The organism is Sinisalibacter aestuarii, from assembly GCF_027923545.1.
In the GTDB taxonomy this organism is placed as follows: Bacteria; Pseudomonadota; Alphaproteobacteria; order Rhodobacterales; family Rhodobacteraceae; genus Sinisalibacter; species Sinisalibacter aestuarii.
The window spans coordinates 54113-237454 of sequence record NZ_BROH01000006.1; the positions used below are offsets into that span (position 1 = coordinate 54113).

Annotated in this window: 199 protein-coding genes, 1 tRNA gene, 2 pseudogenes and 1 riboswitch (1 of these 203 running past the window's edge); of the genes and pseudogenes, 67 read left to right on the plus strand and 135 right to left on the minus strand. The window is 65.9% G+C overall.

Going from position 1 to position 183342, the window contains the following annotated elements; all coding sequences use genetic code 11:
* A protein-coding gene (locus tag QMG28_RS11135; RefSeq protein WP_281842377.1) for a Ppx/GppA family phosphatase crosses the window boundary here: on the plus strand, positions 1-1518 show its 3' portion. 21 nt of this gene lie to the left of the window's left edge; only the last 1518 of its 1539 coding nucleotides appear in the window; the start codon falls outside the window, past its left edge; the stop codon is at positions 1516-1518.
* Positions 1519-1528: 10 nt separating this feature from the next.
* Here the strand turns inward: QMG28_RS11135 and QMG28_RS11140 are convergent, their stop codons facing one another.
* The 5 genes from QMG28_RS11140 to QMG28_RS11160 form a co-directional block, all read right to left on the minus strand.
* Positions 1529-1834, minus strand: coding sequence for an AAA+ family ATPase (locus QMG28_RS11140; protein ID WP_281842378.1), 306 nt, complete (start codon positions 1832-1834; stop codon positions 1529-1531).
* Between the two features lie 461 nt (positions 1835-2295).
* Positions 2296-3327 carry an endonuclease/exonuclease/phosphatase family protein gene (locus QMG28_RS11145; protein ID WP_281842571.1) on the minus strand — a complete coding sequence of 344 codons (1032 nt, stop codon included), beginning with the start codon at positions 3325-3327 and terminating at the stop codon, positions 2296-2298.
* 69 nt (positions 3328-3396) lie between these two features.
* Complete coding sequence (locus QMG28_RS11150; protein ID WP_281842379.1) at positions 3397-4077, minus strand: molecular chaperone DjiA; 681 nt, start codon at positions 4075-4077, stop codon at positions 3397-3399.
* A 9-nt stretch (positions 4078-4086) separates the two neighbouring features.
* Positions 4087-4572, minus strand: a complete 486-nt coding sequence (locus tag QMG28_RS11155) for a GNAT family N-acetyltransferase (RefSeq protein ID WP_281842380.1) — start codon at positions 4570-4572, stop codon at positions 4087-4089.
* Complete coding sequence (locus QMG28_RS11160) at positions 4569-5180, minus strand: VOC family protein (protein WP_281842381.1); 612 nt, start codon at positions 5178-5180, stop codon at positions 4569-4571. The genes QMG28_RS11155 and QMG28_RS11160 overlap by 4 nt, the downstream gene beginning before the upstream one ends.
* A gap of 121 nt (positions 5181-5301) precedes the next feature.
* On the opposite strand from QMG28_RS11160, the gene nhaA reads away from it, so the two are divergent.
* The gene (gene nhaA / locus QMG28_RS11165) at positions 5302-6489 is read left to right on the plus strand and encodes a Na+/H+ antiporter NhaA (RefSeq protein ID WP_281842382.1); all 1188 of its coding nucleotides are present in this window, start codon (positions 5302-5304) and stop codon (positions 6487-6489) included.
* A gap of 16 nt (positions 6490-6505) precedes the next feature.
* Here the strand turns inward: nhaA and QMG28_RS11170 are convergent, their stop codons facing one another.
* Both QMG28_RS11170 and scpA read right to left on the minus strand, forming a co-directional pair.
* The gene (locus tag QMG28_RS11170) at positions 6506-7435 is read right to left on the minus strand and encodes a ketopantoate reductase family protein (RefSeq protein ID WP_281842383.1); all 930 of its coding nucleotides are present in this window, start codon (positions 7433-7435) and stop codon (positions 6506-6508) included.
* 27 nt (positions 7436-7462) lie between these two features.
* Positions 7463-9595, minus strand: a complete 2133-nt coding sequence (gene scpA / locus QMG28_RS11175; protein WP_281842384.1) for a methylmalonyl-CoA mutase — start codon at positions 9593-9595, stop codon at positions 7463-7465.
* A gap of 66 nt (positions 9596-9661) precedes the next feature.
* Here scpA and QMG28_RS11180 point away from each other — a divergent pair, with 66 nt between their 5' ends.
* Positions 9662-10111 (plus strand): DUF4174 domain-containing protein, encoded by a 450-nt coding sequence (locus tag QMG28_RS11180; protein WP_281842385.1) that lies wholly within the window; start codon positions 9662-9664, stop codon positions 10109-10111.
* Between the two features lie 10 nt (positions 10112-10121).
* Here QMG28_RS11180 and QMG28_RS11185 read toward each other — a convergent pair whose 3' ends face one another.
* The 6 genes from QMG28_RS11185 to QMG28_RS11210 form a co-directional block, all read right to left on the minus strand.
* Positions 10122-10985, minus strand: a complete 864-nt coding sequence (locus tag QMG28_RS11185) for a hypothetical protein (RefSeq protein WP_281842386.1) — start codon at positions 10983-10985, stop codon at positions 10122-10124.
* On the minus strand, positions 10985-11854 hold the full coding sequence (locus tag QMG28_RS11190; protein ID WP_281842387.1) for a hypothetical protein: 870 nt from the start codon (positions 11852-11854) through the stop codon (positions 10985-10987). The genes QMG28_RS11185 and QMG28_RS11190 overlap by 1 nt, the downstream gene beginning before the upstream one ends.
* 1 nt (position 11855) lies before the next feature.
* Positions 11856-13856 (minus strand): acetyl-CoA carboxylase biotin carboxylase subunit, encoded by a 2001-nt coding sequence (locus QMG28_RS11195; RefSeq protein ID WP_281842388.1) that lies wholly within the window; start codon positions 13854-13856, stop codon positions 11856-11858.
* A gap of 293 nt (positions 13857-14149) precedes the next feature.
* The gene (locus QMG28_RS11200) at positions 14150-14521 is read right to left on the minus strand and encodes a hypothetical protein (RefSeq protein ID WP_281842572.1); all 372 of its coding nucleotides are present in this window, start codon (positions 14519-14521) and stop codon (positions 14150-14152) included.
* A gap of 16 nt (positions 14522-14537) precedes the next feature.
* Positions 14538-14951, minus strand: coding sequence for a DUF6497 family protein (locus QMG28_RS11205; RefSeq protein WP_281842389.1), 414 nt, complete (start codon positions 14949-14951; stop codon positions 14538-14540).
* A gap of 17 nt (positions 14952-14968) precedes the next feature.
* Positions 14969-16501, minus strand: a complete 1533-nt coding sequence (locus QMG28_RS11210) for an acyl-CoA carboxylase subunit beta (protein WP_281842390.1) — start codon at positions 16499-16501, stop codon at positions 14969-14971.
* A 208-nt stretch (positions 16502-16709) separates the two neighbouring features.
* Here QMG28_RS11210 and QMG28_RS11215 point away from each other — a divergent pair, with 208 nt between their 5' ends.
* The 3 genes from QMG28_RS11215 (at position 16710) to QMG28_RS11225 (ending at position 20172) form a co-directional block, all read left to right on the plus strand.
* Positions 16710-17927 (plus strand): multidrug effflux MFS transporter, encoded by a 1218-nt coding sequence (locus tag QMG28_RS11215; protein WP_281842391.1) that lies wholly within the window; start codon positions 16710-16712, stop codon positions 17925-17927.
* 74 nt (positions 17928-18001) lie between these two features.
* Positions 18002-19393 (plus strand): helix-turn-helix domain-containing protein, encoded by a 1392-nt coding sequence (locus tag QMG28_RS11220; RefSeq protein ID WP_281842392.1) that lies wholly within the window; start codon positions 18002-18004, stop codon positions 19391-19393.
* Positions 19393-20172, plus strand: coding sequence for an alpha/beta hydrolase (locus QMG28_RS11225; protein ID WP_281842393.1), 780 nt, complete (start codon positions 19393-19395; stop codon positions 20170-20172). Before QMG28_RS11220 ends, QMG28_RS11225 begins: the two co-directional genes overlap by 1 nt.
* Positions 20173-20467: 295 nt before the next feature.
* On the opposite strand, the gene QMG28_RS11230 is transcribed toward QMG28_RS11225, so the two are convergent.
* The 4 genes from QMG28_RS11230 to betI all read right to left on the minus strand — a co-directional run bounded on the left by QMG28_RS11230 (position 20468) and on the right by betI (position 24531).
* On the minus strand, positions 20468-20704 hold the full coding sequence (locus tag QMG28_RS11230) for an HP1242/YdcH family protein (protein ID WP_281842394.1): 237 nt from the start codon (positions 20702-20704) through the stop codon (positions 20468-20470).
* 95 nt (positions 20705-20799) lie between these two features.
* Positions 20800-22449: a choline dehydrogenase gene (gene betA / locus QMG28_RS11235; protein WP_281842395.1), complete on the minus strand. Its 1650-nt coding sequence runs from the start codon at positions 22447-22449 to the stop codon at positions 20800-20802.
* Positions 22450-22453: 4 nt separating this feature from the next.
* Positions 22454-23959, minus strand: coding sequence for a choline-sulfatase (gene betC / locus QMG28_RS11240; RefSeq protein ID WP_281842396.1), 1506 nt, complete (start codon positions 23957-23959; stop codon positions 22454-22456).
* Positions 23956-24531, minus strand: a complete 576-nt coding sequence (gene betI / locus QMG28_RS11245) for a choline-binding transcriptional repressor BetI (RefSeq protein ID WP_281842397.1) — start codon at positions 24529-24531, stop codon at positions 23956-23958. Before betI ends, betC begins: the two co-directional genes overlap by 4 nt.
* 83 nt (positions 24532-24614) lie before the next feature.
* Here betI and choX point away from each other — a divergent pair, with 83 nt between their 5' ends.
* The 4 genes from choX (at position 24615) to choV (ending at position 28023) form a co-directional block, all read left to right on the plus strand.
* The gene (choX, locus tag QMG28_RS11250) at positions 24615-25538 is read left to right on the plus strand and encodes a choline ABC transporter substrate-binding protein (RefSeq protein WP_281842398.1); all 924 of its coding nucleotides are present in this window, start codon (positions 24615-24617) and stop codon (positions 25536-25538) included.
* 216 nt (positions 25539-25754) lie between these two features.
* Positions 25755-26588 carry a choline ABC transporter permease subunit gene (choW, locus tag QMG28_RS11255; protein WP_281842399.1) on the plus strand — a complete coding sequence of 278 codons (834 nt, stop codon included), beginning with the start codon at positions 25755-25757 and terminating at the stop codon, positions 26586-26588.
* Positions 26585-27004, plus strand: a complete 420-nt coding sequence (locus QMG28_RS11260) for a GFA family protein (protein WP_281842400.1) — start codon at positions 26585-26587, stop codon at positions 27002-27004. The genes choW and QMG28_RS11260 overlap by 4 nt, the downstream gene beginning before the upstream one ends.
* Entirely contained in the window at positions 27001-28023 is a 1023-nt protein-coding gene (choV, locus tag QMG28_RS11265) for a choline ABC transporter ATP-binding protein (RefSeq protein ID WP_281842401.1), read from the plus strand. Before QMG28_RS11260 ends, choV begins: the two co-directional genes overlap by 4 nt.
* A gap of 81 nt (positions 28024-28104) precedes the next feature.
* Here choV and QMG28_RS11270 read toward each other — a convergent pair whose 3' ends face one another.
* Positions 28105-29019 (minus strand): DMT family transporter, encoded by a 915-nt coding sequence (locus tag QMG28_RS11270; RefSeq protein WP_281842402.1) that lies wholly within the window; start codon positions 29017-29019, stop codon positions 28105-28107.
* 122 nt (positions 29020-29141) lie between these two features.
* Between QMG28_RS11270 and QMG28_RS11275 the strand changes: the two genes are divergently transcribed.
* The gene (locus QMG28_RS11275) at positions 29142-29642 is read left to right on the plus strand and encodes a GFA family protein (protein ID WP_281842403.1); all 501 of its coding nucleotides are present in this window, start codon (positions 29142-29144) and stop codon (positions 29640-29642) included.
* A gap of 55 nt (positions 29643-29697) precedes the next feature.
* Here QMG28_RS11275 and QMG28_RS11280 read toward each other — a convergent pair whose 3' ends face one another.
* Both QMG28_RS11280 and QMG28_RS11285 read right to left on the minus strand, forming a co-directional pair.
* On the minus strand, positions 29698-30441 hold the full coding sequence (locus QMG28_RS11280; protein WP_281842404.1) for a YebC/PmpR family DNA-binding transcriptional regulator: 744 nt from the start codon (positions 30439-30441) through the stop codon (positions 29698-29700).
* A 135-nt stretch (positions 30442-30576) separates the two neighbouring features.
* Positions 30577-31029 carry an Lrp/AsnC family transcriptional regulator gene (locus QMG28_RS11285; protein WP_281842405.1) on the minus strand — a complete coding sequence of 151 codons (453 nt, stop codon included), beginning with the start codon at positions 31027-31029 and terminating at the stop codon, positions 30577-30579.
* A gap of 73 nt (positions 31030-31102) precedes the next feature.
* On the opposite strand from QMG28_RS11285, the gene QMG28_RS11290 reads away from it, so the two are divergent.
* Positions 31103-31699: a LysE family translocator gene (locus QMG28_RS11290; RefSeq protein WP_281842406.1), complete on the plus strand. Its 597-nt coding sequence runs from the start codon at positions 31103-31105 to the stop codon at positions 31697-31699.
* Positions 31700-31726: 27 nt separating this feature from the next.
* On the plus strand, positions 31727-33508 hold the full coding sequence (locus QMG28_RS11295; RefSeq protein ID WP_281842407.1) for an SLC13 family permease: 1782 nt from the start codon (positions 31727-31729) through the stop codon (positions 33506-33508).
* 55 nt (positions 33509-33563) lie between these two features.
* Here QMG28_RS11295 and QMG28_RS11300 read toward each other — a convergent pair whose 3' ends face one another.
* From QMG28_RS11300 to QMG28_RS11315, 4 genes are all read right to left on the minus strand, one after another.
* Positions 33564-34082 carry a hypothetical protein gene (locus QMG28_RS11300; RefSeq protein WP_281842408.1) on the minus strand — a complete coding sequence of 173 codons (519 nt, stop codon included), beginning with the start codon at positions 34080-34082 and terminating at the stop codon, positions 33564-33566.
* 77 nt (positions 34083-34159) lie between these two features.
* Entirely contained in the window at positions 34160-35944 is a 1785-nt protein-coding gene (locus QMG28_RS11305; RefSeq protein WP_281842409.1) for an SLC13 family permease, read from the minus strand.
* Positions 35945-36037: 93 nt separating this feature from the next.
* Complete coding sequence (locus QMG28_RS11310) at positions 36038-36856, minus strand: TIGR00282 family metallophosphoesterase (protein ID WP_281842410.1); 819 nt, start codon at positions 36854-36856, stop codon at positions 36038-36040.
* 9 nt (positions 36857-36865) lie between these two features.
* Positions 36866-37543 (minus strand): ceramidase domain-containing protein, encoded by a 678-nt coding sequence (locus tag QMG28_RS11315; RefSeq protein ID WP_281842411.1) that lies wholly within the window; start codon positions 37541-37543, stop codon positions 36866-36868.
* A gap of 48 nt (positions 37544-37591) precedes the next feature.
* Here QMG28_RS11315 and QMG28_RS11320 point away from each other — a divergent pair, with 48 nt between their 5' ends.
* A complete protein-coding gene (locus tag QMG28_RS11320) occupies positions 37592-38284 on the plus strand; it encodes a metal-dependent hydrolase (RefSeq protein WP_281842412.1) in 693 nt (230 codons plus the stop codon).
* Position 38285: 1 nt separating this feature from the next.
* On the opposite strand, the gene QMG28_RS11325 is transcribed toward QMG28_RS11320, so the two are convergent.
* Both QMG28_RS11325 and QMG28_RS11330 read right to left on the minus strand, forming a co-directional pair.
* Entirely contained in the window at positions 38286-39083 is a 798-nt protein-coding gene (locus tag QMG28_RS11325; RefSeq protein WP_281842413.1) for a bestrophin-like domain, read from the minus strand.
* 69 nt (positions 39084-39152) lie between these two features.
* Complete coding sequence (locus QMG28_RS11330) at positions 39153-39608, minus strand: nucleoside deaminase (protein ID WP_281842414.1); 456 nt, start codon at positions 39606-39608, stop codon at positions 39153-39155.
* A 62-nt stretch (positions 39609-39670) separates the two neighbouring features.
* Between QMG28_RS11330 and QMG28_RS11335 the strand changes: the two genes are divergently transcribed.
* Positions 39671-40465: a pseudouridine synthase gene (locus tag QMG28_RS11335; protein ID WP_281842415.1), complete on the plus strand. Its 795-nt coding sequence runs from the start codon at positions 39671-39673 to the stop codon at positions 40463-40465.
* 23 nt (positions 40466-40488) lie between these two features.
* Here the strand turns inward: QMG28_RS11335 and QMG28_RS11340 are convergent, their stop codons facing one another.
* The 8 genes from QMG28_RS11340 to QMG28_RS11375 form a co-directional block, all read right to left on the minus strand.
* Positions 40489-41421, minus strand: a complete 933-nt coding sequence (locus QMG28_RS11340; RefSeq protein WP_281842416.1) for an extensin-like domain-containing protein — start codon at positions 41419-41421, stop codon at positions 40489-40491.
* A 29-nt stretch (positions 41422-41450) separates the two neighbouring features.
* The gene (locus QMG28_RS11345; RefSeq protein WP_281842417.1) at positions 41451-42377 is read right to left on the minus strand and encodes a prephenate/arogenate dehydrogenase family protein; all 927 of its coding nucleotides are present in this window, start codon (positions 42375-42377) and stop codon (positions 41451-41453) included.
* On the minus strand, positions 42370-43464 hold the full coding sequence (gene hisC, locus QMG28_RS11350; RefSeq protein WP_281842418.1) for a histidinol-phosphate transaminase: 1095 nt from the start codon (positions 43462-43464) through the stop codon (positions 42370-42372). The genes QMG28_RS11345 and hisC overlap by 8 nt, the downstream gene beginning before the upstream one ends.
* A 134-nt stretch (positions 43465-43598) precedes the next feature.
* A complete protein-coding gene (locus tag QMG28_RS11355; RefSeq protein ID WP_281842419.1) occupies positions 43599-43991 on the minus strand; it encodes a rhodanese-like domain-containing protein in 393 nt (130 codons plus the stop codon).
* 178 nt (positions 43992-44169) lie between these two features.
* Positions 44170-44790, minus strand: a complete 621-nt coding sequence (gene rpsD, locus QMG28_RS11360; protein ID WP_281842420.1) for a 30S ribosomal protein S4 — start codon at positions 44788-44790, stop codon at positions 44170-44172.
* Positions 44791-45029: 239 nt separating this feature from the next.
* Positions 45030-46103, minus strand: coding sequence for a Hint domain-containing protein (locus QMG28_RS11365; RefSeq protein WP_281842421.1), 1074 nt, complete (start codon positions 46101-46103; stop codon positions 45030-45032).
* Positions 46104-46218: 115 nt separating this feature from the next.
* Positions 46219-47148 carry a lipid A-modifier LpxR family protein gene (locus tag QMG28_RS11370; RefSeq protein ID WP_281842422.1) on the minus strand — a complete coding sequence of 310 codons (930 nt, stop codon included), beginning with the start codon at positions 47146-47148 and terminating at the stop codon, positions 46219-46221.
* Positions 47149-47244: 96 nt separating this feature from the next.
* A complete protein-coding gene (locus tag QMG28_RS11375) occupies positions 47245-48177 on the minus strand; it encodes a lipid A-modifier LpxR family protein (RefSeq protein WP_281842423.1) in 933 nt (310 codons plus the stop codon).
* Positions 48178-48420: 243 nt separating this feature from the next.
* On the opposite strand from QMG28_RS11375, the gene QMG28_RS11380 reads away from it, so the two are divergent.
* Entirely contained in the window at positions 48421-48921 is a 501-nt protein-coding gene (locus QMG28_RS11380; protein ID WP_281842424.1) for a hypothetical protein, read from the plus strand.
* A 104-nt stretch (positions 48922-49025) separates the two neighbouring features.
* On the opposite strand, the gene QMG28_RS11385 is transcribed toward QMG28_RS11380, so the two are convergent.
* The gene (locus QMG28_RS11385; protein ID WP_281842425.1) at positions 49026-51278 is read right to left on the minus strand and encodes an adenosylcobalamin-dependent ribonucleoside-diphosphate reductase; all 2253 of its coding nucleotides are present in this window, start codon (positions 51276-51278) and stop codon (positions 49026-49028) included.
* A gap of 94 nt (positions 51279-51372) precedes the next feature.
* Between QMG28_RS11385 and QMG28_RS11390 the strand changes: the two genes are divergently transcribed.
* A complete protein-coding gene (locus QMG28_RS11390) occupies positions 51373-51801 on the plus strand; it encodes a DUF1489 family protein (protein WP_281842426.1) in 429 nt (142 codons plus the stop codon).
* Between the two features lie 68 nt (positions 51802-51869).
* Here the strand turns inward: QMG28_RS11390 and QMG28_RS11395 are convergent, their stop codons facing one another.
* From QMG28_RS11395 to QMG28_RS11425, 7 genes are all read right to left on the minus strand, one after another.
* Positions 51870-52802: a 2-hydroxyacid dehydrogenase gene (locus QMG28_RS11395; protein ID WP_281842427.1), complete on the minus strand. Its 933-nt coding sequence runs from the start codon at positions 52800-52802 to the stop codon at positions 51870-51872.
* Positions 52799-53944, minus strand: a complete 1146-nt coding sequence (gene rodA / locus QMG28_RS11400) for a rod shape-determining protein RodA (protein WP_281842428.1) — start codon at positions 53942-53944, stop codon at positions 52799-52801. Before rodA ends, QMG28_RS11395 begins: the two co-directional genes overlap by 4 nt.
* Positions 53941-55884 (minus strand): penicillin-binding protein 2, encoded by a 1944-nt coding sequence (gene mrdA / locus QMG28_RS11405; RefSeq protein WP_281842429.1) that lies wholly within the window; start codon positions 55882-55884, stop codon positions 53941-53943. The genes rodA and mrdA overlap by 4 nt, the downstream gene beginning before the upstream one ends.
* On the minus strand, positions 55881-56420 hold the full coding sequence (locus QMG28_RS11410; protein ID WP_281842430.1) for a rod shape-determining protein MreD: 540 nt from the start codon (positions 56418-56420) through the stop codon (positions 55881-55883). Before QMG28_RS11410 ends, mrdA begins: the two co-directional genes overlap by 4 nt.
* Positions 56417-57376 (minus strand): rod shape-determining protein MreC, encoded by a 960-nt coding sequence (gene mreC, locus QMG28_RS11415; protein ID WP_281842431.1) that lies wholly within the window; start codon positions 57374-57376, stop codon positions 56417-56419. The genes QMG28_RS11410 and mreC overlap by 4 nt, the downstream gene beginning before the upstream one ends.
* 34 nt (positions 57377-57410) lie before the next feature.
* A complete protein-coding gene (locus QMG28_RS11420) occupies positions 57411-58448 on the minus strand; it encodes a rod shape-determining protein (RefSeq protein WP_281842573.1) in 1038 nt (345 codons plus the stop codon).
* A gap of 134 nt (positions 58449-58582) precedes the next feature.
* Positions 58583-60124: a 2-isopropylmalate synthase gene (locus tag QMG28_RS11425; protein WP_281842432.1), complete on the minus strand. Its 1542-nt coding sequence runs from the start codon at positions 60122-60124 to the stop codon at positions 58583-58585.
* A gap of 461 nt (positions 60125-60585) precedes the next feature.
* On the opposite strand from QMG28_RS11425, the gene QMG28_RS11430 reads away from it, so the two are divergent.
* Together QMG28_RS11430 and QMG28_RS11435 are read left to right on the plus strand one after the other, a co-directional pair.
* Entirely contained in the window at positions 60586-61140 is a 555-nt protein-coding gene (locus QMG28_RS11430; protein WP_281842433.1) for a TetR/AcrR family transcriptional regulator, read from the plus strand.
* Between the two features lie 213 nt (positions 61141-61353).
* The gene (locus QMG28_RS11435) at positions 61354-62631 is read left to right on the plus strand and encodes an NAD(P)/FAD-dependent oxidoreductase (protein WP_281842434.1); all 1278 of its coding nucleotides are present in this window, start codon (positions 61354-61356) and stop codon (positions 62629-62631) included.
* Between the two features lie 55 nt (positions 62632-62686).
* Here QMG28_RS11435 and QMG28_RS11440 read toward each other — a convergent pair whose 3' ends face one another.
* Positions 62687-63172, minus strand: a complete 486-nt coding sequence (locus QMG28_RS11440) for a 2-thiouracil desulfurase family protein (RefSeq protein WP_281842435.1) — start codon at positions 63170-63172, stop codon at positions 62687-62689.
* Complete coding sequence (locus QMG28_RS11445; protein ID WP_281842436.1) at positions 63173-64642, minus strand: MORN repeat-containing protein; 1470 nt, start codon at positions 64640-64642, stop codon at positions 63173-63175.
* 171 nt (positions 64643-64813) lie between these two features.
* Here QMG28_RS11445 and QMG28_RS11450 point away from each other — a divergent pair, with 171 nt between their 5' ends.
* Entirely contained in the window at positions 64814-66475 is a 1662-nt protein-coding gene (locus tag QMG28_RS11450) for an NAD+ synthase (RefSeq protein ID WP_281842437.1), read from the plus strand.
* A gap of 89 nt (positions 66476-66564) precedes the next feature.
* Positions 66565-67092, plus strand: a complete 528-nt coding sequence (locus QMG28_RS11455; protein ID WP_281842438.1) for a hypothetical protein — start codon at positions 66565-66567, stop codon at positions 67090-67092.
* Positions 67093-67101: 9 nt separating this feature from the next.
* Here the strand turns inward: QMG28_RS11455 and QMG28_RS11460 are convergent, their stop codons facing one another.
* A complete protein-coding gene (locus tag QMG28_RS11460) occupies positions 67102-67356 on the minus strand; it encodes a GNAT family protein (RefSeq protein ID WP_281842439.1) in 255 nt (84 codons plus the stop codon).
* 197 nt (positions 67357-67553) lie between these two features.
* Here QMG28_RS11460 and QMG28_RS11465 point away from each other — a divergent pair, with 197 nt between their 5' ends.
* Complete coding sequence (locus QMG28_RS11465; RefSeq protein WP_281842440.1) at positions 67554-68099, plus strand: 2OG-Fe(II) oxygenase; 546 nt, start codon at positions 67554-67556, stop codon at positions 68097-68099.
* A gap of 2 nt (positions 68100-68101) precedes the next feature.
* Here the strand turns inward: QMG28_RS11465 and QMG28_RS11470 are convergent, their stop codons facing one another.
* Positions 68102-69013: an MBL fold metallo-hydrolase gene (locus QMG28_RS11470; RefSeq protein WP_281842441.1), complete on the minus strand. Its 912-nt coding sequence runs from the start codon at positions 69011-69013 to the stop codon at positions 68102-68104.
* Positions 69014-69120: 107 nt separating this feature from the next.
* On the opposite strand from QMG28_RS11470, the gene QMG28_RS11475 reads away from it, so the two are divergent.
* The gene (locus tag QMG28_RS11475) at positions 69121-69555 is read left to right on the plus strand and encodes a DUF1801 domain-containing protein (protein ID WP_281842442.1); all 435 of its coding nucleotides are present in this window, start codon (positions 69121-69123) and stop codon (positions 69553-69555) included.
* 3 nt (positions 69556-69558) lie between these two features.
* Here QMG28_RS11475 and QMG28_RS11480 read toward each other — a convergent pair whose 3' ends face one another.
* Positions 69559-69894, minus strand: coding sequence for a metallopeptidase family protein (locus QMG28_RS11480; RefSeq protein WP_281842574.1), 336 nt, complete (start codon positions 69892-69894; stop codon positions 69559-69561).
* Positions 69895-69959: 65 nt separating this feature from the next.
* Positions 69960-70400, minus strand: a complete 441-nt coding sequence (locus QMG28_RS11485; RefSeq protein ID WP_281842443.1) for a CopD family protein — start codon at positions 70398-70400, stop codon at positions 69960-69962.
* Positions 70401-70474: 74 nt separating this feature from the next.
* Here QMG28_RS11485 and gltX point away from each other — a divergent pair, with 74 nt between their 5' ends.
* The gene (gene gltX / locus QMG28_RS11490; RefSeq protein ID WP_281842444.1) at positions 70475-71794 is read left to right on the plus strand and encodes a glutamate--tRNA ligase; all 1320 of its coding nucleotides are present in this window, start codon (positions 70475-70477) and stop codon (positions 71792-71794) included.
* A 91-nt stretch (positions 71795-71885) separates the two neighbouring features.
* On the opposite strand, the gene QMG28_RS11495 is transcribed toward gltX, so the two are convergent.
* Entirely contained in the window at positions 71886-72452 is a 567-nt protein-coding gene (locus tag QMG28_RS11495) for a gamma-glutamylcyclotransferase family protein (RefSeq protein WP_281842445.1), read from the minus strand.
* 96 nt (positions 72453-72548) lie between these two features.
* Positions 72549-72650, plus strand: a riboswitch (glycine riboswitch).
* A gap of 127 nt (positions 72651-72777) precedes the next feature.
* On the opposite strand from QMG28_RS11495, the gene gcvT reads away from it, so the two are divergent.
* The 3 genes from gcvT (at position 72778) to gcvP (ending at position 77194) form a co-directional block, all read left to right on the plus strand.
* A complete protein-coding gene (gene gcvT / locus QMG28_RS11500; RefSeq protein ID WP_281842446.1) occupies positions 72778-73890 on the plus strand; it encodes a glycine cleavage system aminomethyltransferase GcvT in 1113 nt (370 codons plus the stop codon).
* Positions 73891-73907: 17 nt separating this feature from the next.
* Complete coding sequence (gene gcvH / locus QMG28_RS11505) at positions 73908-74267, plus strand: glycine cleavage system protein GcvH (protein WP_281842447.1); 360 nt, start codon at positions 73908-73910, stop codon at positions 74265-74267.
* Positions 74268-74338: 71 nt separating this feature from the next.
* Entirely contained in the window at positions 74339-77194 is a 2856-nt protein-coding gene (gcvP, locus tag QMG28_RS11510) for an aminomethyl-transferring glycine dehydrogenase (protein ID WP_281842448.1), read from the plus strand.
* Between the two features lie 55 nt (positions 77195-77249).
* Here gcvP and QMG28_RS11515 read toward each other — a convergent pair whose 3' ends face one another.
* The 3 genes from QMG28_RS11515 to QMG28_RS11525 are packed head-to-tail and all read right to left on the minus strand — an operon-like array spanning position 77250 to position 79544.
* Complete coding sequence (locus QMG28_RS11515; RefSeq protein ID WP_281842449.1) at positions 77250-78584, minus strand: MATE family efflux transporter; 1335 nt, start codon at positions 78582-78584, stop codon at positions 77250-77252.
* The gene (locus QMG28_RS11520) at positions 78577-79080 is read right to left on the minus strand and encodes a PaaI family thioesterase (protein ID WP_281842450.1); all 504 of its coding nucleotides are present in this window, start codon (positions 79078-79080) and stop codon (positions 78577-78579) included. The genes QMG28_RS11515 and QMG28_RS11520 overlap by 8 nt, the downstream gene beginning before the upstream one ends.
* The gene (locus QMG28_RS11525) at positions 79077-79544 is read right to left on the minus strand and encodes a PaaI family thioesterase (protein ID WP_281842451.1); all 468 of its coding nucleotides are present in this window, start codon (positions 79542-79544) and stop codon (positions 79077-79079) included. Before QMG28_RS11525 ends, QMG28_RS11520 begins: the two co-directional genes overlap by 4 nt.
* Positions 79545-79637: 93 nt before the next feature.
* Between QMG28_RS11525 and QMG28_RS11530 the strand changes: the two genes are divergently transcribed.
* Both QMG28_RS11530 and QMG28_RS11535 read left to right on the plus strand, forming a co-directional pair.
* The gene (locus QMG28_RS11530) at positions 79638-80777 is read left to right on the plus strand and encodes a putative manganese transporter (protein ID WP_281842452.1); all 1140 of its coding nucleotides are present in this window, start codon (positions 79638-79640) and stop codon (positions 80775-80777) included.
* Positions 80778-80849: 72 nt separating this feature from the next.
* On the plus strand, positions 80850-81215 hold the full coding sequence (locus QMG28_RS11535; RefSeq protein ID WP_281842453.1) for a MerR family transcriptional regulator: 366 nt from the start codon (positions 80850-80852) through the stop codon (positions 81213-81215).
* A gap of 12 nt (positions 81216-81227) precedes the next feature.
* On the opposite strand, the gene QMG28_RS11540 is transcribed toward QMG28_RS11535, so the two are convergent.
* The 6 genes from QMG28_RS11540 to QMG28_RS11565 form a co-directional block, all read right to left on the minus strand.
* Entirely contained in the window at positions 81228-81590 is a 363-nt protein-coding gene (locus tag QMG28_RS11540) for a TusE/DsrC/DsvC family sulfur relay protein (protein WP_281842454.1), read from the minus strand.
* A 13-nt stretch (positions 81591-81603) separates the two neighbouring features.
* Positions 81604-83505 (minus strand): acyl-CoA synthetase, encoded by a 1902-nt coding sequence (locus QMG28_RS11545; RefSeq protein ID WP_281842455.1) that lies wholly within the window; start codon positions 83503-83505, stop codon positions 81604-81606.
* 84 nt (positions 83506-83589) lie between these two features.
* Complete coding sequence (locus QMG28_RS11550; RefSeq protein WP_281842456.1) at positions 83590-85383, minus strand: ABC transporter transmembrane domain-containing protein; 1794 nt, start codon at positions 85381-85383, stop codon at positions 83590-83592.
* Positions 85384-85475: 92 nt separating this feature from the next.
* Complete coding sequence (locus tag QMG28_RS11555) at positions 85476-85760, minus strand: hypothetical protein (RefSeq protein WP_281842457.1); 285 nt, start codon at positions 85758-85760, stop codon at positions 85476-85478.
* Positions 85757-87601, minus strand: coding sequence for a dihydroxy-acid dehydratase (gene ilvD, locus QMG28_RS11560; protein ID WP_281842458.1), 1845 nt, complete (start codon positions 87599-87601; stop codon positions 85757-85759). Before ilvD ends, QMG28_RS11555 begins: the two co-directional genes overlap by 4 nt.
* Positions 87602-87734: 133 nt before the next feature.
* Complete coding sequence (locus QMG28_RS11565) at positions 87735-89369, minus strand: alpha-glucosidase (protein WP_281842459.1); 1635 nt, start codon at positions 89367-89369, stop codon at positions 87735-87737.
* A gap of 85 nt (positions 89370-89454) precedes the next feature.
* On the opposite strand from QMG28_RS11565, the gene QMG28_RS11570 reads away from it, so the two are divergent.
* Entirely contained in the window at positions 89455-90618 is a 1164-nt protein-coding gene (locus QMG28_RS11570; protein ID WP_281842460.1) for a sialidase family protein, read from the plus strand.
* On the opposite strand, the gene gst is transcribed toward QMG28_RS11570, so the two are convergent.
* On the minus strand, positions 90615-91304 hold the full coding sequence (gene gst / locus QMG28_RS11575; protein WP_281842461.1) for a glutathione transferase, Atu5508 family: 690 nt from the start codon (positions 91302-91304) through the stop codon (positions 90615-90617). The two genes, QMG28_RS11570 and gst, sit on opposite strands and share 4 nt — an antisense overlap.
* Before the next feature lie 152 nt (positions 91305-91456).
* Here gst and glpD point away from each other — a divergent pair, with 152 nt between their 5' ends.
* Both glpD and glpK read left to right on the plus strand, forming a co-directional pair.
* Entirely contained in the window at positions 91457-92953 is a 1497-nt protein-coding gene (gene glpD, locus QMG28_RS11580; RefSeq protein ID WP_281842462.1) for a glycerol-3-phosphate dehydrogenase, read from the plus strand.
* Entirely contained in the window at positions 92950-94437 is a 1488-nt protein-coding gene (gene glpK / locus QMG28_RS11585; RefSeq protein ID WP_281842463.1) for a glycerol kinase GlpK, read from the plus strand. The genes glpD and glpK overlap by 4 nt, the downstream gene beginning before the upstream one ends.
* Before the next feature lie 52 nt (positions 94438-94489).
* Here glpK and QMG28_RS11590 read toward each other — a convergent pair whose 3' ends face one another.
* The 11 genes from QMG28_RS11590 to QMG28_RS11640 all read right to left on the minus strand — a co-directional run bounded on the left by QMG28_RS11590 (position 94490) and on the right by QMG28_RS11640 (position 99576).
* Positions 94490-95149: a hypothetical protein gene (locus tag QMG28_RS11590; RefSeq protein WP_281842464.1), complete on the minus strand. Its 660-nt coding sequence runs from the start codon at positions 95147-95149 to the stop codon at positions 94490-94492.
* Between the two features lie 18 nt (positions 95150-95167).
* Positions 95168-96118 carry a sulfurtransferase gene (locus tag QMG28_RS11595; protein WP_281842465.1) on the minus strand — a complete coding sequence of 317 codons (951 nt, stop codon included), beginning with the start codon at positions 96116-96118 and terminating at the stop codon, positions 95168-95170.
* 43 nt (positions 96119-96161) lie between these two features.
* On the minus strand, positions 96162-96350 hold the full coding sequence (locus tag QMG28_RS11600; protein ID WP_281842466.1) for a hypothetical protein: 189 nt from the start codon (positions 96348-96350) through the stop codon (positions 96162-96164).
* A gap of 13 nt (positions 96351-96363) precedes the next feature.
* Positions 96364-96642 carry a hypothetical protein gene (locus QMG28_RS11605; protein ID WP_281842467.1) on the minus strand — a complete coding sequence of 93 codons (279 nt, stop codon included), beginning with the start codon at positions 96640-96642 and terminating at the stop codon, positions 96364-96366.
* A gap of 12 nt (positions 96643-96654) precedes the next feature.
* On the minus strand, positions 96655-96945 hold the full coding sequence (locus tag QMG28_RS11610; protein WP_281842468.1) for a hypothetical protein: 291 nt from the start codon (positions 96943-96945) through the stop codon (positions 96655-96657).
* A gap of 24 nt (positions 96946-96969) precedes the next feature.
* On the minus strand, positions 96970-97512 hold the full coding sequence (locus QMG28_RS11615) for a rhodanese-like domain-containing protein (RefSeq protein WP_281842469.1): 543 nt from the start codon (positions 97510-97512) through the stop codon (positions 96970-96972).
* Position 97513: 1 nt separating this feature from the next.
* Positions 97514-97783 carry a hypothetical protein gene (locus tag QMG28_RS11620; protein ID WP_281842470.1) on the minus strand — a complete coding sequence of 90 codons (270 nt, stop codon included), beginning with the start codon at positions 97781-97783 and terminating at the stop codon, positions 97514-97516.
* A gap of 109 nt (positions 97784-97892) precedes the next feature.
* Positions 97893-98102 carry a hypothetical protein gene (locus tag QMG28_RS11625; RefSeq protein WP_281842471.1) on the minus strand — a complete coding sequence of 70 codons (210 nt, stop codon included), beginning with the start codon at positions 98100-98102 and terminating at the stop codon, positions 97893-97895.
* 4 nt (positions 98103-98106) lie between these two features.
* Complete coding sequence (locus QMG28_RS11630) at positions 98107-98409, minus strand: sulfurtransferase TusA family protein (protein ID WP_281842472.1); 303 nt, start codon at positions 98407-98409, stop codon at positions 98107-98109.
* 33 nt (positions 98410-98442) lie between these two features.
* Positions 98443-99075 carry a YeeE/YedE thiosulfate transporter family protein gene (locus tag QMG28_RS11635; RefSeq protein WP_281842473.1) on the minus strand — a complete coding sequence of 211 codons (633 nt, stop codon included), beginning with the start codon at positions 99073-99075 and terminating at the stop codon, positions 98443-98445.
* Positions 99076-99078: 3 nt separating this feature from the next.
* Positions 99079-99576 carry a YeeE/YedE thiosulfate transporter family protein gene (locus tag QMG28_RS11640; protein WP_281842474.1) on the minus strand — a complete coding sequence of 166 codons (498 nt, stop codon included), beginning with the start codon at positions 99574-99576 and terminating at the stop codon, positions 99079-99081.
* A gap of 186 nt (positions 99577-99762) precedes the next feature.
* Between QMG28_RS11640 and QMG28_RS11645 the strand changes: the two genes are divergently transcribed.
* The 5 genes from QMG28_RS11645 to QMG28_RS11665 all read left to right on the plus strand — a co-directional run bounded on the left by QMG28_RS11645 (position 99763) and on the right by QMG28_RS11665 (position 103827).
* Complete coding sequence (locus QMG28_RS11645; RefSeq protein ID WP_281842475.1) at positions 99763-100068, plus strand: ribbon-helix-helix domain-containing protein; 306 nt, start codon at positions 99763-99765, stop codon at positions 100066-100068.
* An 84-nt stretch (positions 100069-100152) separates the two neighbouring features.
* The gene (locus tag QMG28_RS11650; protein WP_281842476.1) at positions 100153-101040 is read left to right on the plus strand and encodes a LysR family transcriptional regulator; all 888 of its coding nucleotides are present in this window, start codon (positions 100153-100155) and stop codon (positions 101038-101040) included.
* Positions 101041-101146: 106 nt separating this feature from the next.
* Positions 101147-101770, plus strand: coding sequence for an NAD(P)H:quinone oxidoreductase (gene wrbA, locus QMG28_RS11655; RefSeq protein WP_281842477.1), 624 nt, complete (start codon positions 101147-101149; stop codon positions 101768-101770).
* A gap of 233 nt (positions 101771-102003) precedes the next feature.
* A complete protein-coding gene (locus QMG28_RS11660) occupies positions 102004-102918 on the plus strand; it encodes an EamA family transporter (RefSeq protein WP_281842478.1) in 915 nt (304 codons plus the stop codon).
* Between the two features lie 60 nt (positions 102919-102978).
* The gene (locus tag QMG28_RS11665) at positions 102979-103827 is read left to right on the plus strand and encodes an alpha/beta fold hydrolase (RefSeq protein WP_281842479.1); all 849 of its coding nucleotides are present in this window, start codon (positions 102979-102981) and stop codon (positions 103825-103827) included.
* Between the two features lie 68 nt (positions 103828-103895).
* On the opposite strand, the gene QMG28_RS11670 is transcribed toward QMG28_RS11665, so the two are convergent.
* Positions 103896-104045, minus strand: coding sequence for a hypothetical protein (locus QMG28_RS11670; protein WP_281842480.1), 150 nt, complete (start codon positions 104043-104045; stop codon positions 103896-103898).
* Here QMG28_RS11670 and QMG28_RS11675 point away from each other — a divergent pair.
* Positions 104029-104250: a LysR substrate-binding domain-containing protein gene (locus QMG28_RS11675; RefSeq protein WP_281842481.1), complete on the plus strand. Its 222-nt coding sequence runs from the start codon at positions 104029-104031 to the stop codon at positions 104248-104250. The two genes, QMG28_RS11670 and QMG28_RS11675, sit on opposite strands and share 17 nt — an antisense overlap.
* A gap of 31 nt (positions 104251-104281) precedes the next feature.
* On the opposite strand, the gene QMG28_RS11680 is transcribed toward QMG28_RS11675, so the two are convergent.
* From QMG28_RS11680 to QMG28_RS11690, 3 genes are all read right to left on the minus strand, one after another.
* Positions 104282-105652 (minus strand): aspartate aminotransferase family protein, encoded by a 1371-nt coding sequence (locus QMG28_RS11680; RefSeq protein WP_281842482.1) that lies wholly within the window; start codon positions 105650-105652, stop codon positions 104282-104284.
* Between the two features lie 33 nt (positions 105653-105685).
* Complete coding sequence (locus tag QMG28_RS11685) at positions 105686-107161, minus strand: NAD-dependent succinate-semialdehyde dehydrogenase (protein ID WP_281842483.1); 1476 nt, start codon at positions 107159-107161, stop codon at positions 105686-105688.
* A 179-nt stretch (positions 107162-107340) separates the two neighbouring features.
* Positions 107341-107823 (minus strand): Lrp/AsnC family transcriptional regulator, encoded by a 483-nt coding sequence (locus QMG28_RS11690; RefSeq protein ID WP_281842484.1) that lies wholly within the window; start codon positions 107821-107823, stop codon positions 107341-107343.
* A 104-nt stretch (positions 107824-107927) separates the two neighbouring features.
* Between QMG28_RS11690 and QMG28_RS11695 the strand changes: the two genes are divergently transcribed.
* From QMG28_RS11695 to QMG28_RS11710, 4 genes are all read left to right on the plus strand, one after another.
* On the plus strand, positions 107928-108059 hold the full coding sequence (locus QMG28_RS11695; protein WP_281842485.1) for a hypothetical protein: 132 nt from the start codon (positions 107928-107930) through the stop codon (positions 108057-108059).
* 2 nt (positions 108060-108061) lie between these two features.
* Positions 108062-109222: an acetylornithine deacetylase gene (argE, locus tag QMG28_RS11700; protein ID WP_281842486.1), complete on the plus strand. Its 1161-nt coding sequence runs from the start codon at positions 108062-108064 to the stop codon at positions 109220-109222.
* A gap of 2 nt (positions 109223-109224) precedes the next feature.
* Entirely contained in the window at positions 109225-109905 is a 681-nt protein-coding gene (locus tag QMG28_RS11705; RefSeq protein ID WP_281842487.1) for a GntR family transcriptional regulator, read from the plus strand.
* 79 nt (positions 109906-109984) lie between these two features.
* Positions 109985-110992: a LysR family transcriptional regulator gene (locus QMG28_RS11710; RefSeq protein WP_281842488.1), complete on the plus strand. Its 1008-nt coding sequence runs from the start codon at positions 109985-109987 to the stop codon at positions 110990-110992.
* A gap of 207 nt (positions 110993-111199) precedes the next feature.
* Here the strand turns inward: QMG28_RS11710 and QMG28_RS11715 are convergent, their stop codons facing one another.
* From QMG28_RS11715 to QMG28_RS11730, 4 genes are read right to left on the minus strand one after another with little or no spacing between them, the layout of a single operon-like run.
* Entirely contained in the window at positions 111200-111940 is a 741-nt protein-coding gene (locus QMG28_RS11715) for an ATP-binding cassette domain-containing protein (protein ID WP_281842489.1), read from the minus strand.
* The gene (locus tag QMG28_RS11720) at positions 111937-112659 is read right to left on the minus strand and encodes an ABC transporter ATP-binding protein (protein ID WP_281842490.1); all 723 of its coding nucleotides are present in this window, start codon (positions 112657-112659) and stop codon (positions 111937-111939) included. The genes QMG28_RS11715 and QMG28_RS11720 overlap by 4 nt, the downstream gene beginning before the upstream one ends.
* Positions 112632-113414 (minus strand): ABC transporter permease, encoded by a 783-nt coding sequence (locus QMG28_RS11725; RefSeq protein ID WP_281842491.1) that lies wholly within the window; start codon positions 113412-113414, stop codon positions 112632-112634. The genes QMG28_RS11720 and QMG28_RS11725 overlap by 28 nt, the downstream gene beginning before the upstream one ends.
* A gap of 17 nt (positions 113415-113431) precedes the next feature.
* On the minus strand, positions 113432-114445 hold the full coding sequence (locus QMG28_RS11730; protein ID WP_281842492.1) for an ABC transporter substrate-binding protein: 1014 nt from the start codon (positions 114443-114445) through the stop codon (positions 113432-113434).
* A 245-nt stretch (positions 114446-114690) separates the two neighbouring features.
* Between QMG28_RS11730 and QMG28_RS11735 the strand changes: the two genes are divergently transcribed.
* The 4 genes from QMG28_RS11735 to QMG28_RS11750 are packed head-to-tail and all read left to right on the plus strand — an operon-like array spanning position 114691 to position 118016.
* The gene (locus QMG28_RS11735; RefSeq protein ID WP_281842493.1) at positions 114691-115071 is read left to right on the plus strand and encodes a cupredoxin domain-containing protein; all 381 of its coding nucleotides are present in this window, start codon (positions 114691-114693) and stop codon (positions 115069-115071) included.
* A complete protein-coding gene (locus tag QMG28_RS11740; protein ID WP_281842494.1) occupies positions 115071-116042 on the plus strand; it encodes a PQQ-dependent catabolism-associated beta-propeller protein in 972 nt (323 codons plus the stop codon). The genes QMG28_RS11735 and QMG28_RS11740 overlap by 1 nt, the downstream gene beginning before the upstream one ends.
* Positions 116042-117202: an ABC transporter substrate-binding protein gene (locus QMG28_RS11745; RefSeq protein WP_281842495.1), complete on the plus strand. Its 1161-nt coding sequence runs from the start codon at positions 116042-116044 to the stop codon at positions 117200-117202. The genes QMG28_RS11740 and QMG28_RS11745 overlap by 1 nt, the downstream gene beginning before the upstream one ends.
* Positions 117195-118016 carry an ABC transporter permease gene (locus QMG28_RS11750; RefSeq protein WP_281842496.1) on the plus strand — a complete coding sequence of 274 codons (822 nt, stop codon included), beginning with the start codon at positions 117195-117197 and terminating at the stop codon, positions 118014-118016. The genes QMG28_RS11745 and QMG28_RS11750 overlap by 8 nt, the downstream gene beginning before the upstream one ends.
* Here QMG28_RS11750 and QMG28_RS11755 read toward each other — a convergent pair.
* A complete protein-coding gene (locus QMG28_RS11755; RefSeq protein ID WP_281842497.1) occupies positions 118003-118812 on the minus strand; it encodes a hypothetical protein in 810 nt (269 codons plus the stop codon). The genes QMG28_RS11750 and QMG28_RS11755 overlap by 14 nt on opposite strands.
* A gap of 281 nt (positions 118813-119093) precedes the next feature.
* On the opposite strand from QMG28_RS11755, the gene QMG28_RS11760 reads away from it, so the two are divergent.
* On the plus strand, positions 119094-119639 hold the full coding sequence (locus tag QMG28_RS11760; protein ID WP_281842498.1) for a hypothetical protein: 546 nt from the start codon (positions 119094-119096) through the stop codon (positions 119637-119639).
* 38 nt (positions 119640-119677) lie between these two features.
* Here the strand turns inward: QMG28_RS11760 and QMG28_RS11765 are convergent, their stop codons facing one another.
* Entirely contained in the window at positions 119678-120274 is a 597-nt protein-coding gene (locus QMG28_RS11765; protein WP_281842499.1) for a TetR/AcrR family transcriptional regulator, read from the minus strand.
* A gap of 95 nt (positions 120275-120369) precedes the next feature.
* On the opposite strand from QMG28_RS11765, the gene QMG28_RS11770 reads away from it, so the two are divergent.
* Positions 120370-120834 (plus strand): MAPEG family protein, encoded by a 465-nt coding sequence (locus QMG28_RS11770; protein WP_281842500.1) that lies wholly within the window; start codon positions 120370-120372, stop codon positions 120832-120834.
* 59 nt (positions 120835-120893) lie between these two features.
* A complete protein-coding gene (locus tag QMG28_RS11775) occupies positions 120894-121166 on the plus strand; it encodes a hypothetical protein (RefSeq protein WP_281842501.1) in 273 nt (90 codons plus the stop codon).
* A gap of 9 nt (positions 121167-121175) precedes the next feature.
* Here the strand turns inward: QMG28_RS11775 and QMG28_RS11780 are convergent, their stop codons facing one another.
* Genes QMG28_RS11780 through murQ form a run of 8 tightly spaced genes read right to left on the minus strand, consistent with a single transcriptional unit; the run spans position 121176 to position 129799 of the window.
* The gene (locus QMG28_RS11780; RefSeq protein WP_281842502.1) at positions 121176-121595 is read right to left on the minus strand and encodes a GNAT family N-acetyltransferase; all 420 of its coding nucleotides are present in this window, start codon (positions 121593-121595) and stop codon (positions 121176-121178) included.
* Positions 121592-122722 (minus strand): anhydro-N-acetylmuramic acid kinase, encoded by a 1131-nt coding sequence (locus tag QMG28_RS11785; RefSeq protein ID WP_281842503.1) that lies wholly within the window; start codon positions 122720-122722, stop codon positions 121592-121594. Before QMG28_RS11785 ends, QMG28_RS11780 begins: the two co-directional genes overlap by 4 nt.
* Complete coding sequence (locus QMG28_RS11790; RefSeq protein WP_281842504.1) at positions 122722-123729, minus strand: serine hydrolase domain-containing protein; 1008 nt, start codon at positions 123727-123729, stop codon at positions 122722-122724. The genes QMG28_RS11785 and QMG28_RS11790 overlap by 1 nt, the downstream gene beginning before the upstream one ends.
* 2 nt (positions 123730-123731) lie before the next feature.
* Positions 123732-125471 carry an ABC transporter ATP-binding protein gene (locus QMG28_RS11795; RefSeq protein ID WP_281842505.1) on the minus strand — a complete coding sequence of 580 codons (1740 nt, stop codon included), beginning with the start codon at positions 125469-125471 and terminating at the stop codon, positions 123732-123734.
* Complete coding sequence (locus QMG28_RS11800; protein ID WP_281842506.1) at positions 125468-126301, minus strand: ABC transporter permease; 834 nt, start codon at positions 126299-126301, stop codon at positions 125468-125470. The genes QMG28_RS11795 and QMG28_RS11800 overlap by 4 nt, the downstream gene beginning before the upstream one ends.
* Positions 126302-126305: 4 nt before the next feature.
* Positions 126306-127265 carry an ABC transporter permease gene (locus tag QMG28_RS11805; protein WP_281842507.1) on the minus strand — a complete coding sequence of 320 codons (960 nt, stop codon included), beginning with the start codon at positions 127263-127265 and terminating at the stop codon, positions 126306-126308.
* Between the two features lie 21 nt (positions 127266-127286).
* A complete protein-coding gene (locus tag QMG28_RS11810; protein WP_281842508.1) occupies positions 127287-128810 on the minus strand; it encodes an ABC transporter substrate-binding protein in 1524 nt (507 codons plus the stop codon).
* A 50-nt stretch (positions 128811-128860) separates the two neighbouring features.
* A complete protein-coding gene (murQ, locus tag QMG28_RS11815) occupies positions 128861-129799 on the minus strand; it encodes an N-acetylmuramic acid 6-phosphate etherase (RefSeq protein WP_281842509.1) in 939 nt (312 codons plus the stop codon).
* A gap of 183 nt (positions 129800-129982) precedes the next feature.
* Between murQ and QMG28_RS11820 the strand changes: the two genes are divergently transcribed.
* Complete coding sequence (locus QMG28_RS11820) at positions 129983-130831, plus strand: MurR/RpiR family transcriptional regulator (protein ID WP_281842510.1); 849 nt, start codon at positions 129983-129985, stop codon at positions 130829-130831.
* Positions 130832-130991: 160 nt separating this feature from the next.
* Here the strand turns inward: QMG28_RS11820 and rpmD are convergent, their stop codons facing one another.
* The 11 genes from rpmD to rpmC all read right to left on the minus strand — a co-directional run bounded on the left by rpmD (position 130992) and on the right by rpmC (position 135343).
* On the minus strand, positions 130992-131180 hold the full coding sequence (gene rpmD, locus QMG28_RS11825) for a 50S ribosomal protein L30 (protein ID WP_281842511.1): 189 nt from the start codon (positions 131178-131180) through the stop codon (positions 130992-130994).
* A gap of 11 nt (positions 131181-131191) precedes the next feature.
* Positions 131192-131758, minus strand: a complete 567-nt coding sequence (rpsE, locus tag QMG28_RS11830) for a 30S ribosomal protein S5 (protein ID WP_281842512.1) — start codon at positions 131756-131758, stop codon at positions 131192-131194.
* Positions 131759-131943: 185 nt separating this feature from the next.
* Positions 131944-132303 carry a 50S ribosomal protein L18 gene (gene rplR, locus QMG28_RS11835; protein WP_281842513.1) on the minus strand — a complete coding sequence of 120 codons (360 nt, stop codon included), beginning with the start codon at positions 132301-132303 and terminating at the stop codon, positions 131944-131946.
* Between the two features lie 11 nt (positions 132304-132314).
* Positions 132315-132848, minus strand: a complete 534-nt coding sequence (rplF, locus tag QMG28_RS11840; protein WP_281842514.1) for a 50S ribosomal protein L6 — start codon at positions 132846-132848, stop codon at positions 132315-132317.
* A gap of 12 nt (positions 132849-132860) precedes the next feature.
* A complete protein-coding gene (rpsH, locus tag QMG28_RS11845; RefSeq protein ID WP_281842515.1) occupies positions 132861-133253 on the minus strand; it encodes a 30S ribosomal protein S8 in 393 nt (130 codons plus the stop codon).
* A gap of 12 nt (positions 133254-133265) precedes the next feature.
* Positions 133266-133571 carry a 30S ribosomal protein S14 gene (rpsN, locus tag QMG28_RS11850; RefSeq protein ID WP_281842516.1) on the minus strand — a complete coding sequence of 102 codons (306 nt, stop codon included), beginning with the start codon at positions 133569-133571 and terminating at the stop codon, positions 133266-133268.
* A gap of 19 nt (positions 133572-133590) precedes the next feature.
* Complete coding sequence (gene rplE / locus QMG28_RS11855; protein ID WP_281842517.1) at positions 133591-134154, minus strand: 50S ribosomal protein L5; 564 nt, start codon at positions 134152-134154, stop codon at positions 133591-133593.
* Complete coding sequence (gene rplX, locus QMG28_RS11860) at positions 134154-134459, minus strand: 50S ribosomal protein L24 (RefSeq protein ID WP_281842518.1); 306 nt, start codon at positions 134457-134459, stop codon at positions 134154-134156. Before rplX ends, rplE begins: the two co-directional genes overlap by 1 nt.
* The gene (rplN, locus tag QMG28_RS11865) at positions 134459-134827 is read right to left on the minus strand and encodes a 50S ribosomal protein L14 (RefSeq protein ID WP_011567679.1); all 369 of its coding nucleotides are present in this window, start codon (positions 134825-134827) and stop codon (positions 134459-134461) included. Before rplN ends, rplX begins: the two co-directional genes overlap by 1 nt.
* Positions 134828-134893: 66 nt before the next feature.
* On the minus strand, positions 134894-135124 hold the full coding sequence (gene rpsQ / locus QMG28_RS11870) for a 30S ribosomal protein S17 (protein ID WP_281842519.1): 231 nt from the start codon (positions 135122-135124) through the stop codon (positions 134894-134896).
* A gap of 12 nt (positions 135125-135136) precedes the next feature.
* Positions 135137-135343: a 50S ribosomal protein L29 gene (gene rpmC / locus QMG28_RS11875; RefSeq protein ID WP_281842520.1), complete on the minus strand. Its 207-nt coding sequence runs from the start codon at positions 135341-135343 to the stop codon at positions 135137-135139.
* 303 nt (positions 135344-135646) lie between these two features.
* On the opposite strand from rpmC, the gene QMG28_RS11880 reads away from it, so the two are divergent.
* Positions 135647-136198 (plus strand): peptidoglycan-binding domain-containing protein, encoded by a 552-nt coding sequence (locus QMG28_RS11880; protein WP_281842521.1) that lies wholly within the window; start codon positions 135647-135649, stop codon positions 136196-136198.
* A 64-nt stretch (positions 136199-136262) separates the two neighbouring features.
* Here the strand turns inward: QMG28_RS11880 and QMG28_RS11885 are convergent, their stop codons facing one another.
* The gene (locus QMG28_RS11885; protein WP_281842522.1) at positions 136263-137144 is read right to left on the minus strand and encodes an alpha/beta hydrolase family protein; all 882 of its coding nucleotides are present in this window, start codon (positions 137142-137144) and stop codon (positions 136263-136265) included.
* Between the two features lie 130 nt (positions 137145-137274).
* On the opposite strand from QMG28_RS11885, the gene QMG28_RS11890 reads away from it, so the two are divergent.
* Entirely contained in the window at positions 137275-137898 is a 624-nt protein-coding gene (locus QMG28_RS11890) for a TIGR02466 family protein (RefSeq protein WP_281842523.1), read from the plus strand.
* A 12-nt stretch (positions 137899-137910) separates the two neighbouring features.
* Here QMG28_RS11890 and QMG28_RS11895 read toward each other — a convergent pair whose 3' ends face one another.
* The 7 genes from QMG28_RS11895 to rplB form a co-directional block, all read right to left on the minus strand.
* On the minus strand, positions 137911-138264 hold the full coding sequence (locus QMG28_RS11895) for an ArsR/SmtB family transcription factor (RefSeq protein WP_281842524.1): 354 nt from the start codon (positions 138262-138264) through the stop codon (positions 137911-137913).
* A gap of 154 nt (positions 138265-138418) precedes the next feature.
* A complete protein-coding gene (locus QMG28_RS11900; RefSeq protein ID WP_281842525.1) occupies positions 138419-139429 on the minus strand; it encodes a prenyltransferase/squalene oxidase repeat-containing protein in 1011 nt (336 codons plus the stop codon).
* Positions 139430-139568: 139 nt separating this feature from the next.
* Positions 139569-139982, minus strand: a complete 414-nt coding sequence (gene rplP, locus QMG28_RS11905; RefSeq protein ID WP_281842526.1) for a 50S ribosomal protein L16 — start codon at positions 139980-139982, stop codon at positions 139569-139571.
* 12 nt (positions 139983-139994) lie between these two features.
* Positions 139995-140705 carry a 30S ribosomal protein S3 gene (gene rpsC / locus QMG28_RS11910; protein ID WP_281842527.1) on the minus strand — a complete coding sequence of 237 codons (711 nt, stop codon included), beginning with the start codon at positions 140703-140705 and terminating at the stop codon, positions 139995-139997.
* Positions 140705-141085 (minus strand): 50S ribosomal protein L22, encoded by a 381-nt coding sequence (rplV, locus tag QMG28_RS11915; RefSeq protein ID WP_281842528.1) that lies wholly within the window; start codon positions 141083-141085, stop codon positions 140705-140707. Before rplV ends, rpsC begins: the two co-directional genes overlap by 1 nt.
* A gap of 3 nt (positions 141086-141088) precedes the next feature.
* Positions 141089-141367: a 30S ribosomal protein S19 gene (rpsS, locus tag QMG28_RS11920; RefSeq protein WP_281842529.1), complete on the minus strand. Its 279-nt coding sequence runs from the start codon at positions 141365-141367 to the stop codon at positions 141089-141091.
* 2 nt (positions 141368-141369) lie between these two features.
* Positions 141370-142212 carry a 50S ribosomal protein L2 gene (gene rplB / locus QMG28_RS11925; protein WP_281842530.1) on the minus strand — a complete coding sequence of 281 codons (843 nt, stop codon included), beginning with the start codon at positions 142210-142212 and terminating at the stop codon, positions 141370-141372.
* 238 nt (positions 142213-142450) lie between these two features.
* On the opposite strand from rplB, the gene QMG28_RS11930 reads away from it, so the two are divergent.
* On the plus strand, positions 142451-142726 hold the full coding sequence (locus tag QMG28_RS11930; protein ID WP_281842531.1) for a DUF1488 family protein: 276 nt from the start codon (positions 142451-142453) through the stop codon (positions 142724-142726).
* A gap of 17 nt (positions 142727-142743) precedes the next feature.
* Entirely contained in the window at positions 142744-143046 is a 303-nt protein-coding gene (locus tag QMG28_RS11935; RefSeq protein ID WP_281842532.1) for a hypothetical protein, read from the plus strand.
* 89 nt (positions 143047-143135) lie between these two features.
* Here QMG28_RS11935 and QMG28_RS11940 read toward each other — a convergent pair whose 3' ends face one another.
* Complete coding sequence (locus QMG28_RS11940) at positions 143136-143486, minus strand: DUF2200 domain-containing protein (protein ID WP_281842533.1); 351 nt, start codon at positions 143484-143486, stop codon at positions 143136-143138.
* Positions 143487-143630: 144 nt separating this feature from the next.
* Between QMG28_RS11940 and QMG28_RS11945 the strand changes: the two genes are divergently transcribed.
* The 3 genes from QMG28_RS11945 to QMG28_RS11955 are packed head-to-tail and all read left to right on the plus strand — an operon-like array spanning position 143631 to position 144896.
* Positions 143631-143975, plus strand: a complete 345-nt coding sequence (locus QMG28_RS11945) for an ArsR/SmtB family transcription factor (protein WP_281842534.1) — start codon at positions 143631-143633, stop codon at positions 143973-143975.
* Entirely contained in the window at positions 143965-144483 is a 519-nt protein-coding gene (locus tag QMG28_RS11950; protein ID WP_281842535.1) for an SRPBCC family protein, read from the plus strand. The genes QMG28_RS11945 and QMG28_RS11950 overlap by 11 nt, the downstream gene beginning before the upstream one ends.
* Positions 144480-144896 carry an SRPBCC family protein gene (locus tag QMG28_RS11955; protein WP_281842536.1) on the plus strand — a complete coding sequence of 139 codons (417 nt, stop codon included), beginning with the start codon at positions 144480-144482 and terminating at the stop codon, positions 144894-144896. Before QMG28_RS11950 ends, QMG28_RS11955 begins: the two co-directional genes overlap by 4 nt.
* A 70-nt stretch (positions 144897-144966) precedes the next feature.
* Here QMG28_RS11955 and QMG28_RS11960 read toward each other — a convergent pair whose 3' ends face one another.
* The 8 genes from QMG28_RS11960 to rpsL form a co-directional block, all read right to left on the minus strand.
* Complete coding sequence (locus tag QMG28_RS11960; protein ID WP_281842537.1) at positions 144967-145263, minus strand: 50S ribosomal protein L23; 297 nt, start codon at positions 145261-145263, stop codon at positions 144967-144969.
* Positions 145260-145877 (minus strand): 50S ribosomal protein L4, encoded by a 618-nt coding sequence (gene rplD / locus QMG28_RS11965; RefSeq protein ID WP_281842538.1) that lies wholly within the window; start codon positions 145875-145877, stop codon positions 145260-145262. The genes QMG28_RS11960 and rplD overlap by 4 nt, the downstream gene beginning before the upstream one ends.
* Complete coding sequence (gene rplC, locus QMG28_RS11970; RefSeq protein WP_281842539.1) at positions 145874-146614, minus strand: 50S ribosomal protein L3; 741 nt, start codon at positions 146612-146614, stop codon at positions 145874-145876. Before rplC ends, rplD begins: the two co-directional genes overlap by 4 nt.
* Before the next feature lie 13 nt (positions 146615-146627).
* Positions 146628-146942: a 30S ribosomal protein S10 gene (gene rpsJ, locus QMG28_RS11975; protein WP_281842540.1), complete on the minus strand. Its 315-nt coding sequence runs from the start codon at positions 146940-146942 to the stop codon at positions 146628-146630.
* Between the two features lie 64 nt (positions 146943-147006).
* The gene (gene tuf, locus QMG28_RS11980) at positions 147007-148182 is read right to left on the minus strand and encodes an elongation factor Tu (protein ID WP_281842541.1); all 1176 of its coding nucleotides are present in this window, start codon (positions 148180-148182) and stop codon (positions 147007-147009) included.
* 84 nt (positions 148183-148266) lie between these two features.
* Positions 148267-150390 (minus strand): elongation factor G, encoded by a 2124-nt coding sequence (gene fusA / locus QMG28_RS11985; RefSeq protein ID WP_281842542.1) that lies wholly within the window; start codon positions 150388-150390, stop codon positions 148267-148269.
* Positions 150391-150411: 21 nt separating this feature from the next.
* Positions 150412-150882 (minus strand): 30S ribosomal protein S7, encoded by a 471-nt coding sequence (gene rpsG / locus QMG28_RS11990; RefSeq protein ID WP_281842543.1) that lies wholly within the window; start codon positions 150880-150882, stop codon positions 150412-150414.
* Between the two features lie 11 nt (positions 150883-150893).
* Positions 150894-151265 carry a 30S ribosomal protein S12 gene (gene rpsL / locus QMG28_RS11995; protein WP_281842544.1) on the minus strand — a complete coding sequence of 124 codons (372 nt, stop codon included), beginning with the start codon at positions 151263-151265 and terminating at the stop codon, positions 150894-150896.
* 357 nt (positions 151266-151622) lie between these two features.
* Between rpsL and QMG28_RS12000 the strand changes: the two genes are divergently transcribed.
* Positions 151623-152630: a glycosyltransferase family 2 protein gene (locus QMG28_RS12000; RefSeq protein WP_281842545.1), complete on the plus strand. Its 1008-nt coding sequence runs from the start codon at positions 151623-151625 to the stop codon at positions 152628-152630.
* Here QMG28_RS12000 and QMG28_RS12005 read toward each other — a convergent pair.
* The 6 genes from QMG28_RS12005 to rplJ all read right to left on the minus strand — a co-directional run bounded on the left by QMG28_RS12005 (position 152616) and on the right by rplJ (position 164238).
* Positions 152616-153524 (minus strand): DMT family transporter, encoded by a 909-nt coding sequence (locus tag QMG28_RS12005; protein WP_281842546.1) that lies wholly within the window; start codon positions 153522-153524, stop codon positions 152616-152618. The genes QMG28_RS12000 and QMG28_RS12005 overlap by 15 nt on opposite strands.
* The gene (locus tag QMG28_RS12010) at positions 153521-154396 is read right to left on the minus strand and encodes a putative rhamnosyl transferase (RefSeq protein ID WP_281842547.1); all 876 of its coding nucleotides are present in this window, start codon (positions 154394-154396) and stop codon (positions 153521-153523) included. Before QMG28_RS12010 ends, QMG28_RS12005 begins: the two co-directional genes overlap by 4 nt.
* A gap of 141 nt (positions 154397-154537) precedes the next feature.
* Entirely contained in the window at positions 154538-158812 is a 4275-nt protein-coding gene (gene rpoC / locus QMG28_RS12015) for a DNA-directed RNA polymerase subunit beta' (protein WP_281842548.1), read from the minus strand.
* A gap of 91 nt (positions 158813-158903) precedes the next feature.
* A complete protein-coding gene (rpoB, locus tag QMG28_RS12020) occupies positions 158904-163043 on the minus strand; it encodes a DNA-directed RNA polymerase subunit beta (RefSeq protein WP_281842549.1) in 4140 nt (1379 codons plus the stop codon).
* Positions 163044-163281: 238 nt separating this feature from the next.
* A complete protein-coding gene (rplL, locus tag QMG28_RS12025) occupies positions 163282-163656 on the minus strand; it encodes a 50S ribosomal protein L7/L12 (protein WP_281842550.1) in 375 nt (124 codons plus the stop codon).
* 69 nt (positions 163657-163725) lie between these two features.
* The gene (gene rplJ / locus QMG28_RS12030; protein ID WP_281842551.1) at positions 163726-164238 is read right to left on the minus strand and encodes a 50S ribosomal protein L10; all 513 of its coding nucleotides are present in this window, start codon (positions 164236-164238) and stop codon (positions 163726-163728) included.
* A 409-nt stretch (positions 164239-164647) separates the two neighbouring features.
* Here rplJ and QMG28_RS12035 point away from each other — a divergent pair, with 409 nt between their 5' ends.
* The gene (locus QMG28_RS12035; protein ID WP_281842552.1) at positions 164648-165445 is read left to right on the plus strand and encodes a YkgJ family cysteine cluster protein; all 798 of its coding nucleotides are present in this window, start codon (positions 164648-164650) and stop codon (positions 165443-165445) included.
* A 71-nt stretch (positions 165446-165516) separates the two neighbouring features.
* Here the strand turns inward: QMG28_RS12035 and rplA are convergent, their stop codons facing one another.
* The gene (gene rplA, locus QMG28_RS12040; protein ID WP_281842553.1) at positions 165517-166215 is read right to left on the minus strand and encodes a 50S ribosomal protein L1; all 699 of its coding nucleotides are present in this window, start codon (positions 166213-166215) and stop codon (positions 165517-165519) included.
* A gap of 3 nt (positions 166216-166218) precedes the next feature.
* A complete protein-coding gene (gene rplK, locus QMG28_RS12045; protein ID WP_281842554.1) occupies positions 166219-166671 on the minus strand; it encodes a 50S ribosomal protein L11 in 453 nt (150 codons plus the stop codon).
* Positions 166672-166923: 252 nt separating this feature from the next.
* Here rplK and QMG28_RS12050 point away from each other — a divergent pair, with 252 nt between their 5' ends.
* The gene (locus tag QMG28_RS12050; RefSeq protein WP_281842555.1) at positions 166924-167547 is read left to right on the plus strand and encodes a YdeI/OmpD-associated family protein; all 624 of its coding nucleotides are present in this window, start codon (positions 166924-166926) and stop codon (positions 167545-167547) included.
* An 85-nt stretch (positions 167548-167632) separates the two neighbouring features.
* Here the strand turns inward: QMG28_RS12050 and nusG are convergent, their stop codons facing one another.
* The 4 genes from nusG to QMG28_RS12070 form a co-directional block, all read right to left on the minus strand.
* On the minus strand, positions 167633-168166 hold the full coding sequence (nusG, locus tag QMG28_RS12055) for a transcription termination/antitermination protein NusG (protein WP_281842556.1): 534 nt from the start codon (positions 168164-168166) through the stop codon (positions 167633-167635).
* A 270-nt stretch (positions 168167-168436) separates the two neighbouring features.
* Positions 168437-168634: a preprotein translocase subunit SecE gene (secE, locus tag QMG28_RS12060; RefSeq protein ID WP_281842557.1), complete on the minus strand. Its 198-nt coding sequence runs from the start codon at positions 168632-168634 to the stop codon at positions 168437-168439.
* Between the two features lie 69 nt (positions 168635-168703).
* A complete protein-coding gene (locus tag QMG28_RS12065) occupies positions 168704-169489 on the minus strand; it encodes an alpha/beta hydrolase fold domain-containing protein (RefSeq protein WP_281842558.1) in 786 nt (261 codons plus the stop codon).
* Positions 169490-169565: 76 nt separating this feature from the next.
* Positions 169566-170633 (minus strand): hypothetical protein, encoded by a 1068-nt coding sequence (locus QMG28_RS12070; RefSeq protein ID WP_281842559.1) that lies wholly within the window; start codon positions 170631-170633, stop codon positions 169566-169568.
* A 204-nt stretch (positions 170634-170837) separates the two neighbouring features.
* Here QMG28_RS12070 and QMG28_RS20965 point away from each other — a divergent pair.
* Positions 170838-171617, plus strand: a pseudogene (locus QMG28_RS20965) (sulfite exporter TauE/SafE family protein); the annotation flags it as partial.
* 80 nt (positions 171618-171697) lie between these two features.
* On the opposite strand, the gene QMG28_RS12080 reads toward QMG28_RS20965, so the two are convergent.
* From QMG28_RS12080 to parC, 7 genes are all read right to left on the minus strand, one after another.
* A tRNA-Trp gene (locus QMG28_RS12080) sits at positions 171698-171773 on the minus strand.
* 38 nt (positions 171774-171811) lie between these two features.
* On the minus strand, positions 171812-172474 hold the full coding sequence (locus tag QMG28_RS12085; protein WP_281842561.1) for a CatB-related O-acetyltransferase: 663 nt from the start codon (positions 172472-172474) through the stop codon (positions 171812-171814).
* 217 nt (positions 172475-172691) lie between these two features.
* Positions 172692-173867: an elongation factor Tu gene (gene tuf / locus QMG28_RS12090; protein ID WP_281842541.1), complete on the minus strand. Its 1176-nt coding sequence runs from the start codon at positions 173865-173867 to the stop codon at positions 172692-172694.
* A 93-nt stretch (positions 173868-173960) separates the two neighbouring features.
* Complete coding sequence (locus tag QMG28_RS12095; protein ID WP_281842562.1) at positions 173961-174614, minus strand: hypothetical protein; 654 nt, start codon at positions 174612-174614, stop codon at positions 173961-173963.
* 89 nt (positions 174615-174703) lie between these two features.
* Complete coding sequence (locus QMG28_RS12100) at positions 174704-175927, minus strand: M48 family metallopeptidase (RefSeq protein ID WP_281842563.1); 1224 nt, start codon at positions 175925-175927, stop codon at positions 174704-174706.
* Positions 175924-177117, minus strand: coding sequence for a DUF898 family protein (locus QMG28_RS12105; RefSeq protein ID WP_281842564.1), 1194 nt, complete (start codon positions 177115-177117; stop codon positions 175924-175926). Before QMG28_RS12105 ends, QMG28_RS12100 begins: the two co-directional genes overlap by 4 nt.
* Positions 177118-177126: 9 nt before the next feature.
* A complete protein-coding gene (gene parC / locus QMG28_RS12110; protein WP_281842565.1) occupies positions 177127-179463 on the minus strand; it encodes a DNA topoisomerase IV subunit A in 2337 nt (778 codons plus the stop codon).
* Between the two features lie 175 nt (positions 179464-179638).
* Between parC and QMG28_RS12115 the strand changes: the two genes are divergently transcribed.
* The 6 genes and pseudogenes from QMG28_RS12115 to QMG28_RS12140 all read left to right on the plus strand — a co-directional run.
* Positions 179639-180202 (plus strand): SH3 domain-containing protein, encoded by a 564-nt coding sequence (locus tag QMG28_RS12115; protein ID WP_281842566.1) that lies wholly within the window; start codon positions 179639-179641, stop codon positions 180200-180202.
* Entirely contained in the window at positions 180199-181032 is an 834-nt protein-coding gene (locus QMG28_RS12120; protein ID WP_281842567.1) for an SDR family NAD(P)-dependent oxidoreductase, read from the plus strand. The genes QMG28_RS12115 and QMG28_RS12120 overlap by 4 nt, the downstream gene beginning before the upstream one ends.
* Positions 181033-181094: 62 nt before the next feature.
* A complete protein-coding gene (locus QMG28_RS12125) occupies positions 181095-181298 on the plus strand; it encodes a twin transmembrane helix small protein (protein ID WP_281842568.1) in 204 nt (67 codons plus the stop codon).
* A 1-nt stretch (position 181299) separates the two neighbouring features.
* Positions 181300-181872, plus strand: coding sequence for a cob(I)yrinic acid a,c-diamide adenosyltransferase (locus QMG28_RS12130; RefSeq protein ID WP_281842569.1), 573 nt, complete (start codon positions 181300-181302; stop codon positions 181870-181872).
* Positions 181873-182038: 166 nt separating this feature from the next.
* Positions 182039-182797 carry an electron transfer flavoprotein subunit beta/FixA family protein gene (locus tag QMG28_RS12135; protein WP_281842570.1) on the plus strand — a complete coding sequence of 253 codons (759 nt, stop codon included), beginning with the start codon at positions 182039-182041 and terminating at the stop codon, positions 182795-182797.
* Positions 182797-183342 (plus strand): annotated as a pseudogene (locus QMG28_RS12140) (electron transfer flavoprotein subunit alpha/FixB family protein); the annotation flags it as partial. The gene QMG28_RS12135 and the pseudogene QMG28_RS12140, both read left to right, overlap by 1 nt.

The window sequence follows — 183342 nt, forward strand, 5'->3', positions numbered from 1 at the left end:
GAAGACTGGGGGCCCTTCGGACGCCCCCTGTTCGAAGACCCCGAATCCCGGGCACTGGGCCGGGTCGGCGTGCTCGATGTGGGCTCCAACTCGGTCCGCCTCGTGGTGTTCGACGGCGCGGCGCGCAGCCCGGCCTATTTCTTCAACGAAAAAATCCTCTGCGGCCTCGGCGCCGGCATCAACGAAACCGGGCGGCTGAACCCCGAGGGCCGGGTGCGGGCAATGGCCGCGATCAAGCGCTTCAAGCTGATCGCCGAAGGGATGAAACTGCCGCCGCTTTCCGCCGTCGCCACCGCCGCGGTGCGCGATGCGGAAGACGGGCCGGCCTTCCGCGCCGAGGTCGAGCGCGCGACCGGCATCAAGCTCTACGTGATCGACGGCGAGGAAGAGGCCCGGCTCTCGGCGCAGGGCGTGCTGCTGGGCTGGCCCGGCGCTTCGGGGCTGATGTGCGATATCGGCGGCTCGTCGATGGAACTGGCCCAGATCGCCGACGGCACGGTGAGCAAGCGCGTCACGTCCGGGCTCGGCCCGCTCAAGCTCGCCGGAATGAAGGGCGGAAAGAAGGCGCTGAAAGCCCATATCAAAACGGTGATCGAGGGGCTTGCCGCCGAGATGGGCACCGATCACCGCCGGCTCTACCTCGTCGGCGGTTCGTGGCGCGCCATCGCCAAGCTCGACATGCTGCGCCGGGGCTACCCGCTCTGGGTGCTGCACGAATACCGGATGACGCCGAAGGAGCTCGGCAAGACGCTCGACTGGATCGCAAGCACCGATCTGGAGGAAGCCCGCGCGCTCACCTCCACCTCCTCGGCGCGGATGGCGCTGGTGCCGGTGGCAGCGCTGGTGCTGAAACGGCTGATCCGCACCTTCCACCCGAAGGAAATCGCGATCTCGGCCTATGGCATCCGCGAGGGGCTGCTGTACGAACAGATGCCCGAACGGCTGCGCCAGCGCGATCCGCTGATCGAAGCCTGCCGCTTCTACGAGAAGAAAGACGCCCGCCTGCCCGGCTTCGGCAAGCATCTCTTCGCCTTCCTCTACCCGCTGTTCAAATCCGAAAGCCCGGCAAGGCGGCGGATCGTCAAGGCCGCCTGCCTGATGCATGACGTAAGCTGGCGCGCCCATCCCGATTACCGCCACGAGGTCACCTTCGAGGCGGCCACGCGCGCCAACCTTGGCGGCATGACCCATGAGGAACGGGTGTTTCTCGGCGTGGCGCTGCTGCACCGCTACAAATCAAGCCGCGAGGATTGCCACTTCAAGGAGATCTTCTCGATCCTCGCCGAGAAGGATCTGGCCAAGGCCGAGGTGCTCGGCAAGGCGATGCGCTTCGGGGCGATGTTCGCGGTCGACAAACCGCATGAAAAGGCCACGCTCAGGTGGTTTCCGAAAAAGCGCGAACTGCATCTGACGATCAGGCCGGAAGCGGCCGATCTGTTCGGCGAGGTGGCCGAGGCGCGCTTTGCCTCGCTGGCCCAGGCGCTCGGGGCCGAAACGGTGGTGCGCGTGCGCGGCTAGGGCGCGCGGCTCACAGCTCGGTCTGCGCCTCGGGCAGCGGCACTTTCCGGCGGATGATGATATCGCCATTGGGCAGCCGCTCCGGCGCGTCGTAGGCGCTGAGATCGTCAAGCCAGTCGGTCAGGTTCTGCCAGCCCTCCTCGCCTTCCGCCATCAGCCCCCGCAACAGAAGCTTCAGCCCTTCCGAGAGCTGCTCGGCCCCTTGCGCGATATCGGGATTGGCGGGCGGCGTTTCGTCCTGCGCCAGCGCGATGGCCGGCGCCAGCGCAAGGCCGCCGGCAAGGAGAAGACCGGGAAATGGGCTGCTGTGTTTCATGCCCGATATGTGGGGATGCGCCGGCGCGGTGTGAAGCCCCGGGCGTGGCAGCAGCGCGGGCACGGATCGTGGATGAACCTGTCGTAAAGGATAAATGTCCATTCATGCCATTGATTTTACAGATGAAACAGACTCCAGAAATCCGGATTTCTGGATTTCCGGGGTCTCGCAGCCAAAGCCTCGCCAGCCTTGGCCGCCCACCGGCCCCGATCCCACCGGCCGCACCGGTCCGTGCCCCTGCCAACGACCGCGCCGGATCAGACGGGACCGAAACGTCACCCGATGTTGCCGGCCATCAGACCTGCTGCGCCGCCGGCGAACAGCAGGGTCATCGGCGCGGCACGCCCTCGTCAGCACCCCGTTAACGAGCATTTCCCACCTATGCCATTGATACAAAACGACAATAGAGATCAAGAAATCCGGATTTCCAGAGTCACCAGCGCCCTTTCCCGGCGCCCGCCCTACAGCGTCAGATCGACCGAGACCGGGAAGTGGTCCGACGCCGTCAGCAGCGCCTCGCGCAGTTCGAGCGTGTGATAGCAGACCGGGTCGTCGAACGGATGCCAGATCCGCCAGCGCGGCGCGGCATCGCGCAGAATGTCGGACGAGACCATCACGTAGTCGAGCAGGGCCTGCAGGTAGCGCTTTTCCTGATGGATGTAGAAGCGCGCCGTCACCGGCATCGCCCCCACCCGGCGGCCCAGCGCCATGCGGGCATGCGGGTCGTAGAGCTCCGGCTCGCTGTTCTCGCCCAGCACGATCTCCACCCCGGAACGGCCGAACAGCTTTTCATATTCGTCGAGGCCGGGGCCGTCATTGAAATCGCCGAGCACGATCACCGGGTCGCCCGCGGCCAGGTGCTGATCGACGCGCTGGCGCAGCCAGACGCATTGGGCAAGCTGCTTGCGCCGGTTGTCGATCGACAGGCGCATCACCTCGTCGGGGCTGTCGGCGCCGATCGGCGCCTTGGATTTCACATGCACGCCGATCAGGCGCAATATCCGGCCCGTCTCCTTCACCTCCAGCCGCACTTCGAGCGGCGGCTTGGAAAAGGTGATGAGGTCGGGCTTGGCGTCGATATCGACATCGAAACGAAACACCCCGTCAAAGCGCGGCGCATCGCGCGCGCCCTTCTTGCCGGTTTCGTCGCCCTGCGGATCGTGCACGGCCCTGAACACATCGGGGTTATAGAGCAGCGCGATTTCCTGCTGCGTGCTGTTGCGAAAGCCGAGCAGCGCCTGGCGCGCCCGCAGGCCGTAGGCATGGGCGAAGTTTTCCAGCGCCCGCACCGTCGAGCGGTGGCGGTTGTCGTCGGGGGCCTCGATCACCATCACCGCGTCGGCGTCGAGCGCGGTAAAGACGATGCCGAGCGCGCCAAGCTGGTCGCCCCGCTTCACATCCTGCCGGGCCGACCATTCATGGTCTTCCAGCAAGGTGCCCTCGTCGTCGAACAGCGCGTTGAACCACTCGACATTATAGGTGGCGATCCGCAGCATGAGCCCCTCCGTGACATCCGCCCGGAGCCTATGCCGGGGGCCGCAGCGCCGCAACCGATGGCGCCGCTACGCCCGCTCTTCCTGGATCTCTTCCCAGGCCCGGTTCACGGCGATCATGTGCTTTTCGGCGATCTTCACCGCCTCCTCGGGCACGCCGCGGGCGATGAGCTGGTCGGGATGCGAGGCGCGGACCTGCGCCCGCCACGCCTTGCGCACCTCGTCGAGCGGCGCATCGGGGGTCACTCCCAGAACGGCATAGGGATCGGGCGCGGCATCGGGCACGAACCGGGCGCGCAGCGAACGGAACGAACGCTCGTCGACGCCGAAAATCGCCGCGACGCGCGACAGAAAGTCGTCTTCCGCCGGGTGATATTCGCCATCCGCCATCGCGATATAGAACAGCCCTTCCAGCAGGTCGCACAAAGCCGGGTCGTTGCGCCCGAACAGCCCGGCGATCTTCTGGGCATATTGCTCGTATCCGGCCACGTCGGTGCGCGCGAGGTTGAAGACGCGCGCGGCGTTCTTCTCCTCCGCCTTCGGGATGGTGAACACCTCGCGGAACGCCGAAACCTCGCCCCGCGTCACCTGTCCGTCGGCCTTGGCCATCTTCGCGCCCAGCGCGATCACCGCGATGGCGAAGGCGGCCGAGCGTTCCGGCGGCGTGCGCAGGCGCGAAAACACTTCCGCGAGGCTTTCGCCAGCGGCAAGCGCCGAGAGCGCATCGGTGATGCGGGTCCAGAGTGACATCGCCCCGTTCTACAGGAACTTCTGCATCAGCACGAGGTCCATCCAGCGGTCGAATTTCCAGCCCACCTGAGGCACCCGCGCCACCTCGCCGTAGCCGAGCGCGGCATGAAAGGCGATGCCCGCCTCGTTCTCGCCCGAGATGCCGCCGGTCATCGAATGCACCCCGCGCGCCCGGGCATGATCCTCGACCGCCGCCATCAGTGCCCGGCCCAGCCCCTTGCCACGCGCCTCGGGCGCGAGGATCACCGTGTGCTCCATCGCGCGGGCATAGCCCACGCCACCACGAAACTGCGCATAGGTGGCGAAGCCCAGCACCTCGCCCGCCTCCTCGGCGACGAAAAAGCCATGGCCCGCGTCGATCCGCGTCACGATCAGGCGTACAAGCTCGTTTTCGCTCTTTTCCTCGGCATTGAAGGTGATCGCGCTGTCGCGGATCACCGGGTTCCAGACCGCGGCAATGCCGCTGGCATGCCGGGCTCCGGCCTCGACGATCATGTCAGCATCCTTTCGCCCGCGCTTGTATGGATCAGCGCCGACAGGCCCGCCGGCCCCTCATGGACCACCAGCCGGTCGTCGCTGGTGAGCATCGACAACGCCCAGCCAAGCGCCCCCGCGCGCGGATGGCTGACACTGAGCCGGACGAGCCGCGCCCCGGCATCCGGCAGCGCCGGGGCGGGCGGCGGCGTATCCCAGGCGATGAGGGCGGGGAACATCCCGCCAAAGGGCGGACCGCCCGCGCCGGGCACGGTGATGCGCCAGCGGTAGGGCCCCCGCTCCATCGCCACCGCCGGGCCGATCTCCTCCGGCGCCTCGGCCAGCGCCGCCTCCATATCCTCAACCCGCAGCACCCAGTGCGACAGCCGCGGCGCCCCCGGCGCGTCAAGCCCGAACCAGCGCGGATGCGCCGGCGCGGTGGCCGCCGGATCGGGCGCGATCGCCTCCAGGTAATCCTCGGCGCCGAGCGAGAGCAGCCGGTTATGGGTGCCCATCTTTTCATGCGCCCCGCCCGCGCCCAGGCCAAGCGCCAGCGCCGCCTCGGCATGGGCCGTGGCCGCCGCCAGCGTCTGCGCGGTGACGACGAGGTGATCTATCCGTCCGGTCATGTCTCTCCCTTTTGGCCAGCTTGCCACGGCGGGCAGATAAACGAAATTGTTATCTCGCTCCGCACAGGTTTGACTTGATCCCCGCGCCCGGCGCCCTAGGTCACACCAAACGGGGACAGATATGATTTCAAAACTCGAACGCTTGTTCAAACACGAGGCGGCCGGTGGCGTGATGCTGATGGCGGCCGCCGTGGCCGCGCTGATCGTGGCCAATTCCGCCTTCGCACCGCTCTATGACGCCACGCTCGGCAGTTACCTGGCCATCACGCTGAACGGCGAGGGGCTGGAAAAGCCGCTGATCCTGTGGATCAATGACGGGCTGATGGCGATCTTCTTCTTCCTGATCGGGCTGGAACTGAAGCGCGAGATGATGGAGGGCAAGCTCAAGAAGCTGTCCGACGTGGCCCTGCCCGGCGTCGCCGCCATCGGCGGCATGGCGGTGCCCGCGCTGATCTTTGCCGCGATGAACTGGTCCTCGCCCGAAACCTTGCCCGGCTGGGCGATCCCGGCGGCAACCGATATCGCCTTCGCGCTCGGCCTGCTGGCGCTGGTCGGCTCGCGCGCACCCGCGGCGCTCAAGGTGTTCCTGCTGACGCTGGCGATCCTCGACGACCTTGGCGCGATCCTGATCATCGCCCTGTTCTACACCGCCCATCTCAAGCCGCTCTACCTGCTGCTCGCCCTCGCCCCGCTGGCCGCGATGGGCTGGCTCAACGCCCGTGGCAGCCACCGCAAGGCACCGATCGTGATCCTTGGCATCGTGCTCTGGGTGCTGGTGCTGAAATCCGGCGTCCATGCCACGCTGGCCGGCGTGGTCACCGCCTTCTTCGTACCGCTGAAAGACCGCTGGGGCGCCTCGCCGCTGAAGTCGATGGAGCACGGGCTTGAGCCCTGGGTGGCCTTCTTCATCGTGCCGGTCTTCGCCTTCGCCAATGCCGGCGTCGCGCTGTCGGGGATGACGGCGGATGCGGTCACCTCGCCGCTCACCCTCGGCATCGTCGCGGGGCTGGTGCTCGGCAAGCAGATCGGCGTTTTCGGCGCGACCTGGCTGATGGTCAGATCCGGCCTTGCCCGGCTGCCCGACAACGTCACCTGGACGCATATCTACGGGCTGTCGGCGCTGGCCGGGATCGGCTTCACGATGTCGCTGTTCATCGGCGGGCTGAGCTATGGCGATCCGGCTTTGATGAACGAGGTGCGCCTGGGCGTGCTCGCGGCCTCGGCGATCTCGGCGGTGATCGGCTACGGCGTGCTGATGTCGGTCAGCCGCAAAACCGGAGACGACGCCGAGGCGGCGCCCGCCGAATGATCCCGGGCGCCGGGCGTCAGCCCGGCGCGCCGTTCTTGTAGGGCGCAAGCAACGCGGCGATGGTTTCGCTCGCCGTCACATCGACGCCAAGCGCGCGGCCACGGCGGGCGACGGACCCGGCGATATGGTCGATCTCCAGCGGGATGCCGCCTTCCAGATCATGCGCGGTCGAGGCGCGCGCCTCGTCCGGCAGGGTGTTCTGGAAAAAATCCCACACCTCGTCGATGGCGCTGTCGGGCATCGCCACACCCTCGGCCCGCGCGACCTGCCAGGTCTCGGTGACCAGCCGCCGCGCCAGCGCCGTCATCTCCGGCAAGGCACGCACCACACCCACGCGGGTGCGCGCGCCCGCCGTCATGCTGGAAATCGCGTTGAACAGCATGAACTTCTTCCACAGATCGACCCGGACATTCGCGCAATCGGGCGAGAGCACGCCAGCCGCCGCCAGCACGGCGCGCAACTCGGGCACGCCATTCGCCCCCTGCGCCCCCTCGTAATCGCCGATGGTGAATGAGCGCATCGGCCCGTAACGGGTGATCTCGCCCGGCGCGGTGATATTGGAAAAGATCCGCGCCACGCCGATCAGCACCCGGTCGCGCCCGACGGCCTCCGCCGCCTGGTCCGGCGCGTCGACGCCATTCTGCACACTCATGATCCGGGTGCCCGCGCCGATGGCGGGCGCGATCTGCTGCAGCGCCGGGGCGAACTGGTGCGCCTTCACGGTCACCACGATCACATCCGGCGTGCCGACCTCGGTCACATCGTCGGTGAGGATGTCGGGGCGCACCGTGATCGTCTCGTCCGGCTCGATCAGGCGCAGCCCGTTTTGCCGTATCGCGTCGAGATGGGCGCCGCGCGCGATCAGCGCCACCGGCTGCCCGGCCCGGGCGAGGCGCGCGGCAAGATAGCCGCCGATGCCCCCCGCGCCCAGAATTGCGATCTTCATATTCACCTCCGCCCGCGCCGCCACTGGTCAGGCCCTGCGATTGGCCCGGATCAGCCCCATGATCTCGCGGGCCGCCTCGGGGATATTGGTGCCCGGCCCGAAGATGGCGGAGACCCCGGCTTTTTTCAGGAAATCGTAATCCTGCTGCGGGATCACGCCGCCGCAGATGACAAGGATATCCTCCGCCCCCTGCGCCTTCAGCGCCTCGATGAGCTTGGGCGCGAGCGTCTTGTGCCCCGCCGCCTGCGAGCTGATCCCGACCACGTGCACATCGTTGTCCACCGCATCCTGCGCGGCTTCCTCCGGCGTCTGAAACAGCGGGCCGACATCGACGTCGAAGCCGATATCGGCGAAGGCGGTGGCAATCACCTTGGCGCCCCGGTCGTGGCCGTCCTGGCCCATCTTGACCACCAGCATCCGCGGCCGCCGCCCCTCTTCAGTGGCGAAATCCTCCACATCCTTCTGGATCGCGGCAAAGCCCTCGTCGCCCTCGTAAGCCGCGCCATAGACACCCGCGAGCGTTTTCACCTCGGCCCGGTGACGGCCGAACGCTTTTTCCATCGCCATCGAAATCTCTCCCACTGTTGCCCGGGCCCGGGCGGCCTCGACCGCCAGCGCCAGAAGGTTGCCCTCGCCCGAGCGGGCGGCCTGCTCCAGACCGGCCAGCGCCGCATCGCAGCCGGCCTGATCGCGGGTGGCGCGGATCTGCTCCAGCCGCCGGATCTGACTGTCGCGCACGGCAACGTTATCGACATCGAGGATATCGACCGGATCTTCCTTTTCGAGCCGGAACTTGTTGACCCCGACGATCACCTCATCGCCCCGGTCCACCGCCGCCTGCCGCCGCGCCGCCGCTTCCTCGATGCGCAGCTTCGGCATCCCGGTGGCGACGGCCTTGGTCATGCCGCCCATCGCGTCGACTTCTTCGATCAGCTTCCACGCCTCCTCGATCAGATCGGCGGTGAGCTTTTCGACGTAGTAGGAGCCGGCGAGCGGATCGACCACCTTGGTCACCCCGGTCTCATTTTGCAAAATCAGTTGGGTGTTGCGCGCGATCCGGGCCGAAAACTCGGTGGGCAGCGCAATCGCCTCGTCAAAGGCATTGGTATGCAGCGACTGGGTGCCGCCCAGCACCGCGCTCATCGCCTCGAACGCGGTGCGCACCACGTTGTTGTAGGGGTCTTGTTCCTGCAGCGAAACGCCCGAAGTCTGGCAATGGGTGCGCAGCATCAGCGAGCCCGGCTTTTTCGGCTCGAATTCCGACATGATCCGGTGCCACAGGAACCGCGCGGCGCGCAGCTTGGCGGCTTCCATGAAGAAATTCATGCCGATGGCGAAGAAGAAGCTGAGCCGCCCGGCGAAGGCATCCACATCCAGCCCCCGCGCAATCGCCGCGCGCACATATTCGCGCCCGTCCGCCAGCGTGAAGGCGAGCTCCTGCACCAGGTTCGCCCCGGCTTCCTGCATGTGATAGCCGCTGATCGAGATCGAGTTGAAGCGCGGCATGTCGGTCGAGGTGAACTCGATGATGTCCGACACGATCCGCATCGAGGGCTCGGGCGGGTAGATATAGGTGTTGCGAACCATGAACTCCTTGAGAATGTCGTTCTGGATCGTCCCCGAAAGCTGCGCCCGGTCCACCCCCTGCTCCTCACCCGCGACGATGAAACTGGCGAGGATCGGGATCACCGCGCCATTCATCGTCATGCTCACGCTGACCTCGCCGAGCGGAATACCGTCGAACAGGATCTTCATGTCCTCGACCGAGTCGATGGCCACGCCCGCCTTGCCCACATCGCCGACCACGCGCTCATGGTCGCTGTCATAGCCCCGGTGGGTGGCCAGATCGAAGGCGACCGACACGCCCTGCTGCCCCGCCGCCAGCGCCTTGCGGTAGAAGGCATTACTCTCCTCGGCAGTCGAGAACCCGGCATATTGGCGGATCGTCCAGGGCCGGCCGGTATACATCGTCGCGCGCGGGCCACGGGTGAAGGGCGCGATGCCCGGCAGGCCGCCGGTCTGCGGCAGGCCGTCGGCGTCTTCGGCGGTGTAAAGCGGCTGCACCGCGATCCCTTCGGGCGTGTTCCAGGTCAGATCGTCAAGCGGGCGGCCCCGCAATTCCTTCTCGGCCAATGCCTTCCAGTTGTTCTTGTCGGTCATCCGCACTCTCCTTCGTGCATTGTGTCGGGCGCCGGCGCGCCTATATTCTGGGGCAAAGGAGCCCGTATGTTCAAAGCCTTGGCCGCTGCCGCCGCCCTCGCCGCCAGCCTTGCCACCCCTGCCGCCGCGCAAGGCGCCGAAGGGGCGCCGGAGCTTGTGATCACAGAAGCCGGAACGCAGGTTCTGGGCGATTTCCTCTGGCAATCCCGGCTTCTCGTGGTGTTTGCCGACAGCCCGAACGATCCGCGCTTCATCCAGCAAATGGGGTATATCGAGGACCGGCCCGGCGATCTTATCGAACGTGACGTGATTGTGATCACAGATACCGACCCGGCCGCCCGCTCGCCGATCCGCGAAGAGCTGCGCCCGCGCGGCTTCGATTTCGTGCTGATCGGCAAGGACGGGTTCAAATATCTGCGCAAGCCCCTGCCCTGGGACGTGCGCGAAATCTCCCGCTCGATCGACAAGATGCCGCTCCGGCAGCAGGAATTGCGCGACCAGCGCGCAAGGCCATGACGCGCGGCGCTCATATCCGCCCCTCCGCAAGATAGCGCACATCGGCAAAGCCCGCCGCCAGCGCGGCACAATCCTCGGCATAGCGGGCCGCCAGCGCGCGCCGCTCGGCCCCGGTAAACAGCTCCGGCGCAGGTGCGCCAGCCAGATCCATCTCCGCCAGCCGTGCCCGCATCTGGGCGCCGTTCAGGTCCGGCTCCGCCGCGCGGATCGCCCGCACCGCCGGAATCGCCGCAAGGCCGGGCGCCGTGTTGATCCGCTTTTCCACCCCGCGCAGCCTTTGCGGCGTCTGGTCCGCGAAGCGCGCCACCAGCGCGCGCATCCGCCCCTGCACCGCTTCCAGCGGCCAAACCATGATTTCGGCCCGTGGAAACAGCCCGCGCAGATCGGCGATCACCTCGCGCCAGCCCCGGTCGGGCGCCAGCAGCGCCGGTTTCAGCGCGGCGAAATCCGGCAAGGGCTTTGCCGGCAGCAGATAGCTGTAGGCCGAGACCCAATAGGCCGCATAGTCGCGGATGCCGAGGCCGATACGGGCAGGCTCCATGCCGAGATGGCTGCAATAGGCCACAAGCCGCGCCACGGCTCCGGCGTAAAACCCGCCTTCAAGCAGATTGCGGCGCATCGAGCCGAGAATGTTTTCGTCCGAAACGATGAGCCGGGCCGCGCCCGTCGCGGCAAGGTCCTCCGCCACCGCCGCCTCCGCCCCGGTATCGAACCGGCCATTGTCGCGCAGCATCAGATGATCCCGCCCGCGCATCCATTCCGGCCCCCAATAGGCGGTGCCTGCCGCCGCCAGCACATCGCCATTGCGCTTCAGCGTGCGCTGAAAGGCCGTCGATCCGGTGCGATGGGCGCCGAGATGCAGAAACAGCTCCATCACGCCGCTCCCGGCTCGACATGGGCCAGAAGCTCGGCCCCGGCAAAGCCCTGTTCCAGCGCCGCCAGATCGGCGGCGTAGCGCTCCGCCATATGGGCGCGCTGATCCTCGTCGAAGCCCGCGAAGGGGCGCGGGGCCTGGGTTTTCAGCCAGTCCCACATCGCCGCGCGCCTGAGGCCCGGCTCGGCGGCGCGTTTGTCTTCCATTGCCGGGATCAGCCGGGCATCCGGCGCGGCGTTCACCTTCTGCGGTGGCGGCGTAAGCGGCAGGTCCATCCCGGTCAGCCTTGCCATGATCCGCCCCACCGGCAGGGCCGCCTCGACCGGCCAGACCAGGATTTCGCTCGCCGGAAACACGGCGCGGATATCGGCCACCAGATCGCGCCAGCCGCGCAGGGCCCCGGCCATCCCGGCACGCGCCTCGTCAAAGCGCACCACGCCGTCTTTGGTCACGTCGCGATAGGTCAGCTCGATGGCATGGGCCGAGATCCAGTAGCTTTCATAGCTGCGGATGCCCAGGCCGATGCGCCTGGGATCGGCGGCGAAGAAATCGCGGTAGGCTTCCAGCTTTTTCTTCGCCCGCCAGTAGAAACTGCCGGAGCGGATGTTCCAGCCCATATCGCCGATCATGTTTTCGTCGGAAATCAGCACCTGCGCCGCACCCTCGGTGGCGGCGTCGAGGCGGGCGCGAATCCCGTCCCAGCCCTCGCGCCGGGGAATACGGGCAAAGCCGCGCACCTCGCGCTCCAGATCGGCATGGACGAGGGCGCTGATCCCCGCCGCCTCCAGCACTGCCCGGTTGGCCGCGAGCATATCCTGCATCGCGGTCGTGCCGGTGCGGTGGGCGCCGATATGGAGCAGCAGGTCCACCCTATTCGAACTCCATGATCACCTCGTCGACGCCAAGGCTGTCGCCCGCCTCGACATTGATCCGCGTCACCACCGCCTTGCGTTCGGCGCGCAGGATATTCTCCATCTTCATCGCCTCGACGGTGCAGAGCGCCTGCCCCTCCTGCACCTCGTCGCCCTCCTGCACATCGACCTTCACGATCAGGCCGGGCATGGGGCAGAGCAGCATTTTGGAGGTGTCGGGCGGCATCTTCTCCGGCATCAGCGTGGCCAGCTCGGCCTGACGCGGCGTGCGGACATAGACCTTGAGATCAGCGCCCCGGGTGCGGATGCGGTAGCCCGCGTCGATCCGGCCCACCTTGAGCACAAGGGGTTCGCCCCCCGCGTCCAGCACCGCCAGCGGATCGCCCGGCGTCCAGTCGGAGGTGACGCGCAGCTTGGTGCCGTCGATGAACTTCACGGTCGAGCCCTTCTTGTCGGCCTTCACCTTCACTTCGAAGCTCTCGCCCTGAAGCGTCACCACCCATTCCTTGCCGACGCGGCGCGAATGGTTGTCCATCCGGCCCGAGATGCGGGTGCGGCGAATCTCGTCCACCCGGAACATCGCGGCCACCGCGGCGGCCACACGCTGCAGCGCCTCCTGCGGCAGCGTCACGCCGTCGAAGCCCTCGGGGTATTCTTCCGCGATAAAGGCGGTGGTCATGTCGCCCGAGACGAATTTGGGGTGGTCCATCACCGCCGAGAGGAAGGGCAGGTTATGCCCGATCCCTTCCACCTCGAAACTGTCGAGCGCATTGCGCATATGCTCGATGGCCTCGCCCCGGCTCGGCCCCCAGGTGCAGAGCTTGGCGATCATCGGGTCGTAATACATGCTGATCTCGCCGCCCTCGTAAACGCCGGTATCGTTGCGCACCACATGGGCGTCGTCCGCCACTTCCTCGGGCGGGCGGTAACGGGTCAGGCGGCCGATCGAGGGCAGGAAATTGCGATACGGGTCTTCCGCATAAAGGCGGCTTTCCATCGCCCAGCCATTCAGCTTCACATCGTCCTGCGTGATCGTCAGCGCCTCGCCATTGGCCACGCGGATCATCTGCTCGACAAGATCGACGCCGGTGATCAACTCGGTCACCGGGTGCTCCACCTGCAGGCGGGTGTTCATTTCGAGGAAGTAGAAGTTGCGCGCGCCGTCGACGATGAATTCCACCGTGCCGGCGCTGGTATAGCCCACCGCCTTGGCGAGCGCCACGGCCTGCTCGCCCATCGCCTTGCGGGTGGCGTCGTCGAGGAACGGCGACGGCGCCTCTTCGATCACCTTCTGGTTGCGCCGCTGGATCGAGCATTCACGCTCGCCCAGATAGATGCCGTTGCCATGCGCATCGCAGAGCACCTGAATCTCGATATGGCGCGGCTGGGTGACGAATTTTTCAATGAAAATCCGGTCATCGCCGAAGGAGCTCGCCGCCTCGTTCTTCGACGACTGAAAGCCCTCGCGGCATTCCTCGTCGTTCCAGGCGATCCGCATCCCCTTGCCGCCGCCGCCGGCGCTGGCCTTGATCATCACCGGATAGCCGATCTCGCCGGCGATGCGCACCGCGTCGTCGGCGGTGTCGATCAGGCCCATATAGCCCGGCACCGTGCTCACGCCCGCCTCCTGCGCGATCTTCTTCGAGGTGATCTTGTCGCCCATCGCCTCGATCGCCTTCACCGGCGGGCCGACGAAGGCCACGCCCGCCGCGTCCAGCGCCTCGGCGAAGCGGGCGTTTTCCGACAGGAAGCCATAGCCCGGATGCACCGCCTCGGCGCCCGACCCCTTGATCGCCGCCATCACCTTGTCGATCACGATGTAGGATTGGTTGGCCGGCGGCGGGCCGATATGCACCGCCTCGTCGGCCATCTGCACATGCAGCGCGTTGCGGTCGGCGTCGGAATAGATCGCCACCGTCTTGATGCCCATCTTGCGGGCGGTCTTGATCACACGGCAGGCGATCTCGCCCCGGTTGGCAATCAGGATCTTCTTGAACATGTCCCGTTCCTCTCAGTGATGTCTCTTGGCGGCAGCGCCGCGCATGGCTGTGGCGCGCTCGACCCCGCTGCGGGGGAGCGCATACGAAAAGACCCGGCCTGCTTCGGGGGGAAGCAGACCGGGCAGAAGGGGAAGGGTAACGGTTTGACTAAACCAGGCAGGAAGCCGGGATAAAGCCCCTGCCACGCCGTCGACCATGACAGCGATCGCGGGCCGTGAACAGCGCACCTGGCCGCCGGCGGCCTTTTGCGCGGGGCTTTGCCAATAACCCGAAAGAACAGGCAAAAACATGCTCATTCGTCCCAATCCCAGGCAGAACCTTCCGCGAACACCTCAGGAAAAGAGGCTTGCGCGCGGTCAATGTCGATTTTCAGCATTGCCTCATAGCTGGCCGGATCGAACGGTTCTTCCGCCGGCACCACCTCGCGGCCGAACAGCCAGCTGAGTCGCCCGGCATCGAGATTGCCCCGCTCAAACGGCTCCTCGCCGAAATATTCCCACAATGCGGCCATGAACGCCTCGTCCACCTGCCGGTCGAGCTTTCTGCGGTCGGCATAGCGCTCGCGCCGGGTGAGCGGCGTGATTCCCTTGGGATTGGCCCGCCGGATGGTGAACTGGAAGTCCGTGCCCGGATAGCGGCCCGGAAATCCCCGGTGCTTGAGCATATAGGGCAGCGCCATGTCAGAACCCCTCCCAGACACAGGCCCCGTCCTCGGGGCGGTACGCCTCGAAGATCTGCGTGGCGTCCGGGTCGGCCTCGCCGAACTCCACCGGACGGTCGGAGACCGAGATCATCACCGTGTGCGGCTGCGGGCCGATATTGGAGATGCGGGAAAGCGCATAGCTCTCGCAGAGAAAATGCATATCGGCCTCGATTTCGTCATAAGGCACCGCATCGACGATGCCGGCGAGGTTTTCCTCCAGGAAGCGAAAGCGCACAGTCAGCCCCGATGGCCCCGGCTCGCCCCAGATCACATCGTGAAAGGTCACCTCGCGGCCCGATGGCAGCGCAATGCCCCCGGCCCCCTCGGCCAGCGCCGGGGCGGCGACGAGCGCCGCCAGCAACGTGGCCCCGGCTCTCCTCCCAACGATCATGATCCCTCCCCGCCCGCTCAGAGCGGGATGTTGTCGTGCTTCTTCCAGGGGTTCTGAAGCTTCTTGCCCCGCAGGCTGGCAAAGGCGCGCGCCACGCGCTTGCGGGTCGAATGCGGCTGGATCACCTCGTCGATGAAGCCCCGCTCGGCGGCGACGAAGGGATTGGCGAAGCGGTCTTCGTAATCCTTCTGGCGCTTCTGGATCTTCTCCCGGTCGCCAAGCTCGGAGCGGTAGAGGATCTCCACCGCGCCCTTGGCCCCCATCACCGCGATCTCGGCGGTGGGCCAGGCATAGTTGAAATCGCCGCGCAGATGCTTCGACGCCATCACGTCATAGGCCCCGCCATAGGCTTTGCGGGTGATCACCGTCACCTTCGGCACCGTCGCCTCGCCATAGGCAAAGAGCAGCTTGGCGCCGTGCTTGATCACGCCGCCATATTCCTGAGACGTGCCCGGCAGGAAGCCCGGCACATCGACCAGCGTCAGGATCGGAATTTCAAAGGCATCGCAAAACCGCACGAAGCGCGCGGCCTTGCGGCTCGAATCGATGTCGAGCACGCCCGCCAGCACCATCGGCTGGTTCGCCACCACACCCACGGTGCGGCCTTCGAGGCGGAAGAACCCGGTGATGATATTGCCCGCGAAGGCTTCCTGAATTTCGTAAAAATCGCCCTCGTCTGCGATTTTGTGGATCAGCTCCTTCATATCGTAGGGCTGGTTCGGATTGTCGGGGATCAGCGTATCGAGGCTCTCCTCGATCCGGTCGGGCGCATCGAAGAAGGGGCGCACCGGCACGCCGTCGCGGTTGTTGAGCGGCAGAAAATCGAACAGACGGCGGATCTCGTTCATCGCCTCGACATCGTTGTCGAAGGCGCCATCGGCCACGGAAGACTTCTTCGTATGGGTCGAGGCGCCGCCCAGCTCTTCCGCCGTCACCACCTCGTTGGTCACCGTTTTCACCACATCGGGGCCGGTGACGAACATGTAGGACGAATCGCGCACCATGAAGATGAAATCGGTCATCGCCGGGGAATAGACCGCGCCACCGGCGCAGGGGCCCATGATCACGCTGATCTGCGGCACCACGCCCGAGGCCATGATGTTGCGCTGAAACACTTCGGCATAGCCGGCGAGGCTGTCGACGCCCTCCTGAATCCGCGCGCCGCCCGAATCGTTCAGCCCGATCACCGGGGCGCCGTTCTGCATCGCCATATCCATGATCTTGACGATCTTTTCGGCATGGGTTTCGGAGAGCGAGCCGCCGAACACCGTGAAATCCTGAGAAAAGACATAGACGAGCCGGCCATTGATCGTGCCCCAGCCGGTGACCACACCATCGCCCGGGATCTGGGTTTCCTGCATCGCGAACTCGGTGGCGCGATGCGCCTTGAACATGTCGAACTCCTCAAAGGAGCCCTCGTCGAGCAACAGCTCGATACGCTCGCGCGCCGTCAGCTTGCCCTTGGAATGCTGCGCCTCGATCCGGCGGTCGCCACCGCCCTTGCGCGCCACGGCGCGGCGGTCTTCCAGCTCCTGGAGAATATCTTTCATGGGGGCCTCCTCGATTTCAGCGCAACCTAGCGGGCGGCGGGCGCGAACCAAAGCGATTTCGGGCGTATTTGCAAATGTATTGCGGAGGCCATACTGCAAATCGCAAATCTGCAAATAGTCTTTATCAAAGTGGCAGATAGCCTTGTTCAATGCCGGTCGGATCGCGTCGCATCTCGACAATCCCACCCACCGCGCGTAACCGGGATTGATGGAAGATCAGATACGTACCCGGTTTCTCGACCGCACCACCCCGCCACATATCCTGACGCTCACGCTGATTACAGGGCTCTCGGCGCTGTCGATGAACATTTTCCTGCCCTCGCTGCCGGGGATGACCGCCTATTTCGAGGCCGATTACCGGCTGATGCAGCTCTCCATCGCGCTCTACCTCGCGATGAACGCCGTGTTGCAGGTGCTGGTCGGCCCGATCTCCGACCGTTATGGCCGCCGCCCGGTGCTGCTGGTGTCGTTCGCCATCTTCGTAATCGCCTCGCTGGGCTGCGTCTTCGCCCCCACGGCGGAAATCTTCCTCGCCTTCCGCATGGTGCAGGCCGCGGTGAGTGTCGGTATGGTGCTGAGCCGCGCCGTGGTACGCGACATGGTGCCAGCCGACAAGGCGGCCTCGATGATCGCCTATGTCACCATGGGCATGGCGGTGGTGCCGATGCTGGCGCCGATGGTCGGCGGGTTGCTCGATGCGGCCTTCGGATGGCAGGCGAACTTCTGGCTGCTCTTCATCCTCGGCGCCCTGGTCACCTGGCTGCTCTGGCACGATCTTGGCGAGACCGCCGCGCGGCGCTCGGGCGGGTTGCGGGCGCAGATCGCGGAATATCCCGAATTGCTCACCTCGCCCCGGTTCTGGGGGTACTCCGCCGTTGCAATGTTCGCCTCGGGCGCGTTCTTCGCCTATCTCGGCGGCGCGCCCTTCGTCGGCACCGAAATCCACCACCTCGACCCCGCCCGGCTGGGCTTGTTCTTCGGCGCACCGGCGCTCGGCTATCTGGTCGGCAACGGCGTGGCTGGCCGCTATTCGGCACGGTTCGGGATCGACCGGATGATCCTCATCGGCACCCTTGTGCCAACCACCTGCCTCATCATTTCGTTGCTGCTGCACCTCGCCGGGTTTACGCATCCGCTGATCTTTTTCGGCCTCATGATACCGTTCGGCTTCGGCAACGGCATGGTGATGCCCAACGCAACCTCCGGCACGCTGAGCGTGCGCCCGCAGCTTGCGGGCTCGGCCTCCGGCCTCGGCGGCGCGATGATGATCGGCGGCGGTGCGGCGCTGTCGGCACTGTCGGGCATGGTGCTCAGCGTCGAAACCGGCCCCTGGCCGCTGCTCGCGCTGATGCTCACCTCCTCGTTTCTCTCCGTCGTCTCCATCCTGCTGGTGATGCGCCGCGCGGCCCGCGTCGGCGCAGTCTAGCCCCGCAGCCCCGTCGCCTCTGGACAGGGCGCTTTGCAAAGACTACCCGTCACATTTGCAAAGGGAGGGACCGCATGGCCACGCAAAAGCTCTATGCCGGGGTAAAACTGCGCGAAACCCGCGCACGGCTCGGCTTGACCCAGAAAGCCTTCGCCGAAAAGCTCGGCGTCTCGCTGCCCTATCTCAACCAGATGGAGAACAACAACCGCCCGGTCTCCACCGGCGTGGTGCTGGCGCTGGCGCAGGAATTCGGCTTCGACGTGGCCGAGCTTTCCACCGGCGATGCCGAGCGGCTGGTGACCGACATGCGCGAGGCGATGGCCGACCCGGTCTTTGCCGATGCCGCGCCGCCGGTGGCCGATCTGCGCCTCGTCGCCTCCAACGCCCCGGCACTGGCGCGCGCCTTTCTCGAACTGCACCGCGCCTACCGGCAGGGCCACGAGCGCCTCGCCTCGCTCGACGAGGCGCTGGGGCGCGAAGGCGGCCCGCTGCAGGCCAGCCCCTGGGAAGAGGTGCGCGACTTCTTCCACTATTGCGACAATTACATCGACGCGGTCGACCGCGCCGCCGAGCATTTCGCCCGCGACGGCGCACCCGAAGCCGCCGCCATCGCCACGCTGGAGGGGCTGGGCCTTTCGGTCGAGACCGGCGCCAGCGAGCAATTGCGCGGGCTCGACCGGGCCGCCGGGCGGCTCACGCTGTCCTCCTACGCGCCGCCCTCCACGCGCCGCTTCCAGCTTCTACACCAGGTGGCCCTGCTCACCCAGAACGACCTGTTCGAAGCCACGCTCGACCTCGCCCGCTTCCAGTCCGACGAGGCGCGCCAGATCGCCAAGATCGGGCTGGCGAACTACTTCGCCGGCGCCGCGCTGATGCCCTATGCCCGCTTCCTCGACGCCGCCCGCGCAACCCGGCACGACCTTGAGCGGCTGGCCGACATCTTCGGCGCCTCGATCGAACAGATCGCCCACCGGCTCTCGACCATGCAGCGTCCGGGCGCCAAGGGCATCCCGTTCTATTTCGTCCGCGTCGACCAGGCCGGCACGATCACCAAGCGTCACTCCGCCACACGGCTGCAATTCGCCCGCTTCGGCGGCGCCTGCCCCTTGTGGAACGTGCACCAGGCCTTCGAGACGCCCGGCCGCTTCCTGCGCCAGCTCGCCCAAACCCCCGACGGGGTGCGCTACATCTCGCTCGCCCGCGACGTGTCGAAGCCCGGCGGTTCCTTCACCGCCCCGGTGCGCCGCTACGCGATCTCGCTGGGCTGCGAGGTCAAACATGCCGAGAGCCTCGTCTACGCCGACGATCTCGACGTGACCAACACCGCCGCCTTCGAACCGATCGGCATTTCCTGCCGGATCTGCGAGCGCACCAATTGCCACCAGCGCTCGGTGCCGCCGCTGGAACGCAAGCTCACCATCGACCCCGATGCGCGCGGCGTGCTGCCCTACGAAGTAGCGCGCTGATGCTGCGCGGGCTCGTCGCGGTCCTGCTGATCGGGCTTGGCCTGTTCGCCGCATCCGGGGCGCTGGAGCGGGCGGTGCTCTACCCGTTCACACCCCTGCGCGACGCCCCGCCCGCCGGGCTCAGCGAAACCACGCTCACCACCGCCGATGGCGAGACGCTGGTCATGTGGTCCGCCCCGCCCGCGCCGGGCAAGCCGGTGGTGCTCTACTTTCACGGCAATGCCGGCAATCTGGCGATGCGCGCCGGGCGTTTCGCCGCCTTCACCGCGCGCGGCTTTGGCGTGGTGGCGCCAGGCTATCGCGGCTCGTCCGGCTCCAGCGGAAAACCAACCGAAGCCACCCTGATCGACGACGCGAGGATGCTGGCCGCGCAGCTTCCCGCACTCACCGGCCCGGCCCCGGTGATCTACTACGGCGAAAGCCTCGGCGCGGCAGTGGCGATCGCGCTCGCCGAAACCTCGCCGCCCGCCGCGCTGGTGCTGGAAGCGCCCTTCACCTCGCTCGCCGGGATGTCGGCCCGGCTCTACGGCAGCGCCGCGCTGGCCCGCCTGCTCACATCCCGCTGGCCGAGCCTTGAGCGCATCGCCAATGTCCCGGCCCCGCTCCTGATCCTGCACGGCGCCGACGATCCGCTGGTGCCGCCGGCGATGAGCCGCAGCCTGCTCGCCGCCGCGCCCGGCCCCGACAAACGCCTCTACCTGGTGCCCGGCGCGGGTCATGTGGATGTCTGGCAAGCCGACGCCCAGCGCGAACTCTATGCCTTCCTCGCCCGGTTCTGAGCCGCGCTCGACACAAGTCGCCGCAGCGCAATCGGCCCGACATGCGGCCTGGGAGCCCGATTCCACGGGCCGGAACAGCCGGTTCCACATCCGGCCGGAGCAACACCAGGATTCTAGAGCACTAGAATCCTGGTGTTGCTATTTTTTCTTTTATTTTCAGAATATTGACAAACGCCTGACGCTAAAATTCCGGTCACATCTTTCGCAAACCTTACCAACCCCTCGAACCACCAACCCAAAAAACAAACGGCCCCGCGCCAAGCGGGGCCGGATCTGTCGCAGCGATGCGCCGGTCTCAGGCGGAGAGGATCCGATAAATCTCGTCTTTCAGCGTCGCGCGCTGCTTCTTCAGCTCCTCCTCGTGAAAATGATCGGTCGGGCGTTCGAGCGTTTCGGCCTCGATCACCTGGCGATTGATCTCGTGATAGTCGTTATAAAGCTTGGCAAATGCTTTGTCGGAAGCCTTCAGCGCTTCCATTTTCTCGACATGTTCAGGGAATTCGTCAGCGAGTTCGTGCATAAGCTCGGACATTGGCAGGGCCCTCCGTTTTCTGTTCTGTTGCCCCGAGCCTATGCCCCATGATTGGGGGCAACTTTGACCCGGATCAAGAACAGCGGCTTTTCCCCTCAGCGCTGCGCCTGCCGCCAATCGGGGTGGATCCAGGGCGCGCGCCCGTCGCGCGGCAGCGGATCGCGGCCCAGCATATGGTCGGCCGCCTTTTCGCCGACGAGGATCGAGGGCGCATTGGTGTTGCCGTTGGTCACGCGCGGAAAAACCGACGAATCGGCCACCCGCAGCCCCGCCACGCCGATCACCCGCAGCTCCGGGTCCACCACCGCCATCGGATCGTCCGCCGCACCCATCCGCGCGGTGCCGCAGGGGTGAAAGGCGCTCTCGGCATGGTCGCGGATGAAACCGTCAAGCGCGTCGTCGCTCTGCAGCGCATCGCCGGGCTGGATCTCGTGTTTCACATGCTCCGCCAGCGCCGGCTGCGTGGCGATCTCGCGCGTCAGCCGCAGGACGGCGCGGAAGGTGGTCCAGTCATCGTCGTGGCTCATATAGTTGAAGCGGATCTCAGGCGGGTCTTCGGGCCGGGCCGAGCGCAGGGTGACAGCGCCGCGCGAGCGCGAGCGCATCGGCCCGGTATGGATCTGAAAGCCGTGGCCCTCCGCCGCCGCCTTGCCATCGTAGCGCACGGCGATGGGCAGGAAGTGAAACTGGATATCGGGGTAGTCGATGCCGGCGGCCGAGCGGATGAAGCCGCAGCTTTCGAACTGGTTCGACGCGCCGTGCCCGGTCCTGGTAAACAGCCATTGCGCGCCGATCAGCGCCTTGCCGGGCAGGTTCCAGTACCGATAGAGCGTGATCGGCTTCTGCGCCGCATATTGCACATAGACTTCGAGGTGATCCTGCAGGTTCTGCCCCACGCCGGGCCGGTCGGCCACCTGTGCGATGCCGTGTCCGGCCAGATGCGCCGCCGGGCCGATGCCGGAAAGCATGAGCAGCTTCGGCGTGTTGATCGACGAGGCCGACAGCACCACTTCGCGCGCCGCGCCGATCACCTGCACCCCGCCGCGCGTCGCCACCTCGACGCCGGTCGCCCGCCCGTTCTCGATCACCACCCGGCGCGCCAGCCCCTTCACGATCGTCACCCGCCCGGTCTTCAGCGCGGGCCGCAGATAGGCGTTGGCGGTCGACCATCGCCGCCCCTTGTGGACCGACATGTCAAACGCGCCGAAGCCTTCCTGCTGCGCCCCGTTGTAATCCTCCGTCACCGGGTAGCCGGCCTGCCGCCCCGCCTCGACGAATGCGTGCATCAGCGGGTTCCACTGCCGGGCGCGTCGGATATGCATCGGCCCGTCATCACCGCGCCAGTCCGAGGCCCCGGGCCCGTGCCAGTGCTCCATACGGCGGTAATAGGGGGCGATATCGGCCCAGCTCCAGCCCGCCGCGCCCTGCTCTGCCCAATGGTCGAAGTCGCGGGCATGGCCGCGCACCCAGACCATGCCGTTCACCGAAGACGAGCCGCCCAGCACCTTGCCGCGCGGCACCACCAGGCGGCGGTTGTTGAGCGCAGGCTCCGGCTCGCTTTCATAGCCCCAGTCATAGCGCGCCATGTTCATCGGGTAGGAGAGCGCACCGGGCATCTGGATGAACGGCCCGATATCGCTGCCGCCGGCCTCGACGATGGTCACCGAGCGCCCCGCTTCGGCCAGCCGGTAGGCCAGCGCCGCCCCGGCGCTTCCCGACCCGACGATGACGTAATCGCTCGCCACCCGTCTATTCTCCGCGCGGGAACCGCTGGCTCTCTTCCAGCAGGTTCAGATCCATATGGTTGCGCATGAAACGCTCCGAGGCGCGGGCGAGCGGCTGGTAATCCCAGGGGAAATAGGCGCCGTTGCGCAGCGCCTCGTAAACCACGAGCCGGCGCGCCTGGCTTTCACGCACCTCCGCATCAAACTTGTCCAGATCCCACTTTTCAGCCGTCAAAGCCGCCATTCTGGCGCGAATTTCTTGATATTCTTCAACCTCCGCGAGATTTCTCAGCTCCTGCGGATCGGCATCGAGATCAAAGAGCTGGTCGGGATCGAGGGCGCAGGCGGTGTATTTCCACTGCCCCTCCACCAGCGCCACAAGCGGCGCTTCGCTCGCCTCGGCGGCATATTCCATCGCCACCGGCCCGCGCCCCGCGCCCGCCGCCACCGGCACCAGGGGTTCGCCCTCGGTCCATGGCGTCACCCCGGCCAGATCGACGCCCGCGAGCGCGGCCAGCGTCGGCGTCACGTCCATGGTCGAGACGGGCGTATCCACCCGCCCGGGCGCCATGCCCGGCGCGGCGATCATCAGCGGCACCCGGGCGGAGCCTTCATAGAAGGTCATCTTGAACCACAGCCCCCGCTCCCCGAGCATGTCGCCATGGTCGGAGAGGAAGACGACGATCGCCTCCTGCCCGGTCGTCTCCAGCGCGTGGAAAATCTCGCCGATCTTGTCGTCGAGATAGGAGATATTGGCGAAATAGGCCCGGCGCGCGCGGCGGATATGCGCCTCGGTGATCTGGTAATTGCGCCAGTCGTTGGCATCGAAGATCCGGCGCGAATGCGGATCGTGCGCGGCATAGTCCATCGCCGGAACCTCGGGCAGCAGATGCGCGCAATCCTCGTAGAGATCCCAGTATTTGCGCCGGGCGACATAGGGGTCATGCGGGTGGGTGAAGCTCACCGTCAGGCACCAGGGCCGGTCGTCCTTGCCGCGCGCGAGATCGTAGACCTTCTGCACCGCGGTGAAGGCGACCTCGTCGTCATATTCCATCTGGTTGGTGATCTCGGCCACGCCCGCGCCGGTGACGCTGCCCATGTTGTGATACCACCAGTCGATCCGCTCGCCGGGCCTGCGGTAATCCGGCGTCCAGCCGAAATCGGCGGGGTAGATATCGGTGGTCAGCCGCTCCTCGAAGCCGTGGAGCTGATCGGGCCCGACGAAATGCATCTTGCCCGACAGCGCGGTCCGGTAGCCCGCCCGGCGCAGATGATGCGCATAGGTCGGGATATCGGAGGCGAATTCGGCGGCATTGTCATAGACCCGCGTCCGGCTCGGCAACTGGCCCGACATGAAGCTCGCCCGCCCCGGCGCACAGAGCGGCGATGCGGTATAGGCGCGGGCAAAGCGGGTGGACCGCGCCGCCAGCGCCTTGAGGTGCGGCGCGTGCAGCCAGTCCGCCGGCCCGTCGGGAAACAGGGTGCCGTTGAGCTGATCGACCATCAGGATGAGGATGTTGGGCTGTGTCATGGGCGCTCCAGCAAACGGTCGATGAGGCCGGTCACCCGCGCCGCGGCGGCGGCGCCATCCGGCTCTCCGCCCAAAGCGTGGCGGATATAGAGCCCGTCGATCGTGGCCGCCAGCGTGGTGGCGATATCGGGCGCACGGGCGCCGGCCAGCGGGCGCAGATCGTGGATGAGGTTCGAGGCCAGCCGGCGCTGATAGATCGTCAGGAGCCGCCGCGCCCCGGCGGAGGACTGGGCGTGAACGTAGAAGCTGAGCCAGGCCGACACCGTCGCCGGGGCGAAGTTCTCGGGCCCGAAGCTGGCGCGCACCAGCGCATCCAGCCGGGCGCGCGGCGTGCCCGCGCGGGCCAGTTCCGCCCGCACGCAGGCGCCGTAGATGCCAAGGATATGGCGCATCGCGGCAAGCAGCAGATCGTCCTTGCCGCCGAAATAATGATGCGCCAGCGCCGAAGACACACCGGCACGCCGGGCGATCCGGCTCACCGTCACATCCAGCGACCCGACCTCGCCGATCTCGGCAATTGCCGCTTTCACCAGCGCCGCGCGCCGGATAGGCTCCATCCCAAGCTTTGGCATGACCACTCCGGAAAAAACTTGCCAAAGCAGGATTGTTTCATCTTGATTGACTCGTCAATCAATAAAACGACAGGGAGCCCGACATGTATCTCAAGACAACCCTTTCCGCGCTGGCGATCCTCGCCGCCGCGCCGGCCTTCGCCCAATGCGAAAGCGTCTCCTTCTCCGATGTCGGCTGGACCGACATCACCGCCACCACCGCCGCCGCCACCGTGGTGCTCGAAGCGCTGGGCTACGAGACCGACGTGAAGGTGCTCTCGGTGCCGGTCACCTATACCTCGCTCGCCGAGGGCGATATCGACGTGTTCCTGGGCAACTGGATGCCGACGATGGAGGCCGATATCGCCCCCTACCGCGAGGCGGGCACCGTCGACACCGTGCGCGAAAACCTCGAAGGCGCGAAATACACGCTCGCGGTGAACAAGGCGGCGATGGATCTCGGCATCGCCGATTTCGCCGATATCGCCGGCCAGTCCGACGCGCTCGACGGCAAGATCTACGGCATCGAGCCGGGCAATGACGGCAACCGCCTGATCATCGACATGATCGCCGGCGACGCCTTCGGCCTGTCCGGCTTCGAAGTGGTGGAAAGCTCCGAACAGGGGATGCTGGCGCAGGTTGCCCGCGCCACCGACCGCGACGAACCCATCGTCTTCCTCGGCTGGGAGCCGCACCCGATGAACGCCAATTTCGAGATGGGCTACCTCTCGGGCGGCGATGACTGGTTCGGCCCCGATTTCGGCGGCGCCACGGTCTACACCAATACCCGCGCGGGCTATGTGGACGAATGCCCGAATGTCGGCGCGCTGCTGAAAAACCTCAAGTTCAGCCTCGCGATGGAAAACGAGATCATGGGCGCGATCCTGAACGATGCCGAGGATCCGAACGATGCCGCCAAAGCGTGGCTCGCCGCCCATCCCGATGCCTGGACCCCGTGGCTCGACGGCGTGACCACGCTCGACGGTGGCGACTCCGCCGCCGCGGTGAGCGCCGCTCTGGCGATGTGATCCCGCAAGGCGCGGATCGCGGGCGCCTTACCCCCGCATCGCCCGGCACAAATCCGGGCGATGCCGTTTCGCTCACAGCGCAGGCCATCTGTTCCATGACACCCCACCGCTTTGTCCGGCCGGGCCGGAAAAATCGTTGCCGCAGAAGCCGCACGAGCCACCCGGCGCGCGGCATTCGCCTTGCCCAAACGGCGCGGCGCTGTCAGGGTTGAGCGCATGGAGTGGCTGACCGAGACCAAGATCCCCGTAGGCAAGACCGCGCGCACCGTCTTCGACTGGCTGCAGGATGTGGGCGGCCCATTCTTCGACTGGGTGTCGTGGGTCATGGAAATGCTGATCAACGGCATTCTCTGGGTGCTGCAATCGCCGCCGCCGCTGCTCGTCGTCGCCGTCTTCATCGGCCTCACCTGGGTGCTGCAGCGCAACTGGAAAACGGCGCTGCTGGTGCTCGCCGGCTTTCTCTTCATTCTCAACCAGGGCTATTGGGAAGAAACCACCGAAAGCCTCACCCTCGTTCTGTCCGCCGCCTTCGTCTGCATGAGCCTCGGCGTGCCGATCGGCATCGCCGCCGCGCACCGGCCCCGGCTCTTTACCTGGATGCGCCCGGTGCTCGATCTGATGCAGACCCTGCCCACCTTCGTCTACCTGATCCCGGCCATCGTCTTCTTCGGCATCGGCATGGTGCCGGGGCTGCTGGCCACGGTGATCTTCGTGCTGCCCGCGCCGATCCGGCTCACCCATCTGGGGATCAGCCGCACCCCGATCGCGCTCAAGGAAGCCGCCGAAGCCTTCGGCGCGACAAAGCGGCAATTGCTCTACAAGGTCGAGCTTCCCTACGCCATGCCGCAGATCATGACCGGGCTGAACCAGACCATCATGCTTTCGCTCTCGATGGTGGTGATCGCCGCGCTGGTCGGCGCCGACGGGCTCGGCGTGCCGGTGATCCGGGCGCTCAACTCGGTCAACACCGCGCTCGGCTTCGAGAGCGGCTTCGTCATCGTCGTCGTCGCCATCCTGCTCGACAGGATGCTGCGGGTGGAGCGCCGATGAGCGGCACGATCCACGGCAAGTGCCATTGCGGCGCGGTGCAATTCGAGGTCGCCCTCAGCGACGGGATCGAAACGGCGCGCCGCTGCACCTGCTCGCTCTGCGCCCGGCGCGGCGCGGTGGCGGTCTCGGCCCCGCTCGGCGCGATCACCTATCTCACGGGCGAAGACAAGCTCACCCTCTACCAGTTCGGCACGATGACCGCCGAACACTATTTCTGCTCCGCCTGCGGCATCTACACCCATCATCGCCGGCGCTCGAACCCGAACGAGATCGGCGTGAACCTCGCCTGTCTCGACGGCCAAAGCCCCTTCCTGCCCGAAGTGCTGGTCAATGACGGGGTCAACCACCCCACCGATACCGGCCAGTCCCGCCTCGCGGGCCGGCTGCTGTTCATCCCGGCGGAGGACAAGGCATGAATGCCGTGGAATTCGACCGGGTTTCGATCGTCTTCGGCGACAAGCCCGCCGCCGCGCTGCCGCTGATGGACGAGGGCAAGGATCGCGCCAGCGTGCAGGAAGCCACCGGCCAGGTGCTCGGCGTGCATGATTGCAGCCTGTCGGTGGGCAAAGGCGAGATTCTCGTTCTGATGGGCCTGTCCGGCTCGGGCAAATCCACCCTTCTGCGCGCGGTGAACGGGCTGAACCCGGTGGTGCGGGGCCAGGTCACCATTCATGACGGCGACTGGACGGGCGAAGTCGTGGGCGCCTCGCAGGCCGACCTTTTGCGGATCCGGCGCGAATGCGTCGCGATGGTGTTTCAGCAATTCGGCCTGCTGCCCTGGCGCAGCGTGCGCGACAATGTCGGCCTCGGGCTCGAGCTGGGCGGCATGTCGAAGGCCGAGCGCCGGGCCAAGGTCGACGACCAGCTTGCCCTTGTCGGCCTCACCGACTGGGCCGACCGCATGGTATCCGAATTGTCGGGCGGGATGCAGCAGCGCGTCGGCCTGGCGCGTGCCTTCACCACCGATGCGCCGATCCTGCTGATGGACGAGCCCTTTTCGGCGCTAGACCCGCTGATCCGCACCCGGTTGCAGGACGAGCTGATCGAGCTGCAGAAAACACTGAAGCGCACCATCATCTTCGTCAGCCACGACCTCGACGAAGCCTTCAAGCTCGGCGACCGGATCGCGATCATGGAGGGCGGGCGGATCGTGCAGGTGGGCACCCCGCGCGAGATCTTCACCGCGCCCGCCGACGATTACGTGTCGGATTTCGTCGCCCATATGAACCCGCTCGGCGTGCTCACCGCGCGCGACGTGATGGGCCCGCCCGGCGGCGTCGCCTTCGCCGAGGTCACGCCCACCACCCCGGTGCGCGATGTGATGACGCTGCTGGCGCGCGAGGCCGAAGTGGTGGCGGTGATCGAAAACGGCCAGCCGGTCGGCCGGATCACCCGCGACATGGTGCTCGCCCGCCTGCTCGACCCGCGCGGCTAGCCGTGGGCGGAATCCGCCTCGGTTACGTTAGCGCTATCGTCAATAAAACCAATAACCTGCACTCATGTGCAAGCTCGCCCATCATTGCCGTGGCTCGCCCATCGCCGGCGTCACCCGCCGCTTCAGCACCGCCTCGCGCCAGGCGATGAAGCTCACCGCGCTGATGATGATCGCGCCCCCGAAGATCACCCAGTGATCCGCCGGCTCGCCAAAAAACAGCGCCCCGATCACCACCGACCAGACAAGCTGGAGAAAGGTCACCGGCTGCGTCACCGCCATCGGCGCCGAGGCGAAAGCGAGCGTCATCGTATAATGCCCCGCCGTCGCGAAGGCCGCGACGCCGAACAGCCAGAAAAGCTCGGTCGGCGTCGGCGTCACCCAGTTCGCGGCGGCAAAGGGCGCCAGCCCGATCGTCACGGTGATCGACAGCATCGCCACCACCACCACCGGCTTCACCCGCGCCGCGAGACGGCCCGCGATCAGGTAGGAGGCGGCAAAGAGCAAGGCCGTTCCGATCATCGCGTAATGCCCCGGCTCGATGGTCCGGAAGCCCGGCCGCAGGATGATCAGCCCCCCCACCAGCGCCGCGACGATGGCGATGAACCGGCGCGCCGCGATCCGCTCGCCAAAGAGCAGCGCCGCGCCGAGCGTGACATAGACCGGGTTCATGAAGTTCAGCGCCGTCACCTCCGCCATCGGGATATGCGCCATCGCGTAGAACCACAGGATCACCCCAAGCGCATGCGCCGCGCCGCGCAGCGAGAACAGCCCGATCATGCGCCGGTCGAGCCGGGCCGCGAACAGTGGCCTCAGCATCGGCACAAGGAAGACGAGACCGAGGAAATACCGCAGAAAGGCGGTTTCGGCGGCGGGGATGCGCCCGCCCACATGTTTGACCAGCGCCGTCACCATGACGAAGCAAAGCCCGGTCACCAGCATCCAGAGGACGCCGACGAGCGGGCGGTTTGCCTGTGCGGTCTGCGTCGTCTCAGCCATGCGCCGTTGTGGCCCGAACCGGGGGGCAGACGCAAGCGGATCGCCACGTCGACGCGCCGGATTTTGTGCGCGCCGCGTGGCATGCTAGGATGCCGGGGCACAGGATCGACGCGGAGAGCCCCATGACCGACCATCACGCAAGCTGCGCCTGCGGCAAGGTGCAGATCGCCTTTATCGGCGCGCCGGTCGCGGTGCTTTCGTGCTGCTGCGATGATTGCCAGCGCGCCGCCGCCGCGCTCGAGGCGCTGCCCGGCGCGCCCGGCTATACCGAGCCCTGCGGCGGCAGCCCGGTGGCGCTGTATCACCGCAAGGCGATGAAGGTGATCTCGGGCGGCGACCAGTTGGAGCCGCACAAGCTGCACCCCGGCTCCCCCACCAGCCGGATGGTGGCGCGCTGCTGCAATTCGGCGATGCATATCGGCTTCGACAAGGGTCCGTTCTGGGTGACGGCCTTCCTCGCCCGCATGGGCCGGACCGCGCCGGAGCCCGCCTACCGGATCCAGACCAAGTTTCTCCCCGAACCGCCACCGGGCGACATGCCGAATTACCCGACGTTCCCGAAAAGCCTGATGGGCCGGATCGCCTGGGCCGGGCTCACCGGGCTCCTGCGCCGCCCGGCCTGAAACGAAACGGCCCCGCACTGAGGCGGGGCCGGTCGGAAATGCTGTCGCGCAAGGATCAGCCGAGCTGGTCCATCACCTCGTCGGTGGCCTCGAAGTTCGAATAGACGTTCTGCACGTCGTCATCGTCTTCGAGCGCGTCGATCAGCTTCATCAGCTTCTGCATGTCCTCGAGCCCGAGTTCGGTCGTGGTCGAAGGCTTCCAGATCAGCTTGGCGCTGTCGCTCTCGCCCAGAGCCGCATCCATCGCCGCCGAAACCTCGTTGAGGTCGGTATCGGCGCAATAGACGATATGGCCCTCTTCCGAGCTCTCCACGTCTTCGGCCCCCGCTTCCAGAGCGGCTTCGAACACCGTGTCATGGTCGCCCACCGAGGCGGCATAGGTGATCTCGCCCTTGCGCTCGAACATGAAGCCGACCGAGCCGGTCTCGCCCAGGTTGCCGCCGTTCTTGGCGAAGGTCGAGCGCACGTTCGAGGCGGTGCGGTTGCGGTTGTCGGTCATCGCCTCGACGATGATCGCCACGCCGTTCGGGCCATAGCCCTCATAGCGGATCTCGTCGTAATTCTCCGCATCGCCGCCCATCGACTTCTTGATCGCGCGGTCGATCACGTCTTTCGGCACCGACTGGCTCTTGGCTTCCTTCACCGCAAGCCGCAGGCGCGGGTTCTTGTCGGGGTCGGGGTCGCCCATCTTGGCGGCGACGGTGATTTCCTTCGCCAGTTTGGAAAAGAGTTTCGACCGCGCGGCGTCCTGCCGCCCCTTGCGGTGCTGAATGTTCGCCCATTTTGAATGGCCGGCCATGAAATGCTCCGAGCTTTGTTCCGGTTTCGCGCCGCTATATCGCAAGCCCCCCACATCCGGCAAGCCCGCCACCTTCTCTGTTCGCAAAATACCTCGGGGGTGCGGGGGCTGGCCCCCGCTCCGAAACCCGCCAACCTATGCCCGCTCATCCTTCGGCGAGCCCATCACCACATGGGTGGTGAGCTGGCGCACGCCTTCGACCACGCCGAGCTTGTCGGTATGGAAGCGTTTATAGGCGGCAAGGTCTTCCGTCTCGATCCGCAGAAGGTATTCCACGCTGCCGGTGATGTTGTGGCACTCGCGCACCTCGTCCAGCCCGGCCACGGCGCTTTCGAACCGCACCTGCCCTTCCTTCGAATGATCCGAAAGCCCGACCGTCAGATAGGCGACGAAGCCCTTGCCCATCGCCTGCGGATCGAGCACCGCGCGGTAGCCCGCGATCACGCCCCGACGCTCCAGCTCCTGCACGCGGCGCAGGCAGGCGGAGGGCGAGAGGCCGACGCGGTCGGCAAGCTGGGTGTTGGGCAGGCGCCCGTCGCGGGTGAGTTCGCGCAATATACGGCGGTCAATCTCATCCAACCTAGTCATTCATTGCCCCAAAATCCGCATTTATCACCATATTCGCAATCCCGTTCGGCAGAAAACCTGCAATCATTGCGTCATGTCAACGGATCTCTTCCTCGCCCTGCTCGGCTTTGCCACGGTCACCCTGTTCACTCCCGGGCCGAACAACCTGATGCTGATGGCCTCGGGCACGAATTTCGGCTTCGGCCGGACGGTGCCGCATATGCTGGGCGTGGCGCTGGGATTCGGGGCGATGGTCTTTCTCGTCGGGCTCGGGCTGATGGGGCTGTTCGAACGGCTGCCGCAGCTCGAAACCGTGCTGAAATTCGCCGCCATCGCCTATCTCGGCTGGCTCGCGTGGAAAATCGCCCATGCCGCCGCGCCCGATGCCGGGGGCGACGATGGCGCCAGACCGCTGACCTTCTGGCAGGCCGCCGCCTTCCAGTGGGTCAATCCCAAGGGCTGGTCGATGGCGCTGACGGCTGTCGCCGCCTATGCGCCCGACCGAAGCTTTGCCACGATCGTCATCGTCGCGCTCGCTTTCCTCACGATCGGCCTGCCCTCGTCCGGGCTCTGGGCGCTGATGGGGCGCGAATTTCGGCGGCTGCTGACCAATCCGCGCCGCCTGACATTGTTCAACTGGACGATGGCCGCGCTGCTGATCGCCTCGCTCTATCCCGTTCTCTTTGCGTGATCGGGCCGGGCGGGGTATCCCTGCCCCATGACCAGTGAGCAAATCATCCTTTTCAGCCTGTTCGCCGCCGTCTTCGGCCTGCTCCTCTGGGGCCGCTTCCGCTACGATCTCGTCGCCTTCACCGCGCTCATGGTGGCGGTGGTGCTGGGCGTGGTCGACACCAAGCATGCCTTCGACGGGTTCGGCCATTCGGCCACGCTGATCGTGGCGCTGGTGCTGATCGTCTCGGCGGGGCTGGTGCGCTCGGGCGCGGTATTCCTGATCACCCGCACGATGGTGAACGCGCAGCGCGGCCTCGGGGCGCATATCGCGATCATGGGGGTGATCGGCGGCGCGCTCTCGGCCTTCATGAACAATGTGGCGGCGCTGGCGCTGCTGATGCCGGTCGACATCCAGACCGCGCGCAAGGCGGGCCGCGCGGCGGGGTTGACGCTGATGCCGCTCAGCTTCGCCACCATCCTCGGCGGCATGGCCACGCTGATCGGCACGCCGCCCAACATCATCATCTCGTCGATCCGCGAAGACAGCCTGGGCGAGCCGTTCCACATGTTCGATTTCGCCCCGGTTGGGGCGCTCACCGCCACTGCCGGGTTGATTTTCGTGGCCCTGATCGGCTGGCGGCTGATCCCGCAGCCCGAGAGCGGCGGGGCCGACAGCACCCCGATGGACGAATATTCCGATTACGTGGCCGAGTTGGTGGTGCCGAAGGGGTCTAAGCTGATCGGTAGCCGGGTGCAGGAGCTCTACGACACCGCCGAGAAGAACGATGTGGCGATCCTCGGCCTGATCCGCGACGGCGCGCGGCGCTACGGCACCTCGCGCACCACGAAACTGCAGGCGCAGGACACGCTGGTGATCGAGGCCACGCCGGAGGCGCTGGACGAGTTCCGCGCCGCGCTGAAGCTGGAGGTGGCCGACGAGACCCGCGCCGAACGGCTGCGCGCCGAGGGCGAGGGGTTGTCGAAGATCGAGGTGGTGGTCACCGAGGAAGCCCGGATCAATGGCAAGACGGCGCAGGCCATCGGCCTCAACTGGCGCCGGCGGGCGGTGCTGCTGGGCATTTCGCGCGGCGGCAAGCCGTTCCGCAGCGCGGTGCGCAAGACCCCGGCACGCCCCGGCGACATTCTGCTCCTGCTGGTGCCCACCGGCGCCGAGGCGGAGGTGACCGAATGGCTCGGCTGCCTGCCGCTGGCGCAGCGCGGGCTGTCGGTCACGCAGGAGGGCAAGGTGTGGTGGGCCATCGGCATGTTCGCCGCCGCCGTCGCCGCCGCCTCGTTCGGGCTGGTTTACCTGCCGGTCGCGCTCGGGCTGGTGGTGGTGGGCTTCGTGCTGGCCAGGATCCTGCCGATCCGCGAGCTATACGATCACGTCGAATGGCCGGTGGTGGTGCTGCTCGGCTCGATGATCCCGCTCGGCAATGCGCTGGAAACCTCGGGCGGCACAGAGCTGATCGCCTCGGGGCTGGTGAACGTCACCCAGGGCCTGCCCGCCTGGGCGGTGCTGACGGTGATCATGGTGGTGACGATGACGCTGTCGGACGTGCTCAACAACACCGCCACCGCCATCGTCGCCGCGCCCATCGGGATCGAGATGGCGGGCAAACTCGGCGCCGACCCCGACCCGTTCCTGATGGCCGTGGCGGTGGCCGCCTCCTGCGCCTTCCTCACGCCGATCGGACACAAGAACAACACCCTGATCCTCGGGCCGGGGAGCTACCGCTTCGGCGATTACTGGCGGATGGGACTGCCGCTGGAAATCCTCGTGGTGGCGGTGTCGATCCCGCTGATCCTGCTGTTCTGGCCGTTGTGAGAGGGACGGCGTTTCGAAACGCCGTGGGAACGCCTTTCGAAAGGCGTTCTGCGTCTCAGTCTTCGCCGAACGGGTCCGGGCGCTTGTGGTCCGCCAGCCAATCCTTGCAGATATCGACAAGCATGGTCTTCCAGTTGTCCGGCGTCAGCCCCTCCACATGGCCCTGTTCGCCACTGGCCTCGACCTCTCGGATTGCGTGTTTGAGCTGGTAGAAGATCAGCAGCGACGGCGTTTCGTGGTCGAACCAGAGCCGCGAGACGAGCTTGAGCGAGTGGAAGTCCTCGCCGCCCGAGGCAACGATATCCTCGACATGGCCATAGGCGAGCCACTCGGTCGCCTCGTCCTGGCTGCCGGGCGATGCCAGCCCCTGCTCGCGGGCGATCTGGCCGACGAGATCGACGATCTGCGACCAGTAGAAGGGCGGCTGCAGCGCCGTCAGCGCCCAGATTCCGTCGGAATACCGCTCGCCATCGACCATCGACCAGCCCCAGGCCACGGCCTGCTCGGCCATTTCGATGGTGAGGGCGCGCAGCGCGAGGATGTCGGCCGTCTTGCGGCGCAGGTCATGTGCCATGGAAAACCTCTGATTGCCTCGCCGTCACTTGGGGCCGGGCCGCCGCCCCGGCAATGCGGCGGTTTGGCGCGTTGCGGTCACGGATAAAGCGGCCAGAGCATCGGGATCACCAGCGAGATCATCACGCTCATTGACAGGTTCAGCGGAATGCCCACCTTCATGAAATCGGTGAACTTGTAGCCGCCGGGGCCATAGACCATCATGTTGGTCTGGTAGCCGATCGGCGTGGCGAAACTGGCCGAGGCGGCAAACATCACCGCGATCACCAGCGGCCGGGCATCGACGCCGAGCGCCGCGGCAAGCCCGATGGCGATGGGCGTCATCACCACCGCCACCGCATTGTTCGAGACCAGCTCGGTCAGCACCGTCGTCAGAAGGTAGACCGAGAAGACGATCAGGAAGGGCGGCATCGTGGTGAGCCAAGGCGCAACCGCCCCGGCGATCATCTCGACCGCGCCGGAACTGTCGAGCGCCGCCCCCACCGCGAGCATCGAAAAGATCAGCGCGAGCAGCCGCCCGTCGACGAAGGAAAACGCCTCTTCCGCGTCAATCGCGCGGGTGAGAAGCACCACCGCCACCGCCACCACCGAGAGCGCGAGGATCGGCGCCAGCCCGAGCCCGGCCAGCGCCACGATCCCCACCAGGGCGCCGATGGCAATGGGGGCGTGGCCGCGCCGGAATGCCTGCGCCGCCGGCTTGGCGACATCGACGAGATTCATATCGGCGGCGAGGCGCTGGATATCCTCCGGCGCGCCTTCGAGCAGCAGCGTATCGCCCACGCGCACGATGATGCCGTCAAGCTGGGTGCCGAAATTCTGGTTCCGCCGATGCACCGCCAGCGGGTAAACGCCGTAGCGGCGGCGCAGGCGCAGCTTGCCCAGCGTCGAGCCGACCATGCGGCAATCGGGGCCGATCAGGGTTTCGACAGTGGTGGTTTCCACCGCGCTCACCTGGTCGACCCGCTTGAGGCTCTTGTCGCGCTGGAGCGAGAGCAGTTCGGTGATCTGGGTGCGCAGCACCACCCGATCGCCGACCTGCAAGGTTACCCCCTTGAGGTTGCGCCGCAGCGATTCATCGCCCCGGATCACGTCGATGAGGCGCACGCCCTCGCGCTTGAAGAGCTGCACGCCCTCTACTTCGCGGCCGATCAGGTTGCTCTCTGGCGGGATCACCGCCTCGGTAAAGAACTTCTTGCGCGCCCGGTCGGTGAGCAGCGCCGCCATCGAGCTGCGCTCGGGCAGCAGGTGGCGGCCGAACAGCGCGAGGTAGATCATCCCCCAGGCCACCGCGATCAGCCCCAGCGGGGTGATCTCGAAGATCGAGAAGGGTTCGAGCCCGTTGGCCCGCGCCACACCGTCGACGAGCAGGTTGGTCGAGGTGCCGATCAGCGTGAGCGTGCCGCCGATGATCGCCGCATAGCTCAGCGGGATCAGCACCTTCGACGGGGCAAGCCCCACCTGCCGGGCCATCTGGCTGAAGATCGGCAGCATCATCACCACGACGGGCGTATTGTTGACGAAGGCCGAGGCGACGATCACGAAGACCATGAGCACGGCGAAGGCCACGATCGGGCGCGAGCCCGCCTGCCGGGTGGCGATCTGGGTGAACCAGTCGAGTGCGCCGGTGCGCACCAGCGCCCCCATGACGATGAACATCGCCGCGATGGTCCATGGCGCGGGGTTGGAAAAGACCGTCAGCGCCGCATCGTAGGGCAGCACGCCGGTCACCAGCAGCACCGCCGCGCCGGTGATCGTGACCACCTCCGCCGGAAAGCTCTCGCGCAGGAACATCAGAAACATCGCAACCACCACGCCGATGGTGATAAAGGCGTCGGTCGTCTGCGAAAATTCAAATATGTCCATGGGTTGACCCTCGCTTTCGCCGCATATTTGCCGGGCTTCCCCGGCGGCGGCAAGGGCCTGCATCTGCGGCGATATGCGCGGGTCGCGTTTTGCCTAGACCTGCGGCCCGGACGCCTGCAACCGCCCGCCATCGCGCACCATCTCGATGCGGGTGGCCTTGCCGCTGCGGTCATCCGTCTCGACATAGAGGCCCGACAGGGTCGCCTCGCCCAGCCCCGGCTCGAACCGGCCCTTGGTCATGCCGGTGACGAAGCGGCGCAGCGGCTCGGACTTTTCCATGCCGATGACGGTATCGTAATCGCCGCACATGCCGGCATCGGTGAGATAGGCGGTGCCGCCGGGCAGGATCATCGCGTCGCCGGTGGGCACATGGGTATGGGTGCCCACCACCACGCTGGCGCGACCGTCGAGGAAATGGCCCATCGCCATCTTTTCGCTGGTCGCCTCGCAATGCACATCCACCAGCACCGCCTGCGCCTGTCCGCCGAGCGGATAGGGCTTCAGCGCCGCCTCGATGGTGCCGAAGGGATCGTCGAAGGCGCGCTTCATGAACACCTGGCCCAGCACCTGCGCCACCACGATCTTGCGCCCGCGCGCATCGGAAAACACCCGCACCCCCTGCCCCGGCGCACCCTTGGCGTAATTCAGCGGGCGGATGATGCGCGGCTCCTGGGTGCAGAAGCTCAGCATCTCCTTCTGGTCGAAGGCATGGTCGCCCAGGGTGACCACATCGGCCCCCGCTTCGAAGAAGCTCCTGGCATGGGCGGCGGTCAGCCCCATGCCGCCGGTGGCGTTCTCGCCGTTGACGACGACGAAATCGAGCTTCCAGCGCGCGCGCAGGCCGGGAAGGCGGTCGGTGATCGCCTTGCGCCCGGCACGGCCCACCACATCTCCGAGAAACAGGATCTTCATGGGGGTTCCCTAGGAGGATTGACCGGCGGGTGCAAGCGGCGCGCGCCCGTGGCGGCGGTAGACCTCGATCATCCAGCCCAGCATGACCGCGTTCAGGATATGCCACAGGAAATGCGTGCCCAGCGGCAGCGCGGCGCAGAGCGGCTCATCCAGCGTGCGGAAGGTGAGCGAGAGCACGAGCAGCCCGGCGCCGATGGCGAGGCCCCGCGCGGTGGCGGGGGCGCGGTGGCGCAGGATCACCGCATAGGCCGCGATCAGCACCGGCACCGGCGCATAGCCAGCCGAACTGCCGAGGCCCGGGACGAGGGCGAAGAGCGGTACGGTGGCGGCGGCATAGGGGAAGAAGCCGAGCACGGCGGCAGCGGCCCAGAACGGGCGGGCGCCGAGGTAATCGCGCGTCGCGGCGTAGATATAGGCGAGGATGAAGAGCAGGATCGGAAGGGTGTCGGCCAGACCCGCCCAACGTTCGGCGAATGTATGAAACAGGAAAGAACCGATGCCGATCAGGGCGAGAATCGCGGTCAGAATGTTGGCTAAAGGCAAGTGCGCCCCGCGCAGCCGCCAGGCCATGATGGCCGCCGCGATCAGGAAGGCGGCATTGGTTGCGGCATTCACCGGCTCGGCCCAGAAGCCCGGATCGAGCCGCTCGCAATAACCGTCGACGGCGGTGGTCCAACTCCCTTCCATCGGCTTACCCTCGTGCTACCATGACCCCGACAGAAAGGGAGACCCCATATGAAAATCACCTGGCTCGGCCACGCAAGCTTCCGCCTCGAAATCGAAGATGCGGTGATCCTGCTCGACCCGTGGCTCGAAGGCAACCCGATGTTGCCGCCGGAGCGTCATGACGAGGCGATCGCCGGGGCCACCCATGTGCTCGTCACCCATGGCCATTCGGACCATGCCAAGGACGCGCCGGCGATCTGCGAAAAGCTCGGCATCCCGGCGGTGGGGATCTACGACCTCACCCAATGGTGGGCCTCGCGCTACGATTTCGAGACCCTGGGCTTCAACAAGGGCGGCACGGTGAAGCTCGGCAACGTGGCGGTGACGATGGTCAACGCTACCCATTCCTCGGCGATGGCCTCAGCCAACGGGCCGGTCTATACCGGCACCGAATCGGGCTACATGATCGCCGGCGAGGGCCATGTGATCTACGCCACCGGCGACACCGACATCATGGCCGACATGGAATGGATGGGTGAGGTGCACCAGCCCGATATCGGGCTGTTCTGCGCCGGCGGTCACTTCACCATGGACATGGCGCGGGCCTCCTACGCGGCGCAGAAATACTTCAACCTCCGCACCCTGATCCCCTGCCATTACCGCACCTTCCCGCTGCTGGAGCAATCGGCGGCGCTGATGAAGGAGGTGCTGACCGGGGTCGATGTGATCGAGCCGGAGGTGCTTCAGCCGATCGAGATCTGAGCTAGCCGCCGCCACCCGCAAGCTGGCCGATTCCGCCTTCGAGGATACGTTCGAAGCCCACCGGGCTTGCCATGCCCGGCGCGTGGAACGGGTTTGAGAAGGCGATGATGAAATAGATGATCAGCCCGGAATAGGATGCGAAGATCGACAGGAGCAGGATGTTGAGCCGGGTCGGCTCGAAGGTGAAATAGGCCGCCGAGGTCAGCACCACGCCCACCAGCGCGGCAATCAGGAACAACGGTTCGGCACCATGGAAGGCCGCCGTTTCGCGGGTTCGCCGCAGGCTGGAGATTTCGCGGATATTGCGCAGGATATTGTCGCGCAGCACCTCGTGGCGGGGCGTGTCGCCGTGCAGCGTGAGCGCGCCCTCATAGGCGGCGTTCCAATGCGCCCAGGCGGCGGAATCGAGCTGGCGCTCATCGGCCAGCAGCCGCCATTCCACATCCGTCACCTGCCGGGCGTAATGGGCGAGCGCGGTGCGGATCTGCAGCGTCGTCTCGCGGTCGTAGCGTTCGAGATCGTAGAAGGTATCGGCCACCAGCCGGGCCTCGTGCGAGGCGGCATTGTCGGCCTCGGTCTCGTTGGCGATCTCCTGCGCGAAGACGAGGGCCAGGATCAGCCCGTGCAACGCGCTCACCCGAAAGATCACCGACCCGGCCAGCTCGCGCCGCTCGCTGTCGCCGTGATGGCCGAAGATCGCCCGCATCCCGAGATAGGAGCCAAGCGCCAGTGCGATGGTCGCGGCCACGAAGGCGAGCGCCGAAAAGATCGCCGGCAGCGACAGCAGGAGCGAAACCATCAGCCAATCCCCTTGTATCCCCGGCGCATTTGGCCCGCCCGCACGGCGCTCCGTCAAGGGGTTTGGCGGTCAGTCCGCGCGTTTGCCGGCGAAGAAGGTCTTCAGCAACGCCTCCGCCGCCTCAGCGCCGATCCCGTCATAGAGCTCGGGCACATGGTGGCATTGCGGGTGGGCGAAGACCCGCGCGCCATGTGCCGTGCCGCCGGATTTCGGATCGCCCGCGCCATAATAGAGCCGGCGGATCCGGGCGAAGCTGATCGCGCCGGCGCACATCGGGCATGGCTCCAGCGTGACGTAAAGGTCGTGCCCGGTCAGGCGTTCGCTGCCGAGCGCGGCGCAGGCGGCGCGGATCGCCAGCATCTCGGCATGGGCGGTGGGATCGTTCAACTCGCGGGTGCGGTTGCCGGCAGCGGCAATCACCGCGCCCGCGGGCGAGACGACGACGGCGCCCACCGGCACCTCGCCCCGGTCGCCCGCCGCGCGCGCCTCGTCCAGCGCCCGGTCCATGTAGGAGGTGAAGCTCATGCCCTCTCATGCCCTGTGCCTGCGCGCTGGACAAGCCCGCAGCGCAGCCATAGGGAGGAGCCATGAGCACCGAAACACCCACCGGAACGCCGAAAGGCGAACGCATTGCCAAGTTTCTCTCGCGCGCGGGCCTCGCCTCGCGGCGCGATGCAGAGCGCATGATCGAGGCAGGCCGGGTTGCGGTGAACGGCAAGGTGCTCGACAGCCCCGCCTTCAACGTGACCGAAGCCGACAAGGTCACGCTCGATGGCAAGGAGGTGGGGGCGCCGGAGCCTGCCCGGCTCTGGCTCTACCACAAGCCTGCGGGTCTGGTGACCACGGCGAAGGACGAGAAGGGCCGCGATACGGTGTTCGACGCCCTGCCCGACACCCTGCCGCGGGTGATGAGCGTGGGCCGGCTCGACCTCACCTCAGAAGGTCTGCTGCTGCTCACCAACGATGGCGGGCTGAAGCGGCGGCTGGAACTGCCCTCGACCGGCTGGGTGCGCAAATACCGCGTTCGCCTGCACGGCACGCCGAAGGATGAGGATTTCGCCCCGGTGCGCGAGGGGATCGTGATCGACCGGGAACGGTTTCAGCCAATGGGCGTCACGCTCGACCGGCAGCAGGGCAAGAATGCCTGGGTGACGGTGAGCCTGCGCGAAGGCAAGAACCGCGAAATCCGGCGCACGATGGAGGCGCTCGGCTTTACGGTGAACCGGCTGATCCGGGTGAGCTACGGGCCGTTCCGCCTGGGCGATCTGAAGCCCGGCGAGGTGGAAGAGGTGCGCCCGCGCGTGCTGCGCGACCAGCTCGGCATCGGCGAGGAGCCGGGGCCGCAGGCGCAGCCGAAGAAAAAGCCCATGCGCCGCCGCTAGCCGGGGCCGCCGCGCAAGCGCGGCTAGCGGCAGTAGGCCCCGCCGCGATAGCGCGCGGTATCCAGATGCAGGTGGTTCTGGTGGTAGCGGTCCGAATTCGGGCCCAGCACCGTTCCGAAGGGGCCACAGGCCGATTTGTGCATCGCCTTGATGATCTTGCCGTATGTGTTGCTTTTCCAGTGGTCGAGCACGGTCAGCGTGGTGCCATCGTTGAGTGTGATACCGCCGATATCGACGGCATGGCCGAAGCTGTGCTCCGACAGGCGCGCGCCGGGCTGGTTGTTGCGGCCGCGGCAGGAATAATGCGCGATGATGTTGATCCGGGCGACGCCGCCGCCCTTGCGCCCCACTGCCGGGATCACGCCCTCGCGCACCCAGGTGTTGAGCGCCTTGGCGGTGGTGCAGTCGATGGTGGGCTGCTGCGCCAGTGCGATCCCCGAAACGGAGGTGACGCGCACCGGCTGATCCACCCCGCACGCCCCCCGGCCCGGGATCGGCGCCAGCGCCTGGCCCTTGATCTCCGGCACACCGCAGACCGAACCGGCCCGGCTGGTGGCGCGCGGCGGTGTGATCGCGGCGACGAGACGGGCAAAGCCGCCGGGCCGCCGCTCGGGCCGTAGCGACCGCGCCACGGCCAGCGCGCTGGCGCCGGTCAGCGACGGCGCGGCAGCGGCGGGGGCCGGCACGCCGACAATGTTCTGCAACAGCGCGGTGATCGGATCCTGCACCGTGGCGCGGACCGGGGCCGCACCGGGCAAAGCGGGCTGGGCCGGCGCCGCCCGCACCACCGCAAGGCGCGGGCGCGGCAGGGGCCGCAAAGAGCGCTGCGGCGCATGGGCGGAGGTGCCGAGCGCGGCCGAGGTTACCGTGGCCAGCACCGCCGCTTCGATATCGGGTCGCGCGAGGGGCCGGGCCGACACATCCGGCGCTTCCGCCCGGGCCGCCTGGCCCAGCATAAGCGCAAGGAGGAGAGCGGCCCGCAGCATCATGCCTTGCGGCCGCCTGACCGCCCGAAATCCGGCGCATCGGTATCCTGACCGGCTTCGATGATGCCGCGCCGGATCGCGCGGGTGCGGGTGAAATAGTCGTGCAGCATATCGCCGTCGCCCATGCGGATGGCGCGCTGGAGCACGAAAAGCTCTTCGGTAAAGCGGCCCAGAATGTCGAGCGTGGCCTCCTTGTTGGCAAGGAACACGTCGCGCCACATCGTCGGGTCGGAGGCGGCGATACGGGTAAAATCGCGGAAACCGGCGGCGGAATACTTGATGACCTCGCTATCGGTCACCCGGCGCAGATGGTCGGCCACGCCCACCATCGTATAGGCGATGAGGTGCGGCGCATGGCTGGTGACGGCAAGTACAAGGTCATGATGGTCGGGGTCCATCTCATCGGTATTCGCGCCCAGCCCCTGCCAGAAGCGTTCGAGCCGCGCCACCGCGTCGCGGTCCGAGCCTTCGACCGGCACGATCAGGCACCAGCGGTTGTCGAACAGCGAGGCGAAGCCCGCGCGCGGGCCGGAATGCTCGGTGCCCGCCAGCGGGTGCGCGGGCACGAAATGCACGCCTTCGGGGATATGCGGCGCGACCGCGTCGACCACGGCGCGCTTGACCGAGCCCACATCCGTGACGGTGGCGCCGGGTTTCAGATGCGGGGCGATCTCTTCGGCCACCGCGCCCATGGCGCCCACCGGCACGGCGAGCACCACCAGATCGGCGCCCGCGACAGCCTCGGCCGCAGTTTCGACCACGCGGTCGACCAGGCCGATCTCGTCCGCCACGGCCCGCGTCCCGGCCGAGCGGGCGGTGCCGGTGATCTCGCCCGCAAGCCCGCCCCGGCGCATTGCATGGGCCATCGACCCGGCGATCAGCCCAAGCCCGATCAGCGCGACGCGGCCATAGATCGGCTCAGCCATCGGCCTGCGCCCCCTTGAACTGGCCGATCAGATGCGCGACCCGGCGGCAGGACGGCTCGTCGCCCACGGTGATGCGCAGGCAATGCGGCAAGCCGTAGCCCGCCACCTTGCGCACGATCACGCCTTCGGATTTCAGATGCGCATCGACCGCATCGGCCTCTTCCGCGCTGGCGAAGCGGGCCAGCACGAAATTGGCCGACGAGGTATCGGACGGCACGCCGTGCTCGGCCAGCGCATGGGCGAGCCAGTTGCGCAGGCGGATATTGTCGTCGCGGCAGCGATTCACGTGATCCTGATCGCGCATCGCGGCCTCGCCGGCGGCAAGCTGCACGGTGGACAGGTTGAACGGATTGCGCAGCCGGTTCAGCACGCCGATGATCTCTCGCGAAGCATAGCCCCAGCCAAGACGCAGGCCGCCCAGCCCGTAGATCTTCGAGAATGTCCGCGTCATCACCACATTCGGAAACCTGTCGACCAGCGATGCCCCGCCATCGAACCCCTCGACGAACTCGGCATAGGCCCCATCCAATACCAGCACCACCTCCGGCGGCAAAGCCGAGGCGAGCCGGGCAAGCTCCTTCTTGCCGACCATCGTGCCGGTCGGATTGGCCGGGTTGGCGATGAAGACAAGCCGGGTGCGCCCGGTCACACCCGCCAGGATCGCATCCACATCCACCACCCGCTCGCGCTCGGGCACGATCACCGGCGCGGCGCCGACGCCATGGGCGATGATCGGATACATCGAGAAGCCGTGCTCGGTGATGATCACCTCATCGCCGGGGCCGGCATAGGCCTGGGCGATCAGGATCAGGATCTCGTCGGAGCCGACGCCGCAGATGATGCGGTCGGGCGCCAGCCCGTGCACCTCGCCGATGGCGGTGCGCAGCGGGAGGTGATCGGTCGGGGGGTAGCGGTGCAGCTCATGGGTGGCGCGGGTCAGCGCCTCGATCGCCTTCGGCGAGGGCCCCCACGGGTTTTCGTTCGACGACAGCTTGATGACGTTTTCAATGCCATCGACCTTGGAGCTCCCACTGACGTAGAGCTCGATCTCCATGATGCCGGGCTGCGGCGTTGGTCCGTTTGACATGTCTTCCCCCGAAAGTCCCGCTTCTCATAGCCGGGCCGGGGGCGAAAGGCGAGACCTTAGACTCGCGCCAACATGTTGGAAAAAGGGGCGCGCCGAAGCCCGCCCCTGCTGTGTTCCGGCTGGTTCGCGCGGGGTCAGGCCGCGATCGGCTGCTGCACTTTCTGTTCGGGGCCGCCGGTGGCCATATTGGTGCCGAGATAGGGCATGCCGCTCGATTTCCAGTTGGCGAAGCCACCCTCAAGATGGGCGATCTTGCCGTAGCCCGCATTCATGCACAGCTCGGCGGCCTTGCGCGAGCGCATCCCCGAGCCGCAATAGAGCACCACATGCTTGCCAAGGCCCGCCGGAAGCGAGGCGCTGGCGAGATGGCTGAGCGGCGCGAGCAGCGCGCCCTCGACGCTTTCGAACATGTATTCCGGCGCGGTGCGCACGTCGATCAGCACGATCTCCTTCTTCGACAACCCGTCATAGACCTCGGCGGGGGTCCAGGTTTCGAGCAGCTTGCCGTTGATATCTTCCACTTGCATTCGTTTCTCCTGTTCGCTGGCGGGCGCCTGGCCCTCGTCTCCGGGTGCCGGGGTTCCGACACTTATGCAGATTTTTGAATATATAGGACAGCACCCGGCTTCGCCAAGCCCCGAAATGCCACGAAAACGAAAAGGGCCGCCCGGATGGGCGGCCCTTCGCAAAGTGCGGCGCGGACGTTTAGTTCTGCGCGTAATATTCGATGACGAGGTTCGGTTCCATGTGGACCGCGTAGGGCACGTCGGCGAGGCCGGGGGTGCGCACGAAGGTGGCGGTCATCTTGGAGTGGTCGGCCTCGATGTAATCCGGCACGTCACGCTCGGGAAGCTGCACGGCTTCGAGCAGCACGGCCATCTGCTTGGACTTGTCGCGGACCTCGATCACGTCGCCCTCTTTCACACGGTAGGAGGGGATGTTGACGCGCTGGCCGTTCACCTTGACATGGCCGTGGTTCACGAACTGGCGGGCGGCGAAGACGGTCGGCACGAACTTGGCGCGGTAGACCACGGCGTCAAGGCGGCGCTCCAGCAGGCCGATCAGATTTTCACCCGTATCGCCTTTCAGACGCTCGGCTTCGGCATAGATGCGGCGGAACTGCTTCTCGGTCAGGTCGCCGTAATAGCCTTTCAGCTTCTGCTTGGCGCGCAGCTGAAGGCCGAAATCCGACATCTTGCCCTTGCGGCGCTGGCCGTGCTGGCCGGGGCCGTATTCGCGGCGGTTGACCGGGGATTTCGGACGGCCCCAGATGTTTTCGCCCATCCGGCGGTCGATTTTGTACTTGGCAGACGTGCGTTTGGTCACGGCTGATCTCCTCTATAGTTTGCTCCGCAACTTGATCCGAAAACCGGTTCCCACTTTTCGGGTTGCGGACGCGGGCGACCTCAACCGTCTGTCTGAACCGCCCCGAACGCATCGCGGCTATGAAGGGCGTTGTCCTCTTGGCCGAAGCCATGACAGGCATCCCCTCGCGGGGGCCACCAACACCAATGAAGCCGCGCTTATAGCCCCGGAATGCCGGGAGTCAACGGCTTTCGCCGCCCTCAGACATATGGCGCCCGCAAAATCGCCGCCTCGGCCCGGCTGAGCGGGCGGCGGGCATGGTCGCCGTAAGACATCGGATTCTGCCCAAGCTCCGGCATCATCCGAACGAGGCGGTCGCGCTGCCATGGCTCGACGCTGTCGAGCGCCTCGCCGGCGGGGTGGAAGCTTTCGGTTTCCAGCCCGTTGGCAAAGACCACCTCATGACGCGGCAGGAGCAGGTGCACATAGGTGACCTCGGCCAGCATGAGATCGCGCACCACATAGCGGTCGTCGACCAGATCGCGCGCGGTCACCAGCACCTCGTCGGTGTTGAACAGCGCGCGCGCCTTGTCTCCCGTCACCAGCATCCGGTGCGACGGCGAGACGATCAGGTCTTCTTCCGGCCGGTCGATCCCCAGCGCGCCCGCGCGCAGCCGGATCGGGCGCAGCTCGGGCATGGCGTAGAGCCGCGCGCCGGAGATGCGCTTTTCGCCTTTCCAGAGCACCTCCTGCAAGCCGTTATCCTTGGTCTGGATACGGTCGCCCTCTTCGATCTCCTCGACCGGCACGGCACCATCCTCGGTGCGGATCATCGTGCCGGGGGTGAAGCAGATCACGCCACTGGGCTGGTCGGTCTGGCGGTGGGTCTCGGCGGCCTCCATCTGCGCGCGCACCACCCACAGATCGGTGTCGGGCGGCGGCACCACATCGGCGAACAGGATAAGCGGCGCGGCACCCCGGCCCAGCTCCACCAACATCACCGTATAGGCGCGGAAACCGTCGGTCACGTCGAAGCCAAGCTGAAACACCGGGTCGTCGAAGCGGTAATCCGCCCCGCCCGCGCCACCCGTCTGCAAGCCGATGGCCCGCCCGATGAACTTGCGTGCCTTGCGCGCCACGCGCGCGTGAAAGTCTGCCTCTCCAACCGGATCGCAGAGCCGCAGCAAATCCTGCGGCCCGTCGACGCGCAATGCCTCGCCGTGCCAGCGCCAGCTTGCGCCCACACCCAAAGACCCGCGCGGCGCGGCCGGAAGGCCGTCGACCTCGGTCTGATCCCATGAGATGACAAACGTGCCCTGAGAGCCCGCTATCATGCCTGTAAACCTGCCGTTTTCTTTTTTATTCCTAAAACGGTAGCACGCGGAGTTCAGGTTGTTAAGGCGTTTGTCGGGGGCTGCGGCACGCGGTCGCCCGACTGTGGCAAAGCGGTCAGAACCGGTATTGGACCTGAAAGGCCGTCACCACCTGGCCGCTCGGCTGGGCGGTGAATTCCGGCCCGAGCCAGCTCACCCCCTGAAAGACCGAGACGCGGCGGCCCTCGTAAAGCAGCCCGGCGCGCGCGCGCAGCCGCCACGGGGTAAGGCTGTAGGCCGGCGCCGGCAGCAGCGCGGAAGAGGCAACCTTCGCCACATCCGCGCCGGCGGTCAGGGTGACGCCACGGGGCGCGGTGCCCTCGATCGTCTGGTAGGCAAAGCCGGTGGTGCCGTCGCGCGCCAGCACGCCCCGGTCGAACCCGGCGCCGAAGAACACATCGAAGCCGACGCGCCCCAGCGTTTCCACCCCGCCCTGAAGCTCGGCAAAGGGGCGCAGGGTGATCCCCTCGCCCAGCCGGAGCCGGTAGGCGGCTTCGCCGATGCCGGTGAGGTAGACCGCATTGGGGATCTGTGCCGCCTGCACGAAACCCGGCACCAGCGGATCGTTGGCCGGGGTGAGCGTGTGGATGACGTTCTGGAACCTGATCAGCGGCACTTGCGGCCCGGTCAGCGCAAAGCCCGCGCCCGCCGACAGCTCGACGCCGTGGGTCTCGAAATGGGTGTGGAGCGTCGTGGTCAGCACCGAGGCGGCACGCCGGTCCCACGCCGCCGGGGCGGTGAAATCGTCGGGCGAAATCACCTGCCCGCGCACCCGGATCTCCCACAATTCGCCGGGCGCGCCCGGCAGATCGGCAAGCCCCTCCGGGCCGAACATCCAGGAGATGCTCGCCCCGCCGGTCTGCCAGCGGTCGTCGCCATCGAACAGCACGTCATTGTCGTGAAAGGCGGTCATGCCGAGGAAGGAGACATCCTGCGCCCATGCAGGGCCGGCCGGCGCGCCGAGCGCCAGTGCCATCCCGATCATCAATGCCGCCGCCTTGTGCATGACACCTCCCCGGCGAGTGACGCCGGTCAGAGCCGTGTCATACCCGTTCGGCCGCGCAAAGCCCATAGCCAGCGCCGGAACCGCGCGCCGGTCCGCTCAGAAGCGCAGGCGAAGCTGCACCGAGCCGAGCACCTGCCCTTCGGGTTGGGCGGTGAATTCCGGGCTGAGCCAGGTGGCACCGTAGAACGCCCCCAGCGTCTCGCCCTGCCAATGGATGCCCGCGCGGGCCCGGCTGCGCGTCGGGGTGAGCGTATAGCCGCCCGACGCCGGCAGCCAGGCGGAGGAAAACACCTTCGCGGTATCGGCGCCGAGCAGGAAGGACAGGCCCTTGCCCGGCGCATCGTCGAAGGTCTGATAGAGGATGCCGGTGCTCTCGTCGCGCACCAGCACGCCGGAGGTGAAATTGGGGCCGAACAGCAGATCGGCGCCGGCACGGGCATAGGTCTCGTCGCCCGCGCGGCCCTGGATGAAAGGACGCAGCACCAGCCCGGAAGCATCGCCGCCAAAGCCGAGACCGATGGGGCGGCTCACCTCGACCCCCGCCGCCGGGTAGACGCGGTTCCCGAATTGCGCCGCGCGGACCGCGGCGGAGGGCGCCGTCATCCCCAGCGCGGTATGGGCGGCGGCATGGAACCCGTCGAGCCCGGTCATCGGCCCCACCGCCACCAGTTCGGCGCCCAGCGCAAAATCGTAGCCCGCATGGGTAAAGTGGCTATAGGCCCCGAGCGACATCGCCCCGCCATAGCGCCGATCACCCGGCGCGGGCGTGAGCAGGTTTGCCGGTGCGAAGATCTGGCTGGCGAAGCGGTATTCGATCAGCTCGCCAAATCCCCCGGGCAGCGAGACCGTGCCATCGGGCCCGCGCATCCAGCTTGCCACGTAAGAGCCGGTGCGCCAGCGATCCTGCCCATCGCCAAGCGTATCGTTGGTAAACAGCCGGCCGCTGCCGAGCGTCACCCGCTCCTGAGCACTGGCGGGCGCGGCAAGCATGGTGAGGGTGATAAGGAACGCAATCAGGGTGCGAGGCATGAAAAGTCCAAGTCATATGCCCCCCAGCCGGAGTCTTCTAACCCGGTTCGTCCGATTCGGACTAGTGCAGGCGTGCAACAAATCACCCGGCACAAAGGCTGCGACCAAGGCGGGGAAAAGGCGCTTGCATTACCTGATTATTTTTGTAAGATTTAATTCAGCCAGCCGCGCCGCCAGCCAGACCGGACAATACGGAAAGGATCAGGCGATGCAGCCCACAAGGATGCGCCGGGAGGCCGGCGCATGACCTCCCCTGGCCCCTGCCCGCATGGCGCAACACGGCAGCGCATTCTGGCCGAAAGCGGGTTCGACCGCGACGAGATCGCGTTGCTCGGGATCATGCGGCACTTCTTCCAAAGTTTCACCCTGCCGCAGACGCAGGGCTGGGCGCATGGCCTCGATCTCGCCCATGCCGCCTTTCCGCCCGAACATGCCCCGAACCTCTGGGTCTGCGCGCTCGCCGTGGTGCAGACGATGCGCGGCGCGCGGATGTCGGGCTTCGAATTTTCCAATCCCGATTGCCCGTCCTGCGCCCGCGGCGTCAGCGATCACGAGCGGCAATTGATGGAGGTCATCTCCTGCACCCGGCGCGGGCAACGCAGCCGCGCCCATACCGCCGCGCTCCTGCTCTGCGAAGGCAACGACCCGGCGGGGCTGATCGGAGCGGCGGGCCATCTGGCGCGGCAGCTTGCCTGTGCCCTGAACGCCCCGGCCCTGCACGGCGGCAAGGTTTCGTCTCCCTGACAACGCCGGTTCCGGCGCTTGTCTCTTCCTGCGCGCGCGCATCCCTCCCCTTGTGACACGGGCGGCGGGACAGTATCGGCGCGCAGGCTTTTTCCGCTGTCAGATCAACCGCATTTGGAATGGCCGCAGGCGCCGCAGGTCATGCAGCCCTCGACCATGCGCATCTCGTACTGGCCGCAGCGCGGGCAGGCCGGGCCGCGACGCTGGCCGAGATTGACCACCTCCGCCTTCGGATCGGATTTCAGCCCCATCCCCTCGCCTTCGAGGAAGCCGATGGCGATCATGTGCCGCTCGATCACCCCGCCGATGGCGGCGAGGATCGAGGGCACGTATTTGCCGCCCATCCAGGCCCCGCCGCGCGGATCGAACACCGCCTTGAGCTCTTCCACCACGAACGACACATCGCCGCCGCGCCGGAACACCGCCGAGATCATCCGGGTGAGCGCCACGGTCCAGGCGTAATGCTCCATGTTCTTCGAGTTGATAAACACCTCGAAGGGGCGGCGGTGGCCGTTCACCACAAGGTCGTTCACCGTGATATAGATCGCGTGCTCGCTTTCGGGCCATTTGAGCTTGTAGGTCGCCCCGTCAAGCTCGCTCGGGCGGTCAAGCGGCTCCGACATGTAGATGACTTCGGCCCCGGTCTCGGCCTCCGGCACCGTTTCGCTCTGTTCGCTCACGCTCAGCACCGAGCCGGTCACATCGTTGGGCCGGTAGGTGGTGCAGCCCTTGCAGCCGGTGGCATAGGCTTCAAGATAGACGCTCTTGAACGCCTCGAAGGAGATATCCTCCGGCACGTTGATCGTTTTCGAAATCGAACTGTCCACCCATTTCTGCGCGGCGGCCTGCATCTTCACATGATCGGAAGGCGCCAGCGTCTGGGCATTGACGAAATAGTCGGGCAGCGGCGCATCGCCGAACTTGTCGCGCCAGAGCTGCACGGCGTAGTCCACCACCTCTTCCTCGGTGCGCGAGCCATCCTTTTGCAGCACCTTGCGGGTGTAGCTGTAGGCGAAGACCGGCTCGATCCCGGACGACACATTGCCGGCATAGAGGCTGATCGTGCCGGTGGGGGCGATCGAGGTGAGCAGCGCATTGCGGATGCCATGGGCGCGGATCGCCTCGCGCACGTCCTCGTCCATATGCGCGAGCGTGCCGGAGGCAAGGTAGGCGTCGGCCTCGAACAGCGGGAACGGGCCCTTCTCCTTCGCCAGTTCCACGCTGGCAAGGTAGGCTTCGCGGGCGATCTGGTGCATCCATTCCTCGGTCTGCGCCGCCGCCGCGTCGGAGCCGTAGCGCAGGCCGACCATCAGGAGCGCGTCCGCCAGCCCGGTCACGCCAAGCCCGATCCGCCGCTTCGCCTGCGCCTCCTGGCGCTGCGCCTCCAGCGGGAAGCGGCTTTCGTCGACCACATTGTCCATCATCCGCACAGCGGTGCGCACGAGCCTGGCCAGCACCGCCTCGTCCAGCGCGGCGGCTTCGCCGAACGGGTCCGCCACCAGCCGGGCGAGGTTGACCGAGCCGAGCAGGCAGGCGCCATAGGGCGGCAGCGGCTGCTCGCCGCAAGGGTTGGTCGCCGAGATCGTCTCGCAATAGGCGAGGTTGTTCATCGCGTTGATCCGGTCGATGAAGATCACCCCCGGCTCGGCATAATCGTAGGTGGCGCGCATGATCCGGTTCCACAGATCGCGCGCCTCGACGGTGTGATACACCACCCCGTCAAAGACCAGATCCCAGCTCTCATCAGCCTCGACGGCGGCCATGAAGGCATCGGTGACAAGCACCGACATGTTGAACATCCTGAGCCGCGCCGCATCGGATTTGGCCGAGATAAACGCCTCGATATCGGGATGGTCGCAGCGCATCGTCGCCATCATAGCGCCCCGGCGCGAACCGGCGCTCATGATCGTGCGGCACATCGCATCCCACACATCCATGAAGCTGAGCGGCCCGGAGGCATCCGCCGCCACGCCCTTCACATCGGCGCCCTTGGGCCGGATGGTGGAAAAATCGTAGCCGATCCCGCCGCCCTGCTGCATGGTCAGCGCCGCTTCGCGCAATTGCTCGAAAATGCCCGACATCGAATCGGGGATCGTGCCCATCACGAAGCAGTTGAACAGCGTCACGCTGCGCCCGGTGCCCGCGCCCGCGGTGATCCGCCCGGCGGGGAGGTATTTGAAATCCTCCAGCGCCTCGTAAAACGCGTCCTCATGCTCCGGCTCGCGCTCGGCCAGCGCCCGCGCGATCCGCCGCCAGCTGTCCTCGACCGTCTTGTCGATCGGCGTGCCGTCCGCCTGTTTGAACCGGTATTTCATGTCCCAGATCGACTTGGCAATGGGGGCGGCGAAGCGGCTCATGTCGCGATATCCTGAACGTCTGTGGGTTATTCGCCCGGTTGCGGCGCGCGGGCGAGGGTCTAATATAACCACAAGACCTTGGGGGTGTCGACGTGTGAGCCACATCAATCTTGTCAAACTGTGTGTCGGCTGCGACAGCGTCGAAGACCTCGCCGACTGGCAGCAGCGCCGCGGCGCGGGCGATCCCGACTGGTTGCCGCGCCATGTCACCCGGATGTGGCCGAAACGCGAGGCCGAACTGGTCGCGGGCGGCTCGCTCTATTGGGTCATCAAGGGCGTGATCCTCGCCCGCCAGCGCATCCTGCGGCTTGACGAGGTGATCGGCGAAGACGGCATCCGCCGCTGCGGCATCGTGATGGAGCGCGCCCTGCACCGCACACAGGCGGCGCCGCGGCGCGCCTTTCAGGGCTGGCGCTACCTCAAGCCGGACGATGCCCCGCCCGATCTGCCCCAAACGCGCGAGGGCGACGATGCGCTGCCGCCCGAGCTTTCCTCGAAGCTGGCCGAGATCGGCATTCTCTAGGGCCGCACCGCCCCCTTCATCCTTGCAAAAATACTCACACTCCGCCGCAGGCAAGGGGCGCGGCGGCGTCAGTAGCCCGCAGCGCGGTCCACCAGATGCAGCAAGGGCTCGCCCGCCTCGCCGCGCCGGATGTTTTCGGCCACCACCAGCGCCGCCGTGGCGGGCCGGGTTTCCGACGCGATATGGGGCGTCACCGTCACGCGCGGATGCGCCCAGAACGGGTGCTCCGGCGGCAGCGGTTCGGTGCGGAAGGTATCGAGCGTGGCATGGCCGATCCGGCCCGTATCCAGCGCCGCAAGCAACGCCGCATCGTCGATCAGCGCGCCGCGTCCGGGGTTCAGCACCACGGCGCCATGCGGCATCAGGGCAAGCCGCGCGGCATCGAGCAGGTTTTCGGTGGCCGGCGTGTGCGGCAGGAGCAGAACGAGGATGTCGGAGCGGGCGAGCACCGCGCCAAGCCCCGCATCGCCGGCATGGCAGGCCACGCCCGCGATCTCTTTCGGGCGGCGGCTCCAGCCTGCCACATCGAACCCGAGCCCCGCCAGCGCCGTGGCGCAGGCCGCGCCCAGCTCACCCAGGCCCAGCACCCCCACCCGGCGCTCGCCGGCCAGCGGCGGCAGGTGCTTCACCCACTGGCCATCGCTGCGGCAGATATCGGCATCCATCCCGAGATGATGGCGCAGCACATGGCCCGCCACCCATTCGACCATGCCCTGCGTCAGCCCGGCATCGACCATGCGGGCATAGGGCATGGTCAGCGTCGGGTTGGCGACGATCGTCTCCACCCCGGCCCAGAGGCCGAGCGCGGCCCTGGCCCTTGTATAGCCCGACAGATCGACATGGTCCGATTGCGGCGCATAGACGATGTAATCCACCTCCTCCGGCGCATGGTCCATCGCCAGCGCGGCGGAAATCCCGGCGCGCGCCAGCGCCGCGCCAAGCGGCGCGCGGTAGGCGTCGAACAGATCGGCGCGGGTGACGAATTGCACCTTCACGCTCATTTCGAGCGCGCCCTGTGCACATGCGCCGATTGCACCAGCCCGAAGCCGATCAGCAGGATCAGCATCGCCGAGCCGCCATAGCTCACCAGCGGCAGTGGCACGCCCACCACCGGCGCCAGGCCCATCACCATCGACATGTTGACCGCGAAGAAGAAGAAGAACGTGGCCGCGATCCCGAGCGTGAGGAGCGAGCCGAAACGGTCGGAGTTGCGCAGGGCCGAGATCACGCAAAGGATGATGATCCCGATATAGAGCGCCAGCAGCGAGCCCGCGCCGACGAAGCCGAATTCCTCGGCCAGCGTGGTGAAGATGAAATCGGTGTGTTTTTCCGGCAGGAAATTCAGCCGGCTCTGGGTGCCTTCCATGAAGCCCCGCCCGGTCCAGCCGCCGGAACCGAGCGCGATCTTGGACTGGGTGATGTGATAGCCCGCCCCCAGCGGATCGCTCGACGGGTCGAGGAAGGTGTCGATCCGCTTGTACTGGTAGTCCTTGAGCAATTGCCACGGCGTGCCCCGGCTGACGAACACCGCCGTCACCGCCCCCGCGCCAAGCACCGCCACGGCGAGGAAATAGAAGATATGCACCCCCGCCAGCCACATCACCACCGCACCGCCCGCCATCAGCAGGATCGCGGTGCCGAGGTCAGGCTGGATCAGCGTAAGCCCGGTGGGCACGAGGATGATCAGCACCGGGATCAGCACCCAGAGCGGGCGCGAGACCTTGGAGAGATCGAGCCAGTCGTAATAGGCGGCGAGCACCATGATCAGGGTGATCTTGGTCAGCTCCGAAGGCTGCAGGCGCATGAAGCCGAGGTCGATCCAGCGCTGCGCGCCCATGCCGACCTCGCCGAAGAATTCGACGCCGACAAGCAGCGCCACCGAGACGCCGAAGGCGAGCAGCGAGACGTTGCGCCAGAACCAGATCGGCACCATGCCGATGACGAACATCATCGCCATGCCGAGGCCGAAGCGCTTCATCTGCGGCTCGGCCCAGCGGCCAAGATCGCCACCCGCCACCGAGTAGAGCATCAGAAAGCCCACGCCGGCGGCGGCGGCCAGCAGAAGCGCCAGCGCCCAGTTGAAATGCAGCACCTTGGACAGCCCGGCCGGCGTCCATTTGACGTTGTATTCAAGATAGCTCACGCGCGGCTCCTCCCTTCGGAGGGGGCCTGCGGCGCGCGCAGATCGAGCGCCTCCAGCCGAGAGCGGATGGTGCCGCGCTGGCTGGCCGGATAGGCCGAGAGCGGCGGCACATCGTCGTAGAGCGCCGCCAGCAGCACGTCGCGGCCGATCGGGGCCGCCGCCGTCGAGCCGCCGCCACCATGCTCGACCACGACGGAGACGGAAATCTCGGGCACATCGTGCGGCGCGTAGCCGACGAAAAGCGCATGGTCGCGCCGCTCCCAGGGCAGATCGTCGTTCGAGGTCACACCGCGCGCGCGCTCGGCGGCGGTGATGTTGCGCACCTGGCTGGTGCCGGTCTTGCCCGCCATGCGCAGCCCCTCGGCCACCACCCGGCTGGAGCCGGCAGTGCCGCGCGCGCCATTGACCACCTCGTACATCCCGAGGCGCACAGCTTCGAGATGCACCGGGTCGATGTCCAGCGGCACCTGCCCGTGCACCGGCTGCTCGACCCCGTCGATGGCGCGCACCAGGCGCGGGCTGATCTGCGTGCCGGAGGCGATCCGCGCCGTCATCACCGCCAGTTGCAGCGGCGAGGCAAGCACGTAGCCCTGGCCGATGGTGGCGTTCAGCGTGTCGCCGATCAGCCATTCCGCGTCGCGCACCTCGCGCTTCCAGGCGCGGGTGGGGATCAGCCCTTCGGCCACGCTGCCGAGCGGCACGTCGTGGCGGATGCCAAGGCCGAGATTGCGCGCCATCGCGGCGATCTTCTCGATCCCGACGAGCTGGCTGAGCTCGTAATAATACACGTCGCAGCTTTCGCGCAGCGACCGGACGAGGTCCACCTTGCCGTGCCCGCCCCGGCTCCAGCAATGGAACCGGCGCCCCGACACCTCGACGAAGCCCCGGCAGGTGAAGGTGTCTTCCACCTGGATCAGCCCGTCTTCCAGCGCGGCGAGCGCGGTGACCATCTTGAAGGTGGAGCCCGGCGGGTAGATCCCCTGGCTCGCCTTGTTGGGCAGCGGGCGATACGGATCTTCGAGCAGCGCCGAATAATCCCTGGAGCTGATGCCGCGCACGAATTTGTTGGGGTCGAAGCTCGGCGCCGAGGCCATGGCGAGGATATCGCCGTTGCGGCTGTCCATGATGACCACCGCCGCGCTTTCGCCGGCCAGCCGCGCCTCGCAGAAGTTCTGCAGCGAATGGTTGAGGGTGAGTTGCACCGATGCGCCCTGCTCGCCCTCTTCGCGGGTCAGTTCGCGCATCACCCGGCCAACCGCGTTCACCTCGACCCGGCTGGTGCCCGCGCTGCCGCGCAGGGCGCTCTCGTAATCCGCCTCGACCCCGGTCTTGCCGATCTGGAAGCGCGGGATCTGCAAAAGCGGATCGGGGTCTTCGAGCCGGTCGAGATCGTAATCCGAGACCGGGCCGACATAGCCGACGATATGGGCGAAATCTGCGCCGAGCGGGTAGACCCGGCTCAGGCCCATTTCGGGCGAGACGCCGGGCAAGGCCGGAGCATTGACCGCGACCTCGGCGACATCGTCCCAGCTCACCCGGTCGGCGATGGTGACCGGCACGAAGGGCGAGCGGCGGGTCATCTCGGCCAGCGCCTTCTCGGTCTCGGCCGGATCGAGCCAGACGAGTTTGCCGAGCCGGTCGAGCACCGCCTCCGGGTCGCCCGCATCCTCGCGCACCATGACGATGCGGTAATTCTGTTCGTTGCCGGCCAGCAGCACGCCCTTGCGGTCGAAGATCAGCCCGCGCGCGGGTGGCAGCAGGCGGATATTGATCCGGTTCTGGTCGGCCAGCATCCGGTATTCGTCGGCCTGTTCGAGCTGCATGTAGCGCATCCGCCCGACCAGCACCCCGGCAAAGGCAAGCTGCGCCGTTCCCAGCAGCAGCCCGCGCCGGGTGATGAGCCGCGCGCTCTTTTCGCTGTCGGCGGGCGAACGTCTCATACCAGCCGGGCCTCCGCCGCATGTTCGCCGGGGGCAAGGCGGCGCACCCGGAAGGCGAAGACCGAGATGCCGACCACCAGCGGGTAGGCGACGATGTTGGAGATCAGCTCCAGCAGCGCGAGGCCCAGGCGCACATGTTCGGCGAAAAACACCGCCTGCACCGCCTGGCCGGCCAGCGTCATCGCCAGCAGCACCACCGCGACGGTGGCCCATTCCACCGGGAAGGGCTGCTCGCGCATCAGCCCGGCACGGGCGCGCAGGGCTTCCAGCCCGATCACCGCCAGCGCCGCGCCAAGGCCGGGCGGTCGCAGGAGCAGAAGATCGGTCATGAAAATCAGCAGGGCGAACAGCAGCACCGGCACGAAATCGGGGCGCCGCAGCACCCAGGCGAAGCCGGTGAGCAGGATCAGATCGGGCGGCGGCATCGTGCCCGTCATCGGGCCGAAGGGCAGCATCCGCACGAAGATCACCAGCCCGGCCAGGACGGTGAAGAGAAGCGCAAAGCCCAGACGGTGCAGCGTGGCCGGGTCGATCATTGGCCCACCTCTGCCGCTGCGCCGTCATCGTCTGACGCATCCGCCTCGGCGGCAGCCGCTTCCGGCGGCACGCCCTCGGCCACCGGCGCGAGCACCGGGTTCATCACCAGAAGCCCGCCTGCGCCCTCGACCTGTTCGCCGGGATGGCTGCGCAGAACGCGCAGGAATTGCAGCCGCTGGTAATCGGCGGCCAGGCGCACCCGCAGCCGCCGGTCGGAGCCGCGCGCCACCTCGCCCACCAGCAGGCCCGCCGGGAAGACGCCGCCATCGCCGGACGAGACGACACGGTCGCCGGGGCGGACCTCGTCGACATTCTCGATGAATTCCAGCGGCGGCGTGCCGGTATTGTCGCCGTGGAGCAGCGCGGTCTGGCCGGAGGGCTGGATCGTCACCGGGATGCGGCTGGAACTGTCGGTGAGCAGGATCACCCGCGCCGTCTGATCCCCGACACCGGAGATACGGCCCACCAGCCCGATCCCGTCCATCGCCGCCCAGCCATCGACCAGCCCGTCGCGTGCGCCGACATTGAGCAGCACCGACTGGCGGAACGGCGAGCCGGAATCGGTGAGCACCACGCCGGTGACGTAAGAGAGCCGCGCATCGAGGCGGACATTGTTGAGGTCGAGCAGCTTGGCGTTCTCTTGCTCAAGCTGCAGCGCGGCCTCTTTCCACGCCTTCATCTGCTGAAGCTCGCGGCGCAGCTCCTGGTTCTGTTCGGCAAGACGGGCATAGGACTGAAATCCTTCGACAAGCCCCGCCGCCTTGGTCACCGGCACCAGCGCCCATTCCATGTTCGGCACCACCGCATCCACGATCTGGGCGCGGAACCGCTCGACACGGGGGCTGTCGATCCGCCAGAGCAGGAAGGTGGCGAAGAGCACGAGCACGAGCAGCCCGACCAGGAGGCGCCTGACCGGGGTTACGAAATCTTCGGTCGATCGCTTGTGCGTCGCCAATCAGGCCTCCCGCTGCCGGGGGGCATCCCCGGCACTAGCTGTCGTAGTCGATAACGTGGCGCAGTTGTTTCTCGTATTCCAGCGCCCGGCCGGTGCCCAGAGCCACACAATTGAGTGACTCGTCGGCCACCGAGATGGAAAGCCCGGTCTGCTCGCGCAGCGCCAGATCGAGCTCGCCGAGCAGCGCGCCGCCGCCGGTGAGCATCACCCCCCGGTCGACGATATCGGCGGCGAGGTCGGGCGGCGTGGTTTCGAGCGCCACCATCACCGCTTCGCAGATCTGCTGCACAGGTTCGGCCAGCGCCTCGGCCACCTGGGCCTGGTTGATCTCCAGCTCCTTCGGCACGCCGTTCAGAAGGTCGCGCCCGCGGATCAGCATGCTCACGCCGCGCCCGTCATCGGGCATCCGGGCGGTGCCGATAGACGTCTTGATCCGCTCGGCGGTGGTTTCGCCGATAAGCAGGTTATGCTGGCGGCGCAGATAGTTGACGATGCTTTCGTCCATCCGGTCGCCGCCGACGCGCACCGAGCGGGCATAGACGATATCGCCCAGGCTGAGCACCGCCACCTCGGTGGTGCCGCCGCCGATATCGACGACCATGCTGCCGGTCGGATCGGTGATCGGCATGCCCGCGCCGATGGCCGCCGCGATCGGCTCGGCGATCAGCCCCGCGCGCCGGGCGCCGGCGGACAGCACCGACTGACGGATCGCCCGCTTTTCCACCGGGGTCGCGCCATGGGGCACACAGACGATGATCTTGGGTTTGGAGAAGGTGGTGCGCTTGTGCACCTTGCGGATGAAATGCTTGATCATCTCTTCCGCGGTATCGAAATCGGCAATGACGCCATCGCGCATCGGCCGGATCGCCTCGATGCTGCCCGGGGTGCGGCCCAGCATCAGCTTGGCGTCTTCGCCGACCGCGAGCACCTTCTTCACGCCGTCCTTCACATGGTAGGCCACCACCGAGGGCTCGTTCAGGATCACGCCCTTGCCCTTGACGTAGACCAGCGTGTTGGCCGTGCCGAGGTCAATCGCCATGTCGGACGAGAACAGGCCGGACAGGATGGACATGTGCTTGGCTTTCTTGTCGTTACCCATTGCGGGGACTCACGCCCCGGTCCGGTGGGTTATAGGGGTGCGCACGGCGCGAGGAAAGGCCCCGCGCCGCGGCTGCTGGCAGAAATTCGCCGCCGCTCGGAGCGCGATCAGATCGCTTCCGGCTTGGTCTTTTCGCGGCGCACGATCAGGTTGTTGAGCGCGTTGACATAAGCCTTGGCGCTGGCGACCACGGTGTCGGTGTCGGAGGACTGGCCGGTGACGATCTTGCCGTCTTCCTCCATCCGCACCGTCACCGTCGCCTGGGCGTCGGTGCCGCCGGTCACCGCATGGACCTGATAGAGGTTGAGCCGGGCGGTGTGCGGGAACAGCACCTTGACCGCGTTGAAGGTGGCGTCCACCGGGCCGTCGCCGGTGGCGGTCACCTGCTGGTCCACACCGTCGATGGTCAGCGTCAGGTCGGCCGATTGCGGCGCCTCGGTGCCGCAGATCACCCGCAGGAATTTCACCTTCAGCCGGTCATGGGCCTCGCTGGCCGCCCCCATCAGCGCGATCAGGTCTTCGTCGAACACCTCTTTCTTGCGGTCGGCCAGCTCCTTGAAGCGCACGAAAATGTCGGCGAGCTGGTTGTCGGCCAGATCGTAACCCAGCGCGGTCATCTTCGCCTTCAGCGCGGCGCGGCCGGAATGCTTGCCCAGAGGCAGCGACGAGGCGGCGAGGCCGACATCTTCGGGGCGCATGATCTCGAAGTTTTGCGGGTTCTTCAGCATCCCGTCCTGGTGGATGCCGCTTTCATGCGCGAAGGCGTTCTTGCCGACGATGGCCTTGTTGAACTGCACCGGAAAGCCCGAAACCTGCGCCACCCGGCGCGAGATGTTCATGATCTTCGAGGTGTCGACGCCGGTCTGGTAGGGCATGATATCGTTGCGCACTTTCAGCGCCATCACCACCTCTTCCAGCGCGGTATTGCCCGCCCGTTCACCCAGCCCGTTGATCGTGCTTTCGACCTGGCGCGCGCCGGCCTCGACGGCGGCCAGCGCGTTGGCCGTCGCCATGCCGAGATCGTTGTGGCAATGGGTGGCGAAGACCACCTCATCCGCCCCCGGCACACGCTCGATCAGCATCCGGATCAGATCGGCCGATTCACGCGGTGCGGTGTAGCCCACCGTATCGGGGATGTTGATCGTGGTGGCGCCGGCCTTGATGGCGATCTCGACCACGCGGCAGAGATAATCGTGCTCGGTGCGCGTGGCGTCCATCGGCGACCATTGCACGTTGTCGCAGAGATTGCGGGCATGGGTCACCGTATCGTGGATCAGGTCGGCCATCTGGTCCATCGACAGGTTGGGGATCTGCCGGTGCAGCGGCGAGGTGCCGATGAAGGTGTGGATGCGCGGCTTGCCGGCGCGCTTCACCGCCTCCCAGCAACGGTCGATATCCTTCACATTGGCCCGGGCGAGACCGCAGATCACCGCCTCTTTCGAGCGCATGGCGATCTCGCTCACCGCCGCGAAATCGCCCTCGGAGGCGATCGGAAACCCGGCCTCGATGATATCGACGCCCATGTCGTCGAGCAGCTCGGCGATTTCGAGCTTTTCCTCGTGGGTCATCGTGGCGCCGGGCGATTGCTCGCCGTCGCGCAGGGTCGTGTCAAAAATCAGGACGCGGTCCTGTTCGGTGGGCATGGTCATGGATCTGTCTTTCTCTTGGTCTTAGCCGTTGGCCGCCTGGCCGGATCAGTTACGAGGCGCGCAGGTGATATCCTCTGAGCGCTCGCGCCAAGGGGCACGCTCAGAGGCGGCTAAGAAGAAGCAGCGCGGCAAGCGCGGACGGGCGCGAGAGAGCGCCGGTCGCAAAAATGTTATGTGCCGCAGTGTTCATGGCGCGCAATATAGTCGGCGGAGCCGCGATGAAAAGGCCTTTTTTGCTTTTATCGCTTATGTTTGGTCTGAGATTCTGACCTTTCCGGACTGGCGCGCACGCACCGCAACATCCGCCAGCCGCGCCGGGGCAAATACTGGACGCGCGTAAAAAAGTGGTGCACAAGTGATCGACTGTTCCCGGCCCGTCCGGCAACAGACCATGCAGAAAGGCCGGTCCAATGGCGGAACGGAGACAACGTAAGAGTGCGGCCGACCGTAAGGCCGAAATCGTGGCCACAGCGATCCGTCTCGCCGCTGATTATGGTCCCGACCGGGTAACCACCCAGCATCTCGCCGATGCCGTCGGCGTCACCCAGCCTGCCATCTTCCGGCATTTCGCCACGAAGAACGATATCTGGCTCGCGGTGGGCGATCACATCGTCAACGAAATGGGCGTGATCCACAGCCATCCGGTCGATCTCGGCGGGATGGACGCGCATGATATGCTGCACCGGCTCGTCGGCCACCATTTCGTGCATATCAGCCAGAATCCGGCGATCCCCGCGATCCTGTTTTCACGCGAGTTACAGACCGAAATCACCGGACTGCGCGAGAAGTTCGCCACCCTGCTGCGCGAGCGGCGCGAGGCCATAGAGGGGCTGATCCGCATGGCGCAGGCAAATGGCCAGCACGACGTGAAGATCGTCGCCGAAGACGTGGCGCATCTGGTCATGTCGGCGATCCACGGGCTGTCGATGCGCTGGCTCCTCGAAGACCGGAGTTTCGATCTGGCCGAGGAAGGCAATCGCGTGATCGGCGCCCTGCTCGACGGGCTGCGCGGCTGATTTCTCGCCCCGCCGGCCCGCGTTCAGGCGCGGCAATTCGGCACAATGCCGCAGGCCGGTTTGTGGCTTAAAAGGTGGTTTTTGCCACGTCAGCATGCAATACATAATGCAATATATACGCGCGAACGGGCAAGAATCGGACCTACGTTAATCGTGGGCCTAACATGGTTTGGGCCGGTGGTTGCCGGTCCTGCCTTATAATAGGGAGAGAACATGGCACATGTTGTCGTTTTGGGCGCGGGTCTCGGTGGGACGATCCAAGCCTATGAACTCAAGGAAACGCTCACTCGCAGCGACAAGATCACGGTTATTTCCAACAAACCGTATTTCCAGTTTACTCCGTCGAACCCCTGGGCCGGCGTTGGCTGGCGCAAGCAGGACGAACTGACGATCGACCTCGAGCCGGTGATGAAACGGCGCGGGATCGACTTCATCTGCGACGGCGCCACCAAGCTGGTGCCCGAGGAGAACAAGATCCTCCTCGAATCCGGCCGTGAGGTTGAGTACGATTATCTCGTCATCGCCACCGGCCCCGACCTCGCCTTCGACGAGATCGAAGGGTTCGGCCCCGATGCCCATACCAACTCGGTCTGCCATGTCGAGCATGCGGTGAAATCGGGCGGCCCCGGCGGCACCTGGGAGGCGTTCTGCGCCAATCCCGGCCCGATCGTGATCGGCGCGGTTCAGGGGGCGTCGTGCTTCGGCCCGGCCTATGAATATCTGATGACGGTCGATACCGACCTGCGCCGGCGCAAGATCAAGCACAAGGTGCCGATGACCTTCATCACCTCCGAGCCCTATATCGGCCATCTCGGCCTCGGCGGCGTGGGCGATACCAAGAGCATGCTCGAAAGCGAGATGCGCGACCGCGATATCAAATGGATCACCAACGCCAAGGTCGAGAAGTTCACCGAGGACGCGGTGCATATCACCGAGTTCGACGAGGACGGGAACGAGAAGAAGAAGCACGAAGTGCCCGCGCAGTACAAGATGATGCTGCCGGCCTTCCGGGGCATCCCGGCGGTTATGGGCATCGAGGGGTTGGTGAACCCGCGCGGCTTCATCATCGTCGACGAGTATCAGCGCAACCCGAAATACCGCAACATCTTCGGTATCGGCGTCGCCATCGCCATCGCCCCGCCCGTCGCCACCCCGGTGCCGACCGGCGTGCCGAAGACCGGCTTCATGATCGAATCGATGGTCACCGCCACGGCCCATAACCTGCCCCGCGTGATGCGCGGCGAGGAGCCGAACGAGCTGCCCTCGTGGAACGCGCTCTGCCTCGCCGATTTCGGCGATCGCGGCGCCGCCTTCCTGGCAATGCCGCAGAACCCGCCGCGCAACGTCAACTGGGCGGGCGAAGGCAAGTGGGTGCACTGGGCCAAACTCGCCTTCGAATGGTATTTCATGCGCAAGATCAAGAAGGGCGTGAGCGAGCCCTTCTATGAGCGGATGATCATGAAGATGATGAAGATCAACAAGATCCAGTAATCATCTCAAAGGTTTGCGAAGGGGCCGTCCTGCGGGGCGGCCCTTTTCCTTTGGCTCAGCCCGACAGCGCCGCCGCAAGGCGCGCCATGTCGGCCGGGGTGAAGACCTGCACGCCCGCGCGCCGGAGCGCCGCCGCCATCACGCCTTCGCCCGCCACCCGGCGGCCTGCGAACCGCCCGTCATGCACTTCGCGCGATCCGCAGGAGGGCGACCCGTCGATCAGAAGCGCGAAGCGGCAGCCTTCGGCCCGCGCCAGCGCCACCGCCGCCTCGGCCCCGGCACGGAAGGCGGCGGTCAGGTCATCGCCCCGGTCGTCGAGAATGCGGGCGGCGCCGTCGAGCACCTGTTCGCCGGTTGCGCCCGGCGCGATCTCGGCGGGCCTGCGGGGCACCGCGAGGCCGCCCGCAAGCTCGGGGCAGAGCGCGACGAGGCGGCCCTGCCCCTGCCAGCGGGTCATCAGGCAATGAGACAGCGTCTTCGCCGCCCCGTCCCAGCGCACCGGCTGGCCCGCGAGGCAGGCGGAGACGAGGATCTTATCCACTTATTCCGCGGCGGGAGCCGCTTCGGGTGCGGGCGCGGCATCGGTTGCCGGGGTTTCGAGCATCTGCAACAGCACCCCCTGCTCCCACTGGCCCGAGGCGGTGGTGCCATCGGCATAGGTCACGCTGCCCTCGCCTTCGCGCTGCCCGGCAACGAAGCTGCCGGTATAGACCGAGCCATCGCTGTAGCGTTCGGTGCCGGCGCCCTGCTTGGCGCCGTTCACCCATTCGCCGTCGTAGAAGGTGCCATCGGTGCGGGTCAGCTTGCCCTGCCCGTGAAACCGGTCGGCAGAGAAGCCGCCCTCATAGGTATCGCCCCCGGCGAAGGTGATCGCGCCCTCGCCATTGAGCATCCCGCCACGCCAGGTGCCCACATATTTGTAGCCATCGGCCCGGCTGAGCGTGCCTTGCCCGTCATAGAGGCCGCTGGCGAAGTTGCCCTCATAAGCGGTTCCATCGGCACGGTTGACGATGCCCATCCCCTCAAAGACGCCATCGCGCCAGCCGCCCGCATAGGTCGACCCGTCGGGATAGGTGATCGTGCCCTGCCCGTCCGGCAGGCCGGCGCGGAACTGGCCGACATAGACAGACCCGTCAGGATAGGTCTCGGTGCCCTCGCCCTCGATCCGCCCGTCGATCCAGCCGCCCTCGTAGCGGTAACCATCGCGGCCGGTAAAGGTGCCCTGGCCCGAGCGCTTGTTGGAGGCAAAGCCGCCCTCGTAGACATCGCCGTTGGCATAGGTCACCTTGCCGGTGCCCGAGCGCACGCCCATCACGAAGGGGCCCTCATAGACATCGCCGCTCGCTTCGGTGAGCGCTCCGCTGCCGTCCATCTGCCCGTCGGTCCAGCCGCCGGTGTAGCGCATCCCGTCGGCGGTGGTGTAGGTGCCCTGACCGTTCGGCTGGCCATCGGCAAACGCACCTTCATAGACCGACCCGTCGGCCTCGGTGAGCTTGCCCTGGCCCTGCTTCACGCCCGTCACCCAGGCGCCTTCATACACGGTGCCCGAGGGGCTTTCGAGCCGACCCTGCCCGTGGTGCTGTCCGGCGCGGAAGCCGCCCTCATATTTGAACCCGTTGGCGTAGATGGCAAAGCCCGACCCGTTGATCTGGCCGTCGACCCAGTCGCCCTCGTAGGAGGTGCCATCGGCATAGGTGACCTTGCCAAAGCCGTGCGGCCGCCCCTTGGCGAAGCCGCCTTCATAGACCGAGCCGTTGGGAAAGCGCGCAACGCCCTCGCCGCGGATCTCGCCATCGACGAAGGTGCCGGTATATTCGTAGCCGTTTGGCGTGCGCAGCGTGCCCTGCCCGTCGCGGACACCGTCCTTGAGCGATCCTTCGTAGATCGACCCGTCATCGTATTGCACGACTTCCGACGTAACTTCCTGCGCCAGAACCGGCGCACCGGCCACGGCCAGCGATACGGCCAGAACCGCCGCCCCCGGCACCCATCCCCTCTTCAGCTGCGACATGGTGATCCTTTTCCCGGCTTTTGCCCAAACCGTTTGCCCGTATGCCGGAAACCTAATGAACAGGCCGCGGGGAAACAACGGTTTTCGCCCCGGCCACGGGCCTGCCCGGCTTTTCCTCGCGCACAAACCTGTTAAACCGAAGCTGATGTGATCTGACGCTTCGAGGCTGCCATGCGCGAGACCTTCCGCCTGACCCTGGCCCAACTCGCCCCGGTGCTGGGCGATATCGCGGGCAATGCCGCCAGGGCGCGCGCGGCCTGGGAGGCGGGCAAGGCCGCCGGGGCCGATCTGGTGATGCTGCCCGAGATGTTCATGATCGGCTACCAGCCGCAGGACCTGGTGATGCGCCCGGCCTTCTGGCGCGAGGCGATGGATGCCGTGACGGCGCTGGCGGGCGAGACCGCCGATGACCCGGCGCTGGCGATCGGCGCGCCCTTCCATGACGGACAGGCGCTGTACAACGCCTATCACATTCTCGAAGGCGGCGCGGTGCGGCTGCGCGTGCTGAAGCAGGTGCTGCCCAACACCCATGTTTTCGACGAAAAGCGTCTGTTCGCGCGCGGGCCCGATCAGGGCCCGTTCCGGCTCGGCCCGGTGCTGATCGGCACGCCGATCTGCGAAGATGCCTGGTGGGAAAACCACGTCTGCTCGACGATGGCCGATGCCGGGGCGGAGGTGCTGCTGGTGCCGAACGGCTCGCCCTATCATCGCGGCAAGGTTGCCGTGCGCCAGCGCCATATGCGGGCGCGCGTGAAGGAGACGGGGCTGCCGCTGATCTATCTCAACATGGTCGGCGGGCAGGACGATCAGGTGTTTGACGGTGCGAGTTTCGGGGTGAATCCGGGCGGCGAGATCGCCTTCCAACTGCCGCAATTCGACGAGGCGCTGGCCCATATCGAGCTGGTGCGGGAGGCGGCAGGCTGGCGCATCGCCCCGGCCGCGATCACGCCCGAGCCGGATGCGTGGGAGGCCGATTACCGCGCCATGGTGATGAGCCTTGCCGATTACATGGACAAGACCGGCTTCAAAAAGGTGCTGCTGGGCCTGTCCGGCGGGATCGACTCGGCGCTCGTCGCCGCCATCGCCGCCGATGCGCTGGGGCCGGACAATGTGCGCTGCGTGATGCTGCCCTCGGAATATACCAGCGACGCCTCGCTGGAAGATGCCGAAGCGGTGGCGACGGCGCTCGGCACCCGGCTCGACACGCTGCCGATCTCCGGCCCCCGGGCGGCGGTGACCGAGGCGCTGGCGCCGCTTTTCGCCGGCACCACCCCTGATCTCACCGAGGAAAATATCCAGTCCCGCCTGCGCGGGCTGCTGCTGATGGCGCTCTCCAACAAGTTTGGCGAAATGCTCCTGACCACCGGCAACAAATCCGAGGTCGCCGTGGGCTACGCCACCATCTACGGCGACATGGCGGGCGGTTATAACCCATTGAAAGACCTTTATAAAACCCGCGTTTTCGAAACCTGCCGCTGGCGCAACGCCAACCACCGGCCCTGGATGAAAGCCCCGGCGGGCGCGGTGATCCCGCCCCGGGTGATCGACAAGCCGCCCAGCGCCGAGCTGCGCGAAGACCAGAAGGACGAAGACAGCCTGCCGCCCTACGAGGTGCTCGACGCGATCCTCGACGGGCTGATCGACCGCGAGGCTTCGGTGGCCGATCTGGTGGCCGAAGGCTTTGACCGGGAGATGGTGAAGCGCGTGGAGCACCTGATTTTCATCAGCGAATACAAACGCTTCCAATCCGCCCCCGGCACACGGCTGACCGACCGGGCATTCTGGCTCGACCGCCGCTACCCGATCGCCAACCGCTGGCGCGACAGGAGTTGACCGACCCCAAAACGCCCTCCTGACGCCCGATTGGCGCCGTACTGCCGGTCTATGCCCGCTTGCGACGACAACCGTTGACGAGTGCAACCATGGACCAGTTTGACTTCTACCCCGCCCCTAAGAGCCTCAAGAAATCCGTCATCTTCGGCCTGTTCTACCTCGGCCTCGGCACGGGCTTCTGGCGCATCCTTTCTACCTCCGATGCCGGGATTCCGACCGGCGGCACAGTTGTCGCCGGCCTGTTCTGCCTTACGGGTGCAAATGCACTGGTCCGCGGCCTGAGGGGACTCGCCCGCCCCACCCCATGTTTTTCGGCCGATGCCAACGGCTTCTCGGTGATGGGCAAGAGGACCAGGCGCTGGGAGGAACTCGCCGATATCCGCATCCGCAGGATCCGGATCTACGGCCTCATCTCCATCGGCACCTGGGTGAGCCTCCGGGTGAAGAAGAACGGCCGCGGCCTGACCCGCCGGGTCGAAATTCCGTGGTCGCACCTGCCCGATACGCCGGAAGAAACGGCGGCCGCGATCCTGCAGGCTGCCCTGCTCGCCGGGTGGCAACCGCGCGATGCTCGCGCCGCCCGCACCCTCGGCACGCTGATATCCACCACCGCCTGAAGCGTCGGCTTAGCCGCGCACAGGCGCGTCGATCACGAAGATCCGCACGGGGAAAACGTCGCCAACGGCGTCAAGCTCCGCCTCATGGCCGACATACCTGCCCAGCCGCTTCATGACCGCGAACGACCGCCGGTTCGGCACGTCGCTGATCGAGATCACCCGCGGCGGCGCAAGCGTCTCGTTATTGTGAGCAATCTCCGCTTCGGTGACAGCCTGGCTACGTGGCCCGCCGAGGCCACACATGACCTCCGGGTCGAGGTTCAACGCCACACAAGGCGTATATCGACCGGCGCGAAAGCGCGAAGCAGCAGCCGATCTGTCTCGACCTGCACCGGCATTGTCAAAACCCACAGTCCGCATCCCTCGCGAAATCCGTCGCATTTCAGCACTGATGTCGAATTCTGGCAAGACAACATACCACCGCCGCGCGAACAGCACCGCTGGACATCCCCGGAGCGCCTATGAACATCCTGCCGATTCCCGCCGCCTTCTCCGCCGCCGACTGCGCCCGCATCGTCGCCGCCGCCGCCGAGGCGGAGAGCGCCGATGCCCGCCTGGTGCGCGGCGACCGGGCGCATAACATCCGACGCGCCGATCTGGTCTGGCTCGACGATCTCGACGGGATGGACTGGGTCACCGACCGGCTGATCGACCTCGTGCGCAAGGCCAACCACCAGTTCCATTTCGACCTCGACGCGCTGCGCGAAAGCCCGCAGGTGGCGCGCTATGACGCCGCCCGGGAAGGCCATTTCGACTGGCATTCCGATATCGGCGAGGGCGCCGTCGCGGCCCGGCGCAAGCTCACCTTCGTGGTGCAGTTGTCCGATCCGGAGGCCTACGAAGGCGGCGCGCTCGAACTGCGCCCCTCACTGGCGACGACCACGGCCGACCGCGCACAGGGCAGCGCCGTGGCCTTCCCCAGCTTCGTGCTGCACCGGGTCACCCCGGTGACGAAGGGCACCCGCCATTCGCTCACCATCTGGGCGCACGGCCCGGCCTTTCGCTAGCCCTATTCGAGCATCATCTGATAGCTCGCGGGCACATACTGGAACCCGTCGCCCCGCGCCTCGACATAGCCCAGCGCCGGCCAGGGCATGTGGTAACCGATGAAGGGCATCTTGTCGGATGCAAGCATTCCGAGCAGGGTGCGCCGGGTTTGCGTCGCCATCGCCTTATCCATATCGAAACCGACTTCCCAATCCGGGTAACCAAGCGACCAGACATAGTGATTGGCAAAATCGGCTCCGAGCAGCAGCGTCTCGCCATCGCTCTCGATCAGCCAGGCCATGTGCCCCGGCGTGTGGCCGAAGGCGGCCATCGCGGTGATGCCGGCGGCCACCGTGCCGCCATCCTCGACGAAGGTCGTCTTTTCGGCGACCGGGCGCACCTTGGCATCAAACCCCTCGTTGCCCATCCCGGCCCAGGCGTCGTATTCCACCCGCCCGGTCACGTAGCGGGCATTGGCGAAGGTCGGCGCGCCGGCATCGTCGGTCATGCCGCCGATATGGTCGCCATGCATATGGGTGAGCACCACCACGTCGATCTGGTCGGTGCTGTATCCCGCCGCCTGCAGCGCCCCGGCGATCCCGGCGGCATTGAGTCCGGTATCGAACAGCACCAGTTCCGCGCCGGTATTCACCACGGTGGGGGTGAAGAAGAACTGCGCCTTGTCGGTCGGAATATTCGCCGCCGCCGCCGCTGCGGCAAACTCTTCGTCCGAAGCATTGATGCCGAAAATCCCATGCGGATCGGGCACGGTGCTGGTGCCTGCGAGCAGCGCGGTCACCTCGAACCCGCCAAGGCTGAAGCGATTGAACCGGGTCATCGCCATTCCCATCATCTCGGCCGCCGCGAAAGCGCCCGTCGCCGTCAGCGGCAACGCCGCCGCGCCAAGGAGCAGGCCCCGGCGATCAAGTCTCATTCCAGTCACAGACATGTTGTCCTCCCGTCGCGCAATTTTGGTTATGCTCGGCCATGATAGCGAGGACGGGCGATTTCGCCCTGACCCTAGAGTGTGAGGCGTGCGTGATGGCCACATCCGGGAACAAGACCGGCCCGACGGGAGCAAACGTCTCCCTTTTCCTCGACGCGGTCGGGCACCCGACACGGCGGGCCGATGCGCATGCGCTCGATGCGCTGTTTCGCGAGGTCACCGGCTGGGCGCCCCGGATGTGGGGCCCCACCATCGTGGGCTATGGCTCTTACGCCTACCGCTACGAGAGCGGGCGCGAGGGCGAATTCCTCGCCACCGGCTTCAGCCCGCGCAAAGCCAGTCTCGTGCTCTACATCATGCCCGGCTATGCCGGCTACGGCGATCTGCTCGCCGGGCTGGGTAAGCACAAGTTTGGCAAATCCTGCTTGTATATCAACAAACTGTCCGATGTGGACGAGGGCGCGCTGCGGCGGCTGATCCGCGCCGGGCTCGACGATCTCGCCGCGAAATACCCCGTCAGCCCGAGCTAGGCGCTACTCCCACCAGCGGTCGATCGCCGCGATATCGTCATCCGACCAGCCGAAGTGATGCGCCAGCTCATGGATGAAGACATGCGCCACCAGCGCCTCCAGCGTCACATCCCCGCGCTCGACCCATTCATCGAGGATCGCCCGGCGGAACAGCCAGATCGTGTCGGGCTGGATCGGGCTGTCCATCACCGATTTCTGCGTCAGCGGGATGCCGTCATAAAGCCCGGTCAGTTCGAACGGATCGTCGATCCCAAGCTCGCCGAGGAACATGTCGGGCGCGAGGTCCTCGACCCGGATCGTCACCGCCCGCGCCGCCTCGCGGAACGCCGGCGGCAACATTTCGCGCGCGGCGAGCGCCAGCGCCTCGATCTCGGCCAGCGACGGGGGATGGGTCGGCACCCTCGTCAAAACCCACCCCGGCTGAGATAGGCCCCGGTGGCAACGAAAAGCACGGAAAACAGCGTCACCGCTCGAATGTGCAAGGCCATGAGCGGCAGGGTTTCCGCACTGAGTTGGGGGATCACGCGAAACCTGGCATTCACCGCAAAAAGCGCCGTGAGAACAAGCAGGCCCAGTTTCAGGCCGATACCGGCCGAAACCGGATCGGCCAGGGTAATCCAGGCGATCGGATCGGGCGAATATCGCCACGCAAGCCACACCCCGCTTGCAACCTGCACAAGCAACGCCGGAATCCCGATGCGCTCGAACCCTTGCTCGAACTCCCGCAGAATTTCAGGATCGCGCAGGCGCAGCGCCCGCGGCAGAACGGTAAGGGCCAATACCAGGTGCCCGCCGGTCCAGACCGCAGCACCCAACAGGTGAATTACCAACACCGAGTAGTCCATCACACGCCTCCGATTGCCCGTATATGGACAAAAACCGCCCGATATGAAAGAGGAGCCATGCACAGGAGACATCCATGACCGTTACCCGTTTCGCCCCCTCGCCCACCGGCTACCTCCATGTCGGCAACCTACGCACGGCGCTGTTCAACTGGCTGATCGCCCGCAAGCAGGGCGGCACCTTCATCCTGCGCCTCGACGATACCGACCCGGAGCGCTCGAAGCAGGAATATGCCGACGCGATCCAGGAAGACCTCGAATGGCTCGGCCTGACCTGGGACCGGATCGAAACCCAGTCGTCGCGGCTCGCGCGCTACGAACAGGCGGCGCAGGATCTGCGCGACAAGGGCCGGTTCTACGAATGCTTCGAAACCCCGACCGAACTCGACCTCAAGCGCAAGAAGCAGCTCAATATGGGCAAGCCGCCGGTCTATGACCGCGCCGCGCTGGCGCTGAGCGAGGCGGAAAAGGACAAGCTGCGCGCCGAACGCGGTCAGGGCCATTGGCGCTTCAGGCTCGATCAGACACGTATCGTCTGGGATGACGGCATCCTTGGCGAGATCTCGATCGACGCCGCCTCCGTGTCGGACCCGGTGCTGATCCGCGCCGACGGGCAGTTTCTCTACACGCTGGCCAGCGTCTGCGACGATATCGACTTCGGCATCACCCATGTGGTGCGCGGCTCCGATCATGTCACCAATACCGGCACCCAGATCCAGATCATCGAGGCGCTCGGCGGCGCGGTGCCCGCCTTCGCCCACCATTCGCTGCTGACCGGCCCGCAGGGCGAGGCGCTGTCGAAGCGGCTCGGCACGCTCTCCTTGCGCGATCTGCGCGCGCAGGGGGTGGAGCCGATGGCGCTGATCAGCCACATGGCGCGGCTTGGCTCGTCGCAGCCCGTCGAGCTGCGCGACACTCTCGACGAGGTGATCGCGGGCTTCGATCTGTCGAGCTTCGGCGCGGCCCCCACCAAATTCGATGTGAACGACCTGTTCCCGCTCACCGCCCATGCGCTGGCCGCCCGCCCCTATGCGGCGGTGGCCGACCAGGTGCGCGCGCTGGGCGTGCCGAACGACATGGCCGAGGCGTTCTGGATCGTGGCGCGCGAAAACATCACCACGATGCAGGATCTCGAAGGCTGGTGGGCGCTCTGCCGCGACGGCGCGGTGCCGCTCGTCGATGACGAAGACGCCGAGATGGTCGCCACCGCCATGCGCCTGCTGCCCGAGCCGCCCTTCACATCCGAAAGCTGGGGCCAGTGGACCGCGGCGGTGAAGGACGCGACCGGCCGCAAGGGCCGTGGGCTGTTCATGCCGCTGCGCAAGGCACTGACCGGCATGGATCACGGCCCCGACATGTCGGCGCTGATGCCGCTCCTGCAAAAGATCCGGCGCTGATCCTCTTTCAGCTTGCCGGAAATATCCCGGGGAGTTTGAGGGGCAGCGCCCCTCATTCACCAAAGCTGCGCGGCGGAGCCGCTCCGCCGATCTACCCCCGCACCACGCGCGCGCCGATACGGGCCAGCTCGTCTTCCACCAGAGCGCGTTCATGGCGGTCGAGAGGCTGGTGGCGGGCATAGACCGGCTGCGCCCGGTCATCGAGCACCGGCACGTGCCAGCCCTCGGTGGTCTCGAAAAAGCGCCGCACCCCGGCCTCGCCGAACTCGGCGAGGAAGCCCTGCACCACCACGTCGATATAGCTGAGCAGCACCGGGTGCTCCGGCCCCGGATCGTGATGGGCGCCCTCGGGGATGGCATAGAGCGCCACGTCGATCTCGCGGCCCACGGCATGGGTGACGCGCCCGCTCACATCGTGGCGGGCATAGGCGTGTTCGCGCTCGTCCAGCGCCGCCCAGTCCGCCCCCGGCACCGCCGCCACCAGCCCCTCGATCTCCACCCCCGGCGCGGGCAGGACGGTGAGAAAGCAGCGCTGGCGCAGCGGCGATTTGCGCCAGGCCCGCCGCCAGCCGCGCACCCGCGCCGGGGCGGCCTCGGCGTAGTGATGGGTGCGCCGGTTCACCAATGAGCCATAGCCGAAGAAAAACGGGTCCTGCATGGGGGGTTTGTGCCCTTCCCGCCGGCGCGCCACAAGGGGTGGTGTGGGGGGGTGGTGTGGGGGCTTGTGCGATCAGCGGCCGCCCGCTAGGTTCGCCGCACCTGCGCAGGGAGAATCCGGGGAACCGTAGAGGTTTGCCCGGTGCCGAAGGAGCAACCGCCCCGGTAAACTCTCAGGCAAGCGGACCGCGCGGGGACAGACTCTGGAGAGTGGCCGCGAGGCCCGCCGAAGGGATAACGATCTCAGGCGAAAGGACAGAGGGGGCATCGGGCGGGCCAATTCTGGCCCAGCGATGCCGGGCGCGTTCTCCCGGCGGGGAGACGGCATGAGCGATTTGAGCCGAACGGTATTCTATGACCTCCACGTGGAACTGGGCGCCAGAATGGTGCCCTTCGCGGGCTGGGAGATGCCCGTGCAATACGCCCCCGGCGTGATGAAGGAGCATCTTTTCACCCGCGAAAGCGCGGGCCTGTTCGACGTGAGCCATATGGGCCAGGTCATCCTGCGCGGGCCGGACGTGGCCGAGGCGCTGGAACGGCTCGTGCCGGTCGACATCGTCGGGCTTGCCGAGGGCCGCCAGCGCTACGGCTTCTTCACCACGGACGATGGCGGGATCATCGACGATCTGATGATAACCAACCGGGGCGATCACCTGTTTCTCGTCGTCAATGCCGCGCGCAAGGAGGCGGATCTTGAGCATCTGCGCCTGCATCTGCCGGAGATCGAGGTGGAAGAGCTCACCGGCCGGGCGCTGATCGCGCTGCAGGGGCCGAAGGCGGAGGACGCGCTTGCCGCGCTGAACCCCGCCGTGCGCGAGATGCGCTTCATGGACGTGGCCGATGTGGAGCTTGCGGGCGCGAGCTGCTGGGTCAGCCGGTCGGGCTATACCGGCGAAGACGGGTTCGAAATCTCGGTGCCCAACACGATGGGGCCGCGCCTGATGCGCGCGCTTCTGGAAAGTCCCGCTGTGCAGCCCATCGGCCTCGGCGCGCGCGATTCGCTGCGTCTGGAGGCGGGGCTTTGCCTCTACGGCTCGGATATCGGTGAGACGACCTCGCCGGTCGAGGCCGGGCTGAACTGGGCGATCCAGACGGTGCGCCGCAAGGGCGGCGCGCGCGCCGGCGGCTTTCCCGGCGCCGACCGCATCCTGAGCGAGCTTGAAACCGGCCCGGCCCGCAAGCGCGTGGGCCTCCTGCCCGAAGGCCGCGCGCCGATGCGCGCCCATACCGCGCTCTTTGCCGAAGCCGAAGGCGGCGCGGCCATCGGCGAGATCACCTCCGGCGCTTTCGGCCCCAGCATCGAACGCCCGATGTCGATGGGTTACGTCCCCGCCGACCATGCCATGGAAGGCACGACGATTTTCGGCGAGGTGCGCGGCAAACGCCTGCCGGCAACCATTGCGCCGCTGCCCTTCCACAAGCCATCCTACAAACGCTGATCCAACAGGAGACCCCCATGAAATACACCGAAGAACACGAATGGCTCGATGATCAGGGCGGCATCGTCACCGTCGGCATCACCGCCCATGCCGCCGAGCAGCTCGGCGATATCGTCTTCATCGAACTGCCCGAGGCGGGCAGCGAAGTGTCGAAGGACGACGAGGTGGTGGTGATCGAAAGCGTGAAGGCCGCCTCCGACATTCTCGCCCCGATCGACGGCGAGATCGTCGAGGTGAACGAGGCCATCGTGGAAGATCCGGGCAAGGTGAACGAAGACCCCGAAGGCGAAGCCTGGTTCTTCAGGATCAGGCCCGCCGACCCGGACCAGATGGCCGATTACATGGATGAAGCCGCCTACAAGGCTTTCATCGGCTGAGTTGAGCGCCAGGGGTCTGTGAAGACCCCTGGCAAATCTCGCCGACGAGATTTGCCCCCGGGAGACCAGGAATGCCTTTCACGCCCACCGATTACCGGCCCTATGACTTCGCCAACCGCCGCCATATCGGCCCCTCGCCCGCCGAGATGGCGGATATGTTCGCCACGCTGAACGTGGCCGATCTCGACGCACTGATCGACGAGACGGTGCCGAAATCCATCCGTCAGGCCGAACCGCTCGATTTCGGCAAGGCCCGGTCGGAGCGCGAGATGCTGTTCCAGATGCGGCTGACGGCGGCGAAGAACACGGTGCTGCGCTCGCTGCTCGGGCAGGGCTATCACGGCACCGTCACGCCGCCGGTGATCCAGCGCAACATCCTCGAAAACCCGGCCTGGTACACGGCCTATACGCCCTATCAGCCGGAGATTTCGCAGGGCCGGCTTGAGGCGCTCCTGAACTACCAGACGATGATTTCGGACCTGACCGGGCTGGAAGTCGCCGGGGCTTCGCTGCTCGACGAGGCCACCGCCTGCGCCGAGGCGATGACGATGGCGCAGCGGGTGGCGAAATCGAAGGCCCGCGCCTTTTTCATCGACGCCGCCTGCCACCCGCAGAACATCGCGGTGATGAAGACGCGGGCCGAGCCGCTGGGCATCGAGGTGATCGTGGGCGACCCTGCCGGGCTGGAGCCGGAGAAGGTCTTCGGCGCGATCTTCCAGTATCCCGGCACCAATGGCGAGATCCGCGATTTCACGCCCGAGATCGCGGCGCTGCACGCGGCCAATGCCATCGGTATCGTCGCCGCCGATCCGCTCATGCTGACGCTGCTGAAAGAGCCGGGCGCGATGGGAGCCGATATCGCCGTCGGCTCGACCCAGCGCTTCGGCGTGCCGATGGCCTATGGCGGCCCGCACGCCGCCTATCTTGCCTGCCATGACAGCCACAAGCGCGCGATGCCGGGCCGGCTCGTCGGGGTGAGCATCGACGCGCGCGGCAACAAGGCCTACCGCCTCGCGCTGCAAACCCGCGAGCAGCATATCCGCCGCGAGAAAGCCACCTCTAACGTCTGCACCGCGCAGGCGCTGCTGGCGGTGATGGCGAGCTTCTATGCGGTGTTCCACGGCCCCGAGGGGCTGAAGGCCATCGCCCAGCGCATCCACCGCAAGACGGCGCGGCTGGCGGCGAAGCTGGAGGCGGCGGGCTACCTGATCGAACCGGAGCATTATTTCGACACGATCACCGTCGAGGTCGGGCATCTGCAAAAGGGCATCATCCTCGCCGCGCTGAAAGAGGGGGTGAACCTGCGGCCCGTCGGCAAGACCAAAATCGGCATCACGCTCGACGAAGCCACGCGCTCGCCCACCATCGAGGCGGTCTGGCGGGCCTTCGGGGTGATCGCCGAGGACCGCGACTTCGAGAGCGATTACCATTGCCTGCCGCTCGACATGGCCCGCGAGAGCGCCTACCTCACCCACCCGGTATTTCACATGAACCGGGCCGAGACCGAGATGATGCGCTATATGCGCAAGCTCGCCGACCGCGATCTCGCGCTCGATCGGGCGATGATCCCGCTCGGTTCCTGCACGATGAAGCTCAACGCCGCCGCCGAGATGATCCCGGTGAGCTGGCGCGAATTTTCGATGATGCATCCGCTCTGCCCGCCGGATCAGGCCGAGGGCTATCACGAGCTGATCGACGATCTGATGGCCAAGCTTTGCGCCATTACCGGCTATGACGCGATGTCGATGCAGCCGAATTCGGGCGCGCAGGGCGAATATGCCGGGCTGATGACGATCCGCGCCTATCACAAGGCCAATGGCGAGGCGGAGCGCGATATCTGCCTCATTCCGATGTCGGCCCATGGCACCAACCCGGCCTCGGCGCAGATGGCCGGCATGAAGGTGGTGGTGGTAAAGACCGCGCCGAACGGCGATATCGACGTGGCCGATTTCCGCGCCAGGGCCGAGGCCGCAGGCAGCAAGCTCGCCGCCTGCATGATCACCTATCCCTCGACGCATGGCGTGTTCGAGGAAACCGTGCGCGAGGTCTGCGAGATCACCCATGCGCATGGCGGCCAGGTCTATATCGACGGCGCCAATCTCAACGCGCTGGTCGGGCTGGTGAAGCTTGGCGAGATCGGCGGCGATGTCAGCCACCTCAACCTGCACAAGACCTTCGCCATCCCGCATGGCGGCGGCGGCCCCGGCATGGGCCCGATCGGCGTGAAGGCACATCTGGCGCCGCATCTGCCGCCGAACCCGTTCAAGGGCGAGGCCGGCGCGGTCTCGTCGGCGCCCTACGGCTCGGCCTCGATCCTGCCGATCTCATGGGCCTATATCCTGATGATGGGCGGCTCCGGGCTGACGCAAGCCACGCGGGTGGCGATCCTCAACGCCAACTATATCGCCAAGCGGCTCGAAGGCGCCTTCGAGGTGCTCTACAAGGGGCCGACCGGGCGGGTGGCGCATGAATGCATCATCGACCTGCGCCCGTTCGACGACAGCGCCGGCGTTACCGTCGAGGATGTGGCGAAACGGCTGATGGATGCGGGCTTTCACGCCCCCACGATGAGCTGGCCGGTGGCGGGCACGCTGATGATCGAGCCGACCGAGAGCGAAACCAAGGCCGAGCTCGACCGGTTCTGCGATGCGATGCTGGCGATCCGCGAAGAAATCCGCGCCATCGAAGAAGGCCGGATGGACCGCGCGAACAACCCGCTGAAAAACGCGCCCCACACCACCGAGGATCTCGTGGGTGAGTGGGACCGGCCCTATAGCCGCGAACAGGGCTGCTTTCCGCCGGGGTCGTTCCGGGTCGACAAATACTGGCCGCCGGTCAACCGGGTGGACAACGTCTATGGCGACAGGAACCTGGTCTGCATCTGCCCGCCGCTGGAGAGCTACACCGAAGCGGAAGCGGCGGAATGACGGTGCCGGGGTGCCGGGGCCGGCACCCCGATTTCCGCTGGCCCGGCGCGGGCGGTCACGGTCCGACCGACCGTTCCAGCGCCGGGTAGCGCGTGCCCAGACTGATCCCGCGCGCCACGAAGGACACGATCAGCGCCGCCCAGAGCCCGTGGTTGCCGATCAGCGGCACCAGCACGAGGAGCGCCACCAGATAGATCAGCGCCGAGAGCACCATCATGTTGCGCATATCGCGGGTGGCGGTGGCGCCGATAAAGATGCCGTCGAGCATCCAAGCCGCCCAGCCCATCACCGGCGCGGCAGCCATCCATGGCAGGTAGATGCGGGCCTCCGCCTGCACCTCGGGGGCTTTCGCCATCACGTCGATGATCCAGCCGCCAAGCAACCAGAAGGCGACCGAAAAGGCCATCGCGGTGTATAGCCCCCACAGGCTCGTCACATAGGCGGCGCGGCGCAGCGTGGCCCGGTCGCGCGCGCCCAGCGCCTGGCCGACAAGGCTTTCGGCCCCGAAGGCGAAGCCATCCATCCCGTAGGCGGTGATGAACAGGAATTGCAGCAGCACCTGGTTGGCCGCAAGCGTCACATCGCCGAAATCCGCGCCGAAGAACATGAAGCTCACGAAGATCGCTTCAAGCAGCAGGCTGCGGATCAGGATATCGCTGTTCACCTTCATCATCCGCACCAGCGTGATCCGGTGAAACACCCGCGCCCAATCCTTCCAGGCCGGGCTGCGGAAGGCCGCGCGGCAGAACCACAGGCCCAGCGCGAAGCCCGACCATTCGGCGATGAAGGTGGCGATGGCCACACCCTCGACACCCCAGCCGAAGCCGAGCACGAAGATCAGATCGAGCACGATGTTCGCCGCGTTCATCACGAATTGCACGCCGAACAGCGCCCGGGTGCGCTCCTGCGCGATGAGCCAGCCCATCACGCCATAAAGCGCGATCATGGCGGGGGCCGACCAGATGCGGATCGCCATGTAGCTGCGCGCGAGGCTTTCCACCTCGTCGGTCGCGGGCGAGATCCGGAAGGCGGCCCAGAACAGCGGGGCTTGCAGCAGGATGAAGGCGACGCCTGCGGCGAGGCCGATCAGCAGCGACCGGGTGAGCAGCGCCGCCACCTCGCCAGTGTCGCCCGCGCCCCTGGCCTGCGCCGTCAGGCCCGCCGTGCCCATCCGCAGAAAGCCGAAGATCCAGTAGATCGAGGTGAGGATGATCGCGCCGATCCCCACCGCGCCGATCGGGGCCGCCTCGCCGAGCTGGCCGACCACCCCGGTATCGACGGCGCCGAGCACCGGCACGGTCACGTTGGACAACACCACCGGCACGGCGATGTGCAAGACGCGGGAATGGGTGATGCCAGCCGGGCCGGGGCGGCCGGCAAGATCACTCATCGCGGGCGGGCATCAGGAAATGCCCGGTCGCGGCGGCGAAGGGCTTGTCGCGGTTGTCCTGCCATGCCTCGACCTGCACGCTGGCATAACGCCGCCCCGAGCGGACGACGCGGGCGCGGGCATAGGCATCGCGCGGCAGGCCGGTGCGCAGATAGTCGACGGTGATGTCGATGGTCTTTGGCATACGCGGCAAGGTTTCCGGCGTCAGCGCTTCCGGGTCGATCCGCTTCGACTCGATCTCCTCCCAGAGCATCGACCAGGCCAGTTGAATGGCCGCCGTGCCTTCGAGAAAGGCCGCCGTGGCGCCGCCGTGGATTGCGGGCAGCATCGGATTGCCGATGAGGGTCTCGGCAAAGGGCAAGGTGGCGGTCAGCTCGTCGCCCTTGCGCTCGAAGACGATCCCCAGCCAGTTGAGATAGGGCACGCCGCTCACCAGTTTGGCCAGCGCCGTATCGCGCCGCTGCTTGATCACCTGCACGGATTCCGGCTGCTTCATGACGTGGCCTCCGAACTGCGCCGCATCTCGCCGCCCGAGCCGTTGGTAAAGGCCCCTGCGGCGGTGGCGATGGGCGTTTCGCTGTCGTCGTCATAGGCAATCGCCCGCACGAAGGCGACGGTCCGGGTGACGTGGTAGCAGGTGGCGCGCGCGGTGATCCGCTGGCCCGGCGTGGCAGGCCGCATATAGTCGATCCTGAGATCGAGCGTGGCCGTCTCGTCCAGCGTCTGGATCGCGCCCACCACCGCCGCGCCCGAGCAGGTGTCCATCAAGGCCGAGATCGCGCCGCCATGGATCACCCCGGTGCGCAGATCGCCGATGAACCGCTTGTCATAGGGCATCGAGATCACCGCCACCCCGTGGCCGATTTCCTCAAGCTGCATCCCGAGTTCGCTCGAATGCGGAATCCGGGCGATGAACTGGCTGGCGATACGGGCCTTGATGTCGGCGGCGTCACTGGGCACGGGCGGCTCCTTGCGTCATTTCGCCCGATTTATTCGCCCTTGCGGCCACGGGGGCAACCCTTAAGTGTTGCTTCCGACGACGGACAAGGTGCGATGCATCCATCCAGCCCGATCAACATTCTGGCCGACCGGCCGCCCTGGCCGCGGCTGCGCCCGCGCCGGCTTGCCGTGCTTTTGCTGCTGATCGTTCTGGCCTTCTGGCCCGGCGATCTGGGCAGGCTCACCCGCGATATGATCGGCGGCGCGTTCTTCGGCGTCTCGGTTTTCGTCGCGCTGACGCTCTTCATCTTCTACGCCATCGAGGAATGGTTCGGCATGAACGTGGCCCGGGCGCTGAACCGCGCCGGGCGCGCGCAGGTGCCCGTCGCCGCGCTTCTGGGCATGTTGCCCGGCTGCGGCGGCGCGGTGATGGTCGTGGCCGCCTATTCCGCCGGGCGGATCGGCTTCGGCGCCGTGGTCGCCACGCTCACCGCCACGATGGGCGACGGGGCCTTCCTGCTCATCGCCACCCGGCCACAGGCCGCCCTCGTGGTGCTGCCGGTTTCCTTTGCCGCCGGGATCGCGGCGGGCTGGATCGTCGACCGCCTGCACCACAAGGATTTCCGCGATCCCGGCGGGCTTGCCTGCGAGATCAGCCCGCGCATCGGCAAGATCCGCGCGATCGACTGGCTGTTTCTCGCCTTCGCCCTGCCGGGGCTGGCGATCGGCGCGGCGGGCTTGGCCAATCTCGACATCACCGATATCGCCGGCATCCCCAGCCAGTGGCTCGGCCTCGCCGGCGCGTTCACCGTTCTCGCGATCTGGGCCAGCTCGCCGCTTGACGGGATCACCAACCCGACCGACCCGGCAATCACCCGGATGAGCGAGGAGACCGGGCTGATCACCGTCTGGGTGATCGCCGCCTACCTCGCCTATGACTACGCCGCCGCCTTCCTCGGCCTCGACGTTCAGGCGCTGTTTGCCGCCGTCGCCCCGCTGCTGCCGCTCATCGCCGTGCTGATCGGGTTCATCCCCGGCTGCGGTCCGCAGGTGCTGGTGGCGACGATGTATATCTCCGGCGCCATTCCCTTCGCCGCCCTGATCGGCAATGCGATTTCCAACGACGGCGATGCGCTCTTCCCGGCCATCGCGCTCAACCCGCGCGCGGCGCTGGTGGCCACGATATATTCGGCCCTCCCGGCGCTGGTGGTGGCCTATGCCTTCTATTTTCTGGCGCCCGGCTTCATGAACTAGCCCACCCCTGGCGGTGGACAGGCTGAGACCGCACGGATACCTTGACCCAAAGGCAAGCAGCGGCGCCGGGGAATGGCAGAAGAAAGGCTCAGCTTCAAGGAAATGTGCGCGCGGTTCGAGGTGACACCGCGCACGTTGCGCTATTACGAGTATATCGAATTGCTCGCCCCCGAGCGCGAGGGCCGGTCGCGCTTCTACTCCCCCCGCGACATCGCCCGGATGACCCTCATCATGCGCGCGCGCCGCTTCGGCTTCTCGCTCGAAGAGGTGCGGCAATGGCTGCTGCTGCGCGACGAGGAAGGCGACGAGGCGCAGATGCGCGCCCTGGTGGACGCCGCCGGGCGGCAGCTCGCCAGGCTCGACCAACAGATCGCCGATCTGCAGGGCGCGCGCGACGATCTCGCGGCGCTGCGCGACGAGGTGGCGGGCTCGCTCTGAGCGCCGCTCCGCTCAGCCCGTCGACCAGGCCCGGGGCTGACGCATTCCGGCAATCCTGATCGCCTGTTTCACATAGCCATAGGGAAAGAGCGCAAACAGCTCCTCGCGCCCCGCCTGCTTGCCCCGCGCGCCGCCCAGATATTTCATGGCAAACCGCGCATCGGGCATCACCCCGTGATCGGCTTCCTGCTCCCTGATCCAGCGAATGAGCGCCCAGTGGCGCGGGCTGAGTTCAATGCCCTCCTCGCGCGCCACGTAGTCGGCAAAGCTCTCGGTCCAGGCTTCGGGATCGGCCAGATAGCCGTGGCCGTCCACCGTGAAGCTTTCGCCGGTCAGCAAGGTCAGCGTGACCGGCGTTTCCGCAACCGCGCGCATGGTGTCACCTCAGCTAATCCATCCACTCGAAGGGCCGGGTGAACTCGCCGAGCACATGGTTGACCGCATCATAGTCGACCTCGCCGGTCGCCTCCAGGCGCGCCACAAGGCCGAGCTTTTTCGATTCCACCACTTCCGCCACGCGGGCATTCATTCCCGCCTGTTCGAGCGCGGCGTTGTAGACGCGGGCAATCGCCTCCTTGCGCAGCTCGGGCTTGAACACCTTGCCCACCGCCGTTTTGGGCAATTCTCTGACGATGGCGATGTGTTTGGGGATCGCGGCGCGCTCGTGGATCTTCTCCTTGGCATAGGCCATGAGCTCTTCCTCGGTCACCGTCGCGCCATCGACAAGCTCGACATAGGCGCAGGGCAATTCGCCGGAAAAGCTGTCGGGCTGGCCGATAGCCCCGGCAAAGGCCACCGCCGGGTGCCCCGCCAGCGCCTCTTCGATCTCGGCGGGGTCGATATTGTGGCCTCCCCGGATGATCAGGTCTTTCGCCCGGCCGGTGATCCACAGATAGCCATCCTCGTCGATCCGGCCCAGATCGCCGGTGCGCAGGAAGCGGTTGCCGGCGAAAAGCCCCTGGTTCTTGGCCTCCTCGGTATAGGTATGCCCGAGATAGACGCCGGGATTGGCGACGCAGATCTCGCCCACCTCGTCCACGCCGCATTCCTTCAGGATCACGCCGTCGCCATCGGCCTGCAGGATCTTCACATCCGTATAGGGGAAGGGCACGCCGACCGAGCCGATCTTCTTGTTGCCCTCGCCGATCGGGTTGCAGGAGACGAGGCAGGTGGCCTCGGTCAGCCCGTAGCCCTCCACCAGCGTCACGCCGGTGGCCTTCTCGAAGCGGTTGAACAATTCCACCGGCAGCGGCGCCGAGCCGGAAAAGGCGATCTTGAGCGACGACACATCGGCATCCACCGGGCGCTGCATCAGCGCCGCGATGGCGGTGGGCACGGTGATGATGAAGCTCACCTTCCAGCGTTCCACCAGCTTCCAGAAATTGTCGAACACCCCATCGCCGCGATAGCCTGCCGGGGTGGGGAAGACCACATGCGCCCCTGCCGTCAGCACCGCCATGAAGACGACATGGACGGCAAAGACGTGAAACAGCGGCAGCGGGCAGATCAGCGTATCGTCGGGATCGAACAGCAGGTTGGCCCCGAGCCAGCCGTTATAGACGATGCCCGAATAGGTGTGCTGCGCCACCTTCGGCATTCCGGTGGTGCCGCCGGTGTGGAAATAGGCCGCCACCCGGTCGCCCTCGCTGTCGGCGAATTGCAAGGTGGTCGGCTGGCTGGCGACGGCCGCGTTGAAATCCTGCACCTTCGCCTTGTGGGTCGCGTGCACCTTGGGCCGGATCAGCGGCACGATCAGGTTTTTGGGGAAGGTGAGGTAGCGGTTGAGATCGACCTCCAGCACATGCGCCACATCCGGCGCCAGCGCCACGGCCTCGTGGGCCTTCTGCGCCACATCGGTCTTGGGGAAGCCCTTGAGCGTCACCACCACCTTCGCGCCGGTCTCGCGCAGGATGGCGCCGATCTGGTCGGCGTCGAGCAAAGGGTTGATCGGGTTCACGATCCCCGCGACCATGCCGCCGAGCAGCGCCACCAGCGTTTCGTTGGCATTGGGCAGGATGTAGGCAACAACATCCTGTTCCCCGACGCCGAGACTGCGAAACAGGTTCGCCGCCTGCACGCTCTTGTCATGCAGCGCCCGCCAGCTCAGCGTTTCGGCCTTGTCTTTCGGCCCCGAGAGGATCTGGAACGATACCGCCGGCGCGCCGCCCTGGGCATCCGCCGTTTTTTTCAGAAGCTGATAAATGGTCGCCGGGTTCTGGCGCTCTTCCCATGTCTTCTCAGACTGGATGCGGTCACGGTCGCCCGCTTCCAGATAGGAATATCTCGGCATCTCTCCTCCCCTCCGGCATTTGCTGTCTTGCCGTTTGGAAAAAGATGGTTGGTTTCGGGCCGGGCCGCAAGCCTGACGTGACGGTTACTCCGCCGCCAGGCCCTCGGTGAACTGCAGCCGCGCGAGCCGGGCATAGAGCCCGCCCTCGGCCACCAGATCGTCATGGCTGCCCTGCGCCACGATCCGGCCATCCTCGAAGACGACGATCCGGTCGGCCTTCTTCACCGTCGCAAGGCGGTGGGCGATGATGATCGTGGTCCGGTCGCGCGCCATTTCGTCAACCGCATGCTGCACGGCACGTTCGCTTTCGGCGTCGAGCGCGCTGGTCGCCTCGTCGAGCAGCAGGATGGGCGCATCGCGCAGGATCGCCCGGGCGATGGCGATGCGCTGTTTCTGCCCACCCGACAGCATCACCCCGCGTTCGCCCACGAAGGTCTCGTAGCCATCGGGGAGCTTCGTCAGGAAATCATGCGCCGCCGCGGCTTTCGCGGCGGCCTCCACCTCGGCATCGGTCGCGTCGAGCCGGCCGAAGCGGATGTTTTCGCGCGCCGTGGTCGCGAAGATCACCGCATCCTGCGGCACCAGCGCGATCTGGCGGCGGAAATCGGCGCGCGCCATCTCGCGCAGGTCGATCCCGTCGACCTTCACCGCCCCCTGATTGGGATCGTAGAACCGCTGCAGAAGCTGAATGATCGTGGACTTGCCCGCGCCGGACGGGCCAACCAGCGCGACCGTTTCGCCGGGCCGCACATGCAGGTTGACCTCATCGAGGGCCAGATGCTCGGGCCGCGCCGGATAGCGGAAGGTGACGTTGTCGAACAGGATTTCACCGGCGATCGCTTCGGGCGTGGGCCGGGGCTGCGCCGGATCCTTCACCGAATCCTGCGCCGTCAGCAATTCGACAAGCCGTTCGGTGGCGCCGGCGGCGCGCTGCAATTCCGACCAGATCTCCGACAGCGCGCCCACCGCCCCCGCCGTCATCATCGCGTAGATCACGAACTGCACCAGCGCGCCGATGGTCATCCGCTCGGCGGTCACGTCGCGCATCCCCACCCAGAGCACACCGACAACCCCCGAGAAAATCAACGTGATAACGATCACCGTCATCAGGGCGCGGGTGCCGATCCGCTTTTCCGCCGAGCGGAAGCTCTCTTCCGTCAACTCATGGAACTCGTCGCGCGATGGCTCTTCATGCGTAAAGGCCTGCACCGTCTGGACGCTCAGAAGCGCCTCGGAGGCATTGCCGGAGGATTTGGCGATCCAGTCCTGGTTTTCGCGCCCGAGCACCCGCAACCGGCGCCCGAGCACGATGATCGGGATAATCACGGCGGGCACGATCAGCAGCACCAGCCCGGTGAGCTTAGCCGATGTGGCAAGCAGCATCGCCAGCCCCCCGACCAGGATCAGAAGGTTGCGCAGCGCCACGGAAACGGAGGAGCCGAGCACCGAAAGGATCAGCGTGGTGTCGGTGGTGATGCGGCTGAGCACCTCCCCGGTCATGATCCGCTCGAAAAAGGCGGGCGACAGGCCGATCACACGGGCGAAAACCGCCTCGCGGATATCCGCGACCACACGTTCGCCGAGCCGGGTGACGAGGTAGTAGCGCAGGCCGGTGCCGAAGGCGAGCAGCACCGCGACGCCGAGCGCGGCGAGGAAATACTGATCGAGCATCATCACCGCCTGGTCGGCAAAGCCGTCGACCACGCGGCGCACCGCGATCGGCATGACGAGCGAGATCGCGGCGGTGAACACGAGCGCAACCAGTGCCGCGGACAGCAGGCCGCGATAGGGGCGCAGGAACGGCCACAGCTCGCTCAGCGCGCCGATGCGCCTGGACTTTTCGCGATCCTCGGTGTTGGCGTCCCCCCGTGGCGGCATGGCGCGCTCCTTCGTGTTTGCGGATCAGATAGACCCGGCACGCGGTGAGAACAAGGTTTCGCCCCGCCCCGCGCGCGGCAGGCGACGTCCGGTCATCCCCGCCCGCGGCTGCGCTGAAGCAGCCAGTAAAGCCCCATGCCCGCCGAGGCGAGGATAAGCATCCCCGCCACCGAGATCAGGGCGAATTGCACAACCGGCATCGGCGCGATCCCGGCGGTTTCGGCCACATCGAGCATCGTTCCATACTGCCACCAGGCCGTCGACAGGCCGGCCAGCACGGCGGCGATCCACTGGCGCAGCCAGGTTCTGGTCACGAAGGACAGCGCGAACCAGACCAGCACCGCGATGGAGAGCGGAACGACGCCAAGCTCGATCATCCGTCGTCACCCGGCAGGATGCGCACCGCGCCCCGGGCCGCGGACGAGGCGAGCATCGCATAGGCCCTGAGCGCGGTCGAGACCTGCCGCTGGCGCTGCTCGGCGGGCAGCCAGGGCAGCGGCCCCTTGGCGGCGCGGCGTTTTTCAAGCTCGGCCTCGCTCACCGCGAGGTTGATGGTGCGACCGGGAATGTCGATCTCGATCGTGTCGCCGGTTTCGACCAGCCCGATCAGCCCGCCCTCCGCCGCTTCCGGCGAAACATGGCCGATGGAGAGGCCCGACGTGCCGCCGGAGAAGCGCCCGTCGGTCAGCAAGGCGCAGGCTTTGCCGAGGCCCTTCGACTTGAGATAGGAGGTCGGGTAGAGCATTTCCTGCATCCCCGGCCCGCCTTGCGGCCCCTCGTAGCGGATCACCACGACCTCGCCCGCTTCCACCTTGCCGCTCAGAATGCCGGAAACGGCGCTGTCCTGGCTCTCGAACACTTTGGCCGAGCCGGTGAATTTGAGGATCGACTCGTCCACCCCCGCCGATTTCACGATGCAGCCATCGAGCGCGATATTGCCGTAGAGCACGGCCAGCCCGCCATCCTTCGAGAAGGCGTTCCCGGCCGAGCGGATCACGCCCGCCTCACGGTCGCGGTCGAGCGATTTGTAGCGGTTCTGCGTCGAGAAGGCCTGGGTGGTGCGCACACCGCCCGGCGCGGCGCAGTAGAAGGTTTCCACCGCCGGATCGTTGGCCGTCATCACGTCCCACTTGGCGATGGCCTCGCCCATCGTGGCGCTGTGCACCGTGCGCGCATCGGCATGGATCAGCCCGGCGCGGTTCATCTCGCCGAGGATGGCCATGATCCCGCCGGCGCGGTGCACGTCTTCCATATGGACCGATTGCAGCGCCGGGGCGACCTTGCAGAGCACCGGCACCTTGCGGCTGAGCCGGTCGATATCTTCCATCGTGAAATTCACCTTGCCCTCATAGGCGATGGCCAGCAGGTGCAGCACGGTATTGGTCGAGCCGCCCATGGCGATATCGAGGCTCATCGCGTTTTCGAAGGCGTCGAAGGTGGCGATGTCGCGCGGGAGCATCCCCGGTTTTTCGTCTTCGTAATGCGCCTTGGTGATCTCGACGATCTTGCGCCCCGCTTCGAGAAACAGCGCCTTGCGGTCGGCATGGGTGGCGAGCATCGAGCCATTGCCCGGCAGCGCCAGCCCCAGCGCTTCGGCGAGGCAGTTCATCGAGTTGGCGGTGAACATCCCCGAACACGAGCCGCAGGTGGGGCAGGCCGCCTTTTCGATCTCAAGCACCTGTTCGTCGCTGTAGCTGTCATCCGCCGCCACGACCATCGCGTCGACCAGATCGAGATCGTGGTCGATGATGTCGGGGCTGATCTTGCCCGCCTCCATCGGCCCGCCGGAAACGAAGATGACGGGGATGTTGAGCCGCATCGCCGCCATCATCATGCCCGGCGTGATCTTGTCGCAGTTGGAGATGCAGACCATCGCGTCGGCGGCATGGCCGTTGACCATGTATTCCACCGAATCCGCGATCACCTCGCGCGAGGGCAGCGAATAGAGCATGCCGTCATGGCCCATGGCGATGCCGTCGTCGATGGCGATGGTGTTGAACTCCTTCGCCACCCCGCCCGCTTTCTCGATCTCGCGCGCCACGAGCTGGCCCATGTCTTTCAGATGCACGTGGCCGGGCACGAACTGGGTGAAGCTGTTGACCACCGCGATGATCGGTTTGCCGAAATCCTCATCGGTCATGCCGGTGGCGCGCCAGAGGCCACGGGCGCCGGCCATGTTGCGGCCATGGGTGGAGGTGCGGGAACGGTAATGGGGCATGGGTCTCTCCTCGCTGTCGCAGGGTGTCTATCGCAGGGCGGGGGCACGGGCAATTTCGAATTGCTTTTGCAATCCGACCGGAGCGGGGGCGCTGCCCCCGCACCCCCGGGATATTTTTGCAAGATGAAAGGGGTCAGGCAGGGCCGAGCACGGCGACCGCCTCCCAGGGGGCGAGGTCGATGGCGCCGGCGAGGCTGGCGCGCGGCGCCAGATTGGTCACGAGGCAGGCGCCGGTGACCGCGCCTTCGGGCGGCAGGGCGAAGCCAAGGGCCTCGCCCGAGAGATTTGCCACCATGGTCAGGCGCTGGCCCTCATGCTCGCGCGCATAGGCCCAGACGGCCGGGTGATCTTCGGCGAGCGGCACGAAGCGGCCATGGGTGATGATGGGGCGGGCTTTGCGCAGGGCCACCAGGTGGCGGTAATGGGCGAAGATGCCGTCCGGGTCGGCGCGGTCGGCGGCGGCGTTGATCGCGGGGTAATTCGGGTTCACCGCAAGCCAGGGCGTACCCGTGGTGAAGCCGGCATGGGCCGAGGCATCCCACTGCATCGGGGTGCGGGCATTGTCGCGCCCGTTGGCATTGGCGCCGGCGAGGAACGCGGCTTCGCTGAGGCCCCTCGCGCGCATGTCGGGCCATTGCCCGTGCACCTCGACATCGTCGAACGCGTCAAGCCTGTCGAAGCGGGTATTGGTCATGCCGATCTCTTCGCCCTGGTAGATATAGGGCGTGCCTTTCATCAGGTGCAGCACCGTCGCCAATGCCTTGGCCGAGCGCACCCGCCATTCGCCGTCATCACCGTATTTCGAGACCGCGCGGGGCAGATCGTGGTTCGACCAGAACAGGCTGTTCCAGCCCTCCTCCGCCAGCGCCGATTGCCAGGCATTGAACACGCGCTTCAGCGCCACGAGATCGGGTTTGCGATCGGTCCACTTGCCAAAGACCGGGTCCCACCCGGCCGTAACGTGCGAAAACTGAAAGACCATCGACAGCGCGCCGCCCTGCCCGCAATAGCGCAGCGCGTTCTCCGGACTGGCCGACCACGCCTCGCCCACCGTCACCACATCGCGCCCGTCCAGCACCTCGCGCTGCATCTCGGCGAGGTGGTCGAACAAGCTCGGCCCGTCGGCGGTGATGCCGCGGTCCGGATCCTTGCCGATGAGGTCGATCACGTCCATGCGAAAGCCCGCGATACCTTTGTCGAACCACCAGTTCATCATCTCCCAGACCGCCGCGCGCAGGGCCGGATTGGCCCAGTTGAGATCGGGTTGCTTGCGGTCGAAGAGGTGGAAGTAATACTGGCCGGTCGCCTCGTCGAAGCTCCAGGCCGGGCCGCCGAAATAGCTCGCGAGATCGTTGGGCGGGCCGCCATCGGGGCCGGGATCGCGCCAGATATAGAAGTCGCGCATCGGATTGTCGCGGCTCTCGCGGGCGGCGCGGAACCAGGCGTGCTCATCGGAGGAATGGTTGACCACGAGGTCCATCACGATGCCGATCCCGCGCGCCTTTGCCTCGGCCAGCAGGCGGTCGAACCCGACCATGGTGCCGAATTCGGGCGCGATGGCGCGGTAATCGGAGATGTCGTAGCCGTTATCGGCCATCGGCGAGCAATAGACCGGCGAGAGCCAGATGAAGCCGATACCCAGATCGGCGAGGTGATCGAGCTTCGAGACGATCCCGGCGATGTCGCCCACCCCGTCGCCATCCGCATCGGCGAAGGACCGGGGGTAGATCTGGTAGGCCACTGAGGTTTTCCACCACGGGTCGTGCATTTTCGCCTCCATCCGCTCACGAGATCGCGTTAGCGCAAACGAAAGCGCCATGCTACCCTGATCCGACGAAAACCCGGAGGCGCGCATGACCATCACCACGATTCTCGTCGGCACCACGAAAGGGGCCTTTCTGCTCACCGGCACCGACCGCGACGGCTGGCAGGTTTCCGGCCCGCATTGCGATGGCTGGCCGATCAACCACCTTGCCAGCGATCCGCAGACGGGAGCGCTCTGGGCGGGCGGCGGCAATGACTGGACCGGCTCGGGCATCTGGCGCTCGACGGATGGCGGCGAGAGCTGGGCACTTGCCAAGCTTTCCAACGGCAAGTTCGACGAGTGGCTTGCGAACGACCCGGACTTTGCCGAAGAGATCGGCATGGAACCGGACCCGGCGGCGCCTTATACCGGCACGGTGGAGGCGATCTGGTCGCTCAAATATGCCCACGGCACGCTCTATGCCGGCGGCAAGCCCGCACAGCTTTTTACCAGCCGCGACGGCGGCAAGAGCTTCGATCTGGTCGAAAGCCTCGCCGCCTTTCCTGAGCGCGAGAGCTGGCAGCCCGGCGCGGCGGGCCTGACCCTGCACACGATCGTGCCGTCGCCCGACGATCCGAAGCGGATGTGGCTCGCCATTTCCGCCGCCGGGGTCTTCGCCACCGAAGATGGCGGCGAAACCTGGGAGCGGCGCAACCGCCGCGCCAATGCCGAAAGCGCCGGGGCGCATATCCATGCCGATGGCAGCAAGCACGAGCCGGGCGCCGATACCGGGCTGTGCGTGCACAACATGGTCCGCGCGCCGGGCGGCGGCGATACGCTCTACCAGCAAAACCACCATGGCGTGTATCGCAGCCCCGATGGCGGGCGCAGCTGGATGGAAATCACCGAGGGCCTGCCCTCGACCTTCGGCTTCCCCATTGCCGTGCATCCGCGCGACCCGGAGATGGTCTGGACCTTGCCGCTCAACGGCGACATGCTGGGCCGCTTTCCGCCAGATGCCTCGGCTGCGGTGTGGAAATCCACCGATGGCGGCGCGACATGGGCGGCGAAACAGGCGGGGCTGCCAGCGGAGAACTGCTATTTCACCGTGCTGCGCCAGGCGATGACCAGTGACACGCAGGAGCCCGCAGGCGTCTATTTCGGCACCAATTCCGGCTCGGTCTTCGTCAGCCGCGACGAGGGCGAAAGCTGGGACGAGGCCGCGAAGCACCTGCCCACGGTGCTCTGTGTCGAGGTGATGGAGCGGACCTAGCCCGCCAGCATATCGAGGATCGACGCCTCGATCTCGCCCGCGCAATAGAGCGGGCCACGGTCCTTCCAGGCGGCGATCACCCCGGCCACGCCCGGCCCGGCGGCAATCCGGTCGGCCAGCCCTTCGATGGCGGGGGCGTGCTCATGGAGCAGCGGGCGCAGGCCCGGCAGCCGGTCCACCATCGTGTGCCAGAGGGCCGCGAGCACGAGATCAGCGAGCCCCGGCGCCTCGGTGCCAAGGGCAAAGCCCGCCTCCGCCGTCAGCCCGTGGTCGCGCCCGATCCGCTCGTGGATCTGCATCCAGCGCGGCAGGCGCGCGCCGGCAAAGGTGGCCCAGGCCGCGCGATCCCACATCTGCGCCCCATGCCAGCGGGTGATCTCGGTGAGCACATCCATCGCATCGAGCACGATGCGCAGGGTCTCGTCTTCGTCGGCGACGAGCCGGTGCTTACGCCCCAGATACATCAGGATCGCAGGCAACTGGCTGAGCCGGCGTCCGGCCTCGTGATCAACCAGAAGCGGCGGCGCCATGAATGGATAGGCCTGATCTGCCACCGCCTCGTTCTTCAGCGAAACCACGGCATCGAAGCCCGGCTCGTCCCAGCGTGCGCCGGCATGGGCGAGCACATAGCGCACGAAATGGCCGCGAAACGGGATCGGCCAGTAATAGAGCGTGTAATCGGTCATGAGCGCCTCCCGGTCATGCCACAGGGTAGCGCAGGCCGGAGGCCACCCCAAGCGCGGCGTGACGCGGCGGAAATCAGGTTCTTATGCGGTGGACAAGCGCGGCCTTGTGTGATGCCCAATGGCCGGGGGGGCGCAGCGCGGAAGGGCCGGGTATGGGCGAAGCCGACACGATCTACGATCTCTTCGTCATCGGCGGCGGGGTGAATGGCTGTGGCATCGCCCGCGATGCGGCCGGGCGCGGGCTTTCGGTGGCGCTGGCCGAAATGGGCGATCTGGGCGGGGCGACCTCCTCGGCCTCGTCGAAGCTGTTTCACGGTGGCTTGCGCTATCTCGAATATTACGAGTTCCGGCTGGTGCGCGAGGCGCTGCGCGAGCGCGAGGTGCTGCTGGCCGCGATGCCACATATCGCCCGGCCGATGCGCTTCGTGCTGCCGCATCACAAGGGGCTGCGACCGCACTGGCTCTTGCGGCTCGGGCTCTTTCTCTACGACCATCTGGGCGGGCGAAAGATCCTGCCCGCCACGCGCCGGGTCGATCTGCGGCGCGATCCGGCGGGCGAGCCGTTGCAGGACCGCTTCACCGCCGGGTTCGAATATTCCGATTGCTGGGTGGACGATGCCCGCCTCGTGGTTCTGAACGCCCGCGATGCCGCGATGCGGGGCGCGCGGATCATGACGCGGGCGAAGGTGACCCGGGCGCGGCGGCACGGCGATGTCTGGGAGATCAGCGTGGAAGACCAGCGCAATGGCGCGACGGCAATCCACCGCGCCCGCCGGCTCGTCAACGCTGCCGGGCCGTGGGTGGCCCATGTGCTGGACGAGGCGCTCGCCCTGCCCGACCATGCCGCCGTGCGGCTGGTGCGCGGCAGCCATATCGTGGTGCCGAGGATCTTCGACCACGGCCAGCCCTATATCCTGCAGGGCGGCGACGGGCGGATCGTCTTCGCCATGCCTTACGAGCAGGATTACACGCTGATCGGCACCACCGAGGCCGATCAGGGCGACGACCCCGCCGACCCGCGCTGCAGCGAAAAGGAGGCGGCCTATCTCTGCGCCTTCGTCTCGGAGTATTTCGACAGGCCGGTCACACTTACGGATGTGGTCTGGCGCTTTTCCGGCGTGCGCCCGCTGGTGGATGACGGCGCCAGCAGCGCCACCGAAGCGACGCGCGATTATGTGCTGACGCGCGACGGCGGCGATGGCGCGCCGCTGCTCAATGTCTTCGGCGGCAAGATCACCACCTATCGCAAGCTGGCGGAGGCGGCGCTGGCGAAGCTCGATCTCGGCGACGGCTGGACGGCGCAGGCACCGCTGCCCGGAGGCGATTTCCCGGTCGATGGCCTGCCCGCGCTCATTGCCGGGCTTCGCGCCGATTATCCGTTTCTGACCGAGGGCTGGGCCGCCCGGCTGGCCCGGCTCTACGGCACCGAGGCCCGCGCCGTGCTGGGCAACGCCCGCGCGCCCGCCGATCTAGGCCGCGATTTCGGCGCGACGCTGACCGAGGCGGAGCTTGGCTGGATGGCCGACAAGGAGTTTGCCGAAACGGCGGAGGATGCGCTTTGGCGGCGCACGAAGCTCGGGTTACAACTCGACGAGACAGCGGCCCGCGCCGTCGCGCGCTGGTTCGACAGCCGAAAGGAAGCGGCATGACCCATATTCTCGCCATCGACCAGGGCACCACCTCGTCGCGCGCCATCGTCTTCGGGCCGGATCTTGCCCCCGCCGCCAGCGCGCAGGCGGAATTCGCGCAGCACTACCCGGCCTCGGGCTGGGTCGAGCACGACCCGGACGACATCTGGCAGACCACGCTTGCCACCGCCCGCGCGGCGGTGGCGCAGGTGGGGGTGGAGGCGATCACCGCCATCGGCATCACCAACCAGCGCGAAACCACCCTGATCTGGGATCGCGAGACGGGCGCACCGATCCACCGCGCGATCGTCTGGCAGGACCGGCGCACCGCCGAGACCTGCGGGCGCCTGAAAGCGGCGGGCCATGAGCCGATGATCACCGAGCGCACCGGGCTGCTGCTCGATCCGTATTTCTCCGGCACCAAGGTAAAATGGCTGCTCGACAACGTGCCGGGCGCGCGCGACCGGGCGCAGGCGGGCAAGCTCGCCTTCGGCACCGTCGACACTTTCCTGATCTGGCGGCTTACCGGCGGCAAGGTGCATGCCACCGACGCGACCAATGCCGCCCGGACCTTGCTTTACGATATCCGCCACGGCACGTGGGATGCCGAGATTTGCGCGCTTCTCGATATCCCGATGTCGCTTCTGCCCGAGGTGAAGGACAGCGCGGACGAGTTCGGCGCCACCGCGCCCGAGCTTTTCGGCGCCCCGTTGCCGATCCTCGGCGTGGCGGGCGATCAGCAGGCGGCCACTGTCGGGCAGGCCTGTTTCGCGCCGGGGATGATGAAATCCACCTACGGCACCGGCTGCTTCGCGCTGCTCAATACCGGGGCCGAGATGGTGCCCTCGCAGAACCGGCTGCTCACCACCATCGCCTACCGGCTGGATGGCAAGGTCACCTATGCGCTGGAAGGCTCGATCTTCATCGCCGGGGCCGCCGTGCAATGGCTGCGCGACGGGCTGGGGATCGTGGACGATGCCAGCCGGTCCGGCAGCATGGCCCGCGCCGCCGACCCGGAACAGGAGGTGATCCTTGTGCCCGCATTCACCGGCCTCGGCGCGCCCTACTGGGATGCGGAGAGCCGGGGCGCGCTGTTTGGCCTCACCCGCAATACCGGCCCGAACGAGATCGCCCGCGCGGCGCTGCAATCGGTGGGCTTTCAGACCGACGACCTGCTCGACGCGATGCAGGCGGACTGGCCCGGCCTGCCGAGCGATGCGCCGCTGCGCGTCGATGGCGGAATGACGGCCTCGAATTACACGATGCAGTTTCTCGCCGACATTCTCGGACGCCCGGTCGACCGCCCGCAGGTGCTGGAAACCACCGCGAAGGGCGCGGCCTGGCTGGCCGGGATGAAGGCCGGGATCTATCCCGATCGCGAGACGTTTGCCGCAAGCTGGGACCTGGAGCGGCGCTTCGCGCCGGAGATGGACAGCGCCACCCGCGCACGGCGGCTCGCGGGCTGGAAAGATGCGGTGCGGCGCACCCTGTCGGACCATAGCTGACAGACCGAAATCTTTCTAAGATTTCGGTCCGGTTTCTTGGAAAGAAACCGGCTTACGGCGCCGGGCGCTGATAATAGGCATAGAGCGCCAGGATCTGCGCCTCGGTCAGCGGGTTGTGAAAGGCGATGCTTTCATCCCCCTTCACCCCGCCGATCAGACGGGCGAGGAAGATATCGCCCGGCTCCTCCTGCGCCATCAGCCGCAGATCGCGGCTCGGCAGAGGCTCATCCGGGTCGCCCATGCCGTAATCGTCATGGCAGCCGAAGCAATAGGTTTCGTGGATCGCCTGCGCCTCGGCCAAACCCGCCCCCGGCGGAGCAATTGCGGTGCGTGCGAACAGGTCAAGCCTGTGCCGCGCGGCCAGTTCGCCAACCAGCGCGGTCAGCGCGGCACGCTGTCCGGCGGGTTCGAGATCGGCGCCCTGCCATGCCGCCAGCGCCGCCGCGCCGGCCGCATCCCCCGCCCCGGTCAGCAGCCAGGGCAACAGCCCGAGCGCCCCCTCGATCCGCGCCACCAGCCCCTCGGCATGGCGCGGCGGCAGGCCCTCGGCCCCGAGCCGTCCGAGATCGCCCAACGTGATCCTGAGTTCGCTCGCCAGCGCGCGCGGGGCCGGGTCGGACGCCGCCGCGCCCGGCCAAAAGACCGTGGCCGCAAGGCTGATGCCCGCGGCCACGATGGTTCTTGCGATGGTGCTTGGACGCTCACGCGCCATCTGTCACCCTTTCCGCCGTTATTGCGCGGCGACCTGCTGTTCCACCGGCATGCCGGCCGCCGTCCAGGCGGTCATGGAGCCATCATACATCTGCGCATCGGCATTGCCGAGCAGTTCGGACGAGACGAACCAGCCGATCGAGGCCCAGTGGCCCGTGTTGCAGAAGCTCACCTGCGCGCCTTCGGTCGGAACGCCCGCCGCTTCGTAGAGCCTGGCGAGGGTGGCGCCGTCGCGGAAGCTGCCGCCGCCATTCTCGGTCATCCAGCTTTGCGGCAGGTTCACCGCCGTCGGGATCGTGCCCGAAGCTTTCGACGCGCCATGACGGTTGACGCCGAGATACTGGTCGGCGGTGCGGTTATCGACCGCCAGCGCGCCGCCGTCGATCGCGGCCTGCACATCGGCCTCGTCGAGCAGCATCTCTTCGCGCAGCGCCACGGTGAAGGTCTGCGCCGCGGCTTCGGTGGCGCCCTTTTCAAGCGGGTTCACCGGGTTCTTGTCGCCATCGACTTCAGCCAGGTAGGCGCCCATGCCGCCATTCAGGATCGACACATTGTCATGGCCCATGACCTTGAAGCTCCAGTAGATCCGGGTGGCCGTGCCCATCTCCGAGCTGTCCGACCCGGCGGGCACGATCACCACATGGGTATCATTGCCGATGCCGAGACCGCCGATATGCGCCGCGAGCGTGGCGGTGTCGGCCGGGAACAGGCCCGGCACGCCGCCGCGGGCTTCACGCCAGCCGGACTTGCCGTAGTCAGTGTTGACCGCGCCCGGAATGTGGCCGCGCAGATAGTCGGTCGAGCCGCGCGTGTCGAGGAAGACGACCCCGTCCGCGCCGGTATTCGCCTTGACCCAGGCCACGTCCACCAGCGGATCGGCGGCCATGGCCGGCAGCGCCGCGAAGGCGGTAACCGCCATCATCGCGAGGGCCGCAAAGACCCCGCGGATCATGTGTTGAGCTTGTTTCATTGTTGGTCCTCCCTTGGTGATTGTCCGGGGCCATCCGGCCCCCTCAAAGCGTCACGATGTGGTCGGCGGACAGGATCGCCCGCACCACCTTCGCCCAACCGTCGGAATCGTCCGGCGCGAGGCCGGTGGTATCGGCACGCTCGACGGTATGCGTGCCACGTAGCGTTTCGACCGCTTCATCGACGCGCGCGGCGTCGGGGAACAGGCCGGTGGTGAGTTCGAGAATGGTCATGTCTGCCTCCGGTTCAGAGATTGACCACACGGTCGGCGCTGGCGATGGCCTCGCCCAGCGCGCCCGCATCGAGGAAGGCGAGATCGTCGGCCATCTCCTCCACGGTGGTTTCCGGCACGATGTCGCTGAGTTCGAGCAACTCGGCCTGCGCCGCGTTTTCGTCGGTATCGGCCACTGGCCCGGTCATGAAGACCAGCCGCACCTCGTGGCCGAAAATCGTCAGCCCCGCGGCCACGCGCATCGCCTCGGTATGGTCGCGCCGGCCAAGAACAAGGATCTTTTTCTCCTCCATGATCCCCCTCTCCTACAGGCTCACGACACGCGCGGCCTCAGCCATCAGCGCCGAGTTGACCGTCTGGCTGCCGCGCTCCACCGGGCAATCGGCTCCGGCCATGTGCAGATCCCACGAATGCTCGCAGACCGCGACCCGCGCGGCGCCGTCGATCGCGGTCGAAAACTCCGCCTCGCCCAGCGCTTTCACGCCGTCATTGGTCAGAAAGCACCCCCAGCTCGCGCCCTCGGCGGTGAGCGCCCAGCCGAGCGCCGCCGCGACCGGGGCCGCGTTGGGTGTGGTGATGTGAAGTAACACGTCCATGAGTGTGTCTGGTCCTTCCGTAAGTCATGTCTCTGGCGCGAAGGCGACATTGGGAGCATCGCCGCGCGCGAATGTTTCAAGCCGCTGGCGCAGGGCGCCGGGGGCGTTTGCGTCAACCCGGATCTCGGCCAGCCGCATCGGCGCGGTGAAGACCACCTCGCGCGAGAAGCTGCGCGGCGCACCCCGGTTGCCGGCTTCCGGCGCGCCGTCGATGACGGCCACCCCGGCCTGACCGGCAAGATAGAAGAGCGCCGCCACCGCGAGCGCCTCGGCGGGATCGTCGCCATAGACGGCCACCGTCTCGGCCCCGCTGAGCCCGACCGTGCCGAGCAGCCAGCGCAGGGCATGGAAGCTCACCGGCGGGGTTTCACCCGACCCGAACAGCGCCGGGGCGGGCAGGCAGCGTGCACCCGGCAGGCTTGCCTCAAGGCAGCGGGCCTCGGCGCGAATGTCGATCACGCGCGCCTCGTCGGGCAGGTCGGCGAGCATCGCCACCGGGCCGGCGGCAAGCGGCAGCCCCGGCAGGAGCGCCAGCGCTCCCCAAACCGCGATCCGCCCCGCCCGCATGTCAGCAGCCCCCGAACTTGATCTCGGGCGCCGCGGCAGCCCCGGCGGCCACGACAGGCGGGTTCTCGACATAGTAGCCCATGAGCTCGATCACCGGCAGCTCGCCGAAGCCCTGACCCACATCCACCATGTCCAGGAGTTCCGCCGGTTGCGGCGTCCTGGCGAGGGCGACCTCCTCCGGGTCCATCGCCGCGAAGGGGAAGGCCACCCAGCTCACACCGACGAAGACGATGACGCAGGCGACGCAGAAGATGATGCTTGCACGATCCATCCGGTCCTCCTTCACAAGCTGTCTTTGAGGAAGGCGACGTACATCACCCCGAAGGCCAGCACGGCCAGGATGATCTGGGCGGTGGTTTCAAAGTCCATATCGTCCTCCTTCAGTCGCCGCGATAATGGCGGATCAGAGCGTTCATGCTCACCGCCTCGCCGGTGATCGGGTGTTCCACCATCGGGGTGAAATGGGCCACCCCGTCGCGGTCCACATGCATCGACGGCGGCGGCGAGATCAGCATCCAGACCAGGCCGGCGACGGAGACCACCATCGCCCCCCAGCTGTAGACATTCATGAAAAGTCTCGAAGCGGTCATCGCATCAATCCTTGCGGATGTAGACCTTCCAGCACCGCGGCGCCTGGATGGTCTCGACATGAACCGCGCCCATCTCGTCGCACATCGGCGGCAGCGCCTCGACCGATGACGGGTTGTCGACCAGCACTTCGACGACTTCGCCGGAGCCGATTTCCTTCACCGCCTTCTTGGTCATGAGCTGCGGACGCGGGCAGCTGTCGCCGATGCAGTCCACGCTGCGGGCCACGGCAATCGTGGTGCCGTCGCTCAGCGTCGCTTCGGTGGCGGCGCAATCCTCGGCCTTTTTCTTGTTTCCGAACAGTCCCATCTTGTCCTCCCGTAAGTGGTTGTATCTGTTATGTCATTCCGCCGGCTGCGCCATCGTGGCGCTGGCGGTGGCCTGGCGGTGACGCTCGGCCTGCGCCTCTTCCTTGCGGCGGATGGCGCGGTAGATCAGGAAGAGCACACCGGCCTGGATCATGCCGAAGACGATCGCCGGAATGCCCAGCTTCTCCTGCAAGGTGGCGGCGTTGGCATAGCCCAGCTGCAGCGCTTCGAGATTCGGCTCGCCGGTCATCGAGGCGGGCGCGGGCGGCCAGTAATTCGCCGACCAGAGCAGCGAAAACAGGAACATCCCGACGAAGGTGAAGAGCAGCGCCCAGAGCGCGCCCACATTGCCCTCGCCCGTCTTGACCCAGGTCGAGACGGTGCAGGCCCCGGCCAGCACCATGCCGACGCCGAAGATGAACAGCCCGGCGAAGGTGTTGAGGCCAACATCGAAATGCATCGGGTTGCCCTCGCCGATGGTGAGGAAGGCGGTGAAGCCGAGCGTCAGGATGATCATCGCGACCAGCAGCGCCTTGGTGTTGCGATAGGTCTTGAACAGGATCGCGTCACGCAGGGCGGCGGTGTTGCAGAAGCGCGAGCGCTGCACCAGCAGCCCGACGATGGAGCCGAAGATGAAAGCGATAAGGCATTGTCCTATGGCGCTCATGGCTCAGCCCTCCAGAATGCGTTTGTAGACCATCGAGCCGACCCAGGCCCCGGCGAGGATGCCCGACATGGCGAGGTAGCCGCCCATGTTCATCTCCGGCCCCATGCCGAAGAAGGTCGACACGTTGCAGACGAAGGCGAGGCGAATGCCGATGCCCATGAGCAGGCCGCCGATGGTGATCATCACCCATTCCGACAGGCGGCGCGGAAAGCGGATGTAGAACTCTTTCGAGAGCACCGCACCGACGAAGGCGCCGAACAGCATGCCGAGGCTGATATAGATCTTCCAGTAGGTCGGATCGGGTTCGAAGACGAGGTTCCAGAACGGCAGCCGCTGCAGCTCCTCACCCATGAAGACCTGGGCGATCAGCCCGGTCATCATCGTTTCGCCGCCGCCGACCGTCCATGCGCCGACCTGCAGAAACAGGAAAATATCCAGAACCGCGATCGCGGACAACGCGATCACCGGGTCGAGTGTTTTTTTGAAGAATTCGATTGGCAAAGCGTCCTCCCCTGCGTCGCAACCTGTGTCCTTGATTTGAGAAAAGGTTAGGAGCCGGGCGCGGAGAGGTGGTAGTAATTATTGGAAACATGAGCACAAACGGCAAAAAACCCGCATTGGCCCCGAGCCGGGCGCGCGTTTATCCGTTTGTCTGCATCACCCGCAGCCCCGACGAACGGAGCCGATATGTCGATCTACGTTGAACTCGAACCCAATGATTTCCTTGGCCATATGTTCAATGCCTGCTCGATCGACCAGGTCAGCGAATTCGCGCCGGAAAAGCGCGGCTTCCGGATTCACGGCCACAGCACCACGATCCGGCTGGAGCGGGTATTCTGGACCGTGCTCGAAGACATGTCCGACCGGATGGCGATTACCCTGCCGCAGCTCATCGCGCAGATTCACGATCAATGCCTGGTGGCCAACGACAAGAATATCTCGTCCTGCCTGCGCGTGATCTGCATGAAATATATGAACATCTACGCAAGCTGATCGCAGGCGTTCAAACGCCGGCGCCGATCTGCCATACTCGTCCGGCGCAACAGGATGGGGCTTTGCCGCCGGAGCCGGGTGGGGATGGACAAACTTTCGGTCATGAACGCCTTTTGCCGAATCGTCGAGCGCGGCAGCTTCGCGCGCGCGGCGGAAGATCTCGGCGTTTCCCCCGCCCTGCTCAGCCGCGAGGTGAAGCTGCTCGAACAAAGCCTGAAATGCACCTTGCTCACCCGCACCACGCGCGCAATGTCGCTCACCGATCAGGGGCGGCTTTACTACGAAGAGGCGCAGGATATCCTCTCCGCCGTCGGTCAGGTGGAAGACAGGATACGCGCAAGGGCCGGGGCGGTGAGCGGGCAGTTGCGCATCAACGCCTCGACCTCCTTCGGGCAGGAGGTGATCGCGCGGTTTCTACCCGATTTTCTCGATGCCTATCCCGATCTGCGCGTCACCCTCTCGCTCGACGACCGGCTGGTCGACATGGTCGAAGGCGGGTTTGACGTGTCGATCCGCATCCGGCAGGCAATGCCGGATTCCACCCTGATCGCCCGCAAGATCGCCACCCTGCACCAACGCATCTTCGCTTCGCCCGCCTATCTCGCCAAGGCAGGCACGCCGCGTGTGCCCGAGGATATTCTGGGCCACAGGATCGTGGGCTTTCTGCCCGGCGATCATCTCACCCAGTGGGAGTTGCACGGGCCGGACGGTGTGCGCAGCCTTCAGCTCGATCCGGCGGTGAAGGTCGGCAACAGCCTCGTGCTGCGCGATCTGCTGATCGCCGGTTACGGTATCGGCACCCTGCCGGACTTCGTTTCCGACACCGCCGAGGCGCGCGGCGATCTCGTGCGCGTCCTGCCTGCGTGGGAACTGCCGACCCGCGAGATCTGCGCCGTCACCGCCTCGCGCTTCGGGATGGATCCGCGCGTCGCCGCCTTCATCGACCATCTGCGCGCCGCCCTGCGGCGCTGACATTCTTCACGTCCCGTAAAGAATGATTTGAGCGCGGCGCCGATTATCCGGCGCGCGGCCTGCCGCATGTTCCCTGCAACGAAACCCCGGTTGCAAGGAAACGCCGATGACCCGCATTCTCGTTCTTTACTATTCCAGCTACGGCCATGTCCGCGCCCTCGCCCGCGCCGAGGCCGAGGGCGCCCGCTCGGTGGCCGGCACGCAGGTGGATATCCGCCGCGTGCCTGAAACGGTGCCTGCCGCGCTGCGCAAATCGGCGGGCTATGTCGACGACGACACGCCCACCGCAACGCCCGCCGACCTCGCCGATTATGATGCGGTGATCGTCGGCACGCCCACCCGCTTCGGGATGATGGCGGGGCAGATGAAACAGTTTCTCGACCAGGCCGGCGGCCTCTGGGCGCGCAATGCGCTGGTCGGCAAGGTCGGCGCCGTCTTCGCCTCCACCGGCTCGCAGCATGGCGGCCACGAGGCGACGCTGCTGACGACGCAGATCCCGCTCATGCATTTCGGCATGGTGATCGCCGGGCTGCCCTACAGCTTCGCCGGGCAGACGTCGCGCGCGGGCATCATCGGCGGCGCGCCCTATGGCGCGGGCACGATTGCCGGGGCCGATGGCGCGCTGCAACCCACCGCCACCGACCTCGACGGCGCCCGTTTTCAGGGCGCGCATGTTGCCCGCCTCGCCGCCGCGCTGGCAACGGTCAACCATCTGACGGAGGCCGCATGATGCCGCTCACCCTCCGCCCAGCCCGCAGTCCGCGCCCCCGGCATGGCCGCCGCGGGCATCCTACGGCGATCTCCCGTGCCGCAAGCCGGATACGCCGCAAGGCCCGCCGCCGCGTGCCGCGCGACCTCAGCGCGCACCTGATGCGCGACATCGGGCTCGAACCCCGGCCCGAACGGCCCATCGTCCTTTCTCCCCGCTGGTGACCCCGCCAGCACGGCAACAGGAGTTCCGCCATGCCCCGTATGCAAGATATCGCGCTGACCGCGCTCGCCCCGGCGATCTGGGGCAGCACCTACCTCGTCACCACCGAGGCCCTGCCCGCCGGATATCCGGTGACGCTGGCGGTGCTGCGGGCCCTGCCGGCGGGGCTTTTGCTGCTTCTCGTCACCCGCAGCCTGCCGCCGCGCGCCTGGCTCGGGCGGGTCTTTGCCCTTGGCGCGTTCAACTTCGCATTGTTCTGGACGCTGCTGTTCGTCGCCGCCTATCGCCTGCCCGGCGGGGTCGCCGCCACGCTTGGGGCCACCCAGCCGCTGATGGTGCTCGCCCTGTCGCGCCTGCTCCTCGGCACCCGCGCGCCGCTGACAGCCGTAATCGCGGCGGCAGCGGGGCTGGGCGGGGTTGCCCTGCTGGTGCTCGGCCCCGGCGCGGCGCTCGATCCGCTCGGCATTGCCGCCGGGCTGGGCGGCGCCGCGTCGATGGCGGCGGGCACCGTGCTTTCGCGCCGCTGGCAACCGCCGGTGCCGGCGCTCAGCTTCACCGCCTGGCAGCTCACGGCGGGCGGGCTGCTGCTCCTGCCGCTCGCTTTGCTGCTCGAACCGGCCCTGCCACCGCTCGGCGCGGCCAACCTCGCGGGCCTCGCCTGGCTCGGGCTGATCGGGGCGGCGGCCACCTATTGGCTGTGGTTCCGGGGCATCGCCCGGATCGGGCCCGGTGCGGTGGCCATGCTCGGGATGATGAGCCCGGTCACCGCCGTAGCGCTCGGCTGGCTCTGGCTCGGCGAAGCGCTCACCCCGGTACAACGGATCGGCGCGGCCATCGTTCTGGTGTCGATCTGGGTCGGGCAGGCGGCGGTGCGGCGCGCGGGTCGGGCAGAACCAGTCCATGCAAAAACGCATAAAAGAAGTGCCAGATTGGCCAATTCCGCATGAAATGCAGGCGATCTATTCTCCCTGCACAGCCTACAACCCCACCGAACCAGGAGACATATCATGCACCCCATCGCTCAAACCCTCGCCGCCGCTCTCATGGCCCTGCCCCTGCCCACGCTGGCCGAAACCTACATGATCGACTCGGGCGGCGTGGCGCTGCACGTCACCGACGAGGGCGAAGGCCCGGCGGTGATCCTGCTGCACGCCTTCGCCGGGTCTTCCACGCTCTGGTCTGCCGCCGGGCTGGCCCCGCTGGCCGGGCTGCGCACCATAACCGTCGATGCGCGCGGCCATGGCGACAGCGGCAGACCCACCGACCCGGCCGCCTATGGCGCCGAAATGGCCAATGACGTGCTGCGGGTGATGCAGGCGCGCGGCGTCGAGCGGGCCCATATCGTCGGCTATTCGATGGGCGCCGAGACCGCTCTGAAATTCGCCGCCGACCACCCTGAAAAAGTGTTGTCGCTCGTCGTGGCCGGCTCCGGCTGGTCGGGCGAGGCCGAAGGCGAACTCTACGGCTACATCTCAGACGCGCTCGGCGCCAGCGCCAGCTTTGGCGATTTCATGGCCGCGATGGCCCCGGAAGACAGCGGCAGCGAAGAAGATGCCGCGGCGGGCTATGCGATGCTGCTCGGCCACGGGATCGCTCCGGAACAGGCCGCCGCGCCGCTCGCCGCCGTCGCTGCCGCCATGCCGGACCTGCTCGGCCTCACGGCGGAGGAACTCGCAGCCATCCCGGTGCCGGTGCTTGGCCTCGCCGGCGACGCCGACGAGGAACACGACAACGTGGAAAGGCTGGGCGACGCCCTGGCCGATTTCACCTTCGTCACGATCCCCGGCGCCGATCACCTGGCCGCCCCGCTCACCCCCGCCTTCGCCGAGGCGGTCACCGGCTTCCTCACCCGATAAGCATACGGGCAGAGGCAGAGCACAGGCGGGCGCCCGGCACGATCCGGCGCCCGCCGACAGGCATTGGATCAACGGGTGGTGCCGCGCTCGACCACGACGGGCTGCAGGCGCAATTTGCGGATCGGCGGGTTATCCTCGATCGCGGCGACGAGTTCGCTCACGGCGGCGGATACCATCTGGTTGAGCGGCTGGCGGATGGTCGTGGCCGATATCGGCATCGGCGCCCTGCCCCTGCATGTGGCCCGGCGCGACGTGGATACCGGGCGGCTCAGGCAATTGCCGCCCTATGACGATCTGCCACTGATCAATATCTACCTGCTCACCAACCCGGCCCGCCGTTTCTCGGAAGCCGAGGCGGCGTTTCTGGCGGGATGTTCCGAGATGCTCGACAGCGTCAGCCTCGACGAGCGCACCTATCGCTAGCCCCGGCCCCTGACGGGCCGGAGCATGCGGATCAGCCAAGCACCGATTGCGCCGCTTTCGCGGTCGCGGCGACGATAATGTCGGCCTCCTCGCGCGACAGGCTGAGCGGCGGGGCAAAGCCGAGGATATCGCCCTGCGGCATGGCCCGCCCGATCACCCCTTGCTCCAGCAGCGCGGCGGCGAGGCGGTAACCCACCTTGTCCGACGGGTCGAAGAAGCGGCGCGCCTCGCGGTCGGCCACGAATTCCAGCGCGCAGAGCATCCCCTCGCCCCGGATTTCGCCGATATTGCCGTGATCGCCCAGCGCCTCGGTCATGGCGGCGCGGAAATAGGCGCCGGTTTCGCCCGCATTGGCCACCAGCCCCATCTCGTCGATCAGCTTGAGGTTGGCCACCCCCGCCGCCGCCCCGATCGGGTGGGCCGAATAGGTCCAGCCATGGCCGATCGGGCCGTTCTCGTCGGTGCCCTGTTCGAGCACCGTCCAGACCTTGCCGGAAATGATCGACCCCGACAGCGGCGCATAGGCCGAGGTGAGGCCCTTGGCGATGGTGATGATGTCGGGTTCGATCCCGTAATGGGTCGATCCCATCATCGAACCCGTGCGGCCAAACCCCGTCACCACCTCGTCGGCGATCAGCAGAATGTCATGCTTCTCCAGCACCGCCTGGATCGCCTCCCAGTAGCCCGCCGGCGGCGGCACGATCCCGCCTGTCCCCAGCACCGGCTCGCCGATCATCGCAGCGATGGTGTCGGCCCCTTCCCGTGCGATCAGTGCGTCCAGGTCGGCCACGCACTGGGCGACGAACTCGGCCTCGGATTGGGCGAGGTTCTCCCGGCGATAGTAATAGGGGGCGGTGGTGTGGATCACCTGCGCCAGCGGCAGATCGAATTTCTTGTGAAACAGCTCAAGCCCGGTGAGCGAGCCGGTCATCAGCCCCGAGCCGTGATAGCCCCGCCAGCGCGAGATGATCTTCTTCTTTTCGGGCCGCCCGAGAATGTTGTTGTAATACCAGACCAGCTTGATGTTGGTCTCGTTCGCATCCGAGCCGGACAGACCGAAATAGACCTTGCTCATATGCGCGGGCGCGCGGTCCAGCACCATCTTGGCCAGCGTGATGCTGGCCTCCGTCCCGTGGCCGACATAGGCGTGGTAATAGGCCAGCTCCTTTGCCTGCGCCGCGATGGCATCGGCGATTTCGCTGCGCCCATAGCCCACATTCACGCAATAAAGCCCGGCGAAGGCATCGAGCAGCCGGTTGCCCTCACGGTCTTCGATGTAGCTGCCCGAGCCGCCCGTCACCACGCGCTGCGGCGCATCGCCCCGGGCGAAATCGGCCAGATGGGTGGAGGGATGAAAGAAGTTTTCGCGGTCCCAGGTTTCCAAGAGGTCGTTCTTGAGCATGTCTGTCCCTTTGTCGGTTGCTGTGCCGCTGGCTCATGCCCAGTCGCGGCAGACGTATTTTACTTCCATGAATTCCTCCATGCCCCGCCGCGCCCCTTCGCGCCCCAGCCCGGATTGCTTGGTGCCGCCAAACGGGATCGGCGCGCCGGTCACCTTGGTGCGGTTTACCGCGACCATGCCGTATTGCAGCGCGCGGCTGAGCCGGTAGATCCGGCGCGGGTCGTGGGAATGGACATAGGCCACCAGCCCGTATTCGGTGTCATTGGCGCGGGCGATCACCTCGTCCTCGGTATCGAACGGGGTGATCGGGGCGACGGGGCCAAAGGTTTCTTCCCGCATGATCAGCGCGGTATCCGGCACGTCCGTCAGCACGGTCGGCGCGTAGAACAGCGGGCCGAGATCGAGCCGCGCGCCGCCGCAGGCCAGCACCGCCCCTTTCGCCAAAGCATCGGCCACATGGGCCTCCTGCTTCTGCACCGCCGCCTCGTTCATCAGCGGGCCGATATCGGGATCGTCCATCCCTGCCCCGACGCTGAGCGCCTGTGTGGCCTCGGTGAAGCGCCGGCAGAACTCATCGTAGATCGGGCGCTCCACATAGATCCGGTTCGCGCCGAGGCAATCCTGCCCGGATGTGGCGAACTTGGCCTTGATCGTCTCGGCCACCGCGTGATCCAGATCGGCCCCCTTGAATACGATCACCGGCGCATGGCCGCCCAGTTCCATCACCAGCCGCTTCACCGTATCGGCGCTGGCGCGGTAAAGCAGCCGGCCCACCTCGGTCGAGCCGGTGAACGACAGCGCGCGCACGCGGGCGTCGCCCGTCCAGTGCGGCACGATGGTGGTGGCGCGGCCCGTCACCACGTTGAACACGCCCGCCGGCATCCCCGCCCGCTCGGCGAGTTCGGCCAGCGCCAGGGCGGAATAAGGGGTTTCATGCGCCGGATGGGCGACGATGGTGCATCCCGCGGCGAGCGCGGCGGCGGCCTTGCGGGTGAGCATTGCGGCGGGAAAGTTCCACGGCGTGATCAGCGCGACCACACCCACCGGCTCCAGCCACAGCTCCACCTCGGCGTCATGCAAATGGCTGGTGACCCCCTCGATGTTCGGGCGGTTGGCCTCTTCGGCATAGAACTCGACAAAGCTCGCCGCATAACCGATCTCGCCCAGCGCCTCGGAGAGCGGCTTGCCCTGCTCCAGCACCATGATCCGGGCAAGATCGTCCCTGTGCTCGTGCATCAGGTCGAACCAGCGGCGCAGGATCGCCGCACGCTCCTGCGGCAGAAGGAAGGACCATGCGCCAAAGGCCGCCTGCGCCGCATCGACCGCGCGCGTCGCATCGGCTGCCGTCAGGCTCGCCACGTCGCCCAGCACATCGCCGCTGGCGGGATCGGTGACGGCCAGCGTCGCCCCGTCCGAGGCGGCGACCCATTTGCCGTCGATATAGGAAAACCCGCGCAGGAGGCGCTTGTCGGCAATGTCCCGGCGGGCGGAAATGGCGGTGTCGGGCATGGCAGATCTCCCCTGTTCGCCAGCCCAGTCTGACGCTTGGGGGCGGGGAGCGAGGCCGAAATTGGCCCGCTGCCGAGAAGATTTGCCTGTTCGCCCTCAGGCCAAGAGAGGATTCCTCTCCGCCGTCGCCACCGGTTTCTTTCTAAGAAACCGGCCCGAAATCTTGGAAAGATTTCGGTTCAGCCCCCATCGCCCAGCACCACGTCGAACGGCGGCGCGCCGCCGCCCTTCACCGGCTTGGTGACGATATAGGTGAAATACCGCGCCAGCCCGATGCGGGCATCCAGCATGTCGTCGATCAGGCGCTGATAGGCGTCGATATCGCGGGTGACGATCTGCATCAGATAGTCGAACCCGCCGCCCAGCGCCCAGCAGGCGATCACCTCATCGTAGCGGCCCGCCGCATCCTCGAAGACGCGAAAGCTCGCCGCCGTGTGGTCGGCAAGCTCCACCGCGACAAACACCGTCACATGCGGCGCGATCTTCTTGAGATTGATGCGCGCGCCATAGCCCTCGATCAGCCCGCCCTGCTCAAGCCGCTTCATCCGGTTCCAGCACGGGGTGGGCGAAAGGCCGACGCGCTCGGCCAGGTCGGCCTTGGTAATGCGCCCCTCGGTGGCGAGCACGCGCAGGATATCGAGATCGCGGCTGTCGAGTTTCATCGGCTCACGCTGTGATGAATGTGCCCCTGTCGCCTAGCATCCCGGCCACATGGCTGGCAATCGCGGTATCTTGCGCGCCGACCGGAACCGTGCTGCAACCCGGCATGACCTTCCACTTCATGCCCGGATTATGGATGGAGGGCTGGGGTTTGGAGACGACCGAGTCTATCGTCATCCGTGACGGCGCCCCCGAGGTTCTGGGCAGCGTTCCCCGCCAGTTGTTTGTGAAGGACTGACCATGACCAAGCTGACCGACACAATCGAGCTTCTGCGCGAGCTGGTGGCCTACCCGACCGTCTCCGCCGACAGCAATATCGCCCTTGTCGAAAATCTGGCCGGCTGGCTCGAAAGCGCGGGCGCGCGGGTCGAGCTGCATCACGACGAAACCGGGCAGAAGGCCAACCTGTTCGCCACCATCGGGCCCGAGCGCGATGGTGGCATCCTGCTCTCGGGCCATACCGACGTGGTGCCCGCCAAGGGCGACGACTGGACCAACGATCCGTTCGAGATGGTCGAGCGGGACGGCAAGCTTTATGGCCGCGGCACCTGCGACATGAAGGGCTTCATCGCCGCCAGCGTGGCCATGGCCCCGGTGCTGGCCCATAGCGTGACGGAGCGGCCTTTGCACTTTGCCTTCACCTATGACGAGGAGGTCGGCTGCCTCGGCGCGCAGGCGCTGGCCGATACGCTGGCCGCCAAGGGTATCCGCCCGGGCGTGGCGATCATCGGCGAGCCCACCGGGATGCGGGTGATCGAGGGGCATAAGGGCTGCTGCGAATACACCACCCATTTCGAAGGGCGCGCCGGCCACGGCTCGCGGCCCGAACTGGGGGTGAACGCCGTCGAATTCGCGGTGCGCTACGTCTCGCGCCTGCTGGAACTGCGCCGGCCCTTGCGCGCCCGCGCCCCGAAAGACAGCCGCTATGAGCCGCCCTGGACAACGATCAACCCCGGCAGCCTGCTGGGCGGCGTGGCGCATAACGTGATCGCCGACCGCGCCTCGGTGCAATGGGAGATGCGCCCGGTGCAGGCGGGCGATGGCTCCTTCGTCCGTGAAGAAATGCGGCGCTACGTGCACGAACACCTGTTGCCGGAGATGCAGGCGATCTGGCCCGAAGCGCGGATCGTCACCGAGGTGATCGGCGAGGTCGCCGGGCTGCAGCCGGCAAGCGAAAACGCCGCGCGCGACATCATGCTGGAACTCACCGGCGCGAATTCCTGCGATCTGGTCGCCTTCTCCACCGAGGCGGGGGTTTTCCAGAAGCTCGACATGGATGTGGTGGTCTGCGGCCCCGGCTCGATCGACCAGGCCCACAAGCCTGACGAATACCTCGCGCTCGACCAGCTTCAGCAATGCCTGACCATGCTCGAAGGGCTGGGCGAGAAACTGGCGGGCTGACGATGGACGACACGGGCAAAGACATGCGGCGCTCGGCCCGCGACCGGTTTGAAACGCTGCACCGGACCCTGCGCGACAGGATCTGCGCGCTTGATTACAAGCCCGGCGAACGGCTCTCGGAAGAGGCGCTGGCGGAGGAATTCGGCATCAGCCGCACCCCGCTCCGACGGGTGCTCGGGCGGCTCGAAGCAGAGGGGTTGCTGCGTTCTGTCCACGGTGTGGGAACTATCGTCACCGATCTGGACGCGGCCGAAATGGGGCAGGTGTTTCGCCTGCGGCTGGCGCTCACCGACCTTTTCGCAACCCTCGACCCGGTCGCGCCCGACACCGATTTCGTCGCCCGGTTCCGGCGGCTGCGCGACAAAGTCCGCACTCTGAACGACGCCCCGACGCCGGAAGGGTTCACCCGGCTGAACCGCGAACTGTTCCTTGCCATGCTCGACCTTACGGCCAACGCGCCTTTACGCGACATCGCCGAACAGCTTTACTTCCGCACCACCCGGATCTGGCTTCAGTCGTTGTTTGCATCGAATATCGACCTCGAAACCGAGACCCGCATCTTCACCCGCGAAGTCGAAGACCTGCTCGCCGCGCTTGAACTCGGCAATGTTACCGCCATCGCCGCCCTGCGCCGGGCCCATCTCGCGATGAGCTTCGAGCGCCTCAGCCGGCTCCTCGTGTGAAAATGTGCCCGTAATGTGAACGCCGCTATATTGCCTAAGTGAATATCGGACATTAGCATTTCTTCAGGGAGGCGAGAATATGACCGTAACACTCAAACAACTCGAGGTTTTCCACGCTATCGTCGTGGCAGGCTCGATCAGCCAGACAACACGCGTTCTCGGCTTGTCACAGCCCACGATCTCGCAACAGCTCGCCAAGCTCGAAGACAAGCTCGGTTCGCAACTCATTCATCGCGGGCGCAGCGAAAACATGCGTCTCACCGCGGCCGGTGAGTATTGGTACAAGGTCGCCAGCCGGGTGCTCGGGGCGATCGACGAGGCCGAACAGGAGCACCGCATCCTCTTTGACGAGAAACGCCTGACGCTACATTTCGGCACCACGCCCTCGCTGCGCGGGCGATTCCTTGAAGTCGCGGCACAGACCGCGCTGGAGATTCGCCAGTTCGCGCGATTCGATTTCGAATGGGCGCTTACCTCTGATGAGATCGTCGAGATGATCAACACGCGCCGGATCAATTGCGGCGTGGTCAGCGGATCGAGCGTCGAGGACCATAAATCCTCGCTCTATATCGAACATCTTTGCCGCGACAAGATCGTCTGGACCGTGCCCTCTACCATCCCCGACGACGTTATCGCGGAAGTGCTGGAAACTGGCCAGCCGCCAAAGGCGCCATTCGACGCGCTCACGCGCTTTGTGGACGTGACCTCGATCGTTCCGTGGCGGGAACGCTCGGATAACTGGTATCGCAGCACTCTGCCCTTCGCCTCGCCCTTCTTCGGCTGCGTCACGCATCAGGCCGCGGTCGACATCGTGGCGGCGGGCCTCGCGACAACGCATTCACCGATGTCGCTCTTGCCGAACCTGCCCAACCAGGTGCGCAAGCGGATCAAGGTCTATGATCTCGACGAACACGCGCGCGACGTGGTTCTGGTGATGCCCAAGCATCTCCTGAGCCTGAAGCCCTTTGCGATGTTCCGCGAACGGATCAGCGAGTATGTGCGCACCACCTATGAGGAGGCGCGCCGTCACGAAGAGGTGCGCCCGATGCCGGGCCGCCAGCACTTCGCACCGCAGGCGGCGGAGTAGGCGAAGGCTTCACCGGAGCGCCGCTCGCGGTGGGCGACCAGGTGAGCACTGGGCAGTCCTGCAACGCCGAACAATGGCGCTTCCACATGGTGCCCGAGCCGGGTCAGCCCGGTCGCTGGAAAACCGGCGGCGCGGCGGCTTAGGTAACGGACCCTGCGATCGCGAATCCAACACGCTGGTCTGCAGCGCCCGAACTTCGGAACAACGCTACTGGTCGGCGCTGCCGGTGAGGCGTGAATAGGCGTCGGTCAGGTCTTCCGCGCCCGCCTGCCGGATCAGCTCGGCGGGCGTGCCAGCCGCGACGACCTGGCCTTGCCTGAGCATCACCACCGCATCGGCCTCGTCCACCTCGTCGACGAGGTGGGTGGCCCAGAGGATCGCCCGGCCCTGGCTTTGCGACAGCGCCCGCATATCCGCCACCAGCGCCCGGCGCGAGGGCGTGTCGAGCCCGGCCGACGGCTCGTCCATGATCAGCAGATCGGGCTCGTTGATCAGCGCCCGCGCGATCTCCACCTTGCGCTGCTGCCCGCCCGAGAGGTTGCGCACCGGGCGCGCGAGCAGGCTGGCGGCGCCGAATTGTACGGCCAGCGCGTCGATGCGCGCATCAAGCGCCGCACCACCGATCCCGAACAGCCGGCCATGAAAGCGCAGATTGGCCCGGATCGACATGTCGAGATCCACCGAACGCTCCTGAAACACCACGCCGAGCCGGCGGCGGATCGCCGGGCCGTTGGCGCGGTGGGTCGTGCCGAAAAGCTGCACATCGCCGGCATCCGGCGCAAACAGCCCCGCGATCACCTGAAAGAGCGTCGACTTGCCCGCCCCGTTCGGCCCGAGCAGCCCGACGAACTGGCCCGGCCCGATCTCAAGATCGACCCCGTCGAGCGCGGTGACAGCCCCATAGCGCTTGACCACACCTTTCAGGTTCAGAACCGGCGCATCGTTCATATCTCCGCCTCCCCGGTGATCCGGTCGGTCTCGGCGCGCAGGAAGGCCACGTCGCGCTCTTCTCGCGGGGTCGAAATCCGGTGTTCGGCGGTGATGGTAGCGGGGCGCCCCTCCAGCCGCACCACCCGGTCCGCCAGCCGGGCCGCGTCTTCCGGCTCGTGGGTGACGATGAGCACGGTCGCGCCGTGGCTTGCGATCACCCGTGTCACCAGCGCCATCAGCTCGCGGGCGAGCTTGCGGTCGATCGACACGAAAGGCTCGTCGAGCAGCAGCACCTGCGGCTTTACCGCCAGCGCCCGCGCCAGCGCGACCCGCCGCTGCATCCCGCCCGACAGCTCGCCCGGAAGCGCATCTTCATAGCCCTTGAGCCCCATCTCGGCGAGCAGCGCGCGCGCTTCGCCAAGATCGAGCGAGGGGTTTACCGCTGTGAGGTTGCCGACCGCGCTTTGCCAGGGCAACAGGCGCGGATCCTGAAACACGAAGCCGGGCACCGCCGCCGCGTCGGGGCTCTGGCCGCCGATCTCGATCCGGCCGGAAAACGCCCGCTCGATCCCCGCCACCATGCGCAGCAGGGTCGATTTGCCCACGCCCGACGGCCCGATCAGCGCCACCACCTCGCTCGCCGCAAGGTCCAGCGCCAAATCTGCGAACAGCGGCTCGGCCTGCCCGGCAAAGCGCTTTTCGGCGACCCTTATCGAGACTGGAACGCCGGACGCCATCCGAGCACCTTTGCCTCCAACCGCCGCATCACGGCGTATTCCAGAAAGATCACCACCGTCATGAATGCCACCGTATAGGACAGGATGCCCGCGATGTCGAAATTCTGAAAGAAAATCCCGATGCGGAATCCCACCCCGCCATCGCTGCCGAGCACTTCGAAGACAAGCACGATCTTCCAGATCAGCGAGAGCCCGGTGCGCGCGGCGGTGAGCACATAGGGCATGAGTTGTGGCAAGACGAACAGCCGCATCCGGCGCCAGAACGGCACGCGGTAGACCTGCGCCAGTTCACCATAGCCCTGATCGAGCGCCCGCACCCCCTCGCGCATCGTCACCGTGACGAGCGGCGTCTTGTTCACCACCACGGCGAGGATCAGGGCGAACTCGGTAAGGCCGAGCCAGATGTAACAGGTGATCGCCACGACGATAGCCGGGATGTTGAGGCCGATGATGATCCAGCTGCCAAACAGCCGGTCCACCGACCGCAGCCGTCCGAGCAGGGCACCTAAAACGATGCCCAGCCCCATCGCGGTAACGAAGGCAATCGCGGCGCGCGCCAGCGTCTTGCCCACATCGGCGATCAGGCTGCGGTGCAGGGCAAGCTCCCACAACTCGCGGACGACCGTCACAGGGGTCGGAAACAGGCGGTGATCGACCACCACCGCCAGCAGGTACCAGACCAGCACGAGAAGCGGCAGGGAGAACCACTCCAGCCCTGCCGCTCCCCAGCGCGCGGTGCGCCGTTCATTCTCCATGCGCGGGACCGGCCCGCTCAGGTCCGGTAGCCGGCCCAGAAGGTGCCCTCGGGCATCTCCGTGCTGCTGCCGACGAGGTCAGGCCCGCCATACTCGGCCATGATCCGGAAGGAGGCCGCCGCCGCTTCGACCGTGGCGTCGTTGTACTCCGTCAGGATGCCGGCGCGGTAATCGTCGCGCAGCGTGGTGAAGAGGTTCTTGTCGTCGCCCACGCCCATCAGCTCGGTCAGATCGGTCCAGGTGGAATCGCGGCCGAGCAGCATCTTCTTCGCGGCGAATGAGGCGTCGAAGAAGCCCTTGAGGCCCTTTTCCTTTTCGGCGGCGACCGCCTCGCGGAACACCCAGCCAAGCAGCGGCGGCTGGCTGGTGATGCCCATGCCTTCCATCATCTGCGCGACGGAAACCAGCTCGTTCATCCCCGCCGCCTTGGCGCGGGCGTTGAAGTGCCAGAAGTTCAGCGAGGCATCGACCTGCCCCTCGACAAGAAGCTCGTTGACCAGCGGCGGCGCGCCGAACCGGGCCTCGACCTTGTCGGCCAGCGTCTCGCCGGTGACGCTGGCATAATAGGCCTGCAACGCCACCCAGCTCTTGTCGACCGGGCCGCCGGCGATGGCGATCACCTTGCCGGGGAGATCCTCGATCGAGCCGATCGCGCCATCGGGGCGCACCATCAGCCCGCCCACGGCGTAGGAATGCGGCACGATGGTGAAGTCTTCGCCATCGGCGCGCAGACCGGCCACCCAGACGAAATCCGACAGTACGATATCCACATCGCCCGCCATCAGGGCGACATGGCTCGCAGGCTTGCCGGACACATCCTTGATGGTCAGGTCGACACCATATTTCTCGTCAAGCTTGTTTTCCTTGATGACGGTCATTTCCCATTGTGCCGTTCCGCTGACCTGCACGCCGACCGAGATCGGCACCAGATCGTTGGAGGGCGGGCTGAACGCGGCCGCACGGCCCGCGGGCAGCATCGCCCCTGTAAACATTCCGGCGCCGAGCAAAGCCGAAAATTCGCGTCTTTTCATGTTGGTAAATCCTCCAGGGCAGATGCTTTCCTGCGTCGTCATGGCGATGCTATCACCGCCCCTCCCTGCGGTTTTCAATGTCACATATTGAAGAACCCTATTTGATCTGCGGTCAATGTTAGGCCAGCAGCGGTCGAGCCACTCGCCAGACCGAATCTGCCGAGACCGACTCTGACCAGACTGAACCCGAAGGGAGGACCGCAATGAATGGATTCCGGTGGGCGGCGCTTGGCGCCGCATTTGTAATGTGCACACAGGCAGCCACGGCCGAGGGCAACCTCGCCACCGATGCCACGCGGCTGCCCGACATGACGATCGACAGCCGCACGCTGACACTTTCGGAAACCACGTTCGAGCTTGAAACTGGCAAGTACTACCGCTGGCGGATCGTCCATGACGGCGGCGAGGAATTCCAGATTCTCTCCCCCGAGCTGTTCCGCAATTCCTGGATCAGCCAGGTGGTGATCGAAGATCTCGAAGTGAAGCCGCTGGGTCTGCACTCGATCGAATTCGACGACGAAGGCACCATCGACATCTGGTTCGTGCCGATTCGCCCCGGCGATTTTCCGTTCTGGATCGCGGGCTATGAAAACCGCGGCCTTGCCGGCACATTCGTGGTGCGCTGATGAGAACGCCGTTTCTCGCCGCGCTGCTCGCCACCGGTCTCGCGCTCGGCCCCGCCGAGGCGCGCGATACCGGTCGCATTTTCGTCTCGAACGAAAAGAGCCATGACATCTATGTGTTCGATCACGAGTTCAACCTGATCAAGCAGATCGAAACGTCGCGCCGCCCGCGCGACATGCATCTGAACGCCGACCGCACGCTGCTCTACGTTGCCTGCGGTGACGACGATGTGATCGACGTGATCGACGTCGACACCCTCGAAGTGGTGGATTCGATCCCGACCGGCCCGAGCCCCGAGGTCTTTGCCTTCTCGCCGGACGAGTCGCAGATTTACGTCTCCAACGAAGAGGATTCGATGCTTGAGGTGATCGACCTCGCAAGCCGCATCGTGGTGCATGACGTGCCCACCGGGGCAGAGCCGGAAGGGGTGATCGCCACCGCCGATGGCGCGACGATCTATGTCACCTCCGAGGTGGCCGACATGGTGCATGTGGTCGATGCCGGAACCGGCGCGGTGGTGGACAACATCATCGTCGGCACGCGCCCGCGCCGCTTCGTCCTGACCCCGGACACCAACGAGCTTTGGGTATCGGCCGAATTGTCGAGCGAGATCTACGTGATCGACCGCGAGACCGACGAGATCAAGGAGGTGCTGGAATTTCTGCCGCCGGGCTTCCGGCCCGAGGATGTCACCCCGGTGGGGATGGCGGTGACGGCCGACGGGTCGCGCGGCCTGATCAGCCTGGGCCGCGCCAACCACATCGCCGTGATCGACGCCCACAGCAAGGAGGTGATCGAATACGTGCTGGTGGGCGAACGGGCCTGGTCGGTGGCGCTCAACCGCGACGAAAGCCTTGCTGTGGTGGCCAACGGCCTGTCTGACGACATTACGCTGGTCGATATGGAAACCCTGCGCCCGGTCCGGTCCATCCCGGTCGGCCGAGTGCCGCATACGGTGGTGATCGACGATTGATGCGGGCAGCACTGACGATACTCCTGTGGCTTTTCGCCATTGTCCCGGCCGCGGCGGAAGAGCTGCGGCTGGGCTTCCTCTCGCTTGAGGACGATCCCCGTTTTGACGAGGATTATGCCTATGCCCGCATCGCGCTTCGGCCGCAGGGCGATGCGCGCGCCGCGGTCGAAATGGCCATCGGCGACATGAAAATCCTGACCGACGCGCGCGATCTTACGGTCACGCTCGACGATGCCGAGGTGGCGGACGACGCCCTGCTTGCCGAAGCGCAGCGGATGGTGACCGATGGCGCGCGTTACCTGATCGTCGATCTCCCCGCCGACCAGGTCGAGGCGCTCGCCGCCGGGCTTGACGGCAGCGGCGCGACGATCCTCAACACCACCGCCCCCGACGACTGGCTGCGGCGGCGCTGCCATACCAACCTGCTCCACACCAGCGCTTCCGACCGGATGATCGCCGATGCGCTGGTGCAGCACCTCGTGCGCCAGAAATGGAGCAATGTGCTCGTCCTCACCGGCAAGAGCCCGCGCGACGAGGCCCGCACCGCCGCCTTCACCGAGGCCGCCACGCGGTTCCGGCTCGAGATCACCGATACCCGGCCCTTCGATCTGTCGACCAACCCGGCGCTGCGCGAACAAAATAACGTGATGCTTCTGACCGGCGGGCGGGGCAATTACGATGTGATCTTCATCGCCGACGAAGATGGCGAGTTCTCGCGCTACGTGCCCTACCAGACCATGCTGCCGCGCCCGGTGATCGGCGCGACCGGGCTGGTGGCGCTGGAATGGCACTGGGCGCTGGAGCGCTACGGCGCGCCGCAGGTCAATTCCCGTTTCGCCGATATCGCGGACGGGCGGCGCATGGGCTGGCAGGACTGGTCGGCCTGGACGGCTGCCCGCGCCGTGCTCACCGCGCATGCGAAAAGCCGCGATCCGGCACCCGAGGCCATCGACGCCTTCCTGCGGTCCGACCGGCTTCGGCTCGACGGCTCCAAGGGCGTGCCGATGACCTTCCGGCCGTGGAACGGCCAGCTTCGGATGCCGATCGTCCTCGCCACCCATAACGCGATCATCGACATCGCGCCGATCGAGGGCTTCCTGCACCAGACCAACACGCTCGACACACTGGGACAGGATGAGGCAGAATTCGCCTGTGACTGACGCCCCGGCCCCTTCGCCGCGCTACCTTCTCGGCCTCTATGCCGTCACCGAGCGCGAGATTCTCAAGTTCATGCGCCAGCGTGAGCGGCTGATCTCGGCCATCGTGCGGCCCTCGCTGTGGCTGTTCATCTTCGCAAGCGGGTTGCAGAACCTGCTCGGCGTGTCGATCATCGAACCCTATCAGACCTACACGCCCTATCAGGAATACATCCTGCCGGGGCTGTGCGGGATCATCGTGCTGTTCCAGTCGATGCAATCGGCGCTGTCGATGGTCTATGACCGCGAGGCGGGGGTGATGCGGGTGATGCTGGTCACGCCCCTGCCCCGCCCGTTCCTGCTGTTTGCCAAGATCCTCGGCGCGACGATCCTCGCTGCGCTGCAGGTCTACGTCTTTCTCGCTCTGGCGGCGCTGTTCGGCTTCTGGATGACGGCGCCGGGGATGATCTACATCCTGCCCGCTATCGCACTGGCCGGGCTGATGCTTGGCTCGATCGGCCTCGTGATCACGGTCTATGCCCGCCAGATCGAGAATTTCGCGGGTATGATGAACTTCGTGATCTTCCCGATGTTCTTCATGTCCACCGCGCTCTACCCGCTGTGGAAGCTGCGCGAAGCCGGGGCCGAGGAGCTCTACTGGATCGCCCTGTGCAACCCGTTCACCCATGCCATCGAGCTGATCCGCTACGCCGCCTACGGCCAGTTCAACGGCATCTCGGCGCTGGTCGTGCTGGCCACGGCGCTGGCGGCCTTCGCCCTCGCCGCGCGCGGTTACGATCCGGCGCGCGGCTCGATCCAGCGCATCAAGCGCGGCTGACCCGTGCGCGCCGTCCAAGGCTGACGAGCGTCAGCGCCAGCGCGGCCAGCGCGGCGAAGCCAACCGCCGTCAGCACCCCGGCGATCAGCCAGCGCGCCCAGGGCAAGACCTGCAGATCGGCACCGTTCCAGCCCATTGCCGCCGGGTAGAGATTCACGATGCCCCTGAGGCCGCCCGCAGCTCCAAGCCGCATCTCGGCGCCGCGCGCGGCAACCGCCGTCGGGGTCTGGTCGAACCAGACGCGCACCGCCACCGCCTCGCCCGGTTCGAGCCGCCCGAGCGACAGCGCGGCGAGGCCGTCATCATGTTCCGAAATCGTGACCGGCGCACCCGCCTCGGTCTCGGCGCGCACCGCGCCGGGCAACGTCATCGCCACATCGTCAAGCGCGTCATCACCACGATTTTCAACCCGCACCGGCGCATAGGCGTGATAGCCCGCGAAGGCGATCACGGTGCCAAGCCCGTCCATCTCTTCGACCATCCGCCGGACCACGCCGGCATTGACCAGCCGCGGCAAAGCCCGGTCGCGCATCAGCGCGTTGCCCTTTTCGCCAAGAAGCATGCCAAGGGCCATGTCGGTTTCCGACCGCTGCTGCATCCGCGCCACAAGCTCGTCGGCGATGGTCACCGGGTTGATTTCATAGGCGGCCGGCACGGCGACCTCGTTCAGCGCCATCTCGGCCACCAGCGGCCCGCCCGCCACCTCATCCCAGCGCCCGACCATGACGATGAGCGCGATGACACACGCCAGCCCGACAAGCGCACTGACGATGGAAACATAAATCAATCTGGACACCGGGCGCCCCTTATCCTGTGCCGGTTTCGGCGATGCCCGGCGAGCCTAGCATCGCCGCCGGGCCACCGCCAACGCCGCCCACAGGCCGGCCCCCCTGCACAGAGCAATGAGACATATTCATTGACTGCCACGCAGATCGGGCCGTCCCGGAGCCACGCCGCTTTCGGCCCCGGCACCGACACCGCAACGTGGTTGATTGGTGCCCTCCTCCGATCTGAGCTAGACTCGAACACGTCGTTTGATTCGTCCTGATGACCCGGATAATTTATTGGAGTTTCAATATGCCCCGTTTCTTCGGCCTCGCCGCCGCACTGGCCACCGCTGTCTTCCTCGCAGGCTGTGAAACCATCGGTGGCGGCGGCCAGCACGCGATCTATTCCGCACCACTGAACGGTGAATTCAACGAAACCGGCCAGTTTGCCGCCGAGCTTATCCTCGTCGTCGATGACGATGGCAAAACCTTCAACGGCGTGCTGCAGCGCTTCCGCTTCTCCCGCAACGGGTTCGATCGCCCGGCGGGTCGCGTTCCGGTGAGCGGCACGATCACAGCATCGCCGGAGGGCGACGCCGTGCTTGCGGGCTCCGGCGAAGGCACGCTGACCCAGGGCAGACAGGAATATCTGGTCGAATTCGAGTTCGAGGGAACCTATGCCGATCGCGGGCGCGAGAGGATCTCCGCGTGGTATTTTGGCGGCGGCGATTTCAACCGCTCCGGCCAGTATGTGGATTGGCCGAAGCTGCGCGGGGAATTCACCGCCAATATCATCTGCCGCTCCTCACCGCTCAACCCCAACGGCTGCCAGATTCCACAGGCGCTTCTACGTTAGGGGCGGGCGCTGCCGTAACCCCGGCTCAGGAAAACCTGTCACCCCGGCACGCCGCTTTCGCCCCCCGTCAGGCGGGCAATAAGCGCGTCGATCAATTCGGCCTCGCCGTGTTTCAGCGGATCGCGCAGGCTTTGCGCGAGGCCGGCTAAAAGGGCCAGGCCGAGAACCGCCGCATGAATAGCGACGGCCTCCTGACGGGGGTGCGCCCCGTTCAGATGCGCGGCCAGCGCGCTATACATCCTGTCGGTCACCGGATGCACCTGTTCGAGAACCGCCGCGCTCTGCCGGTTCGGCGCAGCGGGTTTGAGCGTCTGCGGCACCAGATACATCATCCGGAAGCGGTCGAGGTCGTCGAAGTGAAACGCGGCGACGGCCCGCACAAAAGCGGCAATTGCCGCAGCCCGGCCACGCACCCCGGCGAGCGCCTGCGTGGCGGCCTGCTCTTCGGCCACCAACCAGGGCACGAACATCGCCGCCAGAAGATCCTGCTTGGTCGGGAACCAGTAGAGCACCGCCTGCTTCGACCGGCCGAGCCGGCGCGCGATCGTGTCGAACGAGACCGCGCCCAAACCCTCGGTTGCGAGGATATCGCGGGCAGTCTGAAGAATCTGATCGCTCGTTCGGGCCTTCGACACCACATCGCTCCTTGACGGCTTACCGTTGGTAAAATACATAACTTACCATTGGTAAGTAAAGGGTGCGCAACCAGCCAGAAGGACGGAGACACGCAATGACCGCGCTCAGCCTGGAAAATCCGGTGTTCTCGACCTATCTGATCGTGTCTGCCCTGCTCGTGCTCAAGGTCATGGGACAGGGCTGGATGACGGTCTACCGCATGATGAAAAGCCAGTCCGGCCTGGCCAGCCCGGAAGACGTTCAGCGCGGGCCGCTGAACAAGGCCCCGCATCCGGGCCAGATCGAGATCAACGATTATGTCGACCGCTCGCGCCGGATGCACCGCAACGATCTTGAGAATATCCCTGCCTTCTGGGTGGCGGGGCTGCTGTTCGTCACCGTCGGGCCGCCCCTGTGGCTCGCTCAGATCCTGATGTACGGATTTCTGGCCGCACGCCTGGCGCATTTTCTGGCCTATGCCACGAAGCAGACCCACGAGCTCCGCGCGACCTTCTACACCATCGGCTCACTGATCGTGATCTACATGGCGCTTCATCTGCTCTGGGTGGCGCTGAGCTAGCTCCGCCCAACCCGCGACGCGCCGGTTTCCGACACCCGGATTTCAGAAAGGACCATCCGATGACAGGTCGCAAAAACAGAGCCGGCATCGCCGCCGCCATCGCCCTCACCATCGGCGCAGCGGCCTGGAGCTATGCCACGACGCAATCCGGCCAGACCGTAAAGGCCGGGTTGTTGGGCTCGGGCATGGGAGGCGTCCCGGCGCATGTCGCGACAACGGCAGACGGCAACCCCGAGGGCTTCACCGGATCGGATGAAGAATTGAAGGCCATCGCCAGACCCCGCCCGAGTGGGCAGGTCGCGAGCACGGCGAGTGGCACGCCCGAGGGATGAGCCACGGCCTTACAGCGCCTTTTTCAAAAAGCTCCGCCTGCGCCCGGCCGGAAAGTCCGGCAGCTCCCCGAACACCGCATAGCCCTGCCGCTGATAGCTGCGCAACGCCGTGGGGCTGAACGTGTCGATCCAGGCGCCGTGGCAGCCGCGTGCACGGGCGGCGGCTTCGGCCTCGTCCAGCATCCGCGCGGCGATACCCTGCCCGCGCAGCCCCTCGCTAACCCAAAGCCACTGAACATAGAGCCAGCCCCAGGCGGTGTAGCCCGACAGCCCGGCCGCGAGGTCGCCCCGGTCATCCCGCACGAGCACGGTGAGCGCCACCTTTTCAGACGGGCCGACATCGGCATTGTTGAAGGCGGCAAGCTCAGCCCCGATCCGCGCGACATCGTCGGCGTCCGCGCTGTCGGTGACCTCGACCCGCAGCGTCATGGCCGCGCGGCGGGGTGGGCAAGCACGCCGCCCGTCATCGGCGCGGGCACGCCGGTGGTGGAGGGGTAGCTGTAGGGCAGGCCGCGCAGGGCGCGCAGGGCGAGGAAGGCGAAGCACTCCGCCTCCACCGCATCGCCGCGCCAGCCGATCACATCGGCACGCTCCACGGCCACGCCAGCCCGGGTTTCAAGGGCGCGCATCAGCGCCGGATTGTGCCGCCCGCCGCCGCAGACGATGGCCCGGGTCGGCCGGGTTGGCAGCAGATCGAGGCCGCGGCCCACGGCGGCGGCGGAGAAGGCCGCGAGCGTCGCCGCCCCGTCTTCCGGCGAGAGCCCGTCAACCCACTCATAGCCGAAGCCGTAGCGGTCGAGCGATTTCGGATAGGCTTGCGTCAGATAAGGGTCTTGCAACCGGGCCGCCAGCCGCGCCTCGTCAACCCTGCCGGCGGTGGCGAGGGCGCCGTCGCGGTCCATCTCGCCAAGCCCGCAGGCACGGATGAAATCGTTGATCGGCGCATTGGCCGGACCGGTGTCGAAGGCCACGAGCGTGCCATCGGGCCCGGCCCAGGTGAAATTGGCAACGCCGCCGAGATTCAGCACCGCCGTTTCCGGCCCGGCGCCGATGCTTTGCAGAAGCGCCCCGTGATAGGCCGCCGAAAGCGGCGCGCCCTGCCCGCCCGCCGCCATGTCGGCGCTGCGGAAATCGTAGACCACATCAATCCCGGTGTGCGCCGCCATCAGCGCGCCGTCGCCGAGCTGGCGGGTGGCGCCGAGCCGGCCCGGCTCGGGCGCGCGGTGCAGCATGGTCTGGCCATGAAAGCCGATGACGCGCACGTCGTCCGGTGTCAGCCCCGCCGTCTCGATCAGCGCGAGCACGGCATCGGATTGGGCGCCGGTCAGCGCCGCCTCGGCCCGGGCGAAGATCGCCGGGTCGGTGGCGGCAAAATTCCAGCTCTGCGCCGCGGCCAGCGCCTCGACCAGCAAGGCCTGCACGTCATCGGGATAGGGCGCGAGCGTATAGGCCCCGAACTCTTCGATCCGTTCACCATCGGTCTTCAGCAGCGCCACGTCGATATTGCCATCGAGCACGGTGCCGGTCATCAATCCCACGGCCCAAACCGGTTCCATCAGCTTTCCCCCATCTTGTTGATCGCGTCGCCCACGGCGCGGCGCAATTCGGCGATGCCGCTATCGGCGTGGCGCGTCGGGTGCACCCGGTTGGTGAGCAGCGCCCAGGCCCGGCCTGCCGCGAAGTCGATCCACAGCCCGGTGCCGGTAAAGCCGGTATGGCCGATCACCTCGGGCGCACAGAGATCGCCCCCCGACCAGCCCGGATAGGGCCGCTCCCAGCCATGGGTGCGCTTGTCCGACAACGGCGTGCGGATCAGACGCACCATCTCGTCGCCCGCCCGGTCGCGCGCGAGGAGCGAGGCTGCGAAGTCGAGCACCGCCGCCCCGGTGCCGAACAGCCCGGCATGGCCCGAACCCTGCAGCGCATAGCAATTCTCGTCATGCACCTCGCCGCAGAGCACCCGCCCGCGCCAGTTGCACGCCTCCGTCGCGGCGGTGTGATCCGGCGGCGGCGCGAAGCTGAAGCCCGGGCCGGGATCGAGCGCGCGCAGCGTCTGGCCGGACAGCCGCTCAAGGGCGATGCCGAGCAGGATGAAGTTGATGTCGGAATAGACCTTCGGCCCGGCCCGCCAATCGCGTTGCAGCACGAAGGCGCGCAGCGTGTCGGGATCGCCGCCATAGGTATAGATCGGTTCGACGGCGGGAAAGGCCGTCTGGTGGCCAAGGCAGTCGCGGAAGGTGACCTTTCTCTGCCACGCTTCCAGATCGTATTGATGCAGATCGGGGATCACGCTGGTCAGCGGCGCGTCGAGGTCGATCCGCCCGGCCCGCACATGTTCAAGAATTCGCTCCGTGGTGAAGATCACCTTGCTCATCGAGGCGAGGTCAAACCAGGTGTCTTCCCGCATTTCCCGGCGCTCGGGCACGATCTGCGCCTGCCCGGTGGCCTTGACCTGCCGGGTGCCATCGGCCTCGATCAGCCCGAACCAGGCGCCGGGGATGCGGCCCTGTTCCACCGCTTTGGCCACCGGCGCCCAGGCGCGTGCAAAACGGGTGCCGACCATGCTCATCCCTCTGCCCGCGCGAGGTGATCGGGGCCGTGCTCGACCCAGGGCGCGGTGTCCGGTTCAAACCCCGCGGGGCGCATCAGCGAGGGCACCGATCTGGTGTCGATGGCAAACTCCATATGCCGCCGCTCGATGCTCGGCACCGCCGAGATCAGCCGCTTGGTATAGGAGTGGCGCGGATCGGCGAGCACCGAAGCGGCGCTGCCCATCTCGACGATCTGGCCGGCATAGAGCACCGCGATCCGGTGCGCGATCCGCTCGACCACCGCCATATCGTGCGAGACGAACAGATAGGCGAGGCCAAATTCGCGTTGCAGATCGGCAAGCAGATCGAGCACGCGGGCCTGCACCGACACATCGAGCGCCGACACCGCCTCGTCGAGCACCAGCACCGAAGGGTTCAGCATCAGCGACCGCGCGATGCAGAGCCGCTGGCGCTGGCCGCCGGAAAATTCGTGCGGATAGCGCGGCAGGCTGTCGGCGGGCAGTTCCACACGTTCAAGCAGCTCGACCATCCGGGCGCGCGCCGCTTCGTCGATATGCCGGCCCACCGCTTTCAGGGGTTCCGCCAGAATCTGCGCGATGGTCAGGCGCGGGTTGAGCGAGGCGTTGGGGTTCTGAAACACCATCTGCACCGGCTTGTCGGCGCTGCCGAGGCCGGTCTTGTCGGCGGTGATCTCGCCCCGCGTGGCATTCACCAGCCCAAGGATCGCGCGCGCGGTGGTGGATTTGCCCGAGCCGCTTTCGCCCACCACGGCCAGCGTTTCGCCCTGCATCAGATCGAAGCTCACATCCTCGACGGCGTGAACATTCGAGCGCGCCCGGCGCAAGAGCCCGGCCCGCACCGGGAAGCGCACGGTCAGCCCCTTCACATCGAGCGCCCGCCCGCTCTTGCCGTCGCGGCTGTGATCGCGGCGGACGGATTTGCCATCGGAAAAATGCGGCACCGCATTCAGCAGGTGTTTGGTGTAATCATGCTGCGGATCGTCGAGCACCGCATCAATCGCGCCCTGCTCGACCACCTTTCCGTGCTGCATCACCATGATCCGGTCGGCCAGCCCCGCCACCAGCCCGATATCGTGGGTGATGAAGATGAGCCCGGTATCGGTCTCGCGCTTCATCTCGGCCAGAAGGCCCATGATCTGCGCCTGGATCGTCACGTCGAGCGCGGTGGTCGGCTCGTCGGCGATCAGCAGGCGCGGCTGGGCGGCGAGCGCGATGGCGATCATCACTCGTTGCAGCATCCCGCCCGAAAGCTGGTGCGGCGCATTGGCGAGGCGGCGCTCGGCATCGGGGATGCGCACCCGTTCCAGCGCCTCGCGCGCCGCCACCCTGGCCCCGGCCCCCGACATGCCGTGATGCAGCCGGAAGCTCTCTTCGATCTGCGTGCCGATGGTGAGCACCGGGTTCAGCGAGGTCATCGGCTCCTGAAAGATCATGCCGATATCGCGGCCCCGGATCTTTTCCAGCGCCGGCTCGTCCAGCGCCGCCAGGTCCACCTGCGTGCCGTCGGACCGGGTAAACATCATCGAGCCGCCAAGAATGCGCCCGCCGGAATAGCCGATCAGCCGGTTGACCGACATGGCGGTAACGGATTTACCCGAGCCGCTTTCGCCAACGATGGCCAGCGTCTCGCCCGCGGTCAGATCGAAATCGACGCCATGCACCACCTCATTGTCTTCCGGCACCTTGCCGAAGCCCACCCGCAGATCGCGCACCGACAGAAGATGGCCCGTCATCCCAGCGCCCTCCGGGTTTTCGGGTCGAGAATATCGCGCATCGCGTCGCCGAGCAGGTTGAAGCCGAGCACCGCGAACATCACCGTCGCGGCGGGGAAGAAGAGCAGCCAGGGCGCCATTTCCATCAGGTTGCGGGCATCGGCCAGCATCAGCCCGAGCGAGGCATAGGGCGGCTGCGTGCCAAGGCCGAGAAAGCTCAGACCCGCCTCGGTGAGCAGCGCCCAGGCGAGCGCCAGCGTGATCTGCACGCTCAGCGGCGCCACGAGGTTCAGCATCAGGTGCCGCGTCATGATATAGCCCCGCCCCGAGCCGAAGGTGCGCGCGGCATCGACGAAATCGCGGGTTTTGAGCGAGAGCGCCGGGCCGCGCACGACGCGGGTAAAGATGGGGGTGTAGACGATGGCGATGGCGAGCACGCTGGTCCAGCCGGACGGGCCGAAAATCGCGATGATGAGAAGCGCCAGCAGGATCGCCGGAAAGGCGAGCAGCACATCCATCAGCCGCATCACCGTGCCATCCCAAAACCCGCCGAACCAGGCGGCGGTGAGGCCGAGCACGGTGCCGAACAGGCTCGCGGCGGCCACCGAGAAAAACGCGACAACGAAAGACTGGCCGATCCCCATCATCAGCCGGCTGAACACGTCGCGGCCAAAAAGGTCGGTGCCGAAAAGGTGCTGCGCGCTCGGCCCCTGCAGCCGGGCGAGCCGGTCCTGCATCAGCGGATCGTGCGGGGTGATGCCGAGCTTGCCGAGCAGGGCGGCCAGCACGAAAATTCCGATGATGGTCAGGCCGATGCGGCCGGAGGGGTGTTTGAAGATCGTGCGCAGCATGGGCTCACCCCTTGTCCAGCCGGATACGCGGATCGAGCGCCGAGTAAGCGAGGTCCACCAGCAGGTTCACCACCATGAAGTTGAAGGCGACGAAGAGCACCGAGCCCTGCACCAGCGCGTAGTCGCGCTGCTGGATGGCGTCGAGCACCACCCGGCCCAGCCCCGGCAAAGCGAAGATCTGTTCGATCAGAACCGCACCGCCCAGCAGATAGCCGAACTCGACGCCGCTGAGCGTGACCACCGGAATGAGCGCGTTCGGCAGCGCGTGACGCCAGATCACCTTGCGGTCCGACAGGCCCTTTGAGCGGGCGGTGCGCACATAATCTTCGCTGAGAATGTCGAGCATCGCCGCGCGTGAAATGCGGATCACCGCGGCGGCGAAGGCGGTGCCGAGGGTGAGCGCGGGCAGGATGAGCTGGCCGAGATTGCGCAGCGGATCCTCGGTGATCGGCACGAAGCTCCCCATCTCGGGCAGCACGCCGAAACCCACGGAGAGGACGAAGATCGCCAGCAGGCCAACCACGAAGCCGGGGGTGGACTGGCCGATCATCGCGACGATGCGCAGGATCAGATCGGCGGGCTTATCCTTGCGGGTCGCGGCGAACACCCCGGCAGGCAGGCCGATCGCCAGCGCGATCAGCATCGACAGAAGCGCCAGCTCCAGGGTCAGCGGAAAGCTGTTCAGGATAATCTCCAGCACCGGCTTGCCATAGGTTGTGGAAGTGCCGAAATCGCCCTGCAACACATGGCTGAACCAGCGCCAGAACTGGACGAACCAGTTCTGATCAAGCCCGAAATAGGCGGCCAGGGCCGCCCGCTGATCGGGCGTGAGCAGGCCGGATTCGGTGCCGAGCATGGCGATGATCGCATCGCCCGGCACCAGCCGGACCGCCACGAAAACGAAGACGGACACGCCGAACATGACGACCGGGAAGACCAGAAGGCGCCTGATCGCGTAGCCCATAATGTCCGTCTCCGCCGTTGGTTACTTGTCGATGCTTACCGAGGTAAGGCCGAACAGCGACCCCATCGCGTTGGGCGCGAAGCCCGAGATGTAGTTTTGCTGCGCGGTGTAGTTGTAGCCGGTATAGAGCCAGACCCAGGGCGAAGCCTCGGCCAGATGCTGCTCGAATTGCGCAAAGATTTCCTTGCGCTTGGCCAGATCGGTCTCGACCCGGCCTTCAAGCATCAGGCTGTCGAGCTCGTCGTCGATATAATTGGCGACGTGCTGGAGGTTGCCGGCTTTTGTCCAGTAGCGGTTATACATCGTGTACGGGTCGTCGCGCCCGCCGTTCAGCGCCACCGCCATATCGAAATCGCCCTTGAGCCAGGCATCGACATAGACGTTGAGTTCCATCATCTCGATGGTCAGGTCGATGCCGATTTCGGCCAGTTGCGATTGCAGCACCTGCGCCTCGGCCGCGGCGGTGGGCGGCTCGCCGGTGGCGGCCATCACGGTGGCCGAGAAGCCGTCGGCATAGCCCGTCTCGGCCATCAGCGCCTTGGCCTTCTCCACGTCGCGCTCGTAGCAGAACAGCGCCGAGGGATCGGTGCGGTAGGCCGGCATGGTGAGCGGCCCGGTCACCCGGCCTTCGCCGAGCAGCGCGGTGTCGAGCACCTCCTGCCGGTCGACGGCGCAGGAAATCGCCTGCCGCACGCCCAGTTCGGCCATCGCACCGCGCGCCGGGTTGAGCTGAAGCACGTGATAGGCCAGCACCGGCTCCTTGTTGAGCGTCAGGCTCGCCTCGTTCGGCACCAGCGTGGCGATCAGCGGATCGTTGAGCAGCGCGAAATCCACCTGCCCCGAGCGCAGCGCGGCGAGGATCGCGGTTTCGTCCGGCAGCACGTTGATGTCGATCCCGTCATAGGACACCGTGCCACCGGCCCAATCGGGATTGGTGGTCAGCGTCACTTTCGAGTTCGGCACCCACTCGGCCAGCACGAAGGGGCCGGAGCCGACCGCTTCGGTGCCGATCGTGCCCGCCTCGATTTCAGCGGCCGGAACGACCGAGGCATTGGCCGAGGTCATCGCGCTCAGGATCGGCACGTTCGGCCCATCCATGGTGAACACCACGGTTTCGGCATCGGGGGTGTCGATGCCGGTGATCGAGGCGAAGTTGGCCCGTGCCGCGGCGCCGGTTTCTTCGTTGAGGATCCGCTCGAACGAGGCTTTGACATCCGCCGAAGTCACCGCCGCGCCGTTCTGGAACCTGGCGTCGGGATCGAGGTGGAAGGTGATCTGCGTCGCGTCGTCATTGAATTCCCACGAGGCGGCAATGGCCGGGGTCACTTCGAGATTGGCGTCGAGCCGCACCAGCGGTTCATAGAGCAGTTCCAGCAGGCGCAGCGACGAGAACGCCGTCTGCTTGTGCGGGTCGAGGCCGGTCGCATCCTGCGACCAGGCCATTTTCAGCGTTTCCGCCATCGCCGGCGTGGCCAGCATCGTGGTGCCCATCGCAAAGGCCAGCCCGGCCCCGGCGAGAGTGGTCGAAAAGAGTTTTGCAGTCATTTCGTGTTTCCCTGTGGTGGTTACAATCTGGGTGGCAGCCCGGGGGCCACCTAGTCTTGCGCGGACGTGTTCCGCGTCTCGTCTATCGCCTCTCTGAGAAAACCGCGCGATTTCCTCAGTTGCTGCTCGGCGGGCTCGCGGTCGAGCCCGGTCAACTCCATCAGAATGGCCAGCTTCACGTCCTGCCCGCTGGCCGCGAGCGCCGCCTCCGCCTGTGCCGGGTCGCATCCCGTCGCCTCGGTCACGATCCCGATCGCGCGGGTCATCAGCTTGCGGTTGGAGACCGACACGTCGACCATCAGGTTTTCGTAAGCCTTGCCGATGCGGATCATGCTGGCGGTCGACAGCATGTTGAGCACCATCTTCTGCGCCGTGCCGGATTTCAGCCGCGTCGAGCCGGTCAGCACTTCCGGGCCGACAACCGGCGAGATCGCCACATCCGCCATCGCCGCGATCTTCGAGCCGGGATTGCACGACAGCGCCACCGTCACCGCGCCGACCTCGCGCGCATAGGCGAGCGCGCCGACGACATAGGGCGTCTGCCCGCTCACCGCGATGCCGACCACCACGTCGCGCCCGGTGAGCCCGACATCGCGCAGATCCTCCGCCCCTTGTGCGGTATCGTCCTCGGCATTTTCCACCGCGTTGCGCAGCGCCGTATCGCCCCCGGCGATCAGGCCGACGACCAGCTCCGGCGGCACCCGGAAGGTGGGCGGGCATTCCGAGGCATCGAGCACGCCGAGCCGCCCGCTGGTGCCCGCACCGATATAGATCAGCCGGCCGCCCTGCTCGAAGGCGGCCACGACACGATCCACCGCCAGCGCCACATTGGGCAATTCACGCTCGACGGCGAGGGCGACGAGCTTGTCTTCATCATTCATCCGGGCCAGCAATTCAGGCACCGGCAGCCGGTCGAGATCCATCGTGCGCGGATTGCGCGTCTCGGATACGAGCTTGTGCAGATCGGCAACGGTAACGATGTCAGACACCCGGCTCTCCCCTGGTTCCCGTCACCAAGCATTGAATTGAAAATTCCCATTGTCAACGGGTATCTGGAATTGTTTATTCATTCCACGGGCGCGCTGGGTTTCACAGCGAAAGATGCTAAAGCCATTGACCATGCGATGCCGGAGCCAACCCGCCCCGGCGCAGACAGGGGAGACCGGGCCAGCATGTCGGTTCTGACCATTCTGAAGGCCAAACTCGGCACCTTCACCGAGGGCGAACGCGAAATCGCGCAATTCGTCCTCGATGCGCCCGACCGGACGATCCAGCTTTCCTCAGCCAATCTTGCCGAGGCGACCGGGCGCAGCCAGTCGAGCGTGGTCAAGTTCTGCCAGAAGCTCGGGTTTTCCGGTTATCAGGATTTCAAGCTCGCCGTCAGCCAGGCGATGGCGCAGAGCTGGGAGGTGCCCACGGGCGTGATCCACGGCAGCATCGACGCCACGGACAGCTACACAACCACGGTGCAAAAGCTGATTGGCAGCAAACTACACGCGATGCAGCAGACGATTTCGGTCAACACCGAAACCGCCATCGGCCGGGCCATCGAGATGATCCGGAACGCCCGGCGCGTGCAGCTTGTCGGCGTCGGCGCGGCCTCGCTGGTGGCGCGCGACCTCGCCTACAAGCTGCAAAAGCTGGGGCTGTTCGTGATCTACGAGGCCGACAGCCACGTGCAGGTGGCCAATGCGGCCACGCTCGGGCCGGACGATGTGATGATCGCCCTGTCGCAATCCGGCGCCAGCCTCGAAACCCTGCATGTGGCCCGAACGGCGAAGGCGCATGGCAGCACGCTGATCTCGGTGACCGGCGTGCAGCCCAACCGGCTGGCCTCGATGGCCGACGTGCAGCTCCATACCGTCGCCGACGAGGAACGCCCCCGCTCCTCGGCCATCACCTCGCGCGATGCGCAACTGACGATGACCGACCTGCTGTTCATCCTGCTCCTGCAACGCAAGCCGGAGGCCAACGCGCTGATCCATGCGGCGGAGGAAGCGGTGACGGGCCTGAAATCGTAACCGCAGGCGGAATGCGACGGCAGGCGGCGCTCGCACCGCGGCAGGCAGGCTGACAGCCGGGTTTCGACGAAAGAACGCCCCGGCTTTGCAACCGGGGCGTTCCAATACTCTGGTGTCTCGCTGGCACGTGCCCGCGAAAAACACCGACGCGCGTCGGCGTTTAGCCGCGCTCTTCGATGATCTCCACGAGATGCGGGATCTTCGCCACCATGCCGCGGATCGCGGGGGTGTCTTCAAGCTCGCGCGTCTTGTGCATCTTGTTGAGCCCGAGGCCGATCAGCGTCTGGCGCTGGATGGCCGGGCGGCGGATCGGGGAGCCGATCTGCTTTACAACGATGGTTTTCGCCATGTCCTGTCTCCTTACTCAGCCGCTTCGGTTTCGGCCTGCGCAGGACTACCGAGGATATCGGCGACCTTCTTGCCGCGGCGCTGCGCCACCGAACGGGGCGAGGCCTCTTTCGCCAGACCGTCAAGCGTGGCGCGGATCATGTTGTAGGGGTTCTGCGAACCGATCGACTTCGAGACGACGTCTTTCACGCCGAGCATCTCGAAGACGGCGCGCATCGGACCACCGGCGATGATCCCGGTGCCTTCCGGCGCGGTGCGCATGACCACACGGCCAGCGCCATGGCGGCCTTCGATATCGTGGTGCAGGGTGCGGCCTTCCTTGAGCGGGATACGCACCATCTGGCGCTTGGCCTGCTCGGTGGCCTTGCGGATCGCCTCGGGCACTTCCTTGGCCTTGCCCTTGCCGAAGCCGACGCGGCCTTTCTGGTCGCCGACGACGACGAGCGCGGCGAAGCCGAAGCGCTTACCACCCTTCACGGTTTTCGAAACACGGTTGATCGCAACCAGACGATCGGCAAATTCCGGGGCGGCTTCCTCACGGTCGCGGCGCGGACCCCGGCGGTTTTCACGTTCTGCCATTGAGCAGTCCTTTCATGGTGGCGCGCTCGCGCCGGTCATACTCGATCCATGGTGCGAGCGTGCTGTGCACGCGGGCCCGGATCATCGGGAGGGCGGTCGTCGCCCTCCTCGCTTGGTGTATCGGTGCGCCTGAAGGCACACCCTACGGGTCCGGTGCAGGGTGCGCCTTCAGGCGCACCCCCACATCAGAACTTCAGGCCACCTTCACGGGCGGCGTCGGCCAGAGCCTTCACCTTGCCGTGGAACAGGAAGCCGCCACGGTCGAAGTAGCATTCCTCGACCTTGGCTTTCTTCGCACGTTCGGCCAGCGCGGCACCCACCTTGGCGGCGGCGTCGACGTTGTTCTTGCCGGTCACGCCCAGATCCTTCTCCAGCGAGGAGGCCGAGGCGAGGGTCACGCCGTTCACATCGTCGATCAGCTGAGCGCTGATGTTCTTGTTGGAACGATGCACCGAGAGGCGCACCTTGCCGACATTCGTTTTGCGAAGTTTGTTCCGAACGCGCAGGCGGCGCTTGAGGAACAGTGTCCGTTTGCTGTTTGCCATCTGTCCGGTCCTTACTTCTTCTTGCCTTCCTTGCGGAAGATGTACTCGTCCTTGTACTTGATGCCCTTGCCCTTATAGGGCTCCGGGGCACGCCATTCGCGGATATTCGCCGCGACCTGGCCCACAAGCTGCTGGTCGATACCTTCCACAACGATTTCGGTCTGCTTCGGCGCGGTGACGGTCACGCCCTGGGGCGCTTCGAAGTTCACCTCGTGGCTGTAGCCGAGGTTCAGCTTCAGCACGTTGCCTTGCATCTGGGCACGGTAGCCCACGCCGTTGATCTCAAGCTCTTTCTTGAAGCCCTCGGTCACGCCGGTGACGCAGTTTTGCACCTGCGTGCGCGACATGCCCCATTGCTGGCGGGCGCGCTTGGACTTGCCGCGCGGCTCGATCTTCACCGCGCCATCGTCGACAGTGAGCGTCACATCGTCGGTCGCGGTGAAGCTGCGGGTGCCTTTCGGCCCCTTCACTTCGATGGTCTGGCCCGAGACGGATGCAGTCACACCCGAGGGCAGCTCGACCGGTTTCTTACCAATACGAGACATTGCCAGACCTCCTTAGAACACGGTGCAAATCACTTCGCCGCCAACATTCTGGCTGCGAGCGTTTGCGTCCGACATCACGCCCTTCGGCGTGGAGACAATCGAGACACCAAGGCCCTGACGGACCTGCGGGATCTCCTTGGCGCCCATGTAGACGCGGCGGCCGGGCTTCGAGACGCGCTTGAGTTCGCGAATGACCGGGGTGCCGTCGAAGTACTTGAGCGAGATTTCAAGGGTCGGGTGACCGTTCACGTCGGTCCCGGACTCGTAGCCGCGGATGTAGCCCTCGTCCGCGAGCACGTCCAGCACCCAGGCCCGCAGCTTGGAAGCCGGGGTGGACACGGTGGACTTGCCGCGCATCTGAGCGTTGCGGATGCGGGTGAGCATATCGCCGATAGGATCGTTCATCGTCGTCTCTCCTTACCAGCTCGATTTCACGAGGCCCGGGATCTGGCCGTGCGAGCCAAGCTCGCGCAGCGCAATCCGGCTGACCTTGAGTTTGCGGTAATAGGCGTGCGGACGCCCGGTGAGCTGGCAGCGGTTGTGCAGCCGCGTGGCCGAGCTGTTGCGCGGCAGTTTCGCCAGTTTCAGCGAAGCCCGGAAACGCTCTTCCATCGGGCGCTCCTGGTCGCTGATGACTTCCTTGAGGGCAGCGCGCCGCGAAGCGTATTGCTCCACAAGCTTCTGGCGCTTGGCCTCGCGGGCAATCATGGATTTCTTAGCCATATCTGTTGTCCTCCGAGGCTCAGCTGTTGAACGGCATGTTGAAAGCTTTCAACAGCGCCTTGGCTTCCGCGTCGGTCGGCGCGGTGGTCGTGATCACGATATCCATGCCCCAGACCTCGTCGACCTTGTCGAAGTCGATCTCGGGGAAGACGATGTGCTCTTTGAGGCCCATGGCGTAGTTGCCACGGCCATCGAACGAGGTGCCGGGCACGCCGCGGAAGTCGCGCACGCGCGGCATCGCGATGGTGATCAGGCGGTCGAGGAATTCGTACATCCGGTCGCCGCGCAGGGTCACCTTGGCGCCGAGCGGCATGTCTTCCCGGACGCGGAACGTCGCGATCGACTTCTTGGCCTTGGTGATCACGGCCTGCTGGCCGGCGATCGTCGTCAGGTCTTCCTGGGCCGATTTGGCCTTCTTGGAATCCTTCACGGCCTCGGTGCCGCAGCCGATATTCAGCACGATCTTGTCGAGACGCGGGATCTGCATGTCGTTCTTGTAGGAAAACTCTTCCTTCAGAGCGGCGCGGATCTCGGTCTTGTAGAGCGTCTTGAGACGCGGGGTATAGGTCGCAGCGTCGAGCATCAGATCACGTCCCCCGTGGTCTTGGCGAAGCGCACCTTCTTGTCGCCGTCCATGCGGAAGCCGACGCGGGTCGCTTTGCCGTTCTTGTCGAGAAGGGCCAGGTTCGAAAGGTCAATCGGCATCGCCTTCGGAAGCCGGCCGCCTTGCGAGGTCTGGGTCTGGCGGGTGTGACGGACGGCCATGTTGATGCCATCGACCACCGCTTTGCCGGCTTTCGGCATCACCTGGGTGATTTCACCCTGCTTGCCCTTGTCCTTGCCCGCGAGCACGACGACCTTGTCGCCCTTTTTCAGTTTCGCAGCCATCACAGCACCTCCGGCGCGAGCGAGATGATCTTCATGAAGTTCTTCGCACGCAGCTCACGCACCACCGGCCCGAAGATACGGGTGCCGATCGGTTCGTTGTTGTTGTTGAGGATGACGGCGGCGTTGCGATCGAAGCGGATCGCGGTGCCGTCTTCGCGACGGACTTCCTTGGCGGTGCGCACGACGACGGCTTTGCGCACGTCGCCCTTCTTCACGCGGCCGCGCGGGATGGCTTCCTTCACCGAGACGACGATGATGTCGCCGACGGAGGCGTATTTACGCTTGGAACCACCCAGAACCTTGATGCACTGCACCCGGCGAGCGCCGGAGTTGTCAGCGACATCCAGATTGGTCTGCATCTGGATCATGTGGTTTCTCCTGACCTTTGGGGGCACGCCCCCAGGGTTTCGATCAAACCGGGAAGTGACGGCCTATCAGGCGGTGATCACTTCCCAGCGCTTGGTTTTCGACTTCGGGGCGCATTCCTGGATGCGCACGGAGTCGCCGACTTTGAACGTGTTGTTCTCGTCGTGAGCCCGGTACTTCTTGGTCGAACGGACGGTTTTCTTCAGCAGCGGGTGCTTGAAGCGGCGTTCCACCAGCACGGTGACGGTCTGGGCGTTGGCGTCCGAGGTGACGGTGCCGTTCAGGATACGTTTGGGCATCGTTCAGGCTCCTTACTCGTTGCCGGCCGCAGCCGCGGCTTTTTCATTGAGGATGGTCATCACCCGGGCCGCGTCACGGCGCACCTTGCGCACGCGGGCGGAATTTTCCAGCGCGCCGGTGGCTTGCTGGAAACGCAGGTTGAAGCTCTCTTTCTTCAGGTCGGCCAGCTGCTCCTTGAGCTGGTCTGCCGACTTGTCACGCAGTTCCTTGGCGTTCATCCGCCTATTCCTTTCTCAACATCACCGGGGCGCCCTTTGCGCCGCCTTTCGCAAGGCGACAGGTCACGCCGAATCCGATGGAGTTCGTGTGAAGGCTGCGCAATACGCCCGATCGCCCAACAAAGCAACCCCTTTGGGTCGGGTTTTGCATGCATCGCCCGACGCCCGGCTGAGAAACCGTGCTGCCGCGGCGTCGAGGGGGTATTTCGCAAGGATTGTCCCCTTGCCCGGTGCCGGGGATGGTGCCAGCCTCGACCCATGCCGGATTTGCCCGGCAGGTGCATAGTCAGGAAGGAAAACCACATGTCTATTCTGAAGCGGGGGCTCAAGGGGGCCCCGGTGAAACGTTTGCAGGAACGGCTCGGGATCACGGCGGATGGCGATTTTGGCCCCGGCACCGAGAAGGCCGTAAAGGATTTTCAGAAAGCCAATGGGCTTGCCGTGGATGGCATCGCCGGGCCCGACACCTTTACCGCGATGGGGCTCTATGAGCTGGTGCTGCTGCGTCGCGGCTCGCGCGGAGACGCCGTGAAACGGTTGCAGGAGGGCCTCGGCATCGGCGCTGACGGCATCTTCGGACCGGGCACCGAGAAGGCGGTGAAGGCGTTCCAGGAGGCCAACGGGCTGGCGGCGGACGGGATCGCCGGGCCGAAGACGCTGGCAAAGCTCAACTCGTTCGAGGAGGTCACCGAGGAAACGGTGAAGCGCGCCGAGGTGAAGCCGGACGAAGCCCATTTCGAAAGCGAGCCGCTGCCCGAGATCAAGGGCGCCGAAGTGGTTGAAGGCTCCGAGGGCGAAGACCAGCTCGAAGAAACCTCGATCTGGTCAAAGGTCACCGGCTGGTTCAAACGCTGAACACCCGCCACATGCGAATGCCCCCGCCGAAACCGGCGGGGGCATTTTGTTGCGCGCCGTCCGGTCAGTCAGCGTTGGCGTCGAAGAACTCGATGGTGGCCGCGATCATCTCTTCCAGCGTCTTGTCGTCGACGAATGCGTTGAACGAGTGATCCATCTCGGCGGTCCAGAGCGTTTCCGGACCCTCATGCGCCCCGATCAGCATGTCCGCCGAAGCAGGCAGCACAGTGGTATCGAGGCTGCCCTGGGCAACAAGCAGCGGGCCGGAATAGCTGGCGATCTCGGCTCTGGGGTCGAAGCTCTCGATCCCGTCGAAAAAGCCCGCCTTCAGGGTCACATCCGCGCCCCAGGGCAATGCGGCGGTGATGGCGGCATCGTCTTCTGCGGCAAGGCCCGCCGCCATCGCCTCGGCGCCAAGCAGATCGCCATAGGTCTGCATCGGGTCAGCCACCGCCGCCCAGAGCGCCACGGCGTCGGGCAGGTCCGACCGCCCGGCAGTGGCGGTGGCGACCAGCCCGCCCTGGCTCCAGCCGATCACGAACAGATCGTCTCCGGCCACCTCCGGCGAGCCCGCGAGGTAGCTGAGGGCGGCAAGTGCATCGGCAACCTGCCCGTCAAAGGTGGTATCGGCATAAGTGAGGTCCGACGTGCTCTCGCCCGAGCCGCGAAAGTCGATCCGCAGGCTCGCATAGCCAGCCGCCGCGAGCCGTTCCGCCGTGCGGGCGAAGATGCCCTCCGGCACGGCATCGGTCGGCAGTTCGTCACGCGAGCCGGTGAAACCGTGCAGCAGAAGCACGGCGGGGGCCGGATCGCCGCCGGGCAATTCCAGCGTGCCGATGAACGGCCCGGCGGGCGACTCGATAGTCACCACCTCTTCCATCCCTTGCGCCAGGGCCGGCGCGGCCAGCGCACAAAGCGCAATCGTCGAAATCGTAAGGGTCCGCATGGTCACAATGTCTCCCGTGTTGAAAATACCCGAAAGGCTAATCGCGACCCGGGCAGCGGGCAAATTGAATCGCGCAGGCGCGGCGCAAAGCCCTCTCGCCCTGCCCCGCGCCTTGCGCTATGAGGCGGGCATGGCTGAAATCAGAAACCTCTTCGTAACCCCGTTCTACCGCGCCCGCCTGTCGGAGCACGGCCCCGCCGTCGACACCGCCGAGCTTGAGGCAGAATGCCTTGCCATCGCCGAGGATGACGAGGCCGGGCAGCGCTGGTCTGAGGAGAACGATTATCCGGGCTACACGTCCTACGCCTCGCTTGCCGATCTGCCCTGGCGCTCGCCGGTTTTCGCCGCTGTCAAAAAGGCGCTCGACAAGCACGTCGCCGCCTTTGCCGATACGCTGGAATGGGATCTGGGCGGCGGCAAGCTGGAACTGGAGGATCTCTGGATCAACATCCTGCCCGAAGGCGGCACGCATTCCAGCCACATCCACCCGCATTCGGTGATCTCGGGCACCACCTATGTGTCGCTCCCTGAGGGCGCTTCGGCGCTGAAGCTGGAAGATCCGCGCTCGGGCCGGATGATGGCCGCGCCGCCGCGCCGGAAGGATGCGCGCGAGGATCTGCGGATGTTCGTCTATATGAAGCCGGAGCCGGGCGAGGTGTTTCTGTGGGAAAGCTGGCTGCGCCACGAAGTGCCGCTGAACCTTGCGGATGACGAAGAGCGGATTTCGGTGAGCTTCAATTACAAGTGGGTGTGAGCGGGCGTGCCCTCACCGCTGGTGATCGCGCAACCCGTCGCAGAACACCGAGCCGATCATCTCAAGGATCAGACGGGCCTTGTCGTCGGTGAGCGCATAGATGCTCGTCTTGCCGTCCTTGTCGAAACTCACCAGCCCCTCGTAACGCAGCCGGGCGAGGTGGCTTGAGATCACCGGCTGTGCCGCGCCCATCAGCGCCTGCAGCTCGCCCACGGTTTTCGGTCCGTCCTTGAGATGGCTCAGCACCATCAGCCGCCCTTCATGGCCCAGCACTTTGAGCAGGGTCGATGCCTCGAAGGCGTAGGGAGCCAGGGTGCCGCCCGTCGCCGGTTCGGGATCGGGGGCGTCTTTCACCAGCGTGTCCATCGGATGTCCTCACACGATCCAATTGCCTGTCGCGGGTCTCTCGCTTGACCGGCCCCGGTGAGGGGGAGGGTCTGGCTCGCCAGCATCTGCATATCTGATTATTTTAGTCAGATTATTGTCGGGGCCGCAAGGGCCTCGTTTCGACGCACGCCGGTCATGCCGCCATGCGGCCCAACCCATGCGCCCGTTTCAACGCATGAAGCGCATGCAGCGTGATCCACTTGCTCGGCGCCCCCTTTTCCTCGATGGCCACCAGCGTCGAATAAGTGTTTTCCATCCGCCAGCGCCCATCCTCGCCCTGCTTGCCCCGCACCAGCGCGACGGCTTCCGCCATGCGGGAATCGTCCACGCCAAGATCGAGCAGCAGATTCAGGATTTCCAGCGCATCGGTCTGGTACATCAGCGGAAAGCCGAACTTCTTCCACCCCGGCTTCGACACTTTCGCAAGATCATGGCTTCGTTTGAAAATGTGGTGGATGAGCAGAAATTCCACCGCCTTTCCAATGGTTTCGCGCATCGGAGCGGAACGCTCGGCCTGCGGGATCTCGGCCAGCGCCTTGAGGGTTTTCACCACGCCCATATGGCAGGTATGGCGCCCCCAGCACATCTCGAACCCATCGTAGGGCCAGCCCTGCGGTGCACCATCGCCATCGTCAAAGCGCTGAATGCGGGTGACCCAGTCAATGCCGGCCCGCACCCGTGGGTCGCCGCCGCGCCCGAACCTGACCAGCGCCCAGAGCATGTTGCCGGTGAGGCAGGGGATCACCCCGCTCGCCCGCCCGCCGTTAGGTGCCGTGCCGGCCATCGAAAACCCGCCGCTGTCGCGGTGCTGGCTGTGGCTCAGGATGAAATCGCAGGCCGCCTGAATGCGCGGGTCGCGCCCATCGGCCCCAAGCTCGGCGAGCACCAGCAAGGTCCAGACCGTCGAGGCATATTTGCCGGTGTAGAAGCTTTTTTCCGCGCGCCAATGGCCCCCCGGCTCCATCGCCTCAAGGATCGTCGAGACCGGCGGCGTGGTATTGATCGCGGCCCGGGCCGCCGTCAGCTCCGGGTCATCGGCAGGGCGGTCGAGAAGACGGGACAGGGCGCCGGCACGCAGAGCAGGGTTCCCGGCTTCGAGAAGCCAGTCGAGAATGGCGGGGTCTAAGGCGAATTGCGGCGGCATGACCGTACCTCCCCGGTGAGGTCGCCACAAGTTTACGCCGGCGCGACTGCCCGGACAATGCGCCCGAGCCAAAAGGAAAAGGGCGGGGAAATCCCCGCCCTTCCTGTCTCTTCGTCGGTCCGGGATGCCCGGTGCCCGATTACCAGTCTTCGCGGACCACGGTCCGGGTCTTGATCGGCAGCTTCATCGCGGCGAGGCGGAGCGCTTCGCGCGCCACGTCTTCCTCGACACCGTCGATCTCGAACATGATGCGGCCGGGTTTTACCTTGGCGGCCCAGTAATCGACCGAGCCCTTGCCTTTACCCATCCGGACTTCCGTCGGCTTCGACGACACCGGGGTGTCGGGGAAGATACGGATCCAGACACGGCCCTGACGTTTCATCTGGCGGGTCATCGCGCGGCGGGCCGCCTCGATCTGACGCGCCGTGATACGCTCGGGCTGGAGGGCTTTGAGGCCGTAGGTGCCAAAGGTCAGGTCAGACCCGCCCTTTGCCTGGCCCTTGATCCGGCCCTTGTGCATCTTGCGGAATTTAGTGCGCTTCGGTTGCAGCATTCTGTGCTCTCCTTACCGGCGGCCGCCCATGGCGCCACGCGGCGCCGGGCCTTCCTGGAGTTCCTGGAGCTTGCGATCATGCGCCGACGGGTCATGTTCAAGGATCTCGCCTTTGTAGATCCAGACCTTGATCCCGATGATGCCGTAAGCCGTTTTGGCCTCGGCGAGCGCATAGTCGATATCGGCACGCAGGGTGTGCAGCGGCACGCGGCCCTCACGGGTCCACTCGGTGCGGGCGATCTCGGCGCCGCCGAGACGGCCGGCCACGTTCACCCGGATGCCGAGGGCACCCATGCGCATCGCGTTCTGCGCCGCCCGCTTCATCGCGCGGCGGAACGACACACGACGCTCGAGCTGCTGAGCGATGCTCTCGGCCACCAGCTGGGCGTCAAGCTCGGGCTTGCGGACCTCGACGATGTTGAGGTGCAGTTCCGAATCCGTCATCTTGGCGATCTTCTTGCGAAGCACCTCGATGTCGGCGCCTTTCTTGCCGATGATCACGCCGGGGCGCGCGGTGTGGATCGTCACCCGGCACTTCTTGTGCGGGCGCTCGATGATCACCTTGCTGACGCCGGCCTGCTTGGCCTCTTCCTTGATGAACTCACGGATTTTCAGGTCTTCCAGAAGAAGATCGCCGTAGTCCTTGGTATCGGCATACCAGCGGCTGTCCCAGGTGCGGTTGACCTGGAGGCGCATGCCGATCGGATTGACTTTCTGACCCATTAGGCTTGCTCCTCAACTTGACGCACCTTGATGGTGAGTTCCGAGAACGGCTTGTTGACGCGGCCGTAACGGCCACGCGCCCGCGGACGGCCGCGCTTCATCACCAGGTTCTTGCCCACGAAGGCCTCGGCCACGACGAGCTCGTCGACGTCGAGGTTGTGGTTGTTCTCGGCATTCGCGATCGCGGACTGAAGGCATTTCTTCACGTCCTGAGCGATGCGCTTTTTCGAGAAGGTGAGGTCGTTCAGAGCTTTGTCGACCTTCTTGCCGCGGATCAGGGCGGCCACAAGGTTCAGCTTCTGCGGGCTGGTGCGCAGCATGCGCAGCTTCGCCATCGCCTCGTTGTCCGCCACGCGGCGGGGATTTTTATCCTTGCCCATGGCTTACTTCCTTTTCGCTTTCTTGTCGGCGGCGTGACCGTAATAGGTCCGCGTCGGCGAGTATTCACCGAACTTCTGGCCGATCATCTCTTCGGTGACGAGCACCGGGATATGTTTCTGGCCGTTGTAGACACCGAAGGTGAGGCCCACGAACTGGGGCAGAATGGTGGACCGGCGCGACCAGATCTTGATCACTTCGTTGCGGCCCGACTCGCGGGATTTTTCGGCCTTCTTGAGGACGTAGGAGTCGACAAAAGGCCCTTTCCAGACAGAGCGCGACATGATTACCGACCCTTCTTCTTGGCGTGGCGGCTACGGATGATGAGCTTCGACGACGCCTTGTTCTTGTTGCGGGTGCGGGCACCCTTCGTCGGCTTGCCCCAGGGGGTCACCGGGTGACGGCCACCCGAGGTGCGGCCCTCACCACCGCCATGCGGGTGGTCGATCGGGTTCATGACGACACCACGGACCGACGGGCGCTTGCCGTAATGGCGGTTGCGGCCGGCTTTACCGAGGTTCTGGTTCGAGTTGTCGGGGTTCGACACCGCGCCGACGGTGGCCATGCATTCCTGGCGCACCATGCGCAGCTCGCCCGAGCTCAGACGGATCTGGGCGTAGCCGCCATCGCGGCCGACGAACTGGGCGTAGGTGCCCGCGGCGCGCGCGATCTGGCCGCCCTTGCCCGGCTTCATCTCGACATTGTGCACGATCGTGCCGATCGGCATGCCCGAGAACGGCATCGCGTTGCCCGGCTTGATGTCGGCCTTGGCGGAGGCGATCACCGTATCGCCGACGGCGAGACGCTGCGGCGCGATGATGTAGGCCTGCTCGCCGTCTTCATAGGCGATGAGGGCGATGAAGGCGGTGCGGTTCGGGTCGTATTCGATCCGGGCCACCTTGGCGGGAACGTCGAACTTGTTCCGCTTGAAATCAACGATGCGGTAGAGACGCTTCGCGCCACCGCCACGACGACGTTGGGTAATCCGTCCGGTGTTGTTCCGGCCGCCCTTCTTGGTGAGACCCTCGGTGAGAGCCTTCACGGGACGCCCTTTCCAAAGCTCCGAACGGTCGATCAGCACCAGCCCACGCTGGCCCGGCGTCGTCGGTTTATACGACTTGAGTGCCATGCTTTCTGTCTTCCGTTAGCTTGGTGGACCCTGACGGGTCCGGGGATTCAACAAATGTCACAGGCCCCGGAGCGAATCCGGGGCCGTGTAACCCGCGCGGTATAGCGGGGGTTGGGGGTGCTGGCAAGTGCCGTAGGGTGCGCATTCACACGCACCCCTCGCTCTTCCCTTCGCGTTGACCGTATTGGAGAGAATTGCGACACTCGCCCGGGCTTTGAATTTGAGGGAGTTCAAAAAAATGGCCGAAATCTCCGAAGGACCATGGAAGAACTTCGGCAATCAAAGGCTACATTTCCGTGCGACAATTTTTGGATGTGAATATCTTTGTGCGATTTCGGCACTCGCGCTTGTGGATGACTATCAGCAACCCGGCAATAGAGAATGGCTGGAAATATTTCAGGAGTTTGAGGAGGATATTCTTCGGAGGGCTGAGCAATGCTTGCCGGAAAATCCGGTTGTTGTGGATGGGCTTCCAACCGTCATTATCAAACAGGGCGATGCCTTGGGTGAGTAATCGTTGGGAGGGATTGAATGTGGTTTTTGAAAGAACCGAAGGCGCCACCTTACTGGCCAAAAGGAGTCCCTGATCACCCTGCGGAAACACCGCTTTCAGCATGGGAGAAGGCATTGTCTACCGATGAGCTATCTCGTTTTCGAAGTTGGCAGAAAGACAATCGGGCCTACGTGAAACGCAAGGCGCGACTTGAGACCTTGGACAAAGGAATCGTGGCTCTTGTCTTGTTTGGTTTAGTGTTGGCCTTGATTGCCCTGCTATCAGCGATTGGTTTCGAAGGGGGATCGAGCCTATGTCCTCCAATGTATTGTTACGACTAGACGATCCGGCAGCGTCATTAGAACGCAGTAGGGTGCGCATTCATGCGCACCAATTCGGTTCGGACAAGCGGTGCGCATGAATGCGCACCCTACCCCCTCAGGATCTTCGCCATCGCCTTGCCCTTCGCCAACTCGTCCACCAGCTTGTCGAGGTAGCGGATCTCCTGCATCAGCGGCTCTTCGATCTCCTCCACCCGCACGCCGCAGACCACGCCCTTGATCAGCGCCCGCGCCGGGTTCATCTGCGGCGCGTCTGCGAAGAAGGTCTCGAAATCGCGGCCATCGTCCAGCACTGCCGCCAGCCCGGCCTCGTCATAGCCCGTCAGCCAGTGGATGATCTCGTCCAGCTCCGCCTTGCTGCGCCCCTTGCGCTCGGCCTTGTTCACGTAATGCGGATAGACGCTGGCAAAGCTCATCGTGAATATCCGGTGCTTCGTCATGGTCCGGCCCTCCATTGGCTGCCTGCGATGATAGCCCACCGCGCGGCGCAGAACAGCCCCCGCGCGCGAAGCGCCCCGCCTGCCCCCGCCCCTCCAATACTTCACCATTGACAGAACTATCCGACTCACCCAATACTTCACCACATGGGAAACCAACAAACAGAACTCGACGCCATCTTCCACGCCCTCGGCGAACCCACCCGCCGGGCGGTGGTGCAGCGGCTCGTCCGGGGCGAAGCCTCGGTGAGCGAGCTGGCATCGCCGTTCGACATGGGCCTGCCTGCCTTCATGAAGCATCTGGGCGTGCTGGAGGCCGCCGGGCTGATCACCTCGACCAAGACCGGCCGGACCCGGATCTGCCGGATCCAGCCAGCCACCCTTTCGGCCGCCGAGAGCTGGTTCGAAGACCAGCGCATCTTTTGGCAGGCCCGCTACAAACAACTCGACGACCTGCTGGTCGCCCTTGGAGGAAAGAACGATGAAACCTGATCTGAAATTCCGGTTCCTGACCGACACGACCACCCATACCCTGCGCATCCGGCGCGAATTCGCGGCGGGGCGGGCGCTGGTCTGGGATTGCTACACGAAGTCCGAACTGCTCGAGAAATGGTTCGCGCCAACACCGCTCGTCACAAAAACCACGCATATGGATTTCAGCGAGGGCGGCTACTGGCACTACGCGATGGTCGATCCGGAAGGCACGCATTACTGGGGCCGGATGGATTATCGCGCCATCGAGCCGGTCGACCGCTACAGCTCGGTCGACAGTTTCACCGACGAGACCGGCACGCCGAACCCCGACATGCCCTCCGCCGACTGGGATGTCACCTTCGAGGACGCCGAGATCGGCACCCTGGTCTCGACCACAGTGCAATATGCCTCGGCAGAAGATCTTCAGAAGGTCATCGACATGGGGATGGAAGCTGGCCTCGCCTCGGCGCTCGAAAACCTCGACGCCCTTCTTGCCACCCTCGACAGCAAAGGATCGGCCCAATGACCGGCCAGACCATCGCCATCGACGCCACCATCGACGCGCCCCTCGACAAGGTCTGGCGCTGCTACACCGACCCGGCGCACATCACCCAGTGGAACTTCGCCGCAGACGACTGGTGCTGCCCGACCGCCTCAAACGATGTGCGCGTCGGCGGCAGATACGCCGCGCGGATGGAAGCGAAGGATGGCAGCTTCGGGTTCGACTTCGAGGCCACCTATACCGAGGTCTCGGAGCAGGAAAAGCTGAGCTATACGATGGAAGACGGCCGGACGGTGACCACCAGCTTCGAGCCGGCGGGCGCGGGCACCAGGGTGGCGACGATCTTCGAAGCGGAGGCGCAAAATCCGGTCGAGATGCAGCGCGATGGCTGGCAGGCGATCCTGAACAATTTCAAGAAACACACCGAAACGGCCTGACCACAGCCGCAGCCGCAACAAAAAAGCCCCCGCATTGGCGGGGGCTTTTCCTTGTCTCTGCCAGAGCGGCTCAGAGGCCGGTGGTCACGTCGATCGTGTTGCCTTCTTCCAGCGTCACATAGGCTTTCTTCACGTCTTTCCGCTTGCCGAGCTGGCCGCGGAAGCGCTTGACCTTGCCTTTGGTGATGGTGGTGTTGACCGCCTTCACCTTGACGCCGAACAGGGTTTCGACCGCTTCCTTGATGATCGTCTTGTTGGCCTCGGGGGCCACTTCGAAGACCACCGCGCCGTTCTCCGAGGCCATGGTGGCCTTTTCGGTGATGATCGGCTTGCGGATCACGTCGTAGAGTTTCGCCTTGTCGGTCATTTCAGTCGGGCCTCCAGAGCTTCGACACCCGCCTTCGTGATCACCAGAGTGTCACGCTTGAGGATGTCATAGACGTTGGCGCCCATCGAGGGCAGCACGTCGAGCCCGTCGATGTTGCGCGCGGCCAGGGCGAAGTTTTCGTTCACCTCGGCGCCGTCGATGATCAGCACGCGCTTCCAGCCCAGGTTTTTCACCTGCTTGGCCAGAGCCGCGGTCTTGCCTTCCGACTCGGCCGCCTCGATCACCACCAGCTCACCGGCTTTCAGCTTCGCCGAGAGGGCGTGCTTGAGGCCGAGCTTGCGGAACTTCTTCGGCAGGTCATGGGCATGGCTGCGCGGGGTCGGCCCCTTGTAGATGCCACCCTTGCGGAAGATCGGTGCGTTGCGGTCACCGTGGCGGGCGCCGCCGGTGCCTTTCTGGCGATAGATCTTCTTGGTCGAGTAGCTGGTTTCCGAGCGGGTCTTGACCTTGTGGGTGCCGGCCTGCATGCGCGCACGCTGCCAGCGGACCACGCGGTGCAGGATATCGGCACGCGGCTCAAGGCCGAACAGCGCGTCATCCAGATCCACCGAGCCGGCCTTGCCGCCGTCCAGTTTGATCACGTCGAGTTTCATTCTTCAGCGCCTCCTTCGGGGGCCTCGGCCGGGGCGTCTTCAACCACCGGAGCCGCAGCAGCAGCCGATTTCAGGGCCGCCGGGAACGGCACACCGTCCGGCAGTTTCTTCTTCACGGCGTCCTTCACGGTGACCCAGCCGCCTTTCGAGCCGGGCACGGCGCCCTTGATGAAGACAAGCCCACGCTCGGCATCGGTGCGCACCACTTCCAGGTTCTGGGTGGTGATGCGCGCGGCGCCCATATGGCCGGCCATCTTCTTGCCCTTGAACACGCGGCCCGGGTCCTGACACTGGCCGGTCGAGCCGTGCGAGCGGTGCGAGATCGACACGCCGTGCGAGGCGCGCAGACCGCCAAAATTGTGCCGCTTCATGGCACCGGCGAAGCCCTTGCCGATCGAGGTGCCGGACACGTCGACCTTTTGCCCCTCGACGAAGTGCTCGGCAGAGATTTCCTCGCCGACTTCGATCAGGTTCTCCGGGCTCACGCGGAACTCCACGAGCTTGCGCTTGGGCTCGACCTTGGCGGCGGCGAAATGGCCGCGCATGGCTTTCGAGGTGCGCTTCGCCTTGGCGGCACCGGCACCGAGCTGAACGGCGGTGTAGCCGTCTTTCTCGGCGGTGCGCTGCGACACGACCTGAAGACCTTCGAGCTGAAGGACGGTCACGGGAATCTGCTTCCCGTCATCCATGAACAGGCGGGTCATGCCCACCTTCTTAGCGAGAATACCAGAACGCATGGTTCTACCCTCCTCAGACCGAAATCTGCACGTCGACGCCGGCGGCGAGGTCGAGCTTCATCAGCGCGTCCACCGTCTGCGGGGTCGGGTCCACGATGTCGAGCAGCCGCTTATGGGTGCGGATCTCGAACTGATCGCGGGATTTCTTGTCGATATGGGGCCCACGCAGAACCGTGAACTTCTCGATCTTGTTCGGCAGCGGGATAGGACCGCGCACCTGGGCACCCGTCCGCTTGGCGGTATTCACGATTTCCGCGGTGCTGGCATCCAGCACGCGGTAATCGAACGCCTTGAGGCGGATGCGAATGTTTTGGCCTTGAAGCGCCATTGGTCTTCCTTTCGTTGAGAGGTGGAACCGGGAGACTGGCCCCCGGCCCACGTCGAACAGTTGATTACTCGACGATTTTCGAGACGACGCCGGAGCCGACGGTACGGCCGCCTTCGCGGATGGCGAAGCGCAGGCCCTCTTCCATCGCGATCGGCGCGATCAGCTCGGCCTCGAACTTCAGGTTGTCGCCCGGCATCACCATCTCGGTGCCAGACGGCAGCGTCACCGTGCCGGTCACGTCCGTCGTGCGGAAGTAGAATTGCGGACGGTAGTTCGCAAAGAACGGCGTGTGACGGCCACCCTCTTCCTTCGTCAGGATGTAGACCTCGCATTCGAACTTCGTATGCGGCGTCACCGAACCCGGCTTGCACAGAACCTGGCCGCGCTCGACCTCGTCGCGGTCGATCCCGCGCAGAAGCGCGCCGATATTGTCGCCCGCTTCACCGCGATCCAGCAGCTTGCGGAACATCTCGACGCCCGTGCAGGTCGATTTCTGCGTGTCCTTGATCCCCACGATCTCAACCTCGTCGCCGACATTGATCACGCCACGCTCCACACGGCCGGTCACAACCGTGCCGCGGCCCGAGATCGAGAACACGTCTTCGATCGGCATCAGGAACGGCTGGTCAACAGCCCGCTCCGGCGTCGGGATATACTCGTCGACCGCAGCCATCAGCTCGCGGATCGAGTTCTCGCCGATCTCCGGGTCGCGCCCTTCCAGCGCCGCAAGCGCCGAGCCCTTCACAACCGGAATATCGTCGCCCGGGTAATCGTACTCGTTCAGAAGCTCGCGGATTTCCATCTCGACCAGCTCAAGCAGCTCTTCGTCGTCAACCTGGTCGACCTTGTTCATGTAGACAACCAGCGCCGGGATGCCGACCTGACGGCCAAGCAGGATGTGCTCGCGGGTCTGCGGCATCGGGCCATCGGCGGCCGACACAACGATGATCCCGCCATCCATCTGCGCCGCACCCGTGATCATGTTCTTCACATAGTCCGCGTGGCCGGGGCAGTCGACATGCGCGTAGTGACGGTTCTCCGTCTCGTATTCCACATGCGCCGTCGAAATCGTGATCCCGCGCGCCTTCTCTTCCGGCGCACCGTCAATCTGGTCGTAGTCCTTGAACTCGCCAAAATACTTCGTGATCGCCGCCGTCAGCGTCGTCTTCCCGTGGTCAACGTGACCGATCGTGCCGATGTTCACGTGCGGTTTGTTACGTGCAAACTTTTCCTTGGCCATCTTGTCTTTCCTTTGTCTGGGCGGTGCGCATATATGCGCACCCTACGGGTGTGTGTAGGGTGCGCCTTCATGGCGCACCGCTGCTTATGCGTATTTCGCCTGGATCTCGTCCGAGATGTTCTGCGGAACCGGCTCGTAGTGGTCGAACTGCATCGTGAACTGGGCACGGCCCGACGACATCGAACGCAGCGTGTTGATGTAGCCGAACATGTTGGCCAGCGGCACGAAGGCGTTGATCGCCACCGCATTGCCGCGGGCTTCCTGACCCGACACCTGGCCACGGCGCGACGTCAGGTCGCCGATGATGTTGCCGGTATATTCTTCCGGCGTGATCACCTCGACCTTCATCATCGGCTCAAGCAGCTTCGCACCGGCCTTTTTGAGACCTTCACGCATGCACATCCGGGCGGCGATTTCGAAGGCCAGAACCGACGAGTCGACGTCGTGGAACTTGCCGTCGACCAGCGCGACCTTGAAGTCGATCACCGGGAAGCCGGCGAGCGGACCGGAATCCATGACCGACTTGATGCCCTTCTCGACGCCGGGGATGTATTCCTTCGGCACCGCGCCACCGACGATGCGGCTTTCGAACGAGTACCCCTCGCCCGGCTCGGTCGGCTGGATCTCCAGCTTCACCTCGGCGTACTGGCCCGAACCACCCGACTGCTTCTTGTGGGTATAGGTGTGCTCGATCGAGTGACCGATGGTCTCTCGGTAAGCCACCTGCGGCGCACCGATATTGGCTTCGACCTTGAACTCGCGCTTCATGCGGTCGACGAGGATGTCGAGGTGAAGTTCGCCCATGCCCTTCATGATGGTCTGGCCCGACTCGATGTCGGTCTCGACGCGGAAGGACGGGTCTTCGGCCGCGAGACGCTGCAGCGCCTGCGCCATCTTCTCCTGGTCGGCCTTCGTCTTCGGCTCGACGGCGATTTCGATCACCGGATCGGGAAAGGTCATGGTCTCCAGCACCACCGGCTTGTTGACGTCGCAAAGCGTGTCGCCGGTGGTGGTTTCCTTCAGACCCGCCAGCGCGATGATGTCGCCGGCGAAGGCTTCTTCGATCTCTTGCCGCTCGATCGCGTGCATGATCATCATCCGACCCACACGCTCACGCTTGCCTTTGGTCGAATTCATGATGCCGCTGCCCTTCTTCACCATGCCCGAGTAGATCCGGGTGAAGGTGAGCGAACCTACGAACGGGTCGTTCATAATCTTGAACGCAAGAGCCGAGAACGGTTCGTCGTCCGCAGCCGAACGCGGGATGTTGCGCTCTTCGGTCTCGTCGTCCGGCGAGAAGCCCATCAGCGTCGGAACGTCTTTCGGTCCCGGCAGGAAATCGACCACCGCGTTCAGCAGCGGCTGCACGCCCTTGTTCTTGAACGCCGAGCCGGCCAGCATCGGGAAGAAGGAGAGCGACAGAGTGCCCTTCCGGATGAGCGCGCGCAGGGTCGCCTCGTCAGGCTCATTGCCTTCGAGATAGGCTTCCATCGCGTCATCGTCCATCTCGACAGCCAGCTCGACCATGTTGGCGCGCCATTCGTCGGCCAAGTCCTGAAGCTCGGCACGGATCGGGCGACGCTCCCAGGAAGCGCCCAGGTCTTCGCCGACCCAGACCCATTCCTCCATCTTGATCAGGTCGATGATGCCTTCCAGGGTGTCCTCGGCTCCGATCGGCAGCGCGATCGGGCACGGAGTGCCACCGGTACGGTCTTTGACCATCTCGACACATTTGAAGAAATCGGCGCCGATCTTGTCCATCTTGTTGACGAAAACGAGACGCGGAACCTTGTAGCGGTCGGCCTGACGCCACACCGTCTCGGTCTGCGGTTCGACGCCGGCATTGCCGTCAAGCAGCGCAACGGCACCGTCGAGAACCGCGAGCGAACGCTCTACCTCGATGGTGAAGTCGACGTGGCCGGGCGTGTCGATGATGTTGAACCGGGTCTTGGTCTCCGACGTCCCTTCCGGAGTCGGATCCTCCTGGCGCTGCCAGAAGGTCGTCGTAGCCGCCGAGGTGATGGTGATGCCGCGCTCGGCCTCCTGCTCCATCCAGTCCATGGTGGAAGCGCCGTCGTGGGTTTCACCGATTTTGTGGTTCTTGCCCGTGTAGAACAGGATCCGCTCGGTCATCGTCGTCTTACCGGCGTCGATATGCGCCATGATGCCGAAGTTACGGTAACGTTCAAGAGGGTATTCGCGTGCCATTGGATCGGGGCCTTTTCGGGATTACCAGCGGTAGTGGCTGAACGCTTTGTTCGCGTCGGCCATCTTGTGGGTGTCTTCGCGCTTCTTCACGGCCGAGCCGCGGCCGTTGACGGCATCGAGCAGCTCGCCGGCGAGGCGTTCTTCCATCGTGTTCTCGTTGCGGGCGCGGCAGGCATTGATCAGCCAGCGGATCGCCAGCGCTTCGCGGCGCTCGGGGCGCACTTCGACCGGAACCTGGTAGGTGGCACCACCGACACGGCGCGAGCGGACCTCGACCGAGGGTTTGATGTTGTCGAGCGCTTCGTGGAAGATTTCCACCGGCGCGCGCTTCACCTTGTCTTCGACGCGGTCGAGCGCGTTGTAGACGATTTTTTCCGCGACCGACTTTTTGCCGTCGATCATCAGGTTGTTCATGAACTTGGTCAGAACCCGATCACCATATTTGGCGTCGGGCAGGACTTCGCGCTTCTCGGCGGCGTGACGACGGGACATTCCCTATCTCCTTACTTCGGACGCTTCGCGCCGTATTTCGAACGACGCTGGCGACGGTCTTTGACGCCCTGCGTATCGAGCACGCCACGCAGGATATGGTAGCGAACGCCGGGAAGGTCTTTCACACGGCCGCCGCGGATAAGCACCACCGAGTGCTCCTGCAGGTTGTGGCTCTCGCCGGGGATGTAGCTGATCACCTCGAAGCCGTTCGAGAGGCGCACCTTGGCAACCTTCCGCATGGCCGAGTTCGGCTTCTTCGGCGTCGTGGTGTAGACGCGCGTGCAAACGCCACGCTTCTGCGGGCAGGACTCCAGGTGCTGGGACTTGGAGCGTTTTACTTTGGGCTGACGCGGCTTGCGGATCAGCTGCTGGATCGTTGGCATTGGGCTTCGTTCCCCGTGTTGCAACACAATGTTCGTGGGGCGCGCGCCCCGGTTTCGTCTGTTCGCGTCCTATGCGTCCATAAAACGCAAGCTGCCGCACCCGCCCCATTCCCTTGGGGCGACGCGGTGGGTTTCCAGAGGATCGGGGCGGCTGCCCGGATCGTGTCCACTTCAACTCTGATGCAGGCGCACGGCAAAAGGCCCGTTTGCCCGGATGTGGCGGCGTATATGGGGAGTCGGAAGCCTTGTCAACAGCCCGGAGGCCGTGATTGGCGCCGGTGCGAATTGGCCTGTTCCGGCCGGCCCCGTCTGCTACCATCCGCCGAGATCAGATACCAGCGAGGCCCGCGCCGGAACATGCGCAAACTGAAGGACAGCACACTCGTCACCTCGGTCCGCAACGAGGGGCCGTTTCTGCTCGAATGGATCGCCTGGTACCGGATGCTTGGCTTTCAGAACATCCTTGTCGTGCACAACGATTGCACCGACCATTCGCCGCAATTGCTGCGCCTGCTCGAACGCCATGGCGTGCTGGTTCAGAAGAGCAACACGCCCAACCCGGACAGCCCGCCGCAGCCGCAAAACCACGCCGCCGCCGGCAAGCACCGGCTGGTGCGCCATGCCAGCTGGGTCTTTGTGGCGGATGTGGACGAATTCCTGGTGGTCCATACAGGTGACCGCTCGATCAGCGCGCTGGCCGAGGCGATCGGGGGCAAGGGCATCGGCATGGCAATCAACTGGCGGGTTTTCGGTTCGGGCGGGGCAACGGAGTGGCGCGACACGTTCGTGCATCGCCGCTTCACCCGCGCGGGCGAGGTGACGGCCCGGCAGAATTCCTGCTTCAAGACCTTCTTTCGGGACCCCGGCTCATTCGGCAAGCTGCGTGCCCACGGCCCGGCTGGCTGGCGGGGCAAGCGCTGGGGCGTGGATGACCGGCTGTTTCTGCTGGCCGATGGTGCGCCTTACGAGAGCTATCACCCCTCGCGCAATCCGCAGAACGCCACCACCCGCGACAGGATGACCAACACGCTCGCCCAGGTGAACCATTACGCCGTACAGTCGCGCGAGCAATTCACCTACAAGCAGGGCCGCCCCAGCGCCGCGATGCTGGAGGATCGCTACACCGAAGATTTCTTCCAGCGGTTCGACCGGAACGAAACGATCAACGAAGACGCGCTGGCCTATGATGATGCGTTTTTCGCGGCACATCAGAAGCTGGCGGATATTCCCGGCGTCAAACGGCTGCATCACCTGTGCTGCGCCGATTACGTCGCCGCGATGTGCCGCAAGCGGGGCGATGACCCGGCAGCCGACGCACGATACCTGATGCATATGCAAAAGGCCGACGCGCTACCGCGCCACTGACGCCCGGCGCATCCGGCGCGCCGCCAGCTCTTCGCGGTAGAGCGTGAAAATGCCCGTCGCCACCACGATGCCGGCGCCAATCAGCGTGATCCCGTCGGGCCATTCGTCGAAGACGAGCCAGCCCAGCACGAGCGCCCAGAGCAGCCCGGTATAGCGGAACGGTGCGGTGAAGCCGATCTCGCCCACCCGCATCACCGCAACGGAGGCGAGGTAACCGGCGAGAATGAACAGCCCCGCCAGAACGAGCTTGCCGCCGCTCACCGCCTCGACCGGCGCCCAGCCATCCACCAGCGTGGCCACCCCGGCGGCCAGCGTGATGACCGCCGCCCCCACCAGCGCGGCCATGACCGAAGGCGTCTCACGGCTGAGGCGGCGCGCGGCAAGGTCGCGCAGGGTGACAAAGCCCACCGCGCCAAGGCCCCAGAGCGCATAGGTGTTGAACCCATCCGCGCCCGGCCTGACGATCAGCAGCACGCCGATGAAGCCGATGGCGATGGCAAGCAGCCGCCGCCAGCCGAGCGGCTCGTGAAAGAACAGCGCGGCACCGAGCGCGACCGAGAGCGGCAGCGCCTGCAGGATCGCGGTGAGGTTGGCGAGCGGCATGTAAAACAGCGCGCCGAGAAACAGGAAGGTGGCCCCGAGATCGGCAAAGCTGCGGATCAGGATCAGCCCCCAGTCGCGCCGGGGCAGCCGCAGGCGCAGGCCGCCCATCCACCAGGCGACGCCAACCATCAGACCGGTCGAGATCAGCCCGCGCAGAAAGATCGTCTGCGCCAGCGGCAGGCTGCCGGCGAGCGATTTGATCGTGGTATCGTTGAAGGTGAAGGCGGCCATTGCGACGATCATCAGGCCCGCGCCGCGCAGGTTGTCTGACCGGATCAGGGCTTGCGTCACTCCGCCACGTCCTTCCCGGAGCCGTCCAGCACCCTGAGCGCGGCCTTGAAGGCGGGCAGGTCGATGCGGAAGCGTTTGCGCAGGATCTGGCGAAGTTCGGCTGGATCTTTCTTGATCTTCCAGTTTTCCGACACTTTGCCGCTGTCATTGCCGTCATGGGCACCGCGCACCCACATGAAAGCCGAGGGGAAGGTGACCGCCGCCATCTGCTGCCAGATGACATGGTGATAGAAGTCGAGCACGTAATTGCCATCACCCGGGCGGGTGCAGACGGCGAAACCCGCACCGAGGAAGGAATGGTAAAGCGGCACCGGCGTCAGCGTGCCGGTCTTCTCGTGCAGGTTGATGCCCCGGTTATAGTCCAGCGCCATCAGCCCCCTGTCCTTGAACACGCCCCTGGTCTTGCGGAAATCGCGCCGCAGCCGCTGGACGAAATCCACCGCGACGCCATCGTCATCGTCCTGACGGAACTGGATCACCGCCTCGGCGTCCGGGTCGATATGCTTTGCCATCGCGTCGGCGCAGGCCTGGCGGTGGTGGATCGGCGGGGCATATTCGATCACCATCTGCGGGATCCGCGCCGCATGAGCCTCCATCCGCGCGCGCCAGGGCTCGGGCAGGTCTTCGCCCAGCAACAGGATATAGGTGAAGGCAGGATCTTTCTGGGCCTCGATGCCGGGCAGGTTCACATGTTCGAACCAGGCGAAACGCTGATCGAGCCGCCTCGGATCATACAGAAAGGCCCGGCGCTCCTCGATCGTCTCGTGCTCGGTCTGGAAGGCGCCGGATGACGGCACGGAAAACCGGCACAGGCCGATGACCTGCACCCCTTTGACCGTGCTCTCGGATGGTTGTCTGCCCTGTGCCGCCATGGCCGCACTCTGCCTTACGGGAGAGATGCCGGAAAGCGCTTTCTTGTTAACCTTTTGCCGCAGCGGGGCCGCAACGGAGCGCATAAACGCGAAACCCCCGCCGGGTGGCGAGGGCTTCAATCTCAGATCGTCCGGGCCGGATCAGGGCTGCTCGTCGCCACCCGTTTCCGGGGTTTCGACAAGGCCCAGATCTTCGCTGCCGCCACCGAAGATATCGTCGACGGAAACATCCATCGCATCGGCGGGCGCAGCCAGCGCGGCGGCGGCTTCGCCCTCCGCACGGGCTTGCTCGATCACCTTGCGATCGCGCTCCTGGGCGATGTGGCGCGTCTTCATCGTCGCCCCGCCGGTGCCGGCCGGGATCAGGCGGCCGACGATGACGTTTTCCTTGAGGCCCACCAGCTTGTCGCGCTTGCCCTGAACCGAAGCTTCGGTGAGCACGCGGGTGGTCTCCTGGAACGATGCCGCCGAGATGAACGACCGGGTCTGCAGCGAGGCCTTGGTGATCCCCAGCAGGATTGGCGCGCCCTCGGCGGCACGGCCACCCTTGGCGAGCGCCTTTTCGTTGGCGGCGTCGAATTCGGCCTTGTCGACATGTTCGCCCTTGAGCAGCGTCGTGTCGCCGGAATCCGCGATCTCCCACTTCTGCAGCATCTGGCGAACGATCACCTCGATGTGCTTGTCGTTGATCTTCACGCCCTGCAGCCGGTACACGTCCTGCACCTCGTCGATCATGTAATCGGCAAGCGCCTCGACACCCATGATCTGCAGGATGTCATGCGGCGCCGGGTTGCCGTCCATGATGTAATCGCCCTTCTGGACGAAATCGCCTTCGACCACCGGGATGTGCTTGCCCTTCGGCACCATGTATTCCACGGCATCCAGGCTTTCATCCGCCGGCTCGATGGCGATACGGCGCTTGTTCTTGTAGTCCTTGCCGAAGCGCACATAGCCGTCGATCTCGGCGATGATGGCGTGATCCTTCGGACGGCGTGCCTCGAAGAGTTCGGCCACACGCGGCAGACCGCCGGTGATGTCCTTCGTCTTCGCGCCTTCGCGCGGGATACGCGCGACAACGTCGCCGGCCTGAACCTTGGCACCGTCTTCGACCGAAAGGATCGCATCCACCGACATCGGGTAGGTGATCGGGTTGCCGGCGTCGTTGCGCACCGGCTCGCCGTCTTCGCCCGCCAGGATGACCTCGGGCTTGAGATCCGACCCTTTCGGGGCCGACCGCCAGTCCGACACGATCTTCTGGGTCATGCCCGTGGCATCGTCGGTCTCGTCGCGGACGGAGACGCCCGAGATCAGGTCGACAAAGCGCACGGAGCCATCGGCTTCGGCGATGATCGGCAGGGTATAGGGATCCCATTCGAACAGCTTGTCGCCACGTTTGACCTCGGCCTTGTCCGCCACGAAGAGCTTCGCGCCGTAACCCGGCTTGAAGCTCGACCGCTCCTGGCCGTTGGCGTCCATGATCGCCACCACCATGTTGCGGCCCATGACGATCTGCTCGCCCGCCGCATTTGCGATCAGGTTCGCGTTGCGCAGCTCGATCTTGCCGTCGCCATTGGCTTCCTGGAACGATTGCTGACCGCCCTGGGCGATACCGCCGATGTGGAAGGTCCGCATGGTGAGCTGGGTGCCCGGCTCACCGATCGACTGGGCGGCGATGATGCCGACCGCTTCGCCGACATTGACCATCGTACCGCGGGCAAGGTCGCGCCCGTAGCACATGGCGCACACGCCCTCTTCCGCCTCACAGGTAAGCGGCGAGCGCATCCGGATGGAGGCAACGCCCGCATCCTCGATCGCGTCGGCCTTGCGCTCGTCGATCAGCTCGTTCTTGGCAACCAGCACCTCGCCGGTGGCGGGGTGCAGCACGTCCTCGGCCGAAACCCGGCCCAGGATGCGCTCGCCGAGCGAGGCCACCACTTCACCGTCGTTGACCGCCGGTTCCGCCGTGATCGCGTTCTCGGTGCCGCAATCGTGCTGGCGCACGATGCAGTCCTGCGCCACGTCGACGAGGCGGCGGGTGAGATAGCCCGAGTTGGCGGTCTTGAGCGCGGTATCGGCCAGACCCTTCCGGGCGCCGTGGGTCGAGTTGAAGTACTCGAGCACGGTCAGGCCTTCCTTGAAGTTCGAGATGATCGGCGTTTCGATGATCTCGCCCGAGGGCTTGGCCATCAGGCCGCGCATCCCGCCGAGCTGCTTCATCTGCGCCGGCGAACCCCGCGCACCGGAATGCGACATCATGTAGACCGAGTTGGGCTCCTTCTCGGCGCCGGCATCGTCGAAACGCACGGCGGAGATCTCGCCCATCATCGCATCGGCGACGCTGTCGGAGCATTTCGACCAGGCGTCGACCACCTTGTTGTACTTCTCGCCAAGGGTGATCAGGCCGTCCATGTACTGCTGTTCGTACTCTTTGACCTGTTCGCGCACGCCATCGACGATCTCCCACTTGTTATCGGGGATCACCATGTCGTCCTTGCCGAAGGAAATGCCGGCCTTGAAGGCTTCCTTGAAGCCGAGCGACATGATCTGGTCACAGAAGATGACGCTCTCTTTCTGGCCGCAATAGCGGTAGACGGTGTCGATGACCTGCTGCACTTCCTTCTTGCGCAGCAGGCGGTTGACCAGCTCGAACGGCGCTTTGGCATTGAGCGGCAGCAGGTGGCCGAGGCGCACGCGGCCCGGCGTGGTTTCAAACCGCTGCCACACCTCGTTGCCTTCCTCGTCGATCTGCTTCACCCGCGCCTGGATCTTGGCGTGGAGATGCACTTCGCCCGAGTTCAGCGCGTGTTCGATCTCTTCGATCGACGAGAACACCATGCCCTCGCCCTTCATGCCCTCGCGCTGCATCGTAATATAGTAAAGGCCCAGGATCATATCCTGCGACGGCACGATGATCGGCGCGCCGTTGGCGGGCGACAGCACGTTGTTGGTCGACATCATCAGCACGCGCGCTTCAAGCTGGGCTTCCAGCGAAAGCGGCACGTGGACGGCCATCTGGTCGCCGTCGAAGTCGGCGTTGAAGGCCGAGCAGACCAGCGGGTGAAGCTGGATCGCCTTGCCCTCGATCAGCGTGGGCTCGAACGCCTGGATGCCGAGGCGGTGCAGCGTCGGCGCGCGGTTCAGCAGAACCGGGTGCTCGCGGATCACCTCATCGAGGATATCCCACACTTCCGGGCGTTCTTTCTCGACCAGTTTTTTCGCCTGTTTCACCGTCGACGAGAGGCCCTTGGCCTCAAGCCGCGAGTAGATGAACGGCTTGAACAGCTCCAGCGCCATCTTCTTGGGCAAGCCGCACTGGTGCAGTTTGAGTTCCGGCCCGGTCACGATGACCGAACGGCCCGAGAAGTCCACCCGCTTGCCCAGAAGGTTCTGGCGGAAGCGGCCCTGCTTGCCTTTCAGCATGTCCGACAGCGATTTCAGCGGGCGCTTGTTGGCGCCGGTGATCACGCGGCCACGGCGGCCGTTGTCGAACAGCGCATCGACCGATTCCTGCAGCATCCGCTTTTCGTTACGCACGATGATATCGGGCGCGCGCAGCTCGATCAGGCGCTTGAGGCGGTTGTTGCGGTTGATCACGCGGCGGTACAGGTCGTTGAGGTCCGAGGTCGCGAAGCGGCCACCGTCGAGCGGCACCAGCGGGCGCAGTTCGGGCGGGATGACCGGGATCACGGTGAGGATCATCCATTCCGGGCGGTTGCCGGATTCGATGAAGCTCTCGACGATCTTCAGGCGCTTGATGATCTTCTTCGGCTTCAGCTCGCCGGTGGCCTCCGCCAGATCGGCGCGCAGTTGCTCGGCCTCGGCTTCGAGGTCGATCTGGGCGAGCATCTCGCGGATCGCTTCGGCGCCGATATTGGCGGTGAAGGCATCCATGCCGTAGAGGTCCTGCGCGTCGAGGAATTCCTCTTCGGTCATGAGCTGGCCATAGCTGAGATCGGTCAGCCCCGGTTCGATCACGACATAGTTTTCGAAGTAGAGAATGCGCTCAAGATCACGCAGCGTCATGTCGAGCATGAGGCCGATGCGGCTGGGCAGCGACTTCAGGAACCAGATATGCGCGACCGGCGCGGCCAGTTCGATATGGCCCATCCGCTCGCGGCGCACTTTCTGGAGGGTGACTTCAACACCGCATTTTTCGCAGACGACGCCGCGATATTTCATGCGCTTGTATTTGCCGCAAAGGCATTCGTAATCCTTGATCGGCCCGAAGATACGAGCGCAGAACAACCCGTCGCGCTCGGGCTTGAAGGTCCGGTAGTTGATCGTTTCCGGCTTCTTGATCTCGCCATAGGACCACGAAAGGATCCGCTCCGGCGAGGCCAGCGATACCTTGATCTCGTCGAAGATCTTCGGCGACGCGAGCGGGTTGAACGGGTTGGTGGTCAGTTCCTGGTTCATTTTGAATTCCTCAAATCTGTGCGGTGCGAGGTGGGGTCGGTGCGCATGAATGCGCACCCTACCCGGTCGTAGGGTGTGCCTTCAGGCGCACCTATTCCTCATCCTCCGCATCCAGGAGTTCCATATTGAGGCCGAGGCCCCGCACTTCCTTGACGAGCACGTTGAAGCTTTCCGGCACGCCGGCTTCGAAGTTGTCCTCGCCCTTGACGATCGACTCGTAGACCTTGGTCCGGCCTGCCACGTCGTCCGACTTGACGGTGAGCATCTCCTGCAGCGTGTAGGCGGCGCCATAGGCTTCCAGCGCCCAGACCTCCATTTCGCCGAAACGCTGGCCGCCGAACTGGGCCTTGCCGCCCAGCGGCTGCTGCGTGACGAGCGAGTACGGGCCGGTCGAACGGGCGTGGATCTTGTCGTCCACCAGGTGGTGCAGCTTGAGGAGGTACTTCACCCCCACCGTCACCGGACGGGCGAATTGCTCGCCGGAGCGGCCATCAAACAGAACCGACTGGCCGGAGGTATCGAAGCCCGCGCGCGTCAGCGCGTCGTTCACGTCAGCCTCCTTGGCGCCGTCGAAGACCGGGGTCGCGATCGGCACGCCGCGGGTGACGTTCTCGGCGGCTTCGACCAGCACGGTCTCGTCCATCCCCGAGATGCCTTCTTCGTAGACATCGTCGCCATAGGCGTGGCTCATCGCCTCGCGCACCGGGGTCAGATCGCCGGTGCGGCGGTAATCGGCCAGCGCATCGTCGATCCGCAGGCCCAGACCGCGCGCGGCCCAGCCCATATGGGTTTCGAGGATCTGGCCGACGTTCATCCGGCTCGGCACGCCGAGCGGGTTAAGGCAGAAGTCGACCGGGGTGCCATCGGCGAGGAAGGGCATGTCTTCCATCGGCACGACCTTCGAGATCACGCCCTTGTTGCCGTGGCGGCCGGCCATCTTGTCGCCCGGCTGCAGCTTGCGCTTCACCGCGACGAAGACCTTGACCATCTTCATCACGCCCGGCGGCAGATCGTCGCCCCGGCGCACCTTCTCGACCTTGTCTTCGAAGCGGTGCTCCAGCGCGCGTTTCTGCGCCTCGTACTGGGCGTGCAGCGCCTCGACCTGGGCGGCGTCGGCCTCGTCTTCGAGGGCGAGCTGCCACCACTGGCCACGGCTCAGTTGATCGTCGAGCAGGCCCGCGTCGATCTGGGTGCCGGACTTCACGCCCTTCGGCCCCTTCACCGCGGTCTTGCCTTCGATCATGCCGCGCAGACGGGCGTAGATGTTGCGATCGAGGATCGCCATCTCGTCGTCGCGGTCACGCGCGAGGCGTTCGACCTCTTCACGCTCGATCTGCAGGGCGCGTTCGTCCTTGTCGACGCCGTGGCGGTTGAACACGCGCACTTCGACGACGGTGCCGAAATCGCCCGGCTTCACCCGCAGCGAGGTATCGCGCACGTCCGACGCCTTTTCGCCGAAGATGGCGCGCAGAAGCTTTTCTTCCGGCGTCATCGGGCTTTCGCCCTTCGGCGTGATCTTACCCACGAGAATGTCGCCCGGCTCCACATCGGCGCCGATATAGACGATGCCCGCTTCGTCGAGGTTGCGCAGGGCTTCCTCGCCAACGTTCGGGATGTCGCGGGTGATCTCTTCCGGCCCGAGCTTGGTGTCGCGGGCGGCGACTTCGAATTCCTCGATATGGATCGAGGTAAACACGTCATCCCGCGCGATCCGCTCGGAGATCAGGATCGAGTCTTCGTAGTTGTAGCCGTTCCACGGCATGAAGGCGACGATCACGTTCTTGCCGAGCGCCAGTTCGCCCAGATCGGTCGAGGGACCATCGGCGATCACTTCGCCCTTGCCCACTTCCTGCCCCACCTTCACCAGCGGACGCTGGTTGATGCAGGTGTTCTGGTTCGAGCGCTGGAACTTGCGCAGGCGGTAGATATCGACGCCCGGATCGCCCGGCAGCAGATCCTCGGTGGCGCGCACAACGATCCGGGTGGCGTCCACCTGGTCGATCACACCGCCGCGGCGGGCCTGGATGGCGGCGCCGGAATCGATCGCCACCTTGGCTTCGATGCCGGTGCCGACCAGCGGCGCCTCGGCTTGCAGAAGCGGCACGGCCTGACGTTGCATGTTCGACCCCATCAGCGCGCGGTTCGCGTCGTCGTTCTCAAGGAACGGGATCAGCGAGGCGGCGACCGAGACGAGCTGCTTCGGCGACACGTCGATCAGGTCGACGTTTTCGCGCGGCGCCATGGTGTATTCGCCCGACTGGCGGGTGTTCACCAGATCGTTCTCGAAGCGGCCCTGGGCATCGAGATGCGCGTTGGCCTGGGCCACGGTGTGGCGCATTTCCTCGGTGGCCGACATGTATTGCACATCGTCGGTCACCTGCCCGTCCACCACCTTGCGGTAGGGGGTTTCGATGAAGCCGTATTTGTTCACGCGGGCGAAGGTGGCCAGCGAGTTGATCAGGCCGATATTCGGGCCTTCCGGCGTTTCGATCGGGCACATCCGACCGTAATGGGTCGGGTGCACGTCGCGCACTTCAAAGCCGGCACGCTCGCGGGTCAGGCCGCCCGGCCCAAGCGCCGAGAGGCGGCGTTTGTGGGTGACTTCCGAGAGCGGGTTGGTCTGGTCCATGAACTGCGAGAGCTGCGACGAGCCGAAGAACTCGCGCACCGCCGCGGCGGCGGGCTTGGCGTTGATCAGATCCTGCGGCATCACCGTGTCGATCTCGACCGACGACATGCGCTCCTTGATGGCGCGCTCCATGCGCAAGAGGCCGACGCGATACTGGTTTTCCATCAACTCGCCCACCGAACGCACCCGGCGGTTGCCGAGATGGTCGATGTCGTCCACTTCGCCCTTGCCGTCGCGCAGCTCGACGAGGCCCTTCACACAGGCCACGATGTCTTCCTTGCGCAGCGTGCGCTGGGTGTCTTCGGCATCGAGATCGAGGCGCATGTTCATCTTCACCCGGCCCACGGCCGAGAGATCGTAGCGCTCGCTGTCGAAGAACAGGCTGTCGAACAGGGCCGAGGCGGCCTCGACGGTGGGCGGCTCGCCCGGGCGCATCACGCGGTAGATATCCATGAGCGCGGTGTCGCGGCCCATGTTCTTGTCCGCCGCCATCGTGTTGCGGATGTAGGGGCCAACGTTGATGTTGTCGATGTCGAGCACCGGAATCTCGGTCACGCCCGCGTCGATCAGCTCTTTCAGGCTGCCGCCGGTGACGTTGCCGTCCTTGTCGGTTTCCCAGGTGAGCTCATCGCCGGCTTCCACGTAGATGGCGCCGGTTTCCTCGTTGATGATGTCTTTCGCCACGTAGCGGCCGACGATCTGGCTGAAGGGCACGAGCAGCTCGGTGATCTTGGCGTCGTCGATGATCTTCTTCACCGCGCGGGGGGTGACCTTCTTGCCCGCCTCGGCGATGACTTCGCCGGTCTTGGCGTCGACAAGGTCGATCGTCGGGCGGGTGCCGCGCACGCGCTCGGGGAAGAACTTGGTGACCCAGCCCTTGTCCTTCTTCAGTTTGAAATCGACGGTTTCGTAATAGGCATCCATGATGCCTTCCTGGTCCAGCCCGAGGGCGTAGAGCAGGGTCGTCACCGGCAGTTTGCGGCGGCGGTCGATGCGCGCGAAGACGATGTCTTTCGCGTCGAACTCGAAGTCGAGCCAGGAGCCGCGATAGGGGATGATGCGGCAGGCGAAGAGCAGCTTGCCCGACGAGTGGGTCTTGCCCTTGTCATGGTCGAAGAACACGCCCGGGCTGCGGTGCATCTGCGAAACGATGACGCGCTCGGTGCCGTTGACGATGAAGGTGCCGTTCTGGGTCATGAGCGGCATGTCACCCATGAACACGTCCTGCTCCTTGATGTCCTTCACGGACTTGGCGCCGGTATCCTCGTCCACATCGAACACGATCAGCCGCAGGGTAACCTTCAGCGGGGCCGAATAGGTCATGTCGCGCTGCTGGCATTCCTCAACGTCGTATTTCGGGGCTTCGAGCTCGTATTTCACGAATTCGAGCACCGCGGTCTCGTTGAAATCCTTGATCGGGAAGACCGACTGGAAAACGCCCTTGATGCCTTCGCCATCCGACGGCTCGGGAGCATCGCCGGAGTTCAGGAACAGGTCATAAGAGCTTTTCTGCACCTCGATGAGGTTCGGCATCTCCAGGACTTCGCGGATCTTGCCGTAGTATTTGCGAAGACGTTTCTGGCCGAGGTAGGACTGCGCCATAAGGTGTGCACCTTTCTTTTCTCACTGATGCGCAAGACCGCCGGGCCTCGGCTCGCGCACCGCTCGAAACAGGGGGTTCGGATCCATACCAGGAGACCCTCCCACAGGTCTCCGCCCGATCCTTGAACCGCGCCTAGGGAAAGGCTTCTCGAAAAGCCCTTTCCAAGACAGGTTCGGCTGGACCCGGATTTCTCCGGGCCCAGCCACAATTTCACGGAGCCAACGCCCCGGGCAGCCCTTAGGCCAGCTCGACTTCGGCGCCGGCTTCCTGGAGCTTCTTCTGGATCTCTTCGGCTTCCGCCTTCGAGACCTGCTCTTTGATCTTGCCGCCGGCCTCGACGAGGTCTTTGGCTTCTTTCAGGCCGAGGCCGGTGATGCCACGGACTTCTTTGATGACCGCAATCTTGTTGCCGCCGGCATTTTTCAGCACGACGTCGAATTCGGTCTTTTCTTCGGCAGCGGCGCCAGCATCGGCAGCCGGGCCAGCCATCATCACGGCGCCGCCAGCGGCGGGCTCGATGCCGTACTCGTCTTTGAGGATGGTTTTCAGTTCCTGGGCTTCGAGAAGGGTCAGACCCACGATCTCTTCAGCAAGTTTCTTCAGATCAGCCATTTGACTTCTTTCCGTATTAGGTGTGTTCCAACGTATTCGCGGTATCCGCTACGCCGGTCTCTCGATTGCTTACGCAGCCTTTTCCTCGATAGTGGAAAGGATGGATGCGATGTTCGAAGCAGGAGCGCCAATGGCCCCGGCGATGTTCGAAGCGGGCGCGCCGATCTGCGACACGATCTGAGCGATGAGCTCTTCACGCGACGGCATCGAGGCGACAGCTTTCACACCGGCCGGATCCAGCGCCGTCTCGCCCATGGCGCCGCCGAGGATCACGAGCTTTTCGTTATCCTTGGCGTACTTGTCCATGACCTTGGCCGCAGCCACAGGGTCTTCGGAATAGGCGAGAACGGTCATGCCCGTCAGGTATTCGGCGATCGAAGCCGCCGGCTTGCCTTCAAGGGCGATCTTGGCGAGCCTGTTCTTGGCAACACGAACCGCACCGCCAGCATCACGCATCTGGCCGCGCAGGTTCTGCATCTCAGCAACCGTGAGGCCTTCGTAGTGGGCAACCACAACGACGCCAGAGCTTTCGAAGATCTGGCCGAGTTCCTCGACCACTTTCTCTTTCTGGGCTCTATCCACAGTTTCACTCCAAGTATGGGAGGTGTGACCCTCCCGGCTCATGTTTCACCGGGGCGAACCCCGATGTCGGGTCCGTTACGGGTCCGTCCAAGTCGCCCCGGGAAGCCTGGCTGCCCGAAGAAATCTGGGTCTACCCGTCTCAGGCAGGAATTATGGAAGCATGTGCCCCACCCACCGTCTCGGACGAATCATCAGGCCGCCACGAGCGACTCGGGCGACCTGACGGGAGTGGGGTTTAGTCTCTCGTCGCGGAAAAGAAAAGCCCGTTCTTCGTAATTCGGTCATAATCGGCTCACGATTGCGCCAGCCCGCCCGCGGCGCGGGATTGGAGCGCCCCGCGCCACCCCGTATACTGCGCTGCACCGGGCCTGCGCCAACCGGGCCGGACCAATATGGAAAGCGGAAGACCATGCGCACAACCTCCAGACCTCGCGGCACGGCCGCCTCTGCCGGGCGGGCCGACGGGATTGCCGCGCTGCGCGCGCGCGCGGCGAAGGCCCGCGCCCGCAATGCAGGCCGCGTGGCGGACGATCGGGCGCACCGGCTGCTCGATGCCTATCTCGCCGCCGCCGAGCGCCATGGCCGCCCGGCGCGGGAGGTGATCGCCGATCTCGCGCGCGGCGAGGCCGCCTGGCAGATCGGCATGGCCCTGCACGATCAGACGATGGCCGCGCCCCCCGACATCCTGCGCAACGCTGCCTGCGGCGAGGGCTGTGCGTTCTGCTGTATCCTGTCGGGCGGCGATGGCGGCACGACCACCGAAGCCGAGGCCACGCGCCTGCACGCCGCGCTTGCGGGCCGCGCGGGCGAGCCGGATGGGCGCAACTGGCACCCGGAGGCCTGCCCCGCCCTTGATCCCGATACCCGCGCCTGCCGCGCCTACGACGCACGGCCGATCATCTGCCGGTCGTTCCTGTCGACCGATGCGAGCGCCTGCGAGGCCAATGCGCAGGGCGGCACCGAACCCGGCTCCGGATTGCTCGGCAGCCATCTCGACTATCTCGCCGTGCTCGCTCTGATCCGCGAAACGCTGAAAGGGATGACCCGGGTGCCGACATACAGCCTGGCGCAGATCGCGGCCAGCGCGGTCGGCGGCGCGGATCTGGCCACAAGCCTCGACACCGCGCGCCACCCGTCGCGGGTGCTCGATGCGGCCTGCCGTGACATGGCCCGCGCCGGCGCAGCCGGGCGGGGCCGGCGGCTCTGACCCCGCCGACCTTGAGGCAAGAAAAAAGGCGCCCCGAAGAGCGCCTTTTCTGTTTCGTCAGGTGAGCCGGCTCAGTTGCCGGTGGCGCTGTCGACGCTGACCGACACGCCCGGCCCCATCGTGGACGAGAGCGACACCTTCTTCATGTAGGCGCCTTTCGCCCCGGTGGGCTTGGCTTTCTGAACCGCGTCCACAAAGGCGCGCACGTTCTCGACCAGCTTGCCTTCGTCGAACGAGGCTTTGCCGATCCCGGCGTGAACCACACCGGCCTTCTCGACCTTGAACTGGACCTCACCGCCCTTGGCGGCTTCAACGGCCTCTTTCACGTCCATCGTCACCGTGCCGACCTTCGGGTTCGGCATCAGGTTGCGCGGCCCGAGGATTTTGCCCAGGCGGCCGACGATCGGCATCATGTCCGGGGTGGCGATGCAGCGATCGAAGTCGATCTTGCCGCCCTGGATGGTTTCCATCAGGTCTTCGGCGCCCACGATATCGGCACCAGCCTTGGTGGCCTCGTCCGCCTTGTCGCCACGGGCGAAGACGGCGACGCGCATGGTCTTGCCGGTGCCGTTCGGCAGGGCGACCTTGCCGCGGACCATCTGGTCGGCGTGGCGCGGGTCGACGCCGAGGTTGACGGCGATCTCGACGGTCTCGTCGAACTTGGCCGAGGCATTGCCCTTCACGAGCGCGACGGCGTCTTCAACCGAGAGATTTTCCTTGCCGACGAAAGCTTCGCGTGCGGCGCGGGTGCGTTTTCCAAGCTTGGCCATGGTTTACCCTTTCACCTCGATGCCCATCGACTTGGCAGAGCCAAGGATGATCTGCATTGCGCCTTCGACGTCGACGGCGTTCAGGTCTTTCATCTTCGCTTCCGCGATTTCGCGCACCTGCGCGGCAGTCACGGTGGCAACGACTTCACGGCCCGGATTCTCGGCGCCGCGCGGACGGTTGCGCTTGCCCACCGGCTTCAGGCCAGCGGCTTTCTTCAGGAAGTAAGACGCGGGCGGCGTCTTGATATCCATCGAGAACGACTTGTCGGCGTAATAGGTGATCTGGGTCGGGCAAGGCGCGCCCGGCTCCATCTCCTGCGTCTTGGCGTTGAACGCCTTGCAGAATTCCATGATGTTGATGCCGCGCTGACCGAGGGCGGGGCCCACGGGCGGCGACGGGTTGGCTTGGCCTGCAGGGATCTGCAGCTTCATGGTGCCAGCGACCTTCTTGGCCATCTGGTGTCTCCTTCTTCAACAGCTCAGGGTCGCGACCCCTCGCCTTTTCGTTGCCGTGGTCTGGTCCGGACGCGCGCGCCCTCGCCTCCCACGCATGAAGCTCAAGGGCCGAATCCCGGAGGACGGCCCTGAACGGGCGCGTCGTAAACCCTTGCCACCGCCTTGGCAAGCACTTCCCGCCAGAGCCCGGGTGCACCCTGCATGCGATCGGTGCTAGGATGATCCCCCGACGCGGCAACAGGACGACAGGCGATGATGATCACCGATATCGAAGACTTCTTCACCAAAGGCTGCGGGCGCTGCGACCGGTTCGACACGCCGGATTGCTCCACCCGGCTCTGGATCGACGGGCTCAACACGCTGCGGCGCATCTGCCGCGAGGCGGGGCTGGAGGAAACCGTGAAATGGGCGCATCCGTGCTACATGCATGCGGGCCGCAACATCTGCATCATGGGCGCATTCCGGGGCGACTTCCGGCTCACCTTCATGAATGCGGCGCTGATGAAAGACCCCGAAGGGGTACTGGATCGCCAGGGCGCGGCCACCCAGCGCCCCGATTGCATCCGCTTCACCGACAATGCCGCACCGGCCGCGATGGAAGCCACGATCCGCGCCTATCTCGCCGAGGCGATGGGCTATGCCGAGGCCGGGATCAAGCCACCCAGGGAGGTGCGCGAGGTCGAGGTGCCGGAGGAGCTGACCGAGGCGCTCGACGCCGACCCGGAACTCGCCGAGGCCTTCTCCGCGCTGACGCCGGGGCGGCAGAAGAGCTACGCGATCAACCTCAGCGCCGCCAAGCAATCGGCCACGCGGGTGGCGCGGATCGAGAAGTTTCGCCCGAAGATTCTCGCCGGAAAAGGGGCGATGGAGCGATAGGGCCAGCGCCTCGCCGGGTCGACGCCGGGCAAAATGAAAACGGCCGGGAAAGCCCGGCCGCATCGCATCGCGCTTGAAAGCCAGATCAGCTTTGCTTGGTCACCTGGGTGAATTCCAGCTCCACCGGGGTGGCCCGGCCGAAAATCGAGACCGAAACCTTCAGGCGCTGATTGTCGTCATCCACACCCTCGACCATGCCGTCGAAGCCCTCGAACGGGCCATCGGTGACCGACACCGTCTCGCCCACTTCGAAGTGGATGAGGGTGCGCGGCGCTTCCGCCCCTTCCTCGACCCGGCCGAGAATGCCCTGCACCTCGGCATCGCGCATCGGCATCGGCCGGCCCTGCGGCCCGAGGAACCCGGTCACGCGGTTGATCGAGTTGATCAGGTGATAGCCCTGATCCGACATTTCCATATGCACCAGCACATAACCCGGCATGAAGCGGCGCTCGGTGGTCACCTTCTTGCCGCGGCGCACCTCGATGACCTCTTCGGTCGGCACGAGCACCTCGTCGATCTCATCTTCGAGACCGTTCTCGGCCACGGCCGTCTTGATCTGTTCGGCGATCTTCTTCTCGAAGTTCGAGAGCACGCTCACCGAATACCACCGTTTCGCCATCGTTCTCGCCTCGTCTGTGCGGCCCGCTCAGGGGCGCGGAGATAAAAAACAGGCGCGCGACTTGTGAGTCTTGCGCGCCGTGGGGGAATGGCAGGTGCTTACAGGCGTTGGCGCGCGGTTTCAAGAGGCAGACTTGCGCCGTCGTTTGGGCCCGGACCCTTCGGCCGCAAGTGGCTTCGCCATCGGCACGGAACGTGCACGCGCCCGGATTTCCTGCCAACTCAACCTCATGGGTGAGTTATGCCAAGCGGATTCGCGGCTGGGACGGGATTATCCGAAAGCGCCGAGGATCGCCGTCAGGCCGGAGCGGATCACCAGATCGACCAGCGAGAAGAACACCGCCGTCAGCGCCGCCATCGCGACGACCATGCCGGTGGTCAGCAATACCTCACGGCGCGTCGGCCAGATGACCTTCGACACCTCGGAGCGCACCTGCTGGATAAACTGGAACGGGTTGGTCTTCGCCATTGTCCTGCCTTTCAAGGGTTGCAGGCGCACATACGGGATGGCGGGGCGGTTTTCAAGGGCGCTCAGCGGTCAACCGGCGGCAAAGATCCGGGCAAGGAACGCCCGCGCCTCGGCCTGCGCCGCCTCCGGGCCGGGAACCGGGGCGAGATGCACCTGGCGCCCCGCCGCGTGAAGCATCGCGGCAAAGGCTTCGCCCTCGCCCCGGTGCGGGTCGCCCTCGCCTGCCGCGATCAGGGTGGGCGCGAAGCCGTCGAGGGTTTCGGCCCGGACGGGCGAGGCCAGTGGCGCGAGCCGGGCGGCCCGGTCGGGCAGATAGGCGGCCTGCGCCACGCGGTCACGCCAGCCACCGGGCGCGGCGGCCATGTCGAGGCGCGGCAGAAGTGCCGCCACCGCGAGGGGCTTTACCCCCATCCGCGCGGGCAGGTCGAGGCAGGCGCCGAGCGCGAGGTTGGCCCCTGCCCCGGTACCGCCAAGCGCCAGCCGCTTGCCCGCCCATCCATGCTTGCGCCCGGCCATCATCGCCCACCAGGCGGCGGCCTGCGCCTGCGCCGGCGCCACCGGAAAGCGGGCCTGCGGCGCGGCGCCGACATGGACGTTCAGAACGACACAGCCCAGCGCATCGGCCAACGCGCGGCAGAAGCCATCGTCGCGCGCAGCGTCGCGGGCGATGAAGCGGGTATCGGCGAAGTTCAGGTAAACCGGCACATCCGCCCCGGCCCCCGGCGCGCGGTAGAGGTCAACGCGCAGCTCGCCCGCCTCGGTATCGGCAATGAGCGTCTCACCGGCACGGCGGGCCGGCGGCCTGCCCGCCACCCATTGCAGCCCGCGCGCCACGAGATCGTGCCAGATCGCCAAGTGCCCCTCCCCGCTTCGCCTCGCCCCAAAGTGCCGACGATGGCGGGCCGGCGCAATCCGCCCTTGCGCCGCAGGGTCAGATCACCTGCGCGGCCCGGCGCGCGCCGATCATCCGCCGCATCCCGGCAACCAGCCGGAGCAGAACGAAGAACGGCAGCAGCACCGCCAGCAGGGGCAGCGCCATCGTCGGATCGTAGCTCAGCGTGCCGACGAAGATCATCGCCAGCGCGAGCCGCGACAGGAAGACCACGTTCGACACACCCTTGCCGCGGGCGCGGGCCGGAGCGACCGGCGCGACGGGGCGCGGCGGATGGGTGGTGGGTCCGGCATTGGCGGTGGCAACGGGTTCCTGCTCGGCCAGTGCGCGGGCGGCATTGCGCGCGGCGATCCGCCCGAGCGGCGTATCGGGGCTGATCCCCGAGGCCAGCGGCGTGGCCGGGGGCAGCGGCGGCATCGCCGGGGCGGCCTTCGTCTCGGTCAGGTTGCGCGGCTTGCGCCCGGCGCTCTTGCCGAACCTGCGCTTCACCACACCGATGAGGGCAACGCCAGCAGCCACCGCCCAGAAGATCATCCGCGATTTCTGCGGCACGCCATGCGGCGCCAGCGCGGCCTCGCGGCCCTCGAAAAACGGCTCGACGAAGATGAAGTCCTCGCTCGTGCGCAACCCCTCATCCTCGATCGCGTCGCGGGCCAGGCCGCCAAGCGTCACGCTCGTTTCGCCAAAGCCGTTGATCTGGAAGATGAAGCCCTGCGCGCCGAAATCCACCATCCATCTGTCGAGTCCGTCGACGAATGTTTCCTGTTCATCCCCGGTCAGCACCATCGCGGCACGCACAACGGGGCTGCCCGCCGGATCGGCCTCGCCGAAGAGCATGTACATGTAGCGGCGCGAGGTGGGCACGCCATTGGTGCGCTGAACGAGTTCATAATTGAGATCGGTGTCGATCCAGCCGCGCACATGCACCTCGCCGGCACGGTGCCGGTCGGTCTCGCGATCGAACGCGCCGAGGTCGACCGCGGCGGGAATACCGGCATCAAGCGCCGCCTGTTTCTCGGCCTCCGCCTCCAGCGCCACGCTATACGCCTTTTCGCCCAGCCAGACCACGCCACCGGCGACCGGGAAGAAGGCCCACCATGGAAGCATCAGGAATAGGATGAAAAGGCGGCCCATCGGTGTCCTCAACATATGTCTTCAGGTCTTTGCGCCCGGTTTGGCGGCTGAAAGCGGCACCAATCGGGCAAGGAAGGGGAAAGACCGGGGAATGCCGGGTGCGGCATTTCCCGCAATGGCCCGGGACCGCCACCGCCGCTAGCGTGACGCAACGCGCTCTGAGGGAGGAGACATCGCATGGAGATCGGTCTGATCGCGGCCATCCTCGGCTGGGGCCTGCTCGTGGGCATCGTGTTCTCGGCCATCGGCGCGGCGGGGGGCATCCTCACCTCGTTCGGGCTGATCACCCTGTTTGGCATGCTTGAGCCCAATTCGGTGAAACCGATGACCCAGATCGTCGTGCTCGCCACCGCGCTCACCTTCGTGCCGGGCTACCTGCGCCGCGGCGCCATCGTGCCCTCGCTTGGCGTGCTGCTCGGGGTGGGCGGCGTGGCCGGGGCCTGGACCGGCAGCACCGTCTCGGCGCGCTACCTCTCCGACATGGCCACCTTCCGCCCGCTTTTCGGCCTGCTCACCCTCGCCATCGCCGCCCAGATCGGCTGGAAGCTCTGGCGCCACTGGCAGGGCACCCGCGCGGGCACGGCGATACCGATGCACCCCTTCATCGGCGGGGTCACAGGCAAGGTGCTGCAACTGGGCTGCATGTGCTTCGACTACGCAGGCAAGCGCTACCGGGTGCCGATCCTGTCGCCGCTTCTGGCCGGCGCGGCAATCTCCTTCACTGCCGCGCTGTTCGGCGTGGGTGGCGGCTTTCTGCTGGTGCCCTACATGGCGACGATCATCGCCATGCCGATGCATATCATCCCCGCCACCACGGCGATTCCGATCTTCATGTCGCTCCTCGTCTCGGTCGGCAATTTCGTCAACCAGGGCGCGGTGATCGACTGGCCGGTGCTCTCGCCGCTGGTGCTCGGCGCGGTGGCCGGTGCCCTGCTCGGTGGGCAGATCAACAAGCGCCTGCCCAATGCCGCGCTGCAGGCCACGATGATGATCGTCGTCGCCGGGATCGGGCTCAAATACGTGTTTTCTGAGAAGGATGGCAGGGGCAGCAGGGTTCGAACCCGCGACCTACGGTTTTGGAGACCGTCGCTCTACCAGCTGAGCTATACCCCTAAGGCCGAGGCACGAGGTAACTCATGCCAGACCCCTTTTCAAGACCTCAATCGCGCCACTTCCGCTTCCAGCGCGCGCTCGTCGCCGGAGGCCAGCACCGGCACCAGGCGGTGGATTTCGTCAAGTGGCAGGTCCCACCAGGCGAGCCGGTCGAGCCGCGCGATCACCGCATCGGAAAAGCGCCGGCGCAGCACATGCCCCGGATTGCCGACGACGACGCTCCAGGCCGGCACGTCCTTGGCGACGACCGCACCCGCCCCGATCACCGCGCCATTGCCGATGGTCACGCCGGGCATCACCTTGACGTCCTGCCCAAGCCAGACATCATGGCCGATCCGCGTATCGGGCTTGTCGGCGAACATGGAGGTGTAATGCTCCATCAGCCCATGATCGAACATCGAGAACGGATAGGTCGAAAACCCGTCCATCGGGTGATTGGCGGCGGCGAGGAAGCGGACGCCATGGGCGATCTGGCAAAACCGTCCGATGATCAGCCGCTCGGGCGCCTGTGCATAGAGATAGGGCGCGATCCGGGCGGCGTAGTCCTCGACCGGGTCGAAGTCGTTGTAATAGGTGAAATCGCCCACCTCGATATTCGGATGGTCGATAACGCGGGCGAGATGCACGGTCTGGGTGTGCGGCTCGCCGTTCAGATTGGTCAGGGGATGACGCCGCGAGGCGTCGAGAAAGGGTGCAGACATGGCTGAACTCCGTTGAAACGTTGCGTTTTCAGATCGGTCAGTTCAGCGCTTTGTCCATCATACCCTCCGTTGGCGATGGCGCTGCATAGCATGTTCGCCGCACTCGGGAAACCGCCTTTCGAAAGGCGGTGCCGCGCGGTTTCGAAACCGCGCGGGCGCCGGTCAAAGAAAAGGGCCGCCCCAGGGGCGGCCCTTTCCAATTCGATGTGATCTCAGGTCACTCGACGATTTTCGAGACGACGCCGGAGCCGACGGTACGGCCGCCTTCGCGGATGGCGAAGCGCAGGCCCTCTTCCATCGCGATCGGCGCGATCAGCTCGGCCTCGAACTTCAGGTTGTCGCCCGGCATCACCATCTCGGTGCCCGACGGCAGCGTCACCGTCCCGGTCACGTCCGTCGTGCGGAAGTAGAATTGCGGACGGTAGTTCGCAAAGAACGGCGTGTGACGGCCACCCTCTTCCTTCGTCAGGATGTAGACCTCGCATTCGAACTTCGTATGCGGCGTCACCGAACCCGGCTTGCACAGAACCTGGCCGCGCTCGACCTCGTCGCGGTCGATCCCGCGCAGAAGCGCGCCGATATTGTCGCCCGCTTCACCGCGATCCAGCAGCTTGCGGAACATCTCGACGCCCGTGCAGGTCGATTTCTGCGTGTCCTTGATCCCCACGATCTCAACTTCGTCGCCGACATTGATCACGCCACGCTCCACACGGCCGGTCACAACCGTGCCGCGGCCCGAGATCGAGAACACGTCTTCGATCGGCATCAGGAACGGCTGGTCAACAGCCCGCTCCGGCGTCGGGATATACTCGTCGACCGCAGCCATCAGCTCGCGGATCGAGTTCTCGCCGATCTCCGGGTCACGCCCTTCCAGCGCCGCAAGCGCCGAGCCCTTCACAACCGGAATATCGTCGCCCGGGTAGTCGTACTCGTTCAGCAGCTCGCGGATCTCCATCTCGACCAGCTCAAGCAGCTCTTCGTCGTCAACCTGGTCGACCTTGTTCATGTAGACAACCAGCGCCGGGATGCCGACCTGACGGCCAAGCAGGATGTGCTCGCGCGTCTGCGGCATCGGGCCATCGGCGGCCGACACAACGATGATCCCGCCATCCATCTGCGCCGCGCCCGTGATCATGTTCTTCACGTAGTCCGCGTGGCCGGGGCAGTCGACATGCGCGTAGTGACGGTTCTCCGTCTCGTATTCCACATGCGCCGTCGAAATCGTGATCCCGCGCGCCTTCTCTTCCGGCGCACCGTCAATCTGGTCGTAGTCCTTGAACTCGCCAAAATACTTCGTGATCGCCGCCGTCAGCGTCGTCTTCCCGTGGTCAACGTGACCGATCGTGCCGATGTTCACGTGCGGTTTGTTACGTGCAAACTTTTCCTTGGCCATATGCCGCAAGCCTCGCAATTGGGGGGTTCCGCGCGAACCCGGTTCGTATCCGCGCGCTGCCTACTGGGTTAGGGCGGGAAAATCAAGCGTATGTTACGCCTCGTCGCCCTCGGGCACCGCCGCCATGGCCGAGGCCGGGCGCGGCTCTTCGAAGGGCTGGATCGGACGGCCCGGCGAGGTGGTGGCCGGGTCCATCAGCGAGGCGTCGCCGAACCATTCCTTGTTGTCCAGCATCCAGTCGTGGATCGACTTGGCGAGGTTGCGCGCAAGGCTGTCCATCTGCTCCTCGGCGGTGCGGGTCAGCCCCGATCCGACGATCACATCGCCGCCCTCTTCGAAGACGGTGAAGCGCTCGGCTTCTTCGTTGATCGGGCCGCCCTTGGCGTCGTCCCAGATCGTCACATCGGCGATCAGCACCGATTTCGGCGCCGCGACCACCGGAATGCCCGGCTGGGCCAGCACATAGCCGCCAACGCGCACGGCGATGTGATAATACTGGTCGCCGTCATAGCGGCTGAAACGGTCGTTCACCGCCTTGCGCACGGAAAATTCCCACGCCTCGTCGGACACCTTGCGCGAGGCCGGCCCCACTTCGGGGTTCTCGGCCACGGCGATGTTGTGGCCCAGCAGGAAGCGGCCCATCGGCGGCGGCGTCTCGTCCAGATCGGTAACGGCGCAGGCCGAAAGCATCAGCGCCCCCAGGCCGAAGGCTGCGAATTTCGGGGCGAGGCGGACGGTCGGGATCATGGCTGCGGGCTCCTTGGGCCGTGCGGATTCGGCTATGGATAGCGCGAGAGGGGCATCCATGCAAACGCCGACCCCGCCGCAACGGGCAGTCAGCCGCCGATGCTGCCGTCTTTCTTCGGTCTGCCCGGTTTGGGCCGTTCGAAGCCACGGTCCACGCCCATGCCGCTTTCCGGCGCATCCTCCGCGGCACTGCCGCCGCAGATCCCGCGCAGCGCCCGCCATTCGGCGGCGTTCAACACCGGCGCACCGATTCGCCCGGCCGTCTCCGCCGCGCCCTGCGCCGCCAGCGCCGCCTCGATCCGGGCGGCCATCTGGGGATGCGAGGCGAAATGGGCGGCCAGCCCCTCGGCATCGCCGTGTTCCTCGAGCAGCCGCTCGAAGAACGTGCCCAGCGCCGAGGGCGGCAGGCCGGCCTCGGTCAGCAGCGCATGGGCGTAATCGTCGGCCCCCGCTTCCGCCGACTGGCTGTATTGCGCATTGATGAGCTGGTTGGCGAGCAGCAACACAACGGTGCCACCGGCAAAATCGCCGAAGAGCAGCCCGAGAACGCCGACCGAGCCGGCCAGGCGCAGCGCGTCGCGCGTCGGGTCGCGGCCGACGACATGGCCCAGCTCATGCGCCAGAACCGCCGCCACCTCCTCGGCGCTGTCGGCCTCGTCCAGCAGGCCGCGAAAGATCACGATCCGCCCGCCCGGCATGGCGAAAGCGTTGACGAGATCGTGGTCGAGCACGCTGATCGTCACCGGATAGGGCAGATCGGGGCCGGCCCCCAGCCGCGCCTCCATGCTGGCCAGTGCCGCCAGGCCCTCGGGGCCCTCACAGGTATCGACCGGCACCATGTCGCTGCTCAGCGCCATGCGGATCCGCTCATAGGTCGCGTCGCCCAGCGCCTTTTCACCCGAGGGCGGCAGATAGGCGGCAAGCTGGTTGGCCATCACCGGGACCAGCACAAAGATGATCAGCGCCACCGAGGCCACGGCGCCGAGACCCCAGCCGAGGATGCGGCCCTTGTTCTCCACCGGCGGCCGCTTGCCAAGATGGCCGGCATTGCGCCGGAGCAGGGCCACGATCGCCTCATCCGTCACGACGAGGCGGGCAAGCTGGTCGCCCGCGCGGGTCAGCACCAGGCTGCGCCGGTCTGCCTGGTCGGGCAGCGCGCGCAACTCGTCGGCAAGCCAGTCGATCCGGCCGCCACCGGGGCGGTGGATGCTCAGCCGGTCGGGCGCGAGCACCACTTCCACCCGCTCGACGCGCGCGGTCTCGCCGTCGAGAAAATCGGCAAAGGCGCTGTAGGTGACGGGGGTGCCGGTCATATCCCGTCCCCCAGCGGCAGCGCGTCGGCAAAGCCCTCGGCCTCGACGAATTCGTCGCGGGCGCGCTGGCGGATGCCGGCGAGCGCGTCGGGGTTCACGATCTCGGTGGTTTCGGCCAGATGCCGGGCGACAGGCATGGTGATGAACACCTCGCGCAGCACGCCCCAGAGCACGAAAACGGTGAAGTAGAAAACGAGGCCGACGATGGGGAACACCCAGCCCGGCAAGGCCCCGAGCGACGACAGGTCTTCCAGCCCGTCCGCCAGCAGCGCCGGGTCGATCAGAGCGAGGGCAATGCCGATCGCGATGCCGATCCCGAAAAGCAGGGCGGACATGATGGCCGAGATCGCCATCGAGCCGGTGAGGTAGATGCCGACGATCCTGCCGCCGCGCGCATGGCTGCGAAAGCCCGTCTCGCCCAGCCGCTTGCCTTCGAGCAGCCGCTTGAAACTCTGGGCGCGCCAATAGGCAAGGCCAAGAACTGCCCAGACCCCGCCCATCGCGGCGCCAACGAACCAGACCGGCTCTTCCGACAGCCCCGCCGCCAGCGTGCCCGCCGCGATCAGTGCCGCGCCGAGCCAGACATGCTTCATCGCCGTCATCAGCGAGAACAGCCCGCCGGTTTGCTTAAACTGCGCATCGCCATACCACATCCTGTCGGTGCGGTATTTCTCCAGCGCGAAGGTCTTTACCGGCCAGAGCAGCCCGCCGGTGCTCAGGGCCAGCAGCCACCACCATGTGGCGCGCCAGACATAGCCCTTCACGCCCGGCTCCAGCCCGAAGCGGATGCCGCGCCAGCGGGTGCGGGCGAGGATGTAGCGCCGGGCGCGGTACTGGGCGAAGAAGATCACCGGCGCGAGGCCGATGAAACTGACGGCATAGGCCGGGGCCTCGCCATTGAACAACGAGAAGGAGAAGAACATCAGCACGAGGTTCACGATGCCGATGTAGAAGGCGAGAAAGACCACGGCGGTGAGAAAGCCGGTAAGCATCTCGGTCGGGCGGCCGGTGAATTCCAGCGGCAGGCCGCCGGGGCGGATCGCCGACCAGTAATAGCGGCGCATCCGTGTCTTCATCCAGAAGCGGTAGATCCCGAGCGTGAGCACGGTGAGCACGCCGGTCCGGAGCGCCAGTCGGAACATCGGGCCGCCGCGCCCCGCATAATCCGTCCTGAGATCGTGAAACGCCACCGGCCTGCCTTAACTGGTAAACTTGTTGTCCCGCGGGAAGCCATGCGGCGGCAATTTGCCGACGCCCGCGCGCTTGCCGATCCAGGGGCTCATATCCACCTCGGTGCGGGTGCGCTCGCCGCCCGCCGCCCAGGACAGCCCGGCGGCGAGATCGAAGGTGGTGACATCGGACAACCCGCCATCGAGCTCCAGCACCCCCTGCTTGCCACGCGCTGAATTGTATTTTTGCAGCCGCACACCCTTGCCGCGCCCCATCTCGGGCAACTCGGCCAGCGGGAAGACGAGGAGCTTGCGGTTTTCGCTCACCACGGCGACGTGATCGCCGGCGACCGGCTTGCACACCTTCGCCACGCTCTCGCCCACGTTCAGCACCTGCTTGCCCGCGCGGGTCTGGGCCAGCACCTCGTCTGAGGTCACCACGAAGCCGTTGCCCTCGGCGCTGGCGACGATCAGCTTTTCGCCCGGCTTGTGCACGAACATGCCGAGAATGCCCGCCTCGTTCGGCAGGTCGATCATCAGCCGCAGCGGCTCGCCCATGCCGCGCCCGCCGGGCAGATTGGTGGCCGCGAGCGTGTAGAACCGCCCGTTCTCGGCAAAGAGCACGATCTTGTCGGTGGTTTCGGCATGAAAGGCGAAGCGGGGGCCGTCGCCATCCTTGAACTTGAAGTCGCGGGTCAGATCGACATGGCCCGACATGGCGCGGATCCAGCCCATCTGGCTGCACACCATGGTAACCGGCTCGCGCTCGATCATCGCTTCCAGCGGCACCTCTTCCACCTCGCCCGCCTCGGCGAAGGTGGTGCGCCGGGCGCCGCCCTCATAATCCTTGCCGAAGGTCTTTTTGGCCGCTTTCAGCTCTTCGCCGATACGCTCCCATTGCAGATCTTCGTTCTCAAGCAGGTCTTCGAGCCCGGCGCGCTCTTCCATCAGCGCGTCGCGCTCGCGCACCAGCTCCATCTCTTCGAGCCGGCGCAGGCTGCGCAGACGCATGTTGAGGATCGCGTCGGCCTGCACTTCGCTGAGTTCGCCCTCACCGGGGGCCGGGCTGACGTAATCCTTCTCGTTCGTCGCCCGCACATGGTCCTTCGACCAATCCTCGCGCATCAGCGCCGCTTTCGGGTCGTCGTCGTAGCGGATGGTGTCGATCACCCGGTCGAGGTTGAGGAAGGCGACGATGAAGCCTTCCAGCACTTCCAGCCGGTGGTCGATCTTCTCCATCCGGTGCCCGGAACGGCGGATCAGCACCTCGCGGCGGAAGTCGAGAAAGGCGCGCAGCACTTCCTTCAGCGTCGAGACCTTCGGCGTCACCCCGTCGATCAGCACGTTCATGTTGAGGCTGAAGCGCACTTCCAGATCGGAATTGCGGAACATCAGCCCCATCAGCAGCTCGGGGTCGACATTCTTCGAGCGCGGCTCAAGCACCACGCGGATATCGTCGGCGCTCTCGTCGCGCACATCGGCGAGGATCGGCACCTTCTTGGTCTGGATCAGCTCGGCGATACGCTCGATCAGCTTGGATTTCTGCACCTGGTAGGGGATCTCGGTGACCACCACCTGCCATTGCCCGCGCCCGAGGTCTTCCACCTCCCAGCGCGCGCGCAGCCGGAAGCTGCCGCGCCCGGTGCGGTAGGCCTGGGCAATGTTCTCGCGCGGCTCGACGATCACCCCGCCGGTGGGAAAATCCGGGCCGGGGATGTAGTTCAGCAGCGTATCGTCGCGTGCATCCGGCGTCTTGATCAGGTGGATACAGGCATCGACCAGCTCGGCGATGTTATGCGGCGGAATATTGGTGGCCATCCCCACCGCGATCCCCGCCGCGCCATTGGCCAGCAGATGCGGGAAGGTGGCCGGCAGCACCACCGGCTCTTCGAGGCGACCATCGTAATTGGGGCGGAAATCGACGGCGTTTTCGTCGAGGCCCTGCAGCATCGCCTCGGCGACGAAGGTCATCCGCGCCTCGGTGTAACGGCTGGCGGCGGGGTTATCGCCGTCGATATTGCCGAAATTGCCCTGGCCGTCGACCAGCGGGTAACGGACGTTGAAATCCTGCGCCAGACGCGCCATCGCATCGTAGATCGCGGCGTCGCCATGCGGGTGGAAATCGCCCATCGTGTCGCCGGAAATCTTGGCCGACTTGAGGAACTTGCCGCCAGAGGCGAGCTTCAGCCGGTGCATGGCGTAGAGAATGCGCCGGTGCACGGGCTTCAGCCCGTCGCGCGCATCGGGCAGCGCCCGGTGCATGATCGTCGAAAGCGCATAGGTCAGGTAACGCTCGCCAATGGCCCGGCGCAGCGGCTCGGCCACTTCAAACGGAGGCTTGTCCGGATCGTCGATCAAATCGCTCATATCCGCTGTCTACCTGCCCGATTCGCCCCCCGCAAGCGCGCCGGTTGCCGAGGCCCGGCTGGCGTGGCCGCCATGCCTCCCGGGCCACGCCGGCGCAACCGGGGAGAACCGCCGGGGCTTTCCCCTTCGCCCGCACCCCCTAGCGCGATAGGCTCCCGCACGCTAAGGGAGAAACATGGGTATCATCCGGCTCACATTGATTACGGCCGTGCTGATCTGGCTGGCGATGTATTACTTCGGGCGCAGCGACGGTTTGCCGCCCGATCGTCTCGGGCGCGTACCGCAACCCGAGGCGCCGGTTGCGGTTGCCGATACGCCCGCGCCGGAAGCCGGGGCGGCGCCGGAGGAAACTCCGGCCGCCGAGGCCCCTGCCCCCGCGCCCGAACCCGCGCCAACTGCGCCCGAACCTGAGGCGGTCGAGCCCACCGCCGCCACCGATCCGGTCGACGCGGCCATCGCCGAAGCCATCGGCGACAGCGCGCCCGACCCGGTCGCCGAACCCGAGCCGGAACCGGACCCCGCACCGGCTGCGGAACCCGACACCGTGCTCTACGTCACCGGCGCGCGGGTCAACGTCCGCGCCGGCCCGTCGACCAATTACGAAGCGATCACCGCGCTCACCCGCGGCACGGCGGTGACCGATGTCGGACCGGCGGGCAATGGCTGGCGCGAAATCCTGCTCGATACCGGCGAGACCGGCTTCATGTCGGGCGACTTCCTTTCGCCCGACCCGCAATGACGCCGCCCTCACTGCTTATCACCGGGTGCTCCTCGGGGATCGGCTATGCTGCCGCCCATGGCATGACGGCGCGCGGCTGGCGCGTCTTCGCCACCTGCCGCAAGGCGGAGGATTGCGCCCGGCTTGAGGCGGAAGGGCTGGAAAGCTTCCCGCTCGACCAGACCGACCCCGAAAGCATCCGCACCGCGCTGGCCGAGGCCACCGCCCGCACCGGCGGCACGCTCGATGCGATCTTCGCCAACGGCGCCTTCGGCCTGCCCGGCGCGGCGGAAGATCTGCCCACCGACGCGCTGCGCGAGATTTTCGAGGCGAATTTCTTCGGCGTGCACGAGCTGGTGCGCCAGTGCCTGCCGATCATGCGGGCGCAGGGGCATGGCCGGGTGGTGCTGAATTCGTCGGTGCTCGGCTTCACCCATCTGCGCTGGCGTGCCGCCTATGTCTCGACCAAATTCGCGCTCGAAGGCTATGCCGATACGCTGCGCATCGAAATGGCCGATACCGGCATCCACACCATCCTGATCCAGCCCGGCCCCATCGCCTCGATGATCCGGCAGAAATCGCGGCCGCATTTCGAACGCTGGGTCGATTGGCGGGCCAGCCCGCGCCGCGCCGCCTATGAGGGCACCGTGCTGCCCCGGCTCTATGACGACAGCGGCAAGCCCGACCCGTTCCAGCTCGGCCCCGAGGCGGTGACGAAGGCGCTCGCCCGCGCGCTCAGCGCCCGCCGGCCCCGGTCGCGTTACCGGGTCACGCTGCCCACCAGGGTCTCGGCACTGGCCAAGCGCCTTTTGTCCACCCGGATACTCGACCGCATCATCGCCCGCAGCTAGCGCCCCTCGCCATCCTGCGCCAAACCCGCTATCCAGAGGCAAATGCGCAGACAGGAGCCATCATGGCAAAAGATCCGCTCTTCCTCCTCGTCGTCATCGCCGTCGGCGCCGTGGCGATCATTCTGCTCACCGGCATCGGCGGCTTCGCCCGGGGCGGCGATTTCAACAAGAAACACGCCAACCGGATCATGCGCTGGCGCATCTATGCCCAGGCCGTCGCCATCGCGCTGATCCTGCTCTACGTCTATCTGCGCCGCGGAGGCTGACATGGTCGTTCTGAACAAGATCTACACCCGCACCGGCGACTCGGGCGAAACCGCTCTCTCCGATGGCACGCGGGTGGCCAAGCATTCCCCGCGCGTCGCCGCTTACGGCACCGTGGACGAAACCAACGCCACCGTCGGTCTCGCCCGGCTGCACGCGGACGGGCAGATCGACGCGCGGCTCGCGCTGATCCAGAACGACCTTTTCGATCTCGGCGCCGATCTCTCGCGCCCCGGCATGGACAAGGACGACGAGGCCGAATACCCGCCGCTCAGGATCATCGACGCCCAGGTCGACCGGCTGGAGCGTGAGATCGACGAGATGAATGCCGGGCTTCATGCGCTGCGCAGCTTCATCCTGCCCGGCGGCACGGCGCTGTCGGCCCATCTCCACCTGGTGCGTACCGTGGCGCGCCGGGCCGAGCGGCTGGCGGTGGAGCTATCGGCGCTGGAGCCGGTGAACCCCGCCGCGATCAGGTATCTCAACCGGCTCTCGGACTGGTGCTTCGTCGCCGCACGGGTGGCCAATGGCGGCGGCGCGGACGATGTGCTCTGGGTGCCCGGGGCCAATCGCTGATCCCATAATGCGGCAGCGCTAGCGCTAACGCCGCGCTCGCGGTAAAAAAACGCGGCGTCGCAGCGCAATTTTATGTCGCTTCCCCATTGTGACGGGTCCGATTGTACCGCTAAACAACCCCTCAGACTCACCGCCCAACGGGCAATTCAAGGGAGAGACACAACCAATGAAGATATTGGTCCCTGTAAAGCGGGTTATCGACTACAACGTGAAGGTCCGCGTGAAGGCGGACGGGAGCGGGGTCGATCTTGCGAATGTGAAGATGTCGATGAACCCGTTCGACGAGATCGCGGTGGAAGAGGCGATCCGGCTGAAGGAGGCGGGCAAGGCCGATGAGGTCGTGCTGGTGTCGATCGGGGTGAAACAGGCGCAGGAGACGATCCGCAACGGTCTGGCGATGGGGGCGGACCGGGGCATCCTCGTCACCGCCGCCGAGGATGTGCATACCGATATCGAGCCGCTGGCGGTGGCGAAGATCCTGAAAGCCATCGTCGACGAGGAGCAGCCCGGCCTTGTGATCATGGGCAAGCAGGCGATCGACAACGACATGAATGCGACGGGGCAGATGCTGGCGGCGCTGCTCGGCTGGGGTCAGGCGACCTTTGCCAGTGAGCTTGCCGTCGAGGGCGACAGCGCCGTTGTGACGCGCGAGGTGGATGGCGGGTTGCAGACCATCAAGGTCGCGCTGCCGGCGGTGATCACCGCCGATCTGCGCCTCAACGAACCGCGCTATGCGAGCCTTCCCAACATCATGAAGGCGAAGAAGAAGCCGGTCGACGAGAAAACCGCGGCGGATTACGGCGTCGACGTCGCCCCGCGTCTCGAGGTGGTGAAAACCTCCGAGCCGCCGACACGCCAGGCCGGTGAGATGGTGGGCTCGGTCGACGAGCTGGTGACGAAACTCAAAGCTGCGGGGGCGATCTGATGGCCGTTCTTCTTCTTGCCGAGGTCGCCGGGGGCGACCTCCACATCGACGCGACCGCCAAGGCGCTGACCGCCGCGAAGGCGCTGGGCGAGGTGACGGTGCTGGTCGCGGGTCCGCAAGCCGCCGGTGAAGCCGCCGCCACGCTGGATGGTGTGGCCAAGGTGCTCGTGGCCGGGGATGCCGCCTATGCCAACACCCTCGCCGAGCCGGTGGCCGATCTGGTCGTCTCGCTGGCGCCCGGCTACAGCCACATCGTCGCGCCGGCCACGTCGGATGCGAAGAACGTGCTGCCGCGTGTGGCGGCGCTTCTGGATGTGATGGTGATCTCCGACATCTCCGCCGTGATCGACGCCGAGACCTTCGAGCGGCCGGTCTATGCCGGCAATGCTGTGCAGACGGTGAAGTCGAAAGACGCGACCAAGGTGATCTCGGTGCGGACCTCGACCTTCGAGGCCGCGGGCACCGGCGGTTCCGCCCCGGTCGAGGCCGCGGCCTCCGCCGGCGACAAGGGGCTGTCGTCCTGGGTCGAAGACAAGGTCGACAGC

Coding starts and splice junctions, on each gene's coding strand:
- QMG28_RS11445 (WP_281842436.1), bottom strand. CDS start 64,642: ATGTCGCAGCTGAAGAGGGGATGGGTGCCGGGGGCGGCGGTTCTGGCC.
- QMG28_RS11800 (WP_281842506.1), bottom strand. CDS start 126,301: ATGCTGCGCACGATCTTCAAACACCCCTCCGGCCGCATCGGCCTGACC.
- QMG28_RS11540 (WP_281842454.1), bottom strand. CDS start 81,590: ATGCGCGCGGTTGCGGAAACGCCGGTCACGCTGACCTTGCTGACCGGC.
- QMG28_RS11475 (WP_281842442.1), top strand. CDS start 69,121: ATGGCCACATCCGGGAACAAGACCGGCCCGACGGGAGCAAACGTCTCC.
- QMG28_RS11435 (WP_281842434.1), top strand. CDS start 61,354: ATGGCACATGTTGTCGTTTTGGGCGCGGGTCTCGGTGGGACGATCCAA.
- choV (WP_281842401.1), top strand. CDS start 27,001: ATGAATGCCGTGGAATTCGACCGGGTTTCGATCGTCTTCGGCGACAAG.
- rpsN (WP_281842516.1), bottom strand. CDS start 133,571: ATGGCTAAGAAATCCATGATTGCCCGCGAGGCCAAGCGCCAGAAGCTT.
- QMG28_RS11795 (WP_281842505.1), bottom strand. CDS start 125,471: ATGACGGGCCATCTTCTGTCGGTGCGCGATCTGCGGGTGGGCTTCGGC.
- QMG28_RS11590 (WP_281842464.1), bottom strand. CDS start 95,149: ATGGCGCGTGAGCGTCCAAGCACCATCGCAAGAACCATCGTGGCCGCG.
- QMG28_RS11470 (WP_281842441.1), bottom strand. CDS start 69,013: ATGAGACTTGATCGCCGGGGCCTGCTCCTTGGCGCGGCGGCGTTGCCG.
- QMG28_RS12135 (WP_281842570.1), top strand. CDS start 182,039: ATGAAGATATTGGTCCCTGTAAAGCGGGTTATCGACTACAACGTGAAG.
- fusA (WP_281842542.1), bottom strand. CDS start 150,390: ATGGCACGCGAATACCCTCTTGAACGTTACCGTAACTTCGGCATCATG.
- QMG28_RS11300 (WP_281842408.1), bottom strand. CDS start 34,082: ATGGCACATGACCTGCGCCGCAAGACGGCCGACATCCTCGCGCTGCGC.
- ilvD (WP_281842458.1), bottom strand. CDS start 87,601: ATGCCCCATTACCGTTCCCGCACCTCCACCCATGGCCGCAACATGGCC.
- QMG28_RS11685 (WP_281842483.1), bottom strand. CDS start 107,161: ATGCCCGACACCGCCATTTCCGCCCGCCGGGACATTGCCGACAAGCGC.
- scpA (WP_281842384.1), bottom strand. CDS start 9,595: ATGACCGACAAGAACAACTGGAAGGCATTGGCCGAGAAGGAATTGCGG.
- QMG28_RS11665 (WP_281842479.1), top strand. CDS start 102,979: ATGCACCCCATCGCTCAAACCCTCGCCGCCGCTCTCATGGCCCTGCCC.
- rpsJ (WP_281842540.1), bottom strand. CDS start 146,942: ATGGCGCTTCAAGGCCAAAACATTCGCATCCGCCTCAAGGCGTTCGAT.
- QMG28_RS12050 (WP_281842555.1), top strand. CDS start 166,924: ATGATGATCACCGATATCGAAGACTTCTTCACCAAAGGCTGCGGGCGC.
- QMG28_RS11900 (WP_281842525.1), bottom strand. CDS start 139,429: ATGCCGCCGCAATTCGCCTTAGACCCCGCCATTCTCGACTGGCTTCTC.
- QMG28_RS11955 (WP_281842536.1), top strand. CDS start 144,480: ATGACCGGCCAGACCATCGCCATCGACGCCACCATCGACGCGCCCCTC.
- QMG28_RS12000 (WP_281842545.1), top strand. CDS start 151,623: ATGCGCAAACTGAAGGACAGCACACTCGTCACCTCGGTCCGCAACGAG.
- QMG28_RS11785 (WP_281842503.1), bottom strand. CDS start 122,722: ATGGAACCGGTTTGGGCCGTGGGATTGATGACCGGCACCGTGCTCGAT.
- QMG28_RS11320 (WP_281842412.1), top strand. CDS start 37,592: ATGAAAATCACCTGGCTCGGCCACGCAAGCTTCCGCCTCGAAATCGAA.
- rplN (WP_011567679.1), bottom strand. CDS start 134,827: ATGATCCAGATGCAGACCAATCTGGATGTCGCTGACAACTCCGGCGCT.
- QMG28_RS12010 (WP_281842547.1), bottom strand. CDS start 154,396: ATGGCGGCACAGGGCAGACAACCATCCGAGAGCACGGTCAAAGGGGTG.
- QMG28_RS11820 (WP_281842510.1), top strand. CDS start 129,983: ATGTCGGTTCTGACCATTCTGAAGGCCAAACTCGGCACCTTCACCGAG.
- QMG28_RS11595 (WP_281842465.1), bottom strand. CDS start 96,118: ATGAAACAAGCTCAACACATGATCCGCGGGGTCTTTGCGGCCCTCGCG.
- rplK (WP_281842554.1), bottom strand. CDS start 166,671: ATGGCCAAGAAGGTCGCTGGCACCATGAAGCTGCAGATCCCTGCAGGC.
- QMG28_RS11205 (WP_281842389.1), bottom strand. CDS start 14,951: ATGATCGTTGGGAGGAGAGCCGGGGCCACGTTGCTGGCGGCGCTCGTC.
- QMG28_RS11275 (WP_281842403.1), top strand. CDS start 29,142: ATGACCGACCATCACGCAAGCTGCGCCTGCGGCAAGGTGCAGATCGCC.
- QMG28_RS11735 (WP_281842493.1), top strand. CDS start 114,691: ATGTGCACACAGGCAGCCACGGCCGAGGGCAACCTCGCCACCGATGCC.
- QMG28_RS11295 (WP_281842407.1), top strand. CDS start 31,727: ATGACCAGTGAGCAAATCATCCTTTTCAGCCTGTTCGCCGCCGTCTTC.
- QMG28_RS12100 (WP_281842563.1), bottom strand. CDS start 175,927: ATGACCGGCACCCCCGTCACCTACAGCGCCTTTGCCGATTTTCTCGAC.
- QMG28_RS11645 (WP_281842475.1), top strand. CDS start 99,763: ATGTCGATCTACGTTGAACTCGAACCCAATGATTTCCTTGGCCATATG.
- QMG28_RS11625 (WP_281842471.1), bottom strand. CDS start 98,102: ATGACCGCTTCGAGACTTTTCATGAATGTCTACAGCTGGGGGGCGATG.
- parC (WP_281842565.1), bottom strand. CDS start 179,463: ATGAGCGATTTGATCGACGATCCGGACAAGCCTCCGTTTGAAGTGGCC.
- QMG28_RS11410 (WP_281842430.1), bottom strand. CDS start 56,420: ATGATCGACCCGGCCACGCTGCACCGTCTGGGCTTTGCGCTTCTCTTC.
- rplV (WP_281842528.1), bottom strand. CDS start 141,085: ATGGGCAAGGATAAAAATCCCCGCCGCGTGGCGGACAACGAGGCGATG.
- QMG28_RS12130 (WP_281842569.1), top strand. CDS start 181,300: ATGGTCGTTCTGAACAAGATCTACACCCGCACCGGCGACTCGGGCGAA.
- QMG28_RS11420 (WP_281842573.1), bottom strand. CDS start 58,448: ATGTCCATCCTGTCCGGCCTGTTCTCGTCCGACATGGCGATTGACCTC.
- QMG28_RS11140 (WP_281842378.1), bottom strand. CDS start 1,834: ATGAAACACAGCAGCCCATTTCCCGGTCTTCTCCTTGCCGGCGGCCTT.
- rplL (WP_281842550.1), bottom strand. CDS start 163,656: ATGGCTGATCTGAAGAAACTTGCTGAAGAGATCGTGGGTCTGACCCTT.
- rpsS (WP_281842529.1), bottom strand. CDS start 141,367: ATGTCGCGCTCTGTCTGGAAAGGGCCTTTTGTCGACTCCTACGTCCTC.
- QMG28_RS11325 (WP_281842413.1), bottom strand. CDS start 39,083: ATGGTTTCGCTCCTGCTGTCGCTGCCGGCGATCTTTTCGGCGCTCGCC.
- QMG28_RS12070 (WP_281842559.1), bottom strand. CDS start 170,633: ATGCTTCCATGGTGGGCCTTCTTCCCGGTCGCCGGTGGCGTGGTCTGG.
- QMG28_RS11370 (WP_281842422.1), bottom strand. CDS start 47,148: ATGCACAAGGCGGCGGCATTGATGATCGGGATGGCACTGGCGCTCGGC.
- QMG28_RS11570 (WP_281842460.1), top strand. CDS start 89,455: ATGACCATCACCACGATTCTCGTCGGCACCACGAAAGGGGCCTTTCTG.
- rpoC (WP_281842548.1), bottom strand. CDS start 158,812: ATGAACCAGGAACTGACCACCAACCCGTTCAACCCGCTCGCGTCGCCG.
- rpmC (WP_281842520.1), bottom strand. CDS start 135,343: ATGAACGCCAAGGAACTGCGTGACAAGTCGGCAGACCAGCTCAAGGAG.
- QMG28_RS11600 (WP_281842466.1), bottom strand. CDS start 96,350: ATGACCATTCTCGAACTCACCACCGGCCTGTTCCCCGACGCCGCGCGC.
- QMG28_RS11635 (WP_281842473.1), bottom strand. CDS start 99,075: ATGAGCGCCATAGGACAATGCCTTATCGCTTTCATCTTCGGCTCCATC.
- QMG28_RS11330 (WP_281842414.1), bottom strand. CDS start 39,608: ATGAGCTTCACCTCCTACATGGACCGGGCGCTGGACGAGGCGCGCGCG.
- hisC (WP_281842418.1), bottom strand. CDS start 43,464: ATGTCAAACGGACCAACGCCGCAGCCCGGCATCATGGAGATCGAGCTC.
- QMG28_RS11695 (WP_281842485.1), top strand. CDS start 107,928: ATGACCTTCCACTTCATGCCCGGATTATGGATGGAGGGCTGGGGTTTG.
- QMG28_RS11345 (WP_281842417.1), bottom strand. CDS start 42,377: ATGGCTGAGCCGATCTATGGCCGCGTCGCGCTGATCGGGCTTGGGCTG.
- gcvH (WP_281842447.1), top strand. CDS start 73,908: ATGAAATACACCGAAGAACACGAATGGCTCGATGATCAGGGCGGCATC.
- gcvT (WP_281842446.1), top strand. CDS start 72,778: ATGAGCGATTTGAGCCGAACGGTATTCTATGACCTCCACGTGGAACTG.
- QMG28_RS11615 (WP_281842469.1), bottom strand. CDS start 97,512: ATGCGGGCGGGGCGGATCGCGGTTTGGGGAGCGCTGGCGCTCCTGCCG.
- QMG28_RS11340 (WP_281842416.1), bottom strand. CDS start 41,421: ATGCTGGGCCAGGCGGCCCGGGCGGAAGCGCCGGATGTGTCGGCCCGG.
- QMG28_RS11365 (WP_281842421.1), bottom strand. CDS start 46,103: ATGATAGCGGGCTCTCAGGGCACGTTTGTCATCTCATGGGATCAGACC.
- rpmD (WP_281842511.1), bottom strand. CDS start 131,180: ATGGCGAAAACCATCGTTGTAAAGCAGATCGGCTCCCCGATCCGCCGC.
- QMG28_RS11880 (WP_281842521.1), top strand. CDS start 135,647: ATGTCTATTCTGAAGCGGGGGCTCAAGGGGGCCCCGGTGAAACGTTTG.
- QMG28_RS11725 (WP_281842491.1), bottom strand. CDS start 113,414: ATGGAGAATGAACGGCGCACCGCGCGCTGGGGAGCGGCAGGGCTGGAG.
- rpsG (WP_281842543.1), bottom strand. CDS start 150,882: ATGTCCCGTCGTCACGCCGCCGAGAAGCGCGAAGTCCTGCCCGACGCC.
- QMG28_RS11195 (WP_281842388.1), bottom strand. CDS start 13,856: ATGTTCAAGAAGATCCTGATTGCCAACCGGGGCGAGATCGCCTGCCGT.
- QMG28_RS11720 (WP_281842490.1), bottom strand. CDS start 112,659: ATGGCGTCCGGCGTTCCAGTCTCGATAAGGGTCGCCGAAAAGCGCTTT.
- QMG28_RS11565 (WP_281842459.1), bottom strand. CDS start 89,369: ATGCACGACCCGTGGTGGAAAACCTCAGTGGCCTACCAGATCTACCCC.
- QMG28_RS11305 (WP_281842409.1), bottom strand. CDS start 35,944: ATGGACATATTTGAATTTTCGCAGACGACCGACGCCTTTATCACCATC.
- betC (WP_281842396.1), bottom strand. CDS start 23,959: ATGACACAGCCCAACATCCTCATCCTGATGGTCGATCAGCTCAACGGC.
- QMG28_RS11515 (WP_281842449.1), bottom strand. CDS start 78,584: ATGAGTGATCTTGCCGGCCGCCCCGGCCCGGCTGGCATCACCCATTCC.
- QMG28_RS11290 (WP_281842406.1), top strand. CDS start 31,103: ATGTCAACGGATCTCTTCCTCGCCCTGCTCGGCTTTGCCACGGTCACC.
- rplB (WP_281842530.1), bottom strand. CDS start 142,212: ATGGCACTCAAGTCGTATAAACCGACGACGCCGGGCCAGCGTGGGCTG.
- QMG28_RS11380 (WP_281842424.1), top strand. CDS start 48,421: ATGACCTCCCCTGGCCCCTGCCCGCATGGCGCAACACGGCAGCGCATT.
- QMG28_RS11280 (WP_281842404.1), bottom strand. CDS start 30,441: ATGGCCGGCCATTCAAAATGGGCGAACATTCAGCACCGCAAGGGGCGG.
- QMG28_RS11355 (WP_281842419.1), bottom strand. CDS start 43,991: ATGCAAGTGGAAGATATCAACGGCAAGCTGCTCGAAACCTGGACCCCC.
- rplA (WP_281842553.1), bottom strand. CDS start 166,215: ATGGCCAAGCTTGGAAAACGCACCCGCGCCGCACGCGAAGCTTTCGTC.
- QMG28_RS11375 (WP_281842423.1), bottom strand. CDS start 48,177: ATGCCTCGCACCCTGATTGCGTTCCTTATCACCCTCACCATGCTTGCC.
- mrdA (WP_281842429.1), bottom strand. CDS start 55,884: ATGAGACGTTCGCCCGCCGACAGCGAAAAGAGCGCGCGGCTCATCACC.
- QMG28_RS11160 (WP_281842381.1), bottom strand. CDS start 5,180: ATGACCGGACGGATAGATCACCTCGTCGTCACCGCGCAGACGCTGGCG.
- wrbA (WP_281842477.1), top strand. CDS start 101,147: ATGACCCGCATTCTCGTTCTTTACTATTCCAGCTACGGCCATGTCCGC.
- QMG28_RS11530 (WP_281842452.1), top strand. CDS start 79,638: ATGCATCCATCCAGCCCGATCAACATTCTGGCCGACCGGCCGCCCTGG.
- QMG28_RS11775 (WP_281842501.1), top strand. CDS start 120,894: ATGACAGGTCGCAAAAACAGAGCCGGCATCGCCGCCGCCATCGCCCTC.
- rplC (WP_281842539.1), bottom strand. CDS start 146,614: ATGCGTTCTGGTATTCTCGCTAAGAAGGTGGGCATGACCCGCCTGTTC.
- rpsC (WP_281842527.1), bottom strand. CDS start 140,705: ATGGGTCAGAAAGTCAATCCGATCGGCATGCGCCTCCAGGTCAACCGC.
- QMG28_RS11710 (WP_281842488.1), top strand. CDS start 109,985: ATGACCGTAACACTCAAACAACTCGAGGTTTTCCACGCTATCGTCGTG.
- rpsH (WP_281842515.1), bottom strand. CDS start 133,253: ATGAACGATCCTATCGGCGATATGCTCACCCGCATCCGCAACGCTCAG.
- QMG28_RS11715 (WP_281842489.1), bottom strand. CDS start 111,940: ATGAACGATGCGCCGGTTCTGAACCTGAAAGGTGTGGTCAAGCGCTAT.
- QMG28_RS11760 (WP_281842498.1), top strand. CDS start 119,094: ATGCCCCGTTTCTTCGGCCTCGCCGCCGCACTGGCCACCGCTGTCTTC.
- QMG28_RS11885 (WP_281842522.1), bottom strand. CDS start 137,144: ATGCGGACCCTTACGATTTCGACGATTGCGCTTTGTGCGCTGGCCGCG.
- rplR (WP_281842513.1), bottom strand. CDS start 132,303: ATGGCAAACAGCAAACGGACACTGTTCCTCAAGCGCCGCCTGCGCGTT.
- argE (WP_281842486.1), top strand. CDS start 108,062: ATGACCAAGCTGACCGACACAATCGAGCTTCTGCGCGAGCTGGTGGCC.
- QMG28_RS11945 (WP_281842534.1), top strand. CDS start 143,631: ATGGGAAACCAACAAACAGAACTCGACGCCATCTTCCACGCCCTCGGC.
- QMG28_RS11605 (WP_281842467.1), bottom strand. CDS start 96,642: ATGGAGGAGAAAAAGATCCTTGTTCTTGGCCGGCGCGACCATACCGAG.
- rpsE (WP_281842512.1), bottom strand. CDS start 131,758: ATGGCAGAACGTGAAAACCGCCGGGGTCCGCGCCGCGACCGTGAGGAA.
- QMG28_RS11270 (WP_281842402.1), bottom strand. CDS start 29,019: ATGGCTGAGACGACGCAGACCGCACAGGCAAACCGCCCGCTCGTCGGC.
- QMG28_RS12035 (WP_281842552.1), top strand. CDS start 164,648: ATGCGCACAACCTCCAGACCTCGCGGCACGGCCGCCTCTGCCGGGCGG.
- QMG28_RS11940 (WP_281842533.1), bottom strand. CDS start 143,486: ATGACGAAGCACCGGATATTCACGATGAGCTTTGCCAGCGTCTATCCG.
- gltX (WP_281842444.1), top strand. CDS start 70,475: ATGACCGTTACCCGTTTCGCCCCCTCGCCCACCGGCTACCTCCATGTC.
- QMG28_RS11890 (WP_281842523.1), top strand. CDS start 137,275: ATGGCTGAAATCAGAAACCTCTTCGTAACCCCGTTCTACCGCGCCCGC.
- QMG28_RS11495 (WP_281842445.1), bottom strand. CDS start 72,452: ATGCAGGACCCGTTTTTCTTCGGCTATGGCTCATTGGTGAACCGGCGC.
- QMG28_RS11960 (WP_281842537.1), bottom strand. CDS start 145,263: ATGACCGACAAGGCGAAACTCTACGACGTGATCCGCAAGCCGATCATC.
- glpK (WP_281842463.1), top strand. CDS start 92,950: ATGACCCATATTCTCGCCATCGACCAGGGCACCACCTCGTCGCGCGCC.
- QMG28_RS11930 (WP_281842531.1), top strand. CDS start 142,451: ATGGCCGAAATCTCCGAAGGACCATGGAAGAACTTCGGCAATCAAAGG.
- QMG28_RS11315 (WP_281842411.1), bottom strand. CDS start 37,543: ATGGAAGGGAGTTGGACCACCGCCGTCGACGGTTATTGCGAGCGGCTC.
- QMG28_RS11480 (WP_281842574.1), bottom strand. CDS start 69,894: ATGTTGCCGCCGGCGTTCCGCGAGGCGGCGCGGGCGGTGACGATCCGG.
- rplD (WP_281842538.1), bottom strand. CDS start 145,877: ATGAAACTCGACGTGATCAAACTGGACGGCGGCAAGGCCGGCTCGGTG.
- QMG28_RS11520 (WP_281842450.1), bottom strand. CDS start 79,080: ATGAAGCAGCCGGAATCCGTGCAGGTGATCAAGCAGCGGCGCGATACG.
- rpoB (WP_281842549.1), bottom strand. CDS start 163,043: ATGGCGCAGTCCTACCTCGGCCAGAAACGTCTTCGCAAATACTACGGC.
- QMG28_RS11450 (WP_281842437.1), top strand. CDS start 64,814: ATGCGCGAGACCTTCCGCCTGACCCTGGCCCAACTCGCCCCGGTGCTG.
- choX (WP_281842398.1), top strand. CDS start 24,615: ATGTATCTCAAGACAACCCTTTCCGCGCTGGCGATCCTCGCCGCCGCG.
- QMG28_RS11670 (WP_281842480.1), bottom strand. CDS start 104,045: ATGCCGATATCGGCCACGACCATCCGCCAGCCGCTCAACCAGATGGTA.
- QMG28_RS11810 (WP_281842508.1), bottom strand. CDS start 128,810: ATGACTGCAAAACTCTTTTCGACCACTCTCGCCGGGGCCGGGCTGGCC.
- QMG28_RS11335 (WP_281842415.1), top strand. CDS start 39,671: ATGAGCACCGAAACACCCACCGGAACGCCGAAAGGCGAACGCATTGCC.
- QMG28_RS11895 (WP_281842524.1), bottom strand. CDS start 138,264: ATGGACACGCTGGTGAAAGACGCCCCCGATCCCGAACCGGCGACGGGC.
- QMG28_RS11210 (WP_281842390.1), bottom strand. CDS start 16,501: ATGAAAGATATTCTCCAGGAGCTGGAAGACCGCCGCGCCGTGGCGCGC.
- QMG28_RS11550 (WP_281842456.1), bottom strand. CDS start 85,383: ATGCCGCCACGGGGGGACGCCAACACCGAGGATCGCGAAAAGTCCAGG.
- QMG28_RS11485 (WP_281842443.1), bottom strand. CDS start 70,400: ATGGACTACTCGGTGTTGGTAATTCACCTGTTGGGTGCTGCGGTCTGG.
- QMG28_RS11705 (WP_281842487.1), top strand. CDS start 109,225: ATGGACGACACGGGCAAAGACATGCGGCGCTCGGCCCGCGACCGGTTT.
- tuf (WP_281842541.1), bottom strand. CDS start 173,867: ATGGCCAAGGAAAAGTTTGCACGTAACAAACCGCACGTGAACATCGGC.
- QMG28_RS11690 (WP_281842484.1), bottom strand. CDS start 107,823: ATGAAACTCGACAGCCGCGATCTCGATATCCTGCGCGTGCTCGCCACC.
- QMG28_RS11385 (WP_281842425.1), bottom strand. CDS start 51,278: ATGAGCCGCTTCGCCGCCCCCATTGCCAAGTCGATCTGGGACATGAAA.
- QMG28_RS11200 (WP_281842572.1), bottom strand. CDS start 14,521: ATGCTCAAGCACCGGGGATTTCCGGGCCGCTATCCGGGCACGGACTTC.
- QMG28_RS11805 (WP_281842507.1), bottom strand. CDS start 127,265: ATGGGCTACGCGATCAGGCGCCTTCTGGTCTTCCCGGTCGTCATGTTC.
- QMG28_RS11650 (WP_281842476.1), top strand. CDS start 100,153: ATGGACAAACTTTCGGTCATGAACGCCTTTTGCCGAATCGTCGAGCGC.
- nhaA (WP_281842382.1), top strand. CDS start 5,302: ATGATTTCAAAACTCGAACGCTTGTTCAAACACGAGGCGGCCGGTGGC.
- gcvP (WP_281842448.1), top strand. CDS start 74,339: ATGCCTTTCACGCCCACCGATTACCGGCCCTATGACTTCGCCAACCGC.
- QMG28_RS11225 (WP_281842393.1), top strand. CDS start 19,393: ATGCTGCGCGGGCTCGTCGCGGTCCTGCTGATCGGGCTTGGCCTGTTC.
- QMG28_RS11680 (WP_281842482.1), bottom strand. CDS start 105,652: ATGCTCAAGAACGACCTCTTGGAAACCTGGGACCGCGAAAACTTCTTT.
- rplE (WP_281842517.1), bottom strand. CDS start 134,154: ATGCTCGACGCTGCGACCTATACCCCGCGTCTCAAGACGCTCTACAAG.
- QMG28_RS11170 (WP_281842383.1), bottom strand. CDS start 7,435: ATGAAGATCGCAATTCTGGGCGCGGGGGGCATCGGCGGCTATCTTGCC.
- QMG28_RS11610 (WP_281842468.1), bottom strand. CDS start 96,945: ATGGACGTGTTACTTCACATCACCACACCCAACGCGGCCCCGGTCGCG.
- QMG28_RS11395 (WP_281842427.1), bottom strand. CDS start 52,802: ATGAGCGTGAAGGTGCAATTCGTCACCCGCGCCGATCTGTTCGACGCC.
- QMG28_RS12115 (WP_281842566.1), top strand. CDS start 179,639: ATGGGTATCATCCGGCTCACATTGATTACGGCCGTGCTGATCTGGCTG.
- QMG28_RS11425 (WP_281842432.1), bottom strand. CDS start 60,124: ATGACCATGCCCACCGAACAGGACCGCGTCCTGATTTTTGACACGACC.
- QMG28_RS12085 (WP_281842561.1), bottom strand. CDS start 172,474: ATGTCTGCACCCTTTCTCGACGCCTCGCGGCGTCATCCCCTGACCAAT.
- QMG28_RS11790 (WP_281842504.1), bottom strand. CDS start 123,729: ATGGTCGGCACCCGTTTTGCACGCGCCTGGGCGCCGGTGGCCAAAGCG.
- QMG28_RS11535 (WP_281842453.1), top strand. CDS start 80,850: ATGGCAGAAGAAAGGCTCAGCTTCAAGGAAATGTGCGCGCGGTTCGAG.
- QMG28_RS11455 (WP_281842438.1), top strand. CDS start 66,565: ATGGACCAGTTTGACTTCTACCCCGCCCCTAAGAGCCTCAAGAAATCC.
- rplP (WP_281842526.1), bottom strand. CDS start 139,982: ATGCTGCAACCGAAGCGCACTAAATTCCGCAAGATGCACAAGGGCCGG.
- QMG28_RS11950 (WP_281842535.1), top strand. CDS start 143,965: ATGAAACCTGATCTGAAATTCCGGTTCCTGACCGACACGACCACCCAT.
- QMG28_RS11555 (WP_281842457.1), bottom strand. CDS start 85,760: ATGATCGAGCTTGGCGTCGTTCCGCTCTCCATCGCGGTGCTGGTCTGG.
- QMG28_RS11180 (WP_281842385.1), top strand. CDS start 9,662: ATGTTCAAAGCCTTGGCCGCTGCCGCCGCCCTCGCCGCCAGCCTTGCC.
- QMG28_RS11220 (WP_281842392.1), top strand. CDS start 18,002: ATGGCCACGCAAAAGCTCTATGCCGGGGTAAAACTGCGCGAAACCCGC.
- rpsQ (WP_281842519.1), bottom strand. CDS start 135,124: ATGCCCAAACGTATCCTGAACGGCACCGTCACCTCGGACGCCAACGCC.
- QMG28_RS12095 (WP_281842562.1), bottom strand. CDS start 174,614: ATGATCCCGACCGTCCGCCTCGCCCCGAAATTCGCAGCCTTCGGCCTG.
- QMG28_RS11310 (WP_281842410.1), bottom strand. CDS start 36,856: ATGAAGATCCTGTTTCTCGGAGATGTGGTGGGCCGTGCCGGGCGCAAG.
- QMG28_RS11780 (WP_281842502.1), bottom strand. CDS start 121,595: ATGACGCTGCGGGTCGAGGTCACCGACAGCGCGGACGCCGACGATGTC.
- nusG (WP_281842556.1), bottom strand. CDS start 168,166: ATGGCGAAACGGTGGTATTCGGTGAGCGTGCTCTCGAACTTCGAGAAG.
- QMG28_RS11260 (WP_281842400.1), top strand. CDS start 26,585: ATGAGCGGCACGATCCACGGCAAGTGCCATTGCGGCGCGGTGCAATTC.
- tuf (WP_281842541.1), bottom strand. CDS start 148,182: ATGGCCAAGGAAAAGTTTGCACGTAACAAACCGCACGTGAACATCGGC.
- QMG28_RS11215 (WP_281842391.1), top strand. CDS start 16,710: ATGGAAGATCAGATACGTACCCGGTTTCTCGACCGCACCACCCCGCCA.
- rpsL (WP_281842544.1), bottom strand. CDS start 151,265: ATGCCAACGATCCAGCAGCTGATCCGCAAGCCGCGTCAGCCCAAAGTA.
- QMG28_RS12120 (WP_281842567.1), top strand. CDS start 180,199: ATGACGCCGCCCTCACTGCTTATCACCGGGTGCTCCTCGGGGATCGGC.
- QMG28_RS11730 (WP_281842492.1), bottom strand. CDS start 114,445: ATGAAAAGACGCGAATTTTCGGCTTTGCTCGGCGCCGGAATGTTTACA.
- rplF (WP_281842514.1), bottom strand. CDS start 132,848: ATGTCTCGTATTGGTAAGAAACCGGTCGAGCTGCCCTCGGGTGTGACT.
- QMG28_RS12125 (WP_281842568.1), top strand. CDS start 181,095: ATGGCAAAAGATCCGCTCTTCCTCCTCGTCGTCATCGCCGTCGGCGCC.
- QMG28_RS11740 (WP_281842494.1), top strand. CDS start 115,071: ATGAGAACGCCGTTTCTCGCCGCGCTGCTCGCCACCGGTCTCGCGCTC.
- choW (WP_281842399.1), top strand. CDS start 25,755: ATGGAGTGGCTGACCGAGACCAAGATCCCCGTAGGCAAGACCGCGCGC.
- QMG28_RS11620 (WP_281842470.1), bottom strand. CDS start 97,783: ATGGATCGTGCAAGCATCATCTTCTGCGTCGCCTGCGTCATCGTCTTC.
- betI (WP_281842397.1), bottom strand. CDS start 24,531: ATGCCAAAGCTTGGGATGGAGCCTATCCGGCGCGCGGCGCTGGTGAAA.
- QMG28_RS11285 (WP_281842405.1), bottom strand. CDS start 31,029: ATGACTAGGTTGGATGAGATTGACCGCCGTATATTGCGCGAACTCACC.
- QMG28_RS11185 (WP_281842386.1), bottom strand. CDS start 10,985: ATGGAGCTGTTTCTGCATCTCGGCGCCCATCGCACCGGATCGACGGCC.
- QMG28_RS11630 (WP_281842472.1), bottom strand. CDS start 98,409: ATGGGACTGTTCGGAAACAAGAAAAAGGCCGAGGATTGCGCCGCCACC.
- QMG28_RS11745 (WP_281842495.1), top strand. CDS start 116,042: ATGCGGGCAGCACTGACGATACTCCTGTGGCTTTTCGCCATTGTCCCG.
- QMG28_RS11660 (WP_281842478.1), top strand. CDS start 102,004: ATGCCCCGTATGCAAGATATCGCGCTGACCGCGCTCGCCCCGGCGATC.
- QMG28_RS11770 (WP_281842500.1), top strand. CDS start 120,370: ATGACCGCGCTCAGCCTGGAAAATCCGGTGTTCTCGACCTATCTGATC.
- rplX (WP_281842518.1), bottom strand. CDS start 134,459: ATGGCTGCGAAACTGAAAAAGGGCGACAAGGTCGTCGTGCTCGCGGGC.
- glpD (WP_281842462.1), top strand. CDS start 91,457: ATGGGCGAAGCCGACACGATCTACGATCTCTTCGTCATCGGCGGCGGG.
- QMG28_RS11230 (WP_281842394.1), bottom strand. CDS start 20,704: ATGTCCGAGCTTATGCACGAACTCGCTGACGAATTCCCTGAACATGTC.
- QMG28_RS11150 (WP_281842379.1), bottom strand. CDS start 4,077: ATGTCACTCTGGACCCGCATCACCGATGCGCTCTCGGCGCTTGCCGCT.
- QMG28_RS11465 (WP_281842440.1), top strand. CDS start 67,554: ATGAACATCCTGCCGATTCCCGCCGCCTTCTCCGCCGCCGACTGCGCC.
- QMG28_RS11935 (WP_281842532.1), top strand. CDS start 142,744: ATGTGGTTTTTGAAAGAACCGAAGGCGCCACCTTACTGGCCAAAAGGA.
- QMG28_RS11155 (WP_281842380.1), bottom strand. CDS start 4,572: ATGATCGTCGAGGCCGGAGCCCGGCATGCCAGCGGCATTGCCGCGGTC.
- gst (WP_281842461.1), bottom strand. CDS start 91,304: ATGACCGATTACACGCTCTATTACTGGCCGATCCCGTTTCGCGGCCAT.
- secE (WP_281842557.1), bottom strand. CDS start 168,634: ATGGCGAAGACCAACCCGTTCCAGTTTATCCAGCAGGTGCGCTCCGAG.
- QMG28_RS11545 (WP_281842455.1), bottom strand. CDS start 83,505: ATGCCGAGATATTCCTATCTGGAAGCGGGCGACCGTGACCGCATCCAG.